Annotated in this window: 161 protein-coding genes and 8 pseudogenes; 148 read left to right on the top strand and 21 right to left on the bottom strand. The window is 43.1% G+C overall.

The window, feature by feature from the left end:
- Window positions 1-1,710: 1,710 nt before the first annotated feature.
- The 9 genes from I4V44_RS03740 (at window position 1,711) to I4V44_RS03700 (ending at window position 7,511) form a co-directional block, all read left to right on the top strand.
- Window positions 1,711-1,971, top strand: coding sequence for a hypothetical protein (locus I4V44_RS03740; protein ID WP_196002360.1), 261 nt, complete (start codon window positions 1,711-1,713; stop codon window positions 1,969-1,971).
- Between the two features lie 347 nt (window positions 1,972-2,318).
- The gene (locus tag I4V44_RS03735; RefSeq protein ID WP_173720178.1) at window positions 2,319-2,510 is read left to right on the top strand and encodes a DUF5659 domain-containing protein; all 192 of its coding nucleotides are present in this window, start codon (window positions 2,319-2,321) and stop codon (window positions 2,508-2,510) included.
- A 14-nt stretch (window positions 2,511-2,524) separates the two neighbouring features.
- Entirely contained in the window at window positions 2,525-3,985 is a 1,461-nt protein-coding gene (locus I4V44_RS03730) for a helicase-related protein (RefSeq protein ID WP_196002359.1), read from the top strand.
- 379 nt (window positions 3,986-4,364) lie between these two features.
- Window positions 4,365-4,724: an HU family DNA-binding protein gene (locus tag I4V44_RS03725; RefSeq protein WP_196002358.1), complete on the top strand. Its 360-nt coding sequence runs from the start codon at window positions 4,365-4,367 to the stop codon at window positions 4,722-4,724.
- Window positions 4,721-5,020: an HU family DNA-binding protein gene (locus I4V44_RS03720; protein WP_196002357.1), complete on the top strand. Its 300-nt coding sequence runs from the start codon at window positions 4,721-4,723 to the stop codon at window positions 5,018-5,020. Before I4V44_RS03725 ends, I4V44_RS03720 begins: the two co-directional genes overlap by 4 nt.
- Window positions 5,010-5,852, top strand: a complete 843-nt coding sequence (locus I4V44_RS03715; RefSeq protein WP_196002356.1) for a hypothetical protein — start codon at window positions 5,010-5,012, stop codon at window positions 5,850-5,852. The genes I4V44_RS03720 and I4V44_RS03715 overlap by 11 nt, the downstream gene beginning before the upstream one ends.
- 11 nt (window positions 5,853-5,863) lie before the next feature.
- A complete protein-coding gene (locus I4V44_RS03710; RefSeq protein ID WP_196002355.1) occupies window positions 5,864-6,343 on the top strand; it encodes a hypothetical protein in 480 nt (159 codons plus the stop codon).
- Between the two features lie 383 nt (window positions 6,344-6,726).
- Entirely contained in the window at window positions 6,727-6,945 is a 219-nt protein-coding gene (locus I4V44_RS03705; protein ID WP_118571163.1) for a helix-turn-helix domain-containing protein, read from the top strand.
- Window positions 6,945-7,511, top strand: a complete 567-nt coding sequence (locus tag I4V44_RS03700; RefSeq protein WP_118571162.1) for a recombinase family protein — start codon at window positions 6,945-6,947, stop codon at window positions 7,509-7,511. The genes I4V44_RS03705 and I4V44_RS03700 overlap by 1 nt, the downstream gene beginning before the upstream one ends.
- A gap of 336 nt (window positions 7,512-7,847) precedes the next feature.
- Here I4V44_RS03700 and I4V44_RS03695 read toward each other — a convergent pair whose 3' ends face one another.
- The gene (locus I4V44_RS03695; protein WP_196002354.1) at window positions 7,848-8,063 is read right to left on the bottom strand and encodes a helix-turn-helix domain-containing protein; all 216 of its coding nucleotides are present in this window, start codon (window positions 8,061-8,063) and stop codon (window positions 7,848-7,850) included.
- A 197-nt stretch (window positions 8,064-8,260) separates the two neighbouring features.
- On the opposite strand from I4V44_RS03695, the gene I4V44_RS03690 reads away from it, so the two are divergent.
- From I4V44_RS03690 to I4V44_RS03575, 25 genes and pseudogenes are all read left to right on the top strand, one after another.
- The gene (locus I4V44_RS03690; RefSeq protein ID WP_196002353.1) at window positions 8,261-9,097 is read left to right on the top strand and encodes a DUF6017 domain-containing protein; all 837 of its coding nucleotides are present in this window, start codon (window positions 8,261-8,263) and stop codon (window positions 9,095-9,097) included.
- The gene (locus I4V44_RS03685; protein ID WP_196002352.1) at window positions 9,079-9,573 is read left to right on the top strand and encodes a hypothetical protein; all 495 of its coding nucleotides are present in this window, start codon (window positions 9,079-9,081) and stop codon (window positions 9,571-9,573) included. The genes I4V44_RS03690 and I4V44_RS03685 overlap by 19 nt, the downstream gene beginning before the upstream one ends.
- Window positions 9,570-9,755 carry a hypothetical protein gene (locus tag I4V44_RS03680; protein ID WP_196002351.1) on the top strand — a complete coding sequence of 62 codons (186 nt, stop codon included), beginning with the start codon at window positions 9,570-9,572 and terminating at the stop codon, window positions 9,753-9,755. The genes I4V44_RS03685 and I4V44_RS03680 overlap by 4 nt, the downstream gene beginning before the upstream one ends.
- 3 nt (window positions 9,756-9,758) lie before the next feature.
- The gene (locus I4V44_RS03675) at window positions 9,759-9,962 is read left to right on the top strand and encodes a hypothetical protein (RefSeq protein ID WP_196002350.1); all 204 of its coding nucleotides are present in this window, start codon (window positions 9,759-9,761) and stop codon (window positions 9,960-9,962) included.
- A 4-nt stretch (window positions 9,963-9,966) separates the two neighbouring features.
- Window positions 9,967-10,179: a hypothetical protein gene (locus I4V44_RS03670; RefSeq protein WP_196002349.1), complete on the top strand. Its 213-nt coding sequence runs from the start codon at window positions 9,967-9,969 to the stop codon at window positions 10,177-10,179.
- A gap of 264 nt (window positions 10,180-10,443) precedes the next feature.
- The gene (locus tag I4V44_RS03665; protein WP_118571156.1) at window positions 10,444-10,659 is read left to right on the top strand and encodes an excisionase; all 216 of its coding nucleotides are present in this window, start codon (window positions 10,444-10,446) and stop codon (window positions 10,657-10,659) included.
- Between the two features lie 82 nt (window positions 10,660-10,741).
- Complete coding sequence (locus I4V44_RS03660; RefSeq protein ID WP_196002348.1) at window positions 10,742-11,974, top strand: site-specific integrase; 1,233 nt, start codon at window positions 10,742-10,744, stop codon at window positions 11,972-11,974.
- Between the two features lie 392 nt (window positions 11,975-12,366).
- Window positions 12,367-12,831 (top strand): DUF6075 family protein, encoded by a 465-nt coding sequence (locus tag I4V44_RS03655; RefSeq protein ID WP_196002368.1) that lies wholly within the window; start codon window positions 12,367-12,369, stop codon window positions 12,829-12,831.
- Window positions 12,825-13,001 carry a hypothetical protein gene (locus I4V44_RS03650; RefSeq protein ID WP_196002347.1) on the top strand — a complete coding sequence of 59 codons (177 nt, stop codon included), beginning with the start codon at window positions 12,825-12,827 and terminating at the stop codon, window positions 12,999-13,001. The genes I4V44_RS03655 and I4V44_RS03650 overlap by 7 nt, the downstream gene beginning before the upstream one ends.
- Window positions 13,002-13,016: 15 nt before the next feature.
- Window positions 13,017-13,793 carry a ParA family protein gene (locus tag I4V44_RS03645; protein WP_196002346.1) on the top strand — a complete coding sequence of 259 codons (777 nt, stop codon included), beginning with the start codon at window positions 13,017-13,019 and terminating at the stop codon, window positions 13,791-13,793.
- Complete coding sequence (locus I4V44_RS03640) at window positions 13,786-14,661, top strand: ParB/RepB/Spo0J family partition protein (RefSeq protein WP_196002345.1); 876 nt, start codon at window positions 13,786-13,788, stop codon at window positions 14,659-14,661. Before I4V44_RS03645 ends, I4V44_RS03640 begins: the two co-directional genes overlap by 8 nt.
- A 21-nt stretch (window positions 14,662-14,682) precedes the next feature.
- Window positions 14,683-15,765: a DUF6017 domain-containing protein gene (locus I4V44_RS03635; RefSeq protein WP_196002344.1), complete on the top strand. Its 1,083-nt coding sequence runs from the start codon at window positions 14,683-14,685 to the stop codon at window positions 15,763-15,765.
- The gene (locus I4V44_RS03630; protein ID WP_196002343.1) at window positions 15,762-16,100 is read left to right on the top strand and encodes a DUF6050 family protein; all 339 of its coding nucleotides are present in this window, start codon (window positions 15,762-15,764) and stop codon (window positions 16,098-16,100) included. The genes I4V44_RS03635 and I4V44_RS03630 overlap by 4 nt, the downstream gene beginning before the upstream one ends.
- Window positions 16,101-16,110: 10 nt before the next feature.
- A complete protein-coding gene (locus tag I4V44_RS03625; protein ID WP_196002342.1) occupies window positions 16,111-16,410 on the top strand; it encodes a DUF6809 family protein in 300 nt (99 codons plus the stop codon).
- Between the two features lie 74 nt (window positions 16,411-16,484).
- Window positions 16,485-16,679, top strand: a complete 195-nt coding sequence (locus tag I4V44_RS03620; protein ID WP_196002369.1) for a hypothetical protein — start codon at window positions 16,485-16,487, stop codon at window positions 16,677-16,679.
- A 17-nt stretch (window positions 16,680-16,696) separates the two neighbouring features.
- Window positions 16,697-16,984: a helix-turn-helix domain-containing protein gene (locus tag I4V44_RS17525; RefSeq protein ID WP_271724855.1), complete on the top strand. Its 288-nt coding sequence runs from the start codon at window positions 16,697-16,699 to the stop codon at window positions 16,982-16,984.
- 2 nt (window positions 16,985-16,986) lie between these two features.
- On the top strand, window positions 16,987-17,787 hold the full coding sequence (locus I4V44_RS03610; RefSeq protein ID WP_196002341.1) for a hypothetical protein: 801 nt from the start codon (window positions 16,987-16,989) through the stop codon (window positions 17,785-17,787).
- Window positions 17,788-17,908: 121 nt separating this feature from the next.
- Window positions 17,909-18,258 (top strand): annotated as a pseudogene (locus tag I4V44_RS03605) (MmcQ/YjbR family DNA-binding protein).
- A gap of 25 nt (window positions 18,259-18,283) precedes the next feature.
- Entirely contained in the window at window positions 18,284-18,904 is a 621-nt protein-coding gene (locus tag I4V44_RS03600; protein WP_196002340.1) for an alpha/beta fold hydrolase, read from the top strand.
- Window positions 18,905-18,955: 51 nt separating this feature from the next.
- Window positions 18,956-19,435, top strand: a complete 480-nt coding sequence (locus tag I4V44_RS17520; protein ID WP_243280185.1) for a hypothetical protein — start codon at window positions 18,956-18,958, stop codon at window positions 19,433-19,435.
- 232 nt (window positions 19,436-19,667) lie between these two features.
- Entirely contained in the window at window positions 19,668-20,150 is a 483-nt protein-coding gene (locus I4V44_RS03590) for a PcfB family protein (protein WP_196002339.1), read from the top strand.
- 116 nt (window positions 20,151-20,266) lie between these two features.
- Window positions 20,267-21,343, top strand: a pseudogene (locus I4V44_RS17515) (type IV secretory system conjugative DNA transfer family protein); the annotation flags it as partial.
- Between the two features lie 90 nt (window positions 21,344-21,433).
- A complete protein-coding gene (locus I4V44_RS17510) occupies window positions 21,434-23,314 on the top strand; it encodes a DUF4368 domain-containing protein (RefSeq protein ID WP_243280182.1) in 1,881 nt (626 codons plus the stop codon).
- 26 nt (window positions 23,315-23,340) lie between these two features.
- Window positions 23,341-23,694: a TnpV protein gene (locus I4V44_RS03580; RefSeq protein WP_097784692.1), complete on the top strand. Its 354-nt coding sequence runs from the start codon at window positions 23,341-23,343 to the stop codon at window positions 23,692-23,694.
- Window positions 23,695-23,710: 16 nt separating this feature from the next.
- Entirely contained in the window at window positions 23,711-24,010 is a 300-nt protein-coding gene (locus I4V44_RS03575; protein ID WP_021650276.1) for a hypothetical protein, read from the top strand.
- Between the two features lie 27 nt (window positions 24,011-24,037).
- On the opposite strand, the gene I4V44_RS03570 is transcribed toward I4V44_RS03575, so the two are convergent.
- Complete coding sequence (locus I4V44_RS03570) at window positions 24,038-24,406, bottom strand: helix-turn-helix transcriptional regulator (RefSeq protein ID WP_005933665.1); 369 nt, start codon at window positions 24,404-24,406, stop codon at window positions 24,038-24,040.
- Between the two features lie 292 nt (window positions 24,407-24,698).
- Between I4V44_RS03570 and I4V44_RS03565 the strand changes: the two genes are divergently transcribed.
- The 10 genes from I4V44_RS03565 (at window position 24,699) to mobQ (I4V44_RS03520) (ending at window position 32,014) form a co-directional block, all read left to right on the top strand.
- Window positions 24,699-25,190, top strand: a complete 492-nt coding sequence (locus tag I4V44_RS03565) for an RNA polymerase sigma factor (RefSeq protein WP_118728635.1) — start codon at window positions 24,699-24,701, stop codon at window positions 25,188-25,190.
- Window positions 25,187-25,960: a hypothetical protein gene (locus I4V44_RS03560; protein WP_016300379.1), complete on the top strand. Its 774-nt coding sequence runs from the start codon at window positions 25,187-25,189 to the stop codon at window positions 25,958-25,960. Before I4V44_RS03565 ends, I4V44_RS03560 begins: the two co-directional genes overlap by 4 nt.
- Entirely contained in the window at window positions 25,945-26,820 is an 876-nt protein-coding gene (locus tag I4V44_RS03555; RefSeq protein ID WP_118728634.1) for an ABC transporter ATP-binding protein, read from the top strand. Before I4V44_RS03560 ends, I4V44_RS03555 begins: the two co-directional genes overlap by 16 nt.
- Entirely contained in the window at window positions 26,813-27,919 is a 1,107-nt protein-coding gene (locus I4V44_RS03550; RefSeq protein WP_016300381.1) for a hypothetical protein, read from the top strand. Before I4V44_RS03555 ends, I4V44_RS03550 begins: the two co-directional genes overlap by 8 nt.
- Window positions 27,920-27,924: 5 nt before the next feature.
- A complete protein-coding gene (locus tag I4V44_RS03545; RefSeq protein WP_081026450.1) occupies window positions 27,925-28,098 on the top strand; it encodes a cysteine-rich KTR domain-containing protein in 174 nt (57 codons plus the stop codon).
- A gap of 525 nt (window positions 28,099-28,623) precedes the next feature.
- Window positions 28,624-29,037 carry an RNA polymerase sigma factor gene (locus I4V44_RS03540; RefSeq protein WP_118728633.1) on the top strand — a complete coding sequence of 138 codons (414 nt, stop codon included), beginning with the start codon at window positions 28,624-28,626 and terminating at the stop codon, window positions 29,035-29,037.
- A gap of 101 nt (window positions 29,038-29,138) precedes the next feature.
- Window positions 29,139-29,591, top strand: coding sequence for an RNA polymerase subunit sigma-24 (locus I4V44_RS03535; RefSeq protein WP_196002338.1), 453 nt, complete (start codon window positions 29,139-29,141; stop codon window positions 29,589-29,591).
- Between the two features lie 10 nt (window positions 29,592-29,601).
- Window positions 29,602-30,063 (top strand): RNA polymerase sigma factor, encoded by a 462-nt coding sequence (locus I4V44_RS03530; protein ID WP_196002337.1) that lies wholly within the window; start codon window positions 29,602-29,604, stop codon window positions 30,061-30,063.
- 28 nt (window positions 30,064-30,091) lie between these two features.
- A complete protein-coding gene (locus tag I4V44_RS03525) occupies window positions 30,092-30,382 on the top strand; it encodes a DUF3847 domain-containing protein (protein ID WP_196002336.1) in 291 nt (96 codons plus the stop codon).
- 186 nt (window positions 30,383-30,568) lie between these two features.
- Window positions 30,569-32,014, top strand: coding sequence for a MobQ family relaxase (gene mobQ, locus I4V44_RS03520; protein ID WP_196002335.1), 1,446 nt, complete (start codon window positions 30,569-30,571; stop codon window positions 32,012-32,014).
- Window positions 32,015-32,121: 107 nt separating this feature from the next.
- Here the strand turns inward: mobQ (I4V44_RS03520) and I4V44_RS03515 are convergent, their stop codons facing one another.
- Both I4V44_RS03515 and I4V44_RS03510 read right to left on the bottom strand, forming a co-directional pair.
- A complete protein-coding gene (locus I4V44_RS03515; RefSeq protein ID WP_002596328.1) occupies window positions 32,122-32,412 on the bottom strand; it encodes a type II toxin-antitoxin system YafQ family toxin in 291 nt (96 codons plus the stop codon).
- Window positions 32,409-32,687 carry a type II toxin-antitoxin system RelB/DinJ family antitoxin gene (locus I4V44_RS03510; RefSeq protein WP_005924829.1) on the bottom strand — a complete coding sequence of 93 codons (279 nt, stop codon included), beginning with the start codon at window positions 32,685-32,687 and terminating at the stop codon, window positions 32,409-32,411. The genes I4V44_RS03515 and I4V44_RS03510 overlap by 4 nt, the downstream gene beginning before the upstream one ends.
- 126 nt (window positions 32,688-32,813) lie before the next feature.
- Here I4V44_RS03510 and I4V44_RS03505 point away from each other — a divergent pair, with 126 nt between their 5' ends.
- The 19 genes and pseudogenes from I4V44_RS03505 to I4V44_RS03415 all read left to right on the top strand — a co-directional run bounded on the left by I4V44_RS03505 (window position 32,814) and on the right by I4V44_RS03415 (window position 46,509).
- A complete protein-coding gene (locus I4V44_RS03505; RefSeq protein WP_196002334.1) occupies window positions 32,814-33,212 on the top strand; it encodes a cysteine-rich VLP domain-containing protein in 399 nt (132 codons plus the stop codon).
- 113 nt (window positions 33,213-33,325) lie between these two features.
- Window positions 33,326-34,081 (top strand): phage replisome organizer N-terminal domain-containing protein, encoded by a 756-nt coding sequence (locus I4V44_RS03500; RefSeq protein ID WP_196002333.1) that lies wholly within the window; start codon window positions 33,326-33,328, stop codon window positions 34,079-34,081.
- A complete protein-coding gene (locus I4V44_RS03495; RefSeq protein ID WP_196002332.1) occupies window positions 34,078-34,941 on the top strand; it encodes an ATP-binding protein in 864 nt (287 codons plus the stop codon). Before I4V44_RS03500 ends, I4V44_RS03495 begins: the two co-directional genes overlap by 4 nt.
- A 64-nt stretch (window positions 34,942-35,005) precedes the next feature.
- Window positions 35,006-35,179, top strand: a complete 174-nt coding sequence (locus I4V44_RS03490; protein ID WP_431835168.1) for a transposon-encoded TnpW family protein — start codon at window positions 35,006-35,008, stop codon at window positions 35,177-35,179.
- 35 nt (window positions 35,180-35,214) lie between these two features.
- Window positions 35,215-35,622 (top strand): hypothetical protein, encoded by a 408-nt coding sequence (locus I4V44_RS03485; RefSeq protein WP_431833709.1) that lies wholly within the window; start codon window positions 35,215-35,217, stop codon window positions 35,620-35,622.
- Between the two features lie 86 nt (window positions 35,623-35,708).
- Window positions 35,709-36,518 (top strand): annotated as a pseudogene (locus I4V44_RS03480) (VirD4-like conjugal transfer protein, CD1115 family); the annotation flags it as partial.
- Between the two features lie 233 nt (window positions 36,519-36,751).
- Window positions 36,752-36,880 (top strand): annotated as a pseudogene (locus tag I4V44_RS03475) (Maff2 family mobile element protein); the annotation flags it as partial.
- Window positions 36,881-37,055: 175 nt separating this feature from the next.
- The gene (locus tag I4V44_RS03470) at window positions 37,056-37,361 is read left to right on the top strand and encodes a hypothetical protein (protein WP_002569240.1); all 306 of its coding nucleotides are present in this window, start codon (window positions 37,056-37,058) and stop codon (window positions 37,359-37,361) included.
- Window positions 37,362-37,475: 114 nt separating this feature from the next.
- A complete protein-coding gene (locus tag I4V44_RS03465) occupies window positions 37,476-37,964 on the top strand; it encodes a hypothetical protein (protein WP_002569239.1) in 489 nt (162 codons plus the stop codon).
- Between the two features lie 627 nt (window positions 37,965-38,591).
- Window positions 38,592-38,987 (top strand): plasmid mobilization protein, encoded by a 396-nt coding sequence (locus tag I4V44_RS03460; RefSeq protein ID WP_002594236.1) that lies wholly within the window; start codon window positions 38,592-38,594, stop codon window positions 38,985-38,987.
- Entirely contained in the window at window positions 38,959-40,584 is a 1,626-nt protein-coding gene (locus tag I4V44_RS03455; RefSeq protein WP_002594235.1) for a relaxase/mobilization nuclease domain-containing protein, read from the top strand. The genes I4V44_RS03460 and I4V44_RS03455 overlap by 29 nt, the downstream gene beginning before the upstream one ends.
- The gene (locus I4V44_RS03450; RefSeq protein WP_002594234.1) at window positions 40,574-40,960 is read left to right on the top strand and encodes a cysteine-rich VLP domain-containing protein; all 387 of its coding nucleotides are present in this window, start codon (window positions 40,574-40,576) and stop codon (window positions 40,958-40,960) included. Before I4V44_RS03455 ends, I4V44_RS03450 begins: the two co-directional genes overlap by 11 nt.
- 130 nt (window positions 40,961-41,090) lie before the next feature.
- Window positions 41,091-41,831 (top strand): replication initiator protein A, encoded by a 741-nt coding sequence (locus I4V44_RS03445; RefSeq protein WP_002594233.1) that lies wholly within the window; start codon window positions 41,091-41,093, stop codon window positions 41,829-41,831.
- The gene (locus I4V44_RS03440; RefSeq protein ID WP_002594232.1) at window positions 41,828-42,682 is read left to right on the top strand and encodes an ATP-binding protein; all 855 of its coding nucleotides are present in this window, start codon (window positions 41,828-41,830) and stop codon (window positions 42,680-42,682) included. Before I4V44_RS03445 ends, I4V44_RS03440 begins: the two co-directional genes overlap by 4 nt.
- On the top strand, window positions 42,679-42,873 hold the full coding sequence (locus tag I4V44_RS03435) for a transposon-encoded TnpW family protein (protein WP_002594231.1): 195 nt from the start codon (window positions 42,679-42,681) through the stop codon (window positions 42,871-42,873). Before I4V44_RS03440 ends, I4V44_RS03435 begins: the two co-directional genes overlap by 4 nt.
- Before the next feature lie 127 nt (window positions 42,874-43,000).
- Entirely contained in the window at window positions 43,001-44,626 is a 1,626-nt protein-coding gene (locus I4V44_RS03430; RefSeq protein ID WP_002594230.1) for a recombinase family protein, read from the top strand.
- Between the two features lie 281 nt (window positions 44,627-44,907).
- On the top strand, window positions 44,908-45,180 hold the full coding sequence (locus I4V44_RS03425; RefSeq protein ID WP_002593556.1) for a helix-turn-helix domain-containing protein: 273 nt from the start codon (window positions 44,908-44,910) through the stop codon (window positions 45,178-45,180).
- Window positions 45,140-45,517, top strand: coding sequence for a TnpV protein (locus I4V44_RS03420; RefSeq protein ID WP_005927690.1), 378 nt, complete (start codon window positions 45,140-45,142; stop codon window positions 45,515-45,517). Before I4V44_RS03425 ends, I4V44_RS03420 begins: the two co-directional genes overlap by 41 nt.
- A gap of 29 nt (window positions 45,518-45,546) precedes the next feature.
- Window positions 45,547-46,509: a DUF3658 domain-containing protein gene (locus I4V44_RS03415; RefSeq protein WP_158365408.1), complete on the top strand. Its 963-nt coding sequence runs from the start codon at window positions 45,547-45,549 to the stop codon at window positions 46,507-46,509.
- A gap of 61 nt (window positions 46,510-46,570) precedes the next feature.
- Here the strand turns inward: I4V44_RS03415 and I4V44_RS03410 are convergent, their stop codons facing one another.
- On the bottom strand, window positions 46,571-47,377 hold the full coding sequence (locus tag I4V44_RS03410; RefSeq protein ID WP_196002330.1) for a helix-turn-helix domain-containing protein: 807 nt from the start codon (window positions 47,375-47,377) through the stop codon (window positions 46,571-46,573).
- Between the two features lie 483 nt (window positions 47,378-47,860).
- On the opposite strand from I4V44_RS03410, the gene I4V44_RS03405 reads away from it, so the two are divergent.
- The 22 genes and pseudogenes from I4V44_RS03405 to I4V44_RS03300 all read left to right on the top strand — a co-directional run bounded on the left by I4V44_RS03405 (window position 47,861) and on the right by I4V44_RS03300 (window position 74,627).
- Window positions 47,861-48,049 carry a hypothetical protein gene (locus I4V44_RS03405; protein ID WP_002592123.1) on the top strand — a complete coding sequence of 63 codons (189 nt, stop codon included), beginning with the start codon at window positions 47,861-47,863 and terminating at the stop codon, window positions 48,047-48,049.
- Window positions 48,046-48,387, top strand: coding sequence for a DeoR family transcriptional regulator (locus tag I4V44_RS03400; RefSeq protein WP_196002329.1), 342 nt, complete (start codon window positions 48,046-48,048; stop codon window positions 48,385-48,387). The genes I4V44_RS03405 and I4V44_RS03400 overlap by 4 nt, the downstream gene beginning before the upstream one ends.
- Entirely contained in the window at window positions 48,380-48,676 is a 297-nt protein-coding gene (locus I4V44_RS03395) for a DUF3847 domain-containing protein (protein WP_009323503.1), read from the top strand. The genes I4V44_RS03400 and I4V44_RS03395 overlap by 8 nt, the downstream gene beginning before the upstream one ends.
- A gap of 294 nt (window positions 48,677-48,970) precedes the next feature.
- Window positions 48,971-49,291: a TfoX/Sxy family protein gene (locus I4V44_RS03390; protein WP_109258346.1), complete on the top strand. Its 321-nt coding sequence runs from the start codon at window positions 48,971-48,973 to the stop codon at window positions 49,289-49,291.
- 31 nt (window positions 49,292-49,322) lie between these two features.
- Window positions 49,323-49,841, top strand: coding sequence for a signal peptidase II (locus I4V44_RS03385; RefSeq protein ID WP_109258347.1), 519 nt, complete (start codon window positions 49,323-49,325; stop codon window positions 49,839-49,841).
- Window positions 49,842-50,027: 186 nt separating this feature from the next.
- Window positions 50,028-51,608 (top strand): MobQ family relaxase, encoded by a 1,581-nt coding sequence (gene mobQ / locus I4V44_RS03380; RefSeq protein WP_196002328.1) that lies wholly within the window; start codon window positions 50,028-50,030, stop codon window positions 51,606-51,608.
- A gap of 65 nt (window positions 51,609-51,673) precedes the next feature.
- Window positions 51,674-52,318: a CHC2 zinc finger domain-containing protein gene (locus I4V44_RS03375; RefSeq protein WP_099323100.1), complete on the top strand. Its 645-nt coding sequence runs from the start codon at window positions 51,674-51,676 to the stop codon at window positions 52,316-52,318.
- Complete coding sequence (locus I4V44_RS03370) at window positions 52,287-53,624, top strand: virulence-associated E family protein (RefSeq protein ID WP_117547918.1); 1,338 nt, start codon at window positions 52,287-52,289, stop codon at window positions 53,622-53,624. Before I4V44_RS03375 ends, I4V44_RS03370 begins: the two co-directional genes overlap by 32 nt.
- 241 nt (window positions 53,625-53,865) lie before the next feature.
- Window positions 53,866-54,063 carry a hypothetical protein gene (locus I4V44_RS03365; protein ID WP_004612761.1) on the top strand — a complete coding sequence of 66 codons (198 nt, stop codon included), beginning with the start codon at window positions 53,866-53,868 and terminating at the stop codon, window positions 54,061-54,063.
- On the top strand, window positions 54,064-55,734 hold the full coding sequence (locus I4V44_RS03360) for a recombinase family protein (RefSeq protein WP_196002327.1): 1,671 nt from the start codon (window positions 54,064-54,066) through the stop codon (window positions 55,732-55,734). It abuts the gene before it with no gap.
- Between the two features lie 90 nt (window positions 55,735-55,824).
- Window positions 55,825-55,908, top strand: a pseudogene (locus tag I4V44_RS03355) (Maff2 family mobile element protein); the annotation flags it as partial.
- Window positions 55,909-55,911: 3 nt separating this feature from the next.
- Window positions 55,912-56,784 carry a VirB6/TrbL-like conjugal transfer protein, CD1112 family gene (locus tag I4V44_RS03350; RefSeq protein WP_144093284.1) on the top strand — a complete coding sequence of 291 codons (873 nt, stop codon included), beginning with the start codon at window positions 55,912-55,914 and terminating at the stop codon, window positions 56,782-56,784.
- A gap of 12 nt (window positions 56,785-56,796) precedes the next feature.
- Window positions 56,797-57,225 carry a PrgI family protein gene (locus I4V44_RS03345; RefSeq protein ID WP_144093282.1) on the top strand — a complete coding sequence of 143 codons (429 nt, stop codon included), beginning with the start codon at window positions 56,797-56,799 and terminating at the stop codon, window positions 57,223-57,225.
- A 25-nt stretch (window positions 57,226-57,250) separates the two neighbouring features.
- Complete coding sequence (locus I4V44_RS03340) at window positions 57,251-59,674, top strand: VirB4-like conjugal transfer ATPase, CD1110 family (RefSeq protein ID WP_207744224.1); 2,424 nt, start codon at window positions 57,251-57,253, stop codon at window positions 59,672-59,674.
- A gap of 32 nt (window positions 59,675-59,706) precedes the next feature.
- Window positions 59,707-62,487, top strand: coding sequence for a C40 family peptidase (locus tag I4V44_RS03335; RefSeq protein ID WP_330610580.1), 2,781 nt, complete (start codon window positions 59,707-59,709; stop codon window positions 62,485-62,487).
- Window positions 62,488-62,501: 14 nt separating this feature from the next.
- Entirely contained in the window at window positions 62,502-62,750 is a 249-nt protein-coding gene (locus I4V44_RS03330; protein WP_144094050.1) for a DUF4315 family protein, read from the top strand.
- Window positions 62,734-64,176 carry a CD1107 family mobile element protein gene (locus tag I4V44_RS03325; RefSeq protein WP_196002326.1) on the top strand — a complete coding sequence of 481 codons (1,443 nt, stop codon included), beginning with the start codon at window positions 62,734-62,736 and terminating at the stop codon, window positions 64,174-64,176. Before I4V44_RS03330 ends, I4V44_RS03325 begins: the two co-directional genes overlap by 17 nt.
- Before the next feature lie 70 nt (window positions 64,177-64,246).
- A complete protein-coding gene (locus I4V44_RS03320; protein WP_144094048.1) occupies window positions 64,247-64,522 on the top strand; it encodes a hypothetical protein in 276 nt (91 codons plus the stop codon).
- Window positions 64,523-64,545: 23 nt separating this feature from the next.
- The gene (locus I4V44_RS03315; RefSeq protein ID WP_144094047.1) at window positions 64,546-66,642 is read left to right on the top strand and encodes a DNA topoisomerase 3; all 2,097 of its coding nucleotides are present in this window, start codon (window positions 64,546-64,548) and stop codon (window positions 66,640-66,642) included.
- A gap of 19 nt (window positions 66,643-66,661) precedes the next feature.
- A complete protein-coding gene (locus I4V44_RS03310) occupies window positions 66,662-73,036 on the top strand; it encodes a SpaA isopeptide-forming pilin-related protein (RefSeq protein WP_196002325.1) in 6,375 nt (2,124 codons plus the stop codon).
- 86 nt (window positions 73,037-73,122) lie between these two features.
- On the top strand, window positions 73,123-74,109 hold the full coding sequence (locus I4V44_RS03305) for a radical SAM protein (RefSeq protein ID WP_196002324.1): 987 nt from the start codon (window positions 73,123-73,125) through the stop codon (window positions 74,107-74,109).
- A 20-nt stretch (window positions 74,110-74,129) separates the two neighbouring features.
- Window positions 74,130-74,627, top strand: coding sequence for a helix-turn-helix domain-containing protein (locus I4V44_RS03300; RefSeq protein WP_196002323.1), 498 nt, complete (start codon window positions 74,130-74,132; stop codon window positions 74,625-74,627).
- 136 nt (window positions 74,628-74,763) lie between these two features.
- Here I4V44_RS03300 and I4V44_RS03295 read toward each other — a convergent pair whose 3' ends face one another.
- Window positions 74,764-75,450, bottom strand: coding sequence for a type II toxin-antitoxin system PemK/MazF family toxin (locus tag I4V44_RS03295; RefSeq protein ID WP_144094043.1), 687 nt, complete (start codon window positions 75,448-75,450; stop codon window positions 74,764-74,766).
- A gap of 78 nt (window positions 75,451-75,528) precedes the next feature.
- On the opposite strand from I4V44_RS03295, the gene I4V44_RS18470 reads away from it, so the two are divergent.
- The 23 genes and pseudogenes from I4V44_RS18470 (at window position 75,529) to tnpA (ending at window position 106,763) form a co-directional block, all read left to right on the top strand.
- The gene (locus tag I4V44_RS18470; protein ID WP_442859976.1) at window positions 75,529-82,878 is read left to right on the top strand and encodes a DEAD/DEAH box helicase family protein; all 7,350 of its coding nucleotides are present in this window, start codon (window positions 75,529-75,531) and stop codon (window positions 82,876-82,878) included.
- Window positions 82,859-83,233, top strand: a complete 375-nt coding sequence (locus I4V44_RS03285; protein WP_001129922.1) for a TnpV protein — start codon at window positions 82,859-82,861, stop codon at window positions 83,231-83,233. The genes I4V44_RS18470 and I4V44_RS03285 overlap by 20 nt, the downstream gene beginning before the upstream one ends.
- Before the next feature lie 366 nt (window positions 83,234-83,599).
- Window positions 83,600-85,519, top strand: coding sequence for a tetracycline resistance ribosomal protection protein Tet(O) (gene tet(O) / locus I4V44_RS03280; protein WP_109215033.1), 1,920 nt, complete (start codon window positions 83,600-83,602; stop codon window positions 85,517-85,519).
- A 50-nt stretch (window positions 85,520-85,569) separates the two neighbouring features.
- Window positions 85,570-86,790 (top strand): tetracycline efflux MFS transporter Tet(40), encoded by a 1,221-nt coding sequence (gene tet(40), locus I4V44_RS03275; protein WP_109215034.1) that lies wholly within the window; start codon window positions 85,570-85,572, stop codon window positions 86,788-86,790.
- Window positions 86,791-87,389: 599 nt separating this feature from the next.
- Window positions 87,390-87,899: a sigma-70 family RNA polymerase sigma factor gene (locus I4V44_RS03270; protein ID WP_105116765.1), complete on the top strand. Its 510-nt coding sequence runs from the start codon at window positions 87,390-87,392 to the stop codon at window positions 87,897-87,899.
- A gap of 94 nt (window positions 87,900-87,993) precedes the next feature.
- Window positions 87,994-88,419, top strand: a complete 426-nt coding sequence (locus I4V44_RS03265; RefSeq protein ID WP_000323895.1) for a sigma-70 family RNA polymerase sigma factor — start codon at window positions 87,994-87,996, stop codon at window positions 88,417-88,419.
- 83 nt (window positions 88,420-88,502) lie between these two features.
- Window positions 88,503-88,977: pseudogene (locus tag I4V44_RS03260) on the top strand (RNA polymerase sigma factor).
- A gap of 154 nt (window positions 88,978-89,131) precedes the next feature.
- Window positions 89,132-90,166: an AAA family ATPase gene (locus I4V44_RS03255; RefSeq protein ID WP_118758781.1), complete on the top strand. Its 1,035-nt coding sequence runs from the start codon at window positions 89,132-89,134 to the stop codon at window positions 90,164-90,166.
- A 518-nt stretch (window positions 90,167-90,684) separates the two neighbouring features.
- Window positions 90,685-91,650 carry a MobV family relaxase gene (mobV, locus tag I4V44_RS03250; protein WP_001820668.1) on the top strand — a complete coding sequence of 322 codons (966 nt, stop codon included), beginning with the start codon at window positions 90,685-90,687 and terminating at the stop codon, window positions 91,648-91,650.
- A gap of 8 nt (window positions 91,651-91,658) precedes the next feature.
- Window positions 91,659-92,513 carry a ParB/RepB/Spo0J family partition protein gene (locus tag I4V44_RS03245; protein WP_000743700.1) on the top strand — a complete coding sequence of 285 codons (855 nt, stop codon included), beginning with the start codon at window positions 91,659-91,661 and terminating at the stop codon, window positions 92,511-92,513.
- 45 nt (window positions 92,514-92,558) lie between these two features.
- Window positions 92,559-92,789, top strand: coding sequence for a YdbC family protein (locus tag I4V44_RS03240; protein WP_001206986.1), 231 nt, complete (start codon window positions 92,559-92,561; stop codon window positions 92,787-92,789).
- Between the two features lie 71 nt (window positions 92,790-92,860).
- Window positions 92,861-93,052 carry a hypothetical protein gene (locus I4V44_RS03235; RefSeq protein ID WP_001820669.1) on the top strand — a complete coding sequence of 64 codons (192 nt, stop codon included), beginning with the start codon at window positions 92,861-92,863 and terminating at the stop codon, window positions 93,050-93,052.
- Window positions 93,053-93,106: 54 nt separating this feature from the next.
- Window positions 93,107-94,963 carry a recombinase family protein gene (locus tag I4V44_RS03230; RefSeq protein ID WP_001820670.1) on the top strand — a complete coding sequence of 619 codons (1,857 nt, stop codon included), beginning with the start codon at window positions 93,107-93,109 and terminating at the stop codon, window positions 94,961-94,963.
- A gap of 142 nt (window positions 94,964-95,105) precedes the next feature.
- Window positions 95,106-95,987, top strand: a complete 882-nt coding sequence (locus I4V44_RS03225; protein ID WP_330610577.1) for a hypothetical protein — start codon at window positions 95,106-95,108, stop codon at window positions 95,985-95,987.
- Between the two features lie 12 nt (window positions 95,988-95,999).
- Window positions 96,000-96,872, top strand: a complete 873-nt coding sequence (locus I4V44_RS03220; RefSeq protein ID WP_196002322.1) for a DUF6674 family protein — start codon at window positions 96,000-96,002, stop codon at window positions 96,870-96,872.
- A gap of 23 nt (window positions 96,873-96,895) precedes the next feature.
- The gene (locus tag I4V44_RS03215) at window positions 96,896-100,177 is read left to right on the top strand and encodes a DUF3849 domain-containing protein (RefSeq protein ID WP_196002321.1); all 3,282 of its coding nucleotides are present in this window, start codon (window positions 96,896-96,898) and stop codon (window positions 100,175-100,177) included.
- A gap of 113 nt (window positions 100,178-100,290) precedes the next feature.
- The gene (locus I4V44_RS03210; RefSeq protein WP_196002320.1) at window positions 100,291-101,076 is read left to right on the top strand and encodes a class B sortase; all 786 of its coding nucleotides are present in this window, start codon (window positions 100,291-100,293) and stop codon (window positions 101,074-101,076) included.
- 202 nt (window positions 101,077-101,278) lie between these two features.
- Window positions 101,279-101,416 carry a helix-turn-helix domain-containing protein gene (locus I4V44_RS03205; protein ID WP_330610575.1) on the top strand — a complete coding sequence of 46 codons (138 nt, stop codon included), beginning with the start codon at window positions 101,279-101,281 and terminating at the stop codon, window positions 101,414-101,416.
- Between the two features lie 208 nt (window positions 101,417-101,624).
- Window positions 101,625-102,314 (top strand): annotated as a pseudogene (locus I4V44_RS03200) (response regulator transcription factor).
- Window positions 102,311-103,342, top strand: a complete 1,032-nt coding sequence (locus I4V44_RS03195; protein WP_118004665.1) for a sensor histidine kinase — start codon at window positions 102,311-102,313, stop codon at window positions 103,340-103,342. The pseudogene I4V44_RS03200 and the gene I4V44_RS03195 overlap by 4 nt, the downstream one beginning before the upstream one ends.
- 151 nt (window positions 103,343-103,493) lie before the next feature.
- The gene (locus I4V44_RS03190) at window positions 103,494-104,159 is read left to right on the top strand and encodes an ABC transporter ATP-binding protein (RefSeq protein WP_117825499.1); all 666 of its coding nucleotides are present in this window, start codon (window positions 103,494-103,496) and stop codon (window positions 104,157-104,159) included.
- 14 nt (window positions 104,160-104,173) lie between these two features.
- Entirely contained in the window at window positions 104,174-105,988 is a 1,815-nt protein-coding gene (locus I4V44_RS03185) for an ABC transporter permease (RefSeq protein WP_118004623.1), read from the top strand.
- Between the two features lie 319 nt (window positions 105,989-106,307).
- A complete protein-coding gene (gene tnpA / locus I4V44_RS03180; protein WP_016438399.1) occupies window positions 106,308-106,763 on the top strand; it encodes an IS200/IS605 family transposase in 456 nt (151 codons plus the stop codon).
- A 156-nt stretch (window positions 106,764-106,919) separates the two neighbouring features.
- On the opposite strand, the gene I4V44_RS03175 is transcribed toward tnpA, so the two are convergent.
- The 6 genes from I4V44_RS03175 to I4V44_RS03150 all read right to left on the bottom strand — a co-directional run bounded on the left by I4V44_RS03175 (window position 106,920) and on the right by I4V44_RS03150 (window position 114,039).
- Complete coding sequence (locus I4V44_RS03175; protein ID WP_196002319.1) at window positions 106,920-108,341, bottom strand: relaxase/mobilization nuclease domain-containing protein; 1,422 nt, start codon at window positions 108,339-108,341, stop codon at window positions 106,920-106,922.
- Window positions 108,290-108,631, bottom strand: coding sequence for a plasmid mobilization protein (locus I4V44_RS03170; protein ID WP_196002318.1), 342 nt, complete (start codon window positions 108,629-108,631; stop codon window positions 108,290-108,292). The genes I4V44_RS03175 and I4V44_RS03170 overlap by 52 nt, the downstream gene beginning before the upstream one ends.
- Before the next feature lie 401 nt (window positions 108,632-109,032).
- Window positions 109,033-109,635, bottom strand: a complete 603-nt coding sequence (locus I4V44_RS03165; RefSeq protein WP_207744220.1) for a response regulator transcription factor — start codon at window positions 109,633-109,635, stop codon at window positions 109,033-109,035.
- Window positions 109,613-111,184 carry an ATP-binding protein gene (locus tag I4V44_RS03160; RefSeq protein WP_196002316.1) on the bottom strand — a complete coding sequence of 524 codons (1,572 nt, stop codon included), beginning with the start codon at window positions 111,182-111,184 and terminating at the stop codon, window positions 109,613-109,615. The genes I4V44_RS03165 and I4V44_RS03160 overlap by 23 nt, the downstream gene beginning before the upstream one ends.
- A 119-nt stretch (window positions 111,185-111,303) precedes the next feature.
- Window positions 111,304-113,277, bottom strand: a complete 1,974-nt coding sequence (locus tag I4V44_RS03155; protein WP_196002315.1) for an ABC transporter permease — start codon at window positions 113,275-113,277, stop codon at window positions 111,304-111,306.
- 12 nt (window positions 113,278-113,289) lie between these two features.
- On the bottom strand, window positions 113,290-114,039 hold the full coding sequence (locus I4V44_RS03150; RefSeq protein WP_144095149.1) for an ABC transporter ATP-binding protein: 750 nt from the start codon (window positions 114,037-114,039) through the stop codon (window positions 113,290-113,292).
- A 286-nt stretch (window positions 114,040-114,325) separates the two neighbouring features.
- Here I4V44_RS03150 and I4V44_RS03145 point away from each other — a divergent pair, with 286 nt between their 5' ends.
- Window positions 114,326-114,763 (top strand): winged helix-turn-helix domain-containing protein, encoded by a 438-nt coding sequence (locus I4V44_RS03145; protein WP_330575402.1) that lies wholly within the window; start codon window positions 114,326-114,328, stop codon window positions 114,761-114,763.
- A 188-nt stretch (window positions 114,764-114,951) separates the two neighbouring features.
- Here I4V44_RS03145 and I4V44_RS17495 read toward each other — a convergent pair whose 3' ends face one another.
- From I4V44_RS17495 to I4V44_RS03130, 3 genes are all read right to left on the bottom strand, one after another.
- Window positions 114,952-115,122 (bottom strand): type II toxin-antitoxin system RelE/ParE family toxin, encoded by a 171-nt coding sequence (locus tag I4V44_RS17495; RefSeq protein ID WP_243121812.1) that lies wholly within the window; start codon window positions 115,120-115,122, stop codon window positions 114,952-114,954.
- Window positions 115,109-115,282, bottom strand: a complete 174-nt coding sequence (locus I4V44_RS03135) for a hypothetical protein (RefSeq protein ID WP_186290103.1) — start codon at window positions 115,280-115,282, stop codon at window positions 115,109-115,111. The genes I4V44_RS17495 and I4V44_RS03135 overlap by 14 nt, the downstream gene beginning before the upstream one ends.
- Window positions 115,283-115,460: 178 nt before the next feature.
- Window positions 115,461-115,718, bottom strand: a complete 258-nt coding sequence (locus I4V44_RS03130) for a helix-turn-helix domain-containing protein (RefSeq protein WP_144095147.1) — start codon at window positions 115,716-115,718, stop codon at window positions 115,461-115,463.
- Between the two features lie 173 nt (window positions 115,719-115,891).
- Here I4V44_RS03130 and I4V44_RS03125 point away from each other — a divergent pair, with 173 nt between their 5' ends.
- A complete protein-coding gene (locus I4V44_RS03125) occupies window positions 115,892-116,224 on the top strand; it encodes a hypothetical protein (RefSeq protein WP_144095145.1) in 333 nt (110 codons plus the stop codon).
- A gap of 74 nt (window positions 116,225-116,298) precedes the next feature.
- Here I4V44_RS03125 and I4V44_RS03120 read toward each other — a convergent pair whose 3' ends face one another.
- Window positions 116,299-116,664 (bottom strand): helix-turn-helix domain-containing protein, encoded by a 366-nt coding sequence (locus I4V44_RS03120; protein ID WP_196002314.1) that lies wholly within the window; start codon window positions 116,662-116,664, stop codon window positions 116,299-116,301.
- 489 nt (window positions 116,665-117,153) lie between these two features.
- On the opposite strand from I4V44_RS03120, the gene I4V44_RS03115 reads away from it, so the two are divergent.
- From I4V44_RS03115 to I4V44_RS03090, 6 genes are all read left to right on the top strand, one after another.
- Entirely contained in the window at window positions 117,154-117,588 is a 435-nt protein-coding gene (locus tag I4V44_RS03115; RefSeq protein WP_196002313.1) for a sigma factor-like helix-turn-helix DNA-binding protein, read from the top strand.
- Window positions 117,578-117,850, top strand: coding sequence for a helix-turn-helix domain-containing protein (locus I4V44_RS03110; protein ID WP_196002312.1), 273 nt, complete (start codon window positions 117,578-117,580; stop codon window positions 117,848-117,850). Before I4V44_RS03115 ends, I4V44_RS03110 begins: the two co-directional genes overlap by 11 nt.
- A 492-nt stretch (window positions 117,851-118,342) precedes the next feature.
- Window positions 118,343-118,567: an excisionase gene (locus I4V44_RS03105; protein ID WP_196002311.1), complete on the top strand. Its 225-nt coding sequence runs from the start codon at window positions 118,343-118,345 to the stop codon at window positions 118,565-118,567.
- Window positions 118,568-118,682: 115 nt separating this feature from the next.
- Entirely contained in the window at window positions 118,683-119,903 is a 1,221-nt protein-coding gene (locus I4V44_RS03100) for a site-specific integrase (RefSeq protein WP_196002361.1), read from the top strand.
- Between the two features lie 210 nt (window positions 119,904-120,113).
- Window positions 120,114-120,590, top strand: a complete 477-nt coding sequence (locus I4V44_RS03095; protein WP_196002310.1) for a low molecular weight protein-tyrosine-phosphatase — start codon at window positions 120,114-120,116, stop codon at window positions 120,588-120,590.
- A gap of 176 nt (window positions 120,591-120,766) precedes the next feature.
- Window positions 120,767-121,717, top strand: coding sequence for a DUF5688 family protein (locus I4V44_RS03090; protein ID WP_022380368.1), 951 nt, complete (start codon window positions 120,767-120,769; stop codon window positions 121,715-121,717).
- A 74-nt stretch (window positions 121,718-121,791) separates the two neighbouring features.
- Here the strand turns inward: I4V44_RS03090 and I4V44_RS03085 are convergent, their stop codons facing one another.
- From I4V44_RS03085 to I4V44_RS03075, 3 genes are all read right to left on the bottom strand, one after another.
- A complete protein-coding gene (locus I4V44_RS03085; protein WP_008703743.1) occupies window positions 121,792-122,586 on the bottom strand; it encodes an ABC transporter ATP-binding protein in 795 nt (264 codons plus the stop codon).
- A 2-nt stretch (window positions 122,587-122,588) separates the two neighbouring features.
- Window positions 122,589-123,506: an ABC transporter permease gene (locus I4V44_RS03080; RefSeq protein ID WP_008703742.1), complete on the bottom strand. Its 918-nt coding sequence runs from the start codon at window positions 123,504-123,506 to the stop codon at window positions 122,589-122,591.
- A 150-nt stretch (window positions 123,507-123,656) separates the two neighbouring features.
- Window positions 123,657-124,643: an ABC transporter substrate-binding protein gene (locus tag I4V44_RS03075; protein ID WP_008703741.1), complete on the bottom strand. Its 987-nt coding sequence runs from the start codon at window positions 124,641-124,643 to the stop codon at window positions 123,657-123,659.
- A gap of 263 nt (window positions 124,644-124,906) precedes the next feature.
- Between I4V44_RS03075 and I4V44_RS03070 the strand changes: the two genes are divergently transcribed.
- Complete coding sequence (locus I4V44_RS03070) at window positions 124,907-125,671, top strand: N-acetylmuramoyl-L-alanine amidase (protein WP_008703740.1); 765 nt, start codon at window positions 124,907-124,909, stop codon at window positions 125,669-125,671.
- 269 nt (window positions 125,672-125,940) lie between these two features.
- The gene (locus I4V44_RS03065) at window positions 125,941-126,543 is read left to right on the top strand and encodes a YdcF family protein (RefSeq protein ID WP_330363408.1); all 603 of its coding nucleotides are present in this window, start codon (window positions 125,941-125,943) and stop codon (window positions 126,541-126,543) included.
- 3 nt (window positions 126,544-126,546) lie between these two features.
- On the opposite strand, the gene I4V44_RS03060 is transcribed toward I4V44_RS03065, so the two are convergent.
- Window positions 126,547-127,830, bottom strand: a complete 1,284-nt coding sequence (locus I4V44_RS03060) for an HlyC/CorC family transporter (RefSeq protein ID WP_118575576.1) — start codon at window positions 127,828-127,830, stop codon at window positions 126,547-126,549.
- Between the two features lie 344 nt (window positions 127,831-128,174).
- Between I4V44_RS03060 and I4V44_RS03055 the strand changes: the two genes are divergently transcribed.
- The 14 genes from I4V44_RS03055 to I4V44_RS02990 all read left to right on the top strand — a co-directional run bounded on the left by I4V44_RS03055 (window position 128,175) and on the right by I4V44_RS02990 (window position 145,823).
- A complete protein-coding gene (locus I4V44_RS03055) occupies window positions 128,175-129,683 on the top strand; it encodes a hypothetical protein (RefSeq protein WP_118575574.1) in 1,509 nt (502 codons plus the stop codon).
- A 49-nt stretch (window positions 129,684-129,732) separates the two neighbouring features.
- Window positions 129,733-130,083, top strand: coding sequence for a TIGR04086 family membrane protein (locus tag I4V44_RS03050; protein WP_196002309.1), 351 nt, complete (start codon window positions 129,733-129,735; stop codon window positions 130,081-130,083).
- A 73-nt stretch (window positions 130,084-130,156) separates the two neighbouring features.
- The gene (gene scfA / locus I4V44_RS03045; RefSeq protein WP_008703734.1) at window positions 130,157-130,297 is read left to right on the top strand and encodes a six-cysteine ranthipeptide SCIFF; all 141 of its coding nucleotides are present in this window, start codon (window positions 130,157-130,159) and stop codon (window positions 130,295-130,297) included.
- A gap of 80 nt (window positions 130,298-130,377) precedes the next feature.
- Complete coding sequence (gene scfB, locus I4V44_RS03040; RefSeq protein ID WP_178687602.1) at window positions 130,378-131,745, top strand: thioether cross-link-forming SCIFF peptide maturase; 1,368 nt, start codon at window positions 130,378-130,380, stop codon at window positions 131,743-131,745.
- Between the two features lie 111 nt (window positions 131,746-131,856).
- Window positions 131,857-134,265, top strand: a complete 2,409-nt coding sequence (gene secD, locus I4V44_RS03035) for a protein translocase subunit SecD (RefSeq protein WP_118586330.1) — start codon at window positions 131,857-131,859, stop codon at window positions 134,263-134,265.
- Between the two features lie 81 nt (window positions 134,266-134,346).
- Entirely contained in the window at window positions 134,347-136,059 is a 1,713-nt protein-coding gene (gene recJ / locus I4V44_RS03030; protein WP_196002308.1) for a single-stranded-DNA-specific exonuclease RecJ, read from the top strand.
- A 147-nt stretch (window positions 136,060-136,206) separates the two neighbouring features.
- On the top strand, window positions 136,207-136,731 hold the full coding sequence (locus tag I4V44_RS03025) for an adenine phosphoribosyltransferase (protein ID WP_008703730.1): 525 nt from the start codon (window positions 136,207-136,209) through the stop codon (window positions 136,729-136,731).
- A 37-nt stretch (window positions 136,732-136,768) separates the two neighbouring features.
- The gene (locus I4V44_RS03020) at window positions 136,769-139,099 is read left to right on the top strand and encodes a RelA/SpoT family protein (RefSeq protein WP_118586339.1); all 2,331 of its coding nucleotides are present in this window, start codon (window positions 136,769-136,771) and stop codon (window positions 139,097-139,099) included.
- Window positions 139,100-139,163: 64 nt separating this feature from the next.
- Entirely contained in the window at window positions 139,164-139,793 is a 630-nt protein-coding gene (locus I4V44_RS03015; protein WP_196002307.1) for an MBL fold metallo-hydrolase, read from the top strand.
- Complete coding sequence (gene hemZ / locus I4V44_RS03010; protein WP_196002306.1) at window positions 139,765-141,300, top strand: coproporphyrinogen dehydrogenase HemZ; 1,536 nt, start codon at window positions 139,765-139,767, stop codon at window positions 141,298-141,300. Before I4V44_RS03015 ends, hemZ begins: the two co-directional genes overlap by 29 nt.
- A gap of 17 nt (window positions 141,301-141,317) precedes the next feature.
- Complete coding sequence (locus I4V44_RS03005; protein ID WP_022380377.1) at window positions 141,318-141,980, top strand: HD-GYP domain-containing protein; 663 nt, start codon at window positions 141,318-141,320, stop codon at window positions 141,978-141,980.
- Window positions 141,913-143,169, top strand: coding sequence for a histidine--tRNA ligase (gene hisS / locus I4V44_RS03000; RefSeq protein ID WP_008703721.1), 1,257 nt, complete (start codon window positions 141,913-141,915; stop codon window positions 143,167-143,169). Before I4V44_RS03005 ends, hisS begins: the two co-directional genes overlap by 68 nt.
- Window positions 143,170-143,265: 96 nt before the next feature.
- A complete protein-coding gene (gene aspS, locus I4V44_RS02995) occupies window positions 143,266-145,062 on the top strand; it encodes an aspartate--tRNA ligase (protein WP_022380379.1) in 1,797 nt (598 codons plus the stop codon).
- A 2-nt stretch (window positions 145,063-145,064) separates the two neighbouring features.
- On the top strand, window positions 145,065-145,823 hold the full coding sequence (locus I4V44_RS02990; protein ID WP_008703716.1) for a sulfite exporter TauE/SafE family protein: 759 nt from the start codon (window positions 145,065-145,067) through the stop codon (window positions 145,821-145,823).
- Window positions 145,824-145,990: 167 nt separating this feature from the next.
- Here I4V44_RS02990 and I4V44_RS02985 read toward each other — a convergent pair whose 3' ends face one another.
- Window positions 145,991-147,202, bottom strand: coding sequence for a hypothetical protein (locus I4V44_RS02985; protein ID WP_025578890.1), 1,212 nt, complete (start codon window positions 147,200-147,202; stop codon window positions 145,991-145,993).
- Window positions 147,203-147,485: 283 nt separating this feature from the next.
- Between I4V44_RS02985 and I4V44_RS02980 the strand changes: the two genes are divergently transcribed.
- From I4V44_RS02980 to I4V44_RS17490, 16 genes and pseudogenes are all read left to right on the top strand, one after another.
- The gene (locus I4V44_RS02980) at window positions 147,486-148,982 is read left to right on the top strand and encodes an efflux RND transporter periplasmic adaptor subunit (protein WP_196002305.1); all 1,497 of its coding nucleotides are present in this window, start codon (window positions 147,486-147,488) and stop codon (window positions 148,980-148,982) included.
- Complete coding sequence (locus tag I4V44_RS02975) at window positions 148,979-149,650, top strand: ABC transporter ATP-binding protein (RefSeq protein WP_026648793.1); 672 nt, start codon at window positions 148,979-148,981, stop codon at window positions 149,648-149,650. Before I4V44_RS02980 ends, I4V44_RS02975 begins: the two co-directional genes overlap by 4 nt.
- Window positions 149,651-149,655: 5 nt before the next feature.
- On the top strand, window positions 149,656-151,680 hold the full coding sequence (locus I4V44_RS02970) for a hypothetical protein (protein WP_196002304.1): 2,025 nt from the start codon (window positions 149,656-149,658) through the stop codon (window positions 151,678-151,680).
- Window positions 151,681-151,699: 19 nt separating this feature from the next.
- Window positions 151,700-152,959 carry an ABC transporter permease gene (locus I4V44_RS02965; protein WP_055053991.1) on the top strand — a complete coding sequence of 420 codons (1,260 nt, stop codon included), beginning with the start codon at window positions 151,700-151,702 and terminating at the stop codon, window positions 152,957-152,959.
- A gap of 297 nt (window positions 152,960-153,256) precedes the next feature.
- Entirely contained in the window at window positions 153,257-153,514 is a 258-nt protein-coding gene (locus I4V44_RS02960) for an HPr family phosphocarrier protein (RefSeq protein WP_008703704.1), read from the top strand.
- A 54-nt stretch (window positions 153,515-153,568) separates the two neighbouring features.
- Window positions 153,569-155,185, top strand: coding sequence for a phosphoenolpyruvate--protein phosphotransferase (ptsP, locus tag I4V44_RS02955; RefSeq protein WP_008703702.1), 1,617 nt, complete (start codon window positions 153,569-153,571; stop codon window positions 155,183-155,185).
- 208 nt (window positions 155,186-155,393) lie between these two features.
- Window positions 155,394-156,266 (top strand): DegV family protein, encoded by an 873-nt coding sequence (locus tag I4V44_RS02950; protein ID WP_196002303.1) that lies wholly within the window; start codon window positions 155,394-155,396, stop codon window positions 156,264-156,266.
- Window positions 156,267-156,290: 24 nt separating this feature from the next.
- Complete coding sequence (gene argS / locus I4V44_RS02945; protein ID WP_026648788.1) at window positions 156,291-158,057, top strand: arginine--tRNA ligase; 1,767 nt, start codon at window positions 156,291-156,293, stop codon at window positions 158,055-158,057.
- 175 nt (window positions 158,058-158,232) lie between these two features.
- Window positions 158,233-159,489 carry a serine/threonine-protein kinase gene (locus I4V44_RS02940; protein ID WP_118575557.1) on the top strand — a complete coding sequence of 419 codons (1,257 nt, stop codon included), beginning with the start codon at window positions 158,233-158,235 and terminating at the stop codon, window positions 159,487-159,489.
- Window positions 159,473-160,486, top strand: coding sequence for a hypothetical protein (locus tag I4V44_RS02935; protein ID WP_196002302.1), 1,014 nt, complete (start codon window positions 159,473-159,475; stop codon window positions 160,484-160,486). The genes I4V44_RS02940 and I4V44_RS02935 overlap by 17 nt, the downstream gene beginning before the upstream one ends.
- A 66-nt stretch (window positions 160,487-160,552) precedes the next feature.
- Entirely contained in the window at window positions 160,553-161,200 is a 648-nt protein-coding gene (locus tag I4V44_RS02930; RefSeq protein WP_196002301.1) for an HAD-IA family hydrolase, read from the top strand.
- Window positions 161,201-161,268: 68 nt separating this feature from the next.
- Window positions 161,269-162,039 (top strand): CPBP family intramembrane glutamic endopeptidase, encoded by a 771-nt coding sequence (locus I4V44_RS02925; protein ID WP_243100314.1) that lies wholly within the window; start codon window positions 161,269-161,271, stop codon window positions 162,037-162,039.
- 45 nt (window positions 162,040-162,084) lie between these two features.
- A complete protein-coding gene (locus I4V44_RS02920; RefSeq protein WP_118575549.1) occupies window positions 162,085-162,852 on the top strand; it encodes a pseudouridine synthase in 768 nt (255 codons plus the stop codon).
- 215 nt (window positions 162,853-163,067) lie between these two features.
- Window positions 163,068-163,811, top strand: coding sequence for a 30S ribosomal protein S2 (gene rpsB / locus I4V44_RS02915; protein ID WP_008703689.1), 744 nt, complete (start codon window positions 163,068-163,070; stop codon window positions 163,809-163,811).
- 100 nt (window positions 163,812-163,911) lie between these two features.
- Entirely contained in the window at window positions 163,912-164,850 is a 939-nt protein-coding gene (gene tsf / locus I4V44_RS02910; RefSeq protein ID WP_019162109.1) for a translation elongation factor Ts, read from the top strand.
- 284 nt (window positions 164,851-165,134) lie between these two features.
- Window positions 165,135-165,239: pseudogene (locus I4V44_RS17490) on the top strand (ParA family protein); the annotation flags it as partial.
- Window positions 165,240-165,793: the final 554 nt, after the last annotated feature.

Below are 165,793 nucleotides of genomic sequence, written 5' to 3'. Positions count from 1 at the left end.
CTTTTAAAACCCCTTCCGGCAACGGAAAGGTCTTTACTGGAGGCAAAAGTCCCTCCTGTAAAGCGTAGAACCTCATGTGTTTATGCTGACTTAAGAGAACTTCATCTGCAAATGGAGATTTTAAAAGTAGCATAAACACAGGCAGATATACAGCGGATTACCTGTAATGTGGGAACCTGCCGTATCCGGCATGGAAAAAGCACATAACTGTGCAGACTTAAGTTACAGGCGTATCCGCCGATATTCAGTCTGACGCCTAAAGCGTCTGGAAGCACGTGACTTTAGCCATGTGAGGTTCACGATTATCGGAAAATACCTGTAAACAGCGTAAATACAGCATTTCAAGGAGTTTTAAGCAATGATAAGAGTGTTATTTGTCTGCCACGGCAACATATGTATATATAAGCTAAAATACCGTATTTAAGCCATTTTCAGAGAATGGGAAAGGCTATTTAGTACCAAATTAGTACCAGTCAATTTTAGAATATCCGCATGACACGACTTGATAGCTCCCAATAGGGGCTATTTTTTGTGTAATAAAACACAAATTTTATTTGTTCTATAAAAGTTAAATGAAGTCATACAAAGAGAATTAAGACGCTTTCAATTTGGTTATCTTTTTCGTCTGTGATACGATAACCAGCGTGGTTACAGAGAATTTTGCGTTTGAGTGATAATTTATGGAAAAGAAAGATTCAATAAATAATAATTTTTGTTTTTTGTTGATAAAAAACCTCTGCAATACGATAACCAAGGCTGTTACAGGCGATTTTATAGCTTGCTGACAATTTATGAAAGAGAGACACAAAGGTTTGTGGACAAGTCAATTAAATTATCTGAAAATTTTCAAAGTACGATAAACATGGCATTTCAGAGCTTTTTTCTAAAATCGACAATTTATGGGAAGAGGGATAAAAGCATTCCGCAAGTGTTTTTTAACTATCTGAAAATTCTGCAACCGCGATAGCTGTCGTTTTACAGGGGCTTTTATTAAAATGTATAATTTATGGAAAAGAGAATAGACAAACGCTTTTTAAATTCTTAAATTTCCGTAATACGATAACCAACGTGGTTACAAGGCTTTTAAAGCCCCGTTGGTAGTTTATGGAAAGAGAGATAAAAATATGTGACAGTTCAAAAATTTAGCTTGAATTTCTGTAATACGACAGCCAACGTGGTTACAGATGATTTTAAGTCTTGTCGATATTTTATGGAATAGACAGACGTATATATGTACAGTTCAATTAAATGTTGCGAAAGCCCTGTGATGCGATAATGGACGCGGTTACAGGCAGTTTTAAGGCTTTCCGATAGTTTATGAAAAAAAGAGATGTACCCAAAATTCGATATATAAGCGGCGGTAACTGCTTCTGCTGCCGCTCCCTCCTTAAGCTGATCGGAGGGCATACATGACTATGCCTTGCGATGAGCCAAAGGCTTAACAATGACAATCTATGTACCTTTATTTATATATAAAAAACTGAATAGAGAGAGAGCTTCCGGTGCGTAGCAGTGACTAGGCATATGCCGGAAGCTGGAGCAGTCAAGGGTAAATATGAGCGCATATATCTTATGTGCGTTGATATCTGCCTTGTGGCAGAGAAGAGTCTAAACCCAACACAGAGAGAGACACAGAACCGTTAACTGTGTCTCTTTTTTTAAAAAATTTTTTTAGGTGAAAAAATCACCACGGAAGGAGTTTAAAAATAAATGGATAACGAAAATATAACATTACAGCTTGTTGATGTGTTCAACGAGTATCTTGATCTCAACGGTCTAACCGTAAGCTATGCGGCGCGTTGCACGAAAATTCCGCGTACTTCACTGGCGGAGTGGGCGAAAGGGCAGCGATGTCTGACCGCAGAGAACGCCAGAAAAGTCAAGCAGTTCTTAAAAGGCGACTTCCTGATAAATATAGATACGATAGTAAACTATCTTGTCATGCAGCAAGAGGCAGCAGATGATTGTTAACTTGACAGAGAAGGAGATAGAGTGGATCAGCACTATCTTGGCTGACAAGTGCGACAGGTCTACACGTATCTTTGAAATTTCCGCTATCAAGACTATACTGGCGAAGCTTGATGTCAAGTACGATTGGCAGCCAGAGGAAAAACTTAAAGTTGTGTCAAGTGCCGATACTTGACAAATAAATAAAATGTGATATAATACAGCCAAAGAAAATTGAATAATGATTTCATGTGACTTGTAGAGGTCACTTACAGCAAAAAGCATTTAGAATAGAAGTGTATAGAAATTATGCACTCTGTTTTGAGTGCTTTTTTTGTTACAAAAATGTGCAAATTTTAGGAGAAATAAATATGAATGAAAAGAAAATTAAATGTAAAGCGATTTTTTCACAAAGACTGGCAGGCTATCTCTTGATGCGTGGCTTTGTCCTGGCAGAATCAAGGAAAGATTATAAAAATCCAGAAAAGAATTTATTTTTCTTCTTTGAATCGCCGGAGCTGATGGAAGCTATTACAGATTATACCAATAATCAGGAAAGATAAAGGAGATAGTTCATATGTTGGGTTCAAATATTTATATGTCCGATATAATCGGCGAATTATATACTACATGGAAAGACTGCCTTGTAATTTTAAATGGGGGAACTGGCTGCGGAAAATCGCATTTTGTCATAAATGTGCTGATACCATACTATGTAAGTCAGAATAAGCGGATTTTGTATTTATGTAATCGGGAAAAGTTAGAATCTCAGGTTAAGCCGCAAATAAACCGCTATCCCTTGGTTACTGTATGGACGTATCAAAGATTACAGGCAAAATTAAGAATTAAGAAAAATTTACCGAAATATGATCTGATTGTTTCAGATGAATGTCATTATTTCTGGACAGACGCGAAATTCAATAGTTACACGGATATAGCATATCAATATGTAATGAGTCAAACGCAAAGTGTTGTGATTCTCATGTCTGCTACAGCAGATAGCTTTTTTAGCGAATTGGAAGCTAACGGAAAGGTTGAGCCGGATCATATTTTTAAAATTGAAAAAAGTTATTCATATGTTGAACGAGTATTTACATACAAAAAGGATCAATTGCAAGATTTAATTGACTACATATTGAGTGCAGACGATGAAGAAAAAATATTGGTATTCGTCAATTCAATAAAGAGGCTTGAAGAAATGTACGAAATTTACGGAACTGATGCAGACTATTTATGTGCCAAAGGACAAAAATGTGATTTTGTAAACCGGGCAGCAGTCAAAGAATGCAAATTCTCTAAAAGAATTTTGTTTACTACTAAAATTTTGGATAATGGCATTGACATAAAAGATGATGCAGTAAAGCATATAATTTCGGAAATTTTTGACATTGACTGTATGCTTCAAGCCATAGGGCGAAAACGTCCCATAGATAGCCTTGATACATGCCGCTTTTACTTCAGAATCTATGATGGTAGAGCGATAAATAACTTCAATCGAATGGACGGAAAGCAACTTGAAGCAGTAGAACAATACTTAGATAACAAAGAACAATTCATAAAAACTATGTGTACTCTAAATTTAGACGCGCGACGTATCGCCCGTGAAAATAAGATATTTTATTGCGATTTCAGGAATGAGGAATTAAAAATTAACGAAATGGCATTACGGAAGTATCGGTTGGATTATTCGACTACACTAGAGATGAAAGATTCCAGTTATGAAAAGGTATTGTTTGACCGCCTTGGATCGGAGCTATCAGGGAAAAGAGCAGAGCTAAAGATATATACACAAAGCCATGATATTTTCCTGGACTATCTTAAAGAGATTGAAGGAAAAAAGTTGTTCAAAGAACAGCAAAAGGAATTGAAGAGCCGATTTAAGGATATTCTGGGGTTGCATGATCGCACGATGGGGATCAATACTTTGAATGGAAAACTTCAAGACTGTCAATATCAGTATGTTATTGAATCTAGGAGAGAACTTTCAAGAAAATCTGAGTACTTCAAAAAGACATATTGGATAATTGGAAAGATATAGGTGTTCCAAAAAAATGCAAATTTCTGAATAGTTAAGAAAAGTGTATGATTTTGGAACAAATATATGGACTTATCTTTTGATAAGGACATAAAAGACAACACAGAGCGTGTTGTCTGCCACTCATCAAAAGATGCGTGGCATAAATAAAAGAAATAGTAAAAACAATATAAAGAAAATTTTTAATATATATGTTCTTATATGTATTTTGGTATCGTGCCGGGAAGATCATATCTTTTACAGGTGTATCGGTTGGCACTCTGCCGACCAAAGGAAAAGAGGAAAAGCTATAAGTGTGGGCTTACACAATCTGGGAAAATCCCATTTTCTTTTTCTTTGTTGGTGGGGAAGGATTTAAAAACAATAGGAGAATGAAACGATAATGGATATAAACGAATATGGAAAAAGCAATATAGTATATACGAAAAAATTCGCGGAAAATCGCGATAGAACATTGACACAAAACGCCTTTATCCGCCGTATAGCAAAGACGAACGGGCTTCAGATAAAAGATGCTGATGTTGCTGTAAAGATGGTTATAGACGAGCTTCTGGCGTGTCTGAGAGAGGGTTTATGCGTGAAGCTGCAAGGCTTGGGGACTGTCGGCACATATACACGTAAAGGACGAGTCTTGGAACATAACGCCATCACTGGCGGAAGATGTGAAAGCCAGGATAAAACTGTGGTAAAGCTTGTGCCAAGTCAGAAACTAAACGCGAGTTTGAGAGGTGTTGAGATATGACAAGAGGCGAGATGATACGGCGATATAGTGAAATACAGTGCTGCTCTTATGAGGTGGCAGCAGATGCGATTGATACAGTCGTTACGCTGATATCAGAGGGACTGGAGCAAGACGGAAAGGTTTCAGTCAAGTACTTCGGACGCTTCGAGATAAAGCCGTTCAAGGCTCATAGGGGGTATGATTTTACTGAAAAGAAAAGCATTCAGATTCCCGCGCATAATACAATCCGCTTTACGCCATGTGAAGCGTGGAGGAAAGAAGTTTTAAGGAAGGAGATTGTAAAAGATGATAAGTGAAAGTTGTAACTTTTCCTTGCTGGCGGGGGATATACCGGGACGGCGTAAGATAAAGTTAGTCTTACATGAGGTATACCCAGATCGGCAGCACTGGAACAGAAATGGTATAACTTACTTGGAGCAGTACACCCGCGATAATGCGGATAGTATAAAAGGTATGCCATTATGTGCTGAGTTCCTTGATGACGATAAAGAAGTGCCTTATGGACACGGACTGACCGGACAGCTCAGAAACATGCCAGTTTTTGAGGATTCTGTGCAAGTGGGTTCATTTGAAGATTGGAGTATTGAAGATATTGAAATAGATGGTGAAGTACATAGATGTTTATGTGCCACAGGTTACATAAACGAGAGCCGTTATCCCAACTTTGTGAGATGGCTTGAAAAGCAGCTTGAAAGCGGAAGTCCTGTATATGGAAGCGTGGAGTTTTCCGGCACAAAAGACAATGATGGCGAAATAATTTATGATGGTGGCTGGAAAGAACAAGGGCGTGTGCCTATGGTTTATGATTATATAGGGCATAGCCTTATATCTATCGCACCCGCTGATGATGCGGCACTTATGCTTTCTTTTGATATGGTGCGCGGCGAGTTTGATGATGTCTTTGAGAAGGGAAAAGTTGAAAGCTGTACATCAGACTTTGATAACATCTTTGGTGTGCCGGATGCTATAAGTGGTACAGATGCTTGGGGATTTAGCGTCGTAGGAGCGTCCAAAGAGGAAAAGGACAAACCCCTGAGCAAGCATGAGTACGATCTTGTGATTGCCGCCGGGCTTATGGAAGATGAAGAAGAACTGGAAAATTTTGATGATATTTTTGTTATAAGATAGGAGAAAAAATTATGGAAAATGTAAAAGAATTTAGCAGACACGATAGAGTACGCATTAACAATTGTTATGGCTGGGACATCAGCTTTTACTCAGATGTCGCCCGCCGTGACATCACTATCCCCGCTTTTGCCACAGGTTACAGCCTTCTGACTTTGGATCAGACCGAGGAAGAGCTTCTGAAGCAGAACATTTTCTTTGTTGGACTGGATGGACTGGGAGATCATGCCGGGTTACAGATATGCGATCCTGACATGTACAAGTACCTTTTCCGCTGTGAGGATCATACCCACCATGTCAGTAAAGAATCTATCGTAGAGCTGCTTAAGCTGTCAAGTAAATCGAAGTATACAGAAGCTATGGAAGAAGCTATTAAGACTGCCAGTGAAGCAAGAATGTGCTTATACTATATGAATGACTTTGAGTGGACTGACTATCTCGGTTGGAAACGTGATATCTTGGAAGGATATTGCCGCCGCTTGATGACACACTAAGGGGAAAGCGTGAAAAGACCGCAAGTGTCAGTCTGTCTGCTTCAATCTTACTTCGAACCGAACTAAGTGAAAATTGCATGAATTTTTAGAAATTGACTGAAAACTAAGGAAATAAAAAAGGTTTACCGAGATGAGATTATAAAAAGGAATGTGTGTAATAGCACATTCCTATTTTTTTACGCTTTTATCTGTTATTAATGAGAGCGCACAGTTGACTGTTCCTAAATATGTATACTATGAAAAAGTATCAAAACTTAAAAGTAAAGATACCGTAAAAAAATCACTCTATGAGTAAAGAAAAATATTTACTTTTCCACTTGACGTAAAGAAATATCTGTACTATACTATAAGTAAAGAAATAACTTTACGAAAGGGGAAGCAGTATGAAGGTTTCAGAAATCATAAGAAATATCATGGATGAAAAAAAATGCAAACCAATTGACCTGGCTAAAAGACTAGGAATCAGCAAGCAGACGTTAAACGGTAGGCTCACGCAAGATAACATAAGCATCGACAAGCTGAATGAGATGTTAAAACAGATGGACTATAAGATAGTGATTGTTCCTAACACAAGCAAATCAAAAGGATATGAGGTGGAGTGATGGTTATTGGTTATTGTAGAGTTTCGACAAAACAACAAGCTAAAGATGGTAACTCACTGGAAGCACAGGAAAAAGCTATTCTTGAAAGATATGCTGATGCACGGATATACCGTGAGGCGTACACAGGTACGACAACAAGCAGACCTGTATTTACGGAGATCATTGACAATCTGAGAGCGAATGACATGTTGGTTGTTGCAAAGCTCGACAGGCTTGCTAGAAATACGGTTGAAGGCATTCAAATTGTGCAGCAAATTTTTGAGAAAAAAGCAAGCGTGCATGTCTTAAATGTTGGATTACTTGAAGATACACCGATGGGGCAGTTCTTTCTTACGACTCTTTTAGCGGTTGCACAGCTTGAACGTAGCCAGATCGTTGAAAGGACACAGACAGGAAAAGAGATAGCTAAAAAAAGAGAAGGATATAAGGAAGGCAGACCAAAGACAGACGAAAAAATTCTTGCTGAAGCTCTTGAAATGCTCAAAACTCACACTTACTTACAGGTTGTCGAAGCTACAGGCATAAGTAAAAGTACACTGATAAGAGCGAAAAAGAGAATAGCATAGAAAAAAAGAAATGAAAAGAAGTGGCGACTAAATGTTGCCACTCTTTTTATATTTTATTTCCTTGCTTTTGGGCTGTTTGGGATTATGACATTTGCCAAATATCCGGGGGATATGGTGCTGGGGTGATACATTTGTGCATAGTATCACCATCATTTATTATTTGTTGCTTGTTGGTGAGATTGTGGATGTTTCGAGGGCTTTTGTGCGACTGCTGCCGGGGGATGGTTTACATGTCCGCGGATGGCGGGGCTGTCTGTGATCGCTATCGAGGTCTATCTCACTCACACACTTCACATACAAATCCGAACATGAAAAAATCCCAGTTACCTAGGATTTTTATTGTTCATCTTCATTTGGTTGAATATGTTCCATGATATCAGTGATGTCGCACTTTAAGTAGTTGCATATGGAGTCAAGAATAGAAGTATTTACATATTCGTTGTTCTTTAATCTCTGCATAGTGCCGTTGCTAACAACTTTTTTATCAATCAGATCTTTTTGCTTGAGATTGTGTTTTCTCAAATAGTCAAAAAGTTTATAGTATGCAAACATCGTTTCCCTCCCATTACTCTAGTTTATTCATTATACAATGTATTTTTGCCTGTGTCAAATTATCATATAATATTACTAGAAATCATATAAAATTACGAGAACATAGAGAAAAGGTATTGACATTATTATAAGATGTGATAATATAATTACAAGATAACGTAGTTATCTACGAGAACATAGAGAAAAGAGGGGTGCGCATGAGTACCAAACAGACATACACTGGCGGAAAATTCAGAAAGAAACGTGTAAACTTTTCAATGGTATCAAACGAAATCCTGAGAAATGAAAGAATTTCTTTAAAGACTAAGGGATTATATAGTTTGATTCAAAGCTATATCACTATGGATGACTTTACTTTATATAAAGGTTTCTTGATGTCCAAGTGTCCTGAAGGCAGAAGAAGTTTTGACAGTGCATGGAATCAACTAAAACAATCAGGTTATCTTGTTCAGTACCGTATGAAGGATGAAAAGAATCACTTTTACTATGAGTATGAATTACTGGATGTCCCGGTGCATCAAAATGTGACACCGGAAAAGACAGGCACTTCCGTTGTATCAGTTTGTGACAGCTCAGATTGTGTAGTGCATAAAGTGGATGACACTCAAAATGATACAATATATAAAACTTTACAGAATAATACTCTACAGAATAATACTTTATCAAATCAAATCATATCAGAATCTGATGTGCTGAATCAGATTGAGTACGATGAAAGCCTACATGATGATTTTATCGAAAACCTTGTACTGCTTATAGTGGAAGTGCTAAACATGCCGGATCAAGCTACGATCCGCGTAAACCAAGCCGATCAGCAAGCAAAAGTTGTAAAAGAGCGATTCAGGAAGCTTCGATATAAGCACATAGAGTATATAAAGCTAGTCTTTTCGGACTTTACCGGAGAAATCAGCTCTATGAGAAGTTATCTTATCAGTACACTTTTTAACGCTGTAGCGACCTGTGACATCTATTTTTCACAGCGTGTTCAGCACGATATGTATGAGGGGGACAAAACATGGAAAATTGTAAAGTAAACTTAACACTGGAACTTCCGGAAGAGGATTTAAAAGACATTCTTTTTAAGGTGGCAGCAGATGACACAACCCTAAGTGAGCTTTTAGGGGGCTTTATCAGTGACTTAGTGTGTGGCGCACGCCACGGCTCAGACGAATGTGATCGCGCCATAGCCTACTATGACCGCTGCTCTTACGGTTTGGGACAAGACGATAGCTTCTTACGCTTTCTGCTGAAGTCCGGCCATATGGACGAATATTTTGAACTTCTGGACGATATCAAGACTTACCAAGGGTGGGAGCTTCAAGATGGAGAGGTTTATGGTAAAGAGCTTGCGGCAGCAGCAGAAGAGAAAGCAAGTTACTACGAGGAGTGGGCGGAAAGCTGTAAAGTGCCGCCACAGAGCATAGAAGAAGCTTATCAGCAAGTGGAAGAATGGCGCGAAGGATATGAAACCTTTATGAAGAGCTGTAAGAAAGTGGGGGATAAGGCATGAACAATCAGAGAAGAAAAGAAAAGCTTATGACTTATGACGAGTGGCAGAGCGTTTTTGAAGAGCAAGTTAAGATGTATGTAGGGCGAAAATTGCACAGTCTTATGTATGGTACAGCCCTTTTCCTTTTGCTGGTTGTACCGCCTATGCTTATGATTTTACATTATATTATGAGAGGGTATTGAGATATGAGTGTATTGCAAGTGTTATATTCATTATGGCAGAGTGAGCGCACACCAGAAGAAAGAGTAAATATGGTGCGACTGCTGCCGGAATCCATATCAAAAGAAGTGCTTGAAGCGGTGGAGAGTGCAGAGAAACAGGCGTTTTCGGTGGGCTTTAAGTGCGCTATGGAGCTTATGGAAGAACTTAAAGCAATTGGAAGAGGGTGATTATATGGTAGAAAATATAAGAGAACGTGTTATAAATTCTATGTTCGATCGTTGGTGTGCGATACCGGATGTAGACATGGAGTCAAAAAAGGCTATGGAGCAAGCTATACAAGAACCAAATGAAGATACGATTTTTCAGGTTACCTCTATAACCGAAGCCCGGGCATATCGAGCCGGGTTTCAGGATTGCCTTAATTTGATAAAAGAGCTTTTTTGAAGATGGGGGCTGTCGAGTGCAGTCCCTTTAAATGTTACAAAAATATTAAAAATACTTGCCAGAGATATTGACAAAATTAAAAAAATATGATAAGATACAAAAAAATATAAAACATGATGTAAATGCGCTTTGAAATACTATGTACGGAAGAGCGCTCACAGCATTAAGACATCAAAGCTAAGGTATGGAACAAAATAGAATGTTCCATAGTTTACTTTTGGTGTCTTTTTTTTACCATTATTTAAAGAGAGGAAAGTTGAACCTATGGGAGAAAAAAGAGAAGAGTTAAAGTTACCGTGGTGGAAGCAGTACACTTTTTCAGTGGAGGAAGCGGCACAGTACTTCAGGATCGGAGAAAACAAAATTAGGCAAATGATTGCTCAAACGCCTTATGCAAATTGGATATTACGAAATGGAAACAGAGTACAGATAAAAAGAATACTGTTTGAACAATTTATTGATTCGTTAGAAGCTGTTTAGATATGGCTTGACGCATAATTCGTGCCGTGGCATACTTAATAATATAGTTGTGTCACGGCGGGTTCACATTAAGGAGGAAAAAGTGAGTGATATAAAACGCCGCGATAATAAAGGCAGAGTGTTAATGGTTGGAGAATCGCAACTTGAGGACGGTAGTTATATTTACCGATATACAGATTCTTTTGGGAAAAGGAAAAAAATAATGAGTTGGAGGCTAACGAAAGCAGATCCACTCCCAGCGGGTAAAAGGTTTAAAAAGCCGTTACGAGAGCAAGAAGCGGAAATACAGCGACAGTTGCATAATGGAATTTGTGATGATGGATCTACAGTGTGTGAGCTTGTGGAAAAATATTTGAATATTAAAATTCCAAAAGCCACACATAATACAGTCGCAAATTACAGAACAGTTCAAAAGATTTTGGAAAAAGAAGAGTTTGGACAAAAGCCTATACAGAAGATCAAATATTCCGATGCGCTTTCGTTCTTGGTTTATTTGCAGAGCAAAGGAAAAGGATATAGTTCTATCCAAAATATCCGTGGAGTATTACGCCCAGCTTTTGAATTGGCTTTTCGTGATGGATTAATTTCATCTAATCCTTTTGCTTTTCAACTTGGTGATGCTTTAATCAATGATTCGGTAAAAAGAGAAGCGATTTCTCCAGGCGATGAACGTCGTTTTCTGGAATTTGTAAAAAATGATAAGCATTTCTGTAAATATTATGAAGGAATATATATTTTATTTAAAACCGGACTTCGAATTTCAGAATTTTGTGGCTTGACAATTCATGATATAGACTTTGAAAAACATGAGTTAACAGTGGATCATCAATTGCAGAGAGAAAGAAGCGGTAAGTATGTTGTTGTAAAACCTAAGACAGAAGCAGGTGTTAGAATCTTGCCAATGAAGAAAGATGTTGAAGATTGCTTTAGAAAAATTATTGATAATCGTCAGGGTGTAAAAGTTGAAACAATGGTTGACGGATATAGTGGATTTCTTTATTTTGATAAAGAAGGAAAACCAATGATTTCTATGCACTGGGAAAAGTATTTTCAGCATATTTGCCAGAAATATAATAAAATCTATAAACTTCAACTGCCGAAGATTACACCTCATGTTTGCAGACATACATATTGTAGCAATATGGCAAGATCCGGAATCAGCGCAAAAACGCTGCAGTATCTTATGGGACATAGTGATATATCGGTTACTTTGAACGTCTATACGCATTTAGGGCTCGAAGATGCAAAAAAAGAAATTTCCGAAATTGAAGTAAAAGAGAAGAAAAAGGAAAGAAGGAAAATAGCTTACAGATGATTGGTACTGATTTCCTGAATTAGTACCAATTTCAGTACCAATCGACTAAGAAAATATGAGAATTTATAAGACGTTATAAAAAAATAACGTAAAAAGCAGAATAGCGTAAAGTCTTGTAAATAAAGAGATTATGGGACTTTTAAGAAGATATAAGGAGTTATGAAAGTTATGATAAAAGTACTATTCGTATGCCACGGCACTATCTTAACAAGACGCTGAAAACCTTGAATTTACGGTATATTTTGAACTTGAAAAATGATTTTACTAAGGTTTTACTAAGATCAATATTTCAAGAATCTCTAGCACGAATTTAGAAAATAACAGAACCTAGGACTTTATTAGTTGTTAAAAGCAATTAATAGAGTCTTTTTTTATTTAAAGGAGGTCAAATGATGACAGGTACAGCGTTAGGAGCAAAAGAAAAAACAACTCGCACAATAACTTTCAAAAACAAAGAACACGAAAATTTTTATCAGGAATATCTGCCGAAGTGCAGATACGAAGATGTCTATCATAAAGCATTGGTGTATTGCTTGGGGATAGACAGAGATACAAGAGAACATATTAACAGAATTTATGATTTTAAATCAGGATGTGTCAAAACAGAGTGTTTGCACGAGGGATGGCAGACCAGCGGCAGTGTTCGTATTGTCCGTATGGCGTTTAATCTTTACTGTGACGGAACCCCAAGTGTTTCAGATTATGAGGGGAATCCGGAGCAGGAGCTTGACGAATGCCGTGAATATACCGTCAGTGACTTATTTTGCTGTGGTTATGCCAGATATTTTTGGGAGGCAATTAAAATCCGGTATCCGGAATATTGCTTTTACCAGGACTGGGAGGATTTCTTATGTTAAAAATCAGATTGCAGGGAACCACCAATGATATAAAGTGGTTCCAGAAAATCCTGCAGAGGGATAAAAGAATCAACGTACTGGAAATGTCAGAAAAGTACGCAAATAAAGGAACAAAGAAATATTTTCGTGTGTATGCAGAAGTTGAAAAGGCTGTCAGGCCGGAACAGTAAGCGGAGGAGAAAGTTATGTGTAGAGTGATTGCAGTCGCAAACCAGAAAGGCGGCGTTTCAAAAACAACAACCAGTATCAATTTAGGAGTAGCTCTGGTTCGATTAGGAAAAAGAGTGGCGCTTGTGGACGCAGATCCGCAGGGGCATTTAACTTTGGGATTAGGATTCCCAAAAAAGATCCGGGTATCCTTGAAGAATATGATGGAAAATATCATCATGGGTATGGAGTTTGACCCGATGGAAGCTGTTTTAAGGCATAAAGAGGGCATTGATGTCATTCCATCGAATAAGATGCTGACAGGTACGGATCTGTCACTGATTACGGTGGAAAACAGGGAAAAAGTTTTGAAAGAATATCTGGAACTTCTGGAAGATAACTATGATTATATTATCATTGACTGCATGCCCTCTCTGGGAATGCTGACGATCAATGCGTTAAGTGCGGCTGACAGTGTTTTGATTCCGGTACAGCCTCAGTATTATGCAGCAGACGGTTTGACTGAGCTTCTGAGCGTAGTGAAAGGAATTAAACAGCGTTTTAATCCGGGATTGGAGATTGAGGGTATTCTGTTTACGATGGACAGCAGCCGCTATAATAATTCCAAACGGAATAAGCAGGCAGTGAAAATGGCTTATGGTAAAGAAATGCGTATTTTTGAGAAGTCCATTCCCAGATCAGAGGCAATCGCAGAGACTGCTTCTGAGGGGGTGAGCATCTTTGCCTATGACAGCAGGAGTAAAGGGGCAAAAAGCTATGCGGAGCTGGCAGAGGAGGTGCTGAACCATGCGTAAACCTCAGAAAGAGATTCAGCTTACTTCCTACAATGAACTGCTTGGGATTGATGATTCCGTCAATCCCGGCACAGACAGGATCGTGGAGATTCCTATATCAGACCTGCATCCGTTTAAAGGCCATCCCTTTAAAGTTCTGGATGATGAAAAGATGGAAGAAACGGCAGAGAGTATCCGCAATTATGGCGTGTTAAATCCGGGGCTTGTCAGGCCGAGAGCAGAAGGCGGATATGAACTGGTGGCAGGGCATCGGAGGAAACGTGGCTGTGAACTGGCGGGAAAAGATACAATGCCTGTTCTTATCCGTAATTATTCAGATGATGAAGCGGTCATCATTATGGTAGATTCCAATATCCAGAGGGAGAATATTCTGCCCAGTGAAAAGGCATTTGCTTATAAGATGAAATTGGAAGCAATGAAACATCAGGGAGCAAAAGGTACCGGAGATACTGCTGATCTGGTTGGAAAGGAAGCCGGAGACAGCGGAAGAAAGGTGCAGAGATATATCCGGCTGACAGAACTTTTACCGGAGCTTTTGGATATGGTAGACAATGGAAGGATAAAATTTATTCCGGCAGTCAGCCTTTCGTACCTGTCAAAAGAAGAACAGGCATGGGTACAAGCCTGTATTAAGGAAAATAATGTTTCCGTCAGCGGTGCGATGGCAGATGCCTTAAAAAAACACAGTGAGGCTGGAAAGCTGACGGAACTGGCAGTGCAGTTGATTTTGTCTGAGGAAAAGAAAGATACAGGCAAGGTGACGCTTCCGGGAAATAAGATCAGCCGTTATTTTCCAAAAGAATACAGCAGACAGCAGATTGAGCAGGTTATTTTTGAATTGCTGGATAACTGGAAGAACAGCCATTAAACGGGAAGGAGGAAAAGCAAAATGGCAAAATATGATGTTACATTTGATTATTTTCACGGCTATGAATCGGAGCAGTTTGCTTTTTACCGTATCCCTAAAGTGCTGTTTACGGATGATTATTTTCGTAACCTGTCCAGTGATGCAAAGGTGCTTTACGGTCTGATGCTGGACCGGATGGCATTGTCTATGAAAAACAGGTGGATTGATGAAGAAAACAGGGTCTATATCATTTTTTCACTGGAACAGGTTATGATGTATATGAACTGTGGCAGGGATAAAGGCATGAAAACCCTTGCAGAGCTGGATACAAAAAAGGGAATCGGTCTGATTGAACGGGTGAAGCAGGGATTTGGAAAGCCGGATGTTATTTATGTGAAAAGCTTTTTGATGAAAGAAAAGCCGGAGCCTGTGCCGGAACCGGAAGCGTTTGAAACAGAGGGAGAAGGTCTGTCTTCTGACGAGGTCGGAAATGCCGACTTATCGAGGTCGGAAAAACCGACCTGCCGTGGTCGGAAAAACCGACCTGACGAGGTCGATAAAACCGACTTATCGAGGTCGGAAAAACCGACTTATCGTGGTCGGGAAAGCCGAAGTCCAGAGGTCGGAAAAATCGACCCTAATTATACTTATTATAATAATACTGATTTAAGTGATACTGATAGGAGTAATACCAATCTTATCAATCCATCAGAAAGACAGCCCGCAAAGCGGTCTGGGAGGATGGATGAGATGGATGTCATACACGCATACACAGCCATTGTGAAAGAGAACATTGAGTATGACACCCTGATCCAGTCTGCAAGGCTTGGCGAAAAGGAATACATAGACGAGATTGTGGAACTTCTGGTAGAAACCATCAGTGCGAAGCGTGATACCCTGAGCATTGGAGGTGCAGAGTACCCTTACCAGTTTGTGAAAAATAAACTGTTGAAAGTGGAAAGCTCACATATCCAGTATCTTTTGGAGTGCCTGCATGACAATACGACAAAGATACACAATGTGAGGGCTTACCTTCTTGCCTGTATTTTTAATGCACCCTCAACGATCAACAATTATTACCGGGCAGAGGTAAACCACGATATGTACGGAGGAGGAAATTTATGAGCAGGAGAGAATTTTTAAACAAAACAGTCATGCCGGTGGGAACGGTTCTGTTTCTTGCGTTTTTGTTCCGTCCGCTGTGCATGGTGCAGGGGGAACTTGACTGGCGGCTTTTGATGCTGCTTGTGGGGATACCTTTTGGAATCCGGAAAATGTTTCTCTGGGTGGTTCCCAGTGGAATGGGAATCGGCGGAACTGTCGGGGTAGCAGCTTTCGACCTGATGGCCGGCGGAGTAATCGGCAGTGTGATTATGGTATGGCGGTTACTGGTGGCTGTTTTCACGATGATAAAAGGAGTGGCTGTGGGAATCTGCCGGATTACCGGGATCGGCAGATAAGGAGTAGAAAATGGAGGATGGAATGGACAGAAAGCTATTGGAGCGTTTGTTTTATGACGGTATCATGTCGAGAGAAAAATGCTGTCCTGAGAAAAAGGATTATCAAGACACCATGAAGCTGTGTGATACAGTGGAACAGGAATTTGCAGCATTGCTCTCCAAAGACGAAGCAAAGATGTTTCAGGATTATAAAGAATATGCGTCCAGTCTTACCACGATGGAAAATGCAGAGAGTTTTATGCAGGGGATGGCATTAGGCATCCGGTTAACTGCAGAAGCGTTTACCTTGGGAGACAGTAAAACAAAATAGTGAAAATGAGAAAGCAGCCATGGAATAACAGGTTGCTTTTTCTCTGTCCATTTTTCAAGAAAGGAACAGATAAAATGGAGCTGTTGATTTTAATTATTTCCATACTGGCATTTCTTTTGGAACTGTTCGTATTCTGGAGCTGCATGATGGCAGGCAGGGCTTTGGATGAAGAAATGAAATGCTATGAATACGAAAAAGAAAAGAAGCATAAGAAAAAACTTCCCGACAAGTTGGCGGGAAGTGAGAATAGAAAGAAGCATATTTTTTGAGGAAGGAGGTACGGCTGGTGGAGATCGCAGAGAAACTCCGGTATTTTCGCAGCCAGAGGGGATTGTCACAGGAACAGCTTGCGGAGCGGGCGGGGATTCATGTTAATACCATACGGAAATATGAACTGGGGTATCGGAAACCAAAGATAGAGCAGTTAAAGAAAATAGCGGGCGGCCTGGAAATCAGTGTCATAGAATTTCTGGATATTGAAATAGAAAATGAAGCGGATCTGATAGCAGTATTGAAAAAAATCAGTCCGTTTTTTAAATGGGAGGCATTCGCCGGATTGTTTGGGAGGGAGTAAGGATGACAGTTGTCATTTGTTTTATTGCGGTACAGATCATTATGTTTTTCTTCCTGTATCCCCTGTTGGTTGCGGGAAAATGGGAAGATGAGCAGATGCAGCGGTTATTTGAGGAAAAGCGTGCGGCAGAAGGCCGGAAAGAATTGGAGGATAAGATGGAATCACAGAGAGATGTATTGCGGATGATTGAAAAAGAGATCAGTAAGGGAAGTGTTCCGGTACGGTTTGCCGGGATGGGATTTACAGAGGACACCTATCATCTGGTGGAAAGCAAGGCGAAGATGAACCAGCTTTTAGATTACTTTTTCCGCATCGGGGAATTTGCAGCACTGGCAGATAAGCAGGTAAGAAGCAATGTGTATATGGATGCCGGATTCAAAAAGGTCAATTTCCGAAGCGCCATTTCCGAACTGGACAGAAGAAATATGGAAGCTGCAGCAAAGCGGTGGATGAAAAAGAAACATCCTTCCTTTGACGGGGATGTGTATGTGGAGAACGTCCGGTGTTTCCTGGAATTTCCGGAGGAAGAAAAGGAAAAATATGAATGTACCGTAAACGGAGAGAAAACCACAGCACTGATTTTCAGCAGAAAACATTTGTCGGCATTATACTTGCAGTGCCTTATTTACAGGAAGGAAGCAATGCAGCATGTGGAGCAGTTGGAAGGGCTGTCGGAAGTATGCAATCGGATTTACCGATTGGAAGACGTGGATGTATTGTTTCAGTGTATGCTGTTTGACCAGATGGAGTGGGAGGATGGAAAGGTGTACGGGCATTTCAGTACAATCTATCTTTTGAAATAAGAATAAGGTAACCATAAATCAGGGATGACAGAGAGTGGCTTTTGAGGTAAAATAAGTTCATAGACTTATGTAAGAATCCTGCACAGGTAGAAAATCTGAATTGGAGATTAGAAAATAAACTATGGAAAGAAAAGATGTATTTTCATGGGTAAAAGAAGTTTATGGAACAGAGCCGGACTATCCGTGGAATGATTGGAACGCTGTACTGCGGCATAAAGGGAATAACAAGTGGTATGGTGTTGTTCTGGAAATTTCTGAAAAAAAGCTTGGGCTGACTGGAGAAGGGATTGTAGATGTCATAAATGTGAAATGCGATCCCGTTCTCATTGGTTCCCTCAGAGAACAATCCGGTTTTTCCCGGCATATCATATGAATAAAGAAAATTGGATCAGTATTCTTTTGGATGGTTCTGTTCCAGAAGATGTGATAAAGAATTTAATCAATATGAGTTATGAGCTGACCAGGTTTTGAATTTGAAGGAAAGGTAAAATTTATTATGAAATATATTTTTCTACATGGTTTGGGACAAAATTCTTCCAGTTGGGAAAAAACTATTGATGTAATGGATGATAACTTAGATATAGATTGTCCAAATTTATTCACGCTACTCCAAGGCAGAGAAGTCAATTATTCTAATCTTTATCAAGTGTTTTCTGAATATTGTAAAACATACTCTCAACCACTTAATATATGTGGTTTGTCGTTAGGGGGTATTCTCGCATTACAGTATCTGATTGAAAATCCAGATAGAGTCAATTCTGTGGTACTTATCGGGACGCAGTACGCTATGCCTAAAAAAATGTTGAAATTTCAAAATGCAATCTTTCATATTATGCCGAACAGTACATTTAAGAAAATGGGACTTGAGAAGAAAGAGGTTATAAATCTTTCCAGTTCAATGATGAATTTGAATTTTCAACAGGATTTACACAAAATAGATTCTTCTGTCCTTGTTATTTGTGGTGAAAGAGATAAAGCCAATATGAAGGCTTCTTTACAGCTTAAAGCATTGATACCTAATGCAAAATTTAATGTTATTCAGAATGCAGGACATGAAATAAATATAGATGCTCCGAGAAACTTAGGTATAGTATTAAATGAGTTTTTTATGCGATAAATCCCAGTTGATTGAGCTGCAAATTTAAGCTTGGAGGTGAGTTGCAGATATATGGAAAAAATGTATAAAGAACTGAAAGGAAAACAGAAAGGACGGATTTCTGAGAAAATGTTTCTGAGTGTCTGCGACTACTATCGTATACATGGGGAGATGCCTGATGGCGAGAGCCTGGAACAGTTAGCGAAAGAAGTATGTACAAAGTGCCAGGGGATTGCCGGGAAAGTCAATCTGGATTCATTGAATGAGGTGTTTCTAAAAAAGCAAAGCAGGTTTGCAGAAAGAATTGCAGAGCATGGCTTGCCTGAACCGCCTAAACCCAAAGTCAAGAAAACGGAAGCTGAAAAATTGGCAATAAAGCGGGCAATTAGAAAGCGGAAGAAAAAGAGGAAAGAAGCGCAGAAGCTGCAGTATCATTCTAATCAGTATCAGAATGATCAATTCTTTTTCATTGCAGGATATACGTCTGGCGGTGCGCCTTATGGAGTTACATGGGAAGAGATGGGAATGGAGCCATGGGAGAATCCAGAATAGCAAGCAGGTTCCGGTTATCCGGAATAAATAAAATATAGTTTACAAGTACATAATGTTATAACAGCCGGCAGGTTCAGTTTAGAAAAATTGGATCTGCCGGCTTTTTTGTTTTCAGGATAACTTCCCGACAAGTTGTCGGGAAGTGGAAAGGAGCTGCCTATGCAGATTTATTTGTATCATCTGCTGATACCACCGTAAATCAGGTCAGCAGACAGAAAGGAGGTCATGCAGATTGGAAGAAGAAGTTACTCAAAAAACGATTGCCTTGTCAATTAAAACAACGAAGATCACGGCAGATGTGCTTCGGACGATGCTGCGGAAATATCTGGCGGCACAACACCAGAAAGGGCCGAATCCGTACAAGAAGGGAAAACAGACTTATGCCGAACTGAAGAACCAGGGCGTGGGTCTGTCGAATATTCAGATTACGGATGGTAACATCAAATCCTTTGAACGTGTGGCAAAGGAATATAAACTTGATTTTGCTCTGAAAAAGGAAAACACAGGGAATCCGCCAACCTATTATGTGTTCTTTAAAGCTCCGGATAACGACACAATGAATCTGGCTTTTAAAAAATATGTTGGGAATCAGATGAAGAAAAAAGATAAACCTTCCATTATGGAAAAGCTATCTCATTTCAAAGATGTGGTATCCAAAGGTATGAACAGAGAAAGGGCAAAAGAACATCAGAAAGACAGGGGGCAGAGCTTATGACGGGAAAACAGGTGGGAAAGCCAAAGAAAAAACCGGATAAGAAGAAAGCTCACCAGAAAAGGGCATCCCCGGAACAAAAGGGAAAATGCAGAGGAATTTCTATTCCGGTAGACAGTATTCCTGGAAAAATGCTGGCAGACATACAGGGAGTTATCAGAAATAAGAGAGACAGTCTACAGAGAGCGGATTGGAAAAAGCTGTTTCTGTTAAATTTTCCATATTTACTGTTTGCCTATGTCTTTAATAAGATTTTCTGGTTGTACCGCATCAGTGCCGGGGAAACAGGATGGGATAAATTCATGGAAACGCTCAACTATTTTGAACGGGCTTTTGAAAATCCCCTTCCCAGTTTTTATTACAGGGATGTGTTTTATGGCATACTCGGCGGTATTACTGTGAAGCTGATTGTGTATTATCGGGAAAAAAATGCAAAGAAATACCGGCAGGGTGTGGAGTATGGTTCCGCCAGATGGGGAACGGAAAAGGATATTCAGCCTTACGTTGATCCTGTGTTTGAGGAGAATATCATACTCACAGAAACGGAACGTCTGATGATGTCCGGCAGACCAAAGGAGCCGAAGTATGCCAGAAATAAAAACATTCTGGTGATTGGTGGTTCCGGTTCCGGCAAAACTCGGTTTTTTGTAAAACCGAACATTATGCAGATGCATTCCAGTTATGTTGTTACAGACCCCAAAGGGACTGTACTCGTGGAAGTGGGGCATTTGCTGGCGAGAGGTTCGCCTATGACAGACGAAAACGGAAAGATAATTCGGGACAAGGAGGGAAAAGTGGTTTACGAGCCTTATAAAATCAAAGTGCTGAATACGATCAATTTCAAAAAATCCATGCATTATAACCCATTCGTGTACATCCGCAGTGAAAAGGATATTCTGAAGCTGGTAACTACGATCATTGCCAACACAAAGGGCGAAGGACAGCAATCCGGGGAAGATTTCTGGGTCAAAGCCGAGAAACTATACTATTGTGCGTTGATCGGCTATATCTGGTATGAAGGCCGGGAAGAAGAAAAGAATTTTAATACGCTTTTGGCACTTATCAACGCATCAGAAGCCAGAGAGGATGATGAGAATTTTAAAAATCCGGTTGACCTTATGTTTGAGGAACTGGAAGCAAAGAACCCGGATCACTTTGCCGTAAGGCAGTATAAAAAATACAAGCTGGCGGCAGGTGATATATGCTCTAAGTGACTTCTTAATCATGATTTTGTCATGGTTAGTGAAGCAATCACTTAGAGCATTTTTGTTTCAGGAGGTACAGCCATGAGAAATGAAAAAATTACCCCACTGTACGAGCGCCTGAGCCGGGACGATGAGTTACAGGGCGAGAGCAACTCCATATCCAACCAAAAACAGATGTTAGAGGATTTTGCCCGCCGGAATGGGCTGCCCAACCCTACGCACTTTACCGATGATGGTATCTCAGGCACCCGTTTTGACCGCCCCGGATTTTTGGCGATGATGGAGGAAGTGGAGGCAGGGCGTGTAGAGGCAATCGTCATCAAGGACATGAGCCGGTTAGGACGCGACTATCTGAAGGTCGGTCAAGTTATGGAGGTTTTGCGGCAGCGAGGCGTTCGTCTGATTGCCATCAACGACGGTGTGGACAGTCTGAAAGGCGATGACGATTTTACCCCGTTCCGCAACATCATGAATGAATTTTACGCCCGTGATACCAGCCGGAAAATCCGATCTGTGTTTAAGTCAAAAGGCATGAGTGGCAAGCACCTGACCGGCACTGTGATTTACGGCTACTTATGGGACGAAAAACGGGAGCATTGGCTGGTAGATGAGGAAGCTGCCGAAGTGGTACGCCGTATATTCTCCCTCACGCTGGAGGGATATGGGCCTTACCAGATCGCCTGCAAATTATCCACAGACCGGATTGAAATTCCTGTCGTACACCTTGCCCGCTTCAACGAGGGTGTGAACCGTTCAAAGCCGGTCAAAGACCCCTATGGGTGGGGATCATCTACCATCGTGAACATTTTGAAAAAACGAGAGTATTTAGGGCATACCATCAATTTCAAGACCCGCAAGCACTTTAAGGACAAGAAAAGCCACTATGTTTCTGAGGACAAATGGACGATCTTTGAGAATACCCATGAAGCCATTATCGACCAGCAGACCTTTGATTTGGCGCAGAAAATCCGCAGCAATGTACGGCGTTATCCAAACGGCTGGGGCGAAGCGGCTCCCCTCACAGGCTTGCTCTATTGTGCCGATTGCGGCGGCAAGATGTATGTCCACCGCACCAACAATGGCAAGCGGGTTTCTCAATATACCTGTTCCAATTATACCAAAGTTCCGTGTGGGACACTATGCCCTACACAACACCGTATCAATGAGAGTGCTGTCCTGACATTGGTTTCCGACACGCTCCGGGCTATCGCTGAATATTCGAGAAATGACCGGACGGAATTTATTCACACTGTTCAGGAGATGCAGGTTGCTCAACAGAGTGCCGATATATCGAAAAAGCGCAGGCGTCTGGCTGCTGCCCAAAAGAGAGCCGGAGAACTGGAAAAACTGATTTGCAAAATCTATGAGGACAACGCCCTCGGCAAGCTGCCGGATGCACGATATAAGGCGCTTGATGCACAGTATGCCAAAGAGCAGGATGCACTTGAGATTGAAATTGCAGAGCTGGAAAAGGCTGTTACCGGCTATGAGCAGAGCCAGAAATCCGCAGAGAAATTTATAGCCCTAATTGATAAGTATGAGAATTTTGACACTCTGACAAACACCATGCTCAACGAGTTTGTAGAGAAAATCCTTGTCCACGAACGCGCCCGAAAAGGCAGCCAGGACACCACGCAGGAAATTGAAATCTACTTCAATTTTTTAGGGCGCTATATCCCACCATCCTTACAGCCGGTTCCTTTAACCCCGGAGGAACAGGAAGAACTGCGGAAAAAAGAAGAACGCAAGGACAGGCTTCATCAGAATTATTTGAAGCGGAAAGCCAGCGGCGCACAGAAACAGTATGAGGACAAAATCAAGGCGAAGAAAAAAGCGGGAATGGACGCTAAGAAAGCCCTGATCCGGGCTGAGGATATGAAAAAAGGTGTTTTTTCTACTGTCGGTCAGCTACCAAAAGAAGAACCGCGCAAAGGCAGCATAGCAGCCAGCGCAGCAGTCTAATCATCACGAAGCAAAGGAGAATGAAAATGAGTAAGTTGACTTACATTCGTTGTGGAGATTATGATATACCCAACCTAAAACTTTCTGAACAGCCGGAAACTTCTATCGGCAAGTACGGCAGGATGAGAAAATCCTACCTAAAGAAACATCGCCCCATTCTCTACAACCAACTGCTGATGAGCGAGAAGCTGTATCCACACCTGTTAGAGATTGACCGGACAGCGCAGGAGCGCGTGGACACCATGTTGCCTCACATGATGGAGACTGCGGGTGTCACGGAAGAACTGAAAGCCTGTGACCCTATGCGTTGGGTGGGGCTGATGAACACATTAACGGCACAGATTGAGGAAATTTTAATCAGGGAACTGATTTGCAGCTGAATGGGAGGTGCGGGAAATGCTGACCTTTGAAAAGATTTTGAAAGTGTTTCAGGCATATCTGGATGATGATCCACTGTATGAGGTGGTTCAGACCAGCCACGGTTATACATTGATGGCATGGGAACCCCACCGGAATGACTGGTACAGCGCTGAAATACAGAAAACCCCGGAGGATTTACGGAACGCTTTGTTGGGTACATACGCCAACTTTCTGGAAGATAAGATTACTGGAAATGACCGTGACCTGACTGTGACAGAAACCGGAGAAATCCAGCAGAGGTGCCGGGAACTTTTGGAAAAGTGCAGGGAAACATGATACAGAAACGCCAGAAGGAGGCCGCGATTATGCGTCCTCCTTCTGCTTCGCAGTCTGTTCCATTTTGAGCGCCCCGTCTATGGCACCTTCGATAATCGGCAGGTATTCTTCAGGGCAAAGCTTCAGCTTGTGGCTGACCCGTTGCCGCTGTTCGCTTTCTTCTCGCATAATCTCCGGGTTAAAATACCGTTCCACGGGAAGTCCGCAGACCTTAATCAACTGGATCATCACAGGCAGGCTCGGAATCGCACCTTGATTCTCAATGTTGGCAAGATACCGCCATTCAATCCCAACCATTTCTGCCAATGTTTTTCGTGCCAGACGCTTTGCCTCTCGTGCAGCTTTGACATCTGCACCGAAGGTTTCAAAACCGGGACAATCTTCAACCTTTGCCATATAGCATCACCCTGTTACATTGTATAATTCATACTTTGCCCGTGGAATGTTGCTATATGCAGGTTGATTGAAGTTTATAATTCATATATTACATCTTATATTTTTCAAGAACAGGAATTACAATAGAAGGGAAATGAAAAAAGTAAAAGAAAAATTTCTAAAGTTAAATCCTTTTGGGTTACTCAGTTGTATATTAAGTGTAAGGCGTTTTACACATGGAAGGCGGTGACACGGTATCGAAGATTTCATACTAATTAAAAAAATCCAGTCGGGTGACACAGATGCATTTGAGATGATTGTCCGAAAATATTATCAGTCAATTTATCTATTTTGTTGTCGACGATTGAACGGCGAACCAGATACCGCCGCAGATATTACACAAGATGTTTTCTTGAAACTGTTGGAGAATATTCAATCAGTACGAAAGATAGGGAAATTTCAAAACTATCTGCTAACGATTGCTGTTAATACCTGTAACAATTATGCTAAGAAAGCAAAACCCCTGTATATGGATTTAGAAACTCTTGAAGATATAGAAGATACAGATAATGCCTTTGAAAAAGTTGAGCTTAACGAACTTAAAGCGGAAGTTCAATATGCAATCAACACATTACCGGACTATCAAAAAGAGGTCATCATTTTACGATTTTATTATGATTTGAAAATCCGAGAGATTGCAACCATTACAAAAGTGAGTGTTTCTACTGTAAAATCCAGGCTTCAACAGGGGATTAAAAAACTGGAACGATATTTGGCTGATTTTAGAGGAGGCGATAATGTATGACCCAAAAACAAAATGGTGTATTAGAATGGTTGCAGAGTTGTGAAACGCCTGCTCCATCTGAACCTAAAATTAAAGCAGTAATCGTAGCTGGAAAAAGTTACATGAATAGTTCTGAATTCAATAAAAATTCAATGCGAGATATTATATTGAACCAACTTCAATTTCTGCCGCTTTCTTTCTGGATTGTTCAAATAATACTCACTATATGTGCAGTATTATTAGCATGTATCCTGGGCCAATGGAGGGTTCCATTTTATTATCCATTGACAATCCTTGCAGTTATGGTTCCATTCCTTGCGTTATTAGGTGCAATAGAAATATCTAAAAGCAACATCTATGGTATGTGGGAAATTGAACAGTCTAGTAGAACAACGCTGGTAAAAATTGTAGCAGGTCGTATGCTGATTATTGGAGTAATCAACCTTTTCCTAATAACAGTCATTTTAATTTCAATGGCATATATTTACCAGAAATCAATGATTGAAATGGTGTTGTATGGTTTGATTCCATTTAATATTTCTTGCACTTGTTATCTTTTTATATGTGCGAAAAGCAGGACAAACGATAGCTTGTATCATTTAATCGCTTGTATGATTTTTCTTTCTGGAACATTTTCTCTTGTACTCCATCAGCGATTTATATTTGAAGCGTCTATGTTCTGGGGATGGATTGGATTTTATGTGTTATCTATTATCCTATTAGGGAAAACACTTCAACTGTACTTGAAAAAAGAAAAAATGATTGGAGAATTGATATGGAACTTACAATAAATGATCTTTCAAAAGAATATGGAAGAAAAAAAGCTGTAAATCATTTCAGCGCAAAATTAACAAATGGTGTTTATGGTCTACTCGGGGCAAATGGTGCGGGCAAGACAACTTTGATGCGAATTATTTGCGATGTCCAAACTGAAACGAAAGGAGCCATTTTTTTTAACGGGAAAAACATTCATGATTTGGGCGAGAAATATCGTAATATCTTAGGCTACCTGCCACAAAATTTTGGCTATTATCCTAACTTTACAGCGTATAAATTTTTGATGTATATCTCTGCAATAAAGGGGCTGCCGCCTAAAAAAGCCCATAATCGCACAATGGAGCTGTTGCAGGTTGTTGATCTGCTCACACAGAAAAACGAAAAAATCAAAACTTTTTCCGGCGGTATGAAACAACGCTTGGGAATTGCTCAAGCATTACTAAACGATCCCCGTATTTTGATTTTGGATGAACCTACAGCTGGACTTGACCCGAAAGAGCGGGTGCGGTTTAGAAATCTGATTAGTTCTTTGGCAGAAAATAGAATTGTAATTTTGTCCACTCACATTGTTTCTGATGTTGAATATATCGCAAATGAGATTCTGATTATGAAAAATGGCGAGTTAATTCAACATGGTTCTCCAGAAGAAATTTTGAAGCCGATTGAAAAATGTGTTTGGGAATGTGATGTATCTCGAAAAGAGGCCGAAGAATTAGAATTGAACTATGTAACAGCAAATCTGAAACATAATAATGGTGCAGAACGGCTGAGGATTATTTCTCAAGAAGCACCATGCAGAACCGCTTGGAATGTTGATCCAACATTGGAAGATTTGTATTTATACTATTTTACGGAGGTATCCGAGCATGAATGAAATGATAAAAGCAGAACGAAATAAAATATGTTCGAGAAAGCAAACACGAATGTTGTTTTTAGCTGGTGTGGTTCTTATCGTTGCCTATTTTTTCTTTTTTCAATTTAATTATCAAAATGTTTTCTATGATTATGACCTTGAAAAAATGGCATTAGCAAGCGGTTTTACAGCCATTGAACAACGGAAGGAAGTAGCAGAAATATTTGAAGGAAAACTCTCTCAAAATACATTACTTACTATGCAAGAAAAAATCGACCAAGCAAAACAAGCAACTGTTGGACAAGATGAAAATTCTGCTTTTTCTGCTGTTCATGTTTATCGTGACCAAGCGGCGATTCTGGAATATTTGACAAATTCTGATGGTAGTTTTAAGTCACTCGAAACAGCATATCCAAATAGTCCAACTGTGACTTTAGGATATTGCGATGGCTGGGATAAGCTATTATCTGGAATGGGGAGCATCTTATCCATAATGATATGTTTAATTGTTGTAATCACTCTATCTCCTGTTTTCTCAGAAGAGTATGCACTTCATACAGATAGCATTATTTATTCGGCTCGGTATGGCCGAACCAAACTCACAACTTCAAAAATTATAGCGGCCTTGGAAGTTGTAATTGGCACATACCTCTTGTATTTACTGCTAAATTTAGTTCTGTATGGCTGTACCTATGGGTTACAGGGGTGGAATGTAAGCATTCAATCTTCATTACATTATGCTTCTTCAATATATAATTTGACCTTTTTGCAAATGTTCTTTATCTCTGTAATATTGAATATTTTTGGGATTGTAGCCTTGACAACTATTACATTGTTTTTAAGTGCTCAAATGAGTTCTCCTGTTACAGCGCTTATTACTTCTTGCGTCATCTGCTTCTTGCCAGTTGTGTTTGATTTTAATGATAGCCTTCCTGTTTTACAAAAAATGCAGGAAATTTGCCCGATTTTTATGCTTCATACAAACGGTATATTTTCTGATATGAAAACATATTTCGGTATGAGCCAGCCGGTCTTTATGATCATCCTTAATGTTGGATTGATATTCGTATTTTATAGACTAACAAAAAATATATCAAAGAAACATCAAGTTACGGGGTAATTTTGATGAAAGAGACAAGTTGGGTTAGTTGTCCTATATGCCATAATAAAACCCGAATAAAAATACGAATTGACACGGAATTAAGGAATTTCCCCTTGTTCTGTCCAAAATGTAAACAGGAAACGCTCATTCATGTAAAGCAACTGAATATATCCGTTATTAGAGAGCCAGACGCATAGACGCAGAGCCGATAACACGCAGGCTAACATGACTGCTGCTATCGGCTTTTCATATTCTTTTAAACCTGCCCCGCCTAATGGGGAAAGAAAAAAACCGTAGCTGGGCAGGTTGATTTTGTGCGCTTACTCTAGATACCCTGGCGGCGGTTTTGAGAAATCAGAGCCGCCGTTTCTTTTCGTCTACCCTAAACCAACGACGACCTAACACCGTGTAAATCCACGGCGGCATATAGGAGGATTGCCGCCGTGTCTATTTTTGTCTTTTTTCACAGTGTCCGTAATCTCCACCAGCTAAAAAAAGCCTGTTCCCAGCAGCGGAGCAATGCGGTCAGCGGTATGTACTATACCATGTAACTAAACAGCAAAATATATTCCGCGACGCTCGTATGGCTTTATGCCGTCCGGGTGCTTTTTTGTCCCTGTGGAGCCGGAACATCGGGTCAGCATGGCCCGAACTTTATCCCCGGTGCCGTTCTCCGCCGCCCCATTCAGATTTACCAAAAATTCTGAATGGAGGAAAGGCAGATGGAAGTTACCATCAATTATAACGGACAAGCTGTGACCGTGGAGGTCACGCTGGAAGTCTATGAATTTCTTGACCGGGCCGATCATAAAACGGAGAACCTGTTCCATGAACAGCGGCGGCATTGGGATGGCCGGGAGTTTGACGAGTACATCATTACCACCGAGGGTGTAGGGGTCTACGGCGAAACGCCGGAGGAATACCTTTGCCGCATGGAAACGCTGCATGAGCTGATGGCTGTTCTGGACACCTGTACCGAGGCCCAGCGCCGCCGGTTCCTGCTCTATGCGCTTGACGGGCTGAGCCTTGCAGAGATCGGTGTGCTGTGCGGCTGCTCCAAAGTGGCTGTTTATCAAAGTGTGGAGGCGGTCAGAAAAAAATTTATAAAATCCTTTGAGAACAGGCTTAACGAATGACCTGTTTTCGGGCTACCAAGTGAAAGGGATTTTCCCTTATCCCAGCGAGGGGCGGACAGCGGACAAGCTGCCCGCCTCTCCGATTTTCAGGAGGTAAGCCTATGAAAACAATCAATCTGCGGTGGATGTATCCCCACTACCGGCATGACGAGTTTGTGGATGTTACGGACGAGGTATGGGCAGCGATGTATCAGGCCCAGCGGGAGATGGAGAACTATGAGCGTCGGAAAGTCTACCACCGCGCCTACTACTCTCTGGACGCATACAGCTGGCTGGAAAATTACGCGCTGGAACACAGCAGATCGCCGGAAGATATTTTGCTGGAACGAGAAGAAATGACCACCCGCCTGCACCTGATAGCAGCTCTGCCGGTGGCTCTGGCTCATGCCACTCCGACACAGGCCCGCCGTGTTCACGCCTATTACATGGGAGGTATCAAGCAGCCGGAAATCTCCCGGAGAGAGGGCGTCCACAGCAGCAAGGTTAGCGTTGCCATCCGCCGGGGGCTGCGGAATATGCGCCGCTGCTATGATGACCTTTTTCAAACAGAGTGAGGGCGTGCCTATGCAGACCATCAATCTCAAACAATATTATCCATTTTGCAAAGAGGACATTTTTGTGGAGGTGTCCGATGAGATCGTCGAAGCGTTTCTTCTGGATAAGAGAGCCGAGGCCGCCAGAGATCGCAAGATGTTCCGGTATAAGGCGTTTTATTCCCTCGATTGTAACGATGGAATCGAAAATGCCGCCATCGGCTGGGCGCAGCCATCGCCGGAGGATCATCTGATAGAAAAAGAAGAATTAGCCGAATACGAAGAACTGATACGGCGATTGTACGAAGCCATTTCCTCCCTGCCGCCTATGCAGGCTCGCCGTGTCTACGCCCGCTATATGCTGGGTATGAAAGTGAAAGATATTGCCGCAATGGAGGGTATCACACCATCACAGGCGGGAAAATCCATCCATGCCGCACTGCGGAGGCTGCGCCGGTACTTTGCGCGTCAGAAATGGACGGTCAATCTATGAGCGTTTTCAAAGAAAAGAGGTGCATGACATGAACGAAAAAAATACAGCCCAAACCCAAAAAGAAGAACGGGAGGAAGTCCTGAAGGAGATCCGACAGCTTGAAAACCGCAAGAAGATTTTGGAGAACAAGCAGCGGAACGAAGAACGCAGGGTTCGCACCCGCCGCCTGATTGAGCGTGGAGCCGTTTTGGAGGGGATTTTCCCGTTGGCTCCCGACCTTTCCGGCGCAGAGGTCAAAGCATTTCTAATTGCCCTGTCCCATCTTCCGGGGGCTGTGGAATTGACTGCAAACCTGCCAAAATCCGGGGACACGCCATAAGTCCCTTGTTTACAAGGGCGCACTTATACACCGTTGCCGGTGCTGTGCGCCCTGCCGGGGGCATTGCGTACTTCGTCCGCGATGGGAAGCTACGCTCCCCAAACCCCTTGTGCGCTCTGCACAGCCAAACACCCGCTTTGCGTTTGTCCGGCTCCACAGAGCCTGTTATCCCCTCACTGAAAGGAGGTGTTCCCCATAGATTTCTGTCATATCCCCGTCAGTATCATCAAGCGCAGCGCAGGCCGTTCTGCTGTTGCCGCAGCTGCTTACCGCAGCGGAACCAAGCTGACAAATGAATGGGATGGAATGACCCACGACTACACCCGGAAAGGCGGCATTGTCCATGCGGAGATCATGCTGCCTGCCCACGCCCTGCCAGAGTTTGCAGACCGCTCCACCCTCTGGAACAGCGTGGAGCAAATCGAGAAAGCAAGGGACAGCCAGCTTGCCCGCGAGATCGAAGCAGCTCTGCCCCGCGAACTGTCCAGAGAACAGCAGCTTGCCCTTGTCCGGGCCTATGTGAAGGACAACTTTGTGGACAAGGGGATGTGCGCCGACTTCGCCATCCACGATAAGGGAACCGGCAACCCCCATGTTCATATCATGCTGACCGTCCGGCCCCTGAAAGAAAATGGCGCATGGGGCGCAAAGTGCCGCAAGGCATACGACCTGGACGAAAACGGCCAGCGTATCCCGGACGGGAAAGGCGGCTGGAAGAACCACCGGGAGGACACCACCGACTGGAACGACAAAGGGAATGTGGAGATTTGGCGGGCGGCATGGGCGGCCTGCACCAACCGGGCATTGGAGGCCGCCGGTCATCCCGCCCTGGTAGACCACCGCAGCTACAAGCGGCAGGGCATTGATAAGATCCCCTCTGTCCATCTGGGGCCAGCCGCCAGCCAAATGGAAAAGCGCAGTATCCGCACAGACAAGGGAGAAGTAAACCGGCAGATCGCCGCCGACAACAAGCTGCTGAAAGAAATCAAAGCCCGCATTACCCGTCTTTATCGCTGGTCGAAAGCCGAAACGGAAAAAACACAAACACAGCAAAGCAGCTTGACAGCTTTGTGGGAGGCCCAGCAGCAGTTGAACGCTCCCCGCACCCGCACCGGCAAAATCCGGGCTTTGCAGGAAAGCGCTGCACTATTCAGCTTTTTGCAGGCAAACGGCATCCAGTCTATGCAGCAGCTTCATGAAAAAATCGCTGATATGAACAGCTGTTACTATGACCTGCGGGGAAAGATCGTCAAGGCCGAGCGCCGGATCGCCATTCTTACCGAACGCGGGGAGATGTGGGAACAGTACAACCAGTACAAGTCCATCCACAAGCAGCTTGCCAAAGTAAAGCCGGAAAAACGGGAACAGTTTGAACAGCGCCACAGCCGGGAACTGATTCTGTATGACGCAGCAGCCCGGTATCTGAAAGAACTGAAAGACAGCGGCGAGGGGATAACCCCGAAGGCATGGCAGCGGGAAATCGACCAGCTGACCGCCGGAAAGCAGACGGACACGCTTGCCATGAAATCCATGCGGGAGGATTTGAAAGCAGTGGAACGGCTCCGCAAAACCGCCGAGCAGCTGTCCCGACAGGAAAGGGACAAGTCTCACGACCGTGGGCCGGAGCGGTAAAGGCTACCGCGTTTTGGCGTACCCCTGTCAAGTGCGTCGCGTTTCACGACATACTTTTGCATACAGAAAAACCGCCGTACAGGTTTCCCCATACGGCGGCAGACTGTTTATTTGCCGAACAAGTCGCTGTGTGTGCCGGTGCGGGCCAGCGTCAGCACCAGAACATCATCTTCTATGCGGTAGACAAGCAGCCAGTCCGGGAGAATGTGACATTCCCGATGGCCTGCCCAATCGCCGGACAGGTCATGGTCACGGTTCTTATCCGGCAGCGGTTCGCCCATCGCCAGCAACGCTACGACCTGCTCCAGCAGTTCGATCTTCAAGCCACGCTTGATGGCTCGTTTGTAGTCCTTTTTGAAACTGGTCGTGTACTTGACGGTATATTTGGTTTCTTTCATCTTTTCAGGTCAGCAAATAACTCGTCAAGGTCATTGTAGCCCTTTACAGACGGGTCTTTTGCAATCCTTTCCGCTTCCAGCATGGCAGCAACCGTTTCTTTGTTCGGCTGTTCCAGCCTTACTTCAAAGGGAATGCCGCCTTCACGAAGCGACTGGCGCACAAAGATGTTAAACGCCGTAGTCAGGTTCATGCCAAGTTCAGTAAACAGTGCGTCCGCCTGCGCTTTCAGATCTGCGTCCATGCGGATACTGATGTTTGTGGTATTTCCAGCCATACGATCAACCCCTTTCTGCTGGCAATTATAGTATATGCCATTTGCACGAAGAAAACAATACTTTGCACGAATATTTAACAATAAATTCATTTAAGGAGGTTACCGACTTTATGAAAGAAATCATTTATGAAGAACAATAAGTCTGAACCTATCTCCGTCATGGATTACCGCCAGTACCGCAGAGTGCGGAGGCTGGTGCATGAGTGCTGTAACTACATCGACGGAAACTGTATCGCCCTGGACGATGGGGAGGAATGTGTCTGTGTCCAGTCTATTTCCTACTCCCTGTTGTGCAGGTGGTTTCGGGCGGCGGTATTGCCGCAGGATAAGGAACTGGAAACGGCGCTGTTCCACCGGCTGAATGCTAAGAAATGCTCCGTATGTAAGGCACTGTTTACCCCCGGTTCCAACCGAGCCAAATACTGCCCGGAATGTGCCGCACGCATGAAGCGGATCAACGCCGCAAAGCGCAAGCGGAAACAACGGGAGAAATGTCACGCTTTAGGGGCTGAAAAACCCTTGTAAATCAAGGCTTTTTTCGGGGGTGTCAAAGGCAGTCTGATAGATTTATCCTCTGCCCCCTAAAATAGCCTTAAAATGCGTACAGAATCCCAAGAGAAACCCCAAGGAGGAACCCTATGTCAGACAACCGAAAATATTATTACCTGAAACTCAAAGAAAACTATTTTGACGATGATTCCATCGTGCTGCTGGAAAGTATGCAGGACGGTGTGCTGTATTCCAACATTCTGCTCAAGCTGTATCTGAAATCGCTGAAACATGGCGGACGGCTTCAACTTGACGAGGACATTCCTTACACGGCGCAGATGATCGCCACCATCACCCGCCAGCAGATCGGCACTGTGGAGAGGGCCTTGCAAATCTTCCTGAAGCTGGGGCTTGTGGAGGTGCTGGACAGCGGCACATTCTACATGAGCAACATCGAACTTTTAATCGGCCAGTCCTCTACCGAGGCTGAGCGAAAGCGGGCTGCGAGGCTACAAAATAAGGCGCTTTCTGCGCTCCGGACAAGTGGCGGACATTTGTCCGACATTCGTCCACCAGAGATAGAGATAGAGTTAGAGAAAGAGATAGAGATAAAGATAAAGAGAGAGATAGAGAAGGTACGCCCTGAAACGGGGCACCCTTCCCACACCTATGGCCGTTACCAGAATGTTTTCCTGACGGATGAAGAACTGGCAGACTTGCAGGCCAGCTTTCCTGCTGTATGGGAACAGTACATCGAAAAACTGTCCGAGTACATGGCTTCTACCGGCAAGCGTTATCAGAGCCATGCAGCGACCATCCGGCGCTGGGCCGGTGAGGACGCGAAGAAAGCAGCCCCGCCCTCTCGCAACCGGGATTACAGCGTAAAGGAGGATGAAACCGTATGATTGAGATTACCGCAGAAATCCGGGCGCTGATTGACAAGGCAGCCGCCGGTGTGGAACTGGCTGAGGACGAGTATATAGACCTGTCAGACGGTCTCATTCACTGTAAAAAGTGCGGCGGCCAGAGGCAGACCGTTGTGCTATGCTTTGGGAAACCCGGCTACTTCATGCCCCGCTGTATCTGCCAGTGTCAGCGGGAGGCCGAGGAACAGCGCAAGGCCGCCGAGGAACGGCAGCGCCGCATGGAGCGCATCAAGCGCCGGAAGGCCCAGGGCCTGCAAGACCGCTATCTGTACGACTACACCTTTGCCAACGACAACGGCCAAAATCCTCTGATGGACAAGGCCCGCGCCTACGTGGAGAACTGGAAGGAGGCATACAGGAACAACACCGGCCTGCTGTTGTTCGGGGATGTGGGAACCGGCAAGTCCTTTTTCGCCGGTTGCATCGCCAACGCCCTACTTGACCGGGATGTGCCTGTGCTGATGACGAACTTTCCCACCATCCTGAACCGCCTGACGGGCATGTTTTCCGAGGACAGGGCCGACTTTATCGCCAGCTTTGACGAATATGACCTGCTTATCATTGACGATCTGGGTGTAGAGCGCAGTACAGAATATGCTATGGAGCAGATGTTTTTCGTCATCGACAGCCGCTATCGCAGCCGCAGACCCATGATTATCACAACAAACTTGAAACTGTCCGAGTTGAAAAACCCGCCTGATCTGGCTCACGCCCGTATCTATGGCCGTATTCTGGAACGGTGTGCGCCGATTCTCTTTGACGGGAAGAATTTCCGGGAAGAAAATGCCGGTGCTACCCGACAGGCAGCAAAAGACATTGTAAACAGTAAGCACGATTGATTTTTTACCGGGCGGCACAGACCCGTTCGGAGAAAGGAGCGCCATGAACAAAGAACCCTGTACTATGCAGGTGTCAGACGCCGCTACTGCGTCCAGAGCGCCGGAAAACACGCCGGCGATGGTAAAGAAAATCGGAAAGACAACCTACAAGGTTCATGTCCATTTCAGCAATACCAGCACAGAAACCATGAGCGATAAAATCAAGCGTATGCTCAAAAATGAAATTCAGCAGATGTGACAGACTGATAAACGAAGCCGCCTTGTGCTAAACTGATGATGGTACGCACCAAAATTTTTGTCAAGGAGGATACGAAAATGCTTTACACAGAAAAAGAGAAGCATGAAATTGAACGAGTAAAGGAGGTCTTTGCGGAACATCTGCGGCAAAGTCCTGATTTTGAACTGCTCTGGTCGGACAAGGTAGGCTATGTCTGGCTGACGATTGGCGTAAATCCGCTTTATGTGGATACTGGCATCAGGATAGAATCAGCCGCTGATCTCTGCGGTAGATGTTTGGATGATGTTGCTACGGATGTTTTATATATGACGGGCAACGATCATGCGCTGGAAGCAGCCGATCCGCTGGAATTGGCCGAAATCAAGCGGCGCTGGGAGCCATATATCAACCAGCTGCCAGACTATGCGTATCTCTGCAAAGACCTGCTGAACGGAAAAATGTAATCTATCAAACGAGGTGTCAGGAGCCATACGGTGCTTCTGGCACCTTTTTTGTAGATTTTTTGTGAATTTGATTAAAAAGTCCTTGACAATTTGTCTCTGGCAAGACAGCGAAAAGTATCCTGATTTCCTGTGGTGCGAGACTTGCGCCAGTTGATATTGCGGAACTTAGGGAGCTGATGAGTTATGACGAGCTGGAACTGGATTTACTGGGAGACAGAAAGACAGCACTGTTTGTCATTATCTCCGATACGGATGATACATTTAATTTTGTTGTATCTATCATGTACACCCAGCTTTTTAACCTGTTATGTGACCGGGCAGATGACGTATATGACGGAAGGCTGCCGATTCATGTGCGCTGCTTATTGGATGAGTTTGCGAACATCGGACAGATTCCAAAATTCGAGAAGCTGATTGCGACGATCCGAAGCCGTGAGATTTCAGCTTCTATTATTTTGCAGTCAAAGAGCCAGTTAAAGGCAATTTATAAGGATAATGCGGACACGATTGAAGGAAATTGTGACACGACACTGTTCCTCGGTGGAAAGGAGAAAACAACCTTAAAAGAGATGGCTGAAATTTTGGGTAAAGAGACCATTGATCTTTACAACACCTCGGATACCAGAGGTTCGCAGCGTTCTTATGGACTGAATTACCAGAAAACAGGGAAGGAGTTGATGAGCCAGGATGAGATTGCAGTCATGGACGGCGGGAAATGTATCATGCAGCTTCGTGGAGTCAGACCGTTTTTCTCTGATAAATTCGACATCTGCAAGCATAAGAACTATAAATACCTGTCGGACTATGACAAAAAGAACCGCTTTGATATTGAAAAATATTTAAGCACCAATCTTGTAATGAAGCCGGATGAAGAGGTGGAAGTCTACAGGATGTAACCAGTAAACGGACAACTTCCCGACAAGTTGTCGCAAAGTTAAGGGAGGAAACAATGGATGTTTATGGAAGAAAAAAGCAGCCGATACCCCATCGGTCAAAATGAAAGTAACGGCTGCAGCTATGTCGGATTTTCCATAAGAAAAATCCTGTACCTATACTATCACAAAAGGCAGGGTTTTAACAGTGTTTTTTGCTCCCTTTCTCTAAAAAAGAAAGGATTAAAGGTACACATATGGCATTTTTTACTACAGCGATTACTACTTTAAAAACACTGGTCTGTGCAATCGGAGCCGGACTTGCGGCATGGGGTGTTATCAACCTGTTGGAAGGGTATGGAAATGACAATCCCGGAGCAAATGCTCATGTGCGGTAAAGTAATAAAAAGATTTAGGTAGCCGCCTTAACTATTCCTAAATAAGATAATATGCACAGTATTTTCTCGTAAATAGAAAATAAATTATTGCATTTTACCAATTATTATGTTAAAATGACAATGTAACAAAGAGCTATGTATTTTTAAGGAAAGGGAGGAACTTATGAATTTAAGAAAATCTATTTTAGCACTTTCAGTAGTAGCTGGAATTGTAGCTGCTCCAATGACTGTATTTGCCGCTCATACTCATAGTTGGGGTTCTCCCCAGTACTATGGATATGAAGATGAAATGCCTGGTATATATGATGACTGGGATAAATGTGCGACACGTCATGTATATAATTACAAACAATGTTTAATTTGTGGAGAAGTAAGCATTTATGAAGTTGAGACGATTGAAATGTCTCACAAATGGGTGAATGGTGCATGTGTATATTGCAACAAAGGTTACGCGAAAGAGATAAATTAACATAGTATCATTACCGGCAAGTTTATGATCAAAAAATAGAAAGCATTGAGAATATTTCAAAATTTCTTGAAAGTACTCTCAGTGCTTTCTTTGATAATATGAAAGGAGAAATAAATGCAAAAAAAACAACTTTCTGTATTAGTACTAATTATTTTATGCTTTTTATTAGGATGTAACAGAGAAACACCAAAAGATGAATCTCAACAAAATTATGAAGATGAATCTAATATTTCTAAAACAAATGGAGAAGAACTTGTAAATATAAACAGTGAATTGTTAGGTTCGACTCCTTTTGATATCCAAATCGATAAAACAGCATTGCAGACTAGAAAAGAAACAGAAACAGAAGTTACAATAAAGACAAATTTAACAGACTGGGGTTATACTGTTTCTTCTGAAAAAGGGAAAATATCTGATATAAATAAAAATTCATTCATATATATAGCACCTAAAGATGAGAGGGATGATACTATAAAAATACAATTATCGGACTATGAAAATGGCATATCATATGAATATACAATTCCACTTATTTTTGCGGGAAACAATGAACATTCTTTAGATAAATTCAAGGAAAATCTTTCAAGATTACCTAATAGTTAGTAAAGAGTCGATAGACTAAAGTACCACCATCCTCTTTTATTTCAACTGAATATCCATCCCGCCGCACCGCAGCGGCACATGAAGCAGTAAATCCGAAAAAGATTTGCTGCTTTTTTTGCGTCCATTTTTGGCAAATTTCCAAAAGTTCCGTATTAGACAGTGAAACCAAAAAAGGCTGCCATTTTTTTCAGACAGCGGGCAAAACGCAGCTTCCGAAACGCCTTATTGTCGGGAAAGACCGAGCCGCCGGAAAAGTTCTTGCCGGAAAGTCCGTCCATTCTGCTCTTTTGTGGTTTGTAGGGAGTAAGGGAAAAACGCCAGCCCGCAGCCTTTTATAAAAAAAGCTGGTTATAGATTTTCTGAAAAAGTGGCAGTAGCAAGTGAACGGCAGGCCGGCAGTTTCTTAGAGCAAGATTCTACCGAGGTGCCAAAATTCGCTTATCGCTCATTTTGCCCCTGCGGGAATCTTGTTGGGGAGTGCCTTCCCCAAACCCTGCTTATGCGGCTTGCGCCGCTGAAAAACCCCTCAAAATATTTTTCGGATTTTTCAAAAACAGTTCCGCTTCACACCCTGTTTTTCTCCTATTAGTGAGAGGACACCACGCACAGAAAGGAGGTCAACCACCTATGAAACGATACAACACGCCGCACCGCAGCCGGGTAGTCAAAACACGCATGACCGAGGAAGAATACGCCGAGTTTGCCCAGCGGCTTTCTGCTTACCACATGAGCCAAGCCGAGTTTATCCGGCAAGCCATAACCGGGGCAGCCATACGCCCCATCATAACCGTTTCCCCCATCAATGACGAGCTGCTTGCCGCTGTCGGGAAGCTGACCGCCGAATACGGGAGGATCGGCGGCAACTTAAACCAGATAGCCCGGACGCTGAACGAGTGGCACAGTCCCTATCCGCAGCTTGCCGGGGAGGTACGGGCGGCGGTTTCCGACCTTGCTGCCCTAAAGTTTGAAGTCTTGCAGAAAGTGGGTGACGCTGTTGGCAACATTCAAACATATCAGCTCTAAAAACGCCGACTATGGCGCAGCGGAAGCCTATCTCACATTTGAGCATGACGAGTTTACCATGAAAGCCACCCTTGATGAAAACGGGCGGCTGATACCGAGGGAGGATTACCGCATTTCTTCCCTCAACTGCGGGGGCGAGGATTTCGCTGTTGCCTGTATGCGAGCCAATCTCCGCTATGAGAAAAACCAAAAACGGGAAGATGTGAAAAGCCACCACTATATCATCAGCTTTGACCCACGGGACGGGACAGACAACGGCTTGACCGTAGACCGGGCGCAGGAGCTGGGCGAGCAGTTCTGCAAGGAGCATTTCCCCGGACACCAAGCCCTAATCTGCACCCACCCGGACGGGCATAACCACAGCGGGAATATCCATGTGCATATCGTCATCAACTCCCTGCGGATTTACGAAGTCCCGCTTCTGCCCTACATGGACAGACCAGCCGACACGCTGGAGGGCTGCAAGCACCGCTGCACCAACGCCGCTATGGAATATTTCAAGAGCGAAGTCATGGAAATGTGCCACCGGGAGGGGCTTTACCAAATCGACCTCTTGAACGGCAGCAAGGAACGGATAACCGAACGGGAATACTGGGCGGCAAAGAAAGGGCAGCTTGCCCTTGACAAAGAGAACGCCGCCAGAGAAGCCGCCGGACAGCCGACCAAGCCCACCAAGTTTGAAACGGACAAGGCGAAGCTGCGCCGGACGATACGGCAGGCACTTTCCCAAGCTGGCAGCTTTGACGAGTTTTCTTCCCTTTTGCTGCGGGAGGGTGTGACCGTCAAGGAGAGCCGGGGGCGGCTTTCCTACCTCACGCCGGACAGGACAAAGCCTATCACAGCCCGAAAGCTGGGGGACGATTTTGACAAGGCTGCTGTCCTTGCCCTGCTCACGCAGAACGCCCACAGAGCTGCCGAACAGACCAAAGCCATACCCGAATACCCTGCCGCAGTTAAAAAGCCGTTACAAGGGGAAAAAGCTGCAAAAACCACCCCGGCAGACAACACCTTGCAGCGCATGGTTGACCGGGAAGCCAAGCGAGCCGAGGGCAAGGGCGTGGGCTATGACCGCTGGGCGGCAAAGCACAACCTAAAGCAAATGGCAGCTACCGTTACCGCCTATCAGCAGTACGGCTTTTCCTCCCCGGAGGAACTGGACGAAGCCTGTTCTGCCGCCTATGCCGCCATGCAGGAAAGCCTTGCGTGGTTGAAGCAGGTGGAAAAGACGCTGAACGGGAAAAAGGAGCTGCAACGGCAGGTGCTTGCCTATTCCAAGACCCGCCCTGTCCGGGACGGGCTGAAACAGCAGAAAAACGCCAAAGCAAAAGCAGCCTACCGTCAGAAGCATGAAAGTGACTTTATCATAGCAGACGCAGCCGCCCGCTATTTCAGGGAGAACGGCATTTCCAAGCTGCCGAGCTATAAATCCCTGCAAGCAGAGATTGAAAGCCTTATCAAAGAGAAAAACAGCGGCTACAACGATTACCGGGCAAAACGGGAGGAGTACCGCCGCTTGCAGACTGTCAAGGGCAATATCGACCAGATTTTACGCCGGAGCGAGCCGCAGCGCAGAAAGGAGCAGAGCCATGAACGGTAATATCCCCCGCATGGACTACCGCCAGTACCGGGCAGCCCGCCGCCTTGTGCATGAGTGCTGCAACTATGACAGCGGGAACTGCCTGCTGTTGGAGGACGGCGAGCCTTGCGTGTGTGTACAGAGTATCAGCTATTCGCTGCTCTGCCGCTGGTTTACCGCCGCTGTCCTGCCCCTTGATGAAGCACTGGAAGCCGCCCTCTTGCGCCGGGGAAGCCGGAAACGCTGCGCTGTCTGCGGGGCGTTCTTCTTCCCAAAATCCAACCGGGGGAAATACTGCCCGGACTGCGCCGGACGCATGAAGCGGATAAACGCCGCCAAACGGAAGCGGAAACAAAGGGAGAAATGTCACGCTTTAGGGCATTTCAAACCCGCATAAATCAAGGCTTTTTTGGAGGGTGTCAAAGGGTGCGTGATACATTTATCCTTTTCCCTTAAAAACGCCCCCTAAAAGCGTAACAGAACCCACAGACAGACACCACAAGGAGGTGAACCCTATCGCTGATTATATGACCGCAGGAACGGAGCTGCCCGCTTACCTGCCTTACCCCCGTTTCCTGCTGGAAACAGACCTATCCCACACCGCAAGAGAGTTATATGCGCTGCTGTTAGACCGTTCCACCCTTTCGCAGAAGAACGGCTGGCAGGACAGCGAGGGACGGACATACATTGTCTACCCCATAGCAGAGATAGCGGAAATGCTGGATAAAGGCTGCACCACCATAAAGGGCGCACTGAACGAACTGGACGCTGCCGGGCTGCTGGAACGCAGACGGACGGGCTTTTCTGCCGCCAACCGTCTGTATGTGAAAGTGCCGCCTATCCCAGTGGTACAGTTTTCCGACCAACTGACGGACGGAAAACCGCCCCTCATAAGGGCGGGAAACCGACCAACTGACAGCCGGAAAACTGACCTTATGACGGTCGGAAAACCGTCCCCTAACCAAACTAATATAAACAACCTAATAGAGAGCCAAACAAAAGGAGCGAGTGAGGGGCAGCCCCCCGCCGCTTATGGCAGATATAAAAATGTATTTCTTTCTGACACAGAACTTTTGGAGCTGGAACAGGACTTCCCCGGCAAGTGGGAGTATTACCTTGACCGCCTTTCCTGCCACATCGCTTCCACCGGGAAGCAGTACCAGAGCCATGCAGCCACCATTTACAAGTGGGCGCAGGAGGACGCTGCCAAAGAGAAGCCAAAGAAAGGCATACCGGACTATTCATTCAAGGAGGGAGAAAGCCTATGACCGATACAATCCACAACACCATACTGCCTATGACCGACACCACAGCCGAGCCGGAGGATTACACCGGGGAGGACGGGCTTTTATACTGCGGCAAATGCCGGAAACCCAAAGAAGCCTATTTCCCGGAGGGCAAGACCTTTTTCGGGCGTGACCGCCACCCGTCAGAGTGCGACTGCCAGCGGGCAGCCCGTAAGGAACGGGAAGCCGCCGAGAAGCGGCGCAGCCACCTTGAAACGGTGGAACGGCTGAAACGGCAGGGCTTTACAGACAAGACCATGCAGGACTGGACATTTGCCAACGATAACGGCAGCTGCCCGCAGATGAAGAACGCCGCCGGATATGTGGCACGCTGGGAACAGATAAAGGACGGGAACTACGGGCTGCTCTTGTGGGGCAGGGTAGGCACTGGGAAAAGCTATTTTGCCGGGTGTATTGCAAACGCCCTCATGGAGCAGGAAGTCCCGGTGTGCATGACAAACTTTGCAGCAATATTAAACGACCTTGCCGCCAGCTTTGCGGGCAGGAACGAATATATTTCCCGCCTTTGCAGCTTCCCCCTGCTCATCATTGACGATTTTGGAATGGAGCGTGGCACAGAATACGGTCTGGAACAGGTCTACAATGTGATTGACAGCCGCTACCGGAGCAGGAAGCCGCTGATTGTGACGACCAACCTCACGCTGGAGGAATTGCAGCACCCGGAGGACACCGCCCACGCCCGGATTTATGACCGCCTGCTTGAAATGTGTTCCCCTCTCTGCTTTACCGGGGAGAATTTGAGGAAAGCCGCCGCACAGGGAAAAATGGAACAGCTGAAACGGCTGCTTGCCGGAAAGGAGATTTGCCTATGACCGACACCCAGAGAAACAAACGCCCTGCCCGCCGCCCGGACTGCGTGACCGAAACGAGGATAGGCAACACAATCCTTGTGGTGTCTGGCTTTTTCAAGGAGGGGGCGACCGACACCGCCGCTGACAAGATGATGAAAGTGCTGGAAGCAGAAGCCGCCGCCGGATATTTGACCTGTGATAAGCCTGATTGAAAAACCGTCATTTTTACCGACCGTAAAGAAGCAGATTTGACGCTTTTGCCGCTATACAGACAGCCGCCCCATGTGGTACAATCAAGGTACGGAATAGTGGGGCTGGCTGTCGGAAACGGAGGAATTTATGTTAAGACAGACCACCCAGCAACTCATTACCGCCCTTTACCCAAGACTGTCCCATGAGGACGAGCTGCAAGGCGAGAGCAATTCCATTTCCAACCAAAAGAGGATTTTGGAAACCTATGCCAAACAGAATGGATTTTCTAATCTGCGCTGGTACACCGACGACGGTTATTCCGGTGCGAACTTTCAAAGACCCGGATTTCAAGCCATGCTTGCAGACATTGAAGCAGGGAAAGTCGGGACAGTTATCGTCAAGGATATGTCGAGGTTAGGGCGAAACTACTTACAGGTGGGAATGTACACAGAAATGATTTTCCCACAGAAAGGTGTCCGCTTCATCGCTATCAATGACGGAGTGGACAGCGCACAGGGGGAAAATGATTTTGCCCCGCTGCGGAACATTTTTAACGAATGGCTGGTGAGAGATACGAGCAAGAAAATCAAGGCAGTAAAACGCTCTAAGGGCATGAGCGGAAAGCCCATCACAAGCAAGCCCGTCTATGGCTACCTCATGGACGAGGACGAAAACTTTATCATTGACGAGGAAGCCGCCCCGGTGGTACGGCAGATTTACAGCCTTTGCCTTGCCGGGAACGGTCCGACCAAGATAGCCCGTATGCTGACCGAGCAGCAAATCCCCACGCCGGGGACGCTGGAATACCGCAGGACGGGCAGCACCCGCCGCTACCACCCCGGCTATGAGTGCAAGTGGGCGACCAATACCGTGGTTCATCTGCTGGAAAACCGGGAATATACGGGCTGTCTGGTAAACTTTAAGACCGAGAAGCCGTCCTACAAGCTGAAACACAGCATAGAAAATCCCCCGGAAAAGCAGGCGGTTTTTGAGAACCACCATGAGCCTATCATTGACCGGGAAACGTGGGAACGGGTGCAGGAGTTACGCAAGCAGCGCAAACGCCCCAACCGTTATGACGAAGTGGGCTTGTTCTCCGGCATACTCTTTTGTGCCGACTGCGGCAGCGTCATGTACCAGCAGCGATACCAGACGGACAAGCGCAAGCAGGACTGTTATATCTGCGGAAGCTACAAGAAACGCACCGCCGACTGCACAGCGCACTTTATCCGCACTGACCTCTTGACCGCTGGCGTACTCTCCAATCTGCGGAAAGTTACCAGCTATGCGGCAAAGCATGAAGCCCGGTTTATGAAGCTTTTAATCGAGCAGAATGAGGACGGGGACAGACGCAGGAACGCCGCCAAGAAAAAGGAGCTGGAAGCCGCCGAGAAACGCATAGCCGAGTTATCTGCTATCTTCAAGCGGCTGTATGAGGACAGCGTAACCGGGCGCATATCGGACGAGCGTTTCACAGAGCTGTCGGCAGACTATGAAGCCGAGCAGAAAGAACTGAAAGAACGTGCCGCCAGACTGCGGGAAGAACTTTCCAAAGCGCAGGAAGCCACCGCAAACGCTGAAAAGTTTATGAATGTGGTACGCAGGCACACTACCATTGAAGAACTTACCCCTACTCTGCTGCGGGAGTTTGTGGAGAAAATCGTTGTCCATGAAAGCGTTGCCCTTGACGGGAAACGCCGGGGCAAGTTACGCAGACAGGAAATCGAAATCTATTATTCTTTTGTCGGCAAGGTAGAACTGCCCGACACCTAACCGCCCGACCTATCCGACATACCTCATGTGCCGGATAGGAACGGCAAAATTTTTTACACTTCTATTACTTCTTTATCACACATAAGCAAAATCGCAAGGAATTAAGCAGTTCATGGCTAATTAGTTGGAACAAAAAACGAAAGGAAAAGCACAATCCAGACGGTATCAGCGGCAGGCTACAAGAATAAATTGTGATTTCACAAGATTGGTGCTATAATAAGAGAAAAGTTCCTGCCGGGGCAGCCGCCCCGGTGGTATAGATAGAAAGGCAGGAAAACAATATGCACATCAGCTATAAGCCACTCTGGCACACACTGTTAGAGCGTGATATGAGAAAAGAGGATTTAAGGCTTGCCGCTGGTATGACAACAAATATGATTGCCAACATGAGCAAAGAGGGAAAGCACATCAGCATGGATACATTAGCCCGTATCTGCGAAACGCTGAATTGTGAGATTACCGATGTGATTGAGTTAGTACCAGACGAGCCTGCTTCCACAGGAGGTAAGGAACATGAGCGAATTGAAACCAAGAATAACGGAAAACGGAATTGATTATATCCTTGTCGGAGATTATTACATCCCGGACTTGAAACTGCCGGAGGAACACCGCCCTATCGGAAAGTACGGACGGATGCACCGGGAATATTTAAGGGAAGTCCACCCAGCCAGATTGAATACATTGATACTGACCGGGGAATTGTGGACATATCTTGCAGACCTGAACGAACAGGCACAGGAACGGTTAGACACCATCATGGAGCAGATGAAAACTGCCGAGGGCGTAACCGAGGAATTGAAGCGTACCCACCAAATGGAATGGGTGCAGCGTTGCAATAACATTCATAACCGGGCAGAAGAAATTGTTTTGCATGAGATGATTTATTCATAACGGGAGCAATTAAATCGGAGGTATATAAGATGATTGAAATTGTATTTGGTGAAAGTGCCTGTGGAAGTTTGAAAATTGCCCAAACTTACGGCAAGGGAAAGTATAGAGGAAGTGCTGTTTCAATATTTATGAGGCATGAAGACGGGAGTGTTCCATCTTCAGATGAAATGAAAAAAGCACAGCTTCAAGCACAGGAACAAGAACACATTGCTTGGGAGAATGCTATTCCATTGGGAGGCAAGAGCTGTGATGTTTATTGTTTTGATATGGCTCTTAGTGTGGGAGATATTTCTGATAATGGAATTGGCGAACAGCGGAAAAATGTTTTCAAGAAAATGCTGTCTGTCTGCTTTGTAGAGGATTTAGATTATCAGGTTGAAGAAAAAATACAGAAAATTAAAACTACATTGACCTCAGTGATTGAACGATATGTAGCTGGGGAAGAAATTCGCATTTGGTATAGCTATAATCCAGATGAGCTTTGTGGTATGTATTGGCTTATGAAACAACTTCAACCCTTAAACTGCCAGACAACAATTTATTTGGTTAAGTTACCTACATGGGAATATGGAAAAGAAAATACTATGACATCCAAAATAGCATGGGGCGAGGTCTCTCCTGGCGAATGGGGAAACTATATAACTCTACAAGAGAAAGCTAATCCTGTATTTCTTTCAGCTTGTGCTATGAAATGGAATCAACTTCAAAATGAAAATGCACCTTTGCGTGCAATGTTAAATGGTAAATTGCAAAGCGTTTCAGAAGATATATATGATAGTTTCATTCTTCGTGAAATTGCGGAACAGCCAGAGCAATTCAAAATGGCTATTGTCATAGGTAATGTTTTAGGAAAATATCAACTTGGAATTAGTGATGTATGGATTTCCAATCGCATTGATAAAATGCTTGAAGATGGTGTGTTGGAAATTATACAGGACGCACCAAAGGGAGAAACAAATTATCGCCGAATATTAAGAAAACGAATGAAGTAATAACCACAGCACAAACCGCTGCTACATGGAATCCAACAAACCATGCAACAGCGGTTTTCCTTTACCGTTTTTTCCTCTGGTTGATAGGCGTTCCCGTTTTCTTTGATTTTTGGAGAATCCGAATAAGCCAGCGAAATTCTTCATCTGACAGATTTTTATAGTTGATACCGAGCTGCTTGCAGTAAAGCACTGCCAGTTTTTCCAAACGGCTGCCCTTGAAATTTTCGACCGCTTCCAGATTTTCTTTCAGTTCATTGGCAACAGTGGTGTGGGGCGCACTCTCACTATCCTTTTTATGGGTTTCCCGAATATCCCGGATAATCAGGTTTAGGTCATCCAGAACCATGTGGCTGAAATATTCATCATCACTGATATGGGCGGCTTGCAGCACTTTCAAATGTGGGTCATCTTCGCCAGGGCGATACCGTTCTATGATTTCATGTCGGACAGTATCGACAAGGGTGTTGAGGTTTTGAATCTGCATGGTGGCAATCCCATCCACATAAATCTCAATGTCCGCAAGAAACTTGATAAAGTCCTTATGGGTGGCAAGTTCGCAGAGCAGACGGTTGTTGATCCGACCGCTTTTCAGAAGTGCAACCATTTCATCGTTCAAATGCAGCTCCGTCAGTGGCGTGTTGATCTGCTCCCTGTTCTCTGTCCGGCACAGCAGATAATCGACGGAAACCCCATAGAAGTCTGCCAGCGTGATAAGGTTGCCATGATTGATTTCCTTAAAATCTTCTTTTTCATAACTGCCAAGGGCTGATTTAGAAATACCCGTTAGTTTTGATAGTTCTTCCAGATTTAAGCCTTTGTCCTTGCGGAGTTCCCAAAGGCGTTCCTGTATGCTTGTTGCTCCTTTCATGGGCACACGCTCCTTTCCAACGGTTTCATTGCTGCCGCTTATCTGGATTATATCACACTTTCCGTAATCGTGGAAATTTCTGATTTTTACCCTTAATTCCTACTTTGTGGACATACGGCACAGGGCACAAAAATGTTCTATGATACAGGTAGTTCATCGATGGATTATTCCAATCGAATGACCAGCCTGTGTGGGATATGCTTCCCCGGCGATGTAGCGCCATGAATTTTGGCAGGGATATGGAGGAACCCTGACCAAAACGAGCGTACCAAAGGGAGCGATACGCCGCTGTGAGATTCAGGGGAGGAACGACACCGGGGAGAACTGGCGAACTGACACCGAAATGATACCGAAACACGACAATCTAATAGGGGGATAGTCTACCCTATCGCTGATACTTCGGGAGATTTTAAGCGGCTCTATGGCTGTAATTTTGCCGAAAATCGCCCCGAAACCATACACTAAAACGGGAGGAAGCGCAATATGCCGAGAATGAGCAAAAAGAGGAAGCATGAGCTTTCTTTTTACCTCAATGACCGGGGGCGTGTCACTTACAACGAATTATGCCGGAAATGCCAGCATGGGTGCAGGCAGAGCTTCCGGGCGGTTGTGGTTGACTGCCCCCGTTATTTATCCAAACGAGCAAAGAAAAAGGAGGAACACACCGAATGAATTTTGAATTTATGACGATAGACACACCACTGCCGCCCTGTATGCCATTTCCCAGAGCGTTGACAGGATTTCCAGTCAGCAGCACCGCAAAGGTCATGTACTGCCGGATGCTGGACGCTATGCAATCCAAAGGGCAGGAGGACGAGAACGGAATCCTGTTTGTCTGCTTCCCTGTCACAGCCATTGCCGCAGTCCTGTCCCGCAGTCCTATGACGGTCAAGCGTTCTTTGAATGAACTGGAAAACGCAGGACTTATCATGCGGGTGCGTCAGGGCGTTGGAGAGCCGAACAGGATTTATGTGCTGATACCGGGAAAGGAGGACGCTGCCCTTGCCTGATAGCTCAAAACTTGAAAAGCTCAACCGGGAGCTGGAGAAAAGCGAAAAGAAACTGCGGAAAGCTATCAATGATGAAAAGGCATTGCAGCATCAGTTGAAGCAGCTTACCCGAAAGGAACGGACGCACCGGCTCTGTACTCGTGGCGGTATGCTGGAAAGTTTTCTGCAAGAGCCGGAACGCCTGACAGATGATGATATCATGCTGTTGTTGAAACTCATTTTTCACAGACAGGACACGCAGGAACTATTGAAAAAACTGCTGGAACGGAAGAAGCCGGAAACCCCTTAGTTTACTCAGGGCGCAATTATACACCACCCAGAGGTTGGTGCATTGCGTTCTCCGAAGGCTCCTCGCCGGAGGGCTGTGATTTTCCGCAGTCATGGTCTGCTCCAAATCAAACAGGGGACGCTACGCTTCCCCTGCGCTGGCTGCCGCCAGCTACCCTTTTGTGGACTTGCCATCTGGGGACACCTTGCGTTGCAAGCTGTTCCCAGCCGACAAGTTTCATAAAATATGCTATCTTTTCGATAAGCAATAAAGTATAATGAAGTCAGTAATAAATTTAGAAATTGAGGTAAAGTTATGGCATCCAGCAAAGAATATTTAGAATTTATTTTAGGTCAGTTATCTGACTTGAATGAAATTACCTATCGAGCTATGATGGGCGAATTTGTCATTTATTATTGTGGTAAGATTGTAGGCGGTATCTATGATGATAGATTACTTGTCAAACCAGTAAAATCAGCAATAAGTTATATGCCAACGGTTTCGTATGAGTTACCTTACGAGGGAGCAAAAGAAATGTTGTTGGTAGATGAAGTTGATAATAAAGAGTTTTTGACAGGATTGTTTAATGCTATGTATGAAGAATTGCCTACCCCTAAATCGAAAAAGAAGAAATAATAAAATAATAATTTGAGAGGAAGTATTACTGATGGAAAAGTTTAAGCCGTTTATTATACCTGTGGCATTATTGGTTCTAATTGACCAGATGGTTAAAATAGTAATTTCAAAAGTATTTATGAAATACGAATTTGATATAATAGCCAAAGTTTTAAGATTTAATCCAGAACTAAATACTCGTTTATCTTATGCTGGCAATTTCTTCGAATTATTATCAAGTCCGTTTGTTACCATTTTATTGAATGTGTTTGTTTTGTTCCTCTTTTTATCAGGATATATGCTATATCAGGCAAAAAGAGCACATACAAGTTTTTGGGTAAAAATGATAATGATTTGTGGCATATCGGGATGTTTATGTAGCTTGATTGATAAGGTGTTTTGGGGTGGAAGTTTAGATTTTTTGCAGATACCTACCCTTTTTATTTTTGATTTGAAAGACTGCTATCTTACAGTTGCAGAAGTTATATTTGTTGTTATTGGAATTTTGAATAGCAAAGAAATATCGGTTAAAGAGTATTTACATTTTTGTTGTAACAAATTTAGCTTGTAAACTTCTGGTTTATTATTTCTTATACATCGGGTCAACTTGTCCCGAACTTTCACAACTAAATACCCGCCACCTACAAAGCGGCACACCGAGCAGGAAATCTAAAAAAGATCTCCTGCTTTTTTTCTGCCAAAAATGAGGTGGTAAAACTCCACCCCATCCACCAAGCATAGAAAGGAGGGACACAAAATGCCATGTCCACACAACGAAATTTCTATTGTACAGCGAAGCCAACAGCAGTCTGCGGTTGCCGCCGCTGCCTACCAGAGCGGCGAAAAGCTGTTCTGTGAATACGACCAGGAAGTGAAGCACTACCCGGAAAAGCGTGGTATCGTCCACAATGAAATCCTTCTTCCGGCAAATGCCCCACAGAAATATGCAGACCGCAATACCCTATGGAACGCCGCCGAAGCGGTGGAGAAACAATGGAACTCCCAGCTTGCAAGGCGGTGGGTGCTTACCATCCCCAGAGAGATACCGCCTGACCAGTACGCTGTCCTTGTACGGGAGTTTTGTGAGCAGCAGTTTGTTTCCAAAGGCATGATTGCTGATTTTGCAATCCATAACCCCCATCCGCCGGGACACAATCCCCACGCCCATGTCCTGCTCACTATGAGGGCAATGGACGAACATGGGAAATGGCTTCCCAAGAGCCGCAAGGTTTATGACCTTGACGAGAATGGGGAACGGATCAAACTTCCGTCCGGCAGATGGAAAAGCCACAAGGAGGATACGGTTGACTGGAACGACCAGAAGTATTGTGAAATCTGGCGGCATGAATGGGAGGTCATCCAGAACCGCTATCTGGAAGCCAATGACCGCCCGGAGCGTGTGGACTTGCGTTCCTATGCCAGACAGGGGCTTGATATAGTCCCTACTGTCCATGAGGGAGCTGCTGTCCGGCAGATGGAAAAGCGGGGTATCCAGACGAATATCGGAAACCTGAACCGGGAAATCAGAGCTGCCAACAATCTGATGAAGTCCATCCGGCAGCTTATCCAAAACCTCAAAGGCTGGATTACCGAGCTGGGCGAAAAACGGAAAGAGCTGCTTGCACAAAAGGCGGCGGAGGGAGCAACACTTCTTCCCAATCTGCTGATGAAGTATATGGCGATACGAAAGGAAGAACGGAAGGACTGGACAAGGGCTGGACAGAACCGGGGGACTTCACAGGACTTAAAGGCAGTCAGCGAAGCCCTGTCCTATCTCCGGCAAAAGGGGCTTTCCACTGTGGAGGACTTAGAAGCATTTCTGGAATCCTCCGGGAAATCAGCCGCAGATTACCGCAATCAGATGAAGCCAAAGGAAGCCCGAAGCAAAGTGATTGACGGGATTCTTGCCAGCCGGACAGACTGCAAAGAATGTAAGGCTGTCTATGAGAAGTACCAGAAGATATTTTTTAAGAAAACAAAGGAAAAATTCAAACAGGAACACCCGGAGGTTGCCCGGTATGCGAAAGCCACCGCCTACCTTGCCAAGCACCCGGACGATAAGGACAGCACCCAAAAGGAACTGCAAGAGGAGCAGGAAACGCTTCTGGAAGAAATTGCAGCCCTGAAAATACCGTTGACCGAGGTACAGGAGGATTTGAAGAAGCTGCGGGACATCCGCTACTGGGTACGGAAAGCCACCCCCGGCACAGAAGAAAGCAAAGAGCCGCCCAAGAAGCAGCCCCTCAAAGAAGTCTTGCAGGATAAGGCGGACGAGAAAAAAGCACAAAGAACTGCCCCGGTGCAGACAAAACACAAACAACAGGATATGGAACTTTAACAGGCACTTGCCATTTTCAGATTGAGAATGTCAGGTGCTTTTCTTTTTTTCAAGGAGGGATAGATTTGAATGTATTTGAAGCTGTGAAGCAGTCCGTCACAACAAGACAGGCTGCGGAGCATTATGGAATCCGTGTAGGCCGGAACGGGATGGCTTGTTGCCCGTTCCATAACGATAAAACCCCAAGCATGAAGCTGGATCGGCGTTACCACTGCTTCGGCTGCGGTGCGGATGGGGATGTGATTGATTTTGCCGCCGCCCTGTATGGGCTGGGAAAGAAAGAAGCCGCCGTACAGCTGGCACAGGACTTCGGGCTTTCCTATGAGGACTGGAAACCGCCGGGGAAGGTAAAAAAGCCCAAGCCCCGGCAGAAATCCCAGGAGGAACAGTTTCAGGAAGCAAAGAGCCGCTGCTTCCGTATTCTTGCCGATTATCTTCACTTGCTTCGGGCATGGAGAAAGGATTATGCCCCGCACTCCCCGGAGGAAGCCTTTCATCCACGGTTTGTGGAAGCCTTACAGAAGCAAGACCAAGTGGAATATCTGCTGGATGTGCTGCTCTTTGGGGAGACAGAGGAAAAAGCAGCTTTGATTACGGACTACGGGAAGGATGTGATACAGCTTGAAAAGCGAATGGCAGAGCTTGCCGCCGCAAACGCAGCAAGAACTAAAAAACACCATGAACGCCATGCAGCCGCCCCAGAGCATTGAGGAAATCAAGGCGGGGCTGGAAACTACCGAGAAAGGCGGTGTCCGTCAGAGCATACGGAACTGCCTGACCGTATTCCAGCGTGACCCGCTGCTTTCCGGGGCTATCGCATACAACATCCTGACCGACCGCAAGGACATCATAAAGCCCATCGGCTTCCACAGGGAAAGCACCGCCCTGAACGATACGGACATGAAGTATCTGCTTCTCTATCTGGAAGAAACCTACGGGCTTACCAATGAGAAGAAGATTGATAACGCCATCGGGATTGTGGCGAATGAAAACAAGTACCATCCCATCCGGGACTATCTCAATACCCTTGTGTGGGACGGGACAGAGCGAATCCGTTTCTGCCTGCGGCACTTTCTGGGGGCTGACGCAGACGATTACACCTATGAAGCGTTGAAGCTGTTCCTGCTGGGTGCAATCTCACGAGCCTTTCAGCCGGGATGCAAATTTGAAATCATGCTCTGTCTGGTAGGCGGTCAGGGGGCTGGCAAGTCCACCTTCTTCCGTCTGCTGGCAGTCCGGGACGAGTGGTTCTCCGATGATTTGCGGAAGCTGGACGATGACAATGTGTACCGCAAGCTGCAAGGTCACTGGATGATCGAAATGTCGGAAATGATGGCAACTGCCAATGCCAAGAGCATTGAGGAAATCAAGTCATTTTTAAGCCGTCAGAAAGAGGTTTACAAGATACCCTATGAAACCCACCCGGCAGACCGCCCCCGTCAGTGCGTGTTTGGCGGCACTTCCAATGCCCTTGACTTCCTGCCCCTTGACCGTTCCGGCAACCGCCGCTTTATCCCCGTCATGGTTTACCCGGAGCAAGCCGAGGTTCATATTTTGGAGGACGAAGCCGCTTCCAGAGCCTATATCGAGCAGATGTGGGCGGAAGCGATGGAGATTTACCGAAGCGGTAGGTTCAAGCTGGCTTTCAGCCCCGCCATGCAGCGCTATCTCAAAGAACACCAGCGGGATTTTATGCCGGAGGACACCAAAGCCGGAATGATACAGGCGTATCTTGATAAGTACACCGGGAGCATGGTCTGCTCCAAGCAGCTCTACAAGGAAGCCTTGAACCATGCCTTTGACGAGCCGAAGCAATGGGAAATCCGGGAAATCAACGAGATTATGAACCAGTGCATTGACCGCTGGAGGTACTTCCCAAACCCAAGAATGTTTTCCGAATATGGCAGACAAAAGGGCTGGGAGCGTGAAAACCCGGCAACGGACTCCGGCAACCCGTCTGAAAAAACAATGGACGGTTTTGTGGAGGTCACAGAACAGATGGAGCTTCCATTCTGAAAAGGACAGCCCGTTGCACCCCCTGTTGCTATCTCGTTGCCGAGCCGGTTGCCGGGGAAAAACCCTTAACTGCGGGCTTTTCTCCCTTATAACAACCAAAACAACAGAAAAATAAAAGAAAAGTATAAATAGTAACCATCGCCAGATTGAGATTGTTTGCAGGGTCTTTTGAAGCCCGTTGCCGGACTTCGTTGCCGACACCCTCTGTCTGGCTATTTTCATGTATGGAGGATAACTGCCTATGGCAAAAAACAAAACAGAGATTCATGTTACAACGGTGTTTGACGGGGAACTGGACGCAACCGATGTGTTCGTCAGCCTGATTTCCCAGAAATATGGAAAGACAAATACAAAAGAATATCTTGCTAAAAAGAAAGATTTGAAGTATAATGAAGATGAGGTTCAAAAGAGCCAGATACCGTCTGGATTGTGTGGGTAAATGGCTATGATGAACGAAATGGAATACAGAACAATCGGTTCGGCACTTGCCGGGGGCTATCGTGCGGCGGTCTATTGCAGGCTGTCAAAGGACGATGACCTGCAAGGCGAAAGTGCCAGTATCGCAAACCAGCGTGATATGCTGGAAAAATACTGCGAAAAGCAGGGATGGGAGGTTGTGGCAGTCTATCAGGACGATGGTTTCACAGGTCTTAATATGGAGCGTCCTGATTTACAGAGAATGTTGAGAGCCATTGAACGCAGGCAAATCAACCTTGTCATCACGAAAGACCTCAGCCGACTGGGGCGTAACTATCTGCAAACCGGGCATTTGATTGAGGACTTTTTCCCAAGAAACGGTGTCCGCTATATCGCCATGAATGACGGTATCGACACCCTGCGGGATAACAACGACATTGCCCCGTTCAAAAATATCCTGAACGAGATGTACAGTAAGGATATTTCCAAGAAAGTCCATTCCTCTTATCTTCTGAAAGCGCAGAAAGGACAGTTTACCGGGTGTCTTGCCCCCTTTGGGTATCGGAAAGACCCGGAGGACAAAAACCATCTGCTCATTGACGAGGAAACCGCCCCGATTGTGCGGCTGATTTTCGGATATGCCCTGAACGGTCATGGTCCGAACTATATCCGCAGACGGCTGGAGGAAGAAAAAATCCCCTGCCCCACATGGTGGAACCGGGAACGGGGGCTTCGCAATACCCGCACCAAATGGGAAAAGAAAGACCCGGAAAACGGGCGGTATATGTGGGACTTCTCAGTTATCAAAGACCTTTTGATGAATCCCGTCTACACCGGGGCGATTGCTTCCCAGAAAAAAGACTACCGTTTCAAAATCGGCACGATTGGGGAAAAGAAGCCGGAGGACTGGATTGTGGTGGAGGGGCAGCATGAACCGCTGATTGACCGCATGAGCTTTGACATTGTGCAGAACAAGCTGAAATCCCGCCAGCGTCCGGGGCAGACCAATGAAATCAGCCTGTTTGCCGGACTGATAAAATGCGGCGAGTGTGGGAAGTCGCTGACGATACGCTACACAAACGCAAAACATCCCCAGCAGATTTATTCCTGCAAGACCTACAATGCCTTTGGAAAGAACCACTGCACCCAGCACCGGATTGACTATGACACCCTTTACAGCCATGTGCTGCGGAAAATCAGAGAATGTGCCAGAGCTGCCCTGATGGACGGGAAAGCGGTTGCCGACCGCCTGACTAATACCTGTGAAGCCGAGCAGCGGGAACAGCGGGAAGCAATGGAACGCACCCTTACAAGGGACGAGGAACGGATTGAGGTTCTGGATAAAATGGTCATGCGGCTTTATGAGGATATGATTGCAGGGCGTATCAGTGAGCAGAATTTCAACACCATGCTGGAAAAGACACAGACCGAGCAGACGGAGCTTAAAGCAAAAGTGTCCGAGGGCAGGAAGCGGCTGTCCGATGAAGCCCAGCTTGCCAATGACGCAAAACAATGGGTGGAAGCCATTCAGGAATATGCCAACATCACAGAGCTGGACGCAGCCACCCTTAACCGCTTAATCAAAGAAATCGTCGTGCATGAGCGCATTGACGAAGATAAAACAAGACACATTTCTATCGAAATTCATTTTAATCTCAAACCCATCCCGGAGGTGGAACAGGTCACTGCCTGACCTGTCCCGCCGGGACGGTTCTCTTAAAAACACCATATAGATTTTTTGTACGCCGCCGCCCGCCATCGAGCAGAGTTTTACACCTAATTGGGGATAAAACAATTGATGGCAGGCGGTGGCATTGTGCTGATCGGAATGAACCTGATTCCACAGCTTGCAACCCTGTTCGGATAATTTATGGGCGGGATTATTGAAAAGATAACGGATTTCATAAAGGAACTTCTGACGGGATGGGTTACATCGAATTTGGAAACCATGTTCACGGATGTAAATACGAAAGTAGGTACCATTGCAACAGAAGTTGGCAAGACACCCCAGGATTGGAACAGTGGCATTTTTTCGATGATTAAAACGTTATCGGATAATGTCATTGTCCCCATTGCGGGGATGATCATTACGTTTGTCCTGTGTTATGAATTGATTTCCATGATTATGGAAAAAAACAACATGCACGACACAGATACGTTCATGTTCTTCAAGTACATTTTCAAGATGTGGGTAGCCGTTTATCTGGTGACACATACCTTTGATATTGCCCTTGCAATTTTCGATGTGGCAAATCATGTGGTGACCAGTGCCGGAGGTATTATAAACGGCAGTACCTCCATAGATGTGGCGGAAGCATTACAAACACTGCTGGAGAGCAGTATTGAGGATATGGGCATCGGAGAGCTTTTAGGGCTTGGCCTGGAAACAATGATTGTGAGTCTTTGCATGAAAATCATATCTGTCCTCATTACCGTCATTTTATATGGACGTATGATTGAAATTTACCTTTATGTATCTGTTTCCCCGATCCCGTTTGCAACTTTCACCAACCGGGAATGGGGCAGTATCGGGAATAATTATGTGAAAGCATTGTTAGGCTTGGGCTTCCAGGGATTTTTCATGATGGTCTGCGTGGCAATCTATGCGGTGCTGGTAAATACCATTACCGTTGCGGACAACCTGCACACGGCTATCTGGTCAGTGGCAGCTTATACAGTGATTTTATGTTTCAGTTTATTTAAGACAGGTTCCCTGTCGAAATCAATATTCAATGCACATTAGGAGGGAAAGGCTATGGCATATGTACCAGTGCCGAAAGACTTATCGAAAGTCAAGACAAAGGTGGCACTGAATTTAACAAAAAGACAGATCATCTGCTTCTCTCTTGCGGGAGTGTGCGGAGTACCAGTTTACTTTTTAACAAAAAACAGTCTGGGAACAGATGTGGCAGCTACGCTTATGGTCATTGCGATGCTGCCATTTTTCTTTCTGGCAATGTATGAGAAAGACGGATTCCCGGCAGAAAAGATATTGTACCATATGATACGACAGAAATTCTTGCGTCCGGGCATCCGGGTGTACCGCTCAGAAAATATGTATGACCGTATGGTGGAATTGGAAAGATTAGAGAAAGAAGGTGCAAAACTTGAGAAGAAGGCAAAAGAAGCCAGGGAAGCGAGAAATCCGTTCCGTTTCTTCAAAAAGCAGAAGCGTAAAAAATAAAGCACAGCCAAAATTCGGGGAAGGACTGACAAAGGAAGAAAAAAAGCGGTTAAAAGAACTGCGGGCATTGAAAGCACAGGAACAGAAGAAGAAAAAACCTTATACAGCACAGGATACGATTCCCTATAAAGAAATTTACAGGGATGGTATCTGCCAGACAGCGGACAATTATTTTTCAAAGACGATTCAGTTTTTTGACATCAATTATCAGCTTGCACAGAACGACGATAAGACTACCATATTTGAAAATTACTGCGAGTTCCTGAATTACTTTGACAGCTCCATTCATTTTCAGATTTCATTCTTGAATCAGCAGGTCAATTTTGAGGAGTATGTAAAGACGATTGATATTCCGCTTAAAGGAGATAATTTCGATGACATCCGCAAAGAATATGCGGATATGTTAAAAATGCAGCTTGCAAAGGGAAATAATGGACTGGTCAAGACAAAATATATCACCTTTGGCATTAAAGCAGAAAATCTGAAAATGGCAAAGGCAAGACTTGAGAAGGTCGAGGCAGGTATTTTAAGTAACTTCAAGGTACTGGGAGCTGCGGCGAAGTCCCTAAACGGTGTGGAACGTCTGAAAATCCTGCATGATGTGATGAACATGGATACGAAAGAGCCATTTCGTTTTCACTATGGCATGGTGGCAGAGACAGGACTTGGTACAAAAGATTTTATTGCTCCTACGGGATTCGATTTCCGAAATGACAGTATGTTCCGCATGGGGCAGACCTTTGGCTGTGTATCCTATCTGCAGATTACTTCTCCGGAGCTGACAGACCGAATGCTGGCGGATTTTCTTGATATGGAAGAAAATCTGATTGTCAACATCCATGTACAGCCCATTGATCCGAAAGAGGCAATTAAAAGCCTGAAAAACCTGCTGTCAAACATTCAGAAAATGAAGATTGAGGAACAGAAAAAAGCGGTGAGAAGCGGTTATGATATGGACATCATTCCCACGGATCTGGTCACTTACGGGGATGATGTGCAGAATCTTGTGACGGAGCTGCAGTCCAGAAATGAAAAGATGTTCAAAATTACATTTCTGTTGATGAATACGGCAGACAGCAAACGAAAATTGGATAATATCGTTTATCAGACGGCGGGTATTGCACAGAAATATAACTGCAATATCCGCCGTTTGCAGTATCTGCAGGAACAGGGAATGACGGCATCTCTGCCTCTTGGTATCAATCAGGCGGAAGTTCACAGGATGCTGACTACCACATCGACAGCCATTTTTGTTCCGTTTACCACACAGGAATTATTCCAGGACGGGGAAGCGCTGTATTATGGCTTGAATGCTCTTTCCAACAACATGATCATGGTAGACAGGAAGCGGCTGAAAAACCCGAATGGCTTGATACTTGGAACACCGGGTAGTGGTAAATCGTTCAGTGCGAAAAGGGAAATCCTGAATGTATTTTTGATTACAAATGATGACATTATCGTGTGCGACCCGGAAGGAGAATATTTCCCGCTTGTTCATGCGTTAAACGGACAGGTGGTAAAAATCAGTGCAAAGAGTACGGATTATATCAATCCTATGGATGTGAACCTAGATGTTATTTACCATCCGGAAAAATACCGGATTAACGGGGATGTGGAGGATATAGATACCATCATTGCGGATAAGTCGGAGTTTATTGCTTCTTTTTGTGAGCTGATTATGAAAAAGCCACAGAATGCAGAACTGGACGGCGATGAAGTTTCTATTATCGACCATTGTATCAAGGATATTTATGAGGAATACCTGTTCAATGATCCGAAGCCGGAAAATATGCCGATACTGGAAGATTTCTTGAACAGATTAAATGTGTATGCTGATCAGAATGATGCGGCAAGGCGCATTGCCAATTGCCTGCAGCTTTATGTTACAGGTTCCCAGAATGTGTTCAATCATAGAACCAACGTGGATATGAACAACCGTGTAGTGTGTTTTGACATTAAGGATTTGGGAACAACACTCCGTAAAGCCGGGATGCTGATTGTCCAGAACATGGTATGGACAAGGGTTTCCACCAATAGGGCGTTGAAGAAAGCCACCCGTTATTATGTGGATGAGTTCCATCTTCTGTTGAAGCAGCCACAGACAGCCAATTACTCTGTGGAAATCTGGAAGCGTTTCCGCAAATGGGGCGGCATTCCTACCGGACTGACCCAGAACGTCAGCGATTTCTTGGGTTCTCTGGCCGTGGAGAATATCGTAGGTAACAGTGATTTTATCTATATGCTGAACCAGCACAGCGGGGATCAGAAGATTCTTGCGGAAAAACTGAATATTTCACCGCATCAGCTCTCTTTCGTCAATAACAGTAATGCCGGAGAAGGGCTGATTTTTTATGGAAATGTGATTATTCCATTTTCCGATAAGTACCCGACAGATACGAAAACCTATGCAATCATGAGTTCCAAACCGGAGGAGATGCAGACGAAGTAACCTTTTCTTTTGCGGAAAAGAGGTGAGGCATTTTGCAGGAACAGAAATTTAATGCAAAAGAGAAGAAAGTCAGCCGTATGAGCCGGGATGGACTGGTGGAAGAAAATCTTGCAACAAAGGAAAGCCGGAAACTGACTGACCGGGAATCCGAGGTGTCTTTCAAAAAGTCGGATGCAGAACAGTCTTTTGTGTCTGGGAATGATGCTTCCGGGAAAAAACAGAAGAAACAGGAAAACAGAAGTCCTCCGAAAGAAGAGGAGGGCAAAAGCCAGGAAGATGGGGATACGGAGCATAGCAATTACCATCAGGGCGGCAGGAGCAGTGGATATTCCCATGAATCAGCGATGGCGGTACGGGAGAGGAAAGCAAAGCACCGGAGCCGATATCATAACCAGAGACAGGTAAAGCCGGGAAAACTGCAGTTTGACAAGATGGAAACAGATGGAAGTCTGAATAAGAAAAATGGAAATCAACAGGTGAATGCTGATGCAGAACCGGGAACAGGAAGTCACAGGTTACAGCAGGCAGAAGAAAAGGCAAAAAAATCAGCCGAGAAGCTGCAGCACGCAAAGAAACATCAGACCCGTAAAAAATCAATTCAGATGCAGAGGGTAAAAGATGAGGAAACACAGACCGTTAAACATAAGCTGTATTTTGATGAAAGGCCAAAGTCTGGAAAAAATCATGCGGCAGTGAAAAAAACGGGTGTCCGTTTATCAGATGCCGCAGGTGGTCTGGCACATGGGAAAATCCATCAGGAAGAACCGGACAACAGTGCAGTTGAAGCTGCCCATAAAAGTGAGCTTGCCGGGGAGATAGTTCTTCGCCAGCACAGCAACCGCAGTTACCGAAAGCAGAGGAAAGAACAGAGAAATCTGAACCGTCTGGAACGGAAGGTTTATAAAAATACTACCAGTTATCAATATAAAAAGTATCTGGAAGAACATCCGGAAATGCAGAGAAAACTTTTGCAGAAGGCATTTCAAAAACAGCGGATCAAGCGGGAATACCAGAAAGCGTATCGTGCCGGGAAACTGGCAAAGGAAAGCAAAGATACGGCGATTAAAAGTGTCAATGTGGCAACAAAAGTGGCGCGAAAGTTACAGGAGATTTTTGCTAGAAACACAACCGTTATTCTGGCAGTTGGTCTTTTGATGGCACTTCTTCTATTTATCATGGCAGGTTTATCGTCCTGTTCTGCTATGTTTGCGAATGTTTCTTCCAATGTGATTGCTGCCAGTTATCTGGCAGATCCGGATGCGATTGAACAGGCAGAGATGTATTACACGCAGATGGAGGCTGAGTTACAGCAGAAGATTAACCGGATGGAAGCCCAATATCCGGGAAAGGATGAATACCGCTATAACGTAGGGGCAATCGGGCATGATCCGCATACTCTCATCAGCTATCTCACAGCAAAGTATGGAGATTTTACCTTTAACGAAGTAAAAGAGGAACTGGAAGAACTGTTTGCTCTCCAATACGGCATAACCGTAGAGGAAAAGACAGAGACAAGGGAAGAAACTACTACCATACAGGTAGGAGAATCTCTTGGAAATGTGGTGACCAGCGGTTATTGTAACTGTTCCATTTGTTGTGGTATCTGGAGCGGCGGGCCAACAGCCAGCGGTGCAATGCCGCAGGCAAATCATACCATTGCTGTAGATGCATCAAATCCATTCCTGCCAATGGGAACGAAAGTAGTCATGAACGGTGTGGAATATACGGTAGAAGATACCGGAAACTTTGCACAGTACGGAGTCCAGTTTGATGTGTATTACGACAGTCACAGCGCTGCATCGGCACACGGTCATAAGACTTGGGAGTGTTATCTGGCAGAAGGAAATGAAAATGCAGTGGAAGTCACCCGTACAGTGACCGTGGATGTGCTGAATGTATCTGTGCAGGCGAAGCCATTATTTGGAGTGATTACAAACCGGATGGATGAGGAGCAGAAAGAAATCCAGAAGCTGGTCTATTCCTGCAGAGGAAACTTGCAGACCTATGCCACTCCGATTGAACTCAACTGGTATTCCTATATCAGCACTTATTATGGCTATTTCGTAAATAATGCAACCGGACAGACGGAGCTTCACCGGGGTGTGGAAATTAACGTAAAAGAAGGAACCGAAGTACAGTCCGCAATGAATGGAACTGTGACAGCTACAGGGTATTCCGGTACTTTTGGAAATTATGTGGTGACACAGGATGAGGATGGCGTCCAGATTAAGTATGCTCATCTTCAAAATATTGCCGTATCCGATGGTGTTGCGGTGACAACGGATACTATAATCGGAACAACCGGAAGTACAGGCAGTGCAACCGGAAGTCAGCTTTATCTGGAACTGGTAAAGGACGGAACCTATTACAATCCGGTCTTTTATATCGCAACCGGGGAAGGTGGCTTATACGGCGGAGGCGGTTCCTATGATGATGAAACAGTTCAGCGTTTATTTACGGAAGCGGAAAAATATCTGGGAATGCCTTATGTCTGGGGTGGTTCCAGTCCGGAAACTTCCTTTGACTGTTCCGGTTTTGTCAGTTATGTGTTTACCAATTCCGGAGTCTGCAACATGGGCAGACTGACCGCACAGGGAATTTATAATATCTGTACTCCTGTTGCACCGGAAGAAGCAAAGGCAGGAGATATTATTTTCTTTACCGGAACCTATGCGGCAGGAGAACCTGTAACCCATGTGGGCATTTATGCCGGAGATGGCCAAATGATCCACTGCGGAGATCCCATCCAATATACTTCCATCAATTCGCCTTACTGGCAGTCGCATTTCTACGGATTTGGAAGACCAAATTGAGGGGAGGTGACACAGTGAGCATTGAGAAAATGAAAGCAGATCTTTCCAAACTTAACGATAAAATCGGACAGTTACAGCGAAAAGCAAAGGACATGGAGGAACGGATATTACAGGCAGAAAATATGGAATACTTAAAGATTATCCGTAAGAACGGTATTTCTGCCGAGGAGCTGCAGTTGATGATTGATATTAGTAATGAGGAACAAAAACAGATTTTAGCAACCAGAGAAAAGGAGCAGACAGGAAATGAAGAAGATACATAAAAAAGCAGCCGCTTTGGTGTTTGCCGCTGCGATGGCAGGGCTTCCAATGGGAACGGCTCTCGGCTCACTGGGAACGATGACCGTGTGGGCGGAAGAAGCGGAGGGTGCCAAAGCACCTTCCGAAACACAAGAAGAAATGCAGACAGAAACACAAGAGGAAACAGTTGCGGAAACTACTGCAGAACAGCCGGAAGTACAGATTACTTTTACCACACCGGAAGGATGGCAGGCAGAGAAAGCGACTGTGGGTATCCAGGTAGAAGATACAAAAAATACAGGCGGTTTTTCCATTGCAAAAGTGGAAGCCAGAATTTCTGAAAACGGCGGCTGGACAGATGTGACCCAGAGCATGAGTGTGGAAGTCACAGCAAACAGCAGTGTATATGTGCGTGTGACCGATCAGAACGGGGAGACATACGAGCAGAACCGTTATATTGAATGTTTTGATAAGACAAAGCCGACACTGAGTGCGGCGGCAAAAAACGGAGCGCTTTTGATACAGGGGGCAGACGAAGGCTCCGGTGTAGCTGCCATTTATGTCAATGGCAATGAATTTACCGAGCTTACCAATGGCGCATTACAGGTACGTCTGCAGAAAGCAGATACCACGTATCAGTATTTTACGCTGCAGGTAAGGGATAATGCAGGAAATATTTCCGAAAATTATAAAGTTGCAAATCCATATTATGAAGATCCGGAGGCAGTAAAAGAAACACCGTCCGGAACGGGGGAGGAGCAGAAAAACAATTCTCTTCCCGCAGATGCAAATGCAACACCGCCTACCAGTGCAAAAGCGGATGTTACAGAACATCAGACAACAGGGAATACATCCGCAGAGCCTACAGAGCCGGAAAATGTGGATACTGATATAGGGAGAGTGCAGGAAGTTCCGTCCGGTACAGAAAAAAGCGGAAAAGAATTTTACACCATCCAGACGAAAAGCGATAAGGTATTTTACCTGATCATTGATAATGAAAAAACAGATGAAAATGTCTATCTGCTTACCGAGGTGAGTGAGAATGACTTGTTGAATTTCACAGACAGCAATATGGTGACTCTGCCGCAGAATAATGCGATACAGGAAACAGCACTTCCACTTGAGAAAGAAGAGAATACGGAAGAAACAGAACCGGAGCCGACAGAGAAACCGAAACCAGAGAAAGAGCCGGAAAAGAAATCAGAAAATAATTCCGGCACAATGCTTATCATGCTTCTGGTTCTTGGAGCAGTCGGCAGCGGTTATTATTATCTGAAATTTGTCAAAGGAAAGAATGGCAGCTTTGATGCGGATTATGACGATGAGGACGAAGATGATATGGAGGACGAGGAAACTTTCGAGGACGAGGAAGAAACTGATGAGGAACCAGGGAACGAGGAACCGGAAGAAGCCGATGGGGAATACCCAGAGGACGAAGAGTATATGTAAAAATGGATGGGGAGCGGTAAAAACCAGCCGCTTTCCCGCCACAAATATAAAAAGAAAAGAGGTTTTTACCATGGAAGAAGTAAGAAATGAAGTACAGAATGAAGAACCGGAAACCGGAAAAGAGAACGAGAGCAAAAGTGAGCGTTTCATCCGTTTGGCGGAGGGGCGAGTGACAAAAGCAAGAATGGCAATTTCAAGGCTTTCCTATCTGTCAAATACCGGGAATTATGAGTATACGCCACAGCAGGTAGAGCAGATGTTCTCTGTTTTGGAACAGGAGCTTGCGGAAGTAAAAAGCGGGTTTATGAAAACCGCAAAGGAAGAAAAGAAGTTTTCCTTTCAGTAAAATAAAAATCGGAGGTAAAAAGATTGCAATTAGTTATCACAGAAAAACCGAGTGTAGCAAAGAGCATTGCGGAAGTGCTTCATGCCACGGAACACAAAAACGGGTATCTGCAGGGAAATGGTTATCTGGTGTCCTGGTGTGTGGGGCATCTGGTAGAACTGGCTAGTGCGGATATCTACCGGGAGGAATGGAGGAAATGGGCGTATGAAACGCTGCCAATCATCCCGGATGTATGGCAGTATCAGGTGAAGGAAAACACCAGAAAACAGTATGAAATATTAAAGGGGCTGTTTCATAATCCGGAGGTTACAGAAGTTATCTGTGCAACGGATGCAGGACGGGAAGGAGAATTGATTTTTCGTCTGGTTTACGAGCAGGCTGGATGTAGAAAGCCGTTTAAAAGACTGTGGATTTCTTCTATGGAAGAAAAAGCGATTGAGGATGGATTTCGGAATCTGCGAGAAAGCAGGGAATACGATGATCTGTATCAGTCCGCAGTCTGCAGAAGTGTGGCAGATTGGCTGGTAGGTATCAATGCCACAAGACTGTTTACGGTGCTTTATCGCCATAAGCTGACCGTTGGCAGAGTACAGACCCCGACCCTTGCCATGCTGGTGGATCGGGAACAGAGCATTACAGATTTTAAAAAGGAGCAGTATTTTCTGGCGCATCTTCTGTGTGGCGGGATGGATGCAGTTACAGAGCGTATCAATGACAAAAATAAGGCAGAACAGATAGCAGGAGCTTGCCGTAATGGGCAGGCTCTTGTCATGTACGTAAGCAGAGAGGAAAAAGCAGTCAATCCGCCGAAATTATATGATTTGACTACGCTGCAGAGAGAAGCAAACCGTCTGTTTGGCTTTACCGCACAGCAGACACTTGATTACACCCAGTCTTTGTATGAAAAGAAGCTGGTGACTTATCCGAGAACGGACAGCCAGTTTTTAACAGAGGATATGGGGCAGACAGCCGGGAACATTGCCGGGGTAATTAAAAAAAACATTTCTTTCATGCAGGGAATTTCCCATGAGCCGAAGGTGGAGAAAGTCTTAAACAGCAAAAAAGTATCTGACCACCATGCCATTATTCCTACGATGGAACTTGCCAAAGCAGATTTAGATAAGATTCCGGGTGGGGAGATGCAGATTTTATCACTGATTGCCCAGCGCCTGATCTGTGCTACTGGAGAAAAACACATTTATGAAACAGTAAAAGCAGAGCTTTCCTGTAATGGCATCATGTTTACTGCGACTGGGAAGAGCATCCTTCAAAATGGTTGGAAAACCTATGAGGAACAATTTAAAAAGTCTTTAAAATCCGGGAATAGTAAAGCTGAAAAAGAAGAGACACCACTGCCGCAGTTATCTGAGGGAATGACCTTTGAGCAGGTAGAAACAAAAGTCAGTGAACATTTCACAGCACCACCGAAACACTTTACAGAAGATACGCTGCTTTCTGCTATGGAACACGCCGGGAGCGAACAGATGAATGATGAGGTGGAGCGAAAAGGCTTGGGGACACCTGCCACCAGAGCGGCAATCATTGAAAAACTGGTGGAGAAAGGCTTTGTGGAACGAAAAAATAAGCAGATGTTCCCTACGGATGATGGTATCAAGCTGATTACGGTACTGCCGGAAGTCGTGAAATCTCCGAAGCTGACAGCAGAATGGGAAAATGACCTGACCTTGATAGCAAAAGGGGAAAAGTCAGCAGACACTTTTTTAGCAGGCATTGAGGAACTGGTTTCCGATCTGGTACATACCTACCATGAGGTGGAGGAAAACGGAAAGCATATGTTTGGCAGTGACCGGGAAGTGATCGGGAAATGTCCGAAGTGCGGCGGGAACGTCTATGAAAGCAAGAGTAACTTTTACTGTGAGAACCGGGCATGTGATTTTGCCCTGTTCAAGAACAATAAATATTTTGCTTCCATGCGGAAAGAACTGAACAAATCTATTGCCCAGGCACTTTTAAATAAGGGTGAGGCAAAGGTATCCGGTCTGTATTCCCAGAAAAAGGACAGTACCTTTTCCGCAGTCATCCATATGGATGCTTCCGGGAAATATCCGCAGTTTTCCATGACCTTTGACAATAAAAAACAGAAATCCAATCAAAAATAGAAAGAATGAGGTAATCAACATGAAGAAAAAAGTAAGATTCAGGCAATTCCTTTCCGGCGTGATGGCGGTTATGACGATTTTATCTACAACCTTATCACCGCTTAGTGCTTATGCGGCAGAGCCGGAGAAAAAGGAAATCGAATATCCGACATATGAGGAAGTAAAAGAGCAGATTGCCGAAGATGAAGTTGTGAAGGCAAAAGACCATGAAGTGGAAATTGGTTCCGAGTTTGAGGTAGAGAAAGACTTTACCGGACTGGAAATTTCAGATGAAAAGAAAGTAAAAATAACATTTCATGAAGCAAAAAATGAAGTGGGAGACGATTTTTCTACAGATCATGAAGATACCTATAAAACGGTATATTATGTAGAGCCGGTAAGTGGAAATCCAATCTACCAGATCCACAGGAACATCATTGTAAAAGCGGTGGAAACACAGACCGAGGGTGCATCCGGAAGTGAAGCAGGTACGGAAGGAAGCAATGACACGGAAACGGAAGAATCTGGTGAAGAAGAGGGAGAGTCAGAGTCGCAGGAACCAGATACAGAACTTCCTGTAATCCCGGAAATTCCAGACACAGAACTGCCGGATATAGAATTACCGGAAACAGAGCCTCCTGTTGAAACAGAGACACCAGCAGAGGAAACTGAGGAAGAAATCGGTAATGCAGAAACAGAGGAAGAAAAGGACACAGAAGCCGATCCGGAGACAGAAGAAACCATGACACCGGAAGATGCTCTTGAAGAAGCAGAAAAACAGGGGATTGACCTTGCTGCTCTCGAAATCGGTGAGAGTGTAACCTTTTATGCTGAATCTAAGGAAAGAGCAAGTCAGCAGGTAACAGTGACAAAAGGAGCTGGTTATAGCTATGCAGACTATGGGCTGGGAACTTACATTACCTTCAGATATACCGTACAGTTTGGGAATGTTTCCGCTACGGCATATTGTATTCAGCCGTCTGCACCATCACCGGGAAGCGGAACTTATACCATTATTCGTCTGAAAGATGGAAAAGCACTTGCCAAAGTATGTTATTACGGAACAAAAGCCAGCGGTAAAAATGGATTTTTTGCAGAGAAACACCCGGATTTTCCGGAAGGAAAGAAATTTATCATTGTCCATATGGCTGCCAGCTATGCAAATGGAAGCGGTGATGCCTTTTCCGGTGCAAATGCAACCGCACAGAGCCTTGCGATGGAACTTTACAACTACTGTATGGCACAGCCGGACATCCCGGAAGTAGATATGTCATTTTCTGATGCAGATGTGACTGCCTATGTAGACGGAAACATTCAGAGAACAAAGGAAATTACATTTAAAGCAGACAAATTGCAGACGATTACGATGAAGTTACCGGATGGTGTGAAATTTCATAATGTAACAACTGGAAAAACAAGTGCTGCAGGGGCAGATGTGGAAGTGACAGGTGGAACAGTCTTTTATCTGTCAGCGCCGCTTACACAGACAGAAGATGTTTCCAGTTCCTGGTCTGTAACGATGAAAGGAAGCATCACAAAAGATTATTCCGCTTATAAGATTACAACAGGCGGATCAACACAGGACTTAGCTCTTGTATTCGGGGAAGGCGTTGCAGATGAAAAATATGTGGACTTTTCCGTGAAATGGGTGGAGCAGGCATCCGTGGAAATCGTAAAAAAGGATGCGGATAGCGGAAAAAATCTTGCAGGTGCGGTATATGGTATTTACAGCGATGAAGCCTGCACAAATCTGATTGTAGAAATGCCTGCAACCGATAAAAATGGAGCATCTAAAGTTACTTTTCTGAAAACACAGAACAAAGTGTATTTAAAAGAAATCACAGCACCTACCGGGTATAATTATAATGCCATTGCTTATAATGTCACTTTGAAAGTGGGAAAAGTGGTATCTGTTGAAGTAACGGATAAGGAGCAACTTGGGAATCTGACCATTTACAAAGAAGGTGAAGTGCTAGTCGGGGCATCTTCTAATGAAAATGGAACTACTTTCCAGTATGAGAAACGCCGCCAGAAGGGAGCAATTTATAACCTTTATGCGGCAGAAGATATTAAAACACCGGATGGAGCCGTTGTATATCAGGCAGGAGCTTTGGTAAAGGAAAATCTGGTGACAGGTGACGATGGTTCTGTAACTGTTACAAACCTGCATCTTGGTACTTACCGTGTAACGGAAATTCAAGCACCGGAGAACTTTTATAATGCAGGTGAATCCAAAACGGTCACCATTTCCTATGCAGGCCAGACTGCAGAAGCGGCATTTGCGGAAACTACTTTCCAGAATGACCGTCAGAAGGCAGAGGTCAGTGTGGTAAAACAGGATAAGGAGACTACCAATCCACTTCCGGGAGGAATTTTCGGATTATATGCGGACGAAGATATTTTAAATGCCGATGGAGCTGTTGTAGTAAAGAAAGACACTCTGATTGAGAAAGTAACAACCAATGGAGAAGGAAAAGCTGCTTTTACATCTGACCTGCCAATCGGTTTTGGATATTATGTGAAAGAAGTGCAGGCACCGGAAAATTATTTAAGAAACCTGGAGGACAAATATTCATTCCGTTTCTCCTACACCAATGATGAGGAAGCGAAAGTACAGTTTGCTCATACTTTTTCCAATGAACGAGTAAATGCTGCGATTGTTCTGCAGAAAAAAGATGCGGAAACGAATACAAACGTTCCACAGGGCGATGCTTCTCTGGAACAGGCAGTATATGGTGTATACGCAAGAAAAGATATTGTGCATCCGGATGGAAAGACGGGTGTGATTTATAAAGCCGGGGAACAGGTGGGAACCCTGACAACAGATAAAGAAGGAAAAGCCAGAATTGAAAACCTGTATCTGGGCGAATATTTTGTAAAAGAGATCACTCCACCAGTAGGATACCTTGCAGACGAGAACGAGTATGATCTGGTATGCAGTTATGAGGGTGATCTGGTTGCCACTGTGGAAAGAGACTGTACTTCACCGGAACAGGTGAAAAAACAGCCATTCCAGATTATCAAAGCAGCAAATAACGAGAATACCGATGCAGCACTTCTTGAAGGCGCAGGATTTACTGCTTATCTGGTATCTTCTTTAACCGTGAAAGAAGATGGAACTTATGATTTTGATTCCGCTACTCCAGTGGTACTCGGAGAAAATGGGGCAACTGAAATCTTTACCGACAAAAAAGGATATGCGGTATCCATTCCGCTTCCATATGGAACTTATGTGGTTAGAGAGACAACTACACCTCACAATTATAAACCAGTGGATGACTTTATCGTAAGAATCACAGAACATAAACCGACAGAGCCGCAGGTATGGCGTGTGCTTCTGGATGATGAGTTTTCGGCAAAGCTGAAAATCACCAAACAGGACGATGAAACAAAGAAAACGGTACTGGCTGCTGGAACAGAATTTAAGATTTTCGATATGGACAATGAGAAATATGTGGAGCAGGTAACTACCTATCCAATTACTATCGTACATAAATCTTATTTTACCGATGCGGACGGTTATTTAATCCTTCCACAGAACTTAGAAATCGGACATTACCGTATCGAAGAAGTGACAGCGCCGGATGGATATACCATCAACAAGAATTATGTAGAAATTAAAGTGGACAGTGATACACTGTATCAGATTGACCCGATTTCCGGAGATGCCATTATCGAAGTGGTTTATAAAAACCATCCGGTAAAAGGAGAGCTTACTGTAGTGAAAAAGGGTGAAGTTCTGAAAGACTACGGAAAAGATTTCAAATATGAGATTGAGAACCTTGCCGGAGCAGTCTTTGCAGTCTACGCTGCAGAAGATATTTATACTGCAGATTTCCAGAAAGACGATGCCGGAAATCGGATTCTAGAGTATGCCAAAGATACTTTGGTGGCAGAGCTTACAACAGATGAAACAGGAAGTGCCACAATCAAAAATCTTCCACTTGGAAATTATAAGGTGGTAGAAAAAACAGCACCGGATGGTTTTGTACATAATGGAGCAGAGCAGAATGTGCAGTTTGTCTATGTGGATCAGAATACTCCTGTTGTGGTGGAAAGCGTAGAATTTATCAATGAGCGCCAGAAAGTAGAGATTTCCGTGGAAAAACAGGATGCGGAAAACGGCAGCACCATCGCCGGGGCAGAGTTTGGTTTATATGCAAAAGAAGACATCAAAGCCGGGGAAAAAGTGATTGTGAAAGCAGATGAGCAGCTTTGCACAGCCGTTACAGGTGATGATGGAACCGCCGTTTTTGAACAGGATTTACCATTTGGAAGCTATTACATCAAAGAATTACAGGCACCGGACGGATTTGTTTCTTCTGATGAAATCATCGAAGTAACAGTTTCTTATCAGGGCCAGGATGTAGAAGTTGTCCGCCTGAAAGAAATCTTTAAGAACCAGCCGACAACGGTTGAATTTACAAAATCCGACCTTACTACAGGAGTGGAACTGGATGGAGCAACACTTACGGTTTTTGAAAAAGATGGAAATGAAATTGATAAATGGACTTCCGTGAAGGGAGAGCCACATATCATCAAACGTCTGCACGTTGGAGAGACATATACTCTGCGTGAAGAATTTGCACCATATGGCTACTTAAAAGCCGAAGAAGTGGAATTTACAATCACGGATACTGCAGAAATTCAGAAAGTGGAAATGAAGGATGACGTTCCGATTGGACGTATCATCATCAATAAAAAAGGTGAATTCTTAAGTGAAGTGACCTGGAATGAAATGGTTGCAGGAGCAATGGATTCTATCTGGGATTATGTAACAGGCTCTTTGAAAGACGTTACCTTTGAAATTTATGCCAGAGAAGACGTTAAAGCCGCTGACGGAGAAAGTGATGATTATTACAAAAAAGATGAACTGGTAGCAACAATCACAACCGGTGAACTTGGCTTTGCAAGAAGCGATGATCTGCCGCTTGGAAAATATTATGTGGTAGAAAAAGAAACAGCCAATGGATTTGTTTTGGATGGAGAGCCGAGGGACATTGATCTGACCTACCGTGACCAGGATACTCCGGTGGTAACTTACGATTCTGAATGGCAGAACAGCCGCCAGAAAGCAAAAGTAATCGTAACCAAAAAAGAAAAAGATTCTGACCGTGTGCTGGAGGGCGGTGTATTTGCCCTTTGTGCAAAAGAAGATATTAAGAATGCTGACGGCGATGTGCTTGTAAAAGCACATACGATTATTGAGCAGAAAGCGACGGACAAGGATGGAAAAATCTTCTTTACTGCAGATCTTCCAGTGGGTGGCAGCTTCTATGTGAAAGAAGTAAAAGCACCTGCAGGTTTTGTTACTACAGAAGAAATCAAAGAATTTACTTTCGAGTATGCCGGAGCGGATGTGCCGGAAGTTACTTTTGAGTATACCTTTGAAAATGAGGCAACTATCTTTGAAATCACAAAATCTGACCTTACCACAGGAGAAGAGCTGCCGGGTGCAAAACTGGAAGTGACAGATCAGGATGGAAATGTGGTAGATGCTTGGACATCCGGTACAGAACCGCACATTATCAAAGAACTGGAAGTCGGAAAAGAATATACCCTGACAGAAACACTTCCTGCAGACGGTTATGTGACAGCAGAAAGCATTACTTTTACCGTGGAAAATACTGCAGAAGTCCAGAAAGTAGAAATGAAAGATGATGTTACAAAGGTAGAAATCAGCAAAGTGGATATGACAGACGGAAGTTCCGAGGTTGAGGGAGCAAAACTTTATATCCTGAATGAAAATAATGAGGTGATGGAGAGCTGGACATCCGGTAAGAAGCCGCATTATGTGGAAAAACTGCCTGTTGGAAAATACACACTTTTGGAAGAAACAGCACCGAAAGGTTATATCATTTCCAGTAAAGTGCCGTTTGAAGTCAAAGATACAGGTGAAATCCAGTCTGTGAAGATGGAAGATGCCCAGGCAATGGGAAAGATCATCTTAAATAAAACGGATAAAGATACTAAAAAGCCGATGAAAGGTGTAGAGTTTGCTCTTTGTGACAGCAAAGGTAAGGTACTGGAAACACTGGTAACAGACAGTGCTGGTCATGCAGAGTCCGGGGAATATCCGATTGCTTCTTTTAAAGATGGAAAATATAAAGAGGCCATTGTATATATCCTGAAAGAAACAAAAACACTGGATGGTTATAAACTGGATGAAACAGAGCATAAGGTGGCTTTTGAATACGTGGATGACCATACTCCGGTAGTGGAATATACCTTAGATCTTACTAATGAAAAACTTCCGGAAGAAAACCAGCCGGGAACACCGGATACACCGAACAATACAACTTCCGTCAATTCACCAAAGACAGGCGATGATACCAATATCTGGCTGTTTGTTGCAGCAATGGTGGTGTCTGCAGGTGGAATGATAGTTCTGCTTGTGAAAAGAAAACGTAAATAAACGACAGATAAAAGAATAGAAGAGCATTGTGATGGGGCTGCATGGATTTTCCATGCGGCCCTTGAACTTGCAGAAAAGAGGTGCAAATGAAAATAGGATTGGTGGACTGTGACAGCCATAATTTTCCTAATCTTCCCCTTATGAAAATTTCTTCCTACCATAAAAACAAGGGTGATACCGTGGAATTTGCTTCTTTAGGCAGTCATTATGAAAGGCTGTACGCCAGTAAGATTTTTACAGAGTCACAGGATTCGGAGATGCCGGGATATGATGAAATTTTCCGGGGCGGCAGTGGTTATGATCTGGAAAATGCTCTGCCCTATGAAATGGAACACAGTTATCCGGATTACAGCCTGTATCCTGCGCTTACGAAAGATACGGCATTTGGATTTTTGACGAGAGGATGTCCACGGAAAAATCATGGGTTTTGCATTACTTCCCAAAAGGACGGGTGTGTGAGCAGGAAAGTGGCAGATTTGCAAGAGTTCTGGCGGGGGCAGAAGAGGATTATCCTGTTGGATCAGAATCTCCTTGCCTGTAGTGAGAAAATGGAACTTCTGGAACAGCTTGTAGATTCCCATGCACAGGTAGAGTTTAACGGTGGCATGGATGTCCGGCTTTTGGATGAGGAAATTCTTTCGGCACTTGAGAAGATAAAAGTGAAAGATTATCATTTCGCCTGGGATGACTCACGGGAAAATTTAGAGGAACAGTTTCGATTATTCCGAGATGCAGGACTGACGGCGGCGGGGCAATGCAAAGTGTATGTCCTGACCAATTACTGGAGTACCATGAAGGAAGATTTGTTCCGTATTTATACGCTGCGTAATCTGGGGTTTATGCCTTTCGTCATGATTTATGATAAACATAAATTTGTGGACAGTAAAGGAAGATGGCTTCCGGATGTGGATTTGCGGTACAGTGAAAAGCAGCTTCGGGATTTTAAGATTTGCCAGCATATGCAGAGGTGGTGTGGAAGGATCAATATAATAAAAAGCTGTCCGGATTTTGAAAAGTATGAACCGTATCGAAGATGGATGGAAAAAGGCTGTCCGGTACCACGGAAAATTTAAGTAGTAGATTGGAGAGAAGCATGACATTAGGGAAACGAATAAAGAGAATCCGTACATACCGTGGAATGACACAGAGAGAGCTGGGGATCAGACTGGGATATAAAGAGTCCGGGGCAGATATTCGGATTGCACAGTATGAAATGGGACACCGTAAACCAAAGAGGGATACGCTGTATAAAATGGCAGAAATTCTTTCTGTAAGTTCGATTCAGTTTATAAGACCAAAACAGGGAAGTCCGGAAGATTTGATGCAGATGTTTTTCTGGCTGGAAGAAGAAAACAAAGCTGCCATTCATGTGTTCAAAATAGAAACAGGACGGAGAGATGAGAACGAACCTAAGCAATATGCTCTGTCACTGGGCAGTAACGATGCGCAGTCACATTTTATTGGCATTAGATTTTCTTATGGTCAGATGGAGGCATATTTGAATGAGTGGATGGTCTGGCGGGAATGTTTGGCGAATGGTCAGATAACAGAACAGGAGTATTTGGACTGGAAATGGAACTGGCATATATAACAAAAAGAAGCTGCCATAAATGACAGCCTCTCGGTTACAAAATTACCAGGATTGCTCCTGCGTTTACATCATCATACTAGCATAAAGCGTATGGTTTGTCAAACGATTTTGTAATCATTATAGGGTATGTAAATAGCTAAATAATTATACCGCAGTTTTTCAGTTTTTCACTGATTTGGTTGAGAATACAAGGTTTGACATCACCAATCTTTTCAAAATGTACTCTGGATAAGCTGACTTGTGTGATGCGTGTTACATTGACCCAACGTGGCATTAGCGGGTAACCATAAACCTTATCAACTTTTACGTTATAATCCATTGATTTTGGTTCCTGAGAAGAAAGCGGTATTACAATCAGGGAATCCTTTAAATTTTTTAAGATGATTGCAGGATGCCTTCCACCAAACTCAGTGCCGATGTTGTAGCCAAAATCTACCCATACGACAGCCTTACGGATCAGGACAAGAGAACGAGCAATCATTTCAATATCTTCGCAGGGAACACTCTGTTTTTTGACAGAAATAACATATGTATCTGTTTCCTTATCATAACGGTAGTATTTTGATACAACAGCCTGCTTTTCCGGGCGAAGCCATTTGAAACTGGATGGCTTGATGATGTTCGGGAGTGCAGTAGGTGGTATCTGGAATGATTTTTCATTCAATATCAGGTTGGTCTTTAAGGTTGTCCATTTATAATATTCATTCGCTAATTTAAGCTGTTCAGGTTCATTTTGATCCACTTTGGAGAGATGATTCTGCAATGTAGAAACCGCTTCGTCCAAAGAATGGTTTGCATCTTCTAATGTGGCTGTATGTTTCATGATGTTCTCCTTTCGGAATGATGGTTTTATTTTAGCAGATTATGTAGCAGAGTACAACAAATAAAGGAGGGATTTTATTTGGCAAGAAAATATGAAATAATCTCAAAATTGGCAGAAGAAACTGCGAAAGAGGTTGTAAAAGATGAGACTGCGTGGAAGCGGTATCTTACCACTGCCGCAAGGATATATAAATATCCATTCCAGGAACAGTTATTGATTTATGCCCAGCGTCCGGATGCGACGGCCTGTGCCAGCATTGAAGTCTGGAACAGCCGGAAATTAAACTGCTGGGTAAATAAAGGGGCAAAGGGTATTGCCCTGATTGATGAGGAAAATTCCTATACACGGTTAAAATATGTATTTGACGTATCAGATGTCCATAAAGCCCGCAGAATCGGGCGTGATCCGTACCTGTGGGAATTAAAGCAGGAACAGGAACAATCCGTCATGAAACGTTTGGAACATATCTACGGGGAAACGGATGCAGAGAAGCCATTTGGTGACAGGCTTTTAGAAATTGCCGAGAGAGTGACCAATGACTACTATGAAGAAGTGGCAGAGGATCTTTTGTATCTGACAGATGGGAGTTTTCTGGATGGACTGGATGAATATTCCCTGAAAGTCCATCTGCGGGAAACACTGCAGGCCAGTATATCTTATACACTGCTAACCCGGTGCGGATTGGATGCAGAAGATTATCAGGATTCTATGAATTTTGATTTTATCCATGAATTTAATACGGTTTCGGTACTTTCACAGTTAGGAAGCAATACAACGGAACTTTGTAAACCAATTCTCATGGAAATCGGGAAAGCAATCCGTGTGTATGAACAGGAAATCTCTAAAAAAGAAGTTGACAATACTCAAAACTTACGCTACAATGCTTTAAAGCGTAAAAGCGAAACGCGGGAACAGAACATCGAAGAAAACAAAAAAGAGAATGATAGAGAAGAAAGGGGCAGTGTTTATGGAACTGACATATCAGAAGAACGGCGATTATTACATCCCGAATATCAAGATGGACGAACAGCCGGAGGGAATGCTGACGAAGTACGGTATCCTGCGGAGGGATTATCTGAAGGAGAACAAGAAAGGAGTTTATTCCGGGCTTCTTCTGAGCGGCAAATTGATGAACCACCTGCTGGAGATTCAGGAGACAGCAGAGCAGAGGATGGAACTGCTGACAGAGCAGATGAGCCAGAGCCAGGGCGTGAACGAGGAACTGAAAGAGAAAGAACCGACGAAGTGGGTGCAGATGATGAACAGCGTCCGACAGTCAGCGGAGGAGATGATTCTGACAGAACTGATTTACCGTTAGAAGAAAAGGAAGAACCGGAGATTACTCCGGAATATCCGGAAGAACCACAACTTCATATAGAACCAGAAAAATCGGACAGTGATGAGCTGCCCGATTTTTTGTCTTCTGAGGATGTAAATACGCTTCGTGGTGTCCTTTGCTTTGATGAATATATGAAAAATAAGCGTCCAGACATTGCCATGAAGTTTGTTTCCGAACCGGACGAGGCAAAGCGGACAGCATATATTAAAGAAAGTTATAACCAGGATTATTCCCTTTTTGATGTAGATGGACAGCGTGTGGGGTATAAAGCAGAGGAAGATGGACTTGTTGTCTGGGCGGGAAATTATCTTACCCGTACTTCAGAGACAAAGCTGTCATGGGATGCGGTCAGGGAGCTTCTGGACGATTATATCCGTGAAAATGTCTATCTTATACCGGAAGAAGTGAAAGAAACAGAAGAAAGAGGGGAGCCTGTTTATGAGCAGATGAACCTCTTTCCGAGTATGGCAGAACAGGTGGGAAATATCTCTATTGACCGGGCAGATGAGGTATTTTCATTGGCTGCATCCAATCCGATTACCGATGAAATGATTGACTATGTTCTGTTAAGCGGCGGCGGTCAGCAAAACAGCCGTTCCCGTATTTATGCCAAATACCAGAAAGGTCTGGATGCGGATACCATGGCAGAGTTCTTGAAGCGGGAATATGGTATGGGCGGTAAAGGCTTTACGTTTGAAGGAGAGCCTCTTTGCGTCTGGTACGATGAAGAAGGGATGAATTTCTCAAGGGGAAATGCGGCGAGATTTCATGCACCGCTGAAGTTATCCTGGAAGAGAGTGGAAGATTATATGCATGAACTGATCGTGTCAGGCAGATATATGGAGGAAGCAGAAGTCTGGCATGTGCCGGCACAGGAACGGATGGAACTGGCGTCAAAAATCTATTTCTTTTTCCGGGATGAATACGGAACCATGCCGGAGGAACCGGAACTGCGTATGAGTAGCTTTCCGGACAGTCAACAGGCATTGGCGGAAATGCTTTCCAACCCAGAGGGTATTGATAAAATACTTTATCATATGGATAAGGCAATCGGAGAACTGGACAGAGGAGAAGTAAAAGCAAGGTTCCGCCTGATTTATAAGCCGAAAGACATCCGTACCTCCGTGGAGGAACTGAAAAGGGAAAAGCTATCTTTTCCGTCAGCAAAAAAAGTGGAAGTGCCAGTAGAAACATTTATCACGCAGGACGAAATTGACTATAAGTTAAGTCGTGGAAGCAGTATGTCCGGCGGGTTATTCCGTATTTATGAGTTCTTTTTAAACAACCATAACAAGAAAGAGCAGGCAGATTTTTTAAAGAATGAGTATGGAATCGGAGGCTCCAGTCCTGCACTTGTGGGTGCGTGGCACAGTTATGCAGATTATGATGGAAAGGGTCTGCGACTGAGTAAAGGAAGTATTATGGAGCCGACAGCAAAGCTTTTGCTTACATGGACAAAAGTTGCAGAACGTATCCGGAAACTGATTGATATAGATCGTTTCCTTACTCCAAAAGCAAAAGAAGCCTTTGCAGCGTGGAAGGCAGAAAAAGAACAGAAAGCTTTGGAAAAAGCAAAAGGAAAACTGCAGGCTGAAGCGGAAATACCGGAAGAAACAGTTCAAGAGCCAGAGATAGAACAGGGTCAGAACGATCATCGTAAGGTGGTGGCACTGGAAAGTACAGAAGATTATACCGATTACAGTATCGGCTTTTTTACTTATCACTATCAGGATGGACGGCAAGGAATCCGCTATCGTTTTGTAACCATTGGAGAAGATGGACATTTAGAACCGTATTCGAAGCAAAGCAGTTTTTTTATCAATGAGGCTGTAGCAAGGGAATATCTTTCTGATCATGCAGAGGAAATTCGGGAAGTTCCTTATGATGAGCTGGTGCATGAAGCTGGAAAAAATCTGCAGGCACAGAAGTCGGAGCCGGAGAGTGGGAAAGCAGAAGTATCGGAACAGGAAGAAACTGCGGAAATAAATGAGGAGGCGGTAGAAACAGAGGAAGTGGATACTTCCGAGGTTGAGCCACTGATGCCGGATTTTGAAGCGAAATCAGAAGTTACAGTGCAAAAGACTGAGCCGGGGGATGAGATTGATCGAACGGGAGCTGTCAATTTTCATATAACAGATGATGCATTAGGTGCAGGAACTGCAAAACAGAAGTTTGAACGAAACATCGCAGCGATTGAGACATTACAGCAGATAGAGAACGAACATCGGATTGCAACAGAGGAAGAACAGCAGAATTTATCCGGATATGTGGGCTGGGGAGGACTTTCCGAAGCCTTTGATGAGAAGAATAGTGTATGGCATAACGAGTATCAGAAGCTGAAATTCTTGTTAAGCCCGGAAGAATATGCGTCTGCCAGAGAGTCTACCTTAAATGCCCATTACACATCCCCGACAATTATTCGTTCTATCTACGATACACTTGGCAGGATGGGATTTGAAAAAGGAAATATTCTGGAACCGTCTATGGGTATCGGGAATTTCTTCGGGATGCTGCCGGAGCGGATGCAGGACAGCCGCCTATACGGGGTGGAGCTGGACAGCCTGACCGGGCGGATTGCAAAGCAGCTTTATCCAAAGGCAGAGATTCAGATTTCCGGTTTTGAAAAAACAAACCATCCCAATGATTTTTTTGATGTTGTGGTGGGAAATGTACCCTTTGGACAGTATAAGGTGGCAGATAAACCCTATGATAAGCATAACTTTTTAATCCATGACTATTTTCTGGCAAAATCTCTGGATAAAGTGCGACCAGGTGGAATTGTAGCGGTAGTTACTTCTAAGGGAACCATGGATAAGAAAAGTCCTGCCGTCCGAAAATACTTGGCACAGAGGGCGGAGCTTCTGGGAGCGGTGCGTCTGCCAAACACAGCATTTAAGGCGAATGCCGGAACGGAAGTCACTTCTGACATTCTGTTCTTTAAGAAGCGTGATCGTGTGGTGGATCTGGAACCGGATTGGGTACATCTTGGAGAAAATGAAGATGGAATTGCCATGAACCAGTATTTCATTGAACATCCGGAAATGGTGGCAGGAAAGATGGAACTGGTATCCGGACCCTATGGCATGGAAGCCACGTGCAGCCCAATAGAGGGAAAATCTCTGGAAGAACAACTAAAGGAAGCAATGAGCCATATACAGGGAGAAATTGAAAACTCCGGTCTGGATGAGCTGGAAGATAATACAGAGAAAACGACGATTCCGGCTGACCCATCGGTGAAAAATTTCAGTTATGCGGTAGTAGATGGGGAAGTGTATTACCGGGAAAATTCCGTGATGAAGCCTGTGGAGATGACAGGAACCATGCAGGAGCGTATCAAAGGAATGGTTTCGCTTCGTGATACCGTCAATGATCTCATTGCCTATCAGTTGGAAGAATACGGAGATACCGTTATCCGGGAAAAGCAGGCAGAATTATCTGCGTTGTATGATGAGTTTACAAAGAAATTCGGACTTATCAATTCCCAGACCAATAAGCGGGCGTTTAATCAGGATTCCAGTTACTGTCTGTTATGTTCGTTGGAAGTCTTAAATGAGGATGGTACCTTGAAGTGCAAAGCAGATATGTTTACAAAGCGTACCATCAAGCGGCAGGAAACGGTGACTTCCGTAGATACTCCATCAGAAGCTCTGGCTGTTTCCATGAGTGAAAAAGCCTGTGTAGATATAAAATACATGGAAACGCTATTGGGTGGTTCCGAGCATTATGAGCGCATTGTGTCAGAGCTATCCGGTGTTATTTTTAAGAATCCGTTGAGTGACCCAGATGACCCATATGCCGGATGGGAAAACAGTGATGAGTATTTATCCGGAAACGTGCGGGAAAAGCTGTCTATTGCCCGCTTATCTGCAGAAACGAACCCGGAATATGCCGTAAATGTAGCGGCACTGGAACGGGTACAGCCGAAACTTCTGGATGCTTCCGAAATAGAGGTACGGCTTGGTGCAACCTGGGTAGACCCTAAATACATCAATGATTTTATGCGGCAGGTGTTTGAAACACCGGAGTGGAAGATGGACAAAGAGGTTATCGGAGTGCAGTATTCCCCGGTGACCGGACAGTGGAACATCAAGGGAAAGAATGCGGACAGCGGCAATCCTCTTGTGGAAGCTACTTACGGAACAGGCAGGGCGAATGCCTATAAAATACTGGAAGATTCCTTAAACTTACGAGACTGCCGTATTTTTGATACCGTCATAGAGGATGGCAAGGAAAAGCGTGTATTAAATAAAAAAGAGACTACTTTGGCAAGTCAGAAGCAGGAAGCTGTCCGGGAAGCCTATAAGGATTGGATCTTTCAGGATGCAGACCGCAGGGAGGCACTTTGCGAAAAGTACAATGAAATTTTCAATTCTAACCGTCCCAGAGAATTTGACGGAAGCCATTTGACCTTTCCGGGAATGTCCCCCGACATTACCCTGCGTCCGCATCAGAAAAATGCGGTTGCCCATCAGCTTTACGGGGATAATACTCTGCTTGCACATTGTGTGGGGGCTGGAAAAACGTATGAAATGGCGGCTGCTGCAATGGAGAGCAAACGGCTTGGACTTGCCCAGAAATCTTTATTTGTAGTACCGAATCATTTGACCGGGCAGTGGGCAAGTGAATTTCTGCAGCTTTATCCGGGAGCAAATATCCTTGCCGCTACGAAAAAAGATTTTGAACCTGCAAACCGTAAAAAATTCTGTTCCAGGATCGCTACAGGTGATTATGATGCAGTCATCATCGGGCATAGTCAGTTCGAGAAAATTCCATTGTCCAGGGAACGTCAGGAGCGCATCATCGAAGGACAGATTGATGAGATCGAGATGGCGATTGAAACGGCAAAAGCGGAGAATGGGGAGCGTTACACCATCAAACAGATGGAAAAAACAAAGAAATCCCTGCAGACAAGACTGGAACGCCTGAATGATACATCCAGAAAAGATGATGTCGTTACCTTTGAGCAGTTGGGAGTGGACAGGCTCTTTGTGGATGAGAGCCACAACTATAAAAATTTGTTCCTTTATACCAAAATGAGGAATGTGGCAGGTATCGCACAGACCGAAGCACAGAAGTCCTCGGATATGTTTGCAAAATGCCAGTACATGGATGAACTGACCGGAGGAAAGGGCGTTACGTTTGCAACAGGAACTCCAATCAGTAACTCCATGACGGAGCTTTACACGAATATGCGTTATCTCCAGTATGGTACTCTGCAGAGGATGGGGCTTGGACATTTCGACAGTTGGGCGGCATCTTTTGGGGAAACCATTACAGCCATTGAACTGGCGCCGGAGGGAACCGGATACCGGGCGAAAACAAGGTTTGCGAAATTCTTCAACCTGCCGGAGCTGATTGCAGTTTTTAAAGAGTCGGCAGACATCCAGACACCGGATATGCTGAAACTTCCGGTTCCGGAGGCAGTCTATGAAGATGTGGTGTTAAAACCCAGCGAATATCAGCAGGAAATGGTGGAAAGCCTCGCAGACCGGGCGCAGGCCGTCAGGGACAGACTGGTTGACCCGTCACAGGATAATATGCTGCGGATAACCAACGATGGAAGAAAATTGGCACTGGATCAGAGACTTGTCAATCCGATGCTGCCGGATAATGAAGATTCCAAAGTCAATGCCTGTGTGGAAAAGGCACTGGACATCTGGAAAGAGACAGCAGAGCAGAAATCTACTCAGTTGATTTTCTGCGACCTTAGTACACCGAAGGCTGTCGGTAAAGCAAAAGCTGAAATAAATGGAAAGGAAGAAGATGCAGAAGTTTTTGATGACGTATATCATGACATCAAAAGAAAATTGATGGCGAAAGGGGTACCGGAAGAAGAAATCGCATTTATACATGAAGCAAATACGGAAATAAGAAAGGCGGAGCTGTTCGCAAAAGTAAGAAGCGGGCAGGTTCGCTTTTTGCTTGGTTCCACTGCAAAAATGGGCGCAGGTACTAATGTACAGGACAAACTGATTGCCCTGCATCATCTGGATGTGCCGTGGCGTCCGTCTGATGTAGGACGGATTTTGCGGACATTCAAAATAAAAAAGAATGTGGAGGTAACAGACAATGGCAAAATCATTATTTGAGGAACTGGGCGGCAAATACGAAAGGCAAGGGGATTATTTGATACCGTGCTTAACTGTACCCGCCGAAGAAGAACAGGCAATAGGCATCTGGGGGCAACGGCATTTAGATTATCTAAAACAGTACCGTAAAGTTACATACACCAATCTTCTTACAAGCGGCAGGCTAAACGCCTACCTTGCCGACATCAACAGACAGGCACAGGAACGCTTTGAAAGGCTCATAGAGGGTATGAAACAGGCACAGGGCATAACGGAACAGCTAAAGGCAGAAAACGCCTTAGAATGGACAGGATGCCTCAATAACATAAGGGCTTGTGCGAGGGAGATTGTGGAAAAGGAAATTATTTTTGCATAAACAGATGATTAGTGGCAGGGGGAAATCCTGCCGCTTTTTCTGCTTTAGTTTGTCAGCTTGACAAATAAAGGGTTAAGGAGTATAATTAGATTCAGTATTATACAAGGAGCTAATAAATATGCGGCAAGGTATTCTTAAATAAACTGTCAATTTGATAGTGGGAACAAAAAGTAGCAGTCCCGTTTCACTTTTAATATGGGGCTTAGTTTTTTGTACCCAGTTTAAGAATACTTTTATCATGTAATTTTATATGCCCGAAAACATATAAGTGTTTTGGGGCTATTGGAGTTATTTACCCAGTGATAGGAGTATTTATCACTGGGTATTTTTATGCCCTTTTTTGGGTGTTGATAGGAGGAAAATCACATGAAAATAATTAACTTAGGCATTCTGGCTCACGTTGACGCAGGAAAGACAACATTAACGGAAAGTTTATTGTATACCAGTGGTGCAATTGCAGAACTAGGGAGCGTAGATGAAGGCACAACAAGGACAGATACAATGAATTTGGAGCGTCAAAGGGGAATCACTATCCAGACAGCAGTGACATCTTTTCAGTGGGAGGATGTAAAAGTCAACATTATAGATACGCCAGGCCATATGGATTTTTTGGCGGAAGTATACCGTTCTTTATCCGTATTAGACGGAGCAGTATTATTAGTTTCTGCAAAGGATGGCATACAGGCACAGACCCGTATACTGTTTCATGCACTACAGATAATGAAGATTCCGACAATTTTTTTCATCAATAAAATTGACCAAGAGGGGATTGATTTGCCAATGGTATATCGGGAAATGAAAGCAAAGCTTTCTTCGGAAATTATAGTGAAGCAAAAGGTTGGGCAGCATCCCCATATAAATGTAACGGACAATGACGATATGGAACAGTGGGATGCGGTAATTATGGGAAACGATGAACTATTAGAGAAATATATGTCAGGGAAACCGTTTAAAATGTCAGAACTGGAACAGGAAGAAAACAGGAGATTCCAAAACGGAACGTTATTTCCCGTTTATCACGGAAGCGCTAAAAACAATCTGGGGATTCGGCAGCTTATAGAAGTAATTGCCAGTAAATTTTATTCATCAACGCCTGAAGGTCAATCTGAACTATGCGGGCAGGTTTTTAAGATTGAATATTCAGAGAAAAGGCGGCGTTTTGTTTATGTGCGTATATATAGCGGAACATTGCATTTGAGGGATGTTATTAGAATATCTGAAAAAGAGAAAATAAAAATCACAGAGATGTGTGTTCCGACAAACGGTGAAATCGTCCCGGCTGACCATGCCTGTCCGGGAGAAATTGTTATTTTAGCTGATGATACTTTGAAACTGAACGATATCCTGGGAAATGAAAAACTCCTGCCTCACAAAACACGGATTGATAATCCCATGCCATTACTTCGGACAACGGTAGAGCCGCAAAAGCCGGAGCAAAGGGAAGCCCTGTTAAATGCCCTCGCAGAGATTGCTGATACAGACCCTCTTTTGCATTTTGACATTGATACTGTTACCCATGAGATTATGTTATCTTTTTTGGGGAATGTGCAGATGGAAGTCATTTGTGCCATCCTTGAGGAAAAATATCATGTGGAGGCAGAAATAAAAGAGCCTACTGTTATATATATGGAAAGACCGCTTAGAAAAGCAGAATATACCATCCACATAGAAGTCCCGCCAAATCCTTTCTGGGCTTCTGTCGGGTTGTCCATAGAGCCGCTCCCTATTGGAAGCGGAGTGCAGTATGAAAGCAGAGTTTCACTTGGATATTTAAATCAATCGTTCCAAAATGCGGTTATGGAGGGGGTTCTTTATGGCTGCGAGCAGGGGCTGTATGGATGGAAAGTGACAGACTGTAAAATCTGTTTTGAATATGGATTGTATTATAGTCCTGTAAGTACCCCCGCAGACTTTCGGCTGCTTTCCCCTATCGTATTGGAGCAGGCTTTAAAAAAAGCAGGGACAGAACTATTAGAGCCATATCTCCACTTTGAAATCTATGCACCGCAGGAATATCTCTCACGGGCGTATCATGATGCTCCAAGGTATTGTGCAGATATTGTAAGTACTCAGATAAAGAATGACGAGGTCATTCTGAAAGGAGAAATCCCTGCTAGATGTATTCAAGAATACAGGAACGATTTAACTTATTTCACAAATGGGCAGGGAGTCTGCTTGACAGAGTTAAAAGGATACCAGCCAGCTATTGGTAAATTTATTTGCCAACCCCGCCGCCCGAATAGCCGTATAGATAAGGTTCGGCATATGTTCCACAAGTTAGCTTAACAGCTTGCAAAAGTCATATAAAATGAGATTTGAAAGGAGAATGTAACTTCATGTTTGCTAAAAATTCAAAGGCATATTCTGTCTACCTGCTGTTCCGATTTGTCTGTTCCCTGGCGGTTTCTATGTCCACAGTGCTTTCCATCGTGTACCACCTGGAGGTGGTGCAGCTGGATGCTTTCCAGCTTGTCCTGGTAGGGACGGTTCAGGAGACCTCCTGCTTTCTGTTCGAGATGCCCACCGGTGTGGTGGCGGATTTGTATAGCCGTCGGCGCTCGGTGCTGATTGGAATGTTCCTCTACGGCCTGGGCTTTCTGATGGAGGGTGCGCTACCGTGGTTCGCGCCGGTTCTGCTGGCCCAGGTTGTCTGGGGTTGCGGTGATACCTTCATCACCGGCGCTCTGGAGGCGTGGATTGCCTCGGAGGAAGAGGACAAACCCATAGACAAGGTGTTCCTGCGGGGCAGTCAAATGGGGCAAATCGGCGGCGTTCTGGGCGTGGTGCTGGGCACACTGCTGGGAAACATAAACCTGCAAATGCCTCTCATCTTGGGGGGCAGTTTGTGCTTGTTGTTGGGGCTGGTGATGGTTCGCATCATGCCAGAAACCAACTTCTCCCCTGCTATTGAGGAACGGCAGGGCTTGCTTAAAGACTTTGTCTGCCTGTTCAAGCTCAACCTGGGCTTTGTGAAAGGCGCACCTGTGTTGCTGGCGCTCTTAGCAATCACACTATGCGGGGGACTTGCCAGTGAAGGCTTTGACCGGCTCTCCACCGCTCATTTTCTGGATGACACGGTAATACCCGTTATCGGGCCGCTGAACAGCGTCACTTGGTTCGGTGTTATCAGTCTTATCGGCAACGGCTTAGGTATTCTGGCTTCTCAGTTGCTCATCGCCCGCATGGAGAAAAAAGGGACTGTCAGCCGAACCAGTGTGGTCATGTCCACCAGCGCCGGGTATATCCTGTTCCTGGTTCTCTTCGCGGTGGGGCGGAGCTTTTGGTTCATGTTGTTGGTGTTCCTGCTGGCGGGGCTTATGCGCACCATCAAGGAGCCTGTGCTGGCCGCCTGGATGAACGACCAAGTGGATGAGAAAATGCGCGCCACAGTCTTTTCCACCAGCGGACAGCTGGACTCTTTCGGGCAGATCATCGGCGGGCCTATTGTGGGGCTGGTAGCCCAGCAGGTGTCCATACCCTGGGGGCTGGTCTGTACCGCTTTCCTGCTGTTGCCCGCGCTGTTCTTAGTGCCGGTGGCGGGAAAGAAGCGGGATTGATATGGCATAGTTAAGTTTACTGACGAGCGGGAGATTACTTCCGCTCGTCTTCATTTAGTAGCGCAAAATTTGAGGACTCTTTATTTCCTTATTCGGTATAGCGGAGGCGGCTGTCAATTCGACATAATTTTCTTGTGATACTTTACCGTACATGAGCATTTGTTTCGTATTTGAAAGAACAAACTCACCAAATAAAAAAAACGATATTCGGGTGGGTTATTTTGTTATACCCTAAATTACCCTCTGAATTTGTTTTTAAATTTGGAGGGATTTTTTTATGTCCTTTTTTCGGGCAGTTATCTATCTGCTCATACGAAGCAAAATTTATCAATACATAGCATATCAGAGAACGGCAGGAAACCAGTTAAAAAAATTTCTGCCAGTGCAACGGTACTTCTCACCTTGAAAGTAGAAGTACAATCTCCATACAATAGAATTACTATTTCCTATAACCGTAAAGGTCACAGAGCCTTTGCGGTTTTTCTTTTGTCGATTTTTGTTGGAAAGTGCCGTAGGGCTGTTTCTGATATGCGGTGTCGTTCTCCGCCTCTCCATCTGGATTTTTTACATTTCAAAAATTCAGATGGGAGGTATTTATGGTGAAATATGCACCAAGAAAGGTATATATCAGAGAAAGTGGCGGCTATGTGGAATTATCCTACACGGAGTTCTGCCGTTGCAGGGAATCCGACCAGACCTATATGGACAAGCTGTTTATCCCCATTCAAGGCTGTCTGCTTGAAGTCGTGAGGGAGCAATACACAGACTTCTACCGTGACAAGGAACGGTGGCGTTATCTGCAAAAATTAGATACAAAGAATAGACTGCTATCTCTCGACGGATTTACGGACAGCGAGGGGAATCCTCTGGACTTTATCACTGATGAAGCGGTGGACATTGCAGAAACCGTTGTCAATGCGGTCATGGTGGACAGGCTGAAAGCCGCCCTGCCTTTGCTGTCGGATAGTGAACAGGAGCTGATACAGGCAATCTTTTTTGACGGACTTTCCGAGCGTGAAGTCGGGGCGAGGTTGGGCATAACCCAGAGCGTTGTAAACAAACGCAAAGCCAGAATCCTAATAAAACTAAGAAAGATAATAGAAAATTAAAATTTAAGGCGTTCAGCCCCCTTGTTTTTTCCTTTGGGAAGATGAGGGGGCTTTTCTCTGCCCTCTCAATCAATTCTGATTGGAGGAAGTAAGAATGGCATACAACCACGGACGGGAGGACAGGAAATGGCGTATCTGGAAAGAAGCGGAGGAAAAGCTGCTGCGTGAGTGCGGCGTTGATGAAGCGACCATTGAGCAGATACGCATGGCGGACAGGGCAGACTTCAATTCCAACAGGCGGTTTTACCGATGGACGAATGACGTTGCGGAATATCTTGAGGACATGGCAGGCAGGGAGCGGCAGGCGGAAGTGGGTACGGTTGCGGAGTTACTGGAAGAGATTGAGAGCGAAAATCTCTATCAAGTATTAGTCACGGTGGACGGGCGTACCTTGAAAATCGTCCTGCTGAAAATGCAGGGGTATTCCACAAAGGAGATTGCCCCGCTTGTGCATTTGACGACTGGTGCCATCTATGCGAGGTTAGACCATCTGCGGAAGAAGCTGCGGAAAATTTTATAGCTTCTAAAACAGCCTGCCATCCTGCGGGCTACTGGGTGAGGGATGGAAATCCCCTCACTCATTTTTTGCAGGAGGACAACAGGATGGCATACAGGGTTAAGGCATACACGCTTCGGGAGGAATCCACGGAAAGCGGCACAAGGTATTTTATCAGCTTTAAGGACGGGCAGGGCAAATCCCACGAGTTGGAAGTGTCGGAACAGTTCTTTATGGAGTTTCGGCAGATGGAGCGCAGGAACAGGAATCTTTTCTAATGGGACGAGCGGCACAGGGAGTTTAACGAGGTATGGGACGAAACCCTTTACAGACGGGCGTTGCGTGTGCCTAAGAGCCTTGATGAACGCATGGTTGAGGAAGAACGGAATGAAACGCTCTATAAGGCGGTTGGGAGCCTTCCAGAGATACAAAGGCGGCGTTTCCTGCTCTACTACGAGTATGAGTTCAATTTTTACCAAATCGCCGCTATGGAGCATTGCACCGCTTCGGCAATACAGAAATCTGTTGCGATTGCAAAGGAGAAAGTAAAGGCGGAAATTGAAGAAATATCTCCAACCGTGACCGACACCGCCCGAAAAAGAAATCTGTTTTTTATTTGTGTGGGATTGGCGGCATTACATACTCTCACTTTTTTCCGTGGGAGTAAATCTATTTTTAAGGAGGTCAACGCCTATGTGCAACGAAAACAAAGACACCGCCCGAAAGGAGGAAAGCCATGCAGAAGTTACAGACAGTCAACGCCGAAACGCTCCTTTATGAACCGCTTGAGAAACCATCCTTTGTGGTGGACAGCCTTATCCCGACAGGCTTATCGCTGTTCTGCGGCTCACAGAAGATAGGCAAAAGCTGGCTCATGCTGAAGCTATGCTTATGCGTGTCGCAGGGAATCCCTTTATGGGATATGCCGACAATGGAGGGCGATGTGCTTTACCTCTGCCTTGAGGACACGTTCTGCCGCATACAGGACAGGTTATTTCGTTTGACGGACGAAGCAAGCGGGCGGCTCCACTTTGCCGTGGCAAGCTGCAAGCTGTCAGACGGTCTTATCGTGCAGCTTGAAGATTATCTGAAAGATTACCCAGACAGCAGGCTCATTGTCATTGATACCTTGCAGAAAGTCCGTACAGCTTCAAAAGACAATGCCTATGCAAGCGACTATGGGGACATCTCCCTCATCAAAGACTTTGCCGACAGGCACTCTCTGGCGGTCATTGTCGTACACCACATCCGAAAGCAGAATGACAGCGACGTGTTCAACAAGGTGTCTGGGACGACAGGATTAACGGGGAGTGCGGACGCTACCTTTGTTCTGGAAAAGGAGAAACGTGCGTCTGACACCGCCAAGCTGTATGTGACGGGCAGGGACACGCCTTATCAGGAATACACGCTGCGTTTCCGTGATTGCCGTTGGGAGCTTGTGGAGCGGAAAACGCAGGAGCAGCTTGCGAAAGAAACGATACCAGATGTCCTTTTTCGGTTGGTGGATTTTATGAGGGATAAGGAAGAATGGATAGGCACGGCAACGGAACTGTTAGCCGCTATGGGGGAAACGGAAACCATACCCACGGTGATTACGAAATGGCTGAATGAATACCGCACCACATTTTTAAGCGAGAACCGTATCTGCTACCAGTACAGCCGCAGGAAAGACGGCAGGCGGATTGCCCTTGCAAGGAGGGCGGGTGACAGCGGTGATGGTGGTGACAGCGATATTAGGATACCCCCCCCTGTTACTGTCATTGACGCTTAAAGCCATGTAAAGCTGGCGGCTCTGCCCTGCGGGTGACAGCAGTGACGGTGGTGACAGTGATTTTAGGATACCCTGCCGCTGTCATCCCTACGGGAGAACACCCCGTAAACGCAAAATGCAGGCGTGAGATTTACTCGCCCTTTTCGGTCGTGTAAAACCACCCCTGCGGTCAGAAAAATCATTCCGATTTTTCCGACTGCGTTTACAGGGTGTAACACACTACACTTTGCCCTGCAAAGTCGTGTGCCAGACGTTCCCTCTGGACTCCCTTAAGGCAGGGCTGTGCCCTGCTATCCTACGCCTTACGGCTTCGGATAAAAGAATGGCGGCATGACGGTGACGGCTCTTGCGAGGGGGGGTATCCCAAAAACACCGTCATCATCGACATGACCGTCATGCAGGGGGTGAGGGTGACAGTTGCGGCAGTCGGCAGGGGGTATCCCAAAACTGCTGTCACCACCGTCACCGCTGTCACCCCAAAGGACGGTCACCCGCCGAAAGAAAGGAGGAATCCGCCTATGCCTTATGCAATCCTGCGTTTCCAGAAACGAAAAGCGGGCGGCGTTGCGGCTTGTGAACGCCACAACGAGCGGAAGAAAGAAGCCTACAAAAGCAACCCAGATATAGATATGGAACGCTCTAAAAACAATTACCATCTCATAGCACCACCAAAGTACACCTACAAGAAAGAGATTAACCGCATGGTAGCCGAAGCGGGGTGCAGGACAAGGAAAGACAGCGTGATGATGGTGGAAACGCTCATCACAGCTTCACCAGAATTTATGAACCAGTTACCGCCCGAAGAACAAAAAGCGTATTTCCAGACGGCTCTTGACTTCATTTCGGAGCGTGTTGGAAAGCAGAATATCCTCTCCGCTGTCGTCCATATGGACGAGAGAACGCCCCATATGCACCTCTGCTTTGTGCCGATTACGCCAGACAATAAGCTGTCAGCGAAAGCTATCTTAGGCAACCAGAAATCATTATCCGAGTGGCAGACCGCCTACCATGAGCGGATGTCCTCACGGTGGAATCAGCTTGAACGGGGGCAGTCCTCAATGGAAACCAAGCGGAAACACGTCCCCACATGGCTCTATAAATTAGGCGGCAGGCTTGATAAACAGTATGAAGAAATCGTGTCTGCCCTATCCGACATCAACGCCTTTAACGCAGGGAAGAAAAGGGATAAAGCGTTAGATTTACTCTCTGCATGGCTGCCAGACGTGGAGAAATTCTCTAAGGAAATCGGGAAACAGCAGGCGTATATCGACAGTTTGAAAGAGAGAATTGGGCAGGAATCAGACTATGCGGGGCGTATGCGTGATGAAAAGTACGAGCAGGAACTAAAGGTGCAGAAAGCGAATCAGAAGATATTTGAATTGCAGAGAACCAACGAGCAGATGGGGCGGCTGCTGTCAAAAATACCGCCCGAAGTGTTGGAAGAATTGCAGAAAAATCATAGAAGCAGAGCGAAAGAAAGGTAGATATGTGAATGAAGAAACAGGATTTTAAGGTGTTAAAGACCAAAGACTTGTACCCGTTCCCCGACAATCCGTTTCATGTGGCAGAAGATGAAACACTGTCAGAGTTAGCGGAAAGCATCAAGGAATTTGGCATTGTCACGCCGATAATCACACGCCCGAAAGAGGACGGGGACGGTTATGAAGTGATTGCAGGACAGCGGCGTGTCCGTGCTTCTGAACTTGCAGGGATAAATACCGTGCCTGCGTTTGTCCTGCCCTTAGACCGTGACCGAGCCATCATCACCCTTGTAGACAGCAATTTGCAGCGTGAGAATATCCTGCCATCGGAGCGGGCGTTTGCTTACAAGATGAAATCCGAAGCCATGAAGCGGCAGGGTTTCCGCACAGACTTAACCTCGTCACAAGTTGTGACGAAGTTGCGGACGGACGACAAGGTGGCACAGGGCTTCGGCGTGGGCAGGATGACCGTGCAGCGTTTTATCCGCCTGACGGAACTGATACCGCCGATTTTGCAGATGGTGGACGAGGGGAAAATCGCCCTCACGCCTGCGGTGGAACTGTCCTTCTTGAAGAAAGACGAGCAGGAAAACCTCTTTGCCACGATGGAGAGCGAAGAAGCAACGCCCTCACTCTCACAGGCACAGCGGATGAAACAGTTAAGCCAGAGCGGGCGGCTTGACATGGATACGATATTTGCGATTATGACGGAGGAAAAGGGCAACCAGAAAGAAACCTTGAAAATCAACACAAGCAAGCTGAAAAAATACTTTCCGAAGAACACAACGCCGAAGCAGATGGAGGAAACCATCATCAAACTTTTGGAGCGTGAGTTGCAGAGGAAACGCAACCGTGACAGCCGCTAATCTTCTTTTTTCGGGAAGTAAATACAGAGAGTTGAGGTATGGAGAATGAGAGAAATCCAGTATGAAATCGTAAAGGAAATCGCAGTATTGTCTACGGGCGACAGTGGCTACACAAAGGAAATCAATCTCATTTCATGGAATGGGAAAGAGCCGAAGTATGACATCCGCAGCTTTTCCCCGAACCGTGAAAAGTGCGGCAAGGGAATCACGCTGAACGCTGATGAAGCGGCGGCACTCCTTAAAGCATTACAGAAAGAATTAAACAGCGAGGATTAATGGTATCTGATTGGCAGGGCGGGGACATTTCCAAACTCTTCCCTGCCCTGTCTGGAAAGGAAGATTTAAGTATGGGCGAGGATAAGAAAGCAGATAAAAAGAGAAAGCGTATCGTGCCAAAAGCACCAGTGCAGATGATAATCAGCCGTGAATATGTCGGCACACAGACCGTTACAGAAGCGTTTGTCCCGATTATCTCCGAGGATATTCGGAAGAAGATTGCCGAGGGCGACACCTTCGACAATGAGGGGCTGTCCGCTTAGAATGTACGCAATGGGACATGAAAACAGATAGGACAGATACGGAGGTTTTACAGTATGGCAGGAATCAAAGAAGAAAAGAAAATCTATTTAGTCGGCATTTATTGCCGCTTATCTAAAGACGATGGTACGGATAACGAGAGTGCGAGCATTGCGACACAGAAATCCATCCTCACGGATTATGTGAAAAAGCAGGGATGGCACATAGCAAAAACGTATGTGGACGATGGTTATTCTGGTACAAATTTCCAAAGACCAAGTTTCCAGAATATGATAAAAGACATTGAAAGCGGTCTGATAAACTGCGTGATTACGAAAGATTTATCCCGTCTGGGGAGAAACTATCTTGATTGTGGGTTATATCTGGAAGTTTTCTTCCCAGAGCATAACGTGAGGTATATAGCGGTCAATGACGGCGTAGATACCTTGAATAAATCTGCTATGGACATCACGCCTTTCCGCAACATTTTAAACGAAATGTATGCCGCTGACATATCTGTTAAGATAAAATCGGCATATCGGGCGAGGTTTCAACAGGGGAAATTCATGGGAACTACCGCCCCTTATGGCTATATCAAAGACCCTGCCGACCACAACCATCTGCTGATAGATGATAAAGTGGCACATGTTGTAAAAGAGATATTCGACCTTGCATTAAAAGGGAATGGAGTTGCCAAAATTTGCAGACATCTTAATAAACAGCATATCCTACGCCCTGCCGCTTATGCGGCGGAGCGTGGCGAAACAGGCTTTGAACGTCATTTTGAGGGGAACGAGGACAAACGCTATATTTGGAGTGGGAACAGCGTGAGGAGCATTTTAAGAAGCCCGATATATGCGGGAAATCTTGTAGGCTACAAACGGATTGCCGCCAATATGAAAAGCAAGAAACGCCCCTCTAAGCTGCCCGAAGAATGGGAAGTGATACCCAATACCCATGAGGGAATAGTCACGCAGGAGGAATTTGATATTGTCCAACAGCTTATTACAAGTCGTAGGCTTCCACAGAACAAGGGAGGATTTGTAAATATTTTTGCAGGCGTTATCAAGTGTGTGGACTGCGGATGTGCTCTGCGGGCAATGAACGTACACAGGAGGAAACGCCCAGAGATTATCGACTGTGTACAGTATTCATGTAATAATTATGCAAGAAACGGAAGAAGCGAGTGTAGTGCCCACAATATAGAAGCAAGGGATTTATTCAATGCCGTTCTTGCCGACATCAACTGTTTTGCGGATATGGCAGTGAATGATGAAAAGGCGGTCAGGGCCATAGAAAAGCGGCTCACGGAAACAGACCAGAGCAGGGCGAAAGCATTAGAGAAAGAACGTAAGAAGCTGAACAAACGCCTTGCGGAACTGGACAGGCTGTTTTCCTCTCTCTACGAGGATAAGGTCATGGAGCGTATTACCGAGCGGAATTTTGAGATGATGTCGGGGAAATACCAGAAAGAGCAGCTTGAAATTGAAGCAAGGCTGAAAGAGGTGACGGAAACTCTTAATGAAAGCTACGAGAAATCACGGGGAATCCGTGACTTCCTCGCCCTTATCCGAAATTATCAAGGCTTAAAAGAACTGGATGCAACAGTTATAAACGCACTCATAGACAAGATACTTGTTTCGGAGCGTGAGAAGATGGCAGACGGAACAGTGAAGCAGGAAATCAAGATTTACTATAAATTCATCGGCTTTGTCGATGAATTACATATCATACCTACAAAACGGTGGGCAGCAATGCCCGCTAAAAATTGTACGGTGTGCGGCGTTGAATATGTCCCGGGCTCTGGTGCATCAAGGTATTGTCCTGCTTGTGCCAAGAAGATACGGAGGGAGAAATCAAACGAGAGCAAACGCAGGAGCAGAGAACAGAAAAGGATAGCATGTATGAACTGTCCGCAAAAAATGACCGACTGATATTGAACAGCAGGAAGGACGTATTTTACGTCAGGGAAATGAAAATCCGAAAGTCCGCATTTTCCGCTATATCACAGAGGGAACATTTGATGCATACTCCTGGCAGCTTATTGAGAATAAACAGAAATTCATCGGGCAGATTATGACCAGTAAATCTCCGGTACGTTCCTGTGAGGATGTGGATGAAGCGGCGCTTTCCTATGCAGAAGTCAAGGCACTGGCTACGGGCAATCCCTACATAAAAGAAAAGATGGATCTGGACATTCAGGTATCAAAACTCAAGCTCTTAAAAGCGAACCATACCAGCCAGATTTACCGTCTGGAGGACAATATCGCAAAGAATTATCCGAAGAAAATCAGTGCGGCGAAAGAAATGATTGCTGCATATGAGATTGATCTGGCGCATTACAAAGAGGTGAAGCCTGCGGATAAGGAAAGCTTTGCGATGAAACTTGGAGAACGTATCTATACGGATAAAAAGGAAGCCGGAACTGCCCTGATTTCTTTCTGCAGACAGGTAAAAACACCCAATGTAGCAACACCAATCGGAGAGTATCTGGGGTTTAAAATGAGTGTTACGTTTGACAGCTTTTATCAGAAGTTCACGGTGAATTTAAAAGGTGCATTGAGCCATAACGTAGAAATCGGTACCGATGTCTTTGGTAATCTGACCCGTATCGGTAATGCACTGGATGCGATGGAAAAGGAACTGCAAAAGGAAAAAGAAGCGTTGAGTAATACCAAAAAGCAGCTTGAAAATGCAAAAGAAGAGGTAAAGAAACCTTTTGCACAGGAGTCGGAGCTGAATGAAAAGCTGGAACGGTTATCAGAATTAAATGCTCTTTTAAATATGGATGAAAAAGGAGCAGAGGATAGTCTGGAAGAGCAGGAGGCAGATGCACCTTTATCCGGAAAAGCGGATGCTCGTACCTCTATTATGGAAAAACTGGCACAGTTTAAAGAACAGAGCAGCCAGATGGGAATAGGAAATAACAAAAACAGAGAAAAAGCAGCGAGCTTATAGGAGGACTAAAAAATGCCATTGGAAAATGAAAAAATCGAAGTAGCGGAAGAAAAAGAAACAGAGATGCCAAACGTAGAGGAGTTATTAAAAATCCTGCTGGATGTGAATTTGGAGCAGAACCGGCAGACGGTTCACCTACTGATGAATTACATGAATGATATTGAGGAAAATTTCTTTTCCGTTCTGGAGGAACTGGATACGGTCAAGGCACAGCTTGCACAGGTACAGCAGACACCCCAGACAAAAGAGGTACGCCATACTTTGGCTGACCTGATGCAGAATCTGCAGGAACAGGCCAATCACCTGCAGGAGCAGATACATAGTATGAAGACCAGGCTGAATGAAAAGGCAGCACAGCTTGTTCAGAATTTTAAGGATCAGGGTGTGACTGCCTTAAATCATGTGTGTGAGTTCTTAGGGGTAAAGGAAAATCTTACCCAGATGCGGGAGTCATTACTGCAGAGTGCGAAAGAAATGCAGGGTTCGATGGATAAGATTGATCAGGTTGCCGGAGAACTGAGGGCAGCTACAACTCATGTTAAAAATGTGGGGAGAGCGATAGTCGGAAAAGAGGCACAGGAGGTAGCACAGCCAAAAGAGGGAGGATTTTTCTATCAGATGAAACGTCCTTATCGCGCCATGCAGGATTTCTGTCTGAAAAATGCAGGAAAGATTGAAAAGGACATCCATAAAATAGAAAATCTGGAGCAGAGAGTAGAGAAGATTGCGGATGGGAAAAAAGCAGCAGGTGTAGAAAAACTGCCAGATAAGCAGGAGAAGTCCTCCATCATGGAGAAACTGCAGTCTATGAAAGAAAAGCAGGCCGGACAGCAGAAAACAGCACCGATGGTGGAAACGGCAAAGAAACAGGAAGCGGCATTGTAGGGATAACCCGGAAAGGAGCAGATATGGGAAGATATGCAGAATTACAGAAAGCATGGGATGAAAACAGAGAGAAATTTCGCAGACTTAAGGAAGAAATGGAGAAAAATGAGGCTGCCTTCCGTAAAATTGACCAGGAGATGGAAGCAATGGAGCAGGAACCGATTAAAGACAGTGATGTGGTGGTTATGTTTTCCTCTCAGTTTGAAACGGATTATGTGGTATGTAAAATAACAGATCAGAGCCGGGAATGGGTAAAAGAACAGATGGAGACCATTGCCGGAATGGATGAGGATGCGCTGGGAGATTTCGATGTGGAAGAATATTTCAGAGATCAGGGCGCAGAGGTGATGTCGATATTGGCATCAAATGGAAAAGGAGATGATTACCCGGCTTTTTATGATTTCTGGTTTGATGTAGATGGAACAGAGGTAGTAGAAAGCACAGAACTTTCTATAGAAAAACAGGTAGAAAACCTGATTAATCGTATAGACTTTGGGGAACCTGTATTGAATGATTCGGAATGGAAACTACTCCACATGTATGCGGAGAAAACAGGAAATATGGAAGATACCTATAAGCTGGCACAGGAGCTTCGGGATACGCTTCATCATCCGGATTTTCGTGTCCATGAGCAGGTGATTGAAAATGCAAGAAAGGAACTGGAGGCACCTGTTTTCTTAAATGAGAAAGAAAAAGAATTGTTTACCGGAGAGACAGACCGTTTCGGTATTTATCAGTTAAAAGATGGTGAAGAGCTGCACTACCATCGTTTCGCCAGTCTGGATTTACTGGAAAAATCCGGTCTGCAGGTGGAAAAGGGAAACTACGAGCTGATTTATACAGCACCGCTTCAAAAAGGACAGACCCTGGATGATATTTTTGAGCAGTTTAACCTGTTTCGTCCGGAAGATTTTACCGGACATTCCCTGTCAGTCAGTGATATTGTACTGATTCATCAGAATGGGGAGAACCATGCTCAGTATGTAGATCGTTTTGGATTTCAAGAAGTATCGCAGTTTTTAGAGCAGCAACAGGATAGAACAGAGCAGAAAGCAGAGCATTCCTATATTGACCACTATTATGTAGTAGAGGATTTGCAGAAAGCCGGGCCGCTGGACATAAAGAAGTATGCAGACATAAAAGAAGCATTACAGGCGTACTTTGCACTGCCCAATGATAAGAGAAAAGCCTTTGGTATCCAGAACAGCAATCCGCTTCCGGGAAGTCTTGACTTTATCCACTGTTATAACGGCATAGACCGCATGATTTTCGATTACCGGGAGGTAGAAGGGTGGGATAATCCGGAGATACAATCCGTAGTAGAGCAGATTGATGTTGCGATTGATCTGCATGAGACACAGATTGCTTATGCGATTGGCGGACGGTATTTTACCATCCAGCATACGGATGAAGGATTTGATTATACCTTTTACAGCCGGAATTACCGGGAGTTGGACGGAGGAGTTTATGACAATACGGATTTAAACATAGAAGAAGCTATGAGTGAAATTTTGGAAGATGAGAACCTGGACTATGAGGATGGGGAGGTGTTGAACTATGAGTCATTCATGGAGCGTGTGGAAGAAGCAAACCGCATAGAGCCGCAGAAACTATCTGAGGAATACTTTTCGGTGTATGCCCACTCAGCGGCGTATGCCAGAGAACACGGGGAACTGGAACAGTATCGAATATCCAGAAACGAGAACATTGCCTGCAAAAATGCCATAGAAGCGGCTATCCGTGATAATTTTGACGGGATGCATCTGCAGCCGGATGCGGCAGAGGAAGTGCTTGACGGATATGGTATGGAGCGGGTTGTTTACGTTCTTTCCAGCAGCATCCGTCTGAAAGAGCAGGACGGACGCTTTTCACGGGAAAACAAGGAATGGGCAAAGACAATCCCGGTAGCGGAGGATATGGACAGTTGGGAGAGAAATAGAAATATAGATTTTCTGGTAGACAGCCATCCGGCGGTGTTGGATGGATTCGTCCATCTGGTGCGTCAGGAACAGGCACAGAGGGAAGCAAAGAAAGAAGTATTAAAGGTACCGCCTGTTTCTGATAAAACGGAACCAGAGAAAGCATTGAACCAGATGAGCCGGGCAGACATAGAGGAAACGGTATTGGCTTATGCACAAAGTATGGTGGATGATGCCGGGTATGATGTGAAAGTGACTGCAGCAAGGGTATATGGAAGCCGGACTGCGGATATTCAAAGGGAAGATTCTGATGTGGATGTGGTGATTGAATATCAGGGTGAAATCAGGGAAGATGTATTTTTTGATATGCTTCATGAGAATGGCTTATCCGTTGGAGGTATGATGGTAGACATCAATCCTATTACAGCAGAGAAGTCCGGAACTATTGAGGAATACTTAGCCAGAGCAAATCAATATCTGGAAGAAAAAGTGAAAAGTTTCCGGGAAACAGCATCTGATCAGCCAAAAGCAGAGGTGGTTACGGAACATCCGGTGCAGACATTGACATTTTATGTGGCGGAGTGTATGGAATTTCCGAGTCTTGGGGAATACCATGAAAATCTTACCTTTGAGGAAGCAGTGCGTTTGTATGAAGCGATTCCATCAGAAAGAATGAGTGCTGTAAAAGGCATTGGATTTACGCTGCATACGGAAGGAACTGAGCGTTATATGGACAGTGAGTTTGATCTGGTAAGTGGTAAGGCGATTGATGTGGATATGATCAACCATGTGCCGGAATTTCGGGATAGTCCGCTGGTACAGCAGGCAATCAAGGATGCCATTGCCCGTTTCCCGGAAATGGAAGTATGGGATAGGGAAACAAAAGCTTTGGAAAGCCAGAAAATAGCAGAAAATTATGACAAAGACTGCAGGGAGCTGGCTGTGGAAATCGATAAATTTTCAGAAGAGTATGATACTTATGAATATTGGGATGCGGTGGATGATAGAGAAGAAAATGTGAGCCAGATTTATTGTGATTTACAAAGCGGAGATGCAGGATATATCAGAGAATGGCTGCAGGGGGTCATTGATGAGGGGGAACCTGTAGAAGATGTAAAAGCAGCGAAAGCGTTTGTAAATCGTATAGATGATCTGGCGGAACGGAGAGAGAAAAATCCTTTGACAAAAGTGGAAGAACTGGAAGAGGTAAATTATAACCAGATTGACGGTGTTCTCAATAATATAAAACCGGAGAAGCAGGAAAAAACGGACACAAAGGGAATGTCTATCATGGAAAAGCTGGCATTGAATAAGGAACGTGTGGCACAGACTGACAAACCAGTGAGGGAACCAGAGAAGAAACCGGAAAGAAGCATGGATGAGTGAGAAAAAGTGATTTAAGTGAATAGAGGTATAGGCGGCAGAGAGTGCGTGAGGGCATTTTCTGCCGCCTTTTTCCATGAAAATGATACTGAAAATGGACATAAGGAGGAACTCATATGAAGAAAATAAGACATGGATTTCGTGCTTTGGGAATAATAGTGTGTCTTGCTGTCTGGATGTACTCTGCAGGCAGTGTTTATCGTTATCTGCAGGAAGCAGAAGAAAGCAGTGCTGAATTTGAATATCTGGAAAATTTAGTAGAGAACGAAAAGGCTTTGAATACAGAAGAAAGTGATGGGCAGATGGCGAATGAAAAAAATGAACAGGGGATACTGACGGAATATGCTGCTTTATTTGAACAGAATAATGATATGGCAGGCTGGATTACCATAGAGGGAACACCTGTTAATTATCCGGTCATGTTTACCCCGGATCAGCCGGATTTTTATTTGAAACATGGTTTTGATAAAGAATACAGTGCATATGGTGTACCATTTGTGGGAGAAAATTGTACGCTTTCGCCCAGGAGTGACAATCTTATTATTTATGGTCATCATATGAAAAATGGCACGATGTTCGCAGCACTGGCAGATTATGAAAATAAGGATTTTTACGAGAAGCATAAGGTGATCCAGTTTGATACGCTGACGGAGAATGGAAAATACGAGATTGCGGCAGTGTTTAAAACTACAGTATACGATACAAAGGGATTTGCATTTTATGAATTTGTGAATGCGGATAAGAATGAAAAGTTTGACGAATATGTGAGGAAGTGTAAGAGATTGTCCCTGTATGAAACCAATGTTATTCCGGAGTATGGGGATGATCTGCTGACATTAGTAACTTGCGAATATTCTGCCAGGAATGGAAGAATGGTGGTGGTAGCAAAGAAAATAGAATAGTCAATCTTGACATAGTATCACGTATACCATGTAGGCAATGTTAGGGGCAGGCTGAATCAGCCACTTATAGAAAACTTTCTGCAGCGAAGGGGGGACATGAGTAGGAGGTTTCCTGCTGGTTTACTTTTTCACAAGAAGTTAAAAGTAGCTCTATTGCTTTTCATGCCTCATTTTTTTATACTACTGTTAGGAGGTAAAGAACATGAAAGAAATCAATCTCGGCCACATTCTGATTGAAAACCGCCATAAGCGAGGAATTACACAGGACGAATTGGCCTCATATATAGGTGTTTCTAAAGCTGCTGTTTCAAAATGGGAAACAGGAGTTTCCCATAGTTAAAGATACCACACCAAATATGATGAACCCACGCTTATACACTACCAGCTATAATAAGCCGTAAGGACAGCAATTTGACACTGCTGTCCTTTCTTTTATAAAATTGCAGTACACAGAAAAAAGCTGTAAAATGGAAAATATATTTGTCCTTGTAACAATTCTCGGACATTTGCCTGTTATACTATCTGCAAAAAGAAAAGGAAGTGACAATATGAAGCAGATTTTAATTGTCGAAGACGATAATCTTTTGAATAAAACGCTTACTTATAATTTGGAATTGGACGGTTACACAATAACTTCTGTTCTGAATGCAAGGACAGCCGCTGAATCATTAAAAACAAACATTTTTGATTTGGTATTGCTGGATATAAATTTACCAGACGGAAATGGTTATGACCTATGCCGTCTTATCAAGCCAGAGCATCCTGATACAGTAGTTATATTTCTAACTGCCAACGATCAGGAAAGCGATCAGATACGAGGATATGAAGCTGGTGCAGTGGATTATATCACGAAACCTTTTTCGATTAGTGCTTTGTAGCGAAAGATCAAAGCCATGTTCGCTATGTTGGAACATCACAAACCAGCTAAGGATATTTACGAGGATGGTAGCCTGTTTCTGGATTTTTCGGAACAATTTGCAAGTTTGAACGGGAAACCATTAGCGCTTTCTGTGATGGAATATAAAATGCTGAACCTATTTCTTAAAAATCCGAAGCAGGTACTTACCCGCCAACAACTTTTGGAAAGGCTGTGGGACGTTGATGAAAAATATGTAGATGAACATACCCTTACTACTTCTATCAGCCGCATTCGCAGTAAGATTGAAGCGGATGGCGACACATATATCAAAACGGTTTACGGTATGGGTTATCAATGGACAGGAGGCGAAAAGAAATGAAACTGAATAACCTTTCTGCTAAGAAAATTTGTAGACTGATTAGTGCTGGCATGGTTTTCTCTATGCTGGTAATTACCGGTATTCTCGGCGGTATAATGCAGGATATACGAATTTTCATAGCAGGTGGAACATTGACACTCTGTGCATTTTTCTGGATTTGGCTATTGGTGCTGTTTTTTGGAAAACGCCTTTCTCATTTTACTTCTAATTTGTGCCGGACGCTGGACAACATGATTGATGGAAACGAGGAATTACAAAAGTCAAATGATAGTGAAACTCTTTTTGCCCGTATCAACCACCGCTTAATCCGGTTGTATGAGATTATGCAGGAAAACCGGCACAAGGTAGACATGGAACGACAGGAGCTTCAAATGCTGATTTCTGATATTTCGCATCAAGTCAAAACGCCTGTCAGCAATTTGCAAATGGTAACGGATACACTTTTAACAAAGCCTGTTTCAGAAGAAGAACGGATGGACTTTTTGCAAGGCATACGCAGTCAGACTGATAAACTGGATTTTCTGTTCCAAGCACTGGTTAAAACATCCCGGTTAGAAACCGGAGCAATACGATTAGAAAAGAAAGACAGCAGCTTATTCCATACGCTTGCACAAGCTATGAGCAGTATTGTATATGCCGCAGAGAAAAAAGAAATTGCTGTATCCGTGGATTGCCCGGAAAATTTGATAATCTCCCATGACAGCAAGTGGACAAGCGAAGCCCTTTTCAATCTGCTGGACAATGCGGTAAAGTACACACCGCCGGGAGGAAAGATTTCTGTATCGGTGGTTCTGTGGGAAATGTATGTAGAGGTCAAAGTTACCGACACCGGAAAGGGCATTTCTGAAAGCAATCAGGCATCCATCTTTCGGCGTTTCTACCGGGAGGAAGAAGTACATGAGCAACAGGGCGTGGGGATAGGTTTGTATTTAGCCCGTGAGATTGTGACAAGGCAGGGCGGCTATATCAAAGTCGTTTCAGAGCCGGGACACGGTTCAGAATTTTCTATTATGCTTCCTGTCAGGTAAGATACAGCCACTTTTTTTGAAATGTCCGAGCATTGTAACATTTCATCTCGATTTTCGATAAAAATTTTTCCTACCTCGGACATTTGTGTAACATTTGTGGTTTACAATGACTTCATCAACAGGTAGAAAGCCTTGAAAGGAGCATTTGAATATGAGCATTTTACAAACAATCGACTTAAAGAAGTATTATGGCACAGAACCAAACATCACTCGTGCCCTTGATGGTGTAAATTTTACTGTGGAACAGGGAGAATTTGTTGCCGTAGTTGGAACTTCCGGCAGCGGCAAGTCTACGTTACTCCACATGATGGGAGGACTTGATACCCCCACTTCCGGCAGCGTGATTGTACGGGGGGAAGAACTTGCGAAAAAAAATGATGATGAATTGACAATTTTCCGCCGTCGTAACATAGGGTTTATTTTCCAAAACTACAATCTGGTTCCGATTTTGAATGTATATGAAAACATCGTCCTGCCTGTGGAATTGGATGGTGATACCGTAGATAAGAAATTTATGGACGAAGTTGTGTATATGCTGGCTTTAGAAGATAAGCTGGAAAATATGCCAAACAATCTTTCAGGCGGTCAACAGCAGCGTGTAGCGATTGCACGAGCTTTAATTACAAAGCCGGCGATTGTCCTTGCTGACGAACCGACTGGAAATCTCGACAGCAAGACCAGTGCAGATGTGTTAGGGCTTTTGAAACGTACCAGCGGAGAATTTAATCAGACCATTGTAATGATTACTCACAATAACGAGATTGCCCAGCTCGCAGACCGCATTGTGCGGATTGAGGATGGCAAAATTGTAGGTTAAAGGAGGTGGGAATTATGAATTATCCTTTTGAAAATGATACAGAGAGAATAGAGAAAAGGATTGCTGAAAAGAGTGTATTCTCTGAAAAGAATAGGACATTTCTAATCAGAGTTATCATCTTGATTGCGGCATTTCTGTTGAGCTTTTCTGGTATTCTTTTGTGCAACGCAACGCTTAGTACGCAGCAGATCGCCCATGTAAATAATACAACTGAAGCAGTAGGAACTGTTTTAGGAATTGTTATTGTACTTCTTTGTACGGCAGGGCTGGCTGTCAAAAATATTCTTTATGTATCTGTACTGCAACGAGTACATGAATTTGCACAATTACGGGCAATCGGCGCAACATACCAGCAAATTAAATCAGTGGTCAAGAAAGAACGTGACAAAATAGCAAAACCTTGCATTGTATTGGGAACAGTCATCGGTTTTCTGGTAAACATAGTTTTACCACTTCATTTTTACTGGATACCAAGCATTGTATGTGCGGTAATCTCCGGCATATTTATTTGGATTATCACAGCTTTGGCTTTTCAAGCACCAGCGAAAATGGCTGCATCTACATCACCAATAGAAGCACAACATACACAGGCAACAAACTATTTTAGAAGTGTTGGGGCAAAGCGTAAACTTACGCCTATAAGAATCGGGTGGATGTATTGTAGAGCCAATAGAAAGAAAGCTGCCTATACATTTTTATCTCTCATTATGAGTGGGATTTTAATGTTCGGTGTTTTTTCAATATTGAATGCGATAAATCCCGAAAGACTTGCGTCACAACCTTATCAGGGAAATAGTGATGTATTTGTACTACTAAATTCAACGGCTGATGAAGAATCCACCTATGATTTAATGAAATCTACACCATTTACAGAAGAACAAAAGCAAAAATTGTATAACATTTCAGGTGTAAAAGATGTTTATGAATTGTATATGCTGGACGGCATTCTGACAAATTCCGAGGGGGAAAAATTTGAACTGTCCATTGAAAATGCTGTAAATCCAGAAACATTTAAAAATGAAATTGTTGAGGGTATGCAACCAAGTCATGAATTACAGAATGGAGCAATTCCTGTTGCTATCAATAGACAGTCTCCTTATTATCAGAAACTGAATATGCAGCTTCAAGTTGGAGATTATCTGCCGTATATCATAGATACAGGATATGGTCAAAAAGAAGTGGCGTTAGTTGTAAGCGGATTTGTAGAAAACAGCGATACCGGGCTTGTTATTTATACAAGTGGTGAAAATATGAAATCACTGTCAGAAATGAATTGTACGCTTGCATGGTATATTTGTTTGGATGATAACGGAAAAGACGTAGCAACAGAGATAATCAAAGAAATTTTTATAGATGACGACAGAGTTGATGTGTCTGTTTTGGCTGATGATGTTATGGCATTGGAAGATTACTTCCATAATGCGAAAGTCATCATTACAGTTTTGGTGGTGCTTATTAGTCTGTTTTCATTTATAAATATGCTGAATACCAGCATTACAAATGCAATTGCCAGAAGACACGACTATGCACTACTGGAAGCTACAGGTATGACAAAATTGCAGTTGCGAAAAGTACAGCAGTCGGAAAGTTTCATCTATCTGGTTGGAAGTTTTATAGGAAGCTGCATTTTAGGCATACCAATCGGATTGCTGCTTTGTACCCAAATATCAAAAATTCCCGGACTTTCATACTTTGAATATCACTTCCCAGTTCTTTTTGTGTTTTTATACCTTGCTGCGGTTGTGATGGTCTATCATGTAGTATCAGTATATCAAAAGAAATCTTTGCAACAGCACTCAATTATAGAGCGCATTAGAACGATAGGCTAAGTTTTAATAATCCGTCAGCTCCACAATTACATTACTCTGCTGATACAGCCAGTCCGTAAATTCTTTCGGGCTGGCTGTTCCTGTTATGGACTTTAGTCTGTTGAGTCCATTGGAGTTTTTCGTTGATCCGAAAAATGTAGATGGACGAAACAATTAACCACCCGCTATGTGGTGTGCTACCCGTCAAGAGAACAATGAAAAATAATAATTTTTTCTCCGTCAGCCTATTATGGGTGCGCGTCGATTGTTATACAAAAAAATTACCTTTCCGTGTACAATAAAGTTGTTCAGGCTATATTGTAGAAAGGAAAGGTAATTTATGGCGAAGAAAGAATATTCACTCGCACATACAAAATGGATGTGCAAATATCATATCGTCTTCACACCAAAGTATAGACGAAAAGTAATTTATAATCAATATAAAGCAGACATCCGAGATATTATAAAACAATTGTGCAGTTATAAAGGTGTTGAAATAATTGAAGGACATCTGATGCCAGATCATATTCATATGTTAGTAAGTATTCCACCGAAGATAAGCGTATCTTCATTTATGGGATATCTAAAAGGTAAAAGTGCACTTATGATATTTGACAAGCACGCAAACTTAAAATATAAGTTTGGAAATCGTCATTTCTGGGCAGAAGGATATTATGTTAGCACAGTAGGATTAAATGAAGCAACAATAAAAAAGTATATCCAGGAACAGGAAAAGCATGATATCGCAATGGATAAGTTAAGTGTAAAAGAATATGAAGACCCTTTTAAGGGTTAATGCTAAGTAGTAACAATGCCCCTTAAGGGGTAGCGACGAGTCAAGAGCAATATGGCTTGAACGGAGCTGTGGGAAGAATGTGAAAACAGAATTCCCATAGCCTAAAGAGAAAGCCAGCGCCTTGAGACGCTGGCCTAGTAACAAGGGCTTATAGCCCTAGAGCAAACCACCCGTTGGACGGGTGGTCATGATTTCCGGTGTTGTAGAATCAAGTGTTTTGTTTGTTTTCGGTGGTGTAATATCCAGATATTTTTCCATGTTCTGACGGATTAATTCCAGTTCCTTTATTTCTGTATTTGTGGTTTTATAATGACTGACAAGTTCTTTTTTCTTCGACAACATTTCATTATATCGTGTTTTTAAGTGGTTCAAATTCACATGCGCAGGGTCGATGCCTTTCCGCTGTAGCATACGTTCCGCACCGGAGAAAAGGATAATATGCGATTCATATTTTCTCAAAAATCTATCAGGATCTTTGGATTTCTTATAGCGGTCATTATAGGATTTATTTTCACGATATTGTTCCGCATATTTAATGATTTCGGCAAGTTCCTGCATTTGGTGTTCCAGTGAAACGATGGTGGTATTGGCGGATTTTTTTTGTTCCTGCAGAGATAAAATCTTGTTATCCAATTCAGCAAAATTGTGGATGTTTCGAGCAAGCATTTGATTGTATGTTTCAGAAGCAATCTGCAAATTTTCCTTTGCGGCCCACTTTTTCAAACCAATATTTTCAGCAAATTTGGGATCAGAAGCGGTATCAATAATACGTTTCCGTGTGTAGGGCATCGGAGTGTGCTGACGTTTATTTTCTATCCGTTCTTTGATCCGTTGTTTCGTAAAGTTTTTGCCCAGTGACTTAGCACTTCCACGGACAGGACGGTCTTTTCCAACAGGGCGGAAAGTAATATATTTTCCTCCGTTTTCAGAAATTTCTGTGCCCTTCATTTCATAGCCTTTGGCTTTCATTAAAGCAAGAAATTCCTCATAAGAGGAAACGGCTTTGATAGCTTGGTTAATATCTTTTCGTATCTGTGATTTCCACCCGGCATCATTTTTATTTGCAGTCCATTCATTATATTTCATGCCACGTTTTCCATCCGGCTCAATAACAGACAGACCATGTTCCTGGCATAATTGGTCACTGAGCTTTCGGATTTCCCAATAGCTTTGTTTGCAATCGTGATAATGCTTGTGTTCGATATTATCTACAGCACAGAAGATTAAATGATTATGTACATGACCTTTATCTATATGTGTGGTCAGTACATAAGAATACTTTCCCTGTAATAAGTTATCTGCTAATTCTTTTCCAATGGCATGAGCTTCTTTGTAAGAAACTTCTCCCGGCAGGAATGCCTGTATCAGATGAAATGCCTTGTTTTCTTTATCCTGACCGTCAGAAAAATTTTGTTCTGTGGTGTGGTCTAAAGTATATTTGAAATCAAGTGCAGCGGTTTCCGGGGCGCAGGCAAAAGATGAAATATAAATCTTTTCATCAGTTTTATCCGGATTACAGATGTATTCTATTGCTTTATCAACGGTTGTTTTAATACCATGGATTTTTGTGACTGCCATATCTGATCCATCAGCTCCTTTATATCTTCCATATCTTTTTTGTAAATGGTATTTGTTGTGTTTACCCGCTTGGCAATCTGATTGAGATTACCACTGATATTTCCCAGCAAGGCGTTCATTTCACGGATGTGGGAGTAATCCACATCATAGACAAATCCATATAGCACCAACTTCCGGAGAAAAGCAGATTTGCTTTTCATTTTGGAGAGCCGGAACTTTTCATCCAGGATGTATTGTTCATCATCACTCAGGTAAAATTGTACGGGGTGTTTTCGTGTACGTTCTGTCATTTTCCATTCCTCATTTCTTATGATTGTTTGCGATTCTCTAAAAATGGGTACAAAAAAACTGCTGTAACTTGTTCGGTTTACAACAGTTCGTATCATTTTTATTTGGTTGTTTGGACATACCTGTCCACTGCTTATTGTAGCAAAATGAAAAAAGAGGGTCAAGAGTAAGATGAAAAATCAAGAGGGTCAGGGATACTTCCCTGTGTCATTTTTCCACATTGTCCGGAAGGGCAGTAGTGGAAAATGAGCCGTTTGTCATGACAACGGCAGTGCTTGCTTCTTTTGATGTGCAGCCTGCGAAGCAGGGTGTGCGTGTTCCGATTGCTTAGGCAATCTGGGTGGAACACATAAAGGATAGAGGAAATGAGAGAGTGATGGTTTGCAAAAACATATATTTTCATTTATATGGGCGCAATATACCCTAACTGTATTGCTTTTGTTACTGCTTCTATCGTAGACCCCACCTGTAACTTTTCAAAAATATGTTGTAAGTGGTTTGATACGGTTCTTTCGCTGATAAAAAGCTGTTCAGCAATATCTTTACGTTTGGCACCTGTGGCAACCAATTCGAGGACTTTCTTTTCTCCCTCGGTCAGATCCTCGATAAAAACCTCCTCTCGTGGGAAGTGTGTTGCCCCATCGTTAACCATAAGCAAAATATGAAGAAGCTCGTCGGGTTCTACATCCTTACTAATAAACCCCTTTGCGCCAATCCGCTTTGCCTCTTTGCGGTAGACAGGAAGATTATAGCCAGATAATATGACAATTTTTTGTTCTGGGAAATGTTCCAATAAATGCTTTGTGAGCATTAGCCCGTCCTCGTCTGTCAGCCCGCCTAAGTTAATGTCAATCAACAGAATATCCGGCAGTTCTCCGGCAATCAGTTCTTCCAGATGTTGAATGTCTTTTGTACTGGAAAACTGTTCAATTTCCGGGAAGTCACATAAGGCAATGGAAAGGCTCTTTGCAAAAAGGGCATGGTCATCGACTAATAAAACTTTCATAGGAATCACCTCCGTTCATGGGCATGGAAATGGCAATCGTTGTTCCTCCACCAGCGGCTGGCTTGATATTCATAGTGCCGTTTAATAAGTTGACCTGTTCTCCGATAGAAGCAAGTCCTTGGTGTGTTCCGGTCTGATGGATAAATGGTTGGAAGCCCTTGCCATTATCCGTTACCTTTAGGGTAATACGCCCGTTTTCCTGTATCAACAAAACAGAAATGGTTGTTGCGGAAGAGTGTTTCAGTGCATTTGTTGTGAGTTCTTTTATCATGCGGTAGATCAACATATTGTACGGTTCTACGAGAAAAAAGTCAGCATCACAATCCAACCGAATTGTAACGGAATTATTTTCACTCAACGAATCAAGCAGGCTTTGAATGTTTTCTTTCAAAGTTAAACTTTTTATCAGAGTTGGATGATAGCTCTGCATCTGAAATCGGATGGAGGAATTTAATTCCGTTAAAGTATCAAGCAGCAACTGTTTCACTTCCAGCTGTTCTGCTTTGCGTATCATATTTTTGATAGAAAGCAGGTCTTGTAAAATATCGTCATGCAGATAGTTTGAAAAGTCTTTTTTGAGTTTTTCTTCTCTCTTAATTTGTTCCAATGAGTAGGCATAGAAGTGCTGACGATCTGCGGCGTTATTATAATCTGTTGGATGGCTGCAAATGCGCACATATAGAAGCACATTGTAAATAAGCATCAGTAACATTGCCATATGGATACTCATAAAAACTGCCATAAGAGGGATTTTGAAAAGGTATGCGATACCAATCAATCCCGCCAGCCCAACAGAAGCGAGAAATACAAGGTTGCCTCCAGATAGCGCCCAGAATTGTGCCTGTTTAGGACGATATTGAAATACAATACTATGGATACTGACAAAGGTAAGCATCACAGGAATATAGCTCCCCAGGTTTTCCAAATATGCAGCGTTTTTGAGAAACGCAATGATATAGCAGATAAACGGGAGGAATACCAGCACACTTGAAAAAAGTATTCGCTTCCATTGGCTTTTTGCTACAAACATGATCCGCTTTCTCTGCATGATGCCCACGATGATAAGGGTCACGGTTGAAAGAAGGACTTGCAGCTGATAGGCTGCAAAAAAAGCACGATCCGAAACAAAGAAGCAGAATACAGCTATGATACAGGAAGTTTTCAAAAAGGCAAGAAGCGGTTTTTGCCCTCGGTAAGCAGATTCTTGAAATAAGAATGCCTGTACAAAATAAATCGACTGATAGAAGCAAATAGGGAGCAACACCGTTGATACTATATCTGATATGGGACGGAAATCAAAAAGATACAGCAGGAATTGCCAGCCCAGCAATAATAATAGCAAGGAAAAGTGATTTAAGGTTTTGTTACCTTTTACGTTTTTATATGAAATATATTCCGCATCAAAAATCAGGAATGAAAGCAGCAGGAAATGAACAAAGGAATTTTGCTGTATAAAATCATTCTGTGCCGCCATAAATCCAAGATAGCAGATGATCGCAAACTGATTGAAAGCGAAGAATACCAGCCGGGAAAGGTATGCGTTTTTCATGTGTCCACCTCCGTTCTTTTTCATTGTACTGTTGTTTCTCTATAAGTTCAAGTTTGGTGATCTTAAATCTTTGTGAACAGCTAAACGGCTGGCACCCATTTGGATACCAGCCGCTATCCTTAATTCAAGGCAATCTTATAACAAGAATGTTTGGTCAACTGATAATAAATTGCATAGATAGCAGAAAATACTGCAATTGAAAACAGAACCGGAACCAATACAGCACTGCTTTTTCCAAGCAAGTCATCCATTAAAGCTGATTTGTAGCAGGTAATGGCAAAAATGCTATGCAGCAATCCTATCACATACGGAATGATATAGTATGTCTGGACTTGCCGCCTTACGGATTTCTTTATCATGCTTTCATTGTACCCCATCCGCTGCATAATTTTATAGTCGGATTTGTCATAGGAAACAGAGGATATATTTTGAAAATATAATATGCTTCCTGTTGCAATCAAGAAGATAACCGTTGCAAAACAAATCAGTAAAAAGGTAGAGCTGTTTTCCCGAATCAATTCATCCTGCCGCTGCCATGCAGACACAAGATATGGATTTTCCGGTATAGCTTCTTTTAGTGCCAGATATGCTTGTTCATTAGAACGCATATTTTCGCCATCAATGCTGACTACCCGGATTTTCTCTGGGCTCCTCTGGTTCAGAGCATGATACGCCGTATCGGAAACAACTAAAGTTCCAACGCTGTTTCCAAAGCTCAGAGCATTTTGCAGGCTGGTTTCCCGGACAGTAACCGTTGAAACATCGTTTCCTGCTACTGTCAATGTGTATTTGGCTCCAATATCGGCTTGCTCCGTATCCGGGCGGTATTTTATCAGAATACACTCATCGTCGGCAAGCTCCTGGAAGGGCAGCTCTTTTCCCTGTAATTGCATAACTGAAAAGTAGTCCGACTGACTCATACATTCAAATCCCGGAATGCGTCCTTTTTCTGCACTGATGTCATATTCTACCGGAAGATTTTCTGATGTTGCAGTTACTTTCAGCAATGTGGTTTCATGGCTTTGGTATGCTTCATTGCCGATTGCCTGATCCAGTGCATCTAAGGAGCGTTGCTTTTCCTCATCATCTGTAATTCGGAACTCCATAGCAGATGGAATAATCCGCTCCAAGGCTTCCAGCGGATACCACACGGATAATACCGTTGCTCCCAAAATTGCCAATGTTCCTGCTGATAATAAAATCAGTAGAATTAAAGACTTGGCATTGGAACGGATGCGGTGCATAAATTTAGGAACCACGATAATGGTATTTGCCCGATACAGAGAACTTTTCTTCTGCCGGATTTTCTGGCAGGCGTATGGCAAAAAAGAGTAAATAAAGAATATAGTTCCGGCAACCACCAGAAGCATTGTCAGCAACGCAATAGGGGAAAATCCGATGGTGTACCAAACAGATTTCCTTCCCCGCATCATATCAAGGGCAAGCCCATATCCGCAGAGCAGACAGGATAAGCCTATAAATGCAGTGATAAAATGAACTCGAATGGGTTTTTCCGTTTTCTTTTCCAGCCGTACTAAATCAAGCAGGGTGGACTTTTGAAGCAATCTTGCATTGGATAATGTCAATGTAATCAAAACCACAACAACAAAAGATAGGATTGACTTTACCGCTGCTGGATAAATCAAAGGGATTGCAGCCTGATCTATGGTAATTCCTAAAAGTGCGACGATTCCGGCGATAACTCCTTTGTGGAGGACACTGCCTGCCAGAATACCGAGAACCATACCGCCAAAACAAATAAAGATATTCTCAAAGGTCAATAGCCCCAACATTGCAGATTTTCGATACCCCAGCAGAGAATAAATTCCTAATTCTCTCATCCGTCTGCGCATGAAAAAATTGTTGGAGTAGAACATATAGAAAATAACAAAAGCCATAATGAATACCGCTACTGTTTGGCACATGGTTTCTACCCGACCATCCGAAGATATTTTTTCCATAATCACTTGGTTCATGGAAAAAGAGGTAAAGCAGAAGTAAATCATCAGGACAAAGGAAACGGAAAACAGGTACAGGGAATAGAAGGAAAAGTTCCGTTTCAGATTTTTTAAGGCAATGGCAGATAATTTCATGGAATCGCCCCCTTACCGCTGTTTATCCTGTCTGGCAGCTTCCAGCATGATTTCCTCATAGAAGTCCTGGCGAGCCCTGTTGCACCGCTTCAATTCAGAAATAATATGTCCGTCCTTAAAGTACAGGATGCGGTCAGTATAACTTGCTGCATACGGGTCATGGGTTACCATCAAAATGGTTGTGCCCAAAGTCTGATTGACTTCCGAGAGAGCAAAAAGCAATTCTGTTGCCGAACTGCTGTCCAATGCCCCCGTTGGTTCGTCTGCAAAAATCAGTGGTGGACGCTTTACCATTGCACGAGCAGCGGCAACACGCTGGCGCTGACCACCGGATAACTCACTGGGGTATTTTTTCAGTTGTGAAGCAATTCCGAATAGCTCTGCAAGCTCCATTACTTTTTTGTCAATCTCTTTGGCACTTTTGTGCAGCAAGGTCAGAGGTACTGCAATATTTTCTTGTACGGTCAAACTGTCCAACAGGAAATACTCCTGAAAAATGAAGCCCAGATTGTCCTTACGAAAATCGGCTGCCTGTCTTTGATTTAGCTCCTGAATTTTAACTTTTCCCATGTTAATATTACCGCTTGTTGGCACATCAATGGTGGAAAGCACATTCAAAAGAGTTGTTTTTCCAGAGCCAGAGGCACCCATGATACCGAGAAATTCTCCCTGCATCACATCAAAGGAAACGTGATCCAGTCCAGGTTTTGGTTGGGTTTGATAGATTTTGGTTATGTCATTTACTTGCAATAATGTACTCATAATTGTTCGCTCCTTTCGTGGTACTTAAACAGTATAACGAACACTTTTTAATATAGCATGAGTAAATCACGCAAACTTTTTTGCGTGATTTACTCATGCTATATTTATTTAGTTTTGATAAGATATTATGGAATACATTACCGCATCGTGGAATTATGATTTTCTTTTGTTGTTATATTGATTTTATTTATCAGATGAGAATAATACATTTACAAAGGATTATAAAGAAGGTTGATAGAAAGCGAGTATAAACGAAAAATAAAGTTTTGATAAGGGGGCAGGTGGTTTGGGTGGAAAAATGCTAATTGTTTCTTTTGAAGAAGATGAAGAAGAAATTTTCGATACAGTTCTAAAAGTCTTGCAGGAAAATGAGATGATTCAATTTCAACATAAATGCAGGAACAAAAACGAAATCCGGTATATAAATCTTTTGATAGATATTGGTCAAAGGATTGTAAAAAAATGTAATCAGGAAACAGAGTTAACATATAAAGAATTTGAAATTCTCCATCTTCTGGCAGCGCATCCAGGTCAGGTATTCAGCAAAGAACAGATTTATGATATTGTCTGGAACGAACCGTACTCTGGCGATTACAACATTGTGATGACGCACATTCATCATATCCGGACAAAACTCGAAGATGATCCGACCCATCCTTTTTACATTCAGACTGTATGGGGCGTTGGTTATCGGTTCAATAAAAATGCAAGCAGCGAACTATAATTTAGAACGCTGCTTGTTTTTTAATCAGGATATGTATAGGTTGAGTTGGCTGTCAGAGTTCTTCCCCAGTTGTGTTCTTCCCGGAGTACCCGCAGCACATGAATTTCTTTCTCAGATTCTTTCACAATATAGAAAATGATGGAAGGCGGGAACGGTTTTTTATAAATAACATAACTTCGATACCAGAACTATGTTTTGGGGAACATACTGCCCATATATCCCAACTTTGTCATTTCATTTTTTATATCATTTTGGAAACGGTCAGCTCGTTCCCGTCCAAAGTCAGCTTCAATATAATCTGTAAGATCGGTCACGTCATAGATGGCTTCCCAGGTCAAAATAACTTTATACTCGTGCATTTCTTCTTATATCCCGCAATTCTGTGATTTTTCTAAAGGCATCCTCAAGTGGCAATTCTCTTTTGGCTTCCATGTCATCAATGCCTCTATCTAGCATCCGCAGAAGATGAGTGTCATTTTCTTGTTTTTGATTCAGTCGATCCATTGCTGTAAATTCCATAATATCACTCCAATCATACTGTTTTAATTAGTGTATGCGGTTCCAGTGTTTCTACTCATAGCTTATCATAAAATGAAGATTCTCACGATCAAAATTTGCACATCCCTGCCCGATCCGGGCAATCTGTTCCCATAAAGAAAAAAACTCTCAACATGTTGAGAGCCTTGGAAAATACTGCCTATTTCTGGTCACTTACGCCTAATAAATATTCACATGACACACGAAAAAACTCTGCAATAGCCACTACCTCATAGTCAGGTACAAACCGTGTGCCTTGTTCAATCCGCAAAATGGTCAGATCGTTAAAATCATGTCCGGCAAGCTGAAGCTGTTCGGCCAGTCCTTTTTGTGAGAGCTTTTTCTGTATTCTTAATTCTTTCACCCGTTTTCCAATCCGGTTTTTTGAATTTGTTTCCTTATCCCAGTAGATGATCATTCTATTCCTCAAAACTTTCTAAAGATGAAGTTGCATAGTTTTATATTACGGAATAAAATGATTCATATACTTCTAAAGATGAAGTTATAGAAAATATTCTTGTTGAAAATTATGGATAAATTGATAATACGGACTGTAAAAGAAAATACTGAAAAAGAAAGGCGGTAACACAAATGAACGTATTTTATGAAACTTTATCCGGGGTATTGGAAGAAATTCGTAGTGAGGGTATGGAAAGAGAGTATGTGATTCTTCCGGAGGATTTAAAAGAGGCAGAAGCAGAGCTGAAAACAGAACGTAAAAAGTTTGAAGCACTGCTTGAAAATCTGCAGGGGAAGAAAAAGGAGATTTTGGAAAGCTATATGAGCGCTGTTGAGCATGTTCATTTCAAAGAGGAGCAGCGAGCATATTATCAGGGGATTATGGATGGAGTATTACTGTTAAGCAGTCTCGGTCTTGTACCAAAAGGGAAAAATGTGGATGAGCTTATTAAAAAATTGAAGTGATGGAAAAGGTGGTGTGTGTGATAACATGCCACCTTTTCCAGTTCAGAAAAGTAAAGAAAAACTCAAATGAAAATTCAGATATTTTTGCTACTTTCTTGGATGGGTTTTTGATACGTCCTTAGATAAGCTTCGACAATCGCTAAAATGGTAGTAATTTGGTCTTCCGTACATTGTGTTAAATAGAGCTGGAGTCTTTTATAATCCAGATTTTCTACAAGCATATTCGGAAAGAAAAAAGGATCGGCAGAAATATTCAAGGTACGGATCAGCTTTGAAAATATTTCAAGGCTTGGAATATTGCCGCGATTTTCAATCTCTTTTATGTATCTTGTGGAAACACCGGATTTTTCTGCCAGTTCATCATACGTCAGTTTTTGCTCCATTCGTGCTTTCTTTAGGCGTAACCCTATTGCTTTATCAATTCGTTTTGTCTTTGCCATATAATAACCTCCACTTATAGTGTATAGTTCACAATCCGGAAAGAAAATGCATTATAAGTTCCCTAAATTAGAGGGGTATATTGCACTTTTGAACTTGGAGGGCAGACTTGCAAAATGGCATTCAAAAGAAATGGCTGCTTAATGAACGTACATTTGGGAGAAATTATTTGTCAGGATATTTTAAGAAGGTGATCAGGAGAACTTTTCTTCCGTGTAGGAAGGAAAACGCATAGGAATTATATCTTTTCAAAAAGAAAACTATGGTTTCAAAAGTGCATTATACGCCCCTGAATTGTGGGGGAAAAATAGCATATGGGATATAAATAACGTCTGGTGGGTAGTTGCTCATGCAGGCGTTTTTTATATATTTGAGAATTTTTTAAAAAATTTTCACTTCCACCCGTACATCGGGAATAAGCCTACGGGACAAGAACGAAAGGGAAAAAGGTTTCGCTCTTGGACAGTTGGTACGGGAAGGAGGTGAATCTTATGGAGAAATCTACTTCCAGTGACGAACTTACGGTCAGAAATCAATTTGACCGGATCTGTAAAATGGCATTGAAGTCAGAGGTAACGGATTATATCAGGCATCTGGTATATCGCCAGAGGTATGAGATATTGTTTTCTGAAATGTCAAAAAAGGAGTTGGATCAGCTTTTTACTATGGATGAATACAATGAAGAAAGTCATTGCTTTCAAGTGCTTGGTTATGACATTGAAGTGAAAAGTACGTTGATTGCGGAAGCATTGCAGACACTTACAGAAAAGAAGCGGGATGTGATTCTGCTTGCATATTTTATGGGGATGAGTGATGCGGAAATAGCAAGAGAAATGAATCTTGTGAGAAGTACAATCAATGAACATCGAAAACGTTCGTTGGAGCTGCTGAAAAAAGTTATGGAGGAAAGTACAGATGAAAAATGAGTTTGAGAAAAAATTGCTGCCTTTCCATATTATTGAGGCAGCAACCATGGGTGATGTGGAGGCCATCAATGTGGTTCTGAAGCATTATGAAAGCTACATAAAAAGATTATCTACCAGAAAGCTGTATGATGAATTTGGACAGCTTCATTATTGTGTAGATGAAACTTTACGTCGGCGTTTGGAAACAAAACTGATTACAAAGATTTTGAAGTTTAAACCGGTTCCCTATGGAATGGATCAAAGTGAAGAAAGTAGTAATTAAAGTTTGAGAACAGTACGACAGCGCTTATAAGGCAGCTCTTTTATCCCTTTCAGGAGCCGGATAGATAAGTGCATCGCACCTTGAAAATTGAATATGGTCAATCCTGCAAGGACGTATGGAACAGTTGAGCCAGATAGCAGATACGCCAGGACTGCCTGTTCCTGAACTTCCCGACAACTTGTCGGGAAGTCTGGGAATGAAAGCGAAGAAATACTGATTCGGGTATTGAAGCAAAGGTACGAGCGAGAATTATGCTGTTATGAGCAGAGGATAGGAACTTTGCGGCCACGATGCTGTTTTTGATAATGATACTTCCGGCAATAGTCCGGTCTGAAGAAGATGGTGCAATTCCAATGGGGCCACGCCTGATGGCCACTTGCAGGATTATTTTAAATGTCTGCCAATAAAAAGGCATTTTTAATAGAAAGTGTTTTTTTATTGGTAGACATATCAGGTAAGTTTAACATATAGCGAAAGGGAATGATAACAACTATGAATGAGAAAAGTGAAAAAAATCAGAATGTTCCAATATGGCAAAAATATATGCTGACTGTTGACGAGGCAACGCAGTATTTTGGAATTGGTGAAAAGAAGATCCGGAACTTAATTACAGAAAATGTAGATACAGATTTTTGTTTTACAGTACAAATAGGAAATAAATCTTTAATTAACCGGAGAAAATTTGAAGATTTTTTGAATCAGATTACTTCATTGTAGTGTACCCCAAGATACAGAGAGTTAACATAATATGGCATATTAACATATGGAAAATCAGCCCTGGCTATGGTATAATATCGGTATCGTGCTAGGGCTTCTTCGGATGAAGGGAGCGATGAATGTTTTGAGTAAAAGACGAGATAAGAAAGGTCGTATTTTACGAAACGGAGAAAGCCAGAGAGCAGACGGAAGATATGCGTTTGTATATACGGACTGTTTTGGAAAACAGAAGTTTTTATATAGTTGGAAACTGGAAGAAACAGATCCGTTGCCTGCCGGGAGAAGAAAGTGCAAGTCTTTACGTGAAAAAGAAAAAGAAGTGCGTAGAGACATTGATAATGGTATCATCCCCTATGGAGGAAATCTGACAGTCCTGGAGTTAGTACAGAAATATATTTCACAGAAAACAGGTGTTAGACATAATACCCAGGCGAATTACAACTTTGTTATCAACATTATTAAAAAAGAGAAATTTGGAATGATTCGAATTGATAAGGTCAAACTGTCTGATGCAAAAGCGTGGCTGATAAAGCTGCAGAAAGATGGCAGAGGATACAGTACCATTCATTCTGTCCGGGGAGTTGTAAGGCCGGCATTTCAAATGGCAGTGGATGATGATTTGTTACGCAAGAATCCGTTTGAATTTCAATTATGTACAGTAGTTGTAAATGACAGTGTTACCAGAGAGGCAATCACCAGAAAACAGGAGCGGGCAATGCTCGAATTTGTTCAGAAGGATGACCATTTCCGCAGATATTATGAAGGAATCTTCATTCTTTTTAAAACCGGACTTCGAATTTCAGAATTTGTTGGTCTGCAAAAATCGGATATTGATTTTGAGAAAAACACAATAAAAGTAGATCACCAGCTCCAGAGAAAAAGAAATATGGAATATATCATTGAAGATACAAAAACGCCGGATGGAGAACGGTATCTTCCGATGTCACAGGAAGTGAAAGAGTGCTTTCAAAAGATTATTGCAAATAGGCGTAAGCCAAAGTGTGAGCCTGTGATCCGAGATAAGGACGGAAAGCTGTATCATGGTTTTTTGTATCTGGATAAAAATGATATGCCGATGGTAGCATTACACTGGGAAAAATATTTCCAACACATTATAAGTAAATACAATAACATCTATAAAGAAGAATTGCCGAAAGTGACACCTCATGTATGCAGACATACTTATTGCAGCAATATGGCAAAGTCAGGAATGAACCCGAAAGTATTACAGTATCTTATGGGACATGCAGATATAAGTGTGACGATGAATACATATACGCATTTGGGATTTGACGATGCCAAAGACGAAATAGAAAGAATTACAAGTATGGCATAGCGTAAAAGAGGTCGCAGGGAAGCAAAATTCTAGGTTGAAAAGTCTTTAGTAAAATCAAAAAAATGTGTCATTTTACTAAGATTTTTACTAAATTTGGATGACAAAATATACCAACTTATGCCACGATATGCGGGAAAACAGAGGAAACTCCTCTATCATGAAAATACCGGAAAGTGGCGTAAAATAAGGATTTAAAGGAGTTTTAGAGGCTTGATAAAGATTTTATTCGTTTGCCACGGCAACATCTGCCGCTCACCAATGGCAGAATTCATTTTTAAAGACATGGTTTCTAAACAAGGTCTTTCAGACCGGTTTTATATCGCATCTGCTGCAACCAGCACTGAGGAGATATGGAATGGAATCGGGAATCCGGTATATCCTCCGGCGCGAGAGGAGCTTGCTAAGCATGGGATTGATTGTAAGGGTAAGCGCGCAGTTCAACTAACGAAGGCAGATTATGATAAATATGATTATATTCTCGGTATGGATTACTGGAATCTGAAGAATATGTTAAGAATATTGAAATCGGATCCAGAGGACAAGGTTAAACTTCTTCTGGATTACAGTGATGATCCGAGGGATATCGCAGATCCGTGGTATACAGGTGGATTTGATGTCACATATTCAGATGTGGTGGAGGGCTGTGAGGCTTTTCTGGAATATTTGAAAGATAAAAAGAAACTGTAATAAGTATTGTCGATGAAATTTACTTTACAAATGGCTGGGACTATTCTATACTATGTCTACAGCGACTCTTAAGGGGGCTTTCGCTCCCTTATTTTCTTTTTTCCGAAAACGGAAAGTCAACATTCAAATCAGGGCATCCTGCCCGTATTATTTTCAAAGCAAGAAAGGAACTGAATATGCAGAAAGACTATGAAACATTCGTAGAGAAACTGGAGATTGGTATTTACGAGGCTACAGGGATTCCGAGGGAAAATATTTCTTTTGAGAAAGAAGGCGGGAGGTTTGCGCCTGTAGGAGACAGACTGCTGGTGAAGTTTGCAGAGCATGATGATGCCTGGGAGGTCTGTGGACTTTATACACAGGAACTTTTTAAATCTTATCAGAATGGCAGTCCGTTTGAGGAAATTATAAAAGAAATCACAGATGATCTGAATCGGATAAAAAAGGCGGATATTTATGAGAAAACAAGAGTGATCAGGGATTATGAGAAGACAAAACCCCGCCTGTTTATAAGATTGCTGAATGCAGATAAATATTCCGCGGATCTTCAGGATGCGGTGTATAAAACTCTTGGTGATATTGCACTTGTGCTTTATATGAAAGTTACGGAATATGAAGGATGTGTGACAAGTACAAAAATCCGGCAGGGAATGCTGGAACAGTGGGGGAAAGAATGTGATGAAGTGTTTAAGGAGGCGATTCTCAATACGTATTTCATGAGTCCGCCCAGAATTTACAGATGGGAACAGATGATTTTTAATCCGGAATATGAAGGTGAAAGTTTTATGAATCTGGGTGATAAGTGTGAATTGAAGAAAGATGCAATGGGAAATTGTCTCAGTACAACGAAGAAAACAAATGGTGCAGTTGCAGTGTTCCTGCCGGGAGTGGCAGAACAATTGGCATATATGCTGGATTCCGATTTCTATATGGTGTTTACCAGTGTACATGAGGTAATGATCCATAATGATAAATTTGTAGAACCTGAAGATTTGCAGTGTGTTTTGCGGGATACGATCAGGGAGGCTACACCGAAAGAGGACTATCTGACGTCGAGAATCTACCAGTACAATAGGGAAACACATAAATTTATCTGTGTAACTCCGCTGGAAAAAGATGAGAAATAAAAATATGAGAGTACTCCATAAAAAAGTACTCTCATATAAAGGATATTTAGAAACGTTATGAGTAATTTATACGGTTATCCGAGCAGTGCAGAGTCATTGCTGAACTCTTCTCCGCTTGCTTTTTCAAACTGATCCAGAAGGTTTTTAACTGTCAGTTTTTTCTTTTCTTCTCCCTGGATATCCAGAATGATTTTTCCTTCCATCATCATGATCAGACGATTGCCATGTGCAATAGCGTCCTTCATATTGTGGGTGATCATCAATGTCGTAAGGTGATCGCGGTTTACGATCATATCTGTAATTTCCAGAACTTTGGCAGCTGTTTTTGGATCAAGAGCTGCGGTATGTTCATCCAGAAGCAGAAGCTTTGGTTTCTGAAGCGTTGCCATCAGAAGAGTAAGAGCCTGTCTCTGACCACCCGAGAGAAGTCCTACTTTAGAAGTCAGTCTGTCTTCCAGACCAAGACCAAGAATTTTCAGGAGCTCTTTGTATTCTTCGCGCTCTGCTTTAGTGATTCCGGAGCGGAGAAGACGGGATTTTCCGCGGCGTTTTGCAAGTGCAAGGTTTTCCTCGATACCCATTGTTGCAGCGGTTCCTGTCATTGGATCCTGAAACACACGTCCAAGGTATGTAGCACGTTTATGTTCAGAAAGTTTTGTAACATCAATATTGTCGATAAGGATCTGTCCTTCATCAACCGGCCAGGTTCCTGCAACAGCATTTAGCATAGTAGATTTGCCGGCGCCGTTTCCTCCGATAACAGTTACAAAATCGCCTTCGTTCAGCTTCAGGTTCAGACCATTTAATGCACGTTTCTCATTAATGGTTCCGGGATTAAAGGTTTTATAGATATTTTTAAGTTCAAGCATTTTTATTTACCTCCCCTTTTGGCTGGTTTATTAAAGTATTTGCCTTTCCAGTATGGGAATGCAAGGAAGAGAGCAACTACGATTGCGGACAGCATCTTCAGCAGGTCAGTGTCGATACCCATCCAGATAACAATCTGAAGTACCAGATAATACAGAATGGAACCGAAGATAACTGCTAACAGGCGAAGGGCAAAGTTGCGAAAAATACGTCCAAAGATTGCCTCACCAATAATAACTGCTGCCAGACCGATAACGATGGAACCACGTCCCATGTTGACATCTGCAAATCCCTGATACTGTGCAAGGAGTGCACTGGAAAGTCCTACCAGACCGTTGGAAATCATAAGTCCGAGAACTTTATTCCTGTTTGTGTTGATACCCTGGGCGCGTGACATATTTGGGTTACATCCGGTTGCGCGAAGGGAACAGCCAAGCTCTGTTCCAAAGAACCAGTAGAGAATGGCAATCAGGAGAATACACATAACTGCTACAATAAAAATTGTGTTTTTGGAAAGAGATGCATTTTTTATATGTCGCAGGGAAACCAGAAGATTATATTTATCAACGTTGATTGCCTGATTTGCTTTTCCCATGATCTTCAGGTTTACGGAATACAGAGATAACTGTGTCAGGATTCCGGCAAGGATTGCGGGAATTCCCATAAAGGTGTGAAAAATTCCGGTCGCAAGGCCTGCCAGCATTCCGGCGAGAGTAGCGGCCAACATAGAAATCCAGACATTATGACCGGAAAGCATCATCATAATACACACTGCACCACCGGTGCACATAGTGCCATCAACTGTAAGGTCTGCAATATCAAGAATACGGAAAGTGATATAAACACCGATTGCCATAATTCCCCAGATCAGACCCTGGGCTACTGCACCCGGAAGTGCAGTGATTAATGTTATAATTTGCATTTGTAATTTCCTCCTGTTGAGATGCGAAAAGCGAGAGAGGCGTCAAACCTTTCCCGCTGATCGCATATAAATTGAATTTTTTATAACTGTTTGATAAGCTGTTATTTAAAATCCTGTTGGTGTGAGTATTTTTCAACTGTCTGACCGGATTTATTTGGCAGTTTCTTCAGCAGCCTCGCCGATTGCAACATAATCGTCCGGAACTTCGATGCCCAGCTCTTCGCAGATATCTTTGTTATATTCTTTTGTGAAGTTTGGTGCATATTCGATCGGCATTGTGGAAATATCTTCACCGTCCTTTAAAATCTTAACAGCCATCTTACCGGTTGTAACACCAAGGTCATAATAGCTGATGGAAAGTGTCGCAACACCGCATCCGCTGCAGATACCTTCTTCGCCTGTGATTACCGGAACTTTTGCCGGAAGGCAGATGTTGTTGATGATCTCTGTGTTGGAAGCAACTGTATTATCTGTCGGTACATAAATTACATCACTTGCGTCAGTTGCTGTTGTAGCAACAGAAGAGAGATCATTAGAGTCAGAGAATGCATAATATTCACATGTATATCCGAGTTTTTCAAGTTCAGCTTTTACTGTATCTACCTGATACTGAGAGTTTGCTTCGGCAGAACAGTAGAGAAGACCTACATTTTTTGCATCCGGGAAAAGTTCATTGAGCATTGCTGCCTGTTGATCAAGGGGAGCAAGGTCTGCAGTTCCGGAAATATTTCCGCCCACAGTCCCGTCGAAATCATCCAGTCCAAGCGCAACACCGTATTCAGTAACAGAAGTACCAAGAATCGGAATATCGCTTGTCCCTGCTGCAGCTGCCTGAAGAGCAGGAGTTGCATTTGCAAGAATCAGGTCAACATTATTGGAAACAAAGCTGTTAATGATTGTAGAACAGGTGTTGGAATCTCCCTGTGCGTTCTGCTCGTCAAAGGTAACTGCGTCTTCTCCCAGTTCTTTGGTGACTTCATCCTTGAATCCCTGTGTCGCAGCGTCGAGAGCTTCGTGCTGCACAAGCTGACAGATACCGATTGTATATTTGTCTCCGTCAGCAGCACTTGCTGTTACTGCGCAGGTTCCCATAGCCATGGCTGCTGCAAGAGTGATTGCTAATGCTTTTCTTTTCATAATGATATATCCTCCTAATATAATGTTTAAATTAAGTCAGGTAAGAATTGCGTTTATTATTTGATAATATAAAACTTACCTGAATCCGAATGATTTTCTGCAGGGAAAGCAGTACTGGTAAATGATTCGGATAATGTCATCGGGCTATTCGACTATGACGTTTTAAAGTATAACGCTTTAGTGTGAAAAAGTCAAGCGACCTGCACAATTATATTTTTAATTCATATAGTATAAAGAGTATATGAAGAAAGCAGAGTGTCGTCATGGCATATTCGATCATGCTGGATGCCGGACATGGAGGTCAGGATCCGGGAGCCGTATATAAGGGAAGACAGGAAAAGAATGACAATCTTAAACTTGCTCTTGCGGTAGGTGAGATTTTAAAAAATAAAGGGATTGACATCTCTTATACCCGTACCGGTGATGTCTATCAGACACCTTTTGAGAAGGCACAGCTTGCAAATCAGGCAGGAGTAGATTACTTTATTTCATTTCATCGAAACAGCAGTCCAAAGGAAAATCAGTATAATGGAGCGGAAGTTTTGATTTATGATAAAAGCGGGATTAAATATCAGATGGCTGAGAATATTCTGGGAGCTCTGGGAGAAGTGGGATTCCGCGAAATCGGTGTAAAAGAGCGGCCGGGACTTGTGGTCCTCAGACGAACCAGGATGCCGGCTCTTTTAATAGAAACCGGATTTATCAATTCCGAAGAAGATAATAAACTGTTTGATAACAAGTTTAGCGATATAGCTCAGGGAATTGCAGATGCGATTCTTGGAAGTCTGGATGAGGAAACAGTGCAGGAACCGCTTTATTACAGAGTGCAGACTGGAGCGTTCAGAAAAAAAGAGAATGCGGACCGTATGTTATATCAGTTACTGGAAAAAGGTTATCCCTCTTTTATGTTACATGAAAACGGATTGTATAAAGTTCAGACAGGTGCCTATCAGCAGATTGGTAATGCAGTAAATATGGAGCAGAGACTGAGGGATGATGGTTACAGTACGGTTATTGTGACAAAATAGCCTTCTGGAAATATTGGAAGTCTGTGCATCGCGAAACGTGTTGCTGTGAACAGTAACATAAGCAGTGGGGGACATAGTTTTAAGAATTAACTTGGTTGTACGTTAATAGAAAAAATATGGTACACTGTATCTATCTATAGAAATTCCATAGAAATCTTCGTAAATAATGCATATTGTTCCGGCTCATCAGAGCGTGAAATTCTGTTGGACTGTTACAAACGCATTATTTGAGAGGTGCTGTAGAAAAAACAGATAACGAGGAGTTAGTAATGATGAATGACGTATATGAAAAATTTTTAAAAAGTTCAGAAGAGTTTATTTTTGCAGAAAACAAGCCGGAAAAATCTGATATTATTTTTGTCCCTGGAAATGGTTATCCGCAGATGGCGGAAAAAGCAGCAGAATTGTTTAAGAAAGGGATGGCGGACTGGATTCTGCCCAGTGGAAAATACAGCGTAGTAAATGGAAAGTTTTCAGGCGTTCTTGAAAAAAGCAATGTATATAATAAGGAATATGGAACAGAATGGGAATTTCTCAGGGATGTTCTTATAAAAAACGGAGTTCCGGATCAGAAAATCCTGAAAGAAGATCAGGCAACCTTTACTTATGAGAACGCAATTTATTCCAGACAGGTGACAGATCATGCAGAACTGGAAATAGAAAGAGCGATTTTGTGCTGCAAATCTTACCATGCAAGAAGATGTCTGATGTATTATCAGCTCTTGTATCCGAAAACAGAATTTTATGTGGTGCCTGTGAATGCAGATGGAATTACCAGAGAAAACTGGAGAAAGAACGAAGAAGGAATTGATGCGGTTACAGGAGAACTCTCCAGAATCGTGAAACAATTTTCACTGATGCTGGAGAGATGACAGTTACGGCTGTTCTTCTGTTTCAGTTTTCTTCTCGGGAAGCCAGATGTGGACAAGTTCGATTCTGTTTTTGTCCAGACGGTCAACAACCAGGCGGATGCCACTTTCAAGTGTGACAGACTGACCCTCTTTGGGAAGGCAGTCAAGCTGTTCAATAATATATCCGCCAATAGAATCATAATCTTCAGATTCCAGATTAATATGGAGGGCTTCGTTGATATCATCCAGCTTGGCAGAACCCTGAACAACATATTCTCTTTCAGGCTGGATTTCTTTAATATCTTCGACTTCATCCTCATCGTATTCGTCGCGAATCTCACCTACGATCTCTTCCAACAGGTCTTCCAATGTGACCAGACCGGCTGTGGCACCGTATTCGTCCAGAACGATTGCCAGATTGACGGATGCTTTACGCATTTCGATCATCAGGTCTGCTGTAGCTTTGTATTCATAGGTAAAATAAGGCTCACGCAGGATGTTGCGGATTGAAAAAGGTTTGTCCTTTGGATAAACAAGAAGATCTTTCATATTGATAATACCGATTACGTTATCAGTGTTGTCCTCATAAACCGGAAAACGGGTATGCATATCTTCACTGAAGACCGCCATAAGTTCATCATAGGAAAAATTGATATCTATAAAGGTCATGTCGATTCTGGGAATCATGACATCTTTTGCAGTTGAATCGCCAAAATCAAACACATTGTAGATCATCTGTTTTTCTTCGTTTTCAATGACGCCGTCTTTTTCACCTACATTGACGAGGGTACGCAGTTCATGTTCAGTCATGGCATTTGCCTTTTCGTCCGGGTTAACATGCAGAATGACCAGTACACCTTCTGTTATTTTATTTACAATGAAAACAACGGGAGTAAGGAGAATCATAAGCCCGTATATTATTCTTGAATAGGCCAGGGACAATTTTTCAGCATGGATTGTTGCCAGGTTTTTGGGGGTTATCTCACCGAAAATGAGAATCAGCAGAGTCAGGATGCCGGTTGTGATTCCTACATATGCGTTTCCCAGAATCTTTATGGTGAGTGTAGTCATGAGAGAAGAAACAGACATATTTACAATGTTGTTTCCGATTAATACGGTACTGAGCATCTTTGGGGAATCGGAAATTATTTTTTCCAGAATAACAGCACGTTTGTTGCCCTGCTCGGCAAGAGACTGTATCCGAATCTTATTTACGGTTGTCATAGCGGTTTCCGCAGAAGAAAAAAATGAAGAAAGTGCGATCAGTATCAGAATCGCCACTGTCTGAAAGGCAATACTTGAATCCAAGATTTATTCACTCCTTTTGATTATCTTTATTGATTGAATCATATCATAAAACATTTAAGCAAAATATACATGATTTCATATAAAAAATCAAGAAAAAGCTTTTGGTTCAAAGATAGTATAAAAAAATTTAAAAGAGGACTGTCGAAAAAGTAAGATTTGTGTTATAATTCACTCGATTAAAATGAAAAAAAACATTACAGAATATTTACAAAATGATAAAAGTTTGATAATATACAGATATGTAATATTGTTGTATTATGTAAAAAGAGAACTGATATTTGGCTGAAAGTAAAAAAATGATTATCAGGAAACATAAGAATCGAATATAAATATAGAGGTGCGATATGTCCAATAATATAAATAGAATAAGAAAAAATAAATTAAAAGGAACGGGTATTTTTGCGGCAGCGGCTTTAACAGCGGCTTTGATTGCAGGAAATAATATACCGGGTGTAACAAGACAGGTCAGTGCGGCTGAGTCACAGGAGAATACTGTGTCTTCTCTGATCCCGGACAACATCACGCTTGATAAGCCTGTAGAACTTGCGGATGTAGAACTTCCGGCAACGGAATATGGAACTTTTGAATGGGCAGATGGAAGTTTCGTTCCTGCACAGCGTGTACAGAGCTGTGAGGTACTTCTTATACCGGCAGAAGGGCAGGATTTAAGCCATGTGGATGGATGGGATCCGGAGAGCGGCGCGGTTGTCGGTTACATCAATGTAATAGTGAACAGTATTACGGATAGTGATAATGTTGATAAGACAGAAGGCTCAGGTAAAACAGATCCAACAGAAAATGCAGATCCAACAGAAACGCCTGAAACTTCGTCGGAAAAACCTGCCGCAGATGAAAACGCTGATACAGACAATAAAGAAGATAAGGAAAGTAAATCAGATCAGGATAATAAAACTGATACAGACAATGAAGAGAATAAGATTGAAGAAGATAAAACAGATAATAAAAACAACAAAGATAATAACAGCAATGCAGATAAGACGGATAAAGATACAGAAACTACCGGTAAGCTGGAACCTGCAGATGATATGACACAGGATAAAGAAGATACGAAGAAAGATGATGAAGATGGCGCAGATGATAATATCTTTGATAATCCTGTTCTGCCGGACGATAAGGATGACCGTCCTACAGATGCAGAGGATTCTCTTTCTGATGAAGAAAAAGAAGAGAGGGCCGCACTTAATCATACCTGCGACGGTATTACAGTAAGCGGAGTTAATCTTCCATGGTATGTACAGTTCAGAGTTTCAAGCGGTGACAGCTATCAGTTTACCAATGAATCAGATGCAATGATTTTCCAGTCTTATGAATTTGAACTCTGGGATCTTAAGAATAATACAGAATATGAGATCCCTAATGGAGATTATATCAGTGTCACTGTGCCGGTAAAATCCGGATATCAGTATACTATCGAACATCTCCTGGATAACGGGGCAACTGAGACGATTATTCCGAGTGTAGAGAATGGTATTATGGTATTCAGCACACATTCTTTCAGTCCATTTGGAATTGCAGGAAGCAGACAATTAGTAGGACCTGATGCGGGGAATGATACGGACGACACAGATGCGGTAACTCCTGCACCGGCTTCCTCCGACAGTCAGAGTCCTGATTCCGGAAAGAACAATACAGTATCTATGAATGACAGTTCTGACAGCAATAATGGTTCGTCTTCTGATCAGAATGATAATTTAACGGAAAATAAAGCTGTGAAAAATAACAATACAGTAAATACCGGAGATACAACATCAATTATGCCGTTTGTGATACTGTTTGTGGCAGCTGCAGTGATCGCCGGTGTGGCTGTATTTATAAAAAAGAGAAAGAAATAAAAGAATAACACTGATTCCTCCCCCATATAGTTTAACAGGAGGGGAAGCAATGAAAGTCAGAGCAATTTTGAAATCACTATTATTTGCATATGTATTAACAGGAGTGGCATTACTGCTTTTGGCCCTGGTACTGTTTGCTTTTGATCTGGGAGAAACAGCTGTAGATGCGGGGATTATTATAATTTATGTACTTGCATGTTTCATGGGAGGCTTTATGGCCGGCAAAATTGTGCGTAAAGACAAATATCTGTGGGGTGTTATCACAGGTCTGGCTTACTATGTATTACTGTTGACTGTCTCTGTTATGGCAAAAGGCGGTTGGGATATGAGTGTAGCTCATGCAGTTACAACATTTTTTATGTGCACAGGCGGTGGAACACTGGGTGGAATGCTGTCGTAAAAAAAAGCTTTTAAAATGAAAAGATATATGATATACTATGCCAAGAATATAATTACATAAGGAGGATAGAGTTATGGAACATATCAAAACCCTGAATACAAAGAATTTACAGAACACTGTAAAAAAAGGTGGATGTGGCGAGTGCCAGACTTCCTGCCAGTCCGCATGTAAAACTTCCTGTACAGTAGGAAACCAGAGCTGCGAGCAGAAATAAGATCAGCTATGGAGAAATGAGATAAGCAGCGGAACTTTTATTCCGCTGCTTATCTTACGCTTAGAAAGGATTTTAGTAAAATGAGTCTGATTCACCGTTATAAAAGCAATGGCTTTAATATTGTACTGGATATCAACAGTGGATGCATCCATCTGGTAGATGAGGTTACATATGAGGTTCTTCCATATCTGGAAGAGGGCCTTGGCGCAGAAGCTATTGCAGAGAAACTGGAAAACAAATATAACAGAGAAGATATTGAGACATCTGTAAGAGAATGTAATAAGCTGAAAGAAGATGGAATGCTTTTTACAAAAGATGTTTATGAGAATGTAATTGAAGAATTTTCAAATAACCGGCAGACCGTTGTAAAAGCATTGTGCCTGCACATTGCTCATGACTGCAATCTGGCCTGCCGTTATTGTTTTGCCGAAGAAGGCGAATATCATGGCAGAAGAGCTCTTATGTCCTATGAAGTCGGCAAAAAAGCTCTTGATTTCCTGATCGCGAACTCCGGTTCCAGAAAAAACCTGGAAGTAGATTTCTTTGGCGGTGAGCCGCTGATGAACTGGCAGGTTGTAAAAGACCTAGTGAAATATGGCAGAGAGCAGGAAAAGCTTCACAATAAGAAATTCCGTTTCACTTTAACAACAAACGGAGTTCTTCTGAATGATGAAGTAATGGAATTCTGCAATAAAGAGATGGGCAACGTTGTACTCAGTGTGGACGGACGTAAGGAAGTACATGACTACATGCGTCCATTCAGAAAAGGTGCAGGAAGCTATGATCTGATCATGCCGAAGTTCCAGAAGTTTGCAGAATCCAGAAATCAGGACAAGTATTATGTAAGAGGTACTTTTACCCACCATAATCTTGATTTCTCCAAGGATGTGCTTCATCTGGCAGATCTTGGATTTAAACAGATTTCCGTAGAGCCTGTAGTTGCGGCTGATACGGAGGAATATGCGATCCGTGAGGAGGATATCCCACAGATCATGGAAGAGTATGATACTCTTGCAAAAGAAATGATTAAAAGAGAGAAAGAGGGGAAAGGATTTAACTTCTTCCATTTTATGATCGACCTTACAGGTGGCCCTTGTGTATACAAGAGACTGTCAGGCTGCGGTTCAGGAACAGAGTACCTGGCTGTAACACCCTGGGGTGATTTTTACCCATGTCACCAGTTTGTTGGTGAAGAACAGTATCTCATGGGAAATGTAGACGAAGGCATTACAAAGCCGGAAATCCAGAAGGAATTCGGCGGATGCAACGTTTACACAAAGAAAGACTGCAAAGACTGCTTCGCACGTTTCTACTGTAGTGGCGGATGTGCGGCAAATGCATTCCATTTCCAGGGAGATATCAAAGGCAATTATGAAATCGGATGCGAACTCCAGAGAAAACGTGTGGAGTGCGCCATCATGATAAAAGCCGCACTGGCATGTGATTAGTGGGCAGTAATCTGTCTGACTGATACCGCCGTCGGCTGTTATCATAACAGAAAATGGCTGGCAGGCGGATGAACATGACCGCGGACAAAAAATCAAGAAGGGAAAAGAACTATGAAGAAAAGTAAAGGAATCGTAGTGCTGCTTCTGACACTGATCCTGACTGTGTTCTTTTGCTTTACTGCAGCCGTAGGTATCGGTCCTACCGGAACCGGTGCAGCAAAACATATCAACACGGGTCTTGATCTTGCCGGTGGTGTCAGCATTACCTACCAGGCTAAGGAGAGCAATCCGACAAGCGAAGAGATGTCAGATACGATCTACAAGCTTCAGAAGCGTGTAGAGCAGTACAGTACTGAGGCTCAGGTATACCAGGAAGGATCAGACCGTATTACAGTTGAAATTCCTGGTGTTACAGATGCAGATACTATTCTGAATGATCTGGGTAAACCAGGTTCCCTGTATTTCATCACAAAAGAAGATGCTGACGGAAACCAGAACTTTACTACAGGACAGGATGGATATGTTCTCTCCAGAACTATGGATGAGATCAAGGAATCCGGAAGTGTTGTTCTGGAAGGTTCTGATGTAGCAGATGCCCAGGGTGGTGCGATCCAGAATCAGAACACAAGTGCAAAGGAATATGTGGTAAGTCTTACTCTTACTTCTGATGGAGAAAACAGTGGTAAAACAAAATTTGCAGAAGCTACAAAGAATAATGTAGGCAAGCAGATCGCTATCGTCTATGACAATAACATTATCAGTGCTCCGAATGTAAATGAAGAGATTTCCGGCGGAAAAGCACAGATCAGCGGAATGTCTGACCTAGAAGAAGCACAGAACCTTGCTTCTTATATCCGTATCGGTTCTCTGGGACTGGAACTGGAAGAACTTCGTTCCAGTGTTGTAGCTGCACAGCTTGGTGAAGAAGCAATCTCTACAAGTGTTCTTGCAGGTGCAATCGGTCTGATCATCGTTATTATCTTTATGATCATTGCATACCGCGTACCTGGTGTAGTTGCAGGTATCGCACTGATTCTTTATACATCATTAATGCTGATCACGCTGAATGCCTTTGATATTACTCTTACTCTTCCGGGTATTGCGGGTATTATCCTTGGTATCGGTATGGCGGTGGATGCCAATGTTATTATTTATGCCCGAATCAGAGAGGAAATTGGTGCAGGAGTTTCAGTAAGGAATTCTATTAAGTCCGGTTTCAGCAAAGCTTTCTCTGCAATCTTTGATGGAAATATTACAACGCTGATCGCAGCCTTTGTGCTGATGTGGCTTGGTTCAGGTACTGTTAAGGGATTTGCTTATACACTTGCCCTTGGTATCGTGATCTCCATGTTTACAGCGCTGGTTGTATCCAGACTGGTTGTAAATGCACTTTATGCAGTTGGTGTGCGTGATCCGAAATTCTACGGATCTGCAAAAGAACGTAAGGCAATTGATTTTCTTGGAAAGAAGAAAGTATTCTTTGTTATTTCCATTATCCTGATCCTCTGCGGTCCGGTAGCGATGTTTGCTAATTCACATGCAGGAAACAAAGCGTTAAATTACAGCCTTGAGTTCTCAGGCGGTACTTCTACAACTGTTACATTTAATGAAGATATGGATATCAAGACCATTGATTCCGAAGTAACTCCTGTTGTAGAAGAGGTGACAGGAGATAAGAATGTTCAGCCTACAAAGGTAGTCGGAACAAATCAGGTTGTGATCAAAACACGTTCTCTGAATCAGAGCGAACGTGAAGCTCTGCAGAGTGCACTGGTTGAGAAATTTGGTGTAGATGACAGCACAATTTCCACAGAAAGTATTTCTTCTACAGTAAGTAGTGAAATGCGTCGTGATGCGCTTGTAGCCGTTATAGTAGCTACAATCTGTATGCTTCTTTATATCTGGTTCAGATTTAAAGACATCCGTTTTGCAAGCAGTGCTGTATTTGCGCTTCTACATGATGTTCTGGTCGTACTTGCATTCTATGCTATTGCCAGAGTATCTGTCGGTAATACATTTATTGCCTGTATGCTTACGATCGTAGGTTATTCTATCAATGCTACAATCGTTATCTTTGACCGTATACGTGAGAACCTTCACAGTGGTTCCAGAGAAAAACTGGCAGAAATTGTAAACGCAAGTATCACTCAGACTCTTACAAGAAGTATTTATACCTCTTTTACAACTTTTGTTATGGTAGCTGTACTTTATATCATGGGTGTTTCTTCTATCCGTGAATTTGCAGCACCTCTGATGGTTGGTGTTCTTGTCGGTGCATATTCTTCTGTATGTATTACAGGTGCATTGTGGTATGTAATGAAAAAGAAATTTGCAGGAAAAGGACAGCCGGCAATTGCTACAGCTTCCGCATCCGCAAAGTCTTCTTCAAAACCGAAGAAAGCACGTGATGTATCACAGAAAGATCCGACTCAGCCAAAGAAGAAAAACAGAAAAAGAGTAGCTGAACGTCTGGCTGCCGAAGAAGCAGCTAAGAAACAGCAGAATGATGATGCTGAATAAAACAATAATTGTCTGGAAAACAGGCAGACAGAAATATCCCGGGGTAAAACTCCGGGATATTTTTATGAGGAGAGAAAATATATGGAGAAATGGGTAATAGCAGCAAAAAGAGCAGATTTTAACCAGATCGGTCAACAGTTTCATATTGATCCGGTGATTGCGAGACTGATCAGGAACAGAGATGTGATCGGAGAAGATAAGATAAGAGAGTATCTGTCAGGAACAGTACAAGAGCTTCCTTCTCCCTGGCTGATGAAGGATATGGAAAAAGCTGTAGATATCCTGGAGAAAAAAATATCGCAGAAAGCAAAAGTCCGTATTATTGGTGATTATGATATTGATGGTGTGACCTCTACATACATTTTAATGAAAGGCCTTGCGAGGATCGGAGCAGATGTGGATACTTATATTCCGGACAGAGTTGCAGACGGATATGGGATTCATGCACATCTTATAGAAAGAGCGGAAACGGACCGGATCGATACAATCGTGACCTGTGATAATGGAATTGCTGCGGCTGCTGAAATCCAGATGGCAAAGGATAAGGGAATGACAGTGATTATTACAGATCATCATGAGGTTCCTTACAGGGAAGAAAAGGGAGAACGCCAGATGGTGCTTCCGCCGGCAGATGCGATTTTGAATCCGAAACAATATGATTGTCCATACCCGAATAAAAACCTGTGTGGGGCAGTGGTGGCCTTTAAATATATTGCAGCACTTTACGAGAGATTTGGTGTTCCGGCAGAGGAGCTGGAAGATTATTATGAACTGGCGGCTATTGCAACAGTAGGAGATGTTATGGATCTTCAGGGAGAGAACAGGATTCTGGTAAAAGAAGGACTGTACCGTCTGAAAAATACCAAAAATCAAGGATTGCAGGAACTGATCCGAGCAAATTCTCTGGAAGATGCTAAAATCACAGCTTATCATATCGGATTTGTGCTGGGACCATGTATCAATGCCAGTGGCAGACTGGATACAGCTGCCCGTTCTCTTGCACTTCTCAATGCAAAAACAAAGGAAGAAGCAGCAAGGCTTGCCGGAGATCTTACAGCTCTTAATCAGAGCCGAAAAGCTCTCACTGAGAAAGGAAAAGAAGAGGCAATCCGGATCATAGAGGCTACAGAGCTGAAAAATGACAGAGTACTGGTAGTTTATCTTCCGGATTGTCATGAAAGTCTTGCCGGTATTATAGCAGGCAGGATCAGGGAAAAATATCACAGGCCTGCCTTTGTATTGACGGGCGGTGAGACAAGTGCAAAAGGAAGCGGAAGATCAATAGAAAGTTACTCTATGTATGAAGAACTGGTAAAATGTGCAGACCTGATGATACAGTTTGGAGGTCATCCGATGGCAGCAGGTCTTTCTATAGAAGAAAAAAATATAGAAGAATTCCGGAGACGTCTCAATGTAAACTGTACGTTGACGGACGAAGAATTGCGTCCTAAGATCGTGATTGATGTGCCGATGCCTGTGTCTTATATTACAAAAGAACTGGTAGAACAGATTTCGCTTTTGGAGCCCTTTGGGAAAGGGAATACAAAACCGGTCTTTGCGCAGAAAAATCTCAGAGTGCTTGATCACAGTATTATCGGGAAAAATAAAAATGTAGTAAAATTAAAACTTCTCGATCCACAGGGAATTTCAGTGGAAGGCATTTATTTCGGAGAAGCAGAGGATTTTGTGAACTTTATCAGGGAAAAAGACAGTATTTCTGTTACTTATTATCCGGAGATCAACAGATTCAGGGGACGAGAGAGTCTTCAGATTATTATTCAGAATTACTGTTAATACTACCGCCTGTTTTGTAACCGCCGGTAAGCCTGGAAATACAAATGTCAGGGCTTAACAGTAACTTGATTCTGAAATAAAAAGGTGATATACTATAAAATATTTATGAGCGAACAGCAATATAACACACACTGGAGGAGAAATAAAATGAAGAAAATTGAAGATTATGTATTAAGTATACCGGATTTTCCTGAACCGGGGATTATTTTCAGAGATATTACAAGTGTTCTGCAGGATGCGGATGGCCTGCAGTTGGCAATCGACTCCATGCAGGACTGTCTTAAGGATATAGATGTGGACGTGATTGCAGGAACAGAGTCCAGAGGCTTTATCTTTGGTGTACCGATCGCATATAATCTTCATAAACCATTTGTACCGATTCGTAAAAAAGGCAAACTTCCCCGCGAAACAGTATCTGTAAGCTATGATCTGGAATATGGCAGTGCAGAGATTGAAATGCATAAAGATTCCATAAAACCAGGTCAGAAAGTGGTTATCGTTGATGATCTGATCGCAACAGGCGGTACGATCGAAGCAGCGATCAAGCTGGTGGAACAGCTTGGCGGTGAGGTTGTCAAGGTTGTATTTCTCATGGAACTTGCAGGTTTAAAGGGACGCGAAAGACTGAATGGGTATGATGTAGCGTCCGTAATTTGTTATGATGGTAAATAAGCACAGCTGATTGTGCAGGACAGGCAGGTGGGAGCATATGACAGAGATAACAAAAAGTACAGAAGCAAAAAAAGATGAAATGCAGGTTGAAAAAGAGAAGCTGGAATCTGTAAAGAGAGCAGATGCGGCAGTAAAGACCATGCATGATTTTACAAGTCCGGAGGTGCTTTATAAAGAACTGATAAACAGTGTTCTGAAGTATCATCCATCAACAGATATTTCCATGATAGAGAAGGCATATAAGGTTGCAAGTGAAGCTCATGAAGGACAGAAGAGAAAGTCTGGAGAGCCATATATCATTCATCCTTTGTGTGTTGCCATCATTCTGGCAGATCTGGAACTTGACAAAGAAACGATAGTTGCAGGTCTTCTTCATGATGCAGTTGAAGATACCTGGATGACCTATGAGGAAGTGGAGAAGGAATTTGGTTCAGAGGTTGCACTTCTTGTGGATGGTGTTACCAAGCTGGGACAGTTATCTTATTCTGCGGATAAAGTAGAAGTTCAGGCAGAGAACCTCAGAAAGATGTTTCTTGCCATGGCTAAGGATATCAGAGTTATTCTGATCAAGCTTGCAGACCGTCTTCATAATATGCGTACCTTACAGTATATGCGTCCTGAAAAGCAGCAGGAAAAGGCCAGAGAGACCATGGATATTTATGCTCCTATTGCCATGCGTCTGGGTATTTCCAAGATAAAGGTAGAGCTGGATGACCTGTCGCTGAAATACCTTAAGCCGGATGTATATTATGACCTGGTGCATAAGGTTGCCCTGCGTAAAAGCGAGAGAGAACAGTTTGTAGGTGCGATTGTAAAAGAAGTTAAGAAACATATGGATGATGCCAATATTAAGGCGCAGGTGGACGGACGTGTAAAACACTTTTTCAGCATCTACAAGAAGATGGTAAATCAGGATAAGACTATTGATCAGATTTATGATTTATTTGCTGTCCGTATTCTTGTAGATACAGTGAAGGATTGTTATGCTGCCCTTGGTGTGATCCATGAGATGTATAAGCCGATTCCGGGACGGTTTAAAGATTATATTGCCATGCCGAAACCCAATATGTATCAGTCATTGCATACCACATTGATCGGACCTAACGGACAGCCCTTTGAAATCCAGATCCGTACTTATGAAATGCACAGAACTGCAGAATATGGTATCGCTGCACACTGGAAATATAAGGAGTCGTCTGACGGAAAAGCTCCTGTAGGTAAGAGTGAGGAAGAGAAACTGAACTGGCTGCGTCAGATTCTGGAATGGCAGAGAGACATGTCTGATAACAAAGAATTCATGAGTCTTCTGAAGAATGACCTGGATCTTTTTGCGGACAGTGTTTACTGTTTTACTCCACAGGGAGATGTTAAAACACTTCCAAGTGGTTCTACACCGGTGGATTTTGCATACAGTGTTCACAGTGCAGTCGGAAATAAGATGGTAGGTGCCAGAGTTAACGGTAAGCTGGTTCCTATTGAATATGAGATCAAAAACGGTGACCGTATTGAGATTATTACTTCCCAGAATTCTCAGGGACCAAGCCGCGACTGGCTGAAACTGGTTAAGAGTACTCAGGCAAAGAACAAGATTAACCAGTGGTTCAAGAAGGAATTAAAAGAAGATAATATTCTTAAAGGTAAGGAGATGCTTGCGCAGTATGCGCGCGCAAAGGGATTTAAGATTGCAAATTATACAAAAAACCAGTATCTGGAAGCTGTTTTGCGTAAATATGGTTTCAGGGACTGGGATTCAGTACTTGCTGCAATTGGTCATGGCGGATTGAAAGAAGGTCAGGTTTTCAATAAGCTGGTGGAGGCATATGATAAGGAAAATAAGAAGAATCTGACAGACGAGCAGGTTCTTGAGGCTGCTTCTGAGACACAGGAAAAGCTTCACATTGCCAAGAGTAAGAGCGGCATTGTGGTAAAAGGAATCCATGATGTGGCAGTCCGTTTTTCCAAGTGCTGTAATCCAATCCCGGGTGATGAGATTGTAGGCTTTGTTACAAGAGGACGTGGAATCACAATTCATCGTACAGATTGTGTCAATGTGCTGAATATGTCTGAGACAGACAGGACACGACTGATTGAGGCAGAGTGGCAGCAGCCTGATACCAAGGAAAAAGAGAAGTATATGGCTGAGATTCAGGTTTATGCAAATAACCGTACAGGGCTTCTTGTGGATCTTTCTAAAATATTTACAGAACGTAAGATCGACCTGCGAAGTATCAACAGCCGTACAAGCAAGCAGGAGAAGGCAACTATTTCCATGAGTTTTGAGATTGGAAGCAAAGAGGAACTGCGTTCCCTGATCGAGAAGATCCGTCAGGTAGAGAGTGTCATTGACGTAGAGAGAACTACAGGCTGATCATGGAAAAATCTGCTGGAACATTATTTTATGGAACTGCTGCAGATTGACAGAAAGGAATAACATGAAGAATTTAGAATTACAGAAATGTATATTAGGACCTGTATATACAAATTGCTATCTCCTTAAGAATATAGAAACCGGAGAACTGATCATTGTTGATCCCGCAGATTGTCCGGAGAAGATTGAAATGAAGATTTCCCGGATGAATGGAAAACCGGTGGCGATTCTTCTTACCCATGGACATTTTGACCACATTCTGGCTGCACAGGCAGTAAAGGAGAAATATAATATTTCGATTTATGCCTGTCGTCAGGAAGAGGAGATGCTCCGCGAACCTTCGATCAATATGACTGTACATTATGGACAGGGATGTTCTATTGTGCCGGATGTATTTCTGGAGGATCTGGATGTTATCAGACTGGCGGGATTTTCCGTTCAGATGATCCATACACCGGGACATACCAAAGGAAGCTGCTGTTATTATCTGAAAGATGAAGGTGTATTGTTCAGCGGTGATACAGTGTTCTATGGCTCTGTTGGAAGAACGGATTTTCCGGGTGGAAGTACAGCAGAAATCGTGAGAAGTCTCCATAAACTGGTAGATTCGCTTCCTGAAGAGACCGAGGTTTTCCCCGGACATGATGCATCTACCACTATTGGTTATGAAAAGAGGTATAATCCATTTGTGTAAAATAGGCATTCTGTTTGAGAACAGAGATTTTGAACATGATGTTTATGAACTGATCAAAGCGTTTTATCCCGAAGCGGAGATACATACTCTTTATGAAAATGCTGAAGCAGAGTATGACCTCCGCTTCAGTGTGGAACAGGATAATGACAGTTATATCATAAAATACGAAAGGACAGAGAATCTGTCGAAACAGGAAACAGAGCAAAAAGGGGTAATTTCCGCAGACATACTTTCTAAAGAGAATGCAGGCTGTGGAATACAGGATGCTCATGCTCTGAGAAAAGAGAATAAAGATAATATCAAATATGCTCTGTATCAGTTGTTGGTAAAACTGACGGGCAGAACTCTTCCATGGGGAAATCTGACAGGAATACGTCCTGCCAAACTGGCAATGGGAATGATCGAATCCGGAATGAAAAATACGGAAGCAGCCCGGGAGATGCGTGAGAGATATCTGGTAAGCCCGCAGAAAACAGCGCTTGCCATCACTATTGCAAACAGGGAAAGAGAGATTCTGAAGGATATTGACTATGAAAATGGATATAGCCTTTATATTGGAATCCCGTTTTGCCCAAGTATCTGTCTGTATTGTTCCTTCAGCTCCTATCCGCTGAAAGTGTGGGAGAAGAGAACAGATGAATATGTGGAAGCTCTCTGCCGGGAGGTAAGAGAGACTGCTCTTATGATGAAGGGAAGAAAACTGGACACCATCTATATTGGCGGCGGTACCCCGACTACACTGCTTCCACATCAGATCCGTAAGCTCCTGGATACAGTGGGAGAAGCTTTTGGCTATGAAGGACTGGCAGAGTTTACTGTGGAAGCCGGCAGACCGGACAGTATCACACATGAAAAACTGATGGCGATCAGGGAGTATCCGGTAACAAGAATTTCCGTAAATCCACAGACTATGAATCAGGAAACCCTGGATATTATCGGCCGCAGACATACTGTGGAGCAGACAAAAGAAGCGTTTCATCTGGCACGAGAGCTGGGATACGATAACATTAACATGGATCTGATCGTAGGTCTTCCGGGTGAGGATATTCACATGGTAGAGCGGACTCTTGAACAGGTTCGTGAACTGGCACCGGACAGTATTACCGTACATTCACTGGCAGTGAAACGTGCAGCAAGGCTGAATACTTTTAAAGAGAAATATCAGGAAATGTCTTTTGAGAATAATCAGGAAATTATGGATCTGACCATGAAAACTGCGTATGAAATGGGAATGGGTCCTTATTATCTGTACAGACAGAAGAATATGAAGGGAAATTTTGAAAATGTTGGCTATGCAAAGGTTGACAAAGCGGGAATTTACAATATACTGATTATGGAGGAAAAACAGCCTATCATCGCACTGGGGGCAGGCGGTTCTTCCAAGCTGGTCTTTGACCATGGACAGAGAATTGAACGTGTGGAGAATGTAAAAGACGTTTCTAATTATATTTCCCGCATTGATGAGATGATCGAGAGAAAACGGACAGCAATAGCTACCTGGCTGTAGGATGTGGAGGTAACATTTTGGACACAGTACAAAAGACAGCGGCAGGTTCACAGCAGAGGATCCTGGAATTTGACCTTGCTTCTGAACTGCATCATGGAATGTTGGTAAGTAATCTGGCTTATGCGGTTGCAGAGGAGATGGGACTGCCGCATGAACAGTGCTATGAGCTTGCAATAGCAGGAATGCTCCATGATATAGGAAAGCTGAAGCTGACAAGTTATATTAACGGACAGGAGCAGGATCCTCTGGTGATCGAGGAACTGAAGTATGTCCGGATGCATTCTACATTGGGATATGAGGAACTTAAAGGGCAGGGATATTCGGATTTTGTATTGGAGAGTATCCTGTACCATCATGAGAATTATGATGGCAGTGGATATCCGTCCAATAAAGCAGGTGATGACATACCCATAGGTGCCCGGATACTCAGAGTCTGCGATGTATATGCAGCATTGATCTCTGACAGACCATACAGAAGAGGATTTGATATTTCTTCAGTTATGGAGTTGATGATTGATGAAGTAAAAAATTTTGATATGCAGGTTTTTCTTGCGTTTCAGAGAGTGGTTCATAATGGAGACGGGCAGAATTTTTATAAAAGAGGAGGACAACATGGCATTAAAGAAGAAACCGGTAACCGGTATGAAGGACATTTTACCAAAAGAGATGGAAATCCGTAATTATGTGATGAACATGATTCGTGAAACATACGGAACATTTGGCTTTTCATCTATAGAGACACCATGTGTGGAACATATTGAAAATCTTTCCAGTAAACAGGGCGGAGAGAATGAGAAACTTATTTTCAAGATCCTGAAACGTGGGGAGAAACTGAAACTTGCGGAAGCAGAGAAAGAAAGTGATCTGGTTGACTCCGGACTTCGCTACGATCTGACTGTGCCGCTTTCCAGATATTATTCCAACAACGCAAATGAGCTTCCGGCTCCTTTTAAGGCACTTCAGATGGGTAATGTGTGGAGAGCAGACAGACCGCAGAGAGGACGTTTCCGTCAGTTTATGCAGTGTGATATTGATATTCTGGGTGAGCCTACTTATCTGGCTGAGATCGAACTGGTTCTTGCTACCACAACGTTGCTCGGAAAGCTGGATTTCCACAACTTTACGATTCGCATCAATGACAGAAAAATCTTAAAAGCGATGGCGCAGTACAGCGGATTCCCACAGGAAAGCTTTGACACTGTGTTTATCATTCTGGACAAGATGGACAAGATTGGTCTGGAAGGTGTTGCAGAAGAACTGGAGAAGGAAGGATTTGCAAAAGAGAGCATTGATACTTATCTTGGACTTTTCAAAGAGATCACTTCTGACATTGAGGGTGTCCGTTATTGCAAGGAGAAATTAAAAGATGTTCTGGATCCTAAGGTTGCCGAGGACCTTGAAACAATCATTTCTACTGTAGATTCTGTTAAGACAGCAGATTTTAAGATGTCTTTCGATCCGACTTTGGTACGTGGAATGTCTTATTATACAGGACCGATTTTTGAAATCTCTATGGATGAGTTTGGCGGCAGCGTAGGCGGCGGTGGACGCTATGATGAGATGATCGGTAAATTTACAGGAAACAATACATCTGCCTGCGGATTTTCAATTGGATTCGAGAGAATCGTAATGCTTCTTCTTGAGAGAAATTATGAAATCCCGACAAAGAATGGTAAGAAAGCATATCTTATCGAGAAGAATATGCCGGCAGACAAGATGCTGACGATTCTGAAACAGGCTCAGGAAGAGCGTAATGCCGGAACACAGATCAATATTTCTATTATGAAGAAGAATAAGAAATTCCAGAAAGATCAGATGACAGCAGAGGGCTATACAGAGTTTGTAGAATTCTTTAAAGACAGAATGTAATAATTCGTAACTGTTCAGCAACATTGCGAGATAGCAGACTGCCGGATAGTTACAACAATTCTTATAATATAGAAAGCATGAAAAGAGGAAAGAAACATGGCTGAAAGTATGCAGGGACTGCACAGAACATGCCGATGTGCAGAAGTAACAAAGGAAATGATCGGCAAAGAAGTTGTCCTTATGGGATGGGTTCAGAAAGCCCGCGATAAAGGCGGAATTATTTTCGTAGATTTAAGAGACCGTTCTGGTATCATGCAGCTGATTTTTGAGAATGGCAGCATTGATGAAGAAGGTTTTGCAAAAGCAGGTAAGCTGAGAAGTGAATTCGTAATCGCTGTTACCGGTGTGGTAGAAGAAAGAGGCGGCGCTGTTAACAAGAATCTTGCAACAGGTGAAATTGAGCTTCGCGTAAAATCCCTTCGTGTTCTGTCTGAAGCAGAGGTACCTCCGTTCCCAATTGAAGAGAACAGCAAGACAAAAGATGAAATCCGTCTGAAATATCGTTATCTTGACTTAAGAAGACCTGACCTTCAGAAGAATATTATGCTTAAGAGCAAAGTCATGATGCTTACAAGACAGTTCTTCGCAAAAGAAGGATTCCTTGAAATTGAAACTCCGATGCTTGGTAAGAGTACACCGGAAGGTGCAAGAGATTATCTGGTACCGTCTCGTGTTCATCCGGGACATTTCTATGGTCTGCCACAGTCTCCGCAGCTGTACAAACAGCTTCTGATGTGCTCTGGTTATGACCGTTATATCCAGATTGCAAGATGTTTCCGTGACGAAGACCTTCGTGCGGACAGACAGCCGGAATTTACCCAGATCGATATGGAACTCTCTTTTGTAGATGTTGATGACGTAATTGATGTAAATGAGAGATTCCTTGCTTATCTGTTCAAGGAAGTACTTGATATTGATGTAAAACTTCCAATCCAGCGTATCACATGGCAGGAAGCTATGGACAGATTTGGTTCTGATAAACCGGATATGCGTTTCGGAATGGAACTTCATGATGTAAGTGATGTAGTTAAAAACTGTGGATTCAGCGTGTTTACTTCTGCGTTGGAAAATGGCGGCAGTGTTCGTGGTATCAATGCAGAAGGACAGGGCGCTATGCCACGTAAGAAAATTGACAAACTGGTTGAGTTTGCCAAAGGTTACGGTGCAAAAGGCCTTGCATACATTGCAATCGCTGAAGATGGCACAAGAAAATCTTCTTTTGCTAAATTCATGACAGATGAAGAGATGGATGCTCTGGTAGCAGCTATGGATGGTAAAGCAGGAGACTTACTTCTGTTTGCAGCAGATAAGAAGAAACTGGTTTATGATGTACTTGGCGCACTTCGTCTGGAACTTGCAAAGCAGATGGATCTTCTTGATAAGAATGAGTATCGTTTCGTATGGGTAACAGAGTTCCCGCTTCTTGAATGGAGTGAAGAAGAGAATCGTTTCACAGCAATGCATCATCCATTTACCATGCTTATGGAAGAGGACCTTCCACTTCTGGATACAGATCCTGGAAAAGTTCGTGCAAAAGCATATGATATCGTATTAAACGGTAATGAAATTGGTGGAGGAAGTGTCAGAATCCATCAGGATGATATTCAGGAGAGAATGTTTGAAGCACTTGGATTCACAAAAGAAGCTGCTCACGAGCAGTTCGGATTCCTTCTGGACGCATTCAAATATGGAGTTCCGCCTCACGCCGGACTGGCATACGGACTTGACCGTCTGGTAATGCTTATGGCGAAAGTTGACAGCATCCGTGACGTAATCGCATTCCCGAAGGTTAAAGATGCTTCCTGTCTGATGACTCAGTCTCCGAGCCGCGTAAGCGAGGAGCAGTTAAAAGAACTGGAACTGGAAGTAAGACCGGAGGAAGTAACTGAATAAGGATGGAGCTTACAATTCAGACGTTTTTGATTGTATGCCCGTTGGTATTCCTTGCAGGATTAGTTGATTCTATCGCAGGCGGGGGTGGTTTGATCTCCCTGCCTGCGTATCTGCTTGCAGGGGTTCCGATGCACAATGCGATAGCAACGAATAAATTATCCTCGGCAACTGGGACAGCGATTTCAACAGCACGTTTATGTAAGAATAAATTTGTAGACTGGGGAGTTGCGCTGCCATGTATTTCCATGGCTCTTGTCGGTTCTTTTGCAGGCGCTCATATTGCGCTTCTTGCCAGTGACAAGATATTAAAATGGATGCTGATTCCAGTACTTCCTATTGTTGCGTTTTATGTAATGAAGAAGAAAAATCTGGATGATAACAGCAATGTAGAGATTTCCAGAAAGAAACAGTGGATTTTGTGTGCGGTGTGTTCTCTGGCTGTTGGCTGCTACGATGGCTTTTATGGGCCGGGAACTGGTACGTTTCTGCTTATTTTATATACAGGAGTAGCAAAACTTCCCGTAGCGAAAGCTTCCGGAACTATGAAACTTGCAAATCTTTCTTCTAATATAATGGCATTAGTTGTTTTTTTATTTAGTGGAAAGATTGTCATATATCTTGGACTTGCAGCTTCTGTTTTTTCCATTGCAGGGCATTATGTAGGATCTGGAATGGTAATGAAAAATGGAAATAAAATCGTAAGACCGATTATTCTGATCGTTCTGGTTTTACTGTTTATCAAAATTATAACGGGGATGTAAAAAGAATAAGACAAAGATTAAAAAGACCACCATATCATAGAATGATTCGGGAAAGGAACATTTCTGTGATATGGTGGCCTTTTTAGTTGTTTAACCAAACTGCGAAGCAGTTATTTGGTTATGAGCAAGTAGCGGAAGCGGATTGCGAATATCCGATTGACTAATCGTTAATTGGAACTGCTTTCAGTAGAAGTATTATCATCTGTCTGCTTATCTGTATCGGCAGAAATATTTTCATCCTCAGAATCAGAAGTCTCGAGAGGAGAATCTGTCAAAGTACCGAAAATAGCATTTCCCAAAGTATTTCCCTCATCCTGAAGTTTCCAGGATACCCCATCATTGATTAGAACAAAATCTACATCATTGACGGTAGTAACGGTATTATCATTGATGCTGTTCAGAAGAATTTCGAAAGATTTCTCGTATCGTTTCTGGGAGCCATCGATAACTGCGTCAGCAGAAGCCAGATATTTATCAAGCTTTTCCTGATAATCAGCCAGGATCGAATCACTGTCAAAGGTTGTAATTTCAGTTGTAACAGTGGCATTGTATCCATTTTCACTGCTGGATTTAATGACATAATTAAAATTTTTATGAATCTGTTCGGCAAGTGCTGAGGCAATGGAATTTTTTGCAGTATCGGATGTATTCATGATATTTACTACACCCAGATAAGATGTCATTTCTTTCAAATCCAGTTTCTGTAGAGTGTCAAGATAGACGGTCAGGGTATCTTCCGGTGAAAGGATATCCGGATCTGCCAGATCAGCTATAAGACCGCCGACAAGGTCATCTTCCAGAGAATTGGTACGCTGGATCTTCCATTTTTCCTTTTTATCATTGCCTGTATTGACAAGCTGTATGTTACAGTCTGTCTCAGCTGTATCATAGTCATTTGTGTTTAAAAGATGATTCAGGATCAGATAATGAGCCTCAAGAGATCTGGAAGAATCTTTGATATTTCCTTTTTGTGCCTGGGCTGACTCTGTGATCTGTGTCCGGAGAAGTTCTGCTTTAAAATCTCTGGCAAGAACTTTGGAATCGATTGTGGTCAGTTTGACAGAAACAGTGGCAGAATGATTGGCTGTGCCGACGATGACATCCGAAATTTTGTAATTAAATTTCCGGAAAAAGAGAGAAAAGGTTTCATTGATTTCATCAGTTAAATCAGTATTCTCTGTGGCATCGGGGAACAGCTCTGTATAGGGTATGTATTTTTGCGTAGTTTCTGAATCGAGATTTTTTAACTGATCCAGTTCATTTCTGACTACACTCTTTACATCTGACTCATTTTTGCGGAAACAGCCGCTACTTACAGATACAGCAAAAAGAAAAAATAAGACAGAGAAAAGAAGAATCAGGTGTTTGTTTATATTCATACGTGTTCTTTCCTTTCACAGTGCTTTCTGTGCAACTGTTTGACAGTTACTTTTCTGTTTATTTTAACAGATTTTGTACTGACTGTCAAAAAAGTGAAAAAGATGAACGAAATTCATAAAAAAAACGTGAAAAAATTGTGAAAAATGTTGCCATTTGATTACAAAGCTTTTATTTTAAGGCAGAATCTGCTATGATAGGAAAGTGAATAATAATGATATAAAAAAGCAGTAGTGTATAATAGATGTTAGCCTGAACAAGGTGATAATATCAAGGAGGCAACTTATGAAGAAGCGTATTATTATCGTTTTGGGAATCCTGATCGCAGCAGGTGGTATCGGAACCGGTGTCTGGTATCACTTTTACGGAAACACTCAGGGAAAAACCGGAGATTCAATCGTATATGTATCTAAGGTCAGTGTGATCAGCGGAACGGAAACGGCTGCAGTCAATCGTTTTGCAGGTGTGGTAGAACCGCAGAAAACTGTAAACGTAAAAATAGAAAGTGGACGTAAAGTAAAGGAAGTAGAGGTAAAGACAGGGGAAGAAGTCAAGGCAGGACAACTTCTATTTGAATATGATCTCAGCAGTATTGAAGATGACCTGAAACAGGCACAGCTTGACCTGGACAGACTGAAAAATGAACAGATCAGCCTGACAGAACAGATTTCCACCCTTGAAGCGGAAAAGAAAAAAGCAAAGGCAGATGATCAGCTTTCTTATACAATTGAAATTGAAACAAATAAGATGAATCTTAAGAAAAATGAATACAGCCAGAAGAGTAAACAGGCTGAGATTGACAAGCTGCAGAGTGCCACACAGAATACAGAAGTGAGAAGTGAAATAGATGGTGTGATCCAGAAAATTGATACATCAAAGATGACAAGTGATGACGGTGATTCTGTGGATGACAGCAGTACAATGGACAGTATGTCATCAAATGATGATGGTTCAGACAGCTCTGCATTTATCACGATTCTCAGTACAGGTGCTTACAGAGTAAAAGGTAAGGTCAATGAACAGAACAGAGATTCTGTTGTGCCGGGAGAGTCTGTGATCATCAGATCCAGAGTGGACAGCAGTAAAACCTGGAAAGGAACCATGGGTTCCATTGATATGAATAACGGAACTTCGGACAGCGACAGCAGTGATATGAATATGGGAATGTCCAGCACCGGTTCAGATGATCAGACTTCTTCTACGTCCTATCCTTTTTATGTGGAACTGGATTCGTCAGAGGATCTTATGCTTGGACAGCATGTATATATAGAGCGTGATATGGGACAGGATGATAAAAAAGATGGTCTGTGGCTCAGCGATTATTATATTCTGGATACAGATACCAATGAACCATATGTCTGGGCAGCGAATGACAAAAATCGACTGGAAAAACGATATGTGACTCTCGGAAAACATGATGACAGTCTTGGAGAATATGAGATTGTTGACGGTCTGACAAAGAAAGATGCGATTGCATTTCCGACAGATTCTCTGGAAGAGGGTGAGAAGACAGAAGTAGGAGATCTTGCGCAGACGATGAGCGGAGGAGCAGACGGTATTACTGATATGGATGCTGATTATGGAAATATGGATGACGCACAGATTGATTCCACAGATATGGAATCCGGCGCAGACAGCTTTACAGAGCCGGATATGGAGGAAGATTCCGCAGACACAGCAGATGACAGTTCAGAAGATATGATCGATCCGAATGAAGAACTTGTGCCAATTGATGAAGCACCTGGTATGAGTGCAGACGGCAATGTGGAGGGAATCGAATGATACTGGAATTGAAAGGCATATATAAAGAATATCAGCAGGGGAAAATGAAGGTTCCAGTGTTAAAAAATGTAGACTTTTCTATGGAAGAGGGAGAATATGTCGCAATCATGGGACCGTCCGGTTCGGGAAAAACTACTTTGATGAACATTATCGGATGTCTGGACAAACAGACAGAGGGAACTTTCTTTCTGGATGGCGTGGATATTAAGGCGTGTTCGGAGAATGAAATGTCGGATATCCGGCTGAATAAGATAGGGTTTGTTTTTCAGAGCTTTCATCTTCTCCCTAAGCAGAGTGCTCTGGCAAATGTTGAGATGCCATTAAATTATGCGAGAGTACCTAAGAAGGAGAGAAGAGAACGCGCTCTGAAGGCACTTGACAGAGTGGGCCTGGCGGACAGAGTGGATTTTAAGCCAAATCAGCTTTCAGGAGGTCAGATGCAGAGGGTTGCCATTGCCAGGGCGATCGTCAATAACCCGAAACTTCTTCTTGCAGATGAACCTACAGGTGCTCTTGACAGTAAATCAGGTGCGCAGGTTATGGAACTTTTCCAGAGGCTGAATGATGAGGGGGTATCTGTATTGATGATCACCCATGATGCGGATATTGCTGCACATGCGAAAAGGGTGGTTACGATCAAAGATGGTATCCTTCAGGAAAAGAGGTGATCTTCATGGGCAAAGTAAAGAAAATCCTCGCAGGAGTGCTTGTGGTGGTAATCGCAGGAAGCGGAATTACAGCGGGATTGATGCAGCTGAAGAAAAACAGCCAGAAAACAGTGGCGGTTACTCCTGTGAGCGGATTACTGCAGGAATTTTATACACCTTCCACCACGCTTGACGGAACCATTACATCCAGTGCAACACAGACAGTAAACGGTGATAAAGACCTGATCATTGATCAGATTTATGTGACAAAGGGAGATGCCGTAAAAAAAGGGGATCATCTGGTTTCTTTTGATACTACTCTGGTGGAAATGGAACTGAATATAGCAAAGCTGAAAAAACAGAAATTGGAGCAGGATTTAAATAAAGCAGTGAACAGACTGAACAGCCTTCAGAATGGCGGGCCTGTAGAGGAAACAGATGCGGGTACAGATGCCGATGACCTGAATTCAACAACAGGAAGCACTAATAATGATACAGGTGATGATGATATGACACCGGATGATACTTTGTCATCCGCAACAGATATGTCCGGTAATTATCTGGCAGCAGCCATGCATCCGTTTTTGTTATCTGCTTTTACAGATGGAGATGCAGTGGATAATGCGGGCTCAGACAATTCTTCATCCAAGGCAGATTTACCGGGAGATGATGCTTCAACAGATACCGGAAATACAGGCGGTTCATCAGACGGAACATCTGCGGATAATGATACTCCGGTATATTCGGATCCCTCAGCGAATGGATTCAGTGACGGAGAGAAGGATGATTTTAATTCAGGAAAAAATGATACACCGGAATTATCACCAACGCCAACGCCAACACTGGATGATCGTACCACATATTTTGATCCTTATTACCGAAAAGGTGATCCGAATATCACAGATGGTGACGAGCCGTTTTATCAAAAACTGGATGCAGATTCCGTTCCGTTTACTGGCAGTGGCACAGAGGATGATCCATATGTATATCTGTGCAGCAGTGCAAAAGAGAAAGTTACTGTGATGGGATCATTTTTTAATAAACTTGCAGGATACAGTTCTGATGGAACAAAAATTGTTCATCAGGGAGGTTACTGGTACCGTCTGGAGTTTCATCAGAATGATACCATAGAAGATTATGATAATCTGAAAACATCCTGTACAGGTTATTATCTGGTAAACGGAAGTCTTCTGGAGAAACCGGTGTATGAATTTGCAGAAGTGGAATTCACACTGTCAGATGCAGATAAATACGACGAGAATCCGGATGATGGAGGCGATGATAATCCGGACGGTGGTGATGATGAACCTACCGGAACTCCTGTTTCCAGAGCAGATGCCATCAAGTATCAGAAGAGTAAGATTGCCAGCCTGAAACTGGACCTTCAGGAAAGCGATATCAAAATATCACAGTTGGAAAAGAAAGCGAATAAAAAGCTTATCAGTGCAAAATTGGATGGTACGGTTACTTATGTGGGAAATTCCGGAGGTGGTGAGACAACGGAAGGGAAAGCCCTGATTAAAGTAAAGAGCAGTGATGGTTTTTATGTGATCGGTTCTGTCAGTGAACTGATGCTGGATGATATCAAAGAAGGCACAAAACTTGATTGCACAAGTTATACCAGTGGATCTTTTGAAGCAGAAGTTATGGATGTCTCAGAGTATCCTGTAACCGGAAACAGCTTCTATGGCAGCAGCAATCCAAATGTGTCTTATTATGCATTTACAGCAGTGGTAAGTGACAAGACACTTCAGCTGGAAGATCAGGACTGGGTTACTGTCAATTATGAAGCATCTGCTACAGAGAACAGTATGGTTATCCAGAAGGCTTTTGTCAGAAATGATAATAATAAAAACTATGTGTATAAAGATGATAATGGTATCCTGAAGAAACAGGAGATTTCTGCAGGTGCAACTGTGGACAGCGGTTACAGTGTGATTGTCAAAGGTGGGCTCAGTGAAGATGATCTGATTGCATTTCCTTATGGAAAAGATGTGAAAGAGGGCGCAAAGACAAAAGAAGTTACTCTGGATCAGATGTATGGATATTAATTGAGAAAGGAGACATTTTATGCTTGAAAATATACGCCTGGCTTTTCAGGGAATATGGTCACATATGATGAGATCCTTCCTGACTATGCTGGGTATCATTATTGGTATTGCGTCTATCATTGCAATTGTTTCTACCATCAAGGGAACCAGTGAGCAGATTAAGGAAGACCTGATAGGTGCAGGTTCCAATACAGTAAATATTTATCTGTATGATGGAGATAATCAATATGATGCGGAATATGGAAATTCTTCAAAAGCACCGATTCTGACAGATGATGTAAAAGAAGAAGTGAAAGATCTGGACCATGTTGAGAATGCAACTTTTTATTATAACAGTACCAGCGCATCTATTTATAATAACAATAACAGTCTGGAAGGCGGAAGTGTTTACGGGATTGATGTGAACTATCTGGCTACCTGCGGATATGTGATTCAGTCAGGACGGGGATTTGTAAAGGATGACTACAAAAATTACAATAAAGTTGCGCTGATCGATGATAATGCGGCACAGAATCTGTTCCCGTCACAGAACCCGGTAGGGCAGACTGTGGAGATTAATCAGGAACCATATACGATTGTGGGAGTGATCCGGCAGGATGAGAATTATCAGCCGACGATCAACAGTATTGACGAATATTACACTTATTATCAGTCAATCGTTGGAAGTGTGATGATTCCGGACAGTTGCTGGCCGATTTCCTTTAAATTTGATGTTCCTCAGAATGTAATTGTGAAAGCAGACAGCACAGATACTATGAGTACGGTGGGAAATGCAGCAGCAGATGCGCTGAATAATTTAATTGCAGCCCTGAATACAGGTGGAAATACAACCATGAAATACAAAGCTGAAGATATCATGGAGCAGGTTAAGAATATGCAGAAGCTCAGTGAGAGTACAAATAATCAGCTGATCTGGATTGCAAGTATTTCTCTCCTTGTGGGTGGTATTGGTGTCATGAATATCATGTTGGTTTCTGTTACGGAGCGTACCAAAGAGATTGGTCTGAAAAAGGCTATCGGGGCACGTAAGAAGACTATTCTGGGACAGTTTCTGACAGAGGCTTCCGTACTTACCAGTATTGGCGGTATTATCGGAGTAATAACAGGAATCGGGCTGTCGAAAGTGGTGGGAAAGGTTACCGGTTCGCCTACTGCGATCAGTGTGCCATCAATTGTGATTGCAGTATTGTTTTCTACAGTGATAGGCGTGGTATTTGGACTGCTTCCTTCTGTGAAAGCAGCAAATTTAAATCCTATTGATGCGTTGAGAAGTGAATAAACACTGCACAGATAAAACAGACTTGATGTACAATACCTTTGTATATTGAGTCTGTTTTTCTGTAACATTTTTAGTTACTGTTTACTGGTAATATCTTGCAAAGCGTGTTATTGAAAACGAAGTGAACAATAACCATTTTTCTGTGGATTTTAAACAGAAAAACAATCAAATCTGTATAGATGTCAAGAAATGTGCTAAAATTTGTACAAAAAATAAAAAAATATGGAAGTACAAATACAGGTTGTGCTATAATGAAGTATCTCAAAAAGAATTATTTATACAGGAGGAAGTTCGCGGATGGTATCATTTACCTATATCATCAAAGATAAATTTGGAATACATGCAAGGCCCGGACTGCTTCTTGTGCAGGAAGCCGGAAAGCTTACGAGCAATATCACTATTTTTAAAGGAACAGACAGTGGTGATGCGAAGCGGATGTTCTGTGTTATGAATCTTGCAGTAAAACAGGGAGATCAGATAACAGTACATGTGGAAGGCGAGAATGAAGAGGCAGATGCCGAAGTAATGAGAGAGTTTTTGAAAAATAATCTGTAACTGTGAAGATGTCAGACAGTTATGCCATAATCTTTAATAAGGAGAATTGGAGTAATGAGAGTATTAGAAGGTAAGTCCGTATTTTCAGGAATCGCAATTGGAAAGATTTCTATTTTGCAGAAAGCAGACACAAGTGTAAAGCGTACGAAGGTAGAAAATCCGGAGGCAGAGATCACACGTGTGCAGGAAGCAAAAGAGAAAGCAGTTGAACAGCTTCAGAAACTGTATGATAAGGCACTCCGGGAAGTAGGAGAATCAGGTGCTGCTATTTTTGAAGTGCATCAGATGATGTTGGATGATGAGGACTATCTGGATTCTATTGATAACATTATCCGTACGGAGAATGTAAATGCAGAGTATGCAGTAGCAACAACAGGTGATAATTTTGCAGACATGTTTGCGCAGATGGATGATGACTACATGAAAGCAAGAGCGGCAGATGTAAAGGATATTTCAGATCGTCTGGTACGTGTATTATCAGGACACGATGAGGGAGATATGGATGCTGCAGAACCATCTATTATCGTTGCTGAGGATCTGGCTCCAAGTGAAACTGTACAGATGGACAAGAGCAAAGTTCTTGCATTTGTTACAAGGAAAGGTTCTTCCAATTCCCATACAGCAATCCTTGCAAGAACTATGAATATCCCGGCGCTGATCAATATTGAATATGATGACAGCATGGATGGGAAAATGGCAGTTGTAGACGGTAAGACCGGTTCTCTTATTGTGGAACCGGATGCAGATACCCTGAAGAAATATCAGGATCAGAAAGACGAGGAGTTGCGCCAGAGAGCAATGCTCAAAGAATTAAAAGGCAAAACTACAGAGACAAAGAGTGGACATAAGATTCATCTGTACGCAAACATCGGAAGCACAGGCGATGTAGCCAGTGTACTGGCTAATGATGCAGAAGGTATTGGTCTTTTCAGAAGTGAATTCATTTATCTGGAAAAAGATAATTATCCGACAGAGGAAGAGCAGTTCCAGATTTATAAAGCAGTAGCACAGAATATGGCAGGAAAGAAAGTAATCATCCGTACACTGGATATCGGCGCAGACAAGCAGATTGATTACTTTGATATGGCACACGAAGAGAATCCGGCAATGGGTTATCGTGCAATCCGTATCTGCCTGGACAGACCGGAAGTATTTAAGACACAGCTTCGTGCACTGTTCAGAGCAAGTATGTTCGGAAATATCTCCATTATGTATCCGATGATCATCTCTGTAACAGAAGTAAAACAGATCAAGGCTATTGTTGCAGAGGTTAAGAAAGAGCTGACAGAGCAGGGCATTCCGTTTAAAGATGACGTAGAGCAGGGTGTAATGATCGAGACACCGGCTGCAGTTATGATCAGTGATCTTCTTGCAAAAGAAGTTGATTTCTTCAGCATCGGAACTAACGATTTAACACAGTATACACTGGCAATCGACCGTCAGAATGCAAAACTGGATAATATTTATGATTCTCATCATGAAGCTGTACTTCGTATGATCCAGATGGTCATTGATAATGCACATAAAGAGGGAATCTGGGCAGGAATCTGCGGAGAGCTCGGAGCAGATACTACATTGACAGAACGCTTTATACAGATGGGGATTGATGAATTATCTGTATCACCTACATTTGTTCTGCCGGTACGTAAGATCGTAAGGGAACTGGACTGATTCTGGCATAAATATCGCAAAAGAATAGAAACAGGCAGTCAAAATTCCGCATGGGTCAATCTATGCGGAATTTTTTTGCAATAAATTAGCGGTTCCTGATTGTGATACATAAAAAAATATGATAAACTGAACATAGTCTGTAATTTTATGAAAAGATAATTGATACATAAAAAATCTGAAGTGGATCAGAAGCAAAGGAGATATGAATATGGGAAAAATTGCCATTGTCACAGACAGTAACAGCGGCATAACACAGGACCAGGCAAGAGAACTTGGAATCAGCGTAATTCCAATGCCTTTTTATATTAACGAGAAGCTTTATCTTGAAGGAATCACTCTTTCACAGGAAGAGTTTTATGAGAGACTTAAGAATGATGAGGCTATTTCTACTTCACAGCCGGGGCCGGCAGATGTATGCGGACTCTGGAATACATTACTGGAAAAGTATGATGAAGTAGTGCACATTCCAATGTCAAGCGGACTGAGTGCATCCTGCGATACAGCAATGGGACTGGCTCAGGAATATGACGGAAGAGTACATGTAGTAGACAATCAGAGAATTTCTGTTACACAGAGACAATCTGTACTGGATGCCCTCACATTAAGAGATGCGGGCAGAAATGCGACACAGATCAAACAGGTTCTGGAAGAGCAGAAGCTGGATTCCAGTATCTATATTACTCTGGAAACTCTGAAATACCTTAAGAAAGGCGGAAGGATTACTCCTGCAGCAGCAGCAATCGGAACAGTTCTGAACCTGAAACCTGTGCTTCAGATTCAGGGTGAGAAGCTGGATGCATATTCCAAAACAAGAGGCAAGAAGCAGGCAAAACGTGTCATGCTCAAGGCTGTGCAGAATGACTGGGAGAACCGCTTCGCAGAATACGTAAAACGTGGCGAAATGTGCCTGCAGTCTGCTTATACAGGAAATCAGGAGGAAGCAGAGGAATTTAAGAAAGAAATTGCCGAAGTATTCCCCGGAATTGAGATTGTGCAGAATCCGTTATCATTAAGTGTTGCATGCCATATCGGACATGGTGCTATTGCAGTTGCATGTTCAAGAAAAGTGGTAGTAGAATAAAACAATCTGAGGAGTTAGGAAAGAATGAAGAAACTTATGGAACAGATGGCGGAAGAACTTTCCGCAGCATTTGAAAAATCCGGATACGACCCATCCTACGGAAAAGTAACCGTATCCAACAGACCGGATCTTTGCGAATTTCAGTGCAACGGTGCTATGGCAGGAGCCAAAGCATACAAGAAGGCACCGTTTATGATCGCTGATGATGTAGTAGCATACTTAAAAGACAGCCAGGTTTTCTCCATGGCAGAAGTCGTAAAACCGGGATTTATCAATTTAAAAGTAAAAGGTGAATTCCTTGCAGATTACTTAAAGGAAATGGCAGCAGACGAGAAACTTTCCGTATCTGCAGCAAAAGAGCCGAAGACGATCATCATCGACTACGGTGGACCAAACGTTGCAAAACCTCTTCATGTAGGACACCTTCGTTCTGCAATCATCGGAGAAAGTATTAAGAGAATCGGTCGCTTTGTAGGACATAAAGTGATCGGTGATGTTCATCTGGGAGACTGGGGTCTTCAGATGGGACTGATCATTACAGAACTGAAACACAGAAAACCGGAGCTGGTTTATTTTGATGATTCTTACACAGGAGAGTATCCGGAGGAAGCACCATTTACGATCAGCGAGCTGGAAGAGATCTATCCATGTGCAAGCGGCAAGTCCAAAGAGGATGAAGCGTACAGAAACGAAGCTCTGGAAGCAACTCATCTTCTTCAGCAGGGCAAACCGGGATACATGGCTCTCTGGAACCATATTATGAACGTATCCGTTACAGACCTGAAGCGCAACTATGACAAATTAAATGTGTCTTTTGATCTCTGGAAAAAGGAATCCGATGCACAGCCATATATTCCTGGAATGGTTGAGGAGATGAAAGAAAAAGGATTCGCTTATGTAGACCAGGGTGCACTTGTAGTAGATGTAAAAGAAGAGAACGACACAAAAGAGATTCCTCCATGTATGCTTCTGAAATCAGACGGAGCTTCTCTTTATACAACTACAGACCTTGCAACAATCGTAGAGCGAATGAAATTATTTAACCCGGATGAGATCTTGTATGTGGTAGACAAACGTCAGGAACTTCACTTTATCCAGGTATTCCGCTGTGCAAGAAAGACCGGGCTTGTAAAAGATGATACAAAGCTTTCTTTCCTTGGATTCGGAACCATGAACGGAAAAGACGGAAAACCGTTCAAGACAAGAGAGGGCGGCGTTATGCGTCTGGAAACTCTCATTAAAGACATCAACGAAGAGATGTTTACCAAGATTGTTGAGAATCGTAGCGTGAAAGATAAAGATGCGAAAGAAACTGCAGAGATCGTAGGGCTTTCCGCAATCAAATACGGTGACCTTTCCAATCAGGCTACCAAGGATTACATTTTTGATATTGACAGATTTACATCATTTGAAGGTAATACAGGTCCGTATATCCTTTATACGATCGTTCGTATCAAATCTATTCTGAACCGTTTTGCAGAAGAGGGCGGCAACCTTGAAGCAGGTACAATCCTTGATCCTGTAAACGACAGCCAGAAGAACCTGATGCTTCAGCTGACAGGTTTTGGTGCAACCGTAGAGAACGCCTTTGAAGAAAAAGCACCGCATAAGATCTGTGCATATATTTACGAAGTATCCAATGCATTCAACAGCTTCTATCATGAGACAAAGATCCTCAGCGAAGAGAACGAAGCACAGAAAGCTTCCTTCATCCAGTTGCTGAAACTCACTAAGAAAGTTCTGGAGACATGTATCGATCTTCTTGGATTTTCTGCACCGGACAGAATGTAAAAATAAAATTCAGTAATAAATCATCTTGTTGCTATAAGCCCTGTTTACATATATTGTAAATGGGGCTTTTCAAAAGGAACTAAATGTGCTATTCTGTATTTATCTAATCTATGCGTGATGAAATTCTTTCATCATATTTTCCATTTTTTTTAACAATTGAACAGGAGGTGAACCGGTGAATTTATCTGGGACTGTATTAAAAGGGCGTTACTGTATTCTGGATCCTGTTGGAAAAGGCGGCGGAGGGAAAGTTTACCTTGCCAGAGATCTGGAACTAGGCGTTTTGTGGGCGGTAAAAGAAATACCGGTATCCGACAAAAGTGAAGCTCGTATGCTTTTGAAACTTTCGCATCCGTCTTTGCCAAAGATGATAGATTACATAGAAGATAACCGAAAATGTTACCTTGTTATGGAATATGTCAGGGGAAAATCTCTGGGTGAGTATTTAAGAGGCGGAAAACATTTTTCCATAAATGAAATCGTTAAATATGGAATGGAGATTTCAGATGTATTCTCCTATTTTCATGGTCGGAAACCACCGGTTTATTATGGAGATCTGAAGCCTGACAATCTGATGCTGTGTGAGAATGGAAGATTATATCTGATCGATCTGGGCGGTGCTGTAAACGGATATAAATATCACCATAAAGTATGTACAGGCACTGCCGGTTTTGCTGCGCCGGAACAATATGAGGGAAAGATAAATGCAGCAACAGATATTTATACATTTGGAAAAACATTATCTGCCTTATGTGGAAAAACAGATTGTCTGTTATTCATCCGGAACATGTCATTATTCTGGCTTATTTTCAGATGCTGCATGAAGAAATCGGAAATGCGTTATCAAAATATGAAGACTGTACAGAAAAAACTAAGCAGAATCCAGAAGAGACAAAATCAGAGTAAAATTAAAAACATGTTGGTTTTGGCAGGGAGCAGTATTGCTTTTGCAGTAATAACTGTTTTTCTTCTGTTTAGTTCTGATCTGGTATCCGGCTCCAAAACATTTGATTTTTATGAAGAGCTAACTGATATTACAGACCTTTATTATCAGGAAGAATTTCAAAACGGCAGTAAAGCGGACAGGGAAAAAATTTGTGAACAGGCAGATACCGGACTGCGGAAATTACAAAAACAATGCACTGAAAAAGAGGAGTCAAGAAAGATATTACAGATTCTGGCAGTAAACAGTGAGTACCAGGAAAATTATGAAAATGCAGGATTCTACTATGAGCAAATGCTTCTTTATGATGAAACTTACAGAGCCGGATACGGTGAATATGGAATGTTCCTGTTCCGTACCGGGCAAAAGGAAGCCGGTCAGGCACTATGGACAGAATATAAGTCGAAAGAAACAATGTTAGACGATACAGTCAGCAGAAATCTGAGATTGTGGGAAAAGGAGATGACTAAGAGTGAAGAAAAATCATAACAGACTCTGGATTGTGACATTTGTATGTTTATGTCTGTGTCTGACTTCGACTATCTCTGCCATGCAGATGGGAGGTTTTGATATTGATGTAGGAAATGGAGAAAACAGCAGCTGGCAATGGCATGAGGAACGGCAGTGGAATCAGAGCAGTTGGGAGAATACGTGGGAAAATAACCGGCAGACTGGAGACAACACATCAGAAACTCCTGCACAGAACGATCAGACGCAGGACAATGGATATCAGTATGATTCTGATACAGGAAACGGAACACAGGATAATATACAGCAATGGAATGGTGTACAGCAGAATAACACTGACTGGAATAACAGCAGTCAATGGAACAATAATTCTCAGTGGGATAATAATTCTCAGAATAATAATGTCCAGAATAATAACGTTCAGAGTAATAATGCCCGGAATAATAATTCTGCATGGAACGCTCAACCTCAGACAGATAACAATATGCAGATAACATCCCGGACGGATAATGAATCCGCTGTTAAGATATCAGAAAAACCCACCCCAACATCAATACCTGTACCAACACCTAAACCTGCGAAAAATCCGAAGCCGACAAAAACACCCAAATCAACTCAGCCCCCAACTCCTAAGCCGTCAAAAAAGAAAAATAAGAAGAAACAAAATAAAGCAAAGAAAACAGAAAAAGAAAACAAGAATACAGGTAATTCCAAAGTGTTTCAGAATAAAGAAAACCAGGGGGATACTGTTGAATACACGCATGTAAAAGATGAAGCTGTTAAGTTTCAGTGCACACAAAATACAGATAGTTTCCATACCCCGCGAATTCAGATAATATCCCGGGGCTCTGTTCAGATTCTTTCTTTTCGGCTTAACAAAACAGAATGTCCCTGGCATTGGGAAGGAGACTGGATCATACCGGATATGGAAGATGAAAATGTAAAAGAAATAGAATTGTTGGTTATCTCTCAAGGCGGAAAGCTGATAAAAATGAATCCCTGGATTTTTTCCTCATAGACGCTTCAGGAAAACAATGCTATAATTTATCATATTATATCAATTTTTCTGAGACAGGAGGAACCTATGTACAAAGTAATTTTGTTTGATTTAGATGGAACATTAACAGAATCCGGAGAGGGTATCACGAAATCTGTTCAGTATGCACTGGAGAGAATTGGAAAGCCTGAACCGGACCTTGAGAAACTGAAGGTTTTCATAGGACCGCCGCTTATGGAGATGTTTATGCAATATGCACAGATTGATGAGGTAACCGCAAAACAGGCGGTGGAAATTTACAGAGAACGCTATTCTGTGACAGGAATCTTTGAAAATGCCGTATATCCGGGAATTGAGAATATGCTGGCACAGTTGGAGAAGAAAGGATATATTCTCGCAGTAGCATCCTCTAAACCGGAAGTATATGTGAGACAGATCCTGGATCATTTTGGACTTACCCGGTACTTCACAGAAATCGGCGGAAGCGAATTGAATGGTCGAAGAACAAACAAGACAGAAGTGATCGAAGATGTTCTGAAACGTCTGAATATGGACAAACACAGAGATCAGGTTATTATGGTTGGAGATAAAGAACATGATGTATACGGAGCACGCAAAGCTGGCCTGGAATGTATTGCAGTTTCTTTCGGATATGGAACTGAAGAAGAGCTTAAACAGGCAAAACCTCTGAAAATCGTTGATTCTGCAGAAGGAATCGTAGATTTTTTCGCCTGAGCCCTCTGCGAAAACAAAATATTGTTTCTAAAATCTGGAGGGCAGGATATCCGGCAGGAATCCATTTTGTGATTTCGCAGATCGTTGCAGGGACTGCGTTGGCAGTATTTGCAAGAACAGCAGAAAATTCGGCAGAGACATACTATAATTACACGATTTTTCTCACAGGCTTAACAGGAATCCTGGCTATGATCCCGGCATTGTATTTTTATCGAAGAGATAAAGTCAGAAGAATTGCCAGCGGCCTGATCCCGGCGCAGAAAAAAGTACCGCTTTCTATATCGGAAACAGTTCTTTTACTTCTGGCAGGAGCCGGATTTGCACAATATGGAAACTTCCTGATGGCAATACTTCAGTCATTTATCAACAGCAGCACCTATCAGGAGAGCATGACCAGAATTACAGAAGGAAAATCACTTTTTATGATGATTTTCTGGATGGGAATCGTTGCGCCGGCAGCAGAGGAAATGATCTTTCGCTGGTTAATCTATCTGCGTCTGCGTGACTGGATGAAGCTGCCGGTGGCAGCAGTGATTTCCGGAGTGGTCTTTGGTATATATCACGGAAATATCGTGCAGGGAATATACGCAAGTATCCTTGGAACAGCATTTGCATGGATACTGGAAATGAGTGGAAATATTTACAGCAGTATGCTGCTTCATATGGGAGCGAATATCTGGTCATTGCTTATTACAGAATATGCACTGGATCTGTTTTCCATGAAATACGGTGTGCAGATTTTGATATTGATCTATCTGATTCTGCTGGCCGGCGTAGTGTGCTGCCTTACTCATTTCGAAAAAGTGTACAGTGTAAGAAAAAAGAAGAGAATGATATAAAAAAATCTGCCATAGAAAGCAGATGATAATCAACAGGAGAATGTGATGGGAAAAGCAGTTCGTCTTGATAAGTTTCTGGCAGATGCAGGAGCAGGGACCAGAAGTGAGGTAAAAAAATATATTCAAAAAGGAAAAGTCCGGATCAACGGTGTGCCTGCAAAGAAACCGGAGATCAAGGTCAGTGAAGAGGATGAAGTAATTCTGGATGGAAACAGAGTTTCCAGGGCACCGGAATTCGTCTATTATCTTCTGCACAAACCTGCAGGTTATGTCAGTGCAACAGAGGATAAGCGTGACAGAACAGTGATGGAACTGGTGCCGTCAGACAGGAAAGATATGTTTCCTGTAGGAAGACTGGATAAAGATACAGAGGGCCTGCTTCTGATCACAGATGACGGAGCACTGGCACATGAACTTCTTTCTCCGAAGAAGCATGTAGACAAAACTTACTATGCTGTCACAGATGGCTGCGTGACAAAAGAGGATGTACAGAGATTTGCTGAGGGTCTGGAGATTGGAGAAAAAAATCCGACTATGCCTGCGAAACTGGAAATCCTCAGAACCAGAAAAGTGGAAGAGGCAGAACTGGAACAGTATCCGTCAGGATGGTCTTCGGAAATTCAGCTTACGATCAAAGAAGGCAAATTCCATCAGGTCAAGCGAATGACAGAAGCAGTAGGAAAGAAAGTGGTCTATCTGAAACGAATTTCCATGGGAGTATTAACATTGCCGGATGACCTGAAAAAAGGAGAATGCCGTCAGTTGACTGCTGAAGAAGAGAAAAAACTGAAAGACAGCATTGGCAGATCCTGAAAAACCTGTAAAAATAATAAAAAATTTGCAAAAAACCCTCTTTACATGGAGGGTTTTTGTATGCTATACTACAGAAGTTGCGAGTCATGCGCATCTATTGCGCGTGCAAAAATATACACGTTCGGAGATTCCCGCGGATGGTGCCCTGCGGTGTGAGGCTGGGTCCCCAGGAAAAAGAACCGGGCGGAAGAAATTAACCAAAAAGGAGAACAAACATGAGCGTTATTTCAATGAAACAGCTTTTAGAAGCAGGCGTACATTTCGGACATCAGACAAGAAGATGGAACCCTAAAATGGCTCCATACATCTACACAGAGAGAAACGGTATCTACATTATCGACTTACAGCAGTCTGTAGGTATGGTTGACGATGCTTACAATGCAATCGCTGATATCGTAGCAGACGGTGGAAGCATCTTATTCGTAGGAACAAAGAAACAGGCTCAGGATGCTATCAAAACAGAAGCAGAGCGTTGCGGACAGTTCTATGTAAACGAGAGATGGTTAGGTGGTATGCTTACAAACTTCAAAACTATCCAGAGCCGTATTGCAAGACTGAAAGAAATCGAAGCTATGGAAGCTGATGGAACATTTGACGTTCTTCCTAAGAAAGAAGTTATTGAGCTGAAAAAAGAACTTGCAAAATTACAGAAAAACATCGGTGGTATCAAAGAAATGAAGAGACTTCCGGATGCAATCTTCATCGTAGATCCTAAGAAAGAAAGAATCTGCGTACAGGAAGCTCATACATTAGGAATCCCGCTTATCGGTATCTGCGATACAAACTGCGATCCGGAAGAACTGGATTATGTAATTCCGGGTAACGATGATGCAATCCGTGCAGTAAAATTAATCGTTTCCAAAATGGCAGACGCTGTTATCGAAGCAAAACAGGGTACTGCAGATGCAGACGGTGAAATCGAAGCTGAATCTGAAGAGTTCGCAGCTACAGAAGAATAATTTTTTGAACCAGTACAGGAAAGCCGACAGGCTTTCCTGTCATTGAAAAAGGAAAAGCCCCTCCGGGCGATTTACGAATATTATTCAGGAGGAAAATGAAATGGCTATCACAGCAGCACAGGTAAAAGAATTAAGAGAAATGACCGGCGCCGGAATGATGGATTGTAAGAAAGCTCTTACAGCTACAGAAGGTGATATGGATAAAGCAGTAGAATTCCTTCGCGAAAAAGGTCTTGCTACAGCACAGAAGAAAGCAAGCCGTGTAGCAGCAGAAGGTCTTTGCAAAACTTTAGTTTCCGAAGACGGAAAGAAAGCAGTTGTTGTAGAAGTTAACGCTGAGACAGACTTCGTAGCTAAGAATGAAAAATTCCAGAACTACGTTGCAGATGTAGCAGCTCAGGCTATGAACACAACAGCAGCAGATATCGATGCTTTCCTTGCAGAAGCATGGGCACTTGATACAACTAAGACTGTTAAAGAAGCTCTTGCAGCTCAGATCGCAGTTATCGGCGAGAACATGAACATCAGAAGATTTGCTCAGGTTACAGAAGAGAACGGTTTCGTTGCTTCCTACACACATATGGGCGGTAAGATCGGTGTTCTTGTAGACGTTGAAACAGACGTAGTTAACGATGCTGTTAAAGAAATGGCTAAGAACGTAGCAATGCAGATTGCAGCTCTGAAACCACAGTACACAAGCGATAGCGAAGTAAGCGCAGAATACATTGAGCATGAGAAAGAAATCCTTATGGCTCAGATCCAGAACGATCCGAAAGAATCCCAGAAACCGGCTAAGGTTATCGAAGGAATGATCACAGGACGTATCAAAAAAGAGCTTAAAGAAATCTGCCTTCTTGACCAGACATACGTTAAAGCTGAAGACGGAAAACAGTCTGTAGCTAAATATGTAGAGCAGGTTGCTAAAGAAAACGGCGCTAAGATTACTGTTAAAGGTTTCGTACGTTACGAGACAGGTGATGGTATCGAAAAGAAAGAAGAGAACTTTGCAGAAGAAGTTGCAAAGCAGATGGGTAAATAATCTGTAAAGATTAATTTTCTATTTAAATTTAAGTATTTATAGGCCCTGAGAGTCTTATAAACACTACGTTTTAGAAGTGATTATAAGATTTTCAGGGCTTTTTTTCTCTAATTTTTTCTAAAAAGTCTAAATTATCTTCAGGCATCACTGAAAATCGTCAAAAAATGCAATTAGTTGAGTACAAAATGAGTAAAAGTTGAGTAAAAATCGAGGTCTGAAATCTTCAGCGAAGTTTACTCAAGTTATCGGCGATTTTATTGTAGCAATCCTCGTAAATAATGCATAAATATGATTATATATTGATCGACTGTATGCCGTCACTGGGGATGGTAACGATTAATGCACTGGTGGCTGCTGATTATATATTGATTCCAGTGGAAGCTGCATATAATGTTGATAATCAATCATTTAGAGAGTTGAAGGAAGGAGAAAAAGGAATACTGACTTATCAGGGTACAAGAAAAGCATCTTCCAGTGGCAATTCACGACCAGCTTCCATATCATCAATTCCCCGGTCTAATATGCAGAGAAGATGATTGTTTTCCCGGCTTTTATCGGTTATAGGGATTTTTTTGTTAATTCCATGAAATCATTCCAATCATACGGTTTATAAATAGTGTAGTCAGATTGCAGGGAATCTTGGAATGACTAAGGGAGCGTTATACAGACATTATGAAAATAAGCTGTAAACGAAAGTATAGCATAATGCAATGATTTTTAACAAAAATCAGTAGAAAATGTTAAGGAAAGTTGGTCGTAAGACCACTCTTTTTATGCTAAAATATGTTAAAAATAATTGCAAAGGTGGGAAAAGTATGGATAACACAAGAAGAATATATTTGGATAATATTCGCTGGATTACGGTTTGCATTGTTGTAATTTATCACGTGATTTATATGTACAATGGTGTCCAGCTGTTTGGAGTAATTGGTCCGTTTAAAGA

This window comes from Blautia sp. 1001283B150304_161114_C9, assembly GCF_015668165.1.
GTDB classification, from domain to species: domain Bacteria; phylum Bacillota; class Clostridia; order Lachnospirales; family Lachnospiraceae; genus Blautia_A; species Blautia_A wexlerae.
This window is presented reverse-complemented; position numbering and strand designations above follow the sequence as displayed.

Coding starts and splice junctions, on each gene's coding strand:
- I4V44_RS03740 (WP_196002360.1), top strand. CDS start 1,711: ATGGATAACGAAAATATAACATTACAGCTTGTTGATGTGTTCAACGAG.
- I4V44_RS03735 (WP_173720178.1), top strand. CDS start 2,319: ATGAATGAAAAGAAAATTAAATGTAAAGCGATTTTTTCACAAAGACTG.
- I4V44_RS03730 (WP_196002359.1), top strand. CDS start 2,525: ATGTTGGGTTCAAATATTTATATGTCCGATATAATCGGCGAATTATAT.
- I4V44_RS03725 (WP_196002358.1), top strand. CDS start 4,365: ATGGATATAAACGAATATGGAAAAAGCAATATAGTATATACGAAAAAA.
- I4V44_RS03720 (WP_196002357.1), top strand. CDS start 4,721: ATGACAAGAGGCGAGATGATACGGCGATATAGTGAAATACAGTGCTGC.
- I4V44_RS03715 (WP_196002356.1), top strand. CDS start 5,010: ATGATAAGTGAAAGTTGTAACTTTTCCTTGCTGGCGGGGGATATACCG.
- I4V44_RS03710 (WP_196002355.1), top strand. CDS start 5,864: ATGGAAAATGTAAAAGAATTTAGCAGACACGATAGAGTACGCATTAAC.
- I4V44_RS03705 (WP_118571163.1), top strand. CDS start 6,727: ATGAAGGTTTCAGAAATCATAAGAAATATCATGGATGAAAAAAAATGC.
- I4V44_RS03700 (WP_118571162.1), top strand. CDS start 6,945: ATGGTTATTGGTTATTGTAGAGTTTCGACAAAACAACAAGCTAAAGAT.
- I4V44_RS03695 (WP_196002354.1), bottom strand. CDS start 8,063: ATGTTTGCATACTATAAACTTTTTGACTATTTGAGAAAACACAATCTC.
- I4V44_RS03690 (WP_196002353.1), top strand. CDS start 8,261: ATGAGTACCAAACAGACATACACTGGCGGAAAATTCAGAAAGAAACGT.
- I4V44_RS03685 (WP_196002352.1), top strand. CDS start 9,079: ATGGAAAATTGTAAAGTAAACTTAACACTGGAACTTCCGGAAGAGGAT.
- I4V44_RS03680 (WP_196002351.1), top strand. CDS start 9,570: ATGAACAATCAGAGAAGAAAAGAAAAGCTTATGACTTATGACGAGTGG.
- I4V44_RS03675 (WP_196002350.1), top strand. CDS start 9,759: ATGAGTGTATTGCAAGTGTTATATTCATTATGGCAGAGTGAGCGCACA.
- I4V44_RS03670 (WP_196002349.1), top strand. CDS start 9,967: ATGGTAGAAAATATAAGAGAACGTGTTATAAATTCTATGTTCGATCGT.
- I4V44_RS03665 (WP_118571156.1), top strand. CDS start 10,444: ATGGGAGAAAAAAGAGAAGAGTTAAAGTTACCGTGGTGGAAGCAGTAC.
- I4V44_RS03655 (WP_196002368.1), top strand. CDS start 12,367: ATGACAGGTACAGCGTTAGGAGCAAAAGAAAAAACAACTCGCACAATA.
- I4V44_RS03650 (WP_196002347.1), top strand. CDS start 12,825: ATGTTAAAAATCAGATTGCAGGGAACCACCAATGATATAAAGTGGTTC.
- I4V44_RS03645 (WP_196002346.1), top strand. CDS start 13,017: ATGTGTAGAGTGATTGCAGTCGCAAACCAGAAAGGCGGCGTTTCAAAA.
- I4V44_RS03640 (WP_196002345.1), top strand. CDS start 13,786: ATGCGTAAACCTCAGAAAGAGATTCAGCTTACTTCCTACAATGAACTG.
- I4V44_RS03635 (WP_196002344.1), top strand. CDS start 14,683: ATGGCAAAATATGATGTTACATTTGATTATTTTCACGGCTATGAATCG.
- I4V44_RS03630 (WP_196002343.1), top strand. CDS start 15,762: ATGAGCAGGAGAGAATTTTTAAACAAAACAGTCATGCCGGTGGGAACG.
- I4V44_RS03625 (WP_196002342.1), top strand. CDS start 16,111: ATGGAGGATGGAATGGACAGAAAGCTATTGGAGCGTTTGTTTTATGAC.
- I4V44_RS03620 (WP_196002369.1), top strand. CDS start 16,485: ATGGAGCTGTTGATTTTAATTATTTCCATACTGGCATTTCTTTTGGAA.
- I4V44_RS03610 (WP_196002341.1), top strand. CDS start 16,987: ATGACAGTTGTCATTTGTTTTATTGCGGTACAGATCATTATGTTTTTC.
- I4V44_RS03600 (WP_196002340.1), top strand. CDS start 18,284: ATGAAATATATTTTTCTACATGGTTTGGGACAAAATTCTTCCAGTTGG.
- I4V44_RS17520 (WP_243280185.1), top strand. CDS start 18,956: ATGGAAAAAATGTATAAAGAACTGAAAGGAAAACAGAAAGGACGGATT.
- I4V44_RS17510 (WP_243280182.1), top strand. CDS start 21,434: ATGAGAAATGAAAAAATTACCCCACTGTACGAGCGCCTGAGCCGGGAC.
- I4V44_RS03580 (WP_097784692.1), top strand. CDS start 23,341: ATGAGTAAGTTGACTTACATTCGTTGTGGAGATTATGATATACCCAAC.
- I4V44_RS03575 (WP_021650276.1), top strand. CDS start 23,711: ATGCTGACCTTTGAAAAGATTTTGAAAGTGTTTCAGGCATATCTGGAT.
- I4V44_RS03570 (WP_005933665.1), bottom strand. CDS start 24,406: ATGGCAAAGGTTGAAGATTGTCCCGGTTTTGAAACCTTCGGTGCAGAT.
- I4V44_RS03565 (WP_118728635.1), top strand. CDS start 24,699: ATGATTGTCCGAAAATATTATCAGTCAATTTATCTATTTTGTTGTCGA.
- I4V44_RS03560 (WP_016300379.1), top strand. CDS start 25,187: ATGACCCAAAAACAAAATGGTGTATTAGAATGGTTGCAGAGTTGTGAA.
- I4V44_RS03555 (WP_118728634.1), top strand. CDS start 25,945: ATGGAACTTACAATAAATGATCTTTCAAAAGAATATGGAAGAAAAAAA.
- I4V44_RS03550 (WP_016300381.1), top strand. CDS start 26,813: ATGAATGAAATGATAAAAGCAGAACGAAATAAAATATGTTCGAGAAAG.
- I4V44_RS03545 (WP_081026450.1), top strand. CDS start 27,925: ATGAAAGAGACAAGTTGGGTTAGTTGTCCTATATGCCATAATAAAACC.
- I4V44_RS03540 (WP_118728633.1), top strand. CDS start 28,624: ATGGAAGTTACCATCAATTATAACGGACAAGCTGTGACCGTGGAGGTC.
- I4V44_RS03535 (WP_196002338.1), top strand. CDS start 29,139: ATGAAAACAATCAATCTGCGGTGGATGTATCCCCACTACCGGCATGAC.
- I4V44_RS03530 (WP_196002337.1), top strand. CDS start 29,602: ATGCAGACCATCAATCTCAAACAATATTATCCATTTTGCAAAGAGGAC.
- I4V44_RS03525 (WP_196002336.1), top strand. CDS start 30,092: ATGAACGAAAAAAATACAGCCCAAACCCAAAAAGAAGAACGGGAGGAA.
- I4V44_RS03515 (WP_002596328.1), bottom strand. CDS start 32,412: ATGAAAGAAACCAAATATACCGTCAAGTACACGACCAGTTTCAAAAAG.
- I4V44_RS03510 (WP_005924829.1), bottom strand. CDS start 32,687: ATGGCTGGAAATACCACAAACATCAGTATCCGCATGGACGCAGATCTG.
- I4V44_RS03505 (WP_196002334.1), top strand. CDS start 32,814: ATGAAGAACAATAAGTCTGAACCTATCTCCGTCATGGATTACCGCCAG.
- I4V44_RS03500 (WP_196002333.1), top strand. CDS start 33,326: ATGTCAGACAACCGAAAATATTATTACCTGAAACTCAAAGAAAACTAT.
- I4V44_RS03495 (WP_196002332.1), top strand. CDS start 34,078: ATGATTGAGATTACCGCAGAAATCCGGGCGCTGATTGACAAGGCAGCC.
- I4V44_RS03490 (WP_431835168.1), top strand. CDS start 35,006: ATGCAGGTGTCAGACGCCGCTACTGCGTCCAGAGCGCCGGAAAACACG.
- I4V44_RS03485 (WP_431833709.1), top strand. CDS start 35,215: ATGATGGTACGCACCAAAATTTTTGTCAAGGAGGATACGAAAATGCTT.
- I4V44_RS03470 (WP_002569240.1), top strand. CDS start 37,056: ATGAATTTAAGAAAATCTATTTTAGCACTTTCAGTAGTAGCTGGAATT.
- I4V44_RS03465 (WP_002569239.1), top strand. CDS start 37,476: ATGCAAAAAAAACAACTTTCTGTATTAGTACTAATTATTTTATGCTTT.
- I4V44_RS03460 (WP_002594236.1), top strand. CDS start 38,592: ATGAAACGATACAACACGCCGCACCGCAGCCGGGTAGTCAAAACACGC.
- I4V44_RS03450 (WP_002594234.1), top strand. CDS start 40,574: ATGAACGGTAATATCCCCCGCATGGACTACCGCCAGTACCGGGCAGCC.
- I4V44_RS03445 (WP_002594233.1), top strand. CDS start 41,091: ATGACCGCAGGAACGGAGCTGCCCGCTTACCTGCCTTACCCCCGTTTC.
- I4V44_RS03440 (WP_002594232.1), top strand. CDS start 41,828: ATGACCGATACAATCCACAACACCATACTGCCTATGACCGACACCACA.
- I4V44_RS03435 (WP_002594231.1), top strand. CDS start 42,679: ATGACCGACACCCAGAGAAACAAACGCCCTGCCCGCCGCCCGGACTGC.
- I4V44_RS03430 (WP_002594230.1), top strand. CDS start 43,001: ATGTTAAGACAGACCACCCAGCAACTCATTACCGCCCTTTACCCAAGA.
- I4V44_RS03425 (WP_002593556.1), top strand. CDS start 44,908: ATGCACATCAGCTATAAGCCACTCTGGCACACACTGTTAGAGCGTGAT.
- I4V44_RS03420 (WP_005927690.1), top strand. CDS start 45,140: ATGAGCGAATTGAAACCAAGAATAACGGAAAACGGAATTGATTATATC.
- I4V44_RS03415 (WP_158365408.1), top strand. CDS start 45,547: ATGATTGAAATTGTATTTGGTGAAAGTGCCTGTGGAAGTTTGAAAATT.
- I4V44_RS03410 (WP_196002330.1), bottom strand. CDS start 47,377: ATGAAAGGAGCAACAAGCATACAGGAACGCCTTTGGGAACTCCGCAAG.
- I4V44_RS03405 (WP_002592123.1), top strand. CDS start 47,861: ATGCCGAGAATGAGCAAAAAGAGGAAGCATGAGCTTTCTTTTTACCTC.
- I4V44_RS03400 (WP_196002329.1), top strand. CDS start 48,046: ATGAATTTTGAATTTATGACGATAGACACACCACTGCCGCCCTGTATG.
- I4V44_RS03390 (WP_109258346.1), top strand. CDS start 48,971: ATGGCATCCAGCAAAGAATATTTAGAATTTATTTTAGGTCAGTTATCT.
- I4V44_RS03385 (WP_109258347.1), top strand. CDS start 49,323: ATGGAAAAGTTTAAGCCGTTTATTATACCTGTGGCATTATTGGTTCTA.
- mobQ (WP_196002328.1), top strand. CDS start 50,028: ATGCCATGTCCACACAACGAAATTTCTATTGTACAGCGAAGCCAACAG.
- I4V44_RS03370 (WP_117547918.1), top strand. CDS start 52,287: ATGAACGCCATGCAGCCGCCCCAGAGCATTGAGGAAATCAAGGCGGGG.
- I4V44_RS03365 (WP_004612761.1), top strand. CDS start 53,866: ATGGCAAAAAACAAAACAGAGATTCATGTTACAACGGTGTTTGACGGG.
- I4V44_RS03360 (WP_196002327.1), top strand. CDS start 54,064: ATGGCTATGATGAACGAAATGGAATACAGAACAATCGGTTCGGCACTT.
- I4V44_RS03350 (WP_144093284.1), top strand. CDS start 55,912: ATGGGCGGGATTATTGAAAAGATAACGGATTTCATAAAGGAACTTCTG.
- I4V44_RS03345 (WP_144093282.1), top strand. CDS start 56,797: ATGGCATATGTACCAGTGCCGAAAGACTTATCGAAAGTCAAGACAAAG.
- I4V44_RS03325 (WP_196002326.1), top strand. CDS start 62,734: ATGAAGAAGATACATAAAAAAGCAGCCGCTTTGGTGTTTGCCGCTGCG.
- I4V44_RS03320 (WP_144094048.1), top strand. CDS start 64,247: ATGGAAGAAGTAAGAAATGAAGTACAGAATGAAGAACCGGAAACCGGA.
- I4V44_RS03310 (WP_196002325.1), top strand. CDS start 66,662: ATGAAGAAAAAAGTAAGATTCAGGCAATTCCTTTCCGGCGTGATGGCG.
- I4V44_RS03305 (WP_196002324.1), top strand. CDS start 73,123: ATGAAAATAGGATTGGTGGACTGTGACAGCCATAATTTTCCTAATCTT.
- I4V44_RS03300 (WP_196002323.1), top strand. CDS start 74,130: ATGACATTAGGGAAACGAATAAAGAGAATCCGTACATACCGTGGAATG.
- I4V44_RS03295 (WP_144094043.1), bottom strand. CDS start 75,450: ATGAAACATACAGCCACATTAGAAGATGCAAACCATTCTTTGGACGAA.
- I4V44_RS03285 (WP_001129922.1), top strand. CDS start 82,859: ATGGCAAAATCATTATTTGAGGAACTGGGCGGCAAATACGAAAGGCAA.
- I4V44_RS03265 (WP_000323895.1), top strand. CDS start 87,994: ATGGCATACAACCACGGACGGGAGGACAGGAAATGGCGTATCTGGAAA.
- I4V44_RS03255 (WP_118758781.1), top strand. CDS start 89,132: ATGCAGAAGTTACAGACAGTCAACGCCGAAACGCTCCTTTATGAACCG.
- mobV (WP_001820668.1), top strand. CDS start 90,685: ATGCCTTATGCAATCCTGCGTTTCCAGAAACGAAAAGCGGGCGGCGTT.
- I4V44_RS03245 (WP_000743700.1), top strand. CDS start 91,659: ATGAAGAAACAGGATTTTAAGGTGTTAAAGACCAAAGACTTGTACCCG.
- I4V44_RS03240 (WP_001206986.1), top strand. CDS start 92,559: ATGAGAGAAATCCAGTATGAAATCGTAAAGGAAATCGCAGTATTGTCT.
- I4V44_RS03235 (WP_001820669.1), top strand. CDS start 92,861: ATGGGCGAGGATAAGAAAGCAGATAAAAAGAGAAAGCGTATCGTGCCA.
- I4V44_RS03230 (WP_001820670.1), top strand. CDS start 93,107: ATGGCAGGAATCAAAGAAGAAAAGAAAATCTATTTAGTCGGCATTTAT.
- I4V44_RS03225 (WP_330610577.1), top strand. CDS start 95,106: ATGACCAGTAAATCTCCGGTACGTTCCTGTGAGGATGTGGATGAAGCG.
- I4V44_RS03220 (WP_196002322.1), top strand. CDS start 96,000: ATGCCATTGGAAAATGAAAAAATCGAAGTAGCGGAAGAAAAAGAAACA.
- I4V44_RS03215 (WP_196002321.1), top strand. CDS start 96,896: ATGGGAAGATATGCAGAATTACAGAAAGCATGGGATGAAAACAGAGAG.
- I4V44_RS03210 (WP_196002320.1), top strand. CDS start 100,291: ATGAAGAAAATAAGACATGGATTTCGTGCTTTGGGAATAATAGTGTGT.
- I4V44_RS03205 (WP_330610575.1), top strand. CDS start 101,279: ATGAAAGAAATCAATCTCGGCCACATTCTGATTGAAAACCGCCATAAG.
- I4V44_RS03195 (WP_118004665.1), top strand. CDS start 102,311: ATGAAACTGAATAACCTTTCTGCTAAGAAAATTTGTAGACTGATTAGT.
- I4V44_RS03190 (WP_117825499.1), top strand. CDS start 103,494: ATGAGCATTTTACAAACAATCGACTTAAAGAAGTATTATGGCACAGAA.
- I4V44_RS03185 (WP_118004623.1), top strand. CDS start 104,174: ATGAATTATCCTTTTGAAAATGATACAGAGAGAATAGAGAAAAGGATT.
- tnpA (WP_016438399.1), top strand. CDS start 106,308: ATGGCGAAGAAAGAATATTCACTCGCACATACAAAATGGATGTGCAAA.
- I4V44_RS03175 (WP_196002319.1), bottom strand. CDS start 108,341: ATGGCAGTCACAAAAATCCATGGTATTAAAACAACCGTTGATAAAGCA.
- I4V44_RS03170 (WP_196002318.1), bottom strand. CDS start 108,631: ATGACAGAACGTACACGAAAACACCCCGTACAATTTTACCTGAGTGAT.
- I4V44_RS03165 (WP_207744220.1), bottom strand. CDS start 109,635: ATGAAAGTTTTATTAGTCGATGACCATGCCCTTTTTGCAAAGAGCCTT.
- I4V44_RS03160 (WP_196002316.1), bottom strand. CDS start 111,184: ATGAAAAACGCATACCTTTCCCGGCTGGTATTCTTCGCTTTCAATCAG.
- I4V44_RS03155 (WP_196002315.1), bottom strand. CDS start 113,277: ATGAAATTATCTGCCATTGCCTTAAAAAATCTGAAACGGAACTTTTCC.
- I4V44_RS03150 (WP_144095149.1), bottom strand. CDS start 114,039: ATGAGTACATTATTGCAAGTAAATGACATAACCAAAATCTATCAAACC.
- I4V44_RS17495 (WP_243121812.1), bottom strand. CDS start 115,122: ATGCACGAGTATAAAGTTATTTTGACCTGGGAAGCCATCTATGACGTG.
- I4V44_RS03135 (WP_186290103.1), bottom strand. CDS start 115,282: ATGGAATTTACAGCAATGGATCGACTGAATCAAAAACAAGAAAATGAC.
- I4V44_RS03130 (WP_144095147.1), bottom strand. CDS start 115,718: ATGATCATCTACTGGGATAAGGAAACAAATTCAAAAAACCGGATTGGA.
- I4V44_RS03125 (WP_144095145.1), top strand. CDS start 115,892: ATGAACGTATTTTATGAAACTTTATCCGGGGTATTGGAAGAAATTCGT.
- I4V44_RS03120 (WP_196002314.1), bottom strand. CDS start 116,664: ATGGCAAAGACAAAACGAATTGATAAAGCAATAGGGTTACGCCTAAAG.
- I4V44_RS03115 (WP_196002313.1), top strand. CDS start 117,154: ATGGAGAAATCTACTTCCAGTGACGAACTTACGGTCAGAAATCAATTT.
- I4V44_RS03110 (WP_196002312.1), top strand. CDS start 117,578: ATGAAAAATGAGTTTGAGAAAAAATTGCTGCCTTTCCATATTATTGAG.
- I4V44_RS03105 (WP_196002311.1), top strand. CDS start 118,343: ATGAATGAGAAAAGTGAAAAAAATCAGAATGTTCCAATATGGCAAAAA.
- I4V44_RS03100 (WP_196002361.1), top strand. CDS start 118,683: ATGAATGTTTTGAGTAAAAGACGAGATAAGAAAGGTCGTATTTTACGA.
- I4V44_RS03090 (WP_022380368.1), top strand. CDS start 120,767: ATGCAGAAAGACTATGAAACATTCGTAGAGAAACTGGAGATTGGTATT.
- I4V44_RS03085 (WP_008703743.1), bottom strand. CDS start 122,586: ATGCTTGAACTTAAAAATATCTATAAAACCTTTAATCCCGGAACCATT.
- I4V44_RS03080 (WP_008703742.1), bottom strand. CDS start 123,506: ATGCAAATTATAACATTAATCACTGCACTTCCGGGTGCAGTAGCCCAG.
- I4V44_RS03075 (WP_008703741.1), bottom strand. CDS start 124,643: ATGAAAAGAAAAGCATTAGCAATCACTCTTGCAGCAGCCATGGCTATG.
- I4V44_RS03070 (WP_008703740.1), top strand. CDS start 124,907: ATGGCATATTCGATCATGCTGGATGCCGGACATGGAGGTCAGGATCCG.
- I4V44_RS03065 (WP_330363408.1), top strand. CDS start 125,941: ATGATGAATGACGTATATGAAAAATTTTTAAAAAGTTCAGAAGAGTTT.
- I4V44_RS03055 (WP_118575574.1), top strand. CDS start 128,175: ATGTCCAATAATATAAATAGAATAAGAAAAAATAAATTAAAAGGAACG.
- I4V44_RS03050 (WP_196002309.1), top strand. CDS start 129,733: ATGAAAGTCAGAGCAATTTTGAAATCACTATTATTTGCATATGTATTA.
- scfA (WP_008703734.1), top strand. CDS start 130,157: ATGGAACATATCAAAACCCTGAATACAAAGAATTTACAGAACACTGTA.
- scfB (WP_178687602.1), top strand. CDS start 130,378: ATGAGTCTGATTCACCGTTATAAAAGCAATGGCTTTAATATTGTACTG.
- secD (WP_118586330.1), top strand. CDS start 131,857: ATGAAGAAAAGTAAAGGAATCGTAGTGCTGCTTCTGACACTGATCCTG.
- recJ (WP_196002308.1), top strand. CDS start 134,347: ATGGAGAAATGGGTAATAGCAGCAAAAAGAGCAGATTTTAACCAGATC.
- I4V44_RS03025 (WP_008703730.1), top strand. CDS start 136,207: ATGAAGAAAATTGAAGATTATGTATTAAGTATACCGGATTTTCCTGAA.
- I4V44_RS03020 (WP_118586339.1), top strand. CDS start 136,769: ATGACAGAGATAACAAAAAGTACAGAAGCAAAAAAAGATGAAATGCAG.
- I4V44_RS03015 (WP_196002307.1), top strand. CDS start 139,164: ATGAAGAATTTAGAATTACAGAAATGTATATTAGGACCTGTATATACA.
- hemZ (WP_196002306.1), top strand. CDS start 139,765: ATGAAAAGAGGTATAATCCATTTGTGTAAAATAGGCATTCTGTTTGAG.
- hisS (WP_008703721.1), top strand. CDS start 141,913: ATGGCATTAAAGAAGAAACCGGTAACCGGTATGAAGGACATTTTACCA.
- aspS (WP_022380379.1), top strand. CDS start 143,266: ATGGCTGAAAGTATGCAGGGACTGCACAGAACATGCCGATGTGCAGAA.
- I4V44_RS02990 (WP_008703716.1), top strand. CDS start 145,065: ATGGAGCTTACAATTCAGACGTTTTTGATTGTATGCCCGTTGGTATTC.
- I4V44_RS02985 (WP_025578890.1), bottom strand. CDS start 147,202: ATGAATATAAACAAACACCTGATTCTTCTTTTCTCTGTCTTATTTTTT.
- I4V44_RS02980 (WP_196002305.1), top strand. CDS start 147,486: ATGAAGAAGCGTATTATTATCGTTTTGGGAATCCTGATCGCAGCAGGT.
- I4V44_RS02975 (WP_026648793.1), top strand. CDS start 148,979: ATGATACTGGAATTGAAAGGCATATATAAAGAATATCAGCAGGGGAAA.
- I4V44_RS02970 (WP_196002304.1), top strand. CDS start 149,656: ATGGGCAAAGTAAAGAAAATCCTCGCAGGAGTGCTTGTGGTGGTAATC.
- I4V44_RS02965 (WP_055053991.1), top strand. CDS start 151,700: ATGCTTGAAAATATACGCCTGGCTTTTCAGGGAATATGGTCACATATG.
- I4V44_RS02960 (WP_008703704.1), top strand. CDS start 153,257: ATGGTATCATTTACCTATATCATCAAAGATAAATTTGGAATACATGCA.
- ptsP (WP_008703702.1), top strand. CDS start 153,569: ATGAGAGTATTAGAAGGTAAGTCCGTATTTTCAGGAATCGCAATTGGA.
- I4V44_RS02950 (WP_196002303.1), top strand. CDS start 155,394: ATGGGAAAAATTGCCATTGTCACAGACAGTAACAGCGGCATAACACAG.
- argS (WP_026648788.1), top strand. CDS start 156,291: ATGAAGAAACTTATGGAACAGATGGCGGAAGAACTTTCCGCAGCATTT.
- I4V44_RS02930 (WP_196002301.1), top strand. CDS start 160,553: ATGTACAAAGTAATTTTGTTTGATTTAGATGGAACATTAACAGAATCC.
- I4V44_RS02920 (WP_118575549.1), top strand. CDS start 162,085: ATGGGAAAAGCAGTTCGTCTTGATAAGTTTCTGGCAGATGCAGGAGCA.
- rpsB (WP_008703689.1), top strand. CDS start 163,068: ATGAGCGTTATTTCAATGAAACAGCTTTTAGAAGCAGGCGTACATTTC.
- tsf (WP_019162109.1), top strand. CDS start 163,912: ATGGCTATCACAGCAGCACAGGTAAAAGAATTAAGAGAAATGACCGGC.